General features: G+C 59.7%; 156 protein-coding genes, 4 tRNA genes, 9 rRNA genes and 2 pseudogenes. 34 read left to right on the top strand and 137 right to left on the bottom strand.

The window, feature by feature from the left end; genetic code table 11:
- Nucleotides 1–135: 135 nt before the first annotated feature.
- The 3 genes from BBAG_RS00835 to BBAG_RS00825 form a co-directional block, all read right to left on the bottom strand.
- Nucleotides 136–9,453, bottom strand: a complete 9,318-nt coding sequence (locus BBAG_RS00835; RefSeq protein ID WP_033509000.1) for a type I polyketide synthase — start codon at nt 9,451–9,453, stop codon at nt 136–138.
- A 103-nt stretch (nt 9,454–9,556) separates the two neighbouring features.
- Complete coding sequence (locus BBAG_RS00830) at nt 9,557–11,143, bottom strand: acyl-CoA carboxylase subunit beta (RefSeq protein ID WP_003827393.1); 1,587 nt, start codon at nt 11,141–11,143, stop codon at nt 9,557–9,559.
- Complete coding sequence (locus tag BBAG_RS00825) at nt 11,140–12,987, bottom strand: ATP-binding protein (protein WP_003827392.1); 1,848 nt, start codon at nt 12,985–12,987, stop codon at nt 11,140–11,142. Before BBAG_RS00825 ends, BBAG_RS00830 begins: the two co-directional genes overlap by 4 nt.
- 167 nt (nt 12,988–13,154) lie before the next feature.
- Here BBAG_RS00825 and BBAG_RS00820 point away from each other — a divergent pair, with 167 nt between their 5' ends.
- On the top strand, nt 13,155–13,751 hold the full coding sequence (locus BBAG_RS00820) for a biotin transporter BioY (protein WP_003827391.1): 597 nt from the start codon (nt 13,155–13,157) through the stop codon (nt 13,749–13,751).
- A 176-nt stretch (nt 13,752–13,927) separates the two neighbouring features.
- Here the strand turns inward: BBAG_RS00820 and BBAG_RS00815 are convergent, their stop codons facing one another.
- The 17 genes from BBAG_RS00815 to BBAG_RS00745 all read right to left on the bottom strand — a co-directional run bounded on the left by BBAG_RS00815 (nt 13,928) and on the right by BBAG_RS00745 (nt 39,020).
- Entirely contained in the window at nt 13,928–14,881 is a 954-nt protein-coding gene (locus tag BBAG_RS00815) for a class C sortase (RefSeq protein WP_003827387.1), read from the bottom strand.
- 12 nt (nt 14,882–14,893) lie between these two features.
- On the bottom strand, nt 14,894–16,147 hold the full coding sequence (locus tag BBAG_RS00810) for a SpaA isopeptide-forming pilin-related protein (RefSeq protein WP_152595351.1): 1,254 nt from the start codon (nt 16,145–16,147) through the stop codon (nt 14,894–14,896).
- Nucleotides 16,148–16,186: 39 nt separating this feature from the next.
- Entirely contained in the window at nt 16,187–19,912 is a 3,726-nt protein-coding gene (locus tag BBAG_RS00805; protein WP_003827380.1) for an MSCRAMM family protein, read from the bottom strand.
- Between the two features lie 536 nt (nt 19,913–20,448).
- Complete coding sequence (locus BBAG_RS00800) at nt 20,449–21,900, bottom strand: carboxylesterase/lipase family protein (protein ID WP_047750025.1); 1,452 nt, start codon at nt 21,898–21,900, stop codon at nt 20,449–20,451.
- Nucleotides 21,897–23,504 (bottom strand): glycoside hydrolase family 43 protein, encoded by a 1,608-nt coding sequence (locus tag BBAG_RS00795; RefSeq protein ID WP_003827377.1) that lies wholly within the window; start codon nt 23,502–23,504, stop codon nt 21,897–21,899. Before BBAG_RS00795 ends, BBAG_RS00800 begins: the two co-directional genes overlap by 4 nt.
- On the bottom strand, nt 23,501–24,640 hold the full coding sequence (locus tag BBAG_RS00790; protein WP_003827376.1) for a glycosyl hydrolase family 8: 1,140 nt from the start codon (nt 24,638–24,640) through the stop codon (nt 23,501–23,503). Before BBAG_RS00790 ends, BBAG_RS00795 begins: the two co-directional genes overlap by 4 nt.
- A 1-nt stretch (nt 24,641) precedes the next feature.
- Nucleotides 24,642–26,684 (bottom strand): right-handed parallel beta-helix repeat-containing protein, encoded by a 2,043-nt coding sequence (locus tag BBAG_RS00785; RefSeq protein ID WP_003827375.1) that lies wholly within the window; start codon nt 26,682–26,684, stop codon nt 24,642–24,644.
- Nucleotides 26,685–26,977: 293 nt separating this feature from the next.
- Complete coding sequence (locus tag BBAG_RS08695) at nt 26,978–27,175, bottom strand: type 2 periplasmic-binding domain-containing protein (protein ID WP_231855902.1); 198 nt, start codon at nt 27,173–27,175, stop codon at nt 26,978–26,980.
- A complete protein-coding gene (locus BBAG_RS08690; protein ID WP_003827373.1) occupies nt 27,172–27,384 on the bottom strand; it encodes a hypothetical protein in 213 nt (70 codons plus the stop codon). Before BBAG_RS08690 ends, BBAG_RS08695 begins: the two co-directional genes overlap by 4 nt.
- A gap of 562 nt (nt 27,385–27,946) precedes the next feature.
- On the bottom strand, nt 27,947–29,158 hold the full coding sequence (locus tag BBAG_RS00780) for a glycoside hydrolase family 1 protein (protein WP_231855871.1): 1,212 nt from the start codon (nt 29,156–29,158) through the stop codon (nt 27,947–27,949).
- Nucleotides 29,159–29,169: 11 nt separating this feature from the next.
- Nucleotides 29,170–30,048, bottom strand: coding sequence for a carbohydrate ABC transporter permease (locus tag BBAG_RS00775; RefSeq protein WP_003827368.1), 879 nt, complete (start codon nt 30,046–30,048; stop codon nt 29,170–29,172).
- A 1-nt stretch (nt 30,049) separates the two neighbouring features.
- Nucleotides 30,050–30,967, bottom strand: coding sequence for a carbohydrate ABC transporter permease (locus BBAG_RS00770; protein ID WP_003806603.1), 918 nt, complete (start codon nt 30,965–30,967; stop codon nt 30,050–30,052).
- Between the two features lie 4 nt (nt 30,968–30,971).
- A complete protein-coding gene (locus tag BBAG_RS00765) occupies nt 30,972–32,270 on the bottom strand; it encodes an extracellular solute-binding protein (RefSeq protein WP_003827366.1) in 1,299 nt (432 codons plus the stop codon).
- A 125-nt stretch (nt 32,271–32,395) separates the two neighbouring features.
- A complete protein-coding gene (locus BBAG_RS00760; RefSeq protein ID WP_033508997.1) occupies nt 32,396–33,526 on the bottom strand; it encodes a LacI family DNA-binding transcriptional regulator in 1,131 nt (376 codons plus the stop codon).
- Nucleotides 33,527–33,719: 193 nt separating this feature from the next.
- Nucleotides 33,720–33,836 (bottom strand): 5S ribosomal RNA (gene rrf, locus BBAG_RS00755).
- A gap of 171 nt (nt 33,837–34,007) precedes the next feature.
- A 23S ribosomal RNA gene (locus BBAG_RS00750) occupies nt 34,008–37,065 on the bottom strand.
- Between the two features lie 424 nt (nt 37,066–37,489).
- Nucleotides 37,490–39,020, bottom strand: a 16S ribosomal RNA gene (locus tag BBAG_RS00745).
- Together the 16S, 23S and 5S rRNA genes form the textbook arrangement of a ribosomal RNA operon.
- An 876-nt stretch (nt 39,021–39,896) precedes the next feature.
- Here BBAG_RS00745 and BBAG_RS00740 point away from each other — a divergent pair.
- Together BBAG_RS00740 and BBAG_RS00735 are read left to right on the top strand one after the other, a co-directional pair.
- Nucleotides 39,897–42,038, top strand: coding sequence for a DUF6020 family protein (locus BBAG_RS00740; RefSeq protein WP_003825556.1), 2,142 nt, complete (start codon nt 39,897–39,899; stop codon nt 42,036–42,038).
- Nucleotides 42,039–42,049: 11 nt separating this feature from the next.
- Complete coding sequence (locus BBAG_RS00735; protein WP_003825554.1) at nt 42,050–42,913, top strand: PucR family transcriptional regulator; 864 nt, start codon at nt 42,050–42,052, stop codon at nt 42,911–42,913.
- A 183-nt stretch (nt 42,914–43,096) separates the two neighbouring features.
- On the opposite strand, the gene rplA is transcribed toward BBAG_RS00735, so the two are convergent.
- The 12 genes from rplA to dapE form a co-directional block, all read right to left on the bottom strand.
- Nucleotides 43,097–43,786, bottom strand: coding sequence for a 50S ribosomal protein L1 (gene rplA, locus BBAG_RS00730; protein WP_003825552.1), 690 nt, complete (start codon nt 43,784–43,786; stop codon nt 43,097–43,099).
- A gap of 15 nt (nt 43,787–43,801) precedes the next feature.
- On the bottom strand, nt 43,802–44,233 hold the full coding sequence (rplK, locus tag BBAG_RS00725; protein WP_003825550.1) for a 50S ribosomal protein L11: 432 nt from the start codon (nt 44,231–44,233) through the stop codon (nt 43,802–43,804).
- A gap of 349 nt (nt 44,234–44,582) precedes the next feature.
- The gene (gene nusG / locus BBAG_RS00720; RefSeq protein ID WP_003825549.1) at nt 44,583–45,428 is read right to left on the bottom strand and encodes a transcription termination/antitermination protein NusG; all 846 of its coding nucleotides are present in this window, start codon (nt 45,426–45,428) and stop codon (nt 44,583–44,585) included.
- A gap of 40 nt (nt 45,429–45,468) precedes the next feature.
- Nucleotides 45,469–45,696, bottom strand: coding sequence for a preprotein translocase subunit SecE (secE, locus tag BBAG_RS00715; protein WP_033509128.1), 228 nt, complete (start codon nt 45,694–45,696; stop codon nt 45,469–45,471).
- A 36-nt stretch (nt 45,697–45,732) separates the two neighbouring features.
- Nucleotides 45,733–45,808, bottom strand: a tRNA-Trp gene (locus BBAG_RS00710).
- Nucleotides 45,809–45,940: 132 nt separating this feature from the next.
- Nucleotides 45,941–47,149: a pyridoxal phosphate-dependent aminotransferase gene (locus BBAG_RS00705; RefSeq protein ID WP_152595363.1), complete on the bottom strand. Its 1,209-nt coding sequence runs from the start codon at nt 47,147–47,149 to the stop codon at nt 45,941–45,943.
- A 170-nt stretch (nt 47,150–47,319) separates the two neighbouring features.
- Nucleotides 47,320–48,453, bottom strand: coding sequence for a glutamate 5-kinase (proB, locus tag BBAG_RS00700; protein ID WP_003825545.1), 1,134 nt, complete (start codon nt 48,451–48,453; stop codon nt 47,320–47,322).
- A gap of 4 nt (nt 48,454–48,457) precedes the next feature.
- Nucleotides 48,458–50,134 (bottom strand): GTPase ObgE, encoded by a 1,677-nt coding sequence (gene obgE, locus BBAG_RS00695; protein WP_003825543.1) that lies wholly within the window; start codon nt 50,132–50,134, stop codon nt 48,458–48,460.
- Nucleotides 50,135–50,284: 150 nt separating this feature from the next.
- On the bottom strand, nt 50,285–50,536 hold the full coding sequence (gene rpmA / locus BBAG_RS00690) for a 50S ribosomal protein L27 (protein WP_003825541.1): 252 nt from the start codon (nt 50,534–50,536) through the stop codon (nt 50,285–50,287).
- 40 nt (nt 50,537–50,576) lie between these two features.
- Nucleotides 50,577–50,885 (bottom strand): 50S ribosomal protein L21, encoded by a 309-nt coding sequence (gene rplU, locus BBAG_RS00685; RefSeq protein ID WP_003825540.1) that lies wholly within the window; start codon nt 50,883–50,885, stop codon nt 50,577–50,579.
- Between the two features lie 159 nt (nt 50,886–51,044).
- Nucleotides 51,045–53,699: an Rne/Rng family ribonuclease gene (locus BBAG_RS00680; RefSeq protein ID WP_081443749.1), complete on the bottom strand. Its 2,655-nt coding sequence runs from the start codon at nt 53,697–53,699 to the stop codon at nt 51,045–51,047.
- 342 nt (nt 53,700–54,041) lie between these two features.
- Complete coding sequence (dapE, locus tag BBAG_RS00675; RefSeq protein WP_003825536.1) at nt 54,042–55,238, bottom strand: succinyl-diaminopimelate desuccinylase; 1,197 nt, start codon at nt 55,236–55,238, stop codon at nt 54,042–54,044.
- Between the two features lie 148 nt (nt 55,239–55,386).
- On the opposite strand from dapE, the gene BBAG_RS00670 reads away from it, so the two are divergent.
- Nucleotides 55,387–56,331, top strand: a complete 945-nt coding sequence (locus tag BBAG_RS00670) for an AEC family transporter (RefSeq protein ID WP_003825532.1) — start codon at nt 55,387–55,389, stop codon at nt 56,329–56,331.
- 119 nt (nt 56,332–56,450) lie between these two features.
- On the opposite strand, the gene BBAG_RS00665 is transcribed toward BBAG_RS00670, so the two are convergent.
- From BBAG_RS00665 to BBAG_RS00620, 10 genes are all read right to left on the bottom strand, one after another.
- On the bottom strand, nt 56,451–57,947 hold the full coding sequence (locus BBAG_RS00665) for an FtsX-like permease family protein (RefSeq protein ID WP_003825530.1): 1,497 nt from the start codon (nt 57,945–57,947) through the stop codon (nt 56,451–56,453).
- Nucleotides 57,944–58,795, bottom strand: coding sequence for an ABC transporter ATP-binding protein (locus BBAG_RS00660; RefSeq protein ID WP_003825527.1), 852 nt, complete (start codon nt 58,793–58,795; stop codon nt 57,944–57,946). The genes BBAG_RS00665 and BBAG_RS00660 overlap by 4 nt, the downstream gene beginning before the upstream one ends.
- Before the next feature lie 171 nt (nt 58,796–58,966).
- On the bottom strand, nt 58,967–60,409 hold the full coding sequence (locus tag BBAG_RS00655; protein ID WP_003825526.1) for a Maf family protein: 1,443 nt from the start codon (nt 60,407–60,409) through the stop codon (nt 58,967–58,969).
- A gap of 196 nt (nt 60,410–60,605) precedes the next feature.
- Nucleotides 60,606–61,595 carry a homoserine kinase gene (thrB, locus tag BBAG_RS00650; protein WP_003825525.1) on the bottom strand — a complete coding sequence of 330 codons (990 nt, stop codon included), beginning with the start codon at nt 61,593–61,595 and terminating at the stop codon, nt 60,606–60,608.
- Entirely contained in the window at nt 61,595–62,911 is a 1,317-nt protein-coding gene (locus BBAG_RS00645; RefSeq protein ID WP_003825523.1) for a homoserine dehydrogenase, read from the bottom strand. Before BBAG_RS00645 ends, thrB begins: the two co-directional genes overlap by 1 nt.
- A 186-nt stretch (nt 62,912–63,097) precedes the next feature.
- Entirely contained in the window at nt 63,098–64,687 is a 1,590-nt protein-coding gene (locus BBAG_RS00640; protein ID WP_047750022.1) for a diaminopimelate decarboxylase family protein, read from the bottom strand.
- Nucleotides 64,688–64,693: 6 nt separating this feature from the next.
- A complete protein-coding gene (gene argS / locus BBAG_RS00635; RefSeq protein WP_003825516.1) occupies nt 64,694–66,484 on the bottom strand; it encodes an arginine--tRNA ligase in 1,791 nt (596 codons plus the stop codon).
- A 153-nt stretch (nt 66,485–66,637) separates the two neighbouring features.
- Nucleotides 66,638–68,065 carry an amino acid permease gene (locus BBAG_RS00630; protein WP_033509132.1) on the bottom strand — a complete coding sequence of 476 codons (1,428 nt, stop codon included), beginning with the start codon at nt 68,063–68,065 and terminating at the stop codon, nt 66,638–66,640.
- Nucleotides 68,066–68,372: 307 nt separating this feature from the next.
- On the bottom strand, nt 68,373–68,762 hold the full coding sequence (locus tag BBAG_RS00625) for a Rid family detoxifying hydrolase (RefSeq protein WP_003825511.1): 390 nt from the start codon (nt 68,760–68,762) through the stop codon (nt 68,373–68,375).
- A 225-nt stretch (nt 68,763–68,987) separates the two neighbouring features.
- Nucleotides 68,988–69,060: transfer RNA gene (locus tag BBAG_RS00620), tRNA-Arg, on the bottom strand.
- Between the two features lie 126 nt (nt 69,061–69,186).
- Here BBAG_RS00620 and BBAG_RS00615 point away from each other — a divergent pair.
- Nucleotides 69,187–69,816: a CYTH domain-containing protein gene (locus tag BBAG_RS00615; protein WP_003825510.1), complete on the top strand. Its 630-nt coding sequence runs from the start codon at nt 69,187–69,189 to the stop codon at nt 69,814–69,816.
- Between the two features lie 176 nt (nt 69,817–69,992).
- Here the strand turns inward: BBAG_RS00615 and BBAG_RS00610 are convergent, their stop codons facing one another.
- The 3 genes from BBAG_RS00610 to BBAG_RS08685 form a co-directional block, all read right to left on the bottom strand.
- Nucleotides 69,993–70,961: a co-chaperone YbbN gene (locus tag BBAG_RS00610; RefSeq protein ID WP_003825507.1), complete on the bottom strand. Its 969-nt coding sequence runs from the start codon at nt 70,959–70,961 to the stop codon at nt 69,993–69,995.
- Between the two features lie 142 nt (nt 70,962–71,103).
- A complete protein-coding gene (locus tag BBAG_RS00605) occupies nt 71,104–72,114 on the bottom strand; it encodes a hypothetical protein (protein WP_003825506.1) in 1,011 nt (336 codons plus the stop codon).
- Nucleotides 72,114–73,721 carry an ICP22 family protein gene (locus tag BBAG_RS08685; protein ID WP_003825503.1) on the bottom strand — a complete coding sequence of 536 codons (1,608 nt, stop codon included), beginning with the start codon at nt 73,719–73,721 and terminating at the stop codon, nt 72,114–72,116. Before BBAG_RS08685 ends, BBAG_RS00605 begins: the two co-directional genes overlap by 1 nt.
- 67 nt (nt 73,722–73,788) lie before the next feature.
- Here BBAG_RS08685 and BBAG_RS00595 point away from each other — a divergent pair, with 67 nt between their 5' ends.
- Nucleotides 73,789–74,754, top strand: a complete 966-nt coding sequence (locus BBAG_RS00595; RefSeq protein ID WP_033509111.1) for an FKBP-type peptidyl-prolyl cis-trans isomerase — start codon at nt 73,789–73,791, stop codon at nt 74,752–74,754.
- Between the two features lie 224 nt (nt 74,755–74,978).
- Here the strand turns inward: BBAG_RS00595 and nucS are convergent, their stop codons facing one another.
- The 10 genes from nucS to BBAG_RS00545 form a co-directional block, all read right to left on the bottom strand.
- Nucleotides 74,979–75,683, bottom strand: a complete 705-nt coding sequence (nucS, locus tag BBAG_RS00590) for an endonuclease NucS (RefSeq protein ID WP_033509113.1) — start codon at nt 75,681–75,683, stop codon at nt 74,979–74,981.
- Between the two features lie 264 nt (nt 75,684–75,947).
- Nucleotides 75,948–76,244, bottom strand: a complete 297-nt coding sequence (locus tag BBAG_RS00585; RefSeq protein WP_003825497.1) for a F0F1 ATP synthase subunit epsilon — start codon at nt 76,242–76,244, stop codon at nt 75,948–75,950.
- Nucleotides 76,244–77,719 carry a F0F1 ATP synthase subunit beta gene (gene atpD, locus BBAG_RS00580; RefSeq protein WP_003825496.1) on the bottom strand — a complete coding sequence of 492 codons (1,476 nt, stop codon included), beginning with the start codon at nt 77,717–77,719 and terminating at the stop codon, nt 76,244–76,246. The genes BBAG_RS00585 and atpD overlap by 1 nt, the downstream gene beginning before the upstream one ends.
- Nucleotides 77,720–77,727: 8 nt before the next feature.
- Nucleotides 77,728–78,636, bottom strand: coding sequence for a F0F1 ATP synthase subunit gamma (locus BBAG_RS00575; RefSeq protein ID WP_003825495.1), 909 nt, complete (start codon nt 78,634–78,636; stop codon nt 77,728–77,730).
- 3 nt (nt 78,637–78,639) lie between these two features.
- Nucleotides 78,640–80,268 carry a F0F1 ATP synthase subunit alpha gene (gene atpA, locus BBAG_RS00570; RefSeq protein WP_003825493.1) on the bottom strand — a complete coding sequence of 543 codons (1,629 nt, stop codon included), beginning with the start codon at nt 80,266–80,268 and terminating at the stop codon, nt 78,640–78,642.
- A 53-nt stretch (nt 80,269–80,321) separates the two neighbouring features.
- Nucleotides 80,322–81,149: a F0F1 ATP synthase subunit delta gene (locus tag BBAG_RS00565; RefSeq protein ID WP_003825491.1), complete on the bottom strand. Its 828-nt coding sequence runs from the start codon at nt 81,147–81,149 to the stop codon at nt 80,322–80,324.
- A 30-nt stretch (nt 81,150–81,179) separates the two neighbouring features.
- Nucleotides 81,180–81,704: a F0F1 ATP synthase subunit B gene (locus tag BBAG_RS00560; RefSeq protein ID WP_003825489.1), complete on the bottom strand. Its 525-nt coding sequence runs from the start codon at nt 81,702–81,704 to the stop codon at nt 81,180–81,182.
- Between the two features lie 46 nt (nt 81,705–81,750).
- Nucleotides 81,751–81,981: an ATP synthase F0 subunit C gene (gene atpE, locus BBAG_RS00555; protein WP_003825487.1), complete on the bottom strand. Its 231-nt coding sequence runs from the start codon at nt 81,979–81,981 to the stop codon at nt 81,751–81,753.
- Between the two features lie 60 nt (nt 81,982–82,041).
- Entirely contained in the window at nt 82,042–82,845 is an 804-nt protein-coding gene (atpB, locus tag BBAG_RS00550; RefSeq protein ID WP_003825486.1) for a F0F1 ATP synthase subunit A, read from the bottom strand.
- Nucleotides 82,846–83,376: 531 nt separating this feature from the next.
- Nucleotides 83,377–84,414: a homoserine O-succinyltransferase gene (locus tag BBAG_RS00545; RefSeq protein ID WP_003825485.1), complete on the bottom strand. Its 1,038-nt coding sequence runs from the start codon at nt 84,412–84,414 to the stop codon at nt 83,377–83,379.
- 118 nt (nt 84,415–84,532) lie between these two features.
- On the opposite strand from BBAG_RS00545, the gene BBAG_RS00540 reads away from it, so the two are divergent.
- Nucleotides 84,533–84,609: transfer RNA gene (locus tag BBAG_RS00540), tRNA-Met, on the top strand.
- 53 nt (nt 84,610–84,662) lie between these two features.
- Here the strand turns inward: BBAG_RS00540 and BBAG_RS00535 are convergent.
- A complete protein-coding gene (locus BBAG_RS00535; RefSeq protein WP_003825483.1) occupies nt 84,663–86,588 on the bottom strand; it encodes a hypothetical protein in 1,926 nt (641 codons plus the stop codon).
- A 290-nt stretch (nt 86,589–86,878) separates the two neighbouring features.
- Here BBAG_RS00535 and BBAG_RS00530 point away from each other — a divergent pair, with 290 nt between their 5' ends.
- On the top strand, nt 86,879–89,119 hold the full coding sequence (locus tag BBAG_RS00530; RefSeq protein ID WP_033509115.1) for an alpha-1,4-glucan--maltose-1-phosphate maltosyltransferase: 2,241 nt from the start codon (nt 86,879–86,881) through the stop codon (nt 89,117–89,119).
- 143 nt (nt 89,120–89,262) lie between these two features.
- Here BBAG_RS00530 and BBAG_RS00525 read toward each other — a convergent pair whose 3' ends face one another.
- Nucleotides 89,263–89,718 carry a hypothetical protein gene (locus BBAG_RS00525; RefSeq protein ID WP_231855870.1) on the bottom strand — a complete coding sequence of 152 codons (456 nt, stop codon included), beginning with the start codon at nt 89,716–89,718 and terminating at the stop codon, nt 89,263–89,265.
- Nucleotides 89,719–89,905: 187 nt separating this feature from the next.
- Between BBAG_RS00525 and BBAG_RS00520 the strand changes: the two genes are divergently transcribed.
- Both BBAG_RS00520 and BBAG_RS00515 read left to right on the top strand, forming a co-directional pair.
- On the top strand, nt 89,906–90,400 hold the full coding sequence (locus BBAG_RS00520; RefSeq protein WP_003825472.1) for an inorganic diphosphatase: 495 nt from the start codon (nt 89,906–89,908) through the stop codon (nt 90,398–90,400).
- A 575-nt stretch (nt 90,401–90,975) separates the two neighbouring features.
- Entirely contained in the window at nt 90,976–91,545 is a 570-nt protein-coding gene (locus BBAG_RS00515; RefSeq protein WP_003825470.1) for a manganese efflux pump MntP, read from the top strand.
- Between the two features lie 87 nt (nt 91,546–91,632).
- On the opposite strand, the gene BBAG_RS00510 is transcribed toward BBAG_RS00515, so the two are convergent.
- Nucleotides 91,633–92,379: a hypothetical protein gene (locus tag BBAG_RS00510; RefSeq protein ID WP_003825469.1), complete on the bottom strand. Its 747-nt coding sequence runs from the start codon at nt 92,377–92,379 to the stop codon at nt 91,633–91,635.
- A 175-nt stretch (nt 92,380–92,554) separates the two neighbouring features.
- Here BBAG_RS00510 and BBAG_RS00505 point away from each other — a divergent pair, with 175 nt between their 5' ends.
- From BBAG_RS00505 to valS, 4 genes are all read left to right on the top strand, one after another.
- Entirely contained in the window at nt 92,555–93,304 is a 750-nt protein-coding gene (locus BBAG_RS00505; RefSeq protein ID WP_033509117.1) for a winged helix-turn-helix transcriptional regulator, read from the top strand.
- Between the two features lie 76 nt (nt 93,305–93,380).
- A complete protein-coding gene (gene nth, locus BBAG_RS00500) occupies nt 93,381–94,004 on the top strand; it encodes an endonuclease III (RefSeq protein WP_003825466.1) in 624 nt (207 codons plus the stop codon).
- Between the two features lie 98 nt (nt 94,005–94,102).
- Nucleotides 94,103–95,641, top strand: a complete 1,539-nt coding sequence (locus tag BBAG_RS00495) for an ABC transporter substrate-binding protein (protein WP_003825463.1) — start codon at nt 94,103–94,105, stop codon at nt 95,639–95,641.
- 81 nt (nt 95,642–95,722) lie between these two features.
- A complete protein-coding gene (gene valS, locus BBAG_RS00490) occupies nt 95,723–98,506 on the top strand; it encodes a valine--tRNA ligase (RefSeq protein WP_033509119.1) in 2,784 nt (927 codons plus the stop codon).
- Between the two features lie 254 nt (nt 98,507–98,760).
- Here the strand turns inward: valS and BBAG_RS00485 are convergent, their stop codons facing one another.
- The 8 genes from BBAG_RS00485 to gatC all read right to left on the bottom strand — a co-directional run bounded on the left by BBAG_RS00485 (nt 98,761) and on the right by gatC (nt 108,561).
- Entirely contained in the window at nt 98,761–99,153 is a 393-nt protein-coding gene (locus BBAG_RS00485; RefSeq protein ID WP_003825460.1) for a chorismate mutase, read from the bottom strand.
- Between the two features lie 184 nt (nt 99,154–99,337).
- On the bottom strand, nt 99,338–101,302 hold the full coding sequence (gene rho, locus BBAG_RS00480; protein ID WP_033509121.1) for a transcription termination factor Rho: 1,965 nt from the start codon (nt 101,300–101,302) through the stop codon (nt 99,338–99,340).
- Nucleotides 101,303–101,620: 318 nt separating this feature from the next.
- A complete protein-coding gene (locus BBAG_RS00475; protein WP_033509122.1) occupies nt 101,621–103,240 on the bottom strand; it encodes an NAD(P)/FAD-dependent oxidoreductase in 1,620 nt (539 codons plus the stop codon).
- A gap of 204 nt (nt 103,241–103,444) precedes the next feature.
- Entirely contained in the window at nt 103,445–103,759 is a 315-nt protein-coding gene (locus BBAG_RS00470) for a DUF2469 domain-containing protein (RefSeq protein WP_003825454.1), read from the bottom strand.
- Nucleotides 103,760–103,866: 107 nt separating this feature from the next.
- Nucleotides 103,867–104,919 carry a GNAT family N-acetyltransferase gene (locus tag BBAG_RS00465; protein ID WP_003825451.1) on the bottom strand — a complete coding sequence of 351 codons (1,053 nt, stop codon included), beginning with the start codon at nt 104,917–104,919 and terminating at the stop codon, nt 103,867–103,869.
- Nucleotides 104,920–105,190: 271 nt separating this feature from the next.
- A complete protein-coding gene (gatB, locus tag BBAG_RS00460; protein WP_003825450.1) occupies nt 105,191–106,687 on the bottom strand; it encodes an Asp-tRNA(Asn)/Glu-tRNA(Gln) amidotransferase subunit GatB in 1,497 nt (498 codons plus the stop codon).
- Between the two features lie 33 nt (nt 106,688–106,720).
- Nucleotides 106,721–108,259: an Asp-tRNA(Asn)/Glu-tRNA(Gln) amidotransferase subunit GatA gene (gene gatA, locus BBAG_RS00455; RefSeq protein WP_003825448.1), complete on the bottom strand. Its 1,539-nt coding sequence runs from the start codon at nt 108,257–108,259 to the stop codon at nt 106,721–106,723.
- 2 nt (nt 108,260–108,261) lie between these two features.
- On the bottom strand, nt 108,262–108,561 hold the full coding sequence (gene gatC, locus BBAG_RS00450) for an Asp-tRNA(Asn)/Glu-tRNA(Gln) amidotransferase subunit GatC (RefSeq protein WP_003825446.1): 300 nt from the start codon (nt 108,559–108,561) through the stop codon (nt 108,262–108,264).
- Nucleotides 108,562–109,212: 651 nt separating this feature from the next.
- Between gatC and BBAG_RS00445 the strand changes: the two genes are divergently transcribed.
- A complete protein-coding gene (locus BBAG_RS00445; RefSeq protein WP_003825444.1) occupies nt 109,213–110,166 on the top strand; it encodes a hypothetical protein in 954 nt (317 codons plus the stop codon).
- Nucleotides 110,167–110,683: 517 nt separating this feature from the next.
- Here BBAG_RS00445 and BBAG_RS00440 read toward each other — a convergent pair.
- The 7 genes from BBAG_RS00440 to BBAG_RS00410 all read right to left on the bottom strand — a co-directional run bounded on the left by BBAG_RS00440 (nt 110,684) and on the right by BBAG_RS00410 (nt 119,353).
- Nucleotides 110,684–111,511 carry a TrmH family RNA methyltransferase gene (locus tag BBAG_RS00440; protein ID WP_035142228.1) on the bottom strand — a complete coding sequence of 276 codons (828 nt, stop codon included), beginning with the start codon at nt 111,509–111,511 and terminating at the stop codon, nt 110,684–110,686.
- Entirely contained in the window at nt 111,511–112,152 is a 642-nt protein-coding gene (locus BBAG_RS00435; RefSeq protein ID WP_003825441.1) for a type I phosphoribosyltransferase, read from the bottom strand. Before BBAG_RS00435 ends, BBAG_RS00440 begins: the two co-directional genes overlap by 1 nt.
- A 34-nt stretch (nt 112,153–112,186) precedes the next feature.
- On the bottom strand, nt 112,187–113,596 hold the full coding sequence (rmuC, locus tag BBAG_RS00430; protein WP_003825439.1) for a DNA recombination protein RmuC: 1,410 nt from the start codon (nt 113,594–113,596) through the stop codon (nt 112,187–112,189).
- A 215-nt stretch (nt 113,597–113,811) separates the two neighbouring features.
- Complete coding sequence (locus BBAG_RS00425) at nt 113,812–116,574, bottom strand: heavy metal translocating P-type ATPase (protein WP_003825438.1); 2,763 nt, start codon at nt 116,572–116,574, stop codon at nt 113,812–113,814.
- 184 nt (nt 116,575–116,758) lie between these two features.
- The gene (locus BBAG_RS00420; protein WP_033509221.1) at nt 116,759–117,490 is read right to left on the bottom strand and encodes an MIP/aquaporin family protein; all 732 of its coding nucleotides are present in this window, start codon (nt 117,488–117,490) and stop codon (nt 116,759–116,761) included.
- A gap of 230 nt (nt 117,491–117,720) precedes the next feature.
- Nucleotides 117,721–117,794, bottom strand: a tRNA-Lys gene (locus BBAG_RS00415).
- 305 nt (nt 117,795–118,099) lie between these two features.
- Entirely contained in the window at nt 118,100–119,353 is a 1,254-nt protein-coding gene (locus BBAG_RS00410; RefSeq protein WP_081443748.1) for a zinc-ribbon domain-containing protein, read from the bottom strand.
- A 153-nt stretch (nt 119,354–119,506) separates the two neighbouring features.
- Here BBAG_RS00410 and BBAG_RS00405 point away from each other — a divergent pair, with 153 nt between their 5' ends.
- Nucleotides 119,507–122,485 carry a hypothetical protein gene (locus tag BBAG_RS00405; RefSeq protein ID WP_033509223.1) on the top strand — a complete coding sequence of 993 codons (2,979 nt, stop codon included), beginning with the start codon at nt 119,507–119,509 and terminating at the stop codon, nt 122,483–122,485.
- Nucleotides 122,486–122,707: 222 nt separating this feature from the next.
- Here the strand turns inward: BBAG_RS00405 and rplI are convergent, their stop codons facing one another.
- The 12 genes and pseudogenes from rplI to BBAG_RS00345 form a co-directional block, all read right to left on the bottom strand.
- Nucleotides 122,708–123,154, bottom strand: coding sequence for a 50S ribosomal protein L9 (gene rplI, locus BBAG_RS00400; RefSeq protein WP_003825433.1), 447 nt, complete (start codon nt 123,152–123,154; stop codon nt 122,708–122,710).
- Between the two features lie 19 nt (nt 123,155–123,173).
- Nucleotides 123,174–123,422: a 30S ribosomal protein S18 gene (rpsR, locus tag BBAG_RS00395; RefSeq protein WP_003825431.1), complete on the bottom strand. Its 249-nt coding sequence runs from the start codon at nt 123,420–123,422 to the stop codon at nt 123,174–123,176.
- 44 nt (nt 123,423–123,466) lie between these two features.
- A complete protein-coding gene (locus tag BBAG_RS00390) occupies nt 123,467–124,108 on the bottom strand; it encodes a single-stranded DNA-binding protein (protein WP_003825430.1) in 642 nt (213 codons plus the stop codon).
- A 52-nt stretch (nt 124,109–124,160) separates the two neighbouring features.
- Nucleotides 124,161–124,457 carry a 30S ribosomal protein S6 gene (rpsF, locus tag BBAG_RS00385; protein ID WP_003825429.1) on the bottom strand — a complete coding sequence of 99 codons (297 nt, stop codon included), beginning with the start codon at nt 124,455–124,457 and terminating at the stop codon, nt 124,161–124,163.
- Between the two features lie 196 nt (nt 124,458–124,653).
- A complete protein-coding gene (locus BBAG_RS00380; protein ID WP_033509226.1) occupies nt 124,654–125,697 on the bottom strand; it encodes a LacI family DNA-binding transcriptional regulator in 1,044 nt (347 codons plus the stop codon).
- 422 nt (nt 125,698–126,119) lie between these two features.
- Nucleotides 126,120–127,169, bottom strand: coding sequence for a ketol-acid reductoisomerase (gene ilvC / locus BBAG_RS00375; protein ID WP_003825422.1), 1,050 nt, complete (start codon nt 127,167–127,169; stop codon nt 126,120–126,122).
- 352 nt (nt 127,170–127,521) lie between these two features.
- A complete protein-coding gene (gene ilvC, locus BBAG_RS00370) occupies nt 127,522–128,574 on the bottom strand; it encodes a ketol-acid reductoisomerase (RefSeq protein WP_003825420.1) in 1,053 nt (350 codons plus the stop codon).
- 364 nt (nt 128,575–128,938) lie between these two features.
- The gene (locus BBAG_RS00365) at nt 128,939–130,291 is read right to left on the bottom strand and encodes an MFS transporter (protein ID WP_003825419.1); all 1,353 of its coding nucleotides are present in this window, start codon (nt 130,289–130,291) and stop codon (nt 128,939–128,941) included.
- A 405-nt stretch (nt 130,292–130,696) separates the two neighbouring features.
- Nucleotides 130,697–132,313, bottom strand: coding sequence for an MFS transporter (locus BBAG_RS00360; protein WP_003825416.1), 1,617 nt, complete (start codon nt 132,311–132,313; stop codon nt 130,697–130,699).
- Nucleotides 132,314–132,603: 290 nt separating this feature from the next.
- A pseudogene (locus BBAG_RS00355) lies at nt 132,604–133,308 on the bottom strand (MFS transporter); the annotation flags it as partial.
- A 240-nt stretch (nt 133,309–133,548) separates the two neighbouring features.
- Nucleotides 133,549–135,063: a sucrose phosphorylase gene (gene gtfA / locus BBAG_RS00350; protein ID WP_003825411.1), complete on the bottom strand. Its 1,515-nt coding sequence runs from the start codon at nt 135,061–135,063 to the stop codon at nt 133,549–133,551.
- Between the two features lie 270 nt (nt 135,064–135,333).
- Nucleotides 135,334–137,406 carry a beta-galactosidase gene (locus tag BBAG_RS00345; protein ID WP_033509156.1) on the bottom strand — a complete coding sequence of 691 codons (2,073 nt, stop codon included), beginning with the start codon at nt 137,404–137,406 and terminating at the stop codon, nt 135,334–135,336.
- 242 nt (nt 137,407–137,648) lie between these two features.
- On the opposite strand from BBAG_RS00345, the gene BBAG_RS00340 reads away from it, so the two are divergent.
- On the top strand, nt 137,649–138,656 hold the full coding sequence (locus BBAG_RS00340; protein ID WP_003825408.1) for a LacI family DNA-binding transcriptional regulator: 1,008 nt from the start codon (nt 137,649–137,651) through the stop codon (nt 138,654–138,656).
- Nucleotides 138,657–138,819: 163 nt separating this feature from the next.
- Here BBAG_RS00340 and BBAG_RS00335 read toward each other — a convergent pair whose 3' ends face one another.
- The gene (locus tag BBAG_RS00335; RefSeq protein WP_033509154.1) at nt 138,820–139,908 is read right to left on the bottom strand and encodes a LacI family DNA-binding transcriptional regulator; all 1,089 of its coding nucleotides are present in this window, start codon (nt 139,906–139,908) and stop codon (nt 138,820–138,822) included.
- A 585-nt stretch (nt 139,909–140,493) separates the two neighbouring features.
- Here BBAG_RS00335 and BBAG_RS08760 point away from each other — a divergent pair.
- Nucleotides 140,494–140,616: a hypothetical protein gene (locus BBAG_RS08760; protein WP_003825405.1), complete on the top strand. Its 123-nt coding sequence runs from the start codon at nt 140,494–140,496 to the stop codon at nt 140,614–140,616.
- Between the two features lie 253 nt (nt 140,617–140,869).
- Here BBAG_RS08760 and BBAG_RS00330 read toward each other — a convergent pair whose 3' ends face one another.
- The 8 genes from BBAG_RS00330 to BBAG_RS00295 all read right to left on the bottom strand — a co-directional run bounded on the left by BBAG_RS00330 (nt 140,870) and on the right by BBAG_RS00295 (nt 152,643).
- Complete coding sequence (locus BBAG_RS00330) at nt 140,870–142,411, bottom strand: glycoside-pentoside-hexuronide (GPH):cation symporter (RefSeq protein ID WP_003825402.1); 1,542 nt, start codon at nt 142,409–142,411, stop codon at nt 140,870–140,872.
- Nucleotides 142,412–142,776: 365 nt separating this feature from the next.
- Nucleotides 142,777–143,793: a LacI family DNA-binding transcriptional regulator gene (locus BBAG_RS00325; RefSeq protein WP_003825401.1), complete on the bottom strand. Its 1,017-nt coding sequence runs from the start codon at nt 143,791–143,793 to the stop codon at nt 142,777–142,779.
- Between the two features lie 320 nt (nt 143,794–144,113).
- Complete coding sequence (locus BBAG_RS00320) at nt 144,114–145,625, bottom strand: glycoside-pentoside-hexuronide (GPH):cation symporter (RefSeq protein ID WP_081443747.1); 1,512 nt, start codon at nt 145,623–145,625, stop codon at nt 144,114–144,116.
- A 193-nt stretch (nt 145,626–145,818) separates the two neighbouring features.
- The gene (locus BBAG_RS00315) at nt 145,819–146,763 is read right to left on the bottom strand and encodes a beta-galactosidase small subunit (RefSeq protein WP_003825399.1); all 945 of its coding nucleotides are present in this window, start codon (nt 146,761–146,763) and stop codon (nt 145,819–145,821) included.
- Nucleotides 146,744–148,687 carry a glycoside hydrolase family 2 TIM barrel-domain containing protein gene (locus BBAG_RS00310; RefSeq protein ID WP_003825398.1) on the bottom strand — a complete coding sequence of 648 codons (1,944 nt, stop codon included), beginning with the start codon at nt 148,685–148,687 and terminating at the stop codon, nt 146,744–146,746. Before BBAG_RS00310 ends, BBAG_RS00315 begins: the two co-directional genes overlap by 20 nt.
- A gap of 128 nt (nt 148,688–148,815) precedes the next feature.
- Nucleotides 148,816–149,817: a UDP-glucose 4-epimerase GalE gene (galE, locus tag BBAG_RS00305; protein WP_003825395.1), complete on the bottom strand. Its 1,002-nt coding sequence runs from the start codon at nt 149,815–149,817 to the stop codon at nt 148,816–148,818.
- Nucleotides 149,818–149,820: 3 nt separating this feature from the next.
- Nucleotides 149,821–151,311, bottom strand: coding sequence for a UDP-glucose--hexose-1-phosphate uridylyltransferase (gene galT, locus BBAG_RS00300; protein WP_003825394.1), 1,491 nt, complete (start codon nt 151,309–151,311; stop codon nt 149,821–149,823).
- A 156-nt stretch (nt 151,312–151,467) separates the two neighbouring features.
- Nucleotides 151,468–152,643: a galactokinase gene (locus BBAG_RS00295; protein ID WP_003825392.1), complete on the bottom strand. Its 1,176-nt coding sequence runs from the start codon at nt 152,641–152,643 to the stop codon at nt 151,468–151,470.
- 421 nt (nt 152,644–153,064) lie between these two features.
- Here BBAG_RS00295 and BBAG_RS00290 point away from each other — a divergent pair, with 421 nt between their 5' ends.
- From BBAG_RS00290 to BBAG_RS00280, 3 genes are all read left to right on the top strand, one after another.
- Nucleotides 153,065–154,099: a LacI family DNA-binding transcriptional regulator gene (locus tag BBAG_RS00290; protein ID WP_003825391.1), complete on the top strand. Its 1,035-nt coding sequence runs from the start codon at nt 153,065–153,067 to the stop codon at nt 154,097–154,099.
- A gap of 187 nt (nt 154,100–154,286) precedes the next feature.
- Nucleotides 154,287–155,615, top strand: coding sequence for an ABC transporter permease (locus tag BBAG_RS00285; protein WP_003825389.1), 1,329 nt, complete (start codon nt 154,287–154,289; stop codon nt 155,613–155,615).
- Nucleotides 155,612–156,655, top strand: a complete 1,044-nt coding sequence (locus BBAG_RS00280) for an ATP-binding cassette domain-containing protein (RefSeq protein WP_003825387.1) — start codon at nt 155,612–155,614, stop codon at nt 156,653–156,655. Before BBAG_RS00285 ends, BBAG_RS00280 begins: the two co-directional genes overlap by 4 nt.
- 122 nt (nt 156,656–156,777) lie before the next feature.
- Here BBAG_RS00280 and BBAG_RS00275 read toward each other — a convergent pair whose 3' ends face one another.
- From BBAG_RS00275 to dnaK, 10 genes are all read right to left on the bottom strand, one after another.
- The gene (locus tag BBAG_RS00275) at nt 156,778–157,545 is read right to left on the bottom strand and encodes an HD domain-containing protein (RefSeq protein ID WP_033509152.1); all 768 of its coding nucleotides are present in this window, start codon (nt 157,543–157,545) and stop codon (nt 156,778–156,780) included.
- A gap of 64 nt (nt 157,546–157,609) precedes the next feature.
- Entirely contained in the window at nt 157,610–158,479 is an 870-nt protein-coding gene (locus BBAG_RS00270) for a class II glutamine amidotransferase (protein ID WP_003825382.1), read from the bottom strand.
- Nucleotides 158,480–158,562: 83 nt separating this feature from the next.
- Complete coding sequence (locus BBAG_RS00265; RefSeq protein WP_231855899.1) at nt 158,563–160,791, bottom strand: KUP/HAK/KT family potassium transporter; 2,229 nt, start codon at nt 160,789–160,791, stop codon at nt 158,563–158,565.
- Nucleotides 160,792–160,878: 87 nt separating this feature from the next.
- On the bottom strand, nt 160,879–161,838 hold the full coding sequence (locus BBAG_RS00260) for a TatD family hydrolase (RefSeq protein ID WP_003825378.1): 960 nt from the start codon (nt 161,836–161,838) through the stop codon (nt 160,879–160,881).
- Between the two features lie 155 nt (nt 161,839–161,993).
- Nucleotides 161,994–162,695 (bottom strand): DedA family protein, encoded by a 702-nt coding sequence (locus tag BBAG_RS00255; RefSeq protein WP_003825377.1) that lies wholly within the window; start codon nt 162,693–162,695, stop codon nt 161,994–161,996.
- A gap of 254 nt (nt 162,696–162,949) precedes the next feature.
- Nucleotides 162,950–163,621: an HAD family hydrolase gene (locus BBAG_RS00250; protein WP_033509150.1), complete on the bottom strand. Its 672-nt coding sequence runs from the start codon at nt 163,619–163,621 to the stop codon at nt 162,950–162,952.
- A 98-nt stretch (nt 163,622–163,719) separates the two neighbouring features.
- On the bottom strand, nt 163,720–164,283 hold the full coding sequence (locus BBAG_RS00245; RefSeq protein ID WP_033509159.1) for a heat shock protein transcriptional repressor HspR: 564 nt from the start codon (nt 164,281–164,283) through the stop codon (nt 163,720–163,722).
- An 88-nt stretch (nt 164,284–164,371) separates the two neighbouring features.
- Nucleotides 164,372–165,373, bottom strand: coding sequence for a DnaJ C-terminal domain-containing protein (locus tag BBAG_RS00240; protein WP_003825371.1), 1,002 nt, complete (start codon nt 165,371–165,373; stop codon nt 164,372–164,374).
- A gap of 145 nt (nt 165,374–165,518) precedes the next feature.
- Nucleotides 165,519–166,151: a nucleotide exchange factor GrpE gene (gene grpE, locus BBAG_RS00235; protein ID WP_003825366.1), complete on the bottom strand. Its 633-nt coding sequence runs from the start codon at nt 166,149–166,151 to the stop codon at nt 165,519–165,521.
- 2 nt (nt 166,152–166,153) lie between these two features.
- Complete coding sequence (gene dnaK, locus BBAG_RS00230; protein ID WP_003825364.1) at nt 166,154–168,025, bottom strand: molecular chaperone DnaK; 1,872 nt, start codon at nt 168,023–168,025, stop codon at nt 166,154–166,156.
- 417 nt (nt 168,026–168,442) lie between these two features.
- On the opposite strand from dnaK, the gene malQ reads away from it, so the two are divergent.
- The gene (malQ, locus tag BBAG_RS00225) at nt 168,443–170,620 is read left to right on the top strand and encodes a 4-alpha-glucanotransferase (protein ID WP_003825362.1); all 2,178 of its coding nucleotides are present in this window, start codon (nt 168,443–168,445) and stop codon (nt 170,618–170,620) included.
- A 111-nt stretch (nt 170,621–170,731) separates the two neighbouring features.
- Nucleotides 170,732–171,778, top strand: a complete 1,047-nt coding sequence (locus tag BBAG_RS00220; protein ID WP_033509148.1) for a LacI family DNA-binding transcriptional regulator — start codon at nt 170,732–170,734, stop codon at nt 171,776–171,778.
- Between the two features lie 146 nt (nt 171,779–171,924).
- Here the strand turns inward: BBAG_RS00220 and BBAG_RS00215 are convergent, their stop codons facing one another.
- The 3 genes from BBAG_RS00215 to BBAG_RS00205 all read right to left on the bottom strand — a co-directional run bounded on the left by BBAG_RS00215 (nt 171,925) and on the right by BBAG_RS00205 (nt 174,712).
- Nucleotides 171,925–172,539 carry a DUF624 domain-containing protein gene (locus BBAG_RS00215; RefSeq protein WP_033509146.1) on the bottom strand — a complete coding sequence of 205 codons (615 nt, stop codon included), beginning with the start codon at nt 172,537–172,539 and terminating at the stop codon, nt 171,925–171,927.
- A gap of 476 nt (nt 172,540–173,015) precedes the next feature.
- Complete coding sequence (locus tag BBAG_RS00210; protein ID WP_003825355.1) at nt 173,016–173,858, bottom strand: carbohydrate ABC transporter permease; 843 nt, start codon at nt 173,856–173,858, stop codon at nt 173,016–173,018.
- The gene (locus BBAG_RS00205) at nt 173,858–174,712 is read right to left on the bottom strand and encodes a carbohydrate ABC transporter permease (protein ID WP_033509144.1); all 855 of its coding nucleotides are present in this window, start codon (nt 174,710–174,712) and stop codon (nt 173,858–173,860) included. The genes BBAG_RS00210 and BBAG_RS00205 overlap by 1 nt, the downstream gene beginning before the upstream one ends.
- A 363-nt stretch (nt 174,713–175,075) precedes the next feature.
- On the opposite strand from BBAG_RS00205, the gene BBAG_RS00200 reads away from it, so the two are divergent.
- A complete protein-coding gene (locus tag BBAG_RS00200; RefSeq protein WP_003825353.1) occupies nt 175,076–176,095 on the top strand; it encodes a LacI family DNA-binding transcriptional regulator in 1,020 nt (339 codons plus the stop codon).
- Between the two features lie 273 nt (nt 176,096–176,368).
- Here BBAG_RS00200 and BBAG_RS00195 read toward each other — a convergent pair whose 3' ends face one another.
- Together BBAG_RS00195 and BBAG_RS00190 are read right to left on the bottom strand one after the other, a co-directional pair.
- Nucleotides 176,369–177,697 (bottom strand): ABC transporter substrate-binding protein, encoded by a 1,329-nt coding sequence (locus tag BBAG_RS00195; protein ID WP_033509142.1) that lies wholly within the window; start codon nt 177,695–177,697, stop codon nt 176,369–176,371.
- A 280-nt stretch (nt 177,698–177,977) separates the two neighbouring features.
- A complete protein-coding gene (locus BBAG_RS00190) occupies nt 177,978–178,679 on the bottom strand; it encodes a histidine phosphatase family protein (RefSeq protein WP_003825350.1) in 702 nt (233 codons plus the stop codon).
- Nucleotides 178,680–178,789: 110 nt separating this feature from the next.
- On the opposite strand from BBAG_RS00190, the gene BBAG_RS00185 reads away from it, so the two are divergent.
- Both BBAG_RS00185 and BBAG_RS00180 read left to right on the top strand, forming a co-directional pair.
- Nucleotides 178,790–179,167, top strand: coding sequence for a DUF4235 domain-containing protein (locus BBAG_RS00185; protein WP_003825349.1), 378 nt, complete (start codon nt 178,790–178,792; stop codon nt 179,165–179,167).
- A 60-nt stretch (nt 179,168–179,227) separates the two neighbouring features.
- Nucleotides 179,228–180,007 (top strand): nitroreductase family protein, encoded by a 780-nt coding sequence (locus tag BBAG_RS00180; RefSeq protein WP_033509157.1) that lies wholly within the window; start codon nt 179,228–179,230, stop codon nt 180,005–180,007.
- 84 nt (nt 180,008–180,091) lie between these two features.
- Here BBAG_RS00180 and BBAG_RS00175 read toward each other — a convergent pair whose 3' ends face one another.
- The 5 genes from BBAG_RS00175 to BBAG_RS00155 all read right to left on the bottom strand — a co-directional run bounded on the left by BBAG_RS00175 (nt 180,092) and on the right by BBAG_RS00155 (nt 187,197).
- On the bottom strand, nt 180,092–180,343 hold the full coding sequence (locus tag BBAG_RS00175) for a hypothetical protein (RefSeq protein WP_033509140.1): 252 nt from the start codon (nt 180,341–180,343) through the stop codon (nt 180,092–180,094).
- Nucleotides 180,344–180,645: 302 nt separating this feature from the next.
- A 5S ribosomal RNA gene (gene rrf / locus BBAG_RS00170) occupies nt 180,646–180,762 on the bottom strand.
- Between the two features lie 172 nt (nt 180,763–180,934).
- Nucleotides 180,935–183,992, bottom strand: a 23S ribosomal RNA gene (locus tag BBAG_RS00165).
- A gap of 424 nt (nt 183,993–184,416) precedes the next feature.
- Nucleotides 184,417–185,947, bottom strand: a 16S ribosomal RNA gene (locus BBAG_RS00160).
- 665 nt (nt 185,948–186,612) lie between these two features.
- The gene (locus BBAG_RS00155; RefSeq protein ID WP_003827779.1) at nt 186,613–187,197 is read right to left on the bottom strand and encodes a phosphatase PAP2 family protein; all 585 of its coding nucleotides are present in this window, start codon (nt 187,195–187,197) and stop codon (nt 186,613–186,615) included.
- 323 nt (nt 187,198–187,520) lie between these two features.
- On the opposite strand from BBAG_RS00155, the gene BBAG_RS00150 reads away from it, so the two are divergent.
- Nucleotides 187,521–187,958 carry a GNAT family N-acetyltransferase gene (locus BBAG_RS00150; RefSeq protein WP_003827778.1) on the top strand — a complete coding sequence of 146 codons (438 nt, stop codon included), beginning with the start codon at nt 187,521–187,523 and terminating at the stop codon, nt 187,956–187,958.
- 244 nt (nt 187,959–188,202) lie between these two features.
- Here the strand turns inward: BBAG_RS00150 and BBAG_RS00145 are convergent, their stop codons facing one another.
- From BBAG_RS00145 to BBAG_RS00120, 6 genes are all read right to left on the bottom strand, one after another.
- Entirely contained in the window at nt 188,203–188,838 is a 636-nt protein-coding gene (locus BBAG_RS00145; protein ID WP_003827777.1) for an ABC transporter ATP-binding protein, read from the bottom strand.
- Nucleotides 188,839–188,850: 12 nt separating this feature from the next.
- On the bottom strand, nt 188,851–190,074 hold the full coding sequence (locus BBAG_RS00140; protein WP_003827776.1) for an ABC transporter permease: 1,224 nt from the start codon (nt 190,072–190,074) through the stop codon (nt 188,851–188,853).
- Nucleotides 190,071–191,438: an ABC transporter permease gene (locus BBAG_RS00135; RefSeq protein ID WP_003827775.1), complete on the bottom strand. Its 1,368-nt coding sequence runs from the start codon at nt 191,436–191,438 to the stop codon at nt 190,071–190,073. The genes BBAG_RS00140 and BBAG_RS00135 overlap by 4 nt, the downstream gene beginning before the upstream one ends.
- A gap of 205 nt (nt 191,439–191,643) precedes the next feature.
- Nucleotides 191,644–191,760 (bottom strand): 5S ribosomal RNA (rrf, locus tag BBAG_RS00130).
- A gap of 172 nt (nt 191,761–191,932) precedes the next feature.
- Nucleotides 191,933–194,990 (bottom strand): 23S ribosomal RNA (locus BBAG_RS00125).
- A 424-nt stretch (nt 194,991–195,414) separates the two neighbouring features.
- Nucleotides 195,415–196,945, bottom strand: a 16S ribosomal RNA gene (locus BBAG_RS00120).
- Nucleotides 196,946–197,448: 503 nt separating this feature from the next.
- Between BBAG_RS00120 and BBAG_RS00115 the strand changes: the two genes are divergently transcribed.
- The gene (locus BBAG_RS00115; RefSeq protein ID WP_003825345.1) at nt 197,449–198,204 is read left to right on the top strand and encodes an SIR2 family NAD-dependent protein deacylase; all 756 of its coding nucleotides are present in this window, start codon (nt 197,449–197,451) and stop codon (nt 198,202–198,204) included.
- Nucleotides 198,205–198,305: 101 nt separating this feature from the next.
- Here BBAG_RS00115 and ilvA read toward each other — a convergent pair whose 3' ends face one another.
- The 6 genes and pseudogenes from ilvA to BBAG_RS08425 form a co-directional block, all read right to left on the bottom strand.
- Nucleotides 198,306–199,571 carry a threonine ammonia-lyase gene (gene ilvA, locus BBAG_RS00110; RefSeq protein WP_003825344.1) on the bottom strand — a complete coding sequence of 422 codons (1,266 nt, stop codon included), beginning with the start codon at nt 199,569–199,571 and terminating at the stop codon, nt 198,306–198,308.
- Nucleotides 199,572–199,711: 140 nt separating this feature from the next.
- The gene (locus BBAG_RS00105; protein ID WP_033508757.1) at nt 199,712–201,532 is read right to left on the bottom strand and encodes an alpha-glucosidase; all 1,821 of its coding nucleotides are present in this window, start codon (nt 201,530–201,532) and stop codon (nt 199,712–199,714) included.
- A 200-nt stretch (nt 201,533–201,732) separates the two neighbouring features.
- Nucleotides 201,733–202,605, bottom strand: a complete 873-nt coding sequence (locus BBAG_RS00100; RefSeq protein WP_003825342.1) for a carbohydrate ABC transporter permease — start codon at nt 202,603–202,605, stop codon at nt 201,733–201,735.
- A gap of 30 nt (nt 202,606–202,635) precedes the next feature.
- Nucleotides 202,636–203,562: a carbohydrate ABC transporter permease gene (locus tag BBAG_RS00095; RefSeq protein ID WP_003825341.1), complete on the bottom strand. Its 927-nt coding sequence runs from the start codon at nt 203,560–203,562 to the stop codon at nt 202,636–202,638.
- A gap of 14 nt (nt 203,563–203,576) precedes the next feature.
- Nucleotides 203,577–204,869 (bottom strand): ABC transporter substrate-binding protein, encoded by a 1,293-nt coding sequence (locus BBAG_RS00090; protein WP_033508755.1) that lies wholly within the window; start codon nt 204,867–204,869, stop codon nt 203,577–203,579.
- Nucleotides 204,870–205,103: 234 nt separating this feature from the next.
- Nucleotides 205,104–205,214 (bottom strand): annotated as a pseudogene (locus BBAG_RS08425) (MFS transporter); the annotation flags it as partial.
- Between the two features lie 178 nt (nt 205,215–205,392).
- Here BBAG_RS08425 and BBAG_RS00085 point away from each other — a divergent pair.
- Nucleotides 205,393–206,595, top strand: coding sequence for an ROK family protein (locus tag BBAG_RS00085; protein ID WP_033508753.1), 1,203 nt, complete (start codon nt 205,393–205,395; stop codon nt 206,593–206,595).
- 85 nt (nt 206,596–206,680) lie between these two features.
- Here BBAG_RS00085 and BBAG_RS00080 read toward each other — a convergent pair whose 3' ends face one another.
- Entirely contained in the window at nt 206,681–208,975 is a 2,295-nt protein-coding gene (locus tag BBAG_RS00080) for an alpha-galactosidase (protein WP_003825334.1), read from the bottom strand.
- A gap of 181 nt (nt 208,976–209,156) precedes the next feature.
- Here BBAG_RS00080 and BBAG_RS00075 point away from each other — a divergent pair, with 181 nt between their 5' ends.
- Nucleotides 209,157–209,999, top strand: a complete 843-nt coding sequence (locus BBAG_RS00075) for a sulfite exporter TauE/SafE family protein (protein WP_003825333.1) — start codon at nt 209,157–209,159, stop codon at nt 209,997–209,999.
- Between the two features lie 42 nt (nt 210,000–210,041).
- Here the strand turns inward: BBAG_RS00075 and BBAG_RS00070 are convergent, their stop codons facing one another.
- Nucleotides 210,042–210,485 (bottom strand): nucleoside deaminase, encoded by a 444-nt coding sequence (locus tag BBAG_RS00070; protein ID WP_003825331.1) that lies wholly within the window; start codon nt 210,483–210,485, stop codon nt 210,042–210,044.
- 148 nt (nt 210,486–210,633) lie between these two features.
- Between BBAG_RS00070 and BBAG_RS00065 the strand changes: the two genes are divergently transcribed.
- The 4 genes from BBAG_RS00065 to rlmB all read left to right on the top strand — a co-directional run bounded on the left by BBAG_RS00065 (nt 210,634) and on the right by rlmB (nt 216,359).
- A complete protein-coding gene (locus BBAG_RS00065; protein ID WP_003825329.1) occupies nt 210,634–212,706 on the top strand; it encodes a cation:proton antiporter in 2,073 nt (690 codons plus the stop codon).
- Between the two features lie 319 nt (nt 212,707–213,025).
- On the top strand, nt 213,026–213,607 hold the full coding sequence (gene dcd / locus BBAG_RS00060; protein ID WP_003825327.1) for a dCTP deaminase: 582 nt from the start codon (nt 213,026–213,028) through the stop codon (nt 213,605–213,607).
- Between the two features lie 68 nt (nt 213,608–213,675).
- Nucleotides 213,676–215,205: a hypothetical protein gene (locus BBAG_RS00055; protein WP_003825325.1), complete on the top strand. Its 1,530-nt coding sequence runs from the start codon at nt 213,676–213,678 to the stop codon at nt 215,203–215,205.
- Between the two features lie 161 nt (nt 215,206–215,366).
- Entirely contained in the window at nt 215,367–216,359 is a 993-nt protein-coding gene (gene rlmB / locus BBAG_RS00050; RefSeq protein WP_033508751.1) for a 23S rRNA (guanosine(2251)-2'-O)-methyltransferase RlmB, read from the top strand.
- Nucleotides 216,360–216,759: 400 nt separating this feature from the next.
- Here rlmB and BBAG_RS00045 read toward each other — a convergent pair whose 3' ends face one another.
- The 9 genes from BBAG_RS00045 to dnaA form a co-directional block, all read right to left on the bottom strand.
- The gene (locus tag BBAG_RS00045) at nt 216,760–218,169 is read right to left on the bottom strand and encodes a DUF4032 domain-containing protein (protein WP_003825320.1); all 1,410 of its coding nucleotides are present in this window, start codon (nt 218,167–218,169) and stop codon (nt 216,760–216,762) included.
- A gap of 229 nt (nt 218,170–218,398) precedes the next feature.
- Nucleotides 218,399–219,526, bottom strand: coding sequence for an ABC transporter ATP-binding protein (locus tag BBAG_RS00040; protein WP_003825318.1), 1,128 nt, complete (start codon nt 219,524–219,526; stop codon nt 218,399–218,401).
- A gap of 519 nt (nt 219,527–220,045) precedes the next feature.
- Nucleotides 220,046–220,657, bottom strand: a complete 612-nt coding sequence (locus BBAG_RS00035; RefSeq protein ID WP_003825313.1) for a DUF3566 domain-containing protein — start codon at nt 220,655–220,657, stop codon at nt 220,046–220,048.
- 55 nt (nt 220,658–220,712) lie between these two features.
- The gene (gyrA, locus tag BBAG_RS00030; protein ID WP_033508748.1) at nt 220,713–223,391 is read right to left on the bottom strand and encodes a DNA gyrase subunit A; all 2,679 of its coding nucleotides are present in this window, start codon (nt 223,389–223,391) and stop codon (nt 220,713–220,715) included.
- 153 nt (nt 223,392–223,544) lie between these two features.
- Nucleotides 223,545–225,635: a DNA topoisomerase (ATP-hydrolyzing) subunit B gene (gyrB, locus tag BBAG_RS00025; protein WP_152595333.1), complete on the bottom strand. Its 2,091-nt coding sequence runs from the start codon at nt 225,633–225,635 to the stop codon at nt 223,545–223,547.
- A 157-nt stretch (nt 225,636–225,792) separates the two neighbouring features.
- Nucleotides 225,793–226,263, bottom strand: a complete 471-nt coding sequence (locus tag BBAG_RS00020) for a DUF721 domain-containing protein (RefSeq protein ID WP_003825306.1) — start codon at nt 226,261–226,263, stop codon at nt 225,793–225,795.
- A complete protein-coding gene (gene recF / locus BBAG_RS00015; RefSeq protein ID WP_003825304.1) occupies nt 226,260–227,414 on the bottom strand; it encodes a DNA replication/repair protein RecF in 1,155 nt (384 codons plus the stop codon). The genes BBAG_RS00020 and recF overlap by 4 nt, the downstream gene beginning before the upstream one ends.
- Before the next feature lie 32 nt (nt 227,415–227,446).
- Nucleotides 227,447–228,571 carry a DNA polymerase III subunit beta gene (gene dnaN / locus BBAG_RS00010; protein ID WP_003825302.1) on the bottom strand — a complete coding sequence of 375 codons (1,125 nt, stop codon included), beginning with the start codon at nt 228,569–228,571 and terminating at the stop codon, nt 227,447–227,449.
- Between the two features lie 558 nt (nt 228,572–229,129).
- Nucleotides 229,130–230,680, bottom strand: a complete 1,551-nt coding sequence (gene dnaA / locus BBAG_RS00005; RefSeq protein WP_003825300.1) for a chromosomal replication initiator protein DnaA — start codon at nt 230,678–230,680, stop codon at nt 229,130–229,132.
- Between the last annotated feature and the right edge of the window lie 6 nt (nt 230,681–230,686).

The raw sequence follows: 230,686 nt of genomic DNA, 5'->3' as shown, positions 1-230,686 counted from the left end.
TGCAGATCATCGGGCGTCTATGAAACAAACATACGCTGTGGGCGCCCGACTCGTTGGATTCCATGGAATCCTCGGAATCGGGCGCCCACAGCGCATTATGCGTCACCGAGTCGATTTAGCCGGCGACGGCGGTGCTCAGGCCTCGAAATAGCCGGAAGCGCCAAGTCGCGCATCCGGGTCGAGCAGCATGGCCTTCTCGACCTCGTGCGAGTCGTACCCGCGCTTGTCCTCGTGGAAGCGGCGGTTGTCGATCGGCTCGTAGAGCGCGGCGCGACCCATCATGCCTTCCTCAAGGCGACGCTGACCGGCTGCCAAGCGCGCGTTGGCGCGTTCGCGCCATTCGTTCAGCGCTTCCTCACCAGCGGTGTTGGCCACGGAGGCTTCAAAGGCGCCCGGATTCACGATCGCGGCGAAGCCGGAGACGTGGCCGAAGCCGAGCGACGTGGCCAGGCCCGCCTTGATGGAGCCGACATGCAGCGGCTTCCTGAGCCAGACCATGTGGTCGTCGCGCTTGAGCTTCGGGTCGACACAGTCGAGGGCAGCGTTCGCCGGAATCACGCCGGACTTGAACAACTGGGTCAGGCCGTTGACCTGGAAGATGCAGGCACCGCCCTTGGCGTGGCCGGTGAGCGACTTCTGGGAGATCACGAACAACGGGTTGCCGTCGGTGCGGCCGATGGCGTGAGCCAGCGTGTTGTGCAGTTCGGATTCGTTCGGATCGTTGGCGTTGGTGGACGTATCGTGCTTGGAAACCACGGCGATGTCGTCCGGCGTGACACCGAGCTTGGCAAGATCATGCACCAGCTTGGAGTCCTTGCCGCCCATGCCTGCGGCGAGCGCACCCAGTCCCGGAGCCGGGATGGAGGTGTGCGCGCCGTCGGCGTAGGAGTGGACGAATCCGACCACGCCGGCGACCGGCAGGCCGAGCTTCAGCGCGATGTCACCACGCGTCAGCAGGATGGTGCCACCACCCTGGGATTCCACGAAGCCGCCGCGGCGACGATCGTTGGCACGGGAGAAGAAGCGCGCGTCGATGCCCTTGGCATACATCTCTTCGGAATTGGCGGTGGCGTTCATGTTGCCGAAGCCGATCACGGATTCCACACCGATGTCGTCGATCGCGCCGGTGACCACGAAGTCGGCCTTGCCGAGGGCGATCTTATCGGCGCCTTCCTCCAGGGAGACGGCTGCGGTGGCGCAGGCGGAAACCGGCTGGATCATGTTGCCGTAGCCGCCGATATAGGACTGCATCACGTGTGCCGCGACGACGTTCGGCAGGGCTTCCTGCAGGATGTCGGTCGGAATCTCATGGTTGAGGAAGCGGTCGAGGTACAGCTTCCTCATGGAGGCCATGCCGCCGAAGCCGGTGCCCTGGGTGGAGGCGACCATGGACGGGTGTACGGCCTGCAGGATCTCCACCGGGGTGAAGCCTGCGGACAGGTAGGCGTCCACTGTGGTGACGATGTTCCACAGGGCGATCTTGTCCACATCGCCGACCATGGAGGCCGGAATGCCCCACTTGACCGGATCGAAGCCCTTCGGGAACTGGCCGCCGACAGTACGAGTCATGGCGGCGCGGCGCGGCACGCGGATCATGGAGCCGGCGTGACGGGTCACGTTCCATTCGCCGGATTCAGCGTCGGCTGCGAAGCTCGTATGCGCTTCGTCAAGCTTGACGTACTCTTCAGCGATCTCACGAGTCGGCACGGAGAAGGTCACATCGTGGTCGAGGAAGACTTCTGCTTCCTCCTCGTCGGTGCCGTCCTTGTAGTCGTTGCCCATGCCCTCGTCGAACGGACGTACGCCGGAACGTGCCACGACCTCGTCGTGGTAGCGTTCCGCGATGTCCTCTTCGGGCACCAGGTTGCCGTCGGTGTCGTACCAGCCCGGCTTCGGGCTGTCGTTCCATGTGAGCAGACCCATGTTCCAGGCCAGTTCGAGCACGGCGCCGGCGGACAGGTCGACCTCGCCGTCGGAATGGATGCCGAGCTCGGCTTCGAAGCGGGTACGACCGGAGCCCCACGGGCCAAGTTCGCCGACGGAGACGATGACGATTTCGTCCTCCGGCCGTGCGGTGACGTTCTTCCAATCGGCCAGATCGACCGGGGCCTGTTGCGGAACGTGCGGCGTCGGCAATGCCTTGATGGTCGCGCCGGAGCGCTTGGCCTCGTCGGCAACGGTCGTTTCGTCGGCCGCCGCAGCGGCATCGGCCATGGCTTCGGCACGCAGCGCCTTGATATCGATCGGCTCGGAACCCAAGCCGCCGGCCAGATCCACGTCAAGCGGAGCGGACACTGCGGCTTCACGGGATTCGCGGGTGGCCAGATCGAGCAGCTTCACTGCGATTTCAGCGGTGGAATAGGTCTTCAGACCGTGACGTTCCACGACCTCGACCAGCGGATCATTGCCGCCCATCAGGCCGGTGCCACGCACCCAGCCGATCTTCGGATGAGCGAAGGTCACACGGCTGGACCACACCTTTTCGGCGCGAGCGCGGTTCACGATCGCGTCGAAGGAGCTCTTCACCTCGCCGTAGGCACCGTCGCCGCCGAAGATGCCACGATTCGGGGAACCCGGCAGGATCACGTGCAGCTTGTGCTGGACATCCGTGTCGGCGCCGATCTTCGCCAGACCGGTGATGGCACGTTCGACGCCCCACAGCATGAGTCGTGCCTGGGATTCGAACAGTTCGCCGGAATCGGCCAACGTGCCGTGCACCGGCGGGGCCGCGAACGGGAAGAACAGGCTCGGCTCATACGCCGGCTTGAGGATCGTGGTGGTCGCGCCGGAGGTCTTCTTCTGCACATTGCCGACCCAGTCCACCAAAGCGTCCACATCACGGTAGCTGGAGAGGTTCGCCGGAACGAGCCACAGCCTGGCGTCACCTGCCGCATGCTCGCGGTAGGTCTGCTTAGCCCATGCCTTCACGCTCGGCTTGAAGCTGTGCGAGGTGGCAACCACGGTCGCGCCGCCGGCGAGCAGGCCGTTGACCACCTGCGCGGCGATGGAGTTCGGAGCCACACCGGTCACCACGGCGACATCACCGGCAAAGCGGCTGCTCGCAGCGTCTTCGGAAACGGATTCCAGGGCCTCGGCAGCTACACGCTGGTAGGCGGCCTTCAGTTCGGCGTCATCGACCTTGTCGGCGTACCACATGGCTTCGGCTGCAACCGTCTTGCCCAGACCGACGAAGCTGCCGAACAGCACGGACGCATTGCCGTCATAGTAGGCGCGGGCAAGGTCCTCACGAGCGGATGCCCAACGGTCGTCGAACAGAATGGCCTTGCGTGCGTCGAAGCGCGGTTCGACCTGCTTCGGCCAGTCGGAGCCAAGCTCGCTCTCGACCGCAGCCACCACGGTGGCGTTCTCGTCAACGCCATCCTCGGCCACCGGAGCGGTAACGCCCAGCTGGTTCAGCACGAACTTCGCGGTGGAGGCAAGCACGCCATCGGCGCCCGTAACCTTGGCTGCGAACGCGTCAAGTGCGGCGGAGTCGACTACGGCGCCGCCAGCCGCCCCACCCGCGCTCGGCATGGCCACAGCCACGCCCTTGTCGGAGGCGACCTTCTGCACAGCGGCATCGATCAGCGCGTTGGCCACAGCGGCGTTGGATGCGGCATCGGTGGACAGCGAAGCAAGGTCGCCGCCACGGGAACTGGCGCCCTCACGGGTTTCAAGCACCAGAGCGGCCACCACATGGGATGCCCAGCCTTCGCCAAGCTGCCAGGTGTCGGTCACGCGCTTGGTGATCTGCCCCAGCTTCACGCCGGCAGCACCAAACAGACCACGCACGCGGTCGCGCACGATGTCGGAAAGCACCGGACCGAACGCCTTATAGTTCGGAGCCACCTTGTTGACCAAGGCGCTCAACGCATTCACCGTCGCTTCGGCGGCACCATCGACACTGGCCACGCCCAGCTCGGAGCTGATGTCCATGAGCAGCTGGTTGCGACGGGAGGAGACACCGTTGGTCAGCGTATCGGTGGTGTCGGAATCACCGATCTGATCCGGACGCACCTTGGCGGAATACGCCAACAGCATGCCGATGGCATCGGATGCCTTGAACGGGATATCCGCTACGGCGGCACCGGACGGCGCACCAGCCGGGGCTGCGGGAGCGGCAGCGGCAGGAGCGGCGGCCTGTGCAACCGGAGCCGCCGGAGCCGCGGCCTGTGCGGCGGGAGCGGCTGCAGGAGCACTCTGCTCAATCGGCTCATCGTCGGTTTCTGCAACCAGCGAATCGGAATCGGTCATGTATACACGGCCCTCGTCGCGACCGACGTTGTACACGGTCACGTCACGACCGGAGAACTGCGGCAGACGCAGGGTCTTGGCACCGAGGTTGGCCAGCGTCGGCGCATTGCCGAGGCCCACCTCCACGTATTCCTCGACACCGAGGCCACCCTGCTCGGCGGAACCGAACAGCAGCGCCTGGGTTTCGATCCAGCGCACCGGGGATGCGAACTGCCAGCTCAGCAGTTCGGTGAGCAGCAGTCGGCCGAGCTTCTGGTCGTCCTCGGCATAGGAGTCCCACACCTTCGGATCGTCCAGCGCGGCCTTGATGCGCTCGGACGGCACGACTTCAAGAATCTTGGCGGCGAACTCCTTGGTCATCTCGAACGGCACGGCGACCAGGTTCGGAATGTAGCGACCGACCAGACGGCCACGGTAGTCGATGTACTGCGGCAGCAGCGCGTCGAGCTTGTCGCGGAACTCCGGCACGCCCTTCCTGAGCAGCGTGGAATGGAACGGCACGTCGATGCCCGGCACCAGCATGAACGCCGGCTTGCCGCCGTATTCGGCCACGCGACGGGCGGAATCGGCCTTCAGCGCCTTCAGACCGGCGATGGTGCCGGCGACGGCATACTGCTGGCCAGCCAGGTTGTAGTTCACGATCTGCAGGAACTCGCCGGACTCCTTGGCCACGGACTCGACGTACTCGCGCACGCCGTCGTCGCCCACACCGAACTGGTTCGGGCGCAACGCACCCATGCGGTAGTTGGAGCGCCCCTTCTCATCACGCGGAATGAGATGATGCATGGTGGAGCCACGGTGGAACACGAGTTCGAGCACGGTTTCCAGCGGAATCACACCGGCAAAGGAGCTCAGCGCATTGTATTCGCCCAGCGAATGGCCCGCGAAGTACGCCGGCCAGATGTCGGCGCCGGCCTCGCGCAGGCGCGCGGTCTGTGCGAATGCCACGGTGGCGAGCGCCACCTGGGTGAACTGGGTGAGGTTGAGCAGGCCTTCCGGATGACGGTAGGTCACGCCGTTGGCGGTCAGTTCCTTCGGGTTGTCGCGCACGACGGCGAGGATCGAGAATCCGAGCTTCTCGCGGGTGAGCTTGTCGGCGCGCTCCCACACGTCGCGGGCGGCCGGGGACTTGGCGCGCTCGTCAAGCACCATGCCCTGCTTTTGGATGCCCTGGCCCGGGTAGACGAATGCGGACTTCGGCGCACGCACGATGGCGGTGGCGCGGGAGACGATGTTGCCGTCGATACGGCTGGTCACTTCGAGCACCATGCCGGCGTGGGCCACACGGCCGACACGTTCAATGGAGATCTCCACCTCGTCGTCGAGCTGCACCATGCCGTACATGTTGTAGGTCCAGCCGGCAATCTCATAGTGGGCGCCCTTCTCGTCCAGCGCCTGCACGGCGTACTGGGCGGTGGCGGACAGCCACATGCCGTGGACCAGCGGGGCTGCGAGGCCGGAGACCGCGGCGCCGCGGTGGGAGGTGTGGATCGGGTTGAAATCGCCGGAGGTGCGGGCGAATGCGGTCATCTCGTGGGGTGCGGTCACGGTGACGCGACGCAGCATGCGGCGCGGCGTGCTTTCGATCTCGGCTTCGATGCCACCATATTCCGGAGCCTCGGGCGGCAGCGCATCGGAATAGGCACGGCCGCGGATGGCGAAGCGCTCGGTTTCGTTGGCCAGCAGGGTGCCGTCTTCGGTGGCGTGCTGCACATGAATGGTCACCACGCGTCCGGATGCGGATTCGAAGTAGTCCTCGGCCCAGCTGGTGAGCTGGATGGTCTCACCGGTGTGCTTGAGCAGTTCATTTTCGCTCACTTCGAGTTCGATGAGATGATCGAGGTGCACTGCGTTGAGCAGGCCTTCGATGACCGGGAAGCCGTTGACATACACGGATCCGAGCGCAGCGTAGATCGCCGGCCATGCCGGTCCGACGAGCGCGTCCGGCGCGATACGGGACGCTACGAGATTGCTGGGCAGTGCGCCACCGGTTGCGGCCTCATGGTCGAAGCCGAGGTTGGCCGACAGCGTGTAGCTGGCATGCGCCTGGCCGAACGGGCATGCGGTCTTGTCGGCCACCTGTTCGATCTTCGGCATGGCGGTGAGCTTGTCGCCGGTGATGGCGACATTGCCGATGCCTGCGGTGTCGGCGAGCATACGGTAGACGTGTTCCGGCAGACGGTCACGGTCCACAACCGGGAACAGACCGGATTCGTTGCCGTTGACGTTCAGCGGGATGACGATGTCGCGCACGGCGTGCTTGGACTTGCCGCCATCGGGATCGTTGTCCCAATACGTGTCCAGATGGATGTCGAGATCATACTGCTCGATGCTGCCCTGCGTGCCGACCTTGCGGATCTCATAGTGCTCGTCGCCGTTGGCGGTGCCGAACGCCGGGTTCGCCATGAGATGGCCGACCCAGGAGATGTTCGGGGATTTGCGGATGAATTCCTCGGCGGATGCGGCTGCGCCCAATTCGGCAAAGGCTGCCTTGTCGGCGGCCGGGGAATCGGCTGCAACACGCTTGACCATCGCCTGCTCGAAGCGGCCGAGAATATCGGCGACCGGCTCATCGATGGTCGTGATGCCGGCCACGGAGATCGGGCCGGGGATGATGCGCACGGAATCGGCGGAATAGCGGGAATCCTCGGACTGCCACAACTGATCCTGACCCCACCAGCGCAGCAGATCGTTGTCGATGACCGGCACGAACGGCATGGGCTTGGGGTATTCGCGCACCAGCACCGGGAACCAGGCTTCGTCCATCGGCGTCACCTTCAGCTCGGCGGCCTGCGGGTAGGCTTCGGCCAGCTTGGCGATGGCCGCGTTCGGGTCGGCTTCGACATCGGCACGGGTGGCGAACAACGATTCGAGTTCGCCATGCTCCTGCTTGGCGACACGGGCCTCGATACGCTGCAGCAGGTGCAGGAAGCGATCCGCGTAGGTCTCGTCCACCCACGGGAAGGCGAGATCGGCGAAACGCTGAGCCCACTCAAGATAGGTCATGGTCTTCAGATCGCCGAAATACGGCTTGGCGGTGGCGTTGAGCGCCTCGATGATCTCCTCACGGCGCTTTTCCAGTTCCTCCGGGTGCTTCATCACGCGAACCAGCAGGCGGCCGCAACGGGCGGAGGCGTTCTCCAGCTCGTAGATATCGGCGTGCAGATGGCTCAGACCGGAGGTCACGCCGCCCTTGGCCTGACCGGACGGCACCCACTGCTCGCCCAGCGGGGCGAACGGGTCGTCCTCGGCGCCCTTGGCGGCAATGCCCGGAGTGTTCACCAGCATCTGCTTGACTTCCGGACTGGTATGCGCTTCCTTGGCGGTCATCACGGCCGTGCCGACGAGCACGCCGTCGACGGGCATGAGCGGGCGACCGTACTCCTTCGACCATTCACCGGTGATGTAGTCGGCGCCGCGTTCCGGCGTACCGATGCCGCCACCGACCACGAGCACGAGATTCTCCTGCTCGCGCACTTCGGCATAGGTGCTCAGCAGCAGATCGTCCAGGGATTCCCAGGAATGGTGACCGCCGGCGGAGCCGCCCTCGACCTCGATCAGCACCTTGGTGGGTGCCACGGCCTTGGCGATGCGCACCACCTGGCGGATCTGATCGACGGTGCCCGGCTTGAAGCTCACATACGGGAAGCCGTCCGCGTTGAGATTATGGATGAGTTCCACGGCCTCATCGAGTTCGGGGATGCCTGCGGAAACCACCACGCCGTCGATCGGGGTGCCGCTGGCACGCTTCTTCGGCACGATGCGCTGGGAGCCGAACTGCAGGTTCCACAGATAGCGATCCATGAACATGGCGTTGAATTCGACGGTGCGGCCTTCTTCGAGCTCCTCTTCGAGCTTGGCCACATGGCGGTCGAACACTTCGGCAGTCACCTGGCCGCCGCCTGCGAGTTCCGCCCAGTAGCCGGCGTTGGCGGCCGCGGCCACGATTTCCGGTTCCACGGTGGTCGGGGTCATGCCTGCCAGCAGCACCGGAGCCTTGCCGGTGAGCTCGGTGAATGCGGTGCGCACCTTGTCGCCTGCGGAGGTGTGGATGATGCTGGGTGCGAAACGCGTCCAATTCTGGGTGCGTTCCGGCGAGGATTCCAGCGTGGCGAGCTTGGCGCGATCGGCCACGGCGGAGGCTTCCACCACGCCGACGCCGGTGCCCTGGGCAACGGTAGAGAACAGCTTGCCCACGGTGTTGCCCGGGCCGAAGTCGAGCACCCACAGCGTGCTCGGATCGGTGGAGCTCATCAGCGCACGGACGCGAGCCGCCCAATCCACATGGTTAAGCAGCACTTCAGCCGCAAGTTCACGTGCATGGGAGGCGTCGATATCGCAGGATTCAGCCCATGAAACAGTCTGTGAAACAGCGTCGGCCATCAGCGGGCTGTGGAACGGCAACGTCACGTCAAGGTATTCGAGCACCGGGTCGAACACGCGGCCGCCACGCACCTTCTCCTCACGCAGCTTGGCCTGGCGCTTGTGCTCCTTGGCCACTTCCACACCGAAGGCGGCCAGATCCTCCGGGTATCCGGACAGCACGTAGTGGGTGGCGGAATTGGTCACGGCCACGGCAATCGGTCCACGAGCACCGTCCACGCGTTCGATCAGCGCATCAACCTGCGCACGCGTGATGTCCTTGACGGACAGCATCGGGGTCGCATCCCCATGGCGTGCTGCCAGACCAAGCTGGCGCGCCTGGCGGGTACCGGCGATGCCGATCAGGGATGCGATGGCGAGAATCTCGTCGATGCTAGGCGCGGCAGCCTCAACGCTGCCGGCTTCGCGAATGGCCTGCACCATGTGCACGGCAAGAATGCCCTGGGAGTGGCCAAGCACGGCCACTGGCTTGGCTTCGGCAGGATTGTACCCGAGCTCTTCGGCATCGATAAGCGCACCCAGCTGGGCCAAGGCGATGCCCGGCACGCTGGCGGACGCATTGGCCGCCGCTCCAAGTTTGGCGGGGTTCGGTGTAAAGCCGAACAGATCGACCGGTCGGCCGGTGGTGGCCAGCAGGTCGGCGCTTACCGGGTACAGCAGGTTCTGTGCCTGCCGCACGTGGGCATGCAGCTGCTCGTCGAGCACGGGATTGGCCGTCTCGTCGGCGAGCGCCACCGGCCATGGGGTGGATTGGCCTGCAAAGGCAAGCGCGTGCGGCTCGCTGGCAAGGCGGTTGAGGAAGAAGGGGTTGCTCATGGTGTTTCCTTACTTGTGTTCCAAAATTCTTCAGTCGTGATATGGAGTGCTGCCGTTCATGCGAAGGCTCTGTCCTCGTATGCGGGTGTTGCTCTCCGCTTGGTCACTGCGGCTGGTTGCCGTGGTGCTTTTCCGTGTGGCGCACATGCGTCTTGTTGGCGAGCAGCTTCAGCGAGTTCACGATGGATTCGCGTGTCTGTTCCGGGTCGATCATGGCGTCGATGGCACCGAGCTCGAGCGCGAGATTTGCATTGACCGTGCTTTTCTCGTATTCGTCGACATACTTGGCGCGCAGCGCATCCACATCCTGCCCGGCGGCTTTCGCCTTGTTCAGATCATGGCGGTGGATGATGTTTACCGCACCGGCCGCGCCCAGTACCGCGATCTGCGAGTTGGGCCATGCGAAGTTCATGTCCGCACCGATCGACTTGGAGCCCATCACGATGTATGCGCCGCCGAACGCCTTGCGCAGAGTGACGGTGATCATCGGCACCTGCGCGTTGGCATAGGCGTAGATCACCTTCGCGCCGCGACGGATGATGCCTGCGTGCTCCTGATCGGATCCGGGCTTGTAACCGGGGGTGTCCACCAAAGTGATGATGGGCAGGTTGAACGCATCGCACAGTCTCACGAAACGTGCCACCTTTTCCGAGGCGTCCACGTCGAGGATGCCCGCGTTCACAGCCGGCTGGTTGGCGACGATGCCCACGGGCTTGCCTTCCATACAGGCGAATCCGACGATCGAGGATGCACCGAACAGTTCATGCACCTGTACGAATTCGCCGTAATCGGTGATGCAGCGGATTACGTCGAGCATGTCATAGGGCTGACGGTCGTTGTCCGGCACGATGCCGACAAGTCGTTTGGCGACATCACGTTCGGCACGGGTCGGCGCATAGGCGTACACCGGAGGCTTCTGTCCGGCGTTGGACGGCAGGTATGCGAGCACGGTTCGCGCGTAGTCGATGGCGTCCGACTCGCCGTCCGCCAGGTAATGCGCCACACCGGACACGGTGCTGTGCACTTCGCCGCCGCCGAGTTCGTCCATGGAGATCGTTTCGCCGGTGGCCGCCTTCACCACGTCCGGGCCGGTGACGAACATATTCGAGTTCTCACGGGTCATGATGATGAAGTCGGTAAGCGCCGGGCAATACACCGCGCCGCCTGCGCACGGGCCGAGGATCAGGCTGATCTGCGGTACGAAACCGCTGGCACGGCAGGTGCGGCGGAAGATCTCACCGTACTGGTTCAGCGCGGCCACACCTTCCTGAATGCGTGCACCGCCCGAATCCACGATGGCGACGATCGGAATCTTCAGATCCAATGCCATATCCATCAAATGGCAGATCTTACGACCTTCCTCGGCGCCCAACGTACCGCCTTTGACGGAAAAGTCCTGCGCATACACGGCGACTTTACGCCCATAGACCTCGCCGAATCCGGTGATGACGGCGGCCCCGGCATTGCCGTCGTTGATATTGCCGCCGCGGAACCTGCCGATCTCTTCAAAGGTGCCGGTGTCGAACAGTAGATCAAGGCGTTCGCGCGCAGTGTTCTTATGCTTGGCGTGCTGCTTGGTGCGAGCACGCTCCTCGGCGTTCCGGGCCAGTTCCGCGGCCTTGGCCACGGCCGGGCGCAACGGCTGCCGGGCCTGTGCCTGGGCGGCGGCGATTTCGAGAATGTCGCTCACTGCTTGCCTCCCTTCACATCCAACGTCACCAGCGTGTCTCCGGCTTCGACGCCGTTCGCGGGCCCGACGAAGATCTTCTTCACGGTGCCGGCTGCGGGGGCGTACACGTAGTTCTCCATCTTCATGGATTCGAGCACCACGATAAGATCGCCCTTGGCGACCTCCTGGCCTTCCGCCACGTTGATGCGGGTGACGACGGCCTGCATCGGGGAGGCAATGACGCCGGACTTGGCGGCGTCGCCGTTATCGCCCTTGTTCTTTTCGCCGGCATGCTGCAGCACGCCGCCGCGCAACGGCTGGGTGATGCGCTTGGCGTCGCGAGACCGCGCCGAACCGGTAAGATTTTCGACGATATCGAGCGGAACGGTGAGTTTGACGCGACGGTTGTTCATTTCGATGACGAAGCTTTCGGAACGCCCGGTATTGGACGGTTCGGAGGCTGCGGCACCGCTGACCGATGCCGGCTGACCGGTTTTGGCGGACGCCGGCTCACGATTGAGGTAATGGCTTTCCAACCATTTGGTGTGCACGGCGAAGGCATGCCCATGTTCCGCGGTGAAATCGTCGTTGCGGAAGATCTCCTTGAACAGCGGAACCGGTGTGGGAACGCCTTCGACCACGAGCTCGTCGAGTACGCGGCGCACACGGGCTACTGCGGTTTCGCGATCCTGCGCGGTGACGATGACCTTGCCCATCATCGAATCGAACTTCGGCGATACGGAGTCGCCTTCGACCACACCGGTGTCGATGCGGACGCCTGGGCCGGTAGGCCACATGATGTGTTCCAGCGTGCCGGCAGCCGGGGTCAGGTTGGTGTTGGGATCCTCGGAGGTGATGCGCAGTTCGAAGCTGTGCCCACGCGGTGCCGGTGCCTGAGTCAGCTCGCCGCCGTCTGCAATGGTGAGCTGCTCTCGTACCAGATCGAGACCGCTTACCTCTTCGGAGACGGTATGTTCGACCTGCAAACGTGGGTTGACTTCAAGGAAGTAGACCTTGCCCTGCTCGGTCACCATGAATTCGCAGGTTCCGAGCCCTACATAATCCACGGTTTCGAACAGTCTGCGGGAATACTCGCCGAGCGTGTCGATAACGGCGTCGCTGAGGAACGGCGCCGGCGCCTCCTCCACGAGCTTCTGATTACGACGCTGCAACGAGCAGTCACGGGTGGAGTACACGGTGAAGTTACCGTGGGAGTCACGTCCGCACTGTGTTTCGACATGACGTGCGGCGCGCACGAACTTTTCTACGAAATATGCGTTCAGATCGCCGCCCTGCAAGGAATCATGGCTGGCGAAGAACCTCCGCAGCTCCTCATCGTCGTTCACGACGGTAATGCCATGGCCGCCACCGCCATCGGTGCGCTTCATCATGACCGGATAGCCGTAGGTGTGCGCGAAGTCCAACAGTTTGCGGACGCTGCTCACCGGTTCGGACAAGCCGGGAACCGGCGGAACTTTGGCTCGTGCCGCCACGCGGCGGGCGCTGATCTTGTCTCCAAGCTCGATCAGGGCTTCGGGACTCGGGCCGACCCAAATAGCACCGCTTTGTGCGACCTTGCTGGCGAAGCTCGGCACTTCGGACAGGAATCCGTACCCGGGGTGCACCGCGTTCGCACCGGTACGCTGAAGAATGTCGATCAGCGCGTCCTCGTTGAGATACGTGTCCTTGTAGGTATCGCCGCTCAGCAGGAACGCTTCATCGGCAAGATCGACATATTGCGATTCGCGATCCTGCTCGGAATATATCGCGACAGTGGATATGCCCATTTCGCGAGCGGTACGCACCACACGCAGAGCGATTTCGCCGCGGTTTGCAATCAGTAGTTTTTTGACAATTGACGCCATAGTGTTAATTATTTACGCCGGTATGCAAGTCAAAACAATCTGACACAACACAAAATCGACACGTGCCTTTTGTGAGGTTGCACAAACGTTACCGTAGGTAAACAGCCGTATCCTGTACTCGGAATTGACGAATTCCCCTAATCTGTCACGCCTAGAAAGGCTGTTTCATGCGTAATACTATCGCTTTGATTTCTGCGCGTTTCACCACGTTGTCCCGCAGCCGTATCGGTTCCGTGCTCAAGTCCGTGATGTTCGCCGTGCTGCTGTGGGCCGCCAGCGCCGCGGGCAGCATTCCGATTCCCGGCACGCCCGTGCCGATCACTCTGCAGACCTTCGTGGTCATGCTCGCGGGTCTGATGCTCACCTGGCGTCAGGCGGGCGCTGCAGTCGGTATGTATCTCGCCGCCGGTGCGGTCGGTCTGCCGGTGTTCGCCGGTGGCGCTTCGACCCTGGCTCTGATCGGCCCGAGCGCAGGCTTCCTGATCGGCTTCCTTCCAGCCGCGATGCTGACCGCCGTGCTGAAGGGCGAGGCACGCACTGATACCGCGAAGCACACCGCGATGACCGCCGCACGGTATCTGCTGGCCGCGTTCGCCGGTTGTGTCGTGCTTGATTACGCGCTCGGCTTCATGGTGCAGTCAGCGCTCACCGGCATTTCCATCAAGGTGGTGGCCATCGCTTCCATGGGCTTCGTCGTCGGTGACATCATCAAGGTCTGCGTCGCGGCACTGACCGCCGCCGGCCTGTCCAAGCTCGACCGCTGACGATTCCCCGTCACATATATCTCCTCTTAGGGCCAGCCGATTCCGGCTGGCCCTTTGTCATACCCCAAGCATGCACGGGTAACCCCCCCCCCAAAAAAAAACTGAACGAGAAAAACTGAACTGCGCCCCGATTGTTGGACATGGCCGGCATCACCATACCGGATCTTGATCGCCAATCACGCCTGAGCGGCATGGCGCGGCGGCCCTTCCGGCGTACGCTTGCGCCGACGGACCGCCACAATGCCGCCCCAACCGCACAGGAGCACCGACCCGCACACCCATGCGCCGACGGTCCGGCCGTCATGCAGATCTGTCGGATCGGGGGCGGGAACGGGCATGCTCACACGATGGCCGGAGACCAGGAGCCGGTGGGAATTGATGCCGTATGGCGTACAGGTCATCAACGTCAGCCGATCCTGCCCGGGAACAATGCGCAGCTGCGAGGTATCGGTCGGTTCGATTACGGTGATGCGATCGACTTCATAGGCCAGGGTCCTGTTCATCGTTGAGATGTAGATGAAATCGCCTTCGCGCATTTCATCCAATCTGGTGAACATCTGCGCCTGCACCATGCCGCGATGGCCGGTGATGACCGCATGGGTGTTGTTGCCGCCGACCGGCAGGCTCGTGCCATACAGATGCCCGGAGCCAAGGGACAATTGCTTGTCTCCGGTGCCATGGTAGATGGGAAGATCCACTGAGATCTTCGGTATGGACACGCGGCCCATGATGCCGTGACCTTCGTTGAGCAGCCTGCCGTAGCGTTGATCCTGCGCCGACTGGGAGGACAGGCGTTCCCCATTACTGAACGGGTCGGCCTGGGCTCCCAGCACCGGCTGTCCGGATCGGACGAGATCGCGGTTGTAGGCACGCGCCGCCCGCAGTTCGTCGTCGATCCGACTTTCCGGCCACAGTCGCACCTGCTGTTCGACGGAAGACGCCGACACGGACATGGACGTCTGCGACGCATACTGCATCAGCAGCGGAACCACCGTGCATACCATCGCCACGGCGATCAAAATCCCCGCGACGGCGTACATCACGCGCAATCGCCGACGCATACGGGCGTATGCCCGGTATTCTTTGGCAACGTCGACCAGCTGCTCGAACGAAGGTGTCACCGGCGTCATTCGGCCCTATGCTCAGGCCACGAAGCTACGCTTCGTTTTACGGGCCCGAACGATGATGATCGAAGCGCCGCCGATGCACAGCACCGCCACGACGCCAAGGATGGCCATGCCCATGGCACCGGTCAACGGCAGCTGGGTGATGCTTTTGATGTTGCGGTACACGTAACCGTACTGCACACTATGGCTGAGCAGTCCGCTGGCGGGAGAGCTCATGTCGGTGATCGACTCCAGCTCGATCTTCCCCTGGTCGTTCTTCGTCATCGTGACCATCAGTTTGGCTGCGGAACCGGACCAATAGCCAGCCGGCACCACAGTCTCCTTGAGGTAATAGGTGCCGGCATTCAGCTTGAAGCCTTCGAAATCGACAAGACCGCCATTTTCACTGGACGTGGCCTTGACTACATTGCCCTTGGCATCCTTCAGAACCTGTGTGAAGTCCTTGTCGGAGTACACGGTGAATTCGGCACCCGACAAACCGGACCTGTCGCTTTCCACACCGACCTTGGTGAACTTGAAGCCACCGCGCTCGGTTGTCGCGGAACCGGTCTTGGCCTTCAAGTTGCTAGACGTCAGATCCACGACGCCATCGTTATTCGTCACCTTGCAGTCGTCGGCAAGCGGGGTGCCAACGAGCATGTTGCTGAAGCCCGCATATTCGACGGTGGTGTCGCCCGTGTCCTTGGTCTGCTGCTTGGGCTGCGTGGCATCGAAAATCACATACAGGCCGGGATTGGGCATGGTGAGCGTCATGGTATTGTTCGTGTCGTCGACTTTCACCTGTTCCGCTGCAAGCGCGCTGCCGGTGACGCCCGGATGCTCCGCGTACCTACGGATAAGCATATCGTTCTTGGTGTTGGCAAGCCAGTTCATCGGGTCGCCATCATGATCCTCATTTTCATACAACGATTTACCCGCATTGGCGCTCAGATCTTTCACCGCCTGAATGATGTCCGGCTTCGACCCATTCACCGTCTCAAGATGCACCAGGCCGCCGGACTCGCCATTATCGATCTTGTAGTCGGCGACTTTCGCCACACTGAACGTACGGTTGCCCAAAGGGGTCTTGCCATTGTCCGTCCATGTCCTGAACGCGTCCGCATCCTTGCCCTTCACCGTGATGATGTTGCCCTTGGTCGTGCAATTCGTAGAAGTTTGCGGGACATCTGGTGCGGCCGGCTCTTCGGCCATGGCGCTGGCCGGTGCGGTCATGGCCGCGAACAGTGTGGCCACTGCCGCGATTCCCGCCATCCATGTTCTTGTTTTCATTGTTCTCCTCCTTATGGAATATGGATGAATCCATATTGGTCATACGGAACGGTTCCCGTATGAACGTTTTCTGATATGCGCGGCGATCGCCAACACCGCCAACGCCCCTCCGGACGCCACCATGCCGACGATCGTCACCACCCACGCGGCACGACGCCCCGCGGAAGGCAGCGCGGAAACCGGTTGCGGCCGATTGGTAAGACGATTGTCCGTAACGCCGGCCCAATCACCCCGTCCTTGCAGCACGGCTTTCGCCTTGGGATCCTCCCGGCGAATCGTGAATTCGGCCCAGGTACGGTCACTGTCGGGCAACCGGTATCCGCCGGGCGAGGTGATCTCCGTCAGCCGGTAGGTTCCCCAGTCGAGATTGTCGATGGTCAGTTTGCCGACGGCTGGATCCTTGTCTCCGGTGCCGGCGCAGGCGGCATTACCGTCGCCCACGCAATCGGCGAAGTTATAGAGGGAATCGTTGACCTTGTTCCACGTACCGTCATCGTTGCGTCGTTCAAGCCGCCACGTGGTGCCGGACAGATATTCCTCGTGATGGTCGGCGTCCACTTTGCTCCACGACACCGAGCCGGTGATCTTCTTATCTCGAATCGTCACCGTGTAGCCGCCGGTCCATTGATGCACTGACGCGTCCGGACTGCCATCCGCGTTCGTCGGACCGAAGTACGCTCCTCCGCCGCAATTCGTCAGATAGAAATCGGTCTGCCCGTCGTTGATCTCATAGCCGGGCGGCGCTTGGAGCTCTTTGATCCGATATGCCGTGCCGCACTGCAATCCTTGGGTTTTGCCGACGACGATCATGCCTTTCTCGTCCGTCACCGCCGTAATGGGCGTGGGCTTGTTCGACGCATAGTCATGGCCGTTCCATGCGAGCAGTTCGAATTTGGCACCGGCCAGATCCCGGTAGCCGGATGCATCATCATCGGTTTTATGCAACAGCATCGTCGACGTCTGCACGATGACGCCGCTGCTGCTGATGGCCGCGCCGTTCGTATTGAATGCGCCGGCATCGGACCATGGCGAGTTGGAGAATCGCGCGGTGTTCGCCACGTCGAATCCGGCGGATCCTTTGAACCCGTACTGATAGCTGATGGTCACCGGCGTGGAATCGGGAACGTACACCGTCAATACGCCGCCGAGTTTGGCATCGTTTTCCTGGTATACGATCGCATCCGAGGATGGTTGGTACGTTTTGCCGGCCGGGCATGGCTGTCCGTTGCCTATCCAGGCGAGGCACACGGTCACGTTGCCCAGGAACGTGACCTGCGGATTGCTGCCTTCCGGTATGGCGGGCACGGTCAACGTGTCTTTGATGGGCAGCATATCGGTATCGGGGACGTCATCCTGTTTCGCATGCGTGGCATCGATGTTCAGTCCATACCGGTTGGCGCGCACATAATAGGTTCGGGTGAAGCTTTTGCCGTCGGAGGACCAGCCGCCGTCGACGTTCTGCTTGTCCTCGACGCCGGTATTGGTTTTCTGGAAATTATCGACGAAGGTTTCCGACGTGGACACGGAAGGTATGCTGCCGGAGCCCATGGAAACCGTATTACGGTACTTGGCCGTCAGGCAATCGCCGGCACCGTTTTTCAGCGCGGAATCGGCGACGCAACCCCGTTTGCCGTCGTATTTGCCTTCCATCCAGTACTTGCCGTCGTTGATGTCGGGAGTGCGTGCGGCCACATACAGATACACGTTGCCGTCGTTCATGAGATCGGTCGCCTGTTTGGGGATGGTGATCTGGTACGTGCGATCGCCGGTCTGCTTGACGGTGACGGCATATTGCACACCCTGGGTATTGGTGAACCGCGTATCCCCCACGGTAAGCCACTGTTTGCGGTCGCCATGATCGGAGAACGCGAACTTCACGTCACGCAGGCCCTCCGGCAGGGTTTCCGTGAAGACGAGCGGCGCACGACGCCAATTGTCGGTCACGTGCGCGCTGATACGCCATCCCACTTGCCTCACGGACACCGGATCGGTGGTGGCGGTACATGTGTAGTCGGCACCGTTGGCCGAGCAGGAGGCGAATTTGGGATTCCCCTGCCCGTCGACCGGATCACCACAACCGTCTTTGACCAAAGAGGCGACTTGCACACTGGAGGTGACGGGTTTGACGAACGCTCCACCGACGCCGGTTCCCGCAGTGGCTGAATTCTTGCGCACGGTCGTTTCGCTGGAATCGAACAGGCTGTGATAGGTGATCGCCGCGGTTGTGCCGGGGGCAAGCGCATTGTCGGCCACGAACCGGAAGGACGTGTATCGCTGTGATTCCTGCGCCTTGTCAAGGTCCACCCAGGTCTTGCCATTGTCGGAGGACACTTGCGTCGCTCCGGCCAGCTGCTTACCGTCGACGGTCACGCGCAGACTGTCCTGCAGCAGTTGCTTCGTGTACCAGACGCCGCTGCCGGTGTCCTGCATGACCCATCCCGCCGGCAGTTGGCCGTCGCCGGCATTGCGCACCGAGACATTCCACGACGCAAGGCCGCAATGGCCTTCCGTCACACCCATGGTCTGGCACTGCTCCGCCGAGGGGGTCTGCTGCCCGCCCGCCGTTTTGGTGAGCGAGATCCTTGGCCGCAGCGGATTCCAGGCAATTGCATTGTTGGTGAAATAGTCGCCTCCGTTGTTGGAACGGACGAACCGCGAAATGTTTTTCGAAGCGGGATGCAGCACATCATTGGCGAACGTCGAATCGTATTGCAACGTCAACGTCTGTCCTACGGGAATCGAATACGAATCCGGCTGGAAAACCCACTTCCAATAGGTTCCCGTGGCCGATCCTCCAGCCGGCCATGTGACGGCGGCACCGCCCTTGTAGCTTGGCAGCGTGACCGTATATACCGTCAACGTGCCGTGCCCCATCGTTGTGGTCAACGTTTGGTACAGATCGTTGATGTTATCTGCCGTGTACCATCCTCGGCTTGACGAGGTGGAACCGTTCTGTTCCGCAACGTTCTCATAGGCCATCCAATCCTCGATCCTCACGATCGGCTGGTCGATGGTTCCCGTGTTGGCGAATTGCGCCTGCCATCTGGTGCTGAGCGTTCCGTCCGGTTGCAGCGTCGGTGTGCCGATGACCTTCTTGGAGGTGCTGCCGCTTCTGCGGTACATGGTGATGGTGGTGGTATGGCCGTTGCCGAAATCCAATACGGTCTGCCCTGGATTATTGCCGGTCACCTTGCTGCGATCGGCTTCGATGTACAATCGGCCATTGTCCAGCGGGGCGACGGCGTTCTTGCTGATGGCGTGCTCGCTGAAGACGATGGTCACCAATCCGTCGGGAGCGATCGTGTACGTGCCGAGATCGTCGTTGAGCGTGCCCGACATGGTGGTACCGCTGCCGTTGAATCCCGCGATATGGTATCGGAACACGTGGTTGTCTTCGGTGATGCTTCCTTGGGGTATGACGAATTGCGCGTCAAAACGGAATTGGGCTATTTTCGTGCTGTAATCGAACGAGACATTGCCGTGTTCGTCCGCGGGAACATTCTGCCATTGCGTCGAATTCTGCAATCGATATTGCACTGCGGCATTGCTGATACAGCCGACCAATCGGCCGGAAGGCTTGCTGGAATCAACAGTGGCCCCCTGTTCATTCTGGTTCCAGGGATGGCCGCACACCGGCGTCTGTTGTGCGGTGTCGATCCCCCCTCTGTGCCCCCCTCTGTCAACGGCAGAGGCCGTGGCAACAGGTACGATGATGCCGATGACCAGCGCAATCGCCGTCATCAGCCGCGTCAAACGTATGACCATACCAGAACTCCGCACATGTTAACGGTTCATCGCTTCGCGCGAACCATCGTGAGACAATAACCGCAGGGGATGTGCTTGCTTGGATGCGTGCCGAAGCGCACATCCTTAAGCATGAAAAAAATAACCCCTTTATTCAAAAAAAATAATATAGCAATAAGGACCGAAATCCTGCGCACTTTGTGATGCGGGCTTCCCGGACGGGAGCGGCGCGTTGATGCCCGTATGCGCCGGAATCCGCTGCGTCACCGCGAACGGATGGTCAACCCGCCGCTATCCGGACATGCCCCGGCTCGGTGACAGCCTCATGGAAGCGAACTGATCATCGCGCCATGGACGGCCATGATCCAAAATGCGCAACCCTTCGGGCACTACCGATATCATTGCGCATGACGTTTCTTTCATCAGATGCTTTTTCAGGATTTACAGCCGGCAATAGGCGACCATGTCTATTTGCCGGCAAACCATTATGCGGCAGGGACGATCCACGAAGACCGTCCCTGTTTACATATCAGTATGTATACATCAACGGCATGCCATCACAGGCCGAATGCTTTTCGATCCATTTCGGTAAGCCAATCCGTCCGCATGCCCGGTTCTTGGCACAAATGCATGGCGGGGTATTCCTCACCGATGCAAGGATCCCATACAGGAAGCGGCGTTCCGTCACGGTCCGTTCCGTTGGGATCGCCATTGGCGGCGAAATTGGTCCAGTACAGCCCCATTCGTCTTGCCAGATCGTAATGCCATCCAACGAACGGACGCCAGCATTTCGCAAGACTTCCAAAGGAGAACCACAGATCGGACGAGTGGAAGGCTCCGGCATCATCCCCCGGCATAGCGACATCGAAATGATAGTAGTATGGCGTGGTTCCACCGCTTGCGGTCCATTTGCGGATCAGCGTGAGATTGCCGAGCTGGCCGACATGCACAGGCTTCCCATCTTCAGTCGAAGCGATGAACTCATTGGTCGTGTTGCCGACCAGCATGTCGACGTTGTTGGCCTTGCAGCCCTCGACGATACGCTCCTCCTGATCGGGAAGGAACAGGCCGTCCACGCATGGCGCCCAATTGACGATCATCGACCAGTCATCTTCACGTCCGCTGTCCGGTGGAACAGGCAGGGACTCGGCGGCTTCCAATACCGTTCGGGCCGGGATTGCACGGGCCTGCTCCAGCGTGGAGACACCCAATGCTTCGAACAGACGGATTCCGTTGGCCTGCGCATGCTCCAGCGTGTCCTGCCGCGCATTGAAATGCCCTAGGCCTGCGCCGGATTGCATGATGGCTTTCTGAAACAGGCCATGATTCATCGGCGAGCAGATCTGGGCCAAGACGCTGGCGGCACCGGCCGATTGGCCGAAAACCGTGATGTTTTCCGGATCTCCGCCGAACTTCGCGATGTTTTCCTTCACCCATTGGATTCCGGCACGCTGATCCAGGAATCCGAAATTCGCATATGGTTCGCCGTCGCCGCGTTCTACGGCCTCCTCATGCAGCAAAGGGTGCGTCATAAACCCAAATGCATTCAGACGATAGGCCACACTGACCACAACGACGCCGTTCGCGGCGAGATGTGTGCCGTCGAATTCCTTTTCAAATGTGCCGCCGCATTGATAGGCTCCGCCGTAGATCCAGACCATGACCGGCAGCTTTTCGGAGGCTACCATGCTATCCGCGCCATATCCGCGTAATGCCGGAGTCCAAATATTCAGGTAGAGGCAATCCTCGCTCATCGGCACGGCCGGATCGGTGCCCCATTCACGATCATAGAAATCATCGGAGGCGCCCGGCGTCGGCTGCATCGCGGTAGGCCCGAAATCGAAGGCTTGCAGCACACCATCCCATGGCAGGGCCGGCTGCGGCGCACGCCAGCGCAGACCGCCGACGGGAGGCTGGGCGAACGGGACCCCTCGGAACACGGTGATGCCCTGATCTTCAGCCGCCAAGCCTTCGACAGTTCCCTGCGCCACTACGGCCTGCCGCTTCATCGCCCTCCTTCCTTCGTATTCGGCGTCGAATACGCAAAGTCGTAAAAATCGGCGATTCCACCGGTCTCTTTTGTCGAATACAGGAACAATCCGATACGGCAACCTGTGAAATGATCCATTTTGAAGACCATCCGGTGCGCTGTCCCCAATGGACGCCATTCGGATTCCGGCGTATCCGCATCGCGGTAGAAGAACGTCACTTCATCCTTGCAATCGGTGAAATCATATACCGCGCGCAGGCGCATGCAATCCGCATCCGCCATGATTTCCGCATCCGTTACGGCTGGACTGTCCCAATCATTGTCGGAGAAGATGGAATCGTCATTCACCGGCTTGTATTGGACGGTCAGCATCGTGCGGCCGTTCCTTCGCGTAAGCGCGATGTAGGAATAGCATCCTTGGAACGCCGCCAATCCGGCGAAGTCGCCATCATGCAATGTCGACGCGTCGACGGTGACTTCGGCCACCGTCACCGGCCCCATCGTGCGCTGCGTCAGCGTGTTCCATGCATGATTGAGATTCGAGCTGATGCGTCCGGAATGCAGGCGGAATTCTCCCGGACGTTCCGTCAGTGACCAGTATTCGTCATGTGTGATGTGATTGAACTGCCAGTATGGCTGCAGGCAGTTGGCATCGACTCCGCCTTCGGCGTTATGCCGGGCTATGAATTCGCTGCCGTTGATGGGCGCGACAGGTTCGGCACAGCTTGCAGCCGGCACGCTGACCGACTGCGGCACTTTGCCGTTCTCGCCGATGACGGGGAATCCGTCCTCGCCGAATCGCATCGGCATCAGTGTCGGCACGCGTCCCACACCGCCGCGGTCCTGCATCATGAATGCATACCAGTCGCCGTCCGGAGTGTCCACCATACCGCCTTGCGCGACTCCGTAACCGTGGAAGGACAGGTCGTCGTCGATAATTTCACGCGCTTCGAAAGCGCCATCCAAGGATTCGGCTATCAAGCAGGCTTCTGTTTTGCCCTTGCCTTGCGGGAAGTGACAGGTGAAGACGTAATAGCGTCCATCATGCTTGTATAGGTGACTGCCCTCATAACCAAGGTCAGCCTGCGGATCGTCCTGTGCGATGACCCGGTCGAGCCCACCCGGCATCGGCCCGCTTAATTCAGGATTCAACTCCGTGATGCGCAATGTCGACTGCCCATATACGACATAGGCTCGATCATCGTCGTCAAAGAACAGTCCGCTGTCGTGATAGAAGCCGTCAAGCTCACGCTTTCGCCATGGGCCGCATGGATCGTCCGCCGTCAGCAGATAGCTGGTATGCGTATCGTTGGCGGCGAACAACACATACCAGGTGCCTCGATGGTAACGCAGTGACGGCGCCCACATGCCTCGACCGTAGGCGTTGGCACCTTCACATTCCAAACGTTCTTCAGGGGTATCCGCCACGATATTCAATGCGTGCGCAATGAATTCCCAATGCACCAGGTCATAGCTGCGCAGAATATCGCACCCGGGTGTGAAATGCATAGTCGTAGTGGCCATGTAATACACGTCCCCGACCCGGATGATGTCCGGATCAGGAAAATCCGTGTAGACCACAGGATTAGTGTAGACCATAGGATTAGTTGAGGTAATCATCATTCATACCGATACTTTCCGCTCAACGCCAGCATGGCGAAAGCATAGAGGAAATTGTCATAGTAACGACGCGTGCCGGTTCGCATCGGCGTATTCCACAGCATGCGCACCCATTCACGGGCATTATGCTCCGCGTCGGGCTGGGCCGAATGCACCGCCGCAAGTGAGCCTTGCGCGGTCGCGGCCAGGAATCCGACCGGATGAAGCACGACCTCGTCCACGGCGGTGCCGTCGATGGCGTAGACGCTAGTACGGTCGTGGGTCAGGAAGAATCGCTGCAGCGCGGCGACGCGGTCGCACAGCACTTCCTGCAGACCGTTCCAGGCTACATCCAGTCCGATATTCGCCGCGGTACGGTAGGCGTCGGAATAGAAATGCCAATGATTGGACTCGTCGACATGCGGCTTTCCGTCATAATCCGCGTATTCAGCGTTCATGCCGGTCCGCTCGTCGCAGGCCACCTGCAGATAGCGACGGCTTGCGGCGGCTGCCTCATGCCAAAATGGACGGTCTTCTTCGTCGGCTTCTTCGGCGAATACTTCATAGAAGTGCGGCAGATGGTAGGACGGATCGCTCCACTCGGTTTCCGGAATGAACTTGATGAGCTTGTTGTCGGGATTCCACATGGGCTCGCCGTCGTAGCGTTCGCCCTTATGAACGCAATATCTCAAGATCTCGCGTCCCCATGCGGAATATTCGTAGATATCCTCGCCATCACCCCAGCGACGGGAAGCGAGGAACAGGTCCATCGCGAAATATTCCTCGCCGTCAGGTGCAGGACCATTCGAGTTCGGCGTACCGTCCGGCGCGACCGACCATGCGAAATAATGCGCATGATGACCGTCCTTCATGTACATGTGACGCATTACCCAGCCCCACAGCTTGTCGAATACGTCCTTACGGTCGTATTGCAGGGCGATCATCATCGCATAGCTCATACCCTCGGTACGTACATCGTTGTTGCCGGTGTCCATCACATAGGCAAGACCTTCGTCGTTCTCCCAATAGAATTTGTTCGGACCTTCGAAAATTTCATACCAGACCTGTGACACGCGCTTATCGATGGCGTCCTGGGCATATCCGCACTGTGCGAACATGGACTCGCCCAATGTCTTGCTGGTATCGGTTGCATTTGTCATATCAGTTGTTCCATTCCCAGATTCGGATGCGATTCTTTCCGGAGACAAGACCATTCAACGCCCCGGCCTTGCGTTCCGTTGCGGTCAAGGCTTGTCCCAGCAAGTCGGTGTCTAGCACATAGTCACTGCCATCGGGCTGTTCATAGCGTTCCTCCACGATGCGAGGCACGCCGAGCATATCGCTGGTGACGACCTGCATCCTGGTATCGGCGACGGCCTGTGGCACAGTGCACTGCAGGTACAGTCCATCGGGTTCTTCGACCAATGTCACCGGCATGGGCTCATCACACGCAACGCTCGTGGAGGCGGTGCCGCCGAAGAACGGGGCGTCCTCCTGCATGCGCTCCGAATCGTCGGCCGCACCTTCCTGCTTGTTCAGCCCCTGTGCGCCGGACAGATAGATGTTGCCGCCCGCGTATAGAGACTGCAGAGGATTGTGCTCGTCACCACCCTGCGAAGGATTTGCCCACATGGCCCGCTGGCGTTCCAGGTATTCATGCATCGACATCGGGCAATCGCTGTAGGCGGACAAACCATATTCACCGACGGTCGGTTTCACCGGTTGCGGCGCAAACATGTTGTTCAGCCAACGCTCATCGCCGCCGGATACCACAGCGCACTCGGCCACCTCGGTGGTGTGCGGATAGTGATACGGCGTGGAACGGTCGGGGACGGTATGCGGTTCAATGCCGCCGCAAATCAGATTGTTGACGAAGGCACCACCTTGCGACCAGTTCTGGAACATCACCGGCGAGGCGAAAACGTTATTGTCCACCAGATACGGCCCATGACTCACTTCAATCATGAGGTCACGGACGTTAGCGTGGAACACATTGCGCGAGATGCGCGTGCCCTGCGTCTGCCAATCCATCCACATGCCCAGCGAGCAGTCGTGGATGTTGTTGTTGGCAATGACCGTATCCAATGCGGCATGGAATTTGATGCCAGCGACTTCCCATCCGAAGAATTCACGCTTCAACGCAATGTGATGGACATGGTTATGCTCGATACGGCAGAATGCGCTGCCCATATGTCCGACGATGGCATTCTGTCCACACTCGTAGATGTCGTTGTTGCGTACGATATGACCGCCGATCAGCCCCTTTTCCCAGCCGATGCGACGGGCCTTGAACACGGCCTCCAACTGGTACTGGTAACCGGTCTTGCGCTCGGTTTTCGTCCACTCGTTGTCGCCGGATGAGATTTCCTTGCCCAATGACACCGCGGAGAATTTGGCGTCATGCAGCACGTTGTCTTCGATGATCCAGCCATACGACCAGTTCGGGCCGATCATGCCCCACTGCTGCGAGGTAGGCGGCGCCCAATCTCCAGTGGCCTGCGCCATTTCAAAGCCACGCACGGTGATGTAGTTGACATGGTTGCGGGAGGGGAAGAAGCATGTGCGACGAACACTGACCTCCACCAGTTCCTCATTCGGATCGGCACCTTGGAAATTCGCCCAGATCGTTGTGGTGCCGGCATTCTCGTCCACTTCGGCATGCCATACATAACGTGTACGGTCCACATCCGGCACAGGGCAGGGAATCTTCAACGCGAAATCCTCATCCGTATCACGCGGCTGCGGATCGTATACGCCTTCCAACGTCGTCGATTCGAAGAAGGAAACACCGTTGAGATACACATCGCCAAGATGTTTGTCCGGATCCTTGCCGAACTTGGGCATTTCCAGCCAGTCACCGAAAATCGGGGTCGCGAATGGATTGAAATCCCCGAACATCGTATTATCAAGCATCACCGTCCACACATGCGGATGATCGGCCAATTCCGTCCAGCCCTGCACGCATTCCGAGCCTTTGATAACCGGCCGTGCTTCGCCTTCGGCTCCGCAGTAGGTGATGCGCTCATGTTCACTCAGACCGCCGCGTTTCGGATCGACTTGTTCGCGATATACGCCTTCATGCACGATTACCGTGTCCCCCGGAGAGGCCATCTGCGCGGCCTTGGAAATCGTGGCGAACGGATGCTCCGCGTCGCCGCACGCAGCATCGTTGCCGGTTGGTTTGACATGGTATTCAAACTTCATTGCTGCATCTCCTTATTCAATATCGGATGTGGGAATACAGAAGTCTTTCTCCTTTGGCGACATGCACGAACACACATCTTCATGTTTCGTAAATGCTTTAGCATTTCAGTCAAAGCACTGTTTGATTATATGGTTTAACTTTCAAGAAAGTCAAATCGCTTAACTAAATACTTAAAATTTTTGTCACGAAAGTTCTATATGCAACTATTTACGAAATTTTCGAATAGATTTAAGTATTCAAAACGTAGGAAATCACAGACTTCCGCCCAAACACGATTAACTGCGAAAACTATTTACGCTGCCCCGCCAACCGAACACGCCGAACAACAGCGCAAACATATCTTCAAAGTCTTAAAACGCTCGGCAGTACCGTAGAAAGAGCACGTTGCCACATCATACTTGCCACTCTGCAATCCCGTAAGCAAAGCATCCTGAGCCAGCGCGGTGTACTTGAATTTGTACTGGGGCATTTTTTCATCAATCTTCTTCAGAAGTTCGAAATCGTAGCCAGTGTAGTTATTGCCGTCAACGAATGTATACGGTTTTTCCCTGTCACACCGGCAATATTGACAACCTGAACATCTTTCGATGCTTCTGTATCATTCTTAGATGTTCCAGAGCCGCAGGCCGTCAAGGAGAAAACGGATGCTGCCGCTGCAATCACGGCTACAATACGCTTATTGATGAGGCTGTTAGACATTTATTGTCCCTTCCTCTCAGCATAGCTATCCAGCTGATGAGAAGCATGCTATCTGAGGAATGAACCCAAAAGGCCTTTCGCGCTATCTTATCTTTATATGGAGAAACTATAAGCGTGATTTATAAACGCCAACGAGACAAACGGTCTCGGACAGATCAGACGCTACCGAGGTAAATAACGCAAATACCCAATCAGCAGCCTAGAAGCAAAAGCCAAAAAGATGAATGAAAGCAAACCCATATCCAACTTAAATCGAGGTGCGAGCGGATTCCCAGACTGGCACGGCGGCTCCCAATGGCAGACAACAGAAATAGCAGCGGAACAAGTTTCTCATGGGGGTGAAGCCCAATCGGAATTCCATGGACTTTGATGAGAAATGTATGGAGCCGAGGCGGATGATTCAACGACGGCAAGGAGAGACTGTTTGGGGAGTATCGACATGAATGACGGTATCGTGCGCCGTCCACGGTACAGGGGATGGACCCGTGATCGCTACGACTGCAGTCGGGCTTCTCCATTCCATTCCCATGAGAGGGCGCACGTCTTTGGAGCGTACGCCCTCTCATGGGAATGGAATGGAGAATGAAATCAACGGCCTTCTATCTGGACATGATCCCCGTTCTCGCAATTGACCCCAGCCAGTCCAGGGATGGCTTCGGATGACGTTCGAAGGTGTCCTTGTCCAGGAAGCCAGACCGAACGTCGGAGCGAACGACCCCCACTCGTAGTTGTCGAGCAGCGACCAGTGGAGGTATCCCCTCACGTCGATGCCATCGTCCATCGCGTCGTGCATGCCGGCTATGGCGTCGAAGGTGTAGTCGATCCTCTGGCGGTCGTCCGCGGTGGCGATGCCGTTCTCGGTGACGATTATCGGCGTGTGTCCGGCAACGTCCCATGTGTGCCGGATGGCGATGCCCAACGCCGGCGGGAAATACTCCCAGCCGGTGAGGGTGCGTTCCGCGTCCTCGGGGACCGGCACTGGTCCTTCCTTGCCGATAAAAGTCCTCAGATAGGCCTGCACGCCAATAAAGTCGTCCCCGGCCGCGGCTTCGGTGAAGTAGTCCTCGCGCGGATACTGGTATTCCTCCATCTCCCGTTCGCATCCCGGCATGGCATGGAACGCCTGGCAGGCGATGGTCCATCCGGACTTGATCCGAGGGTTCCCGGACAGTATTTCCCGAGCCTTCCTGTGCGCCTCGACGAGCGTGACGGAGATGTCCGGATCGGGTGCGGGTAGCGATGCGGCCGCGAAATCGCTGCCTTCGGTCCCACCACGGGTCAGCGCGACCATGTTCGGCTCGTTGATGGTGCATACCCAGGTGACGTCGTGGAGTATCGTCATCACGTACCGCACGTACCGAGCGAAGTAGTCGACGGCATCGGCGTTGAGCCATCCGCCCTTGGCCGCAAGCCACTGCGGCAGCGTCATGTGGTTCAGCGTGACCATGGGCTCGACACCGTTCTGATGGCACACGTCGATCATATGGCGGTAGTGCAGCAGCTGCGCTTTGGAGAAGCAGCCCTCCGCAGGCTCGATGCGGGCCCATTCGACGGAGAAGCGATACATGCGCAATCCGGCGTCGGCGAGCATTCTGATGTCCTCGCCGTAGCGATGGTAGCTGTCGGCCGCGTCTCCAGACGGTTCGTTGAGGTCCGTGCGTTCGGCATGCTCCCTGGCCCACCAGTCGCTCGCAACGTTGTTCCCCTCGATCTGATGCGCGGCTGTGGACGCGCCCCAAATGAATTCCGGCGGGAACTCGTATTGTTCTTTCATGACATGCCTTTCTATTTGATGCCCGTTCCGGCGACACCTTGGATGAAGTAGCGCTGCAGGAATACGAACAGAAGTAGGATTGGGGTGACCACCAATACTGCTCCGGCGAGCAGGACGCTGTAGTTCGTGGCGTTCTGACCGGTAGAGTAGAGGGACAGGGCTACAGGCAGCGTGTACTTCTCCTCGGTCTGGGCCGCGACCAACGGCCACAGGAAGTTGTTCCAGGAGGACAGGAACGTGAGGATGGACAGCGTCGCCAGCGGCGGCCCGCACTGGGGCAGGACAATCTGGAAGAATATGCGCAGCTCGCCGGCGCCGTCGACCCTCGCGGCCTCCATCAGCGCGTCGGGGATTCCGGAGATGAACTGTCTCATCAGGAAGACTCCGATGGGCTGACACAGGAACGGCAGGATGAGCGCCGCATAGGAGTTCGCGAGTCCCATGTTCGAGATGATCACGAACAGAGGGACGAACGTGGCCACGCTCGGAACCATGAGCGTCACCATGACGGCGCCGAACAGAATGTTCTTGCCAGCGAAGTCCATCTTCGCCAAGGCGTATCCGACCATGGAGCAGAACACCATGTTCCCGAGGACGGTGATCACGGCGACAACTATGCTGTTGGTGAAGTAGGTGCCGAAGTTCAGTTCCCCGAACCATTTGGCGAAGTTCGCGAGCGAGGCGTGCTCGGGCAGGAGCTTCGGCGGTTTGGCGAGGATCTCCCTCTGGGTCTTCAACGAGCCCAACGCCATCCATAGGAATGGGAAGATCCAGAAGACTCCGATCACCGCGAGGACGCAGTAGGAGAGGCCACGTCCTTTGACGAATCGGCGCCAGATCGGCTGCTTATTGCTTTGCGGCTTCGATGCCGCGACTGTCGTGGCTGTCATCTCAATCCTCCTTGAGAATGCGGAACTGGAGCACACTGACCAGCGCGATGATGATGAACAGCACCCAGCTGGCTGCGGAGGCGATGCCGTACTGTCCGAAACCGAACTTCTGGTACACGTAGTACGCGGCGGAGAGCGTCGAATCGAGCGGTCCTCCCTGGGTCATCACGAAGGATTCCTCGAAGAACTGCAGGTAGGCGACGGAAAGAAGCACGGCACCCAGCAGCAGCGTGGGCTTGAGCAGCGGGAGCGTGATGCTACGAAAGGTGCGCCATTTGCCTGCGCCGTCGATGGCCGCAGCCTCCTTCAATTCCTCGGGGATGGCCTGCAGGCCGGCGAGGAAGATGATCATCAGCGTTCCCATGTTGCGCCAGATGGTCATGGCCATCAGCGCGGGCAGGGCGTAGCGGGTGTCGTGCAGCCAGTCCGGCCCGGCGATACCGAAGACGGCCAGGAGCGAGTTGAGCAGGCCGTCCTTCTGGAGGATGTACCTCCACACGACGGAGACCGCGACCACGCTGGCGACAACCGGCGCGTAGAACACGGCCCTGAAGAACGCGTTGAGGTGCTTGGATCCCTTGTTGAGGGCCACCGCGAATGCGAGGGCGATCGCCATGGTGATCGGCAGGCCGACAAGCACGAAGATTCCGGTGACGCCCAACGCGTGCAGGAAACGGTGGTCGTGGAACAGGGTGATGTACTGGTCCAGTCCGACGAAGTTGACGTTGAACGGGGTGCGAAGGTCCTTGGAGGTGATGTCGGTGAAGGACATCGCCATCGAGGACAGGAGGGGAATCAGCATGAATACGCAGAACACGACTGCGAAAGGCAAGGCAAATCCCCATGCGAGAATCGTACGGCGGCGGCGGAGGACGTTGCCCGAGCCCTCCGTCTTCGTCTTTCTTGTCCCGAGGCTCATGGGATCAGTTTCCCGTTCCGATGGAGTCGGCTTCGGACTGCAGGTTCTTCAAGCCCTCGTCAACGGAGACCTGTTCCTTGTTTATCTGCTCGAGGATGCGGTCGGCAGCGGAGGACACCTGCGCCCAGGTGGACAGCGCCGGCGGAGCCATGGTGTGCTTCAGCTGGTCACCGAACGCCGCGAGCTTGTCGTTGCCGGAGAGCACGTCCTCATCCCATGCCTTCTGAGAGGCGGGCAGGTCGGAGGACTTCTTGTACCATTCGACCTGCACCTCGGGCTTGCTTGCCCACTGGATGAACTTCCATGCGGACTGCTTGTTCTTGGAGTCCTTGAACGTCACGAAGTTGCTGCCGCCGACGAAGGACGTGGCAGGACCCGAGGATTCGTTCATCGACGGCAGAATCACGGTGGCGTACTTGGATTCGAAGCCATCGCCGCCCAATTCGTTGATCTGGCTGACGGCGGTCGGCCCCTGCAGCATCATCGGTGTGCTGCCGGATACGAAATTCGCTATGTCGGCGCCGGAACTCACGTCGGCATTGACGTCCGCTATGCCATCCCTGTAGAGGCTAGTGGTAAAGTTCAATCCCTTCTTTATACCGTTATCTTCGAAAGTCCATTTCGTCTGTTCCTCATTAGTCAGGGACGCCCCTGCCGAGTAGGAGAACGGCAGAGTCCCAAGGAACGCATCAGTGCCAGATGGATTGAGGTTCATGCCATATTTGACCCCGTCGACCTTCTGCATGTCCTTGGCCATCCGCTTAAGCTCATTCCACGTCTTCGGAGCTTTGTTCCAACCAGCCATCCCGGCGATGTCGGTACGGTAGTACAGCACTCGGGTGTCGATGTACCAAGGCACGCCGAGCTGTTTCCCGTCGACCTGGCCAGCAGCCCTAGACCCGTCGGAGAAGTCGGACATGTCGAGGTTGTCAGGCACGGTGGAGAATGAGTTGGAGAAATCGGCCATCCAGGTAGTGCCCATCTGTGCAAGGTCGGGACCGTTGCCCGCGGCGATGGCGGTCTGGAGTTTATCGTGCGCTGAGGACCATGGAATCGCGGTGACCTTAACCTTGACGTCAGGGTTCTCTTTCTCGAATCCCTTAGCGAAATCATCCAGCAGATCGCCCTCGTTGCCCATGGCCCAGATAGTCAGGTCGCCGGTGGCCTTGCTTGAATTGATGGTCTTGACCGCATCGGAATCGGAATCTGCGCCGCTTTCGGATCGCCCACACGAGGACATGCCGATAACCATGACCGCACTTACGACCGTCGCGACAGACGCCCTGAAAAATGATTTCATCATTGAAACTCCTTATAAATATAAGTATCAATCTAAGCGGTTAGACTGATACTTATATTTAAGCGCATAGATTGTTTTCAGTCAAGAAGACACACCAATAATGCTCCGCACTTCTGAGTTTTATTCCATCAGCCGCATCCACAGCTGCCACGCACGACGAGGCGAACAGGCAATATTAGTTTTTCCGGTTTTTCCCAGGGCTTCCCATTCCTGGAAAGCAGCATCCGCGCGGCCCTGCGTCCCAGCTCCTCCATAGGCTGACGGATGGTCGTTAGGTGTGGAGTCATCAGCCTACCCGCTAAAATGCCGTCAAAGCCAGTGACGATGACGTCTTCAGGGACACGGATTCCAGAATCCACGAGCAGTCTAATCACGTCAAAAGCCGTCTGATCAGTGCCGCACACCAAGGCCTGCGGCAAGCGATTAGATTCTATCGCCTCACACACACTAACCAAATATTCATCAGACGTGGCGAAAGAGTCATCCAACAGAGCCCCTCTGGAGTCCAGCCCGCGTTCCTCGAGGTATTTTTTAAACGCGTCATAACGCAAGACGACGTCATCAGTGTCGGTACCGCTCGCGCACGCTCCACCACCATTGACGTCACCGACGAATGCCATATCGTTGATATGGTGAACTTCGACAAGATGGTCAACAATCTGTCTTATGCCCGATGCGTTATCGCATTGCAGGTATGCGGCAGGCAGTTTTTCATCGCCCACACCCACCATTACCAGCGGAATGGTCTTCGCCAACATGGAAAGAGGGAGCATATCGTTATATCCGCTTGGCATCAGCGCCAGTCCATCAACGCAACCGGCGATATCCGTTACAGATCTGTGATCATCCTTTTTCGAGGCGGCACCCATGAGTATGCCCTTCCCGCTCTTCCAGCATTCGAGTTCGAAGCCGCGGAGCACCTCGTCTACGTACAAGGGATATGCGAGGACATCTGGTTCGTCGCCGTCCACAGACGCGTTGACCGTCGCAGAGGATGCGTCGGGTCGGTCTTCCTCGAGGCCGCTGCCCTGGGGCCTCTCCAACAGCATGTCGAACGCGTATATGCCCAACGTGCCGGTTCTGCCTCTGGCGAGGCCGCGCGCATTGCCGCTGGGAACGTACCCAAGCTCCTCTGAAATCCTGAGAATTCTGGCCTTGGTATCATCCTTTACTTTGTCAGGATGCCTGAAGGCGAAAGACACCGTTGCGGTAGATACCCCAGCCTTTTCCGCAATATCATACACTGTAACTCTTGCCATAAGATCAGTCTAACCGCTTTGATACATGAGACACACGCGGGCTGAAGTCCAAAAAGCTTCCTCTGACCGTCCGCCCGGAAACCCCGCGGGGTCCGGGCTGCGTCGTCCGGCCCGCCCGCGCGCGTGCGTGGGGGGAAAGAGGATCCCCCCGGGAGCCCGTGGGGGCTCGACCGGGGGGAACCGTATCGTGTGAAAGCGGCGGCGCGCTACTCTCCCACACCCTCTCGGGTGCAGTACCATCGCCGTGCAGGGCCTTAGCTTCCGGGTTCGGAATGGGACCGGGCGTCTCACCCTGGCCATGGCCGCCGCAAATCTTGTCGACCTTCCCCGGGAAGGACCCCGGGGGGATCGGACCGTGACGGTCCGGGAACCGGACAATGGACGCGAAAAACTGTCTTGTGACGCATTCCGGACGCTCCCTGCCGCGGGGAATCATCCGAAGGACGCAATACGGGCCACCACCCGGGACCCGGATGATGGAGTATGATTGCCTTTCCCCCGTTAGTACCGGTCAGCTCCACCCCTTGCGGGGCTTCCACGTCCGGCCTATCGACCACGTGTTCTACATGGGGGGTCGCGCGGCCCGAGGCCGCGAGGAATCCTAATCTCGGAGCAGGCTTCCCGCTTAGATGCTTTCAGCGGTTATCCCTTCCGAACGTAGCCAACCGGCCGTGCCGCTGGCGCGACAACCGGCATACCAGAGGTTCGTCCACCCAGGTCCTCTCGTACTATGGGCAGGCCTCCTCAGGATTCCAACGAGCGCAGAGGATAGAGACCAAACTGTCTCACGACGTTCTGAACCCAGCTCGCGTGCCGCTTTAATCGGCGAACAGCCGAACCCTTGGGACCTGCTCCAGCCCCAGGATGCGACGAGCCGACATCGAGGTGCCAAACCATCCCGTCGATATGGACTCTTGGGAATGATCAGCCTGTTATCCCCGGGGTACCTTTTATCCGTTGAGCGATGCCGCGTCCGTACGCCGGCACCGGATCACTAGCTCCGACTTTCGTCCCTGCTCGACCCGTCAGTCTCGCAGTCAAGCTCCCTTGTGCGCTTACACTCGCCACCCGATTGCCAACCGGGCTGAGGGAACCTTTGAGCGCCTCCGTTACTCTTTGGGAGGCAACCGCCCCAGTTAAACTACCCGCCAGGCACTGTCCCTGAGCAGGATGACTGCTCGAGGTTAGACATCCAATGCGAACAGAGCGGTATTTCAACGACGGCTCCTCACGGGCTGGCGCCCATGACTCGTAGCCTCCCGCCTATGCTACACAATCCACACCGAATGCCAATACCAAGGTATAGTAAAGGTCCCGGGGTCTTTTCGTCCTTCTGCGCTTAACGAGCATCTTTACTCGTACTGCAATTTCGCCGAGCTCCTGGTCGAGACAGTGGGGAAGTCGTTACGCCATTCGTGCAGGTCGGAACTTACCCGACAAGGAATTTCGCTACCTTAGGATGGTTATAGTTACCACCGCCGTTTACCGGGGCTTGAATTCACCGCTTCGCCCGAGGGCTGACGGATCCTCTTAACCTTCCGGCACCGGGCAGGCGTCAGTGCATATACAGCGGCTTTCGCCTTCGCATGCACCTGTGTTTTTGGTAAACAGTCGCTACCCCCTGGCCTGTGCCACCCCCCGCCGCTCCCGGGGCAAGCCCGTTCACAGCAGGGGGTCTCCCTTAAACCGAAGGAACGGGAGCAATTTGCCGAGTTCCTTGACCAGGATTCGCTCGATCGCCTTGGTATTCTCTACCTGACCACCAGTGTCGGTTTGGGGTACGGGCGGCATTGGCCCTCGCGCCGAAGCTTTTCTCGACGGCAGGGATCACCGGATATCGGCCCATAAGGGCCCCATCATCGCACCTCGCCCACACGCCGCACGGATTTGCCTGTGCGACGGGCTGCGTGCTTGACCACGGAAAACCACCTCCGCGGCCGGCTACCCGTCCGTGTCACTCCTGCGCTGCCCTACTGCCGGGCGGTTCCCAACGCGCCGGACCCACACCCACCCGAAGGAGGGCACGGAACCGGAACGGAGGTTAGCAACCCGGTCTCGGACCGGTCGGTCCAAAGCCGGTACGGGAATATCGACCCGTTCGTCCATTCGACTACGCCTGTCGGCCTCGCCTTAGGACCCGACTAACCCGGGGACGATGAACGTGGCCCCGGAACCCTTGGTCATCCAGCGGCGGGGATCTTCACCCCGCTCTCGCTACTCATGTCTGCATTCTCACTCCCGTGCGGTCCACGACAGGCTCACGCCGCCGCTTCGCCCCGCACGGGACGCTCTCCTACCCAGTACAGAAGTACTGCCGCGTCTTCGGTGGTGTGCTTGAGCCCCGCTACATTGTCGGCGCGGAACCACTAGACCAGTGAGCTGTTACGCACTCTTTCAAGGATGGCTGCTTCTGAGCCAACCTCCTGGCTGTCTATGCGACTCCACATCCTTTCCCACTTAGCACACGCTTGGGGACCTTAGACGACGATCTGGGCTGTCTCCCTCTCCACGACGGAGCTTATCCCCCGCCGGGTCACTGCCGCGATACGCATCACGGGTATTCGGAGTTTGGTTGCTGTTGGTACCCGGTATGGGCCCGCAAGCATCCAGTAGCTCTACCCCCCGGATGTAATCACGCGACGCTGCACCTAAATGCATTTCGGAGAGAACCAGCTATCACGGAATTTGATTGGCCTTTCACCCCTAGCCCCAGGTCATCCCCTCAGTTTTCAACCTAAGTGGGTTCGGTCCTCCACGCGGTCTTACCCGCGCTTCAACCTGCCCAGGGCTAGATCATCCCGCTTCGGGTCCAGGGCACGCGACTCAAAACGCCTTTTGAGACTCGCCTTCGCTACGGCTCCCCCACCCGGGTTAGCCTCGCCACATGCCACTGACTCGCAGACTCATTTTTCGATAGGCACGCCGTCACCCCTCAGGGCTCCGACGGTTTGTAGGCGCACGGTTTCAGAGACTATTTCACTCCCCTCCCGGGGTACTTTTCACCTTTCCCTCACGGTACTCGTTCGCTATCGGTCAGACAGGAATATTTAGGCTTATGCAACGGTCTGCACGGATTCGCACGGGATTCCACGGGGCCCGTGCTACTTGGGAGAACCCATCGGAAGACCATGTCCCTACGGCTACGGGGCCATCACCCTCTGCGGCCCGGTATTCAACCCGGTTCGCCTAAGACATGGTTTTGTGACTCCCGCCCGGCGCGTCGGCACCGGGACAGGGCTTCCCACAACACCCAGGACGCAACCCCCGACGGGTATCGCGCGCCCCAGGTTTGGCCTGATCCGCTTTCGCTCGCCACTACTCACGGAATATCCTCTCCTGCAGGTACTGAGATGTTTCACTTCCCTGCGTACCCCCCGCCCGAAGGCGGTGCCGGCCCATGACGGCCGGCGGGTTTCCCCATTCGGAAATCCTCGGATCAAAGCCCGGTTGGCGGCTCCCCGAGGCTTATCGCAGCCTCCAACGTCCTTCATCGGTCCTGTCTGCCAAGGCATCCACCCCACGCCCTTGCAGGCAACCCATACACCCGTACGGGACCCGCAAGACGCCCTATCGGCAAATTCCCAGACGACAAATCATCACATCTGAAATGATCACAAAACGATCGACGAACAACAATAAACAAAACATTCAAATGAAGTTCGATCGAAAAACAATAGAAGCAAAACGAAGGCCAAAGGCCTCCGCCTCGCTCGCGTCCACTATCCAGTTCTCAAACCACCACGCGCCACGCGCCCACGCACACCCCAAGGGGACGCGCGCACCACGCATGGGCAACGAACCGCACCACGGGAAAAACCCGCGGGGTGGCGGTCCGGGAGCCCAAAAGCATGCCCATACCATGCAAGCCGCATGATCTCTTCCACACCAGCACCCGCGACACGGCACGACCATCGCGCCGGCGCGGCACACACTGTCCGAAAACACGGACTGCAATCTCCGTAGAAAGGAGGTGATCCAGCCGCACCTTCCGGTACGGCTACCTTGTTACGACTTAGTCCCAATCACGAGTCTCACCTTAGACGGCTCCCCCCAGCGAACTGGTTGGGCCACCGGCTTCGGGTGCTACCCACTTTCATGACTTGACGGGCGGTGTGTACAAGGCCCGGGAACGCATTCACCGCGACGTTGCTGATTCGCGATTACTAGCGACTCCGCCTTCATGGAGTCGGGTTGCAGACTCCAATCCGAACTGAGACCGGTTTTCAGGGATCCGCTCCATGTCGCCATGTCGCATCCCGTTGTACCGGCCATTGTAGCATGCGTGAAGCCCTGGACGTAAGGGGCATGATGATCTGACGTCATCCCCACCTTCCTCCGAGTTAACCCCGGCGGTCCCCCGTGAGTTCCCACCATCATGTGCTGGCAACACGGGGCGAGGGTTGCGCTCGTTGCGGGACTTAACCCAACATCTCACGACACGAGCTGACGACGACCATGCACCACCTGTGAACCCGCCCCGAAGGGAGGCCCCATCTCTGGGGCTGTCGGGAACATGTCAAGCCCAGGTAAGGTTCTTCGCGTTGCATCGAATTAATCCGCATGCTCCGCCGCTTGTGCGGGCCCCCGTCAATTTCTTTGAGTTTTAGCCTTGCGGCCGTACTCCCCAGGCGGGATGCTTAACGCGTTAGCTCCGACACGGAACCCGTGGAATGGGCCCCACATCCAGCATCCACCGTTTACGGCGTGGACTACCAGGGTATCTAATCCTGTTCGCTCCCCACGCTTTCGCTCCTCAGCGTCAGTAACGGCCCAGAGACCTGCCTTCGCCATTGGTGTTCTTCCCGATATCTACACATTCCACCGTTACACCGGGAATTCCAGTCTCCCCTACCGCACTCCAGCCCGCCCGTACCCGGCGCAGATCCACCGTTAAGCGATGGACTTTCACACCGGACGCGACGAACCGCCTACGAGCTCTTTACGCCCAATAATTCCGGATAACGCTTGCACCCTACGTATTACCGCGGCTGCTGGCACGTAGTTAGCCGGTGCTTATTCGAAGGGTACACTCACCCGAAGGCTTGCTCCCCAACAAAAGCGGTTTACAACCCGAAGGCCGTCATCCCGCACGCGGCGTCGCTGCATCAGGCTTGCGCCCATTGTGCAATATTCCCCACTGCTGCCTCCCGTAGGAGTCTGGGCCGTATCTCAGTCCCAATGTGGCCGGTCGCCCTCTCAGGCCGGCTACCCGTCGTAGGCTCGGTGGGCCGTTACCCCGCCGACTACCTGATAGGACGCGACCCCATCCCATACCGATAAAATCTTTCCCAGACCACCATGCGATGGACTGGAGCATCCGGCATTACCACCCGTTTCCAGGAGCTATTCCGGTGTACGGGGCAGGTCGGTCACGCATTACTCACCCGTTCGCCACTCTCACGGCCGGAGCAAGCTCCAGCCGATCCCGTTCGACTTGCATGTGTTAAGCACGCCGCCAGCGTTCATCCTGAGCCAGAATCGAACCCTCCACAAAAAAACTTCGCGAAGGGAATCAACATGTGACTCCCAAAATAAAGAAAATCGACTTCGCCTTATAAGGAAAGGCGCTATCGCACGAAAACCCCGCCGACCTTCAAGGCCCCTCGGCCACTCCCCAACGGGAAGCGGACGGCGGACTGGCAATCATTGACTTGCATAAAGTAGTACAGACACGCTCTTGAGTTCTCAAACCACCACCGCACCGGACCGGAAGCACCAGCCCCAAGGGGAAGCACCCCGTGCCGAGCAGCAAGAGAAAAACTTACACCAACACCGGCACACACGCAACCCCGACCCACACGAACACCCCCAAAACCATTGGAAACACACGCAAACACCGGCGTGTCGAAAACACCCCGAAACCGGACCGAACCACACCCACGACACCCACGGGGACACCGGAACCACCCACCAAACACCACAGAACAACCAGACAACGGCGCGTCACACAAGCATTCAGCCGCACAAATCGCCAGTCAGCCAGCTCACAACCGAACCGCATGCGGTATCGGAACCTCGACAGAGCCACAACGCTTGCGACTTGCATCAGCAACATAGCCGTTATATATGCGCATCACGGTCGAACACTCACGCACATGCACGCCACGTCCATCCAAGTCATACGGGTACCGTACACCACACGCCACTGGGAAACAAGGCACCATCATCAACGCCCCATAAGCCCACGACAGGGCAAAGTCTAGAATGGCCTTCATGAGGGTGCCCCGACCGCAGCCAGCGATAGCATCGCTCGCCACGGGACGGGCACGACACCGTACAAGTTCGCCACACACAAGGCGAGGAACGAAACAAACGCACATACCGCGTCTCCAACACAGCCAAGCAAAGCGACCACATCAAGCACAACACCATGATCAAGCCAGCAACCACACGCAATAACCGCACCACCACCAGCCGCAACATCGACCGGCAAACACGGCCACGCACACAGCACAATGCCTTCGCGCGCATTGGAGCCACGGCACGATGGGCACTCGCCGTGGCGGCATGTCTGTGGCTGGCCTGGTGCACCGCAGTCGGACCGCTGTATTGGAACGATTCCTCCATTGCGAACTTTGGCGCGCTCAATGCACTATTCGGCATACTCGCGTTTGCCATCTACCTGTTCATCGTGGTGGTGCTGGTACGCAAAGCACACCACCAGCCGGCACTTGGATGGGCGGCTGACCGCGCCACCGGCGAGCGCACGCCCAGAACACTGATTCCGCGATCCTGGCGTACCGCATGGAGGAAACGAGCCGCAACGTTCCGGATCACCAAAACCGGCATCTGGCTTCAGCGCATAAGCGCATGCTGCGGCCGCTGGATTGTGCGCTGTACCGACAAACGATGGAAAATCGCACTGGTGCTCGTCATCGGATGGCTGTGGGTACCGACAACGCTATTGGCCGCCTTCGGCGCGGACCTACGAAGCCAGGCCCGTGAATTCAGCTGGGCTTGGAATCAGTGGACGGGTTTGAAACAGCCGTATATCGGGTTCTTCTCCTTCGCCCCGATGGACATCTACCCGACCGCGCATTACCTGTGGCCGGACTCCCCTACCTACCTGACCGACCAGCATAATATTCTGCTCACGCTGTGGTATGGCTCCACATTGGCCGTTTCCCGCTATTTCACCGGTTCCAACGACTGGGGCATTGTGCTGCTGGCCGCCATCCAATGGCTGTTCGCCATCGGATGCATCGCCGCCACATTGCATCGCTTCCTGAATCTGCCTTGGCTCGCGCGCAACGAATACGTTGATTTCGCCCACCCTGAACGCGGCGGACGATTCGCCCCGACTCGCCTTGGACGCCCCGAGCGGGGCATGCGCGCCACTCTGCCTTCCCAATCGGCACATGCGCCGGCACGGGTCATCACGATACTGTTCTTCCTGTTGTGCCCGTTGGCGGTATTCTCCACGATTTCGCTGACCAAATCGCCGCTGTTCGCATTCGCGTTCACTTGGGCGTTCGGCATCTGGTACGAGCTGTACGCCACATCCGGCGACCGCCATGCCCCGGCCCATGGCGCGCCGTTCCTTGCAAGATTCCACCGTTTGCCTGCACGCACCTTCCTGGCTTTCCTCGCCGCCAACGCGATCATGCTGATCAGCGCGAAATACGCATGGTACGTGCTGCTGTTCGAATTTGTTCTTGCCCTGATTGCAGATCGCAGGCATTGGAAGGTCTACGTGTTCGCACTGCTTGTGCCGACGGTGCTGATTCACGGCGGCATCTCGATGGCCATCAATTCCGGGATCATTATCAGTGGCGATCCGATCGAAAGCCATGGCGTTCAGTTGCAGCAGATCGCACGAATCGCCAATAAGGCACCTGAGACCATCCCCGAGTCGGCACGCAGAAAGCTTGCGCCGGTCTTCAATCTTGACCAGATGGCCGAAGCGTACTTCCAGCAGGATGCGGATCCGGTGAAATCCTCGGGCATCCAGTCCAAGAAGGTCAGTTACCGGTGGCGGTCCGTCACGCCGGAAAGCATGAAGCATTTCAACGAGGCCTGGCTGGAGACCGTGCGCGCGAATCCTGTGGTGGCAGTGGACGCGCTGATGGCAAAATGCTTCGGATACTTCGACATCGCAGATCTTCCCTACGTTTCGATGGACTATTACGTGTATAACGACCAAGTGACTTCGAACTCCACATGGATCAAGTACTACAACGCGAATTGGCGCGCATGGGTGGCGAATACATCCAGGCAGATCAGCCGGACACCGGTTCTTGGATGGCCGCTGCACGGCAACTTCTACGTTATTTTGACGCTGCTCATCGGCGCTGCGGAAGTGATTCTGCGACGGTGGCGCACACTGGCATGGCATCTGCCGTTGCTGCTGCTTATGGGCGTGATGATCACCGCACCGGCGAACAACTTCGAACGCCACATGCTACCCATAGCCTTCTGCTTCGTATTCCTATGCCTGACATTCTGGCGTGATTCGCATGCCCGCGTCTCCACAGCGAACACGGGTGCCCGCGCTTGCACAACGAAGGATTAGACTGACCTGATATGACCCAAGATTTTCTGGACATGCTTCTGGCGGGAGGCAAGGCCGATACGGATTGCGAAACCACGCCGGATCGCGCGGACACGGCAAGCGCCACCCACCTTATTCGTGCTGTCGCGTTCGAATGTCTGCTGAACCACGTGGTTGACGAACGTGCGCAATCCGTGCTGCGACTCGTCGGTTTCGATGGTGATTTTGCCTGCTGCGCAGTCGCAGGACGCCCCTCGGAAACCGAGCATGCCTCCAGTGAAACGATCCGCCATGCCATTGCGGATATCGGCGGCGCAGAACCGCTGATCGGCATGCGGGGCGAAACACTTGTGGCGTTATTCCGATTGCAGGGCGCCACAAACCCTGATCTCACTTGCACGGCGATTGCGGGAGCCTTTGCCCCCGACGTTCCCCTCTGCCTAGGACCGGTAAGACGCGGCATCATCGGCGCTTCCCGAACCATTCATGCGGCATTGACCACGCTACGCACCATTCCTGCGCTACACGCGATAATCGAAACAACACCCTCCTCACGAGTGCAGCATCAACCGTTGCTACGAGCGGAAGATGCGCTACCGGAACGTGCGCTGCTCGGCGATGAGGATGCGCGGCATGAACTGGTTGATGGCATCTATGCCAATCTGCTTGGCCAGGGTGAGGACGACCCGACCATGCTTACGGTTTCCTCGTTCCTTGAATCCGGAAGATCTCTTGAAATCACTGCCCGTATGTTGAATGTGCACCCGAACACCGTGCGGTATCGCCTGAAGCGTATGGCGGATACCACCGGCTGGGATGCCACCAATCCGCGCGACGCCACTGTGCTGACAACCGCCATTGCGCTTGGGCGAATCGCTTACGCCGAACAGCGTTAATCCTGAGCCGCATATCTTGTAGCCGTACGGCACGGGTGGCTGGCTGCGTTGGGCGAAATCGCCGGCAATGACTCGACCTGATCACAACTACGACGAAGGCCTCCCGCACCATATGATGCGGGAGGCCTTCGTATCGACCAGTGAATCAACCATCACACGGCGAAGCCGCTGATGGGTTCAGACTCACAGAGCAGCCGGATCGACCGGGATGCCAGGGCCCATCGTGGAGGTGATAGTGGCCTTGGTCACGTAACGGCCCTTCACAGTGGACGGCTTGAGACGCTTGATCTCATCGGCCACTGCATGGAAGTTCTCGTCCAGTGCCTTCTCGTCGAAGGAGACCTTGCCCACGAGGAAGCTCAGGTTGCCGTTCTTGTCGACGCGGAACTCGATCTTGCCGCCCTTGATGTCCTTGACGGCCTTGGCCACGTCCATGGTCACGGTGCCGGTCTTCGGGTTCGGCATGAGGCCACGCGGGCCGAGCACGCGGCCCAGACGGCCGACCTTGCCCATCATGTCCGGAGTAGCGACGACGGAGTCGAAGTCGAGGAAGCCACCCTGCACCTTGGCGATGAGGTCATCATCACCGACGATGTCGGCGCCGGCTTCCTGAGCGGCGGTGGCCTGCGGGCCACGGGCGAACACCAGAACCTTAACGGTCTTACCGGTGCCGTTCGGCAGGCTCACGGTGCCACGAACGAGCTGATCGGCCTTGCGGGGATCGACGTTCAGACGCACCACAGCTTCAACGGCTTCATCAAAGTTGCGGGTCGGCATGCTCTTGAGCAGCGCGATGGCCTGATCAGGGGTGTACAGGTTGTTGCGATCGACCTTTTCGGCCGCTTCACGATACTTCTTGGAATGCTTAGCCATCTGTCCTTCTCCTTATCAGTCGGTCACCGTGATGCCCATGGAACGGGCGGTGCCTTCGATGATCTTCATGCCGGCTTCGATGTCACGAGCGGACAGGTCAGCCATCTTGGTTTCAGCAATTTCGCGGACCTGGGCCTTGGTGACGGAACCGACCTTGTGGGTCAACGGGTTCTCGGTGCCCTTCTCGATGCCTGCAGCCTTCTTCAGCAGAGCTGCTGCCGGCGGGGTCTTCAGGATGAAGGTGAAGGAACGATCTTCGTAAACGGTGATCTCAACAGGGATGACCTGGCCCATCTTGTCCTGCGTGGCAGCGTTGTACTGCTTGCAGAAGTCCATGATGTTCACGCCATGGGAACCCAGAGCAGGGCCCAGCGGCGGAGCCGGGTTGGCCTTGCCGGCCTGAATCTGGAGCTTGAGAAGCGCCGATACTTTCTTTTCTTTAGCCATAGTTATGGTCTACTTTCTATAACGCGGTACATTCGGTCGCCGTTGCGTTGCCTACCATGCGGCGTGACGTTGCAACAGTCTCCTCCCGCAACTTATATCGCTGTGCTGTGCTAGCGGGTCTCCCCTCCAGACACAAGCTTTCCTATTATGCGTGTTCCGCGGGACAACATTCCCGGCTCCGGTCTTCACAAGACGAGGGGTCGGAGAGCGTGCCGGCAACACCGGCATGGCATGGAACCTTACGCTGCTGGAAACACAAAACGCACACGAAGGCAAGGTGCACCGAGGGAAGGCGTACGAAAGTACGTCAACCGAGGAGCAACGCAGCCAGCGTGTGCGTTTCGTGTTTTCAGGCGAGTTTTTCGACTTGGTTAAAGTCAAGCTCCACCGGCGTATCACGGCCGAAGATGGACACGAGAACGGTGAGCTTCTGAGTGGTGGGCTCGACGTCGGAGACGACGGCGGGCATGGTGGTGAAGGGGCCGTCGGTGACGGTAACCTGATCGCCAACAGCGTAGGAGACCTCAAGCTTGCGCTTCTTGGCCGCGGCAGGCTTGTCGCCGGCCTTCTTGAGGGCTTCGGAAGCGATCATCGGAGCCATCATGGAGACGACTTCCTTACGGGAAAGAGGAGCCGGATCCTTGGTCGGGCCGACAAAGCCGGTGACGCCTTCGGTCTCACGGACGATACGACGGGCTTCCTCATCGGGCCACATACGAATCAGGACGTAGCCGGGGACGCGCACGCGGGTAAGAACCTTCTTGCCCTTTTCGGTATGCTTTTCGACTTCTTCCATGGGGACTTCAATCTGGAAGATTTTGTCTTCCAAACCGAAGCTTTGGACACGGGATTCGACGTTGGTCTTAACGCGCTTCTCGTAGCCGGAATAGGTGTGAAGCACATACCACTTGCCTTCGAGGGTGCGCAGCGACTTGGAGAATTCGTCGACGGCGGCCTGACCGGCGTCGACGGGCTCGTCGGATTCGTCGGCAGCGTCTTCGGAGGAATCAGCCGGTTCTTCCTGGCCATCGTTTTCGGTTTCGACGGACGGCACGGCCTCTTCGACAGGGGCTTCGGTCTCTTCGGTGGCTTCGACTGGCGCTTCCTGCGGTTCTTCCGTGGCAGCAGCCGCCTCGGCGTTGTTCTCAACGTCAGGCAACGCATCAACGTTTTCGAAATTCACTTCATCACTCATGCGTCAGTCACCTTTAAGTTCGCGTTCGTAGTAATAACGATCAGCCAAACACAAGCAAAACAAGCTTGCCCAGGCCGTAATCCATGCCTGTAACCAAGGCCATTAGCAGCAGCACAAAGATAGCCACGGCCAACGACCAGAAGAACAGCTCCTTGGCAGTTGGAGTCACCACCTTGCGAAGTTCGTCGATGATCTGCTTGATGAACAAACCGATGCGCATGAAAATGTTGGGCTTCATGACTTTTTCAGCCTTGTTTGCCTTAGCCATAATCATCCTCTTCGTTCAGGTGCTGTCAGGAAAACTTGGCAGGGAAGGCGGGACTCGAACCCACAACCTACGGTTTTGGAGACCGTTGCGCTACCAATTGCGCCACTTCCCTAGGTGAACCTCCGCCATGGAATCGCCTCTTTTCAGAGAACGCTTCGCCTGACGAAAACCGCCAAGTCGATACCTTAGCAGGAGGTTGCGATTTAGACAAATCGAGCACGCATAACACGGCTTCCCGCGCGTGTCACGCTTCGACGTAGGCCTTCATACGCCGCATGCCTTCGGCCAGCTGATCGTCGGCAAGCGCATACGAGAATCGCAGATAACCGGGGGCTCCGAACGCTTCGCCGGGCACAGCGGCCACATGCGCCTCATCCAAGAGCGCGGCGGCGAATTCGCTGGAGGAATGCGAAACGGTGCCGTTGGGACCGAGCGGCTTCCCCAGCAGCGCGGTGATGTCGGCGAACGCGTAGAACGCGCCGGTCGGAGTCGGGCAGTTGACGCCAGCAATACCGTTCAACGCCGCGACGATAGTCTGACGGCGGGCATCGAAAGCCTCACGCATCTCATACACGGCGTCTAGAGAACCGGACACGGCCTGAATCGCGGCACGCTGGGAGATGTTGTTCACATTGGAGGTCATATGCCCCTGCAGCTTGGAAGCGGCCTTGGCAACCTCGACGGGGGCGATCATCCAGCCGACGCGCCATCCGGGCATGGCATAGGTCTTGGCCACACCGTTGAGCACCAGCAGCTGGCCACGCACTTCAGGCACCGCAGCGCCGATATAGGTGGTCTTGGCACCGTCATAGTTCAGATGTTCGTAAATCTCGTCGGAGATGACCCAGATGTGATGCTCGATGGCCCATTCGCCGATCGCCTTGACCGTTTCCGGCTTCCACACGGCACCGGTGGGGTTGTTCGGCGTGTTCACGATGATGGCCTTCGTGCGCTCGGTGCGTGCGGCCTCGATGGCTTCGATGGATGGCTCGAACCCGCGATCGGCACCGGCGAACACCTCGACGGGTACGCCGCCGGCCAGTTTCACGGCCTCCGGATAGCTGGTCCAGAACGGGGTCGGGATAATGACCTCATCACCCTCATCGAGCAGAACCTGGAAGGATGCGTATACAGCCTGCTTACCGCCATTGGTGACGACAACCTGGCTTGGATCCACCTCATAGCCGGAATCACGCAAGGTCTTGCGGGCGATGGCCTCGCGCAGTTCGGGCAGGCCCGGGGTGGGAGTGTAGCGATAGTTCTTCGGATCCTGCACCGCTTCGGCAGCAGCCGCCACAATGGGGGCAGGCGTTGCGAAATTCGGTTCGCCGGCGCCGAAGCCGATAACGTCGATTCCGGCGGCTTTCATAGCCTTTGCCTTGGAATCAACGGCGAGGGTGGCGCTTGGCGCCACATGATTAATACGGTCGGATAGTCTTTGCCAATCAGCCATAGTCATGGTTGCCATGCTAGACCCTGCGGAAGAGAAAAGGAACACCCAAAAACGCAGATACTCACAATGTGAATGAGACGAATGCCGCGGGAAAGCGCATGCCCGGCACAGGCAATCATGCGGCAATACGAAAACCGCCACTTGCCACAGTCAGGCAAGCGGCGGAAACGTCAGACAAGCACAAGATTGTCGCGATGCACTAGCGGATGCGCGTATTCCTCGCCCAGGAACCGCTTGAGCTGCGCGGTGTTGCGCCCCAGCATCTGCGGAATCTCCTCCGAATCGAAACCGGCCAGTCCTTTGGCCAGATGGTTGCCGGCCTCATCGTCGATCCATACGGCGTCGCCCGCGGAGAACCCACCACGCACCTCCACGACGCCGGCGGCCAACAGACTCGCCTGACCGCCACGCACCGCTTGCGCGGCACCCTCATCGGCCACCAGCGTGCCAAACGGGTGCGCAGCGAAACCGATCCATAGACGACGCGACGAGCCACGGTCCTTAATCGGCGCAAACACCGTGCCGACGGGATCGCCCATCATAGCCGGACCGGCGTTCGCCGCACAGGTCAAAACGGACGGAATACCAGATACTGCGGCCACGCGCGCGGCCTCCATCTTGGTGACCATGCCGCCAGTGCCGACGTTCGAGCCGCTGCCACCCACTTCGACCCTGCTCAGCGCGTCCTCGACATTCGGCACATAGGCGATACGCTTGGAATCCGGCTGCGATGGCGGCGCCGTATACAGCGCATCCACGTCGGTCAGCAGCACCAACGCGTCGGCGACCACGATATTCGCGATAAGCGCGGACAGACGGTCGTTGTCGCCAAAACGAATCTCGTTAGATGCCAGGGAATCGTTCTCGTTGATAATCGGCACAGCGCCGAGATCGAGAAGACGATCCAAGGTGCGCCGCACATTACGATATTGCTGCGGTTGCATGGTGTCGGACGCGGTAAGCAGAATCTGGCCGACACGCAGGCCGTAGCGGGCGAATGCGGTTTCGTATTGAGCCATCAGCAGACCTTGCCCGACAGCCGCGCACGCCTGCTGATCGGCCACGTCGGTTGGCCGGGAACTGAAACCCAGCGAGCCGAAGCCGGCGGCGATGGCGCCGGACGATACCAGCACCACTCGCCCACCCATCAAACGCACGCGTGCCAAAGCCGCGACCAACGCATTCAACCGCTCGGGATCAAGATGCCCGGAAGATGCGGTCAACGAGCTGGAACCGACTTTAACGACGATGGTCTGCGCTTCGGCAATCGCCATGCGCACCTCGGCCTGCGATGGAGTGATCATACGCCTATTCTTCCACGCCTTCGCCGCGTCCGAACAGGCTCGTCTCATCGTGGCGGTCGTCGTCCACGCTCGGATCGGCCCAATGGCCGGCCTTGCGCTCCGCCATCATGGCCTCACGCACGGCTGCCTTGGCGTCCATCATCTCGTGGTATTCACGACGGCGCTCGGTATTGGTACGACGATGCGCACGCCCCTCATCCTCGTCCAGTCGCAGATCCTTGCCTCGAGCACCCAGCTGAGTGCCGTCCAGCATCTCCGCGCCCGCGGCGATGGTCGGATCCCAATCGAAGGCAACGGCGCGATCGCCATGGCCGATACGGATCTCATCGCCGGCATGTGCGCCCTTGCGGCGCAACTCGTCTTCCACGCCAAGCTTGGCAAGACGGTCGGCCAGATAGCCCACGGCCTCGTCATTGTCGAAATTGGTCTGCTGCACCCAGCGTTCCGGCTTACGACCGGTGACCTCGAACCAGACATCGCCATTGCCAAGCTCCTTACGCTCGATGGTGAAATCAAGCGCGGTGCCACGTTCATCGGTGCTGCGGCGGCGACGGCCGGCATGCTCCAACGGCTTGATCACCACGCGGGCAGCCTCTTCCTCGCTTTCCCGCTTGGCGATCTCGCCACGCATCTCGTCGACCATCTTGGCCAAAGCGAAATTAAGCTCCTTCAGACCCTCATGCGACGCAGTGGAGATGATGAAGGTCTTCATGCCGCGCTTTTCGAATTCAGGGCGCACGAATTCCGCCAGTTCCTTCGCCTCCGGCACGTCGGCCTTGTTGAGGATGACGATGCGCGGACGTTCGGGGATCGGAATGGCGCCCAACGGCAGTTCCAAGGACCCCGCGTATTCGGCGAGCTCCTTTTCAAGCGCCTCATAGTCGCTGACCGGGTCACGGTCCGGTTCCAGCGTCGCGCAATCAATCACATGCGCGATGATCTCGGTGCGTTCGATGTGGCGCAGGAACTCCAGGCCAAGGCCCTTGCCCTGGGAAGCGCCCGGGATCAGGCCGGGGACATCGGCGATCGTATAGCGCGTATCGCCTGCGACGACTACGCCGAGATTCGGCACCAGCGTGGTGAACGGATAGTCGGCGATCTTCGGCTTGGCCGAGCTCATCGCCGCGATCAGCGAGGATTTGCCGGCGGAGGGGAATCCCACCAGCGCCACATCGGCGATGGACTTCAATTCCAGAATCACATCGCGTTCCTCACCAAGCTCGCCAAGCAGGGCGAAGCCCGGGGCACGACGGGTGCGGTTGGCCAGTGCGATATTGCCCAGGCCGCCTGCGCCGCCTGCAGCTGCAACGAAACGATCACCCTCATGACGCAGGTCGGCAAGCTGCTCACCGGGATGCTTGGGCTGGCCTTGCGGGCCGCGAGCGGTGAAAATCACCGTGCCGCACGGCACCGGAAGAATCAGATCGTCGCCCTTCGACCCGTCCTTGTTGTCGCCCAGGCCCATAGTGCCGCCCGGAGCCACACGATGCGGCATGAAACGGTAATCCAACAAGCTGGTCGCATTACGGCTGGCCACGAAGATCACGGAGCCTCCATCGCCGCCATTGCCGCCATTCGGCCCGGCCAGAGGCTTGTACTTCTCACGACGGATGCCGGCGGAACCGTTGCCGCCGTCGCCGCCCTTGACATGGACGGTTACTCGATCCACAAAATCACTCATTATTGTTGCCTTTACTCAAGTCTGCTTACCGCGACCCGATCAGGCGTACGCCATCTGTCGCGTTGGGAAAGTATTGGATTTGCTGGGATGCAAGTACAGAAAAAGCCGCGTCCATAGGGGCGCGGCTTTCCTGTAAGCGTATTCGCGTGCTCAGGCGGCGATGACGTCGACGACCTTGCGATCACGACGGACGCCGTACTTCACGGAGCCGTCGGTGAGAGCGAACAGGGTGTGATCCTTGCCCATGCCGACGTTCTGGCCCGGGTGGAAGTTGGTGCCACGCTGGCGAACGATGATGTTGCCGGCGACAACGGCTTCGCCGCCGAACTTCTTCACACCGAGGTACTGAGGCGATGAATCGCGACCGTTACGCGAGCTGGACGCGCCCTTCTTATGTGCCATGATTGGTTCCTTTCGACTCTGATTAAGCTACTGCCAAATCTCAGGCGATCGCCGTGATCTTGACGGCGGTCAGCGGCTGACGGTGACCCTTGCGACGAGCAACGCCAGTCTTGTTCTTGTACTTCTGGATGTTGATCTTCGGACCCTTGGCCTCATCGTCAACAACCTCAGCCTTGACGGAAACCTTGGCCAGATCAGCGGCAGCCAGAGTCACCTTGGCGCCATCGACTACGAGCGCGACCGGGAACTCCACGGTATCGCCCTTCTTAGCGTCGAGACGGTTAACAAGGATAACGTCACCGACCTCGACCTTTTCCTGATGGCCACCGGCCTTCACAATCGCGTACATAATCGTTCCTTTATTTTCTTGGGAAAGCTTCCTTGCCTGGCATCTCGGATAGCACCGAGCTCACGGCCAGACACCAGCAAATTAATTTACACGGGTACATGGACTAACGCAAGTCGTGTCAAGCGCGACACGCACGGTAGCGCAAATCCGGTACAAGCGTCACTCCTCGTCCTGCTCCGCATTGTTCGCAGCCACTGCGGCAGCGGCGATCTGCGCCAGCTTGGCCTTCACCGCCGGCGAGGAACCCTGCGGTTCGGGAGCCGGAGTGGTGCCATGACCATGCTTGTTCGTCTTGACGAACGGATCGCCGCCACGCATGGCGTACGGATCGTCGTATTCGGCGCTGACGGTGGGCTTGTCGTGCAGAATGAAGCCGCGCCCCTTGCAGGTCGGGCATTCCTCGGAGAACGCCTCGACCAGACCCTGGCCGATACGCTTACGAGTCATCTGCACCAGGCCCAGCGACGTGACCTCGGCCACCTGATGCTTGGTGCGATCACGCGCCAGGCATTCCACCAGACGACGCAGCACCAGATCACGGTTCGCGGGCATCACCATATCGACGTAATCGATCATCACCATGCCGCCGATATCACGCAACCGCAGCTGGCGGGCGATCTCCTCGGACGCCTCCAGATTGCACCGGGTGACGGTCTCTTCCAGCGACTTGCCGCGGCCGATGAAACGGCCGGTGTTCACATCGATGGTGGTCATGGCCTCGGTACGGTCGATGACGATCGAACCGCCGGACGGCAGGTACACCTGACGTTCCATGCCCTTGCGCAGCTGGGAATCGATCTGCCACTTGTCGAACACGTCCTTGCCCTCGTGCTCGGCCGGATCCCACTTCTCCAGTTTGGTCTTCAGATCGGGGGCCATGGTGTCGAGGTATTCCTCGATACGCTCGTAGACCTTGTCGCCCTCGACGATGAGCTTGGTGAAGTCGTCGTTGAAGATATCGCGCACCACGCGAATGGCCACATCGGGCTCGCCCTGCAGCAGCTTCGGACGCTTGCCGTGCCAGAACTCCTCACGCTTGGCGTTGATGCGTTCCCACTGGCGGACCAGGCTTTCCAGATCCTTGACGATGGCGTCTTCGGAAGCGCCCTCGGCTGCGGTACGGATGATCACGCCCATATCCTTCGGCGCAACCTTCGACACGATGTTCTTCAAACGGCTGCGCTCACGTTCGCTCAGCTTGCGGCTCACGCCGGTCATGCCGCCGGACGGCACCAACACCAGGAAACGACCCGCCAGCGTGACCTGCGAGGTCAGACGAGCGCCCTTGTGCCCGATCGGGTCCTTGGTGACCTGCACGAGCACCGGATCGCCGCTCTTGAACGCAAGTTCGATGCGCCGCGGCTGGCCTTCAAGACGCGCGGCATCCCAGTTCACCTCGCCGGCATACAACACGCCGTTACGAGCCTGGCCGATGTCGACGAACGCGGCCTCCATGCTCGGCAGCACGTTCTGCACACGGCCGAGATAGATATTGCCGACCGTCTGCACTTCCTGGATATCGGACACGTAATGCTCGACGAGCACGTTGTCTTCCACCACGGAGATCTGGGTGTGCTTCTCCTTTTCACGCACCACCATGAAACGCTCGACGTTCTCGCGGCGTGCAAGGAAATCCTGCTCCATGATCTGGGACTGGCGGCTGCGCTCACGGCGGTTGTCGCGGCGGCGCTGCTTCTTCGCCTCAAGACGCGTGGAGCCTTCCACATCGGTGATCTCGTCGATGTACTGCTGCTTGCGAGAACGGCGGGTCAGTGGCTGATCGTCTTCGGAGCCCTGCTCGGACTTGTTGCGGCGACGGCGACGGCGACGGGTAACGGTCTCACCTTCATCCGCATCATGCTCACGGTCGGAACGGGTCTCATGCTCGTCGCGCTCATCACGGGAATCACGCCCGTCACGTTCGGAACGGGATTCGTCGGAACCCTGCTCGGACTTGCTGCGACGGCGACGGCGACGGCGAGTGGAACGCGGCTCCTCTTCGGCGCCCTCCTCCTCGTCGATCGGACGATAGCTGATGTCATCGAGCTCGAGGTCCTCCTCGATCTGCTCGACTTCGGCGGCGGCGCGACGCTCCTGCGCGTTCAACCTGCGATTGCGGCCACGACGCGACGACGTCGACTCACGCTCGTCATCCGCACGCCCGTCACGGCCGCGCTCATTACGTTCATCGTCACGCCCGCCACGGCTTTCACGCGCTTCGTCAACATCACGGGACTCGCGATCGTCACGGGACTCGCTGCGGTTACGGCGGCGACGGCGAGTGGAACGCTCTTCGCGATCCTCACGATCTTCGCCGCTGCCGCGATCGTCGAGATCGCCACGGCCGTCGCCCGAGGCGCCGCCTGCAGGAATCACAGGCTCCTGGAACAGCAACGACGTCATCGGACGAGACGCGTGCGTGCGTGCCGCATGCGGCGTGGAGGAAAACAGCTCTTCGGCGATCTTGCTGGCGCGCGCATCCACGTCGGAGTCAGACGCGGAGGACGAACGACGGCGAGTGAGCGGAGCGCTTTCCTTACTGGACGTGCTCGACGCCGATTCGTCGCCGATATGACGGCGGCGACGGCGAGCCGGCTGCTCTTCGGCGGCCTCGCTACGCGCAGGCGCAGCGATCTTAGGTTCTTCGAACAACGGTGCAGAATGATCCTCCACCTGAAGTTTGAGCGAAGCTCCAGCGGCACCGGTGTCACGAACGACGCGGCGGCCTCCACGACGACGACGGGCAGTGGTTACGGGCGATTCGGTATGCTGAGCCTCGGATTCTCCGAGCTCACCCTTATTCACAATGGGCACAATGCTCCTTGCAGACGCGCTGCATCGCGTCGGCTCTCAGGCCCCGCCGGCCTCTCACACCACGCTCTCACCGTGGCCGCGCATCAATTGCTGCTAACGGGGCAATTCCAGTCAAAGTCTGTCTGCCCAGTGGCGGACACCGGCGCTTGCACGGGAACACGATCCAAGTGCAAGGGGATCAACGCCATCTGGCACGTAGGCGGTTTGCAGAACCACCACTCTCCAGTATGCCACAACTGAAGACCGGCCGTGTCGAAAACAGGCATACGGATTATACATGCATCGGCAAAGCCGATATCTTCACAGCCGGTCGGAAAGCGTGCATGCCGCAGACGGCATCGACTATCTGAGCCAATCCTCCAGCAGATCAGCCATCAGCACCAGATCGGACTCCGGCAGCTGCTCATCATGCTTATGTGCCAGCAACGGGCTTCCCGCACCAAGATTCACGGCTGGAATACCCAGAATCGCGAAACGCGCCACATCGGTCCAGCCCAGCTTGGCCAACGGGTCACGCCCCGTACGCTCCTTCACCAGCTTGACCAGCGAAGCGGCCAGCGGCGACTCCAGACCAGGGCGAGCGGACGGGGACTCGTCCTTCATCTCAATGCCGAACCCCTCGAACACGCCGCCAGTGGCCTTATGCTCGCCATTGCCCAATTCGGCGCCGGCATCCGCACCCATCATCAGCGCCTTCGCCTCAGGCAGCGTCTTATCGGGCGCAAAGCGGTAGTTCACATGGATACGGCACCAATCCGGAATCACATTCGTGCCATTGCCGCCGGAGATCAGCGTGGCATTCAAGCCCTCCTGATACGCCAGACCATCCACTTCGACACACTTGTTCTCATACGCGTTCAACCGGTTCAGCACCTCGGCCGCGTCGTGGATGGCATTATGCCCCATCCATGCGCGAGCGGAATGCGCGGCCACGCCATGCAGCACCACGTCGAAACGCATCGTGCCGTTGCAGCCGCCTTCAATGCCGCAATCGGTCGGCTCGCCGATAATCGCAAAATCGCCGGTAATCCAATCGGGATGCGCTTCGACCACCTTGCGCAGACCGTTCTTCTCGGCTGCGACCTCCTCGTGATCGTAGAACACGAAGGTCAGATCGACCTTGGGATCGGTGAGCGTCGTGGCCAGGTACAGCATCACCGCATCGGAACCCTTCATATCGGTGGCGCCACGCCCCCAGATCACACGCTCGCCCGGATGCGCGGCGGCGACATCCTCACGAATCAGCGGATCGCCTGGTTCCAGCCACTTCGGCGGGAAATTGTCGATAACCGGCACAGTGTCAAGATGACCGGCCAGAATCACACGGTGCTCCCTGCCGAACGCAGTGCTGGCAACCAACGTGTCGCCGTGGCGACGAACCGTCAGATGTGGCTGCCGCTTAAGGAACGCCTCGACCGCATCGGTGAGCGGCCCTTCCTCATCGCTGACGGAAAAGACGTTCATGATCTGGTCCATCAAGGTGTTCAGCGCTTCCTGCTTGCCCGCAGCGGCATCAAATCCAATCTCATATTCGCTCATGCGTCTCATTATCCGCCAAAGCGGGCATGCGTACGGCATACGGACGCTGTTTTGAGATAAAACGGCTGGCGACCACCCAGCCGTGCCACACTTGAGGGTTGATCGTCATGAGGGTTGATCGTCAAGAGATCAGGAGAGGAACAGGAATATGCCGGGTCTACTCAGCGCGATGGAAGGTTTCTGCGTCATCGGTATCGTGATCGCCACCGGTTACATCGCCGCACGCATGCGCATCGGAGGACCGACCGCGCAGATGGTGCTCAACAGATTCAGCTTCTTCGTATCAAGCCCGTGCCTGATGTTCGCCATTCTCTCCAAGGAAAAGATCTTCGAGATCTTCCACTCCTCCATCATCGTCGCGTTCTTCTCGGCGGTGCTCGTGGGCGTGGTGTTCCTGATCCTCAACAAGCTGTTCTTCCACCTCAAAGCCGCGGACGCCACCATCGGCGCACTGAACTCGCTATACCTGAACTCCAACAACATCGGCCTGCCGATCGCCACCTACATTCTGGGCAATCCCGCGCTGGTCGCCCCGATCCTGGTCATGCAGCAGGCGGTGTTCACGCCGATCGGCCTGACCGTGCTCGACGTGACCACCAAAGGCAAGGTATCCGCCAAGGAGATCCTCAAGCAGCCATTGCACCAGCCACTGCTCATCGGCTCGCTGCTGGGCATCGCAGTATCCGCCATTTCCGCGAAGGTCGGCTGGTTCGTGGTGCCGAGCTGCATCTACGATCCGATCGACATGATCGGCGACTCCGCCGTGCCGATGATCCTGATGGCGTTCGGCATGTCGCTGCACGGCACCAAGCCGCTGCAGGACAAGTCGAACATTCCCGCGGTCTTCACCGTGGCCGCGCTGAAGAACATCGTAATGCCGATCATCGCATTCCTGCTGAGCTACTTCGTGATGGGATTCCGCGGCGCCACGCTATACGCATGCGTGGTGCTCGCCGCGCTGCCGACAGGGCAGAACGTGTACAACTACGCCGCCCGGTACAACGTGGGACTTTCGTTCGCGCGTGACGGCATCCTGTTCTCTACGCTGTCCTCGCCGATTTTCATCGCGATCATCGCGGCCCTGCTCAGCTGAAAACAGCATCGCGCGACGGAAAACGACATGGCCGGGATGGCGTGAACCATCCCGGCCATGTGCTTGGGAACCGTGTTGATGCCGGGTAGGCGTTACCGACGTCACCGATGTTACCGACGTCAGTCGTCGGCGCGGTACCCCACCGTGTTCAGCGTGCGGGCCGCACGATTGGCGGTCCACGCGCCCACGGCGATCAGCACGTAGCACAACGCGATACCGGAGAACAGGCTGAACAACGTCACCGGATCGAACAGCGTCATCGCAACGATCGGGAACAACAGCAGCACCGAACCGCCTCCAGAAACCAGCACCACCGTGTTGAGCGGCGTGAACACTTCTTTGAATCGCGCCTTGGACAGCGTCCGTTCATCGGTGCCCTCCAGACGCAGCATGCGGTATTCGGCGGCCTGATCATACACACTGCTGGCCTGCATCACACCGGAACTGACCGCGGCGAGCACGGCGGCGAACGTGAGCGTCAACAGGCCACCGGTGCCGATATCGCGCATGTACAGCATCGAAGGATCGAGCGGATCGCCGCCACGGTCCTGCCCCACCAGTGTCCCGATCGACGTGATGACGGCGATGAACACAGCCAATCCCACACCGGACACGTTGCGCCACGCACGCTTCGGATTGTCAAGGATGCGGCGCATGGCGATCATAGTGGCTGCGTCCTTCGGCCTACGGGCACGCGCTTTGGCCCGTTTGGCAATCACCCACGTACCGACCACGTTCACCATCGTGAATCCGACGAAGAACGCGCCGCACACCAACACGAACACCGCGTTTTCACCCAAACCGGCGAACATCGAGACGTTGTTCAGCAGCAGGTAAAGGCCCGCCATCACCACTAGGAAGATCAGTACACGCCATGTGGCTGGCAGAGGCTGCGCGGCGCGGCTCATCACACCCAATGGGGTGATGGCAACGCGGCGCAGGGTGATCAGCGACGATACCAGCGCGAGCACGGTGACTCCAGCGAGCACGCCCACGAGCACCGGCAGGCCAACCCACAATTCCTGGAACATGAAATGACGGTTCTGGAATTTCAGCAGCATGATCAACGGCATGACCGCACAATAACCGACAATGCCGATACCAGCGCCGAACAATGCCTGGATCGCAGCGTCGAGCGCGGTCAGTTTGACCACTTGAGCGGTGGTCGCGCCGGCCAGCCTGAGCGCGGACAATCGCGCATCCCTACGGGATGCGGCCAAGCGGGCCGCGGAGCCCGCAAGCGAAACGAACGGAACGACGAGCATCAGGCAAGCGAACGCGGCCAATAGTACATAGCCGTCCGAATAGGTGTCCATAACCGCCGCGGAACGTTCGGCGGTCCAACGCGTTCCCGGTGCGGCGACGAACATGCCTGCCTCGTTCCTGGCACGTTCCCACGCTTCATGGGTGCCGGGCGCACAGGAAGCGGAATTGATCAGACAACCGAGCGTATGATCGGCGGAGGCGCGCCAGATGAAACCGTGCACGCCTCCCAGCACAGTCAGGAAAATCGTGGTGGCCGCCGCAAAGGCAATGACCGCGAGCGCCGATGTGCGTTCGCCTATGCCGCGAGCGCCTCGGCGGTGGAACAGTTTCCATAGGGTGAAGGTGTTCATTGTTCGCCTCCGAGCAGCCGACCATCGCGCATGGTGACCGTCCGGCTGCAGAAGGCGGCCACGTTCGGATCGTGGGTGACGACAACCACGGCCGACCCGTTGGCCTGTGCAGCGTCCATGAGTATGCCCATGACTTCGCGCCCGGTGGCTTGGTCGAGTGCTCCGGTGGGTTCGTCGGCGAATACGACCGAAGGGTTCGTGGCGAGCGCACGGGCGATGGCCACACGCTGCATCTGGCCGCCGCTCATCTCGCCGGGGCGGTGCGAGGCGAGATGTTTGAGGCCGAGACGTTCCAGCCAAAGCATGGCGGTATCGGTGGCCTGCGAGTAGTCCGTTCCGCCGAGCATCAACGGCAGCGCGATGTTTTCGACTGCAGGCAGTTCGGGGAGCAGCTGCCCGGATTGGAAGACGAAGCCGAAGGCGTTGCGGCGCAGCATGGTGCGGTCCTGATCGGAGATGCCGGTGAGCTCGTAGGCGCAATTGTTGCGCACATGGTAGGTGACCTGGCCGGACGTGGGCAGGTCGATGCCGGCAAGGATGTGCAGCAGCGTGGATTTGCCGGAGCCGGAAGGGCCCATGATGGCGACCGTTTCGCCGACGTTGAGACGAAAACTCACGTTGTTGAGCGCCGGTGCGGTGTTGGCGAGCGCACTCATCGGAGTCGTGCCGACACGGTTCGCGGTCTTGCGTCGCGCCGCATAGTCCATGATGAGGTTGGTTGCGGTGATGACCGGCCTGCCTCCGGGAATGGGGGCATGCGCTGCCGTGCGGTCGCTCGCCGCGTAGGCGTTCGTTGTATGGGCATTCGGTGCGGCGACCGATGCGTTGACGTTCTGATTCCGTTTCATATGTCACACGCTATGCCCCCGAAGCCCTCCCCTCCATCGGACGTTGGGAGGATTCGACGCGCCTGACCTCATCCGAAGGAATGACCACAGGCCGTGCCCGCATACGGCGCCGGCGTGGGAACGGTAAGCGACGAGATGCCGCACGCTCAACGGTGATGTCAGCGACGCACGTCAGCGATAGGTTGCGGCGAGCGCGTTGAGACGTGCCACAAAACGCGGCCAATCGGTACGCATGGCGGTGAGCAGCTTCAATCCGCCGACCTGTTCGATCGGCACCCATGCGATCTCCATGCTTTCATCGTCGTTCGCCTTCGGCTCGACCGTGTGCCCGGGCTTCTCGAACGCGAACACGGTGGTATACGCCCACGGACCGTGATCCTCGCAATAGGAGCCGACCACGTCGATGTCTTCCGGCGTGATGTTCGCCTCCTCATAGCTTTCACGCAACGCGCCTTCGATCGGGGTCTCCCCTTGGGCGGTCGCGCCTCCCGGAATGCCCCATGTGCCGCCTTCAGCCGACCAGACGGCACGATGCTGCATCACCACATGCGTGACATTGCCGGTCCGCTCGTCGCGGCGGGCCAGCAGCACGCCGGAAGCGCCGTTCACACCCCAGTGCTTACGCCCGCAATCACAATCGATCCAGCCATCGCCTGGCTGGTGCACGTTCTCCTTGGGCGGTTCGATGCCCGCATGCCCGGCGCCTTCGGCCTTGCTTTCCGTAGGCGCAAGCTCGGAGCGCACATTCCACAAATCAGGCCATGCGATGCCCAGCCGTTCCGTAAGACGGCGCACCAACGGCAGACTCAAGCCGATAATGCCGCTCGGATCGCCTTCGATACCGTCGATGAAGGCCCCACCGAAGCCTTCCAGCGTGAACGACCCCGCAACTTCCAGCGGCTCGCCGGTGGCGATGTAACGTTCGATGTCATCACCGCTGAATTCCGAGAAATGCACGACGGCATGACTGGCGTCGCGCACCACGCGGCCGGTGGCGAAGTCGACAAGGCAATGGCCCGTCCACAGTTCGCCAGTAGCGCCGCTCATATGCTTCAGCCGTTCGCGGGCGGCTTCGACGCTATGCGGCTTGCCGTAGCATTCGCCATCCATAAGGAACATGGAATCGCAGCCGAGAATCAGCGGCCCGACGGTGCTATGCACCAGGCCCGGGCGGCCGGCGGTGAAGACGTTGATGGGCTGGGTTCGAGTCGGGATGCTCACGCCGGAAAAGTCGCGGGTGGTGGCGATGTGAGCGGTGGAATAGTCGATCGGCTTGCCGGGTTCCATTGTGCCGCGTTCGACGGCATCATCGGTTTCCGAGCGCCCGGCCGCCTTCAGCGGATAGCCGACGACGCATTCGCCGCTCGCGGCATCGGCCGTGGCTGCGACATTGCGATACGCCTGGTACACGGCTTGAGCCTTGGCCTCGGCAAGAATGGCAACCCGATCGCCGATAGACAATTCGCCGACATTGACGCCGGCCTTTGCCGCGGCGTCTCGTAACGCGGCCGGTTCGTCCACATGCGATACGCGAATCGTGGGGCATACGCCAGCCGCATTCAGCACATTGCGGCGAGGCAGGGACTTGGATGCCAGAATCAGCGGAATGGCCATGGTGTCGAACTCCTCTATCGTTGTTCCCGAAACCGTCGTTCCCGGAAGCTGTTGCTGAGCACAGCATAGCGCACGCGGCACCGCAAGGCCGGGCGACGCACTCCCCTGATGGAACGCCTAGACGAAGCATCCGGACGAAACGAACAGGGTCTTCCATCCGGATGGACGGAAGACCCTGTTGAGAACGGAATGCAAATCAGCTGCGTTCCACTTCAACACCCTTGGTGTTAATCGGCAGATGCAGCACGTTCCAATGCCCGGAGGCGAGCTGCTCGGCGGCCACCTGGTCGATGGCATCGCGGGCGTCACCGTAGTGCAATACCAGCACGCATGGGCCGGCACCGGAGACGGCGGCCGCATACCCATGGGAGCGGAACAGCGCGATCAGATCGGTGGACGGCTGCATGAGCGGCGCACGATACTGCTGATGCAACTTGTCTTGCGTAGCCACGTACATCAGCGCATTCGGCTCGACGCCGTCGACCGGATTCATGGCTGCGGGCAGCAGTCCGACTCGCGACACGTTGTAGATCGCATCGCGGTATGCGATTTCCTTCGGCAGCGCCTCACGCGCTTTCTCCGTAGACAGCTCGTAATCCGGCACGAACACGGCCGCGGTCACGGCTGGATCGACCGGATAGTTGACCGTATGGAAACCACCATGCAACGGATCGCCACCGGGAACCGGCACGGAACCGACGCCCTCGGGCATTTCGAAATCCCAGCTCACCGTAAGCCCACCGAACACCGCCGGCGCAACATTATCCGGATGACCTTCGAAATGCGCGGCCATGTCGAAAATGGCGGCACGATTCAACTCGCCATCCTGCGCGAACGCGGCGGCCGCTGCAATGCCCGCGACAATGGCCTCTGCGGAAGAGCCCATGCCACGCGCCTGCGGAATATTGTTCGTGGCTTCAAGCGTGAAACCGAGATTACCCAGCCCAAAGGTGGCACAGGCACGGCGGAACGTGGACACCACCAGATGCGTTTCATCGCGTGGCAGCGTATCCTCGCCTTCGCCATGGATGATGACATGCGCGACACCGTCCGAAGGATCCTCGTTCAGCGTGAAGACGAGCTCGTCGTGATAGTCGAGCGCCAGACCGACGGTGTCGAATCCCGAACCCAGATTCGCGCTGGTCGCCGGCACGCTCACATGGACGCGATTGCAAATCGGCTTCATCAGTCAAGCACTCGCAGAATGGACGGTTCGCCGGCAACGAAATCAAGCCCCTGCACGGCTTCTACGGTCTCACGCAAAGTGACCTCATCGGTCAGGTGCGTGACCAGACGCAGCTGCTGAATCTCACCGTCATAGCCCGGATCGGTGACGGACGGCTTAAGATCCTGGTTCACACCGTTGATGGATACGCCGCGCTTGGCGAATTCGGCGGCGATGGCGGCCAGCACGCCCGGCTTGTCGTGAATGAGGAAGCGCACGGCGAACGCGGCCTTGGACGCCTCGATCGGAGCCTTCTTCAGATCCTTGTACAGCGGGATGGACGGGCCGGTGCAGCCTGCGGCGATATGACGGGCCACGGTGACCACGTCGCCCACCACGGCGGAAGCGGTCGGAGCGCCGCCTGCGCCGCGACCGTAGAACATGAGGTCGTCGGCGGCCTCGGCCTTGACGAACACGGCGTTGAAGGAGCCGTGCACGCTGGCCAGCGGATGGGTTTCGGAGATGAGCGCCGGGTAGACGCGTGCGGACACGCCCTCATCGCCGTTCTCCACGACGGCGAGCAGCTTGATGACCTTGTGCTCGGCGGTGGCCGCGGCAATATCGTCGGCGGTGATCTTGGTGATGCCTTCGACGGAAACGTCGTCGATGGTGACGGAGGTGTGGAAGCCGAGGGTGGCCATGATGGCGGCCTTGTTGGCGGCATCGTAGCCTTCGATGTCGCCGGTCGGATCAGCTTCGGCATAACCCTTGGCCTGCGCGTCCTTGAGTACATCGTCGAAGTCGAGGCCCTTGGTGGTCATCTCGTCGAGAATGTAGTTGGTGGTGCCGTTGACGATGCCCAGCATGCTGGTCACCTTGTCGCCGACGAGGGATTCACGCAACGGGCGCAGGAACGGGATCGCACCGCCCACAGCCGCTTCGAAGTAGATATCGACGCCCTTGGCTTCGGCGGCGGCGTACAGTTCCGGACCGTACTTGGCCAGCAGGGCCTTGTTGGCGGTGACGACGGAAGCGCCGGATTCGATGGCGGCGAGTACGAACTTGCGGGCGACGCCGGTGCCGCCGATCAGTTCGATCACGATGTCGCTGTTCGTGGCCACGGACATGGTGTCGGTGGTGACGATGGACTTGTCGATCCACGGGAAGGGGTCGGTTTCCGCCGGATCAAGGCAGGCGACGCCGGTGAGTTCAATCGGACGACCGATACGTGCGGTCAGTTCGTCCTTCTGCTCGACGATCAGACGTGCGGTCTGCGATCCGACGGTGCCGGCGCCCAAAAGCCCGACGCGGATGGGGGTTTCGTTCTCGTTTGCCACTGTGAGCCCTTAACCTTTCTGTGCTTGCGCATGCGCGACTCGTGTTCATTCTACGAACGCAATATGACGAGACCGCCGTGCCGTTCCACGAATCGGAGCAGCACGACGGCCTTTGTCTATCGCCACGTTGTTCGCAGCATGCCGCAACAGCCCGCGAAGGGGATACAACGGCTCGCAGACCTGCCGTTATTCGCTGACGTCCCAGCCCAGCAGGTCGTCGATGGTCTGACGACGGATCATCACATGCGCACCCGCCTCGGATACGCCCACAACCGCCGGGATCAACGCCTGATTGTAGTTGCTGGCCATGGTGCGGCCGTATGCGCCGGTAACCGGCACGGCGAGCACATCGCCACGCTTGATATCGGCGGGAAGCTGGCATTCGTGCACGATGATGTCGCCGGATTCGCAGTGCATACCCACCACACGGGAGAGCTTGGTCTCATCGGAACCCTTGCGATTCGCCAGTTTCACCGCGTAATCGGCACCGTACAGCGCCGGACGGATGTTGTCGCTCATGCCACCGTCGACGGACACATACACGCGTTCGGTGACCGGGTTGCCGGCCTTGTCTGTGGCGTCGCCGCTCAACTGGACCGGCTTGACGGTGCCGACGCGGTACAGCGTCACCCCCGCAGGAGCCACAATCCAACGCCCGGGCTCGAAGGAGATGACCGGCGCCGGCATGCCAAGCGCACGGTTGATGGACGACACGGCCTGGGACAGACGGCCAAGCTCCGCATCAATGTCCATCGAATCCTCGCCATCGGTGTAGGCCACGGAGTACCCGCCGCCCAGATCGACTTCCGGCAATGTATAGGCATCGGTGGCATAGAAGGTCTTACGCAGCAGCATCATGCGCTTGGCGGCCTGGATGAACGCGTCGGCATCGTGGATGTTGGAGCCGATATGCGAATGCACGCCGACCAGTTCGAGCACATCCTGATGCCGGTAGATCTCCTTGAGCACGGCGAGCGCCGGGCCGTCCGCCACCATGGTCATGGCATCGGCAAGCTTGCGATCGCCTTCGGATACCTTCTCGTGGCTTAGGTCGTACGGGTATTTGATGTCGTACTGCAGCTGGCGTTCCGTGCCTGCGCCATCGTTCTTCGCGGCGCCGCCATTATCGGCAAGACGCGCGTTGGAGCCTGCCGGCGTGACATCGGTCAGATCGTCCAGCACGTCGAGTTTGGAGGTGTCGGCACCGGCCGGAAGCAGCGAGACGCCAAACTTCTGATCCTCGTGCGCGGTGGAGATGAACTCGTGGCCACCGGCGTGGATACCGGAGGTTACGCGCAGCATGACGCGGGCGCGCTTGCCCATCTTGCGTGCGATCTGCGCGATGCGCGCCGGCTCGTTCGGCTCGTCGATGACGATTTTGGCAAAGCCCTGTTCGATGGCGAGCGCGATCTCCTCATCGGATTTGTTGTTGCCGTGCAGCACCAGCCTGCGACCGGGTACACCGGCTGCGAGCGCGATGCGCATCTCGCCCATGGAGCAGGTGTCGATGAGCATGCCCGCGCCGGTGACGATGCGGCAGATCTCCTTGCTGAGGAACGCTTTGCCGGCGAAGCTCACATGGGTGACGGTGTTGTCGAAGGCGCTGGCCGCGGCGCGGACGAATCGTTCGGCGCGTTGACGCACTTCGTCGGTGTCGATGAGGTACAGCGGCGAGCCGAACTCGCCGAGCAGGCTTTCCGCGGTGCGCCCATGGAAGGTGATTTCGCCGTTTTCGTTGATGGCGCTGGCTTCAGGCCAGATCGGGGTGACTGCCATACGTGATCACATCTTTTCCGGAGCGGCGCAGCCGAGCAGGTCGAGGCCTTCGGCGATGACGGTTTTGACGGCATCGTTGAGTTTGAGTCGTGCGGCGGCGCGTGCCGGTTCCGGAGCCTTGGCGATGCGCAGTGCTTCCGCCTCCTCGCCGCGCGCTTCCGGATCGGTGAGTTCCATCGGCACCACGCGTTCGACGTTGTACCACTTGTGGTAGGTGGCGGCAAGATCCTCCAGATAATGCGCCACGCGGTGCGGGGCACGCAGGTCGCCTGCTTCGCGAAGCAGGGCGGGCCACTGTGCCAGTGCGGCGAGCACTTCGCCGTCCGCCGGGGTGTCGAGCAGGCTCAGGTCGGCGCCTTCGTAGGTGATGCCGGCGGTTGCGGCATTGCGATCCACGTTGCAGGAGCGTGCGTGCGCATACTGCACGTAGTACACCGGGTTCTCGTTGGAATGCGAGGCCAGCAGGTTCAGGTCGATGTCGACCGGGGAGTTGTAGTCGGTGCGTGCCAGCGAGTAGCGGGAGGCATCCACGCCGATGGCGTCGGTCAGATCGTCGATGGTGACGACGTTGCCGGCGCGCTTCGACATGCGCACGGCCTTGCCGTCCTTCATCACGTTGACCAGCTGGCCGATGAGGATCTGCATGTTCTCGCCCGGCTTGTCGCCGAACGCCTCGCACATGGCCATCATGCGGCCGATGTAGCCGTGATGGTCGGCGCCAAGCATGTAGATGGCCACGTCGGCCGGGTTGACCTCGCGGTGGCGCTTGTTGCGGTAGTAGGCGATGTCGGCGGCGAAGTATGCGTAGTTGCCGTCGGATTTGATGATCACGCGGTCCTTGTCGTCGCCATGCTTGGTGGAGGCGAACCAGGTGGCGCCGTCCTTTTCGAAGATGTCGCCGCGTTCACGCAGATCGGCGATGGCCTTGTCGACTTCGCCATCGGAGTACAGGCTGTTCTCGTGGAACCACACGTCGAAGTTGACGCGGAAGTTCTTCATGGACTTCTGGATCTCGTCGAACATCATCGGCACGGCGCGCTTGCGGAACTCTTCGCGCTGTTCGGAATCGCCCTCGCCCAGAGGCTCGCCGTTCTCGTCGGAGCCGCCGTCCACGCGCGGCAGGTTCAGAATGTCAACACCGTCCGCCGTGGCCTCGTCGATCACACGCTGTGCGATCTCGTCGATGTAGGCGCCCTTGTAGCCGTCGATCGGCGTGGTTTCGCCATGTGCGGCGGCCACGAGGGACTTGGCGAAACGGTTGATCTGCTCGCCGTGATCGTTGAAGTAGTATTCGCGCACCACTTTGGCGCCGTTGGCTTCAAGCACGCGGGCCATGGAGTCGCCGACTGCGGCCCAACGGGTGCCGCCGATATGGATCGGACCGGTCGGGTTGGCGGAGACGAATTCGAGGTTCAGGGTTTCGCCACCGAGGTGATCGTTCTTGCCGTAGGCGCTGCCGGCTTCGAGCACGGCATCCACCACGGCTGCGGCAGAAGCGGAGTCGAGCACGATGTTGATGAAGCCGGGGCCGGCCACCTCGACGGACTTGATGCCGTCAGCCTTGACAAGTTCGGCGGCGAACAGTTCGGCGAAGTCACGCGGCTTCATGCCGGCCTTCTTGGCCAGCTGCATGGCGGCGTTGGATGCCCAATCGCCGTGCGCGCGGTCCTTCGGACGCATCACGGCGAACTTGGCCTGCGGGGGGATAAGATCTGCGGTTAACGTACCGGCCTTGCCTTCGTTCACAAGGTCGTTGACGATGTTGAAAATCAGTTCACTAAGCGCTTCTGGACTCATTCCTCCAAGTCTACCGAGCGCGCAGACAGAATCACCCCTCCGATTCCGCTTCGCTTCAAGGCGTGGAACATACGCCCGAGTGGAGGGAAAGGGAGGGGTGAAATCACGGATTACGCGGGTTGTGCCGATCCGGCGGTGAGATTCAGCGCAGGTTCAGCGCTTGCCGTTCCTGCGGCGACGCCACGCTTCGGAAGCGTAGTAGGCCACGTAACACAACGCGACGAACGGAATCATGTACAGCAGGGTCGAACGCTGCGACGGGTCGAGCACCACGAGCACCAGCGCACCGACGCACATCACAATCGCGGCGATCGGCACGAACGGGTAGCCGGGAGCCTTGTAGCGCAGTTCACTCACGCTATGACCTTCACTGATCCAACGCTTGCGGAAGAGCATATGGCATACGGATACCGACGCCCACACCACGAGCGTGGCCAAGCCGGACACGGCGACCAGCGCAAGATACACGGTCGACGCGGCCACCACGGACGACAGCAGGGCGAGCAGGCTGCCTGCCATGCTGAACAGCACGGCGAACACCGGCACGCCATGGAAATTGGTTTTGGCGAGCGCGGACGGGATCATATGCTCCTTGGCGAGCGACCAGACCATGCGCGAGCACACGTACAGGCCGGAGTTCGCGGCGGACAGCACTGCGGTGAGCACCACGAAGTTCATGATGTCGCCGGCGAACGGCATGCCGATGGACTGGAAGACGAGCACGAACGGGCTGGTGTCGACGCCGGCTTTCTGCCACGGGATGAGCGCGGACATCACAGCGATGGAACCGATGAAGAAGATGGCCAGACGCAGCACGGTGGTGTGCACGGCCTTGGGGATGGCCTTCTGCGGGTCCTTGGTTTCGCCCGCGGCCACGCCCACGACTTCGGTGCCGGAGAAGGCGAACACCACGGTGAGCAGGGTGGAGAAGATCGGGATGATGCCGTTCGGCAGCAAGCCTTCGGAAACGAAGTTGCCGAAAAGCGGCGCATGGCTGTAGCCCTTGATGGGGATGATGCCGAAGATTGCGAACAGGCCGACCACGATGAACGCGATGATGGCAATCACCTTGATGCTGGCGAACCAGAATTCCGATTCACCGTACAAGCGTACGGAAAGAATATTGAGCAGGAACACCACGACGATGAACACCGCAGACCATATCCATGCGGGAGAATCGGGGAACCATCGTTGCATGAGCAGGCCCGCCGCGGTGAATTCGGAGGCGAGCGCCACAGCCCAGTTCAGCCAGTAGAGCACGGCGATGGTGAACGCGGTGCCGGGGCCGATGAATCGTTTGGCGTACAGGTGGAAGCTACCGGCGTAGGGCATGGCCACAGACAACTCGCCCAAGCTCAGCATGATGAAATATACGAGCAGCGAGCCGATGCCGTAGGCGAGGATCGCACCGAATGGCCCGGCTTGGTGAATGGTGTAGCCGGAGCTGAGGAACAGGCCTGTGCCGATTACGCCGCCCAGGGAGATCATGGTCAGGTGGCGGGCGCTCATCTTGCGTTCAAGGCCGCCCTGCTCGTCCGTTACTTCCGTTCCCGCGGTTCCCGTCGTTTGCGCGGATTCCATTGTTTCCGTCACGCTTGACTCCCCCGCCGTTTCAGGCCGTCTGCGTTCATTGTCCGATTGCACGGTCATTCGTATATGCTCCTTGCCCGCGATGCTGTGATGGATGCGACCGTTCCGGCACGCGCATCCAAGGGGCAACTATACGGTATGCGGGTACGCGAAGCCCTCGCATGGGGCAGTATTCGGATTATCGTGCACCTGTGGCGGCACGCAAAAGCCCCGTGGGAATCAACTTCACACGGGGCCAGACGGATTAGACCCGGACGAAACCGGGACCAATGTCACTGTGCTGCGATCATCGCAATCGTCACTGCACGGCGATGGCGTCGATCTCGACGAGCGCACCCTTCGGAATGTTGTTGCCGCCGAAGGCCACACGGGCAGGCTTGACGGAACCGGTGAAGGTCTGAGCGTACACGGTGTCGACCTCGTGGAAATCATCGACGTTCTTCATGTAGATGGTGGCGCGAACGACCTTGTCGAGGCTGCTGCCTGCGGCATCGAGGATGTTCTTGATGTTCTTCAGCGCCTGCGCCGCCTGCTCGCCTGCGGTCGCACCGGCCAGTTCGCCGGTGGACGGGTCGATGCCCAGCTGGCCGGAGACGAATACGAAGCCGTTCGCCTTCACGCCCTGACTGTATGCGCCCAATGCGGCCGGCGCCTGGGTGGTTGCCACTGCTTCAAGAGATTCGTTCATTGTACGCTCCTTGCGATTCGGGGCATGCGCCTGTGCACGCGTGCCGTAAGCTTCGTCCGGCAATCAATGCCGTCCGTCTTTCCCAGCAGTCTACTTGCTCCCCTCGCACGCGTGCCATCCCTGACCGCAATCCGGCCGCTGCGGAGCCGCACGCATATCGTGCACACGCCTGCAGGACCTCGCGCATGAAAAAGGGCTCCAGCCGAATGGCTGGAACCCTACCGGTGGGCTTGATGGGGATCGAACCCACGACCTTCTGTTCCGGAGACAGACGCTCTATCCACTGAGCTACAAACCCAAGCAACTCCCCCACTCTACACCATCTGAACGAAAACCTCCGCCACGGACACGGCACCGCGCGCATTGCGCCATATAACGCCATAATCGCCGCATTGCTCGCAACAAAACCGTCTAGACTTGAATTATGTCCGAGCCAACGAATGATTTCCAATACGAGCGGCGCTTCTTCTGCCATGCGCTGCCCGCCGAATATCGCAGAGATAATCCCCCAAAGCTCGTCATCCAAAGCTATTACGTGCATTCCGGCAACTACGTGCTGCGCGTGCGACTCACTTCCAACAGCATCAGCCTCACCATGGATTGCGACACCTACCCCATCGATGTGCTGCACGACTACCGTGACGAGTTCTCCCACGCGTATGTGACGGTGAAGGGGCCGGCATCGCTGGGAACACGGTATGAGAAGGAGATGGAAATCGATACCCGCATCGCCGCGGAATTGATCACGCGCGGCGGCGATACGGTCATCAAGAACCGCTATTCCGTGTGGATCGCCGAGGACGGCTGGAACGTGGACGTGTTCGGCGCGACGAATGCACCGCTTATCGTGGCGGAGGCCGCGCGCAGCGGGCCGGTGACGAACCTGACGATTCCGAAATTCTGCCTGACCGAAGTCACCGACCAGCCACGGTTCAGCAACGAAAGCCTGGCCGCAAGACCGTTCAGCAGGTGGGCGGGCGAGTTCGAGGCCGAGCTGAGCGAGAAGGGCCCCAGCTTCCAACAGGTGTTCGGCACGAACAGAATCGGCGACTAGACAGACGCAACCGGCTTCGGCATCAGTACCACGTCTGCCTCATCTCCGCAGAGCCCACCATTCGGATAGCGCCCATATGCCCATACAGATATAGAGACGACAGTGGGCGGAAGCATTACGCTCCGCCCGCTGTCGATATGCCGGTTCCTGCGACTTTGCCGTCAGTACATCAGCCGTCAGTACATCAGCGTGGCGAGACGGCGACGAGCCGCAACCAGACGCGGATCGCCAGCCTCGGGAATGGCGAAGTATTCCAGCAAGCGCTGGCGAACCGGTTCGATATCCGTCTTATGCCCGGCAGCCACGAAGTCCAGCAGACGGTCGAACGCATCCTGAATCTGACCGCCGATCATATCGATATCGGCCACGGCAAGCTGCGCTTCCACATCGTCGGGGCGATCGGCCGCGGCGGTGCGCACATCACGCACGTCGGCGGTGGCGGAACGCGCCAACAGCAGCGCCTTGGCACGTTCACGGGCCGCGAGCGCATCATTCGGATCGGCTTCAAGCACCTGCGCATACGCCGCCGCGGCACCGGCATAGTCGCCGGCCTGCGCCAGCTGATACGCCTCCTGATGTTCCGGTGGCACCACGGAAGCCGGATTCGCGGCACCTTCGCCCTGCGCGCCATCGGCATCCGGATCGCCAGAATATGGCGCCGTGCCGTTTACGCCGGCCTGCTGGGCCATGGCCACGATCTTCGGCAGCACCTGTTCGGTGATCTGCTGCATTTCCTCGTCGCTGGGCAGGCCCTGCAATAACGGCATCGGTCGACCGCCGATCAACGCGAACAGTGCTGGGGCGCCCTGCACCTGCAATGCCTGGGCGATGGACGGGTTGGATGCGATATCGATACGCGACAGCTGAATCTGACCGTTCATCGCGTTCACCGCGTTGGCGAGCGCACGGGCCATGGGGAACAGACGGTCATCGGTCGGAATCCACAGGAACAAGAGGATCGGGAACGTGGTCGAGGTCTGCACCATCGCCTGGAACGTGTTCTCCGTGGTGTCGATCACATAGCCGCTTGCCGCCGGAGCGCCACCGGCCTGCCCCGGCTCGGCTTTGACCTGGTGCTTCAACGCTTCCAGATCGACCGCGCCCGCCAACGAAACTCCTGGATTGAACTGCTGCTGACCTGCCATCTGCCCTCCCGAAAACAAAAATCGTTGCTGGCTTAACTATAAGTACCAGCAACGATTTCGTGCTACGCAAAATTCGCCGTGCTGCAAGCCCCATGTGTGCTAGCGGCGGCATGCGAATGCCGTGCGCACGGCATGGGATGGCTTATATCGCCTCCACTTTGATGGGCTGGCGTTCGGCGCCCACGGCGACGATCTGCTGATTCGAACCCGCTGCGGGAATCCACAACGCGACCACGTTCACATAGGTGACCTTCATGGTGCTGGTGGCCTTGCCGTTGCCGAACAACGCTTTTTCCTCGTCGGAGGCAGGCAATGATTCACGCCCTTCACCGGCCTGCCTGGTCCATGTGGAATCGATGCGCGCCACGACCAGGTCGCCGCCATCCGCCGCCGAACGCATGATCTTGATCTGGTCCTTCGGCACGGTGAAGACCTGCTGCTGCGTGCCCTTGTTAGCCTCCATGCCTTGCTGCACCGTGGCGGAAAGCTTCTCCAGATCGCTGCGGAACATGTCGTCGGCGATCTTCTTCTTGTAGGCGCTGGCATCGCCCTTGTTCAGCAGATCGCAGTATTCGCTGACCGCTTCGGCGGGGGTCGCCACCAGTTTGGCGTCTTTGGCGGTGCCCATTTCGCTGCCCAGCTTGGGCACTTCGAACTTAGGCAGTTTCGCGCCTTGGAACAGTCGTGCGACGCCCCACAGCTTGTAGTTGTCACGCGCCGAGTCCTGGGTCAGTACCAGCAGCCTTTTGGACTGCTGGTCGTCGGTGGTGGTGGTGATGGTGAACACGGTGCGGGGCCAGCCGTCGTTAACGGGGATGACGGTCTGCGTGATCTTGCGCGGAATCGTAGCCTTGGCCGGCATGCTACCGGTGGCCTTGGCGATGGTCAGTTCGCTGGAACGGATGTCGAGCTGTGGGCCAGTGACGCGTTCGCTGAGGCCGTCGGCGCTTTGTGCCGCGTCGGCCGCGTCGATCACGTCAAGGATCTTGTTGCGAATCGCGTGTTCCTGGGTGGTGGTCAGATCAGGCGAGGACTGTTCGGACGACTGGCTTGACGTGGCTTGCGGCACCTGGCCTTCACACGCTGCGAGGGAGACCAGCATGCCGGCGCTGACCAGTAATGCCGCGGCTTTGGTAACGGTACGTTTCTTCATCAGGATTCCTCCTCGGCGGACTGCTCGGCGGCATGATCGTCTTCGTCGGCTCCGTCTTCGGTTTCGTCATCAGATTGTTCGGACGATTGTTCGGATTGGGGCGAATCGTCGGCGGATTCTTCAACCGGCTCCGCTTCGGAATCATCGGGCTGGTTATCGGACGCATCGTCGGGCTGGTCGTCAGCCACTTCCTCATTCGATGCATCGGCATCAGCATCAGCGGCCTCGACTGCATCGTCAACCGCATCGGCCGTATGCGACTCGTCCGATTCGGCGTTGGTATCCGCTTCGCTATCGTCGTTCGGATCATCACGTTCATCGGTGTTGTCCGATTCGTCGGATTCAGCGGTATCGTCCGATTCAACTGGATCGGCGGATTCAACAGGCTCGTTCTCCGCGTCAGCGTCAGCATCAGCATCAGCATCAGCATCAGCGGAATCATCATGCACTTCACCGGCGGAATCAGCCACGTCGGCGGCATCCGTATCAGTGATACCCGTATCGGCAGCATCGCCATCCTCGGCAATACCGAAGGATTCGTCGGACTCCTGAGCCAATCGCGCGAAATACGCCTGCAATTCGTCCGCGGAAATAACCGAAGTCTCCTCGCCGACGGACATATCGTCATCATCCGCGGCAGCACCGGCTGCATCAGCCACCAGATTACGAGCGGACGGATCGATTACTGTCGGCTGCTCAACATCCTCCCCGGCCGCAGCGGCATGACGGCGCCCGCCACGCTTGCTCGGCTTGAACGCGGCGGCAAGACTGCTCATGCTGCCGGTCAGCGCCTCACGGATGGACACCTCCTCGACCGGCTCCTCAGCCTGCTGATCGGTATGCTCGTCAAGCTGCCCGGCAGTACCCATCACCATGCGATGACGGCGGCGATGCGGAGGCATGGCGAACACGGAAGCGGTCAGCACCGCCCCCACAGCCAGCAAACCGCCAACGAAATAGAACGGCGTAGCAAAATCAGGCAGCGTCTTACGCGTCCAGGTGAACGAGATATCCGCATTCTGCTTCTCGCCCAAATCAACAAGCAGAACCGTCGAATCGTTCTTCACATTGCTTTCGAACTCAACGCTCTTCGTGTCGCATGTCACGGCATGCCACATGTCGGAATCCTTGAAATCGACGCCTTCCACAGTGCCGTCCTGCGACGTTCCGGCATTCTGCCCTGACGACGAGCCGGCCTTCTCCGTACCCAGCGTCTGCCAATCATCAAGACCAGTCAGGCGCACATAGCGTTCACCGGACAACCATCCGGCGGCATCCTTGGCGGAGGCGGCGGCAACGCAGACCTTCCCCGATCCGCCAGACAGCACCTTCACCCTCACATCGCTATCCACTAGGCCGGCCACACCGGGATCCGTCACCACATAACGACTGCCGGAAACCTGCGTTTGCGCCGTAATCGTACGACTGGGCTTCCATTCCGTGGCATTCATAATGCCAAGTCCGATGGCCGCAACAGCGAGCAGTCCCAGAATCGGTGTTACCACACCGCGCATCAATACCGCATGACGACGCGCTTTCTTCTCAGCGTTTGGCTCGTTATCCATGGCTTCGACCTCGGATTCGTTTGTCCGCTTTAAAAAACTCATAACCCAGCCATTCTAGCAAAGGGCGTCATCGCCGGAAAATCAAGGTTTCCGGCTACAGTGGTATATCATGCATTCACAGAAGATCACCACGCTGCTCCGCTCCGCCTTGGCGGCCGGATGCGCGCTGGCCATGTGCGCCACACTCGCGGGTTGTTCCAACAATTCATCCTCATCATCGTCCTCATCCAAGGAATCCAGCAAGCAGACGGTCAATATGGACCAGATCGCCGGCATCACCGCCACCGGTAAGCTCGGAGAGAAACCGAAGGTCACGTTCAAGACCCCGATGACGGTGCAGAACAACACCTACGCAGTGCTGCAGAAGGGCGATGGCGCCACCATCCAGAAGGGCGACCGCGTGTGCGCCCAAGGCATTGCGATAAACGTCAAGGACGGTTCCGAACTCATGAGCTCATGGGAGAAGAACACCCCCGACTGCTCCATCCTGCTGTCCGACTCGAACCTCAAGCAGATCGAACCGTACAAGGCGATGATCGGGCAGAAGCTCAACACCTCCATCGCATTCGGCATCAACGACAGCAATTCCGCAAACACCTCGTACATCCTCGTCTACACGCTCGTATCCAAGTCAAAGGATCTCACCCGTGCCGAAGGCGACCAGGTCACCGATGTTCCGGCGAGTCTGCCAAAGGTGACGCTGGGCAAGAACGGCAAGCCGTCCATCGATATGAACGGTCAGGGCTCGGTCGACAAGCAGATCACCCAGACGCTCATCAAGGGCAAGGGCACGAAGATCACGAATTCCATGACCGCCGTGGTGAAGTACACCGGTTGGACGACCGACGGCAAGCAGTTCGATTCCTCGTGGGATAAGAACACGACGTTCGACGCCGACGTCTCATCGTCCGGGCAGATCATCCAAGGCTGGAAGGATGGCCTGATCGGTCAGACGGTCGGCTCGCAGGTACTGCTGGTGATCCCGCCCGACAAGGGCTACGGCAATAAGGCTTCCGGCTCGATTCCGGCGAATTCCACGCTGGTGTTCGTGGTCGATATTCTCGCCGCGTACTGATGTACCGTTACGCCATGTGACGGCGAGCCCAATGGCACATTACAACGAGTGGGTCTTCCCGGTTCAATGTGAGCTGGGAAGACCCCATTTTATGCCACTATCCCACATCCCACTTGTATCTGTACCAGTATCCGCAGCCTGAAAGCCGCATTACCCCTCAGATAACCATTTCCTCAAACTACCGTCGCTCATGGGGTGCTCACCATCGGTAGTTTGAGGAAACGCTAGAACAGGCGCAGCGAATCGTCCTCCACACCCTTCATCTCCTCATAGTCGAGAATCAGGCAGCGGAATCCGCGGTCCTCGGCAAGCACGCGGGCCTGCGGGGTGATGGTCTGCGCGGCGAAGATGCCGTGCACGGGTGTGAGCAGCGGGTCACGGTTCAGCAACTCGCAATAGCGTGTAAGCTGCTCCACGCCGTCGATGCCGCCATGCCGTTTGATCTCGATGGCGACGTGCTCGCCGTTCGCATCGATGGCCATGATGTCCACCGGACCGATGGCGGTCGGGTATTCGCGGCGCACCAGCTTCGCCCCTTTGCCGATGCGTTCGATCTGCTCGGCCAGGTACTGCTGCAGGTGGTCTTCGACGCCATCCTTGATCAATCCTGGGTCCTCGCCCAAGTCATAGGTTTCATCGGAATAGATGTGCTGCAAGGTGACTTCCAGCACGTCGGAGGACTTGGCGGAGGCGACGCGCAGCACCTTCTCGGGGGCAGGCGTATCCGCATCATCGTCCGCGTCGGGCGGGGTGATGTCTTTGAGCGTGCAAGGTGCCGCCATCCAGTTGAGCGGCTTGTATGACCCGAGTTCGGAGAAGATCAGCAGACTGTTATCGGCCTTGACCAGCAGCACGCGTTTGGCAAGCGGCAATGAGGCATTAAGACGGCCGGAATATTCGGCGGAGCAATCGGCAACCAGAATTCGCATAAGAGCCCACCCTAGCGCATGGGTCCAATCTTCCGGCCAATCGCCCCATCGACGGCTCAGGGCTATGCCGGCGGTCATCAGAAGGCACCGACGGCAACCGGTGGAAACTGCCACAACACCATGACCGGCAGTCGCAACCAACCCAGGGCATGTGGAAAATACAAGAATGGGGCGGCACCCATGTAGAGTGCCGCCCCATCGGGAAACGATAGTCGTCGACTCATCACCGCTGATCGTCTGATCGTCGACGTATCGCCAGTGCGGTTATTCTGCGCTTTCGACCTCGGCACGCTTCAACGTACCGGCATCTTCGACCGCAACGGTGAGCTTGTTCGAATCGAAGGAGATGAATCCGTCCGCAACTTCGATTTCGCGACGGGAACCATCCTTCTCAACCACGGCAAGCTTACCCTGCTTAATCAGCGTGAGCACAGGCTCATGATTAGGCAGAATACCCATCTGACCGCCGGAAGCGGGAATGGTGACCTGCAACGCCTCGCCGCTCCACACCGGGTGTTCGGCGCAGACGATGTTCACCTGCATCGTGGCTTTCTCACTCATCAGTCACCATATTCCTTCTGCATGTCGTGCCACTTGCGCTCGAGATCCTCGATGCCGCCGATGCCGGAGAAGGCCTGCTCGGGCACGTTGTCGTACACGCCGTCGCAGATGCGGGTGAAGGCTTCGATGGTCTCGTCGGCCGGCACGTAGGAGCCCGGACGACCGGTGAACTTTTCGGCCACGTAGAAGTTCTGGCCGAGGAACTGCTCGATACGACGAGCACGGTTCACGGTGGTCTTGTCCTCTTCGCTCAGCTCGTCGATACCGATCAGGGCGATGATGTCCTGCAGCTCCTTGTTGCGCTGCAGAATCGCCTTGACACGGTTGGCGCACTCGTAGTGAGCCTGGCCCACGTAACGCGGATCAAGGATTCGCGAGGTGGAGCTCAGCGGGTCCACTGCCGGGTAGATGCCCTTCGAGGCGATTTCACGAGAAAGCTCGGTGGTCGCGTCGAGGTGGGCGAAGGTGGTTGCCGGAGCCGGGTCGGTGTAATCATCGGCCGGCACGTAGATGGCCTGCAGCGAGGTGATGGAGTGGCCTCGCGTGGAGGTGATGCGCTCCTGCAGGGCGCCCATCTCATCGGCCAGGTTCGGCTGGTAGCCCACGGCGGAAGGCATACGGCCCAGCAGAGTCGACACCTCGGAGCCCGCCTGGGTGAAGCGGAAGATGTTGTCGATGAACAGCAGCACGTCCTGGTTCTGCACGTCACGGAAGTATTCGGCCATGGTCAGTGCGGTCAGCGGAACACGCAAACGGGTACCCGGCTGCTCATCCATCTGGCCGAAGACCAGTGCGGTCTTCTCAAGCACGCCGGCCTCGTCCATTTCGCCGATCAGATCGTTACCCTCACGGGTACGCTCGCCGACGCCTGCGAACACGGACACACCGCCGTGGTTCTGAGCCACGCGCTGAATCATTTCCTGGATCAGCACGGTCTTGCCGACGCCTGCGCCGCCGAACAGACCGATCTTGCCGCCCTGTACGTACGGGGTGAGCAGATCGATGACCTTCACACCGGTTTCGAACATCTGGGTCTTGGACTCCAGCTGGTCGAATGCCGGCGGATTGCGGTGGATAGGCCAACGTTCGGTGATGGTAATGGTCTCGTCCGGCTTCTTGTTGAGGATGTTGCCGGACACGTCGAAGACATGGCCCTTGGTCACGTCGCCGACCGGCACGGAGATCGGCTTGCCGGTATCGTGCACTGCGGCACCACGGACAAGACCGTCGGTCGGCTTCAGGGCGACTGCACGAATGGTGGAATCGCCGAGGTGCTGCTCGACTTCCAGCGGAATCGTGTGGCTGCCGCCTTCGCCTTCCTCCTTGGTGCCCATGTCGGACAGCTCAACGGTCAACGCGTTGTAGATGTCGGGCAGATGGCCAACCGGGAATTCAACATCGATAACCGAACCCTGGATACGCGTAACGCGTCCGGCGATCGGCTCAGTAGCTTCTGCAGTCTGGTTCTCAGCCATATGCGTTCCTACTCTTCCTTCTTATTCAGCGCGTCGGCGCTGCCGATGATTTCGGTAAGTTCCTGGGTAATCGAAGCCTGGCGGGAAGCGTTGAGCTTACGCGTCAGATCGTCGATCAGGCTGCGGGCGTTTTCGGTCGCCGTGTGCATGGCATTCTGTCGGTTTGCCGTCTCGGATGCGGCTGCGGTAAGCAGGCATTCGTGGATGCGCGACTGAATGTACTTCGGCAGAATCGCGTCCAGCACTTCGTCCACGCTCGGTTCGAACGAATACAGCGGGCTGGCTTCGGCGTTCAGGTCGTTGTTGACCTTGCTCGGATCAGCAACAACCTCGACCGGCAGCATGCGCAGCACGCGCACCTTCTGCACCACCATGTTGACGAATTCGGTGAAGACGATGTAGAGCTCGGAAACCCCGCCCTCCTCATCAGGCTTCATATACGCGTCGATCAGTGCGTTCGAGATCGCTTCGGCGACTTCAACGCCGGGCTTGTCGGTATTGCCTTCCCACGTACCTGCAATATCGCGATTGCGATACTTGTAGTACGACACTCCGCGACGACCATACACGTACAGTTCCGTCTGCTTGCCCTGCTCATCGAGGCGGGCCAGCAGTGATTCCGTTTCGCGGATGATCGAGGAGGTGTAGGCACCTGCCATACCACGATCCGAGGTGAGGGCGAGAACGGCCACTCGAGTGCCGTTCTCGCGTTTCTTCACAATCGGATGATCGATATGGGTATGCTGTACCAGAGCTTGCACGGCGTCGGAAATCGCATCGCTATACGGCTTCGCGTTCAAGGCGACATCACGCGCCTTGGCGATGTGCGAAGACGCGATCATCTCCTGCGCGTTGAAGATCTTCTCCAACGAGCTGGTGGAGGCGATCCTAGATTTCAATGCGAGTTGCGAGCCCATGGATCACTTCTCTCCCGCGACGATCTTTTCCTGCTCGATCGGGGCGGCATGCTCCGTATCGGGCTTCTTCTCGACCAACGGCTTGCCTTCGCTGGTCACGAAGGTTGCGCGGAACTCGTCCACTGCCTTGTCGAGAGCGGCCTCGGTATCGGCGGTGAAGTCACCCGTTTCGCGGATGGTCTTAAGAATGTCGGTGTTGTGCTCCAGGTAGTCCAGCATGCCCTTTTCGAACGGCAGCACGTCGCTCAGCGGCAGATCATCGATCTTGCCATGGGTGCCGGCCCACACGGAGGCCACTTCCTGTTCCATGGAGTACGGCGAGAACTGCGGCTGCTTGAGCAGCTCGGTCAGGTGCGCGCCACGGTTCAGCTGGGCCTTGGAAGCCGCATCCAGATCGGAGGCGAACATGGCGAAGGATTCCAGCGAACGGTACTGGGCCAGGGAGATCTTCAGCGTGCCGGAGACCTTCTTCAGTGCCTTGGTCTGCGCTGCGCCACCGACTCGGGAGACGGAGATACCGACGTCCACTGCAGGACGCTGGTTGGCGTTGAACAGATCGGACTGCAGGAAGATCTGACCGTCGGTGATGGAAATCACGTTGGTCGGAATGTACGCGGACACGTCGTTCGCCTTGGTTTCGACGATCGGCAGACCGGTCATCGAACCACCGCCGAGGTCATCGGAAACCTTGGCGCAGCGCTCCAGCAGACGGGAGTGCAGGTAGAAGACGTCACCCGGGTACGCTTCACGCCCCGGCGGGCGACGGAGCAGCAGAGAGATCGAACGGTAGGCCTCGGCCTGCTTCGACAGGTCGTCGAAGACGATCAGGACGTGCTTGCCGTGGTACATCCAGTGCTGTCCGATAGCGGAACCGGTGTACGGAGCAATGTACTTGAAGCCTGCGGAATCGGATGCCGGGGAGGCCACGATGGTGGTGTACTCCATGGCACCGGACTCTTCGAGGGACTGCTTCACCGATGCGATGGTGGAGCCCTTCTGTCCGATGGCCACGTAGATGCAGCGGACCTGCTTCTTCGGGTCGCCGGATTCCCAATTGGCCTTCTGATTGATGATCGTATCGATTGCGATAGCGGTCTTACCGGTCTGGCGGTCGCCGATGATGAGCTGGCGCTGGCCGCGGCCGATTGGCGTCATTGCGTCGATGGCCTTCAGGCCGGTGGACATAGGCTCGTCAACCGGGTGACGATGCATAACGTCCGGAGCCTGGGCTTCCAGAATACGGCGGCCTTCGATCTTGATCTCGCCCATGCCATCGATAGGACGACCCAGCGGATCAACGACGCGACCAAGGTAGCCATCGCCTACGGGCACGGAGAGCACTTCGCCGGTACGACGCACTTCCTGGCCTTCCTCGATACCAGCGAAATCACCGAGGATAACCACACCGATTTCGCGAGCATCAAGGTTGAACGCCAGGCCCTGCGTGCCGTCCTCGAAGGTCAGCAGCTCGTTGGCCATGCAACCAGGCAGACCTGTCACGTGCGCAATGCCGTCGCCGGCCGTCGCGACATAGCCCACTTCCTGAGTGGGGGTGTCGGTCGGCTTGTACGCTTGGACGAAATCGTCAAGCGCCTTGCGCACCGAGGCAGGATCAATGGTAAGTTCTGCCATGATCTCTCCTTTATTGTTGTGTAAAAATCTGTTTGTTCAGCGTTTCCGGCCGTTCAGGATACGGCTTTTACGCTGCGCTGCAAGTTCTCCAGCTGCGCCACCACGGTGTTATCCGTGACTTCGTCGCCCACCTGTACGCGCATGCCGCCAAGCACGGACGGGTCGACCACGGAATTGATGTGGACCGCACGCCCGATCTTCTTGGAATACACTGCGATGAGCTTGTCGATCTGTTCCTGCTTCAGCGGCGTGGCCGTAGTCACGATGACCATCGACTCGCCCATATGACGGGAAAGCTTGTTGATCAGCCACTGAATGGTTTCCAGGTAACGACGCCTGCGCAGATTCTCCGTGGCGTGTTCGGCCAGACGCATCGTGACCTTGTTCAGCCCTTTGCCGTCGAACAGTTCATGGAAGAACTTGACTCGGGCCTCGCTGGGCACGGTCTCGTCGTAGAGCTTGGCGCGCACCACCGGCGTATTCAGCAGCGCGGAGTGCAGCTCGGCCAGTTCGATGGACACCTGCAGCGTGCTGTCGGTGGCGTCCGCGTAATACATCATGGCGTCTACGCCAAAGTCCTCGACCGCATTCGCGATGTCGGCGGCGCGACTCCAACGGCGCTTGACGACCTCGGTCATGATCTCCATCGTCATCGGATGCACCTGATCGCCCAACAGGGTGTTCAGAACCGCAACCTTGTCTTCAAGGGGTCGTGACACATCGGTCAGCGCACGCTCGATGCGAACGTTACCGTCGAGCAGCGAGGTGATGACGAACAGCTCATTGCCGATGCGCCATGCATCCTCACGGGTATCACGCAGCTTGGATGCCAGCAAATCACGCGATTCGCGATCCGCAATACGAGATGCTTCTCCTCGCATGATGTCACCTGCCTTTCTCTCTGCCTGATATCACTGCTTGTCCGAATCCATGCTGTCGATCATCTGATCGATCATGGAGGACTGCACCTTCTCGTCCTGCAGCTCACTGCCCAGGATCTTGCCTGCCAGAGCCGTTGCCAGAGCACCGACCTCGCCCTTCAGCGAGACCAGAGCCTGCTGCTGCTGCGATGCGATGGCACGCTGAGCGCTAGCGGTGATCTGGTTGGCATCCGCTTCCGCACGGGAACGCGCATCGGCAACGATGTGCGATGCCTCGGTACGTGCATCATCACGGATCTTGGAAGCCTCGACGCGTGCGTTGCTCAGCTGAGCCTCGTACTTGGCCTTGGCTGCATCGGCATCCTTCTGGGCCTGCTCGGCCTTGGCGATGCCGCCTTCGATCTTCGCGGCACGTTCATCGAACACGGCCTGGAACTTAGGCAGGAAGAACTTGTAGAAGAACAGGGCGACGATGACGAGAATGATGGCCGACCAGACGATGTCGTACATCTTCGGGACGAACAGCATGATTCCACTTTCAGCCAATGTCTCCATATCCGCCTCCTTTCACTTCGTTCGTTGTATTACCGGTTCCTTGAGATCAGGCGAAGATGAAGCCAGCGACGATACCCAGCAGGGCAAGGAACTCGATAAGGCCGAAGCCGATCCACATCAGGGTCTGGATCTTGCCGCTAAGCTCAGGCTGGCGGGCGGTGGATTCAATGGCCTTGCCGAATACAATGCCGACGCCGATACCAGGGCCGATGGCCGCGAGGCCGTAGCCGATGGCGCTCAGATTGCCGGAAACCTCAGCGAGCGTGATGATATCCATGGGTTGATTCCTTTCTAACTGAATTCGCAAGTAACGAATTACAAATCTTACTGTTGTACGTCAGTCCTCGGGATAGCTGAGGTTGATGTACACGGTGGACAACGTGGCGAAGATGAACGCTTGCAGATATGCCACGAAGCCTTCGAACAACGTCATGATGAAGCCGAACAGGAAGGTTGCCGCGCCGAATGCGGCCATCCAGTTGTGCGCTTCGATCAGGAAGAACTGTGTTGCGGAAAAGCACAACGCCACGATGATGTGGCCGGCAAGCATGTTGGCGAAGAGTCGGACCGTCAGGGAGACCGGGCGGATGACGACGACGTCAAGCAGCTGGATCGGGATTGCGATGATCAGCACCGGTGCCGGAACGCCCTGGGGGATGCATTCCTTCTTCAGGTAGGTGAAGAAGCCCTGCTCACGGCAGGCGGTGCGCCAATACTGCACGAAGGTCCACAACGCGAACGCCAACGGCATCATGATCGTCGCGGTGGCGGCGATGTTCATGCCCGGGATAATGCCGCAGATGTTGAACAGCAGAATCGTGAAGAACAACGTGGTGATCATCGGGACGTAACGCTTGCCTCGCGTCTCGCCCATTACTTCGTACACGATCTTGTCGCGCACATATTCAATGCCCCACTCGATGAATCCCTGCCAACGACCGGGGATGAGCTTCGCTTTTGCGGCACTCACGCCAAGTACGATCAGCATGATGACCGTCATAATCACACGCACCAGAATGATGCGGTTCATGGCGAACGGGGTACCTTGGAAGAGAATCTCCGGGGGAAGGAATTCATCGACGGAGGGGATCTCCGGCCCGCTCGCAGCAAGTGTGAGCCCGGACAAAAGTGTCTCGTGCATTCTCGCGCCTCCTACTTCTTCATGTCTGCTGCCAGTCTATCCCTAAACAACCGGTAAATGTGACCTCCCGGTAACATCTCCGTCCATCTCGGTTTGGGCTCGCAGGCTCATGTCGGCGGGGCGCAAATCGAGGGGCTGAACTGCCGCATCGGCATTCAATCTCGAATGGCTAGGTGAAGATTATTCGCCGCCTTCTAGACGAACGCAACAACGACAACCGCAAACCGCAGTTTTGTGCGGATTCGTTCGGCGTTTCGACACGAGGGAAAATACAGCGGATTGACAATCCCATATTCCGTGTTAGCCTTAACAAGCTTGACGTGACAACGTTTTCTATCACATTTCGCTGCCGACCGAAATGTCCACTATGTGTCCGCATGAAGAAATTTCCGTCTTGAAATGTGGACTCAAACATAATCAATATGCGGGCTTCACCGGGAATCAGCGTACAGGGGCGCACAACAACTATGCGGCAACCGCCTCATCAACGACTGCCGCATATTCGCCAAACAATGCATGCACTTTGAAGCGTCACCTTGAGGAAATCACACCATACCCATCGGTAAGGAACGGAGCGAAATCGTCGGAACGCGGGCCGGCCGGTTCATGGCGAATGGACCTATCCGTACCCAACCGCTTATGGGCCCTCAGCTCCGGCACCTCCGTCAGATCGTACGGCGTGGTCTGATACACCCAATTCAGCCAGTTGCGCCACAGCAGATTCGCATGCGCGCGCCAGGCGAACAACGGCTCGAGCTTCGGATCGTCATGGGGGAAGTAGTTCTTCGGGAACGGCACGTTGGTCATACCCTTGGCCATGTCACGCTCATATTCCTCGGCAAGCGTCATCTTGCCGTATTCCCAATGCCCCAATGCGAATACCTCGGAAAAATCACGCGTGGCGATCAGCCCCGGACCCGATTCCGGCCCCCACGTCAGAATCTGCAGATCGGGATTGGCACGCACATCGCCCTCATCCACGCCCGCAAGACGGGAATGCGGTTGCAATGCGATCTCGTCGAACCCATTGGTCAGGAAGCAATACTCGTCCTGCAGGTACTGGGGGAACACACCGAAGATCTTCTCGGGCAGATCCACCTTATGCACGCCATACCGCTGGTACAGCGCACCCATCGCGCCCCAGCACAGGTACATGGTGGAAAACACGTGCGTGGACGCCCAATCGAGAATCCGCTGGAACTCCTCCCAGTAATCGACCTGCTCGAACGGCATATGCTCCACCGGGGCGCCCGTCACCACAAAACCGTCGTAATAGTTGTCCTTCAACGCGTCAAGCGTCTCGTAGAACTTCACCAGATGATCGGCAGACACATGCGTCGCCTCGTGGGTGGAGGTCTTCATGAAGTCGATCTCCACCTGCAACGGGCTCTTGGAGATGAGCCTGAGCAGCTGTGTCTCGGTCTCGATCTTCTTCGGCATAAGATTCAGGATCACCAGTTTGAGCGGACGAACGCGCTGACACTCCGCTTCAGGTTTTTCCAGAGCGAAGATACGCTCAGAATCGAGGATGGCTCTGGCCGGAAGGCCACTGGGGATCTTGATAGGCATGGTTCTTATTATGCAGCGCAAGCGGCCAATTCCCCCCGATGATATTCACGACACGCCGATAGTTGACATATTTTATGTATCGCTTATGGTTGATTGAGCTGTCAAAAAGACAAGCCGTCGCGGGGTGGAGCAGCTCGGTAGCTCGCTGGGCTCATAACCCAGAGGTCCATGGTTCAAATCCATGCCCCGCTACCAAGTACAAGGCTAGGAATCATGTGGTTCCTAGCCTTGTTTCATATCACCATGGCCTACAACGATTCACGCCTGTGAGCCAGCACCAGAATCAGGCTTCCAGCGGCAAGCGCGATCAGCGCCATGGCGATGGCGAAGGCCACATCGCTGCCGGTCGAGGCCAGAGGCGTTTCCGGTTCGTCGTTTTCTTCGACCGTCTCCTCTTCCTCGTCCTCCTCGTCCTCCTCTTCCTCAGGCTCGACGCTCACCCTGGCCTGCTCCCACTGATCGTCGTAGGCGCTGACGGCCGGCATAACACGGTCATCGCCTGCGAAACTCCATACGAACACGTACCAGCCATGGTCTTCGGCAATGATGTTGATCGGCTTGCCGTGAGCATCCAAGGAACCGGCACCCACACGGATCGTACCGTTCTTCGCCGGCACATCCCATGTACCCAGCAGCTTATGATGTTCATCTTCCTGCGGCACCGCAGCGCCAGCCGGCTTGTATTCCTCATCGCTGCCGGGGTCGTCCTTATCCCCGGCCCACCACACGCTTACCTGCGCATGCTTTTCGTCGGCACCGATGCCGAATACTTCGGAACCCGCGAATTCCCCATGGTCTTCGGGAAAACCGTCGACAGTGATGGTGTCGCTGAGTTGCGCGCCGATCGCCGGGGAATGCTCGGTGATCGTCGATTCCACTTGCACCTTGGAACGGTTCGAATTGGTCTCCTCGGCCTCAAGGAACCCGCTGATCGAGTCACCGCTCAGGTATTCGCCCGCCTTCCCCGGCTGCGCGGAGGCATCGAACGCCCACACCCATGTGCCGATGCCGCCCCGCGCCGGCGCATGGTATTCCTCTGCGCCACCCGGCTCACTCGTCGCCGTCACCGTCTTCGTTTGCTCTGATCCGGTGAAAGTGGCGGAACCGTAGGCCGCGGGCCTGTGCCCACGCCGTGCGATGCGATCAAGGAAAGTCTCGACACTTTCACCATCGTTCGGGTTCAATGGAGCGTTCAGCTCGCTTGCGGAAATCCCATCAAAGTAGTAGCCGGTAGCCAACAGCTCCATGTTCTTAGGCCAATGGTTATCCGCTCCCGTCGCCTTCGACGTGACCTTATCGCTTACCGTTTCTCCCGCATCCACGATTTTCTTGGTGGTAACCGTGGCCACTGCCGGCGTGAAATCCTTACGCACCCTAAAAGCGACGCCATCGCCGGCAACCTGCTCCTGACTGCCATAGCACGCGTAATCCTGATTGCTGATCAGCTGCAATGCCTTCGGCGACTGGTATTGCGTATGCACTGCAACCTTGCCGCTTCCGGTGGCATGCCAGGTATGGCGAATCGCGCCGCTTCCCGAAACACCACTTACCGACTGACCGCCATTATCGAACTTCGCGGGCCCTTCCAATCGCACGGAATAGGGAATGCCGGCGAGCGCCTTGCCGTCGCTTTTCACCACGGCATCGACCCAGCCCGATCGCAGACCGTCCACCATTTGGCTGGAGACCTGCAATCCCAACGGTATATTGGTGCCGGCCTCGCCCCACAACCGGTTGGCGATGGCATCCAGATCAGGGTATTGCGCCGAGATAACCGCCCAATGGCGCGCCCACGCCTGCGGGTCGAGTTCCATATGCCGGTGCACAAGGACGCCTATGGCGGCATGGATCTTCGCATCACGACTGTTCTGGTAGCGATTTGCCAGCCAGGCGATGCGACGCACGTTCCCGTTGTCGTCGATCTTACGTTCGCCCGAATAGTCGTTACCGGCTTCGGCACCGGCTCTCATGCAGTATGCGAGCCTGCCGTCGGGCAGTTTTTTGATGGCTCCGATCAGCAGATTCCGACCGTCGACGCGATACCACAGGTTCGTGCCCGGCGGCGGATTGTCCAATGACGCTGCGAACGCCGCCGGCGAAAGCCCCAGCAACACCGCCAGCGCAACGGCAAGCGCCACCAGACCTGTCAGGTATCGTCGCACATTTGTGCCCATGCTCTTCCTCCTATATATACGTCTACATACGTGGTTTCCCCATCCGGCCGCCATGCCGAATAGATATCAACGAGACTGTCAGAACAGGCGAGCGCAATGGACGGTTTCCCACCCCCTGTGGTCGACACTCCCCCAGCCGGGCGTGTTGTGGATAACTCAGCCTGCAGGTTATGCACATTACGCGGCTCTCGGCGCTCATTACGGCAAGTTATGCACACGGGGAAACGGCCATCCACAGATTCATCCACATCCTTCGCCAGCACGCACATACAATAGGAGTGAAACCATTGATGAGTAGCAAGGAGAAGGCTGCCATGTCGACGAAGACCACTGAGAACACAGCGGAGAAGAGCACATCGTCGCCCGCGAAACGAACGACCGGTACGACAAAACGTGCCACGACCGCAACAAGGAAGAGGCGAACCGCCAAAACGCCCGCCCCGGTGACCCCGGGCGAGGCGCCGGCCCCCATTATTCCCGTCACCGAACCCGGCCAGTTCGGGCGCGTCAATGTTATGGACATCACCCCGAACGAGGAACACGGCGTTTACCCCGCTCGTGTGGAACTCGGGGAGGCGTTCGAAGTCACCGCGCAAGTATTCATCGAGGGGCGCACCAAGGTCGGAGCCACGGCTGTAGTACGCAATCCGCGCGGCAAGGAGATGCTGCGCGCGCCGATGACCTGCGTGAACCCCGGTCTGGACCGTTGGACGGTCACACTCACATGCGGCGAACACAGCGACGCCAAGCCGTGGGAACCGGAATTCGCCAAAGTGAAGCGACAGCTGGGCGAATGGACCGTCACCGTGGAAGGCTGGGAAGATACCTATATTTCCTGGCTGCACGACGCCACCATCAAAGTGCAGGTGGGCGACGATGTGGAGAACGCGCTGATTTCCGGCTCCCAACTGCTCGCACGCTGGGCTTCCTCCAGCGACGCCAAGCTGAACGCCCATCAGCGTAAAACGCTGGAGGCCGCCGCCGCGACCATGGCCGACGCCTCGCTTTCCCCGCAGGAACGTCTCGCCGCCGCAACAAGCAGCGATGTCAGCGAACTGCACACATCCAATCCGCTGCGTGACGGCCTGTCACCCAGCGCGCCGCAACGTTTCAAGGTGGAACGCCCGAAAGCCAGCTTCGCCGCATGGTACCAGTTCTTCCCACGCTCCGAAGGCGCCGTGTACGACGATCAGCATGGCAGGATCAAGCAGGGCACACTGGTCACCGCGCTCTCCGGCCTGGAACGTGCCAAAGCCGAAGGCTTCGACATCGTATACCTGCCGCCGATCTTCCCGATCGGCGTGACCAATCGCAAAGGCCGCAACAATTCCCTGATCGCCGGCCCGAACGACCCCGGCTCCCCGTTCGGCATCGGCTCCAAACTCGGCGGCCACGACACCGTTGACCCGTTGCTCGGCACCATGGACGATTTCAAAGCGTTCTGCAACCGCGCCCATGAGCTCGGCCTCGAAGTCGCACTCGATTTCGCCCTGCAGTGCTCCCCCGACCACCCGTGGGTCAAGCAGCACCCGAACTGGTTCCGCACCAAGCCCGACGGCACCATCGCCTTCGCCGAGAACCCGCCGAAGAAATATCAGGACATCTACCCCATCGACTTCAACGCCGATATGCCCGGCATCGAAAAGGAAGTCGAACGCATCATGGACCTGTGGGTCAAGGCGGGCGTAACCATCTTCCGCGTGGACAACCCGCACACCAAGCCGGTGCGCTTCTGGCAGGACGTGATCGCAGCCGTCACCAAGAAGCACCCCGAAGTGCTGTTCCTTGCCGAGGCATTCACCCGACCCGGTATGATGCGCGCACTGAGCTACGTGGGCTTCACCCAATCGCACTGCTACTTCCCTTGGCGCAACACCAAGGAGGAGCTGGAAAAGTACCTGCTGGAAACCAACGGCGACGACGGCTACTACCAGCACAACACCTTCTGGCCCACTACGCCGGACATCCTCACCGATTATGTGCGCGACAACGGCATCGCCGGCCATGCGGTGCGTGCGGTACTCGCCGCGATGGGCTCCCCGAGCTGGGGCATCTACAACGGCTATGAGCTCATCGAAAACAAACAGCGCCCCGGCTTCGAGGAGCAGATCGACAACGAGAAGTACGAGGTCAAAGTGCGCGATTGGGACGATGCCGGCAAGTACGGCATCGCCGAGCTGCTGACCAGTCTGAACCGGATCCGCCGCGAGCACGTGGAAGCCTTCAGCTACCACAATGTGAGCATTCTGCCCTCATCCGATCCGAACATCATCGCGTTCGCCCGCCACACCCCCGCCGAACTGACCAGCACCGGCAAGCCGGAGACGCTGATCGTGGTGGTGAATCTCGACGGTCATAACGCGCATCAGTCGCTGATCCATCTTGAACTGCCCGATCTTGACATCGACCCGAAGCACGACGTTCAGGTGCGCGACGAACTCACCGGCCATGAGTTCACGTGGGGTTGGGACAACTTCGTCTCGCTGGCGCCGTGGGCCGATGTGGCGCACGTGTTCCACATCGTCCGCTGATGTCGCTGATGCGCTAACGCAAGACGCATGGCGGTTGCGCTCCGAGGCCCGGCCGCCCGAACGCAACCGCCATAATGAAGCGGGTGGCCGAATCGTTGATTCCGATTCGACCACCCGCTTTGTTTACTGTTGCTTTGCTGTCGTCACTCCGACTTGTTTTGCTCCAAATGGCGCTGATCGTTGAGCACCGCATCCGTATAGTCAAGATGCTGCTCGGTTTCGTCGTTGACGGCGTAGTAGCTCTTACGCGTATTCCACCATGTTATCCACACGTCCCAGATCAGCAGACTGTTCGTATCCGGCGGACTGGAATATCCCGATGCCTCAGGCCTGGCCCCCGCTTCCTTCAAGGAAGCCTTCAACGCTTTGATATCGACGATTTCACCGGAGATCAACGTAGCCTGATCCCATCTCAAATACGCTATCTGCCAGTCATCCTGCGCCCGGTGCAACCCGAAATACGATGCCCCGAGAAGGCAGAAATACACCGCCAACACCATGGCCACGATACGTTTCTTAGTCAGGTTGATGCTTATGCTTATTTTTTTTGTCATAACAGCCCCTACACTGTTCGCATAAGCACAGGCCGTCTTGCCCATGCTTGATTGCTTACGAAACACAAAGACTAGCATCTTCCAACCATCGCAACCAGCGAACATGGTTAATTAGCCATTCCACTCATAGGCGCATCCATTCCAGCACCCATGACGTGCCTGCCGTACTTCGGCGGAAAGAGGTATTGTGGGTATCGGAAATACAACCTGCCCCATCTCAAGGAGAAACGAAATGGCAGAAACCTTCAACGTCGTGGTGGAGATCCCGCGCGGCTCCAAGAACAAGTACGAAGTCGACCACGAGACGGGCCGCGTGTTCCTGGACCGCACCCTGTTCACCTCCATGGGCTACCCGGACGATTACGGCTACATCGACGGCACCCTGGGCGAGGACGGCGATCCGCTGGACGCGCTGGTCATGATCCCGAACTCCGTGTTCCCGGGCTGCGTGGTCGAGTGCCGCGCCGTCGGCCTGTACCACATGGTGGACGAAGCCGGTGGAGACGATAAGGTCCTGTGCGTGCCCGCCGACGTGCGTTTCGACGACATCAAGGATGTCGAGGACGTATCCGAGTACCACAAGGCTGAAATCAAGCACTTCTTCGAGCAGTACAAGGCCCTGGAGCCGGGCAAGGAAGTCCTGCCGGGCGACTACTGGACCGGCGCTGCAAAGGCTGAGGAGGAAATCGTCGCGGCACGCAAGCGCCTCGCCGAAAGCGAGAAGTGATTTCTTCTTCCTCCTCTGTATCTCAGAGCCCGCTGTTTGCGCAGCGGGCTTTTCTGTTCCTCCGATTCCTCCAATTCCTTCAACTCCCCCGATTTCCTCGGCCAGCATCCTAAATTTCCCAGTGACTGGATGATTTTCTCGCTCCCATGCCAGTCAGCGATCAAAAACATCCAGCCGCTGGAAAAATACGGACGCTCAGCCCATCCCCACACGCCATAAACATCCACTGGCTGGATATTTATCCCGCTCACATGCCGTCCAGCGACCGAAATCACCCAGCCAATGGGAAATGCGGACGCTGACGACCCCCTCACACGCCACAAACATCCAGCCAGTGGAGGATTTGCACCGTTGCGGGGAATTCATAGTAAAGGCAGGGCGCAAACGCCCGATTTCCCCATGCGACGTTATAGTGGCTCATGTAATTACGGCATGCGAACGGTATTCGCTTAGGAACGCGAAGCCCGCTATCAACGGAGGCGGTTCCATGCCGATGCCCCTAGGCGTAGGCGGGCGCCACCCCGTCGAGGCCCATCCCGTAGGGAGACCAGCGGGATGAACCTTTTACCAAACCCATGCTGCTACAGACGTTTCTCATCGCCATTTCCGTTTCCATGGACGCCTTTGCCGTTTCCATCGGCAAGGGCCTGACCGTCAAACGGCTTCGCAAGCGCGATGTGCTGAAAACCGCTCTCTGGTTTGGCGGGTTTCAGGCGTTGTTTCCGGTTATCGGGTATTACGCAACATCCACGTTCAGCAAATATGTGACGGCAGTGGATCACTGGATTATTTTCGGTCTGTTGCTGCTGATCGGCGGCAATATGATCCGCGAGGCGTTCGAGGAGGATGAGGAGAACGCCAAGGAAACCCCGGCATTCGATTGGCGGCACATGCTGCCGATTGCGTTCGCATGCAGCATCGACGCATTCGCCGTGGGCGTGAGTTTCGCATTCATGAATCTCAATATCGGCCTATCGGTCGCCATCATTGGCGTAACAACCGGGTTGTTCGCGGCTGCCGGATTGTGCATTGGCAGATTATTCGGCTCGCATTGGCAGAAGCCCGCGCAGATCATCGGCGGCTTTGTGCTGATTCTTATTGGCGTGAAGGTGCTGCTTGAGCATCTGAGTCTGCTTGGCCTGTGATTCCTCCAATGATTGCATGACGGATAAGGGCGGGGGCTTTGCGAACTGTTTCGCAAAGCCCCCGCCCTTAATCCGTCGCGAGTATATCTACCAGCCCACAATCTGAATCAGCAAGGCGGCGGCGAATACCACTAATCCAAACAGCATCACCGGCAGCAGGGCCACACCGACCCACGGTTCACGCGCATTATCGGCGGCATCAAGCTCTCTGCACCAGAACACCGACGCATAGGCGAGCACCAACGCCACCACTACCATCACGACGATCAACGCCACGAATTTCGTGGTACCAGCCGTGGCGCCGGCATGACGCCCAACCGCCACAACATACGGGAGGAACACCCAGCCGCCCAACGAGATCGAGGCGGCGCCACCGGTCACGCAATGCGATAGCGCGCGAATCAGATGCGAACGTTCTTCGCGTGCCATCTGACGCCCGAACGCCACCACCGTGAGCAGCACCAGCAGACCGGCGACGGCGGCGGCCCAACGCAGCATCGGATAGGTGTTGCGCGTCAGCTCATTGCTCATAATCGCATCGTTTGCGGGAACGACCATCGACCCAAACGATGTGGAAACGCATGCCAACGACAGCACGCCGGCAACGGCACCGATGATGCGATCCGCCATGCCGGCTCGGAATGGCCAGCATACGTGGAATACGGCAAGCACCACCACGGCCACTACCGCGACGCTCGCCGAAGACACCCCATCCATTGGCCCCCGCATGGCGGAAAACACCAATGCCACCACAATGAACACTACATATGCCAGAGCCTGTACGCCCAGCATTCGCGTGCACTTGGCACCATGTTCTTCCACGGTTTCGCTCATGTTAACTCCCGGTTCTTGTTCAGTACTTCACTTATCCTACTCAATCCCCCCACGCGCCTTACATGCTCTAAACACAAGAGATGCATTCTGAAAGACAGCGCATATCCGGCGTGTCCACGATATGCGCGTAAAATATCCACAAATCAACAAGCAAACCAGAAACAGGGGGTTTGACGTGACTGATCTGACGCTTATGACGTCCGCCGGCAACCCCGCTTCCGTGCTGCCCTCGCTTGCGCTGCTTTCCCATCGCATCCGCGTTCTTCCGATGGATGCCGCCAGCTTGGTGAAAATGCCTGAAAGCACGATTCTTTTTCTTGACGCGCGTGACGATCTGGCTACAGCTAAAACGCTATGCAATCTGATTCACGCCTCCGGATTATCCACGCCTATTGTGCTGGTGCTTACCGAGGGCGGGTTCACCGTGGTCAATTCGCAATGGGGTATCGCGGACGTGGTGGTTTCCACCGCTTCGCCGGCTGAGGTCGAAGGGCGACTGCGACTTGTGTCCGAACGTGGTAATGCGCCTACGAACGCGCTTCCCGCCATGGACGGCAACACCGCAACCGTCGACGGTCAGATCCGCTCCGGCGATCTTATTGTGGACACGAACGGTTACACCGCTTCCCTGCACGGTCATCCGATCGATCTGGCATACAAGGAATTCGAACTGCTTAAGTACCTGGTGCAGCACCCTGGCCGCGTGTTCACCCGCGCGCAGCTTCTGCAGGAGGTGTGGGGGTACGACTACTACGGTGGCACCCGGACCGTCGATGTGCATATCCGGCGTTTGAGGGCCAAGCTTGGCGGCGAATACGAGCATCTTATCGGTACCGTGCGCAATGTGGGCTACCGTTTCGACCCGCCGGATGAGCAGTCCGAGGAGTCCGCGGCAAAAACGGCGGCGCTTCCAGCCGATGAATAGCCGAATAATGGTATCCGAGACCTCTCACTCCGCCCCTGTCACAGGGCGGGAATCCCGTAAGGCCCGTCTGGAACGCATGCATGCGGAATATGCCATATTGTGCAGCACCTACCCCGAGCCCGAATGCGCGTTGCATTTCGAAACCCCGTTGCAGTTGCTGATCGCCACTGTGCTCAGCGCTCAGACCACTGACAAACGGGTCAATACGGTCACACCCGAATTGTTTGCCACTTATCCGAGCTGTTCGGATCTGGCCTGCGCCAATCCCGAGGACGTGGAACGCATTATCCGCCCGCTTGGGTTCTACCGCACGAAGACCAAGCATCTGCTGGGATTGGCTCAGGTGTTGGCCAGTCGCTTCGACGGCGAAGTGCCGAGCACCATGGATGAGCTGACCAGCTTGCCCGGCGTGGGGCGGAAAACCGCGAATGTGGTGTTGGGCAACGCCTTCCATATTCCCGGCTTTCCGGTAGACACTCATGTGATGCGCGTGACCGGACGGTTGCGTTGGCGCAGCGACTGGCGGCATGCCAATCCCAATCCAGTGGCCGTCGAACGGGAGATCACCGCCTGTTTCCCTCCGGAGCAATGGACCGACCTCAGTCACCGTCTGATTCTTCACGGACGCGCCATCTGCCACGCACGCAAACCGGACTGCGGCATATGCCCACTTGCGGACTCGTGCCCTTCCGCACGGTAGCGCCATGGCAACCGTCACAGCAACCGCTGCGCCAACCGTAACGGCAACCGCCACAATAACCGCCGGGGAACGGTACCCGCACCGATACACTGGAGCACATGTCGAAGAAGTCGCACAATCAGCAATCCACCGCAAACCAACTGACCCGTTGGCTGATATTCCTAGGCGTCTCGGCCGTACTGGCCCTGATCCTGCTGGTGGCGGCTCCACGGATCATGCATCGCAGCCTGTTCAGCGTTACCGACGGGGCATCGACCGGCACGCTCGCCGTAGGCGTTACGGACGTGCCCGACACACTCGATATTCGCACCGTGAACAACGCTTCGCTTGACCGTGTGCTTATCGGAAACGTGTACGAGACGCTGCTGGGCCGCAATAGCGACAATGGCATTACCGCCGGCCTTGCCTCATCCTGGAAGACCTCGGATGACGGGCTCACCCTCACTTTCACGCTGCGTAGCGGACTACGGTTCGCCAATGGCCACACCCTTGACGCGGCAAGCGTGGTGTGGTCGTTGCAGCAGGCGGTCTCGAACAAATGGCCTGGAGCGGATACCAAGCTCGCCGCCCTCGCCTCGGTGACCAACCCGAATGCCACGACCGTGGTCATCACTTTGAAGCAGCCGGATGCCACGCTACCGCGTACGCTCTCGGGGCGTCTCGGCATCGTATACGACAGCGCGGCAAATATCGACTACACCAATCAGGCCATGGGATCTGGCCCCTACCGCATCACGAACTTCACCCCAAGCCAGCGGATCGCATTCGCCGCCGTCAGCGGATCGACCGCCAAAACACATACCGTTACCGTCAGGAACTACAGCAGCAACTCGAATCTGTTGAAAGCCGCGCGATCCGGCGATGTCGACCTTGCGATTCCCTCCGACCCCGCATCCGCGGATAGCCTCGCGGATGATCAGAACCTGCGTGTTTCCGCGGGTACAAGCGAAAACAAGGTCACACTGCTCTACAACAACGATGCCGACTCCATTTTCTCCGATGTACAGGCACGCACGGCTTTGCGCATGATGCTTGACAAAACAGCGCTGCTCAAAGACCGGTCCGATGTGGCACAACCGTTGGGCGGACCCATCGGGCCACTTGAACCGGGCTATGAGGATCTCACCGGCCTGATTGCCCACAATGCGGACAGAGGGCGCCAGCTTATGAGCTATTTCTCATCAAGCTACATCGACACAATCAACCTGGTGACCAGCGAAACCTACGAGCCGTTGGCGCAAAACATCGCACATCAGCTGCAGGAGCAGGGAATCTCGGTCGAGGTTTCGGCCCTCAGCGACGCAGGCGTGCAGGATTGCCTCAGCAAGCGCAACTTCCAGCTGCTCCTCACCACCATCAATGGCGTGGACGGCACAGCCGATTTCGCCGATCCGAACGGACCGTCACGATACACGAACGCGGACGCGCAAGCGCAGTACACACAAGCCGTGCATGCAACCACGCAGGAAGCCTATGAAAACGGTTTGAAGGCATACGCGCGCACCGTCAGCTCCACTGCGGCCAGCGATTGGCTATATGCCCGCAAGACCGCCGTCATTGCATCCACACAGCTTGCCGGCTATTCGGCGCAGATGGCCGATGAGCGCCTGCCACTAGCCAACATTGTCAAACAATGATTGCCGAACGTCAACGCCCACTACCGCGCTATGGCGGAAAATGGCGCTTTCTTGTCATACAAAAGCCTTAAACTGGCGCGTATGACTGAAGCCAAATCCATCGACGCAAATCTGACCCCGTTGCCCGACAAAGTCGGCGTGGACGGCCTGGAAGATAAGTGGCGTGCCGTCTGGGACGACAACGGCACCTACAAGTTCAACAACACCCGCGACCGCAAGGCCGTGTACTCCATCGACACCCCGCCGCCCACCGTTTCGGGCCATCTGCATGTGGGCCACGTGTTCTCCTACACCCACACCGATGTGATCGCGCGATTCAAGCGCATGAACGGCTATGACGTGTTCTACCCGATGGGTTGGGACGACAACGGCCTGCCGACCGAGCGCCGCGTGCAGAACTACTACGGCGTGCGCGTGGATACGTCGCTGAAGTACGATCCCGATTTCAAGCCGCCGTTCGAAGGCACCGACGGCAAGAAGATCGACGCCAAGGACCAGGTGCCGATCTCCCGCAAGAACTTCATCGAGCTGTGCGAAAAGCTCACCGCCCAGGATGAGAAGCAGTTCGAGGCCCTGTGGCGTTCCCTCGGCCTGTCCATCGACTGGTCGCAGACCTATCACACCATCGGCAAGCACCCGCAGCGCGTGGCGCAGAAGGCGTTCCTGCGCAACCTGGCTCGCGGCGAGGCATATCAGAAGGACGCCCCCGGTCTGTGGGACGTGACGTTCCAGACCGCTGTGGCCCAGGCTGAGCTCGAATCGCGCGAATACCCGGGCTTCTACCACAAGGTGGCGTTCCGTTTCGAGGACGGCACCCCGATCTACATCGAGACCACCCGTCCCGAACTGCTGGCCGCCTGCGGCGCGCTGATCGCGCACCCGGACGATGAGCGCTACAAGCAGTACTTCGGCCAGTACGTCTACTCCCCGCTGTTCCACGTGAAAGTGCCGATTCTGGCGCATAAGGCCGCGGAAATGGACAAGGGCGCCGGCATCGCCATGTGCTGTACGTTCGGCGACGTGACCGACGTCGAATGGTGGCGTGACCTGAACCTGCCGCTGCGTTCCATCATCCAGCGCAACGGACGCATCATCATGGACGTGCCGGACTGGATCGAAAACGAGGAAGGCCGCAAGATCTTCGAGGAGACCGAAGGCAAGACCACGTTCTCCGCACGCAAGATCATCGTCGACCACCTGCGCGAGTCCGGCGACCTGGATGGCGAGCCGACGCCGACCAAGCGTATGACGAACTTCTACGAGAAGGGCGACAAGCCGCTCGAAATCGTCACCTCCCGCCAGTGGTATCTGAAGAACGGCGGCACCGACGAGAAGCTGAACGCCGAACTCATCGAGCGCGGCAAGGAACTGAACTTCCACCCCGACTTCATGCGCGTGCGCTATGAGAACTGGGTGCACGGCCTGAACGGCGACTGGCTGATCTCCCGCCAGCGCTTCTTCGGCGTGCCGTTCCCGTTGTGGTACCCGGTGAAGGAAGACGGCACCCCGGATTATGATCACCCGATCACGCCGAGCGAAGACGTTCTGCCGATCGACCCGACCGACGACGTGCCGGAAGGCTACACCGAGGACCAGCGTGACGTGCCCGGCGGCTTCACCGCCGAACCGGACATCATGGACACCTGGGCGACTTCCTCCCTCACCCCGCAGATCGTAACCCGCTGGGAGGAGCCTGGCGAAGAGAACCAGGCGATCTTCAACGCCACCTTCCCGATGGATCTGCGCCCGCAGGGTCAGGACATCATCCGCACCTGGCTGTTCTCCACCGTCGATCGCGCCCACCTTGAGAACAAGTGCCTGCCGTGGGCCCATGCGACACTGTCCGGCTGGATTCTCGACCCGGATCACAAGAAGATGTCGAAGTCCAAGGGCAACGTGGTGGTGCCCGACAAGCCGATCAAGCAGTTCGGCGCCGACGCAGTGCGCTACTGGGCCGCTTCCGCACGTCTGGGTCTGGATGCCACATACGACGAGGGCCAGATGAAGATCGGCCGCCGTTTGGCCATCAAGCTGCTCAACGCCACCAAGTTCGCACTGGCCATCGGCCGTGAGGACGAGAACCACCATGTGGCCGAAGCCGCCACCGCAACGTGGAATCCGGCAGATGTGACCGAACCGCTGGACCGTGCGGCCATGGCGAAGATGGCTCTGGTGGTACGCGAAGCCACTGCGGCGCTGAACTCCTATGAGCATTCCAAGGCGTTGGAAGCCATCGAGGACTATTTCTGGCAGTTCTGCGACGATTACATCGAGCTGGTGAAGAACCGTGCCTATGGCACCGCCGATGCCACTGGCAACGTGCCAAGCGAGACCGCGGTCAAGTCCGCACGCACCGCATTGGGTCTGGGGCTGGACGCGTTCGCCCGTCTGCTGGCACCGTTCCTGCCGTACGCCGCCGAAGAGGTGTGGAGCTGGATGCATGCCGGCGAGGGTTCCGTGCACCGTGCCGCATGGCCAACTCCGGACGTGTACGAGGCGGCTGCGGCGAAGGTCTCCCCGGAGCTGCTGGCCCATGCCGGCGAGGCACTGGCCGCTCTGCGCGGCATCAAGTCCAAGGCGAAGGTCTCGATGAAGACCCCGATCCTGTCCGTAACGCTGGGCGTGGCCGATGATGTGCGCGAATCCATTCAGAGCGCGCTGGGCGACATCGCCGAGGCCGGACGCGTGGTCGGCAAGATCAGCTTCGCCGGGGCCCTTGCCGCCGCCAAGGCCGTTAAGGCCACCGCGGATGCCGCCAAGGATGCTCTGGACAAAGCCAAGGCCGAAACCGAGGCCGCAGCCGAAGTGATCGTCGAGGAATCCGAACTCGGCGAGCCGCCGGCCAAGAAGCCTAAGAAGAAGTGAGTAAGTAAGTAGACACGAGATCAGCCCTCAAACTACCGACGCTCAGGGGTATCCCACCGTCGATGGTTTGAGGGCTGATCTTCTTTTCCGCAAACTACCGACGCTTAGGCCTACCTCAGCGTCGGTAGTTTGGGAAAGCAATTGCACGGGATGTCTGGAGATAGTCGTACGGATAACTGCTGTATTCAGTCCAGGCACCTGTCCCTGCGAGCATCTGGCATACGCATATCTCACACGTGGGCGTCACGCGGGAATCATGCGAACACATCAAGCACGCCCGGGTCTCCCCCGGCGTCGGCAATACGCTGATGGCGTTTCTTGGCTTCCGTGACCACGAATTCGCGGTACATTTCCGCAATTTCCGGATCAAGACCCGCATCAACGGCGATACGGTGCAAGCGTTCGATCTGGTAATCCTCACGTTTTGTGTCTTCCGGCGCGAATCCGGCGCCAGCCTTCAATACACCGACCTGAGAGGTGGCTTTGAACCGTTCCGCGAGCAACGAGACGATCGCGGAGTCGATATTGTCGATGGATTGGCGCAATGCCTTGATCTTTGCGACTGCCTGGGCAGTTTCCGGATGCTGTTCGGCCTGGGCCGAATCGATGGTGGTCTTCTGCCAGTCGCTATGTTCGGAATCACTCATACGGTTAGCCTACCCCACCGAATGGCCACAATCGGTTTCCAATCGAAGCACTACGATACGCCATGCGAAACGGCAAGCAAAGGGCGGGCCCGGGCAAAAACCGGAACCCGCCCAAACCCCTAGGGAAACCCAGATGGCGAACCCTGCGTAAACCTTATGCAGCCTTACGCGAACCTTGCGCCTCTCAGTTGCCGTTGGTGGCGTTGCTGGCGTTGGCCTGCTGCACGATCGCGGCAAGGAAGTCGCGGTTGGATGCCGTCTTCTTCAAGCGCGGCACCAGGGTCTGGTAGGCCTGCTCGGCTTCCATGCCGCCGAACAGACGACGCAGACGGTAGATGATCGGCAGCTCCTTCGGATCGGTGATGAGCTCCTCGCGGCGCGTGCCGGAGGCGTTCACATCGATGGCCGGGAACATGCGCTTTTCCGCCAGTTCGCGGCTCAGACGCAGTTCCATGTTGCCGGTGCCCTTGAATTCCTCGAAGATCACCTCATCCATCTTGGAACCGGTTTCCACCAGCGCGGAGGAGATGATGGTCAGGGAGCCGCCGTTTTCGATGTTGCGGGCGGCGCCGAAGAACTTCTTCGGCGGGTACAGCGCCTGGGCATCCACACCGCCGGACAGAATACGCCCGGAAGCCGGTGCCGCGATATTGTAGGCACGGGCCAGACGGGTCATGGAATCAAGCAGCACGACCACATCCTGGCCAAGCTCCACCAGGCGCTTGGCACGTTCGATGGCGAGTTCGGCCACGATGGTGTGATCGGATGCCGGGCGGTCGAAGGTGGAGGAAATGACCTCGCCCTGCACCGTACGTTCCATATCGGTGACTTCCTCGGGGCGCTCGTCCACCAGCACGACCATCAGATGCACTTCAGGATTATTGGTGGTGATGGCGTTGGCGATGTTCTGCAAGGTGATCGTCTTGCCGGCCTTCGGAGGCGATACGATCAGGCCACGCTGACCCTTGCCGATCGGGGAGATGATATCCATGATGCGGCCGGTGAGCTTGTTCGGCGTGGTCTCCTGCTTCAGGCGTTCCTGCGGGTACAGCGGGGTGAGCTTGTTGAACTGCGGACGGCCCATGGATTCCTCGACGCTCATGCCGTTGATGGAATCGATGGACTGCAGCGGCACGAACTTCTGACGCTGGTTGCGGCGCTCGCCCTCGCGCGGTGCGCGAATGGCGCCATGCACGGCGTCGCCCTTGCGCAGACCGTACTTCTTGACCTGGCCCATGGAAACGTACACGTCGTTCGGACCCGGCAGATAGCCGGAGGTACGGATGAATGCGTAGGATTCCAGCACGTCGACAATACCGGCGACCGGCACGAGATCGGCCTGCTGTTCATTGCGATCATTGCGATCGTTACGCTCGTTGCGTGCGGCATCGCGGTTGTCGTTCTCTGCATTGTCCGCGTTGCGGTCGTTACGGTCGTTACGCTCGTTACGATTGCGGCGCTCGTCGCGCTCATCGAAATCACGGTTGCGGCCACGCAGACGACGGCCACGACGGTCGCGTCCGTCGCGTCCCTCGCGGTTCTCACGCTCGCCGCGCTCTTCACGGCCACGATACGATTCCCCATCGTTGCGGGATTCCTGCTTACCGCCCGGCAGGGACGCAAGAATATCGTCAAGATCGCGCGCGGTCTCCTCGCTCGGCGCATCCTGATCCTTGCGATGACGACGACGGCGCACGTTGCCGGCGATCAGTTCCTCACCATCAAGCTCATCGTGAATGCGGCGACGCGGCTTACGCTCCTTGCGATCGCCTTCCTTCGCAGCGTCAAGATCCAGCGTGGCCAGCAGATCCACGGCTTCATGCGCCTTATCCTTTGCGGCGGTGCGGTCGCGACGGGTGGTATTCTCCGCAGTATCCGCTTGAGCAGGTGCGGCGTCGGACTGCTTCTTGGATTTGGCCTCGGCAGTCTTCTCGCTCTTGCCTTCCACAGGTTCAGAGGCCTTCGGAGCGCTGGTCTTCGGAGCTTTTACAGTGACACCGGCAGGCGCTTCGCCGCCGGAACGAGCGGCCTGAAGCGTAGCAAGCAGCTCCGGCTTGCGCATAGTGGAAGTGCCGCGCAGTCCCATCTGCTTGGCAAGCTCCTTCAGCTCCGGCAATTTCATGCTCTCAAGATCTTGGCTATTGGCCACGTTATATACCTTTCCACAGCATTCGCCAATCGTATTCCCTGACGATTCTGAAGAGTGATTGCGGCTTCACGCCGCGATGAGAATCCGTGGCAAACCATGCACACGAACTTGCTTCACTGTACAACGCCGCCCCGGACAACGCAACACGCTGTCATATCGTGGTTTCCGTACGCTTTTTGCATCATTGCCGACGTGCGTTGAAACGCCATGTTCCACCCCATCGTATGCGTTTCTATGCCAAGAGCGCACCCGAATTCCTTCGGCGTGCGCTCTTGGCATAGATAACGGCCTATCGGCGAATCATCGCTTTGCTACCGGCTACTTCTCCTCGTGGTAGGACTGGTCGGTGTTCACGGACCAGACGTTTTCCTTGGTCGCCTTGCCGGACTTGATATTGTCAACGGCCTCGATGGCGGTTGCCATGGAGTGATCCATGTTGTTGTAGCGATGCTGGCCGTTGCGACCCACGCAATACAGGTTGCCGAAACCGTCAAGATAATCGATGACCTCGTCGATACGGTCATACGTATCGAAGTAGGCGGGGTACGCCTTCTTGACGCGTTCGCGATGGGAATCGAGCACATCCTCCGGTTTTTCGATGACACCCATGCGCATCAGCTCGGAAATGGCGAATTTCACCGCGTCCTCCTCGCTCATGTTCCAGAAGGTGTCGCCTTCCTCGCAGAAGTACTCCAAGCCGATCCACACGGTATCGTCAACGTTCTTGACCAGATACGGGCTCCAGTTGTTGAACACCTGGATACGACCGACCTTGTAGCCCGGATCCTGCACGTAGATCCAGCAATCCGGCACGATCGGCGGATTGCCGAGGGTAGGAATGTCGGTGGTGTTTTCAAGCTTGAGATGGTTGACCAGCAGGCCGACGGTCACGAAATCGCGGTACGGCAGGCCTTCGGCCACCTCGGTGACGGCTTCGGGAGCGGCCTTGGAGCCGGTCGCCGCGGCCTCGGTATCGACACCCGCGGCGTCAATGGCCTCGACCAGATCCTTGACCGGCATGGAGGAGATGAACTGATCGGCGTTCCATTCGGTACGAGTGCCGTCGGCGGCCTCGGTCACCACGGAGGAGATATGGCCGTTCTGCTGGCGCACCTCGATAACCTTGGCATCGGTAACGACCTTCACACCCGCGTTCTCGCAGTTGGATTCCACGGTCTCCCACAGCTGGCCCGGACCATACTTCGGGTACCAGAACTCTTCGATCAGCGAAGTCTCGACCTCGGAATTATCACGCTTCTTCGGCAGCAGCTTCTGGAAGGCGTTCTTCAGCACACCCATGATGCTCAGGCCCTTGACGCGCTGCGCACCCCAATCGGCCGAAATCTCGGACGGGTGGCGCCCCCACAGCTTCTCGGTATAGCCCTCGAAGAACATGGAATACAGCTTGCGGCCGAAACGATTGATGTAGAAGTTCTCCAGATTGTCTTCCGGCAGCTTGTGCACCATGGACTTCAGGTAGCTGAATCCGGCGACCATGGTCAGCTTGAATCCCATGGCCTTCAAAGTGCCCACGCTCAGGGAAATCGGATAATCCAGGAAGTGCTTGTTCCAGTAGATGCGGGAGACGCGGTGACGCTTGAGCATCACCTTGTCTTCGACCTCGGGGTCCGGGCCGCCCGGTTCCATGTCATGCTCGCGATTGAGCTTCTTATCATCGTAGGAGGGCGCACCCTGCAGCGGAAGCGTGTTCTTCCACCAATCCATGATGCGATCGTCCTTCGAGAAGAAACGGTGGCCGCCGATATCCATGCGGTTTCCATTGTGCTTCACGGTGCGGGAAATGCCGCCGAATTCATGGGTTTCTTCCAGAACAGTAACGTCGTACCTATCGGCACCGCCGTCCTTGATCAGTTCCCAAGCCGCGGTCAGGCCAGCAGGGCCACCGCCGATAATCACTACGGACTGCTTGTCGGTCACGTCCAATCTCCTTACGTCAAATCATGCATATTCTACTAGAGCCTAAGGAACGACGCCCGGCACCCCGCCGGTTCCACATCCTTCCTCCATACATGGCACTGACCATGCCCGCTCTTCCCAATGTGCCACTATAGATTCCCCATCGGTCAAAACCGGACGAGATTCCGGGTGAAGCCGACGTCACAGGCAGTACGGTAAGGCGGCTCAACCCATATCGTCCGGAATGTCGATATCCGTTTTCTGCACTTCCTCGACGTTCACATCCTTGAATGTCACAATGCGCACATTCTTGACGAAACGGCTTGGGCGGTACACATCCCACACCCACGCATCCGTCAGCTGCACGTCGAAGTAGACGTCCTGGCCTGCGGACCGCACGTTGAAATCGACCTTATTCGCCAGGTAGAACCGGCGCTCGGTCTCCACCACGTAGGTGAACAGTTTGATGACGTCGCGGTATTCCTTGTACAACGCCAGTTCGGCGTCGGTTTCGTAATTATCGAGATCTTCGGCGCTCATTCCTTTGCTTTCATGTTCCTATGGCGCTACGGCCATGATGTGCCCGGCCCGCATGCGGGCTGTTTGTTCCAATGCTTCAGACCCGGCCACACGGGGCCAGTGCGAGTCTACTTGCCGTTGTTCCTTTTGCGGCCACGCCCCAGCGTACGCCACCATGCGCCCTTTGACGTCTTGGACTTGCCCTGCGCATACGGCCAGTTCGAGCCCTCGTCGTCGGAAGCGGCACCAGCGGAGACGGCACCGTCTTTACCTGCCTCAGGCTCATCATGTTGTGCATCATCGCCGCTCACCTTGCCGGCAGACGACGAATCCACATCCGCAGCAACGGGGGCGGGAGCCGCCATATCGCCGCCAGCCGTTCCCGATTCCGCCAACGCCCCCTGCTGGATGGCGATGGAATGCTCACGGGCGGCCATGGCCTCTTTCACGCCGGGATTGTCTTCGATCACATGCATACCGAACGCGTCAAGGGAGCGAATCGGATCGAACTCGTCCACCAGAGTGTCCATAACAATCAAATCCTGATAACGATTCTGCGCAGCGTTCCACAATGCGTCACGCGAACGGCCGGACGGCATGAAGCCAAGCGACTGGTAGACGGACACGGAGCGCGTGTTCTGTTCCGGAACCGCAACCCAAATACGATGCATGCCAAGACCCGCCGGCTCAGGGGCGAACCCATAGGTCATCACACGGGGCATGATGTCGCGCGAATAGCCACGGCCACGGTAATCCTGACCCAGAATCACCTGAATGCGCGCGGAACGGGCCCAGCCGTCGATATCGATCAGGAAGATCATGCCGATCACGTTGTCGCTTTCCGCGGCGTCGATCTCGCCATCGCCATCATGATCGCTTTCGGTGATAATCGACCATGCGATGGTGCGGCGAGCCTCAGGATCGCCCACACCGGATTCAGCCGGCGCCTCGCCCTTGCTCCAAGCCACGGAACGACGCACCCAGGCGTGCACGGCGGCACGTTCGGCCACGCGATCCTTGCCGGTAATGCCAGAAGCCCCCGGATAGGCATCGATCACATCCATCCTGTCGAGGTCTTCGACGGTAGCCGGGCGCAGACGCACCATTTCACCGCGTACGGGAGGGATGGCGATACTGGCCGGCAGCTCTCGGGATTCCGACTGTGCAGCATTATCTGGCATGTGTATTTCATCCTTGCGTCATTGACATCGTGTGGTTTGCCCACATCCATTCCGACGGTATTCTACCCGACTGGAGGATTGCTGGGAACACAATAGGATAATAGGCGCATAACGCCCACGAACCGGCGCGAAACCAATAAACGATGGTTTCCTCGTCGTTTTCGACGCATACGCATCGCAACAAAGCCATGCGGGGCGTGCGCCGGTTTCCCAGCACACGCCCCGCATGATCGGCGGGCCGGAACCCGCCAAAGGATCGAGTCAGATCACATCACTTGATCTTGCTCATAACCACCTTGGTGACGGCCTTCGCGTCGGCCTGGCCGCGCGTGGCCCTCATCACGGCACCGATGATGACACCCATCGGCTTCATATTGCCGCTCTTGAGCTTCTCGACAACATCCGGATTGGCGGCGAACGCCTCATCCACGGCCTTGTCGATCAAGCCATCGTCGGAAACGACCTTCAGGCCGCGCTTCTCGACAACTTCGCTCGGCGTGCCTTCACCGGCGAGCACGCCGGCAACGGTCTGCTTGGCAAGCTTGTCGTTCAGCTTGCCGTCGGCGATCAGCTTCTCGATCTCGGCAACATCGGCCGGAGTGATCGGGAGCTCCTCCAAGGTCACGCCCTTGGCGTTGGCCTCGCGGGAAAGCTCGCCCAGCCACCACTTGCGCGCACCGGCTGCGGTAGCGCCCTCAGCCACGGTGGCTTCGATCAGATCAAGCGCATCGGCGTTGAGAATGTCGCGCATCTGCACATCGTTCAAGCCCCATTCGGCCTTCAGGCGGTTGCGGCGTTCACGCGGCATCTCCGGCATCTGAGCCTTGATCTCTTCGATATGCTCCTTGGTGATGTGCAGCATCACCAGATCCGGATCCGGGAAGTAGCGGTAGTCGTCGGCGTCGGACTTCACACGGCCGCCGGCGGTGGTCTGCGAAGCCTCATCCCAGTGGCGGGTCTCCTGCAGGATCTCGCCGCCTTCGGAAAGAATCTGCGCCTGACGGCGAATCTCGTACTGCACGGTCTTCTCGATGCCACGGAACGTATTCACGTTCTTGGTCTCGGAACGGGTGCCGAACGGATCGCTCGGGTCGCGGCGCAGCGACACGTTCACATCGGCACGCATGTTGCCCTGCTCCATACGCGCGTGGGAGATGTTCAGCGCACGCACGATGTCGCGGATGGCACGCATGTAGGCACCGGCGATCTCCGGGGCACGCTCGCCCACGCCTTCGATCGGCTTGGTCACGATCTCAATCAGCGGCACGCCGGCACGGTTGTAGTCGACCAGGGAGTGGTCGGCGCCCTCGATACGGCCGTCCGCGCCACCAACGTGGGTGTTCTTGCCGGCGTCGTCCTCGATATGCGCACGCTCGATCGGCACACGGAAGATGGTGCCGTCGTCAAGCTCGACATCAAGATAGCCGTTGCCGTTGGTCGGCTTGTCGTACTGCGAGATCTGGTAGTCGCGCGGCATGTCCGGGTAGAAGTAGTTCTTACGGGCGAACTGGCTCCACTCGGCAATCTCGCAATGCAGGGCGAGACCCAGCTTGATCGCATAGTCGACGGCGGTCTTGTTGACCACCGGCAGGGAGCCTGGCAGACCCAGGGAGACCGGGGTCAGCTGGCTGTTCGGCTCGCCGCCGAAGGAGACCTCGGCAGGGCAGAACAGCTTCGTCTTGGTGGACAGTTCCACGTGGGTTTCCAGACCGAGCACCGGGTCAAACTGCTTGACGGCCTCGGAGTACTTCATCAGTTTTTCAGCCATGATGATTCCTTTAAATCCTTTCCGATCCGTCGATCACTTGGCCTGGCCGTCGAGCCAGGAAGCGTTCAGCGACTTCCAGATCGGGCCGTTCCATTCGTCTTCCAGCGCGGCTTCAAGAGCTGCGGCCGGCTTGTACATCACTTCGTCACGCTGCTGCGGCGCGATGAACTGGAAACCGACAGGCAGTCCGTCGTCGCTCAGGCCGGCCGGGATGCTCATGGCCGGAACGCCGGCGAGGTTGGCCGGAATAGTGGTGATATCGATGGCGTACATGGCCATCGGATCCTCAGTCTTCTCACCGAACTTGAAGGCGGTGACCGGGCTGGTCGGGCCAACGAGCACGTCGACCTTCTCAAACGCCTTCTTGAAGTCGTCGATGATGAGGGTACGGACCTTCTGCGCGGAACCGTACCAGGCATCGTAATAACCGGCGGACAGCGCATAGGTGCCGAGGATGATACGACGCTTGACCTCGTCGCCGAAGCCGGCCTCGCGGGTGTAGGCCATCATGTTGGCTGCGGTCTGCGGCACGTTGTCCGGCGGCATCACACGCAGGCCGTAGCGCATGCCATCATAACGGGCCAGGTTGGAGCTGACCTCGGACGGCATGATGATGTAGTACGCGCCCAGGGAGTACGGCAGGTGCGGCAGAGACACCTCGGTGACTTCAGCACCCATCTCCTCAAGCTTCTTCACGCCCTCGTTGAAACGAGCTTCGACGCCCGGCTGGAATCCGTCGCCGCCAAGCTCCTTGATCAGACCGACCTTGAGACCCTTCAGATCGCGCTTCATGCCTTCACGGGCGGCGGCGACCATCGGACGCGGGCCCTCCGGAATGGAAGTAGAGTCACGCTTATCATGGCCACCGATGATCTCCTGCAGCAGTGCGGAGTCGAGCACGGTGCGGGAGCACGGGCCGATCTGATCGAGCGAGGAAGCCATGGCGATGGCGCCGAAACGGGAAACACCACCATAGGTGGGCTTGACGCCGACAGTACCGGTCAGCGCGCCCGGCTGGCGGATGGAGCCACCTGTATCAGTGCCGAGGGCCAGCGGAGCTTCGAATGCCGCCACAGCGGAAGCGGAGCCGCCGCCGGAGCCGCCGGGGACGCGGTCGGTATCCCACGGATTATGCGTGGTCTTGTATGCGGAATGCTCGGTGGAGGAACCCTGCGCGAACTCATCCAGGTTGGTCTTGCCGAGAATCGGCATGCCGGCAGCCTTGAGCTTTTCGATAACGGTTGCGTCGTACGGGGGGATCCAACCTTCGAGGATCTTGGAGGCTGCGGTGGTTTCGATGCCCTTGGTGACGATCATGTCCTTGATCGCGATCGGCACGCCTGCCAGCTCCGGCAACGCGGCCTTCTCCTCGGCGCTCTTGGCATCGAAGGCATCGGCCTGTTCGCGGGCCTCGTCGGCGGAGACCTTCAGGAAGGCCTGCACGCTCGGCTCGGCGGCTTCGATGACGTCAAGATGCGCGTCGACCAGTTCGCGGCTGGAAACCTCGCCCTTCTTGATGGCCGCGCCCATTTCGGCGGCGGAAAGCTTGACCAGATCTGCTACGTTCGTCATGCTCACTCCTCGCTTCCCAGAATGCGCGGGGCAACAAACATGCCCGCCTCGGTCTTCGGGCCGCCGGCAAGAGCCTCGGCCTGGGTCAACGGCGTCTCAGGAACGTCGGGGCGCAGGTACGCTTCCAGCGGAATCGGGTTGGCGGTCGGTTCAACATCGTCGGTGGCGACTTCCTGAACCATATCGATGGAGTCGGCAATGACGTTCAGCTCGCCCTGCAGGCGGGTAATTTCTTCATCGCTCAGTGCGATTCGGGCCAAATCGCCCAAATGCACGATTTCTTCTTTGGTGAAAGTAGGCATGGCTTTAACAGTATCGCGTCTGTGTGACGAGCACGCGCCCTATTTCATGCCAATTCCAGGCCCCTCACATCGTTTTGGAATCTCGACCGCCCGCGAGCTCGGCCACCACTCGGCCGCAGTTCCGCAAAGCCATCATGCATACTGCCCGGTGCTGTTATGTCAGTTCGGCCAGCGACCGATTTCCCCACCGGCTGGATGAATACGGACGCCCAAAACCCGCCTACCGGCCATTTCTCCCACCGACTGGATAAAAACACCCTCTCACATGCCCCTCAGACGCCCAAAATATCCAGCCAATGGGAAAAGCAACCGTTGAAGCACCACTCAGACGCCAAAAACATCCAGCCAATGGAATAATCAGGACGTTCGCAAGCCAACCAGCAGTCATTCCCGCCCACGCCCGGAAACAAAGGCGTCATCCATCCGCACTGAAAAGCCCGTCACCTCTCAGCGCCCGGAAAACCGATTCCTGTTTTGGCGAACACGAACCTGGTAGGCGTCTCTTTCAACTCCTAGGAAACCATTCAGCAGAAGCCCCTCCGCCCTCCCCAATTACGCCAAACCACCCGCCGACACGCGCAGGAACCACGAGTTATCCACAACCGGCAATCAGACTTTCCGAGGGCAGCCTCCGCAAGATAGCGTCAAATCATGAAAGCCTATCCTCAAGTCGACCGACTGCTTGACCAGTCCGAAAAAATGCAATGCTGCGCCCACAGCACCAATTCGCTCATCCAAAAAGGCCTCTATCGAAGGTATCTTGCGGGCGATCTGGCCAAACCATACCCCGGCCTGTATTCTCGTCACGAATATTGGAATCGTCTAAACGGCGCCGAACAATCACTGCATATGGCACGCACGCTCAGGGGAATGCACCCAAACTGGGTATTTGCCGGGCTCACCGCAGCAGCCGCATACGGCTTCGAACACCAGTGGTTCCTTCATCATGAAATAACCATCACGCTTTCCACTCATGGCTCGTATCGGCCACATGACAAGCTTCATGTCATCTACAGCCCATACCCAAAGCACGATGCAACAATAGCAAGCGGAATCCCGGTCACCAATAAGGCCCGCACGCTTGTCGATTGCGGCAATACGCAGGAATTCCGAGGCGCACTACCAGTTTTCGATTCCGCAGCCGCAGGCGGGCTCGATGAGGCGGCACTGATGAAGGAGTGCTCGCTCATCACTCAAGATTGCTCGAAAATCATCAAGCTGCTGCGCTACACCAATGCTGCAAGCGATAACGGCGGCGAGTCCTTTGCGCGCGGAACGATGATTGAAGCTGGTTTTGCGGAACCGCGGTTACAGGTCGTTATTGTGGATCCCGCAACCGGACAGCAATACAGGGTCGATTTTCTTTGGCGTACCGACGACGGCAGAAGCATCGTTTGCGAGTTCGACGGTACGGCCAAGTACGTCGATCCGGAAATGACCAGCAATAGAAGCATCCAGGAGACCGTTCAATTGGAGCGAAATCGTGAGCAAGGTCTTCGTCGCGCCGGAGTCACGGATATCATCCGGCTTACGTTCAATGATGTACTGCAGATAAAACCAATGGTGGCAAAACTGCGAAGGTCGGGCGTACCGATGGCCTCGTGAATAACCTCATCCGTCCATTTCTTCTACTGGCTGGAGGATTTTGCTTCGCGCATGGCTTCAAAACGGTCAAAACATCCAGCCGCTGGATGAATACGGACGGTTAGAAGCCTTCCATCAGCCATTCCTCCCACCAACTGGATAAAAACACCCTCTCACATGCCCCTCAGACGCCCAAAACATCCAGCCAATGGGAAAAGCAACCATTGAAGCACCACTCAGACGCCAAAATCATCCAGCCAGTGGAGGAATCGGGGCTACAAAGGAACTGAACCAGGTGAAGAACCGGGCCAAAAGGAAAAACTGGCTCAGGAGAAAACTGGATCGGGAAAAACTAAACCGAGGAACAACAAGAACAGGAAAGAATCAGACCAAACGAAGAACTGGACATATGGTGCGACACAGCACGGAGGAATCGCCACGGACAAACTACGACCGATACCTGCCGGAACCAACACCGGTGCCGGCCGGCATCCCCAGAAACCGGCACCGGGCAGGTCAACTCCCCCTAGTCAGGCAGTCAGCCCCGAATTGCTGCATGCTGGGCGATCCAAGCATGCATGGAAACGGCGGCCGCGGCACCGGCGTTAATGGAGCGGACCGAGCCGAATTGGGAGATGTAGACCACATCGTCAGCCAGTTCGAGCGCTTTTTCGGACAGGCCGGGGCCTTCCGCGCCGAAGAGCATGAGGCAGCGTTTGGGGAAACGGTAGGTTTCCATAGGCACGGCACCGGGGATAATATCCATGGCGATCACACGGGAGGCTTCAAGCTCGCGAATACGTGCCTCGGCCGCATCAACCTGGGCGGTAGCCGCGGCGACGACAGCTGTATCGCCATGTACGGCGGCCTCATGCGCATGGAACGCTGCGGCTCCGGCCTCGGCGCGGGCGGCGGCGATCTCACCGGCGATGCGGTTATGCCAGCATTCCACCAGCTGCGCGATCGACGGATGATTCTCGACATGCTGGTACAGCTCGGTCATCAACGCGCCTTTGCGGTTCCACTTATGCGGGCCGACGATATGCACGCGTCTGGCCTGGAACGCGTTCGCCGTGCGCACCATGGAGCCGATATTGAAATCGTGCGTCCAGTTCTCCACGGCGACTTCGAAATCGTGGCGTCCGCGCGCGTCCAAGTCGGCTTTGATCGCCGCGACCGACCAATACCTGTACCGGTCGAGCACGTTACGACGATCGCCTTCGTCGAGCAGTTGCGGATCATACTGCACGTCGGTCGGGCGAGGTTCACCCGGATGGGCTTCTTCCCACGGGCCTACGCCGACCTCGCGGAATGTGGGTTCGCCGGAGGCCTTCGCGGCCACATCGATAGGGTGCGGCGCGTGCATCAGCGTAGCTCTGCTTCGTCGAACAGTTGCACGAACGGCAGCTCATGACGTTCGTCAGTGACGGGGTTGATCACTTCGATATGCTTTGCATCATCACCGCCAAGACCGCCCACCATGGAAGCCACGGCCACCACGTTCGCGCCCTCATGTTCCACCACGGAGAAATCAAGACTCAGCTCGTTGCCGTTGCGCAACGTGACCAACGACGAGGTCTGCACGTAGGACTTCTCGGACAGCCAAGCGTCGAGCAGCACGACGCGGCGGCCTTTGATCGACGGTCCCTTGATCGACGGGTACACAAAATCCATCACGAAACCGTCGATATCCTCGCCACGGGACGCGGCGGCCTGCACCACCGACATCACCAACGGCACTGCGGCAGCGGTCAGTGCGCCCACCGCGTCGAAATCATCGACGGAATATCCGGCATCCTCCAACGCATCCAGCAGTAGATGACCCACGACCGTGGAGCCACGATGGTCAAAGGTGACGGCGGACAGTTCGGAGAACGGCTTGCCAGCCGCACGTTCGCGCAATAGCTCAAGCAGCTGGTCGCGCGGTTCGAGTGATGCGAAACTCGTGGCGGTGGCGTCGGCGTGCGACCCACTCACGCCGGTGGGGCGGAATCCTGAATCAGTCATAGTGCCCAGTGTACGAACCCCTCTTCCCACTGATTCAGTAGGCTTCCCGCATACTCTTTTTCGCATCGCCCTGAACACCATCCTGGGCACCGTCCTGCACGGCGGCTTCGGGCGCGACGATCTCAGTGACATTGGTCTTGTCGGAATCAAGCAAAGGCACTTCGCCGATCACGGTGCTGGGATCAAGATTCTGCAATTTGCGGGCGGTGGGTAGCACGCGGCTTTCGAGACTGGAGACGAACGCGTTATATGCGGCAACGGTTCGCGTAAGCTGCGTGCCGAGTTTCGTGGCATGCTCACCGAGTTTGGCGAACCGCTCGTACAGTTCGCGCGACAGATCGAACAGCTTTTTCGCGTCGTCGGTCAGGCTTTGCTGCTGCCAGGCGTAGGCCACGGATTTGAGCACGGCCCACAGGGTGATCGGCGAGGTCAGTGCCACTTTTTGCGCGAACGCATCGTCCATCAGTGTCGGATCGGTTTCCAGGGCGGCCTGCAGCAACGATTCGTTGGGGATGAATGCGATTACGAAATCCGGCGCATCACTGAACGCATTCCAATACGCTTTGGCTCCCAAGGTTTTCACATGCTCGCGCACTGCCTTGGCGTGGGCGCGTAGCAATTCGGTCTTCCGTGCCAGTTCCTCGGCCGGTGCGGTGTCCGGGATCTCGCACGCGCGCTGATAGTCGGCGTATGGGGCCTTCGCATCAATCGGAATCGTTTTGCCGCCTGGCATATGGATGATCATGTCTGGGCGCTGCACATGGCCATCGGCGTCGGTGACCACTACCTGCGTATCGAAATCGACATGTTCCAACAATCCGGCGGATTCCACGATGTTGCGCAGCTGCGCTTCGCCCCACGCGCCGCGGACCTTGTTGTTGCGCAGTGCGGAAGACAGCGCATTCGTTTCTCGGTCGAGACGTGTCTGCTGTTCGCCCAACCCTTTGAGCTGCTGGCCGAGCGCGCCCATTTCGCGTTTGCGCCCCTCTTCGATCTCGGCAACCTTGTTCTGCAATGCGTCGAGATTCTTCTGTACGGGCGCGAGCGCCTCTATCACGCGGCTTTGCTCCTGCAGGCGCCGGGCTTGTTCCTGACGTTGGGTTTCGGCCTGTGCCGCGGCACGTTCGCGCTCGTGTTCGATGCGGATCTGCTCGGCCTGTTGTGCTTGCGCGAGTTGACTTTTGACGAATACGAGCTGCTGGTTGGCTCCGTCCAGTTGGGCGCGAAGTTGGGCACGGGAGGTTTCCAACTGTGAGATTTCGAGCCGTGCCGCATCGAGCTGTTCGGCGAGGGAATCGACGTCACCGCCATTGGCGGCGTTGCTGCCATATGGCTGGCGCGTTTCCTCCTGGCTGCGTGTTCTGCCCACGCTGAATCCGGCGACGCCCCCTACTGCCACGCCGATCAACAACATCAACACCATTGGAATCCATGTCATGCTCATGGTTTTCAGTATGGCAAGCCCACGCTACAGACCGCCATTCGCGTTACGCGTGGCGGAGGATATGCGACAACCCGAGACCTCTCCCTTGAAATTCCAAAGATGATGTCTCGGGTTGTCGTAATCGATGCCGCGCGTGAGCAGAATGCACGCTTATCGAGGCGCTATGCCGACCGTTATAGCTCCTGGATGCGCGTAAGCGGGAACCGCATCGTGGTTCAGGCGGCGTATTTCGCCGGGTCCTTGTCGAAGGTTTCGGCGCATCCGGGGTTGCAGAAGAAGTAGGTCTTTCCTTCGTATTCGCGGGTGGCCGGGGCGCCTGCCGGGTTCACCGTCATGCCGCACACCGGGTCCTTCGCGCCTTCGGAAGCTTCCGCGTGCCCGCCGCAGCAGGCCTTTTTCGCTTTGTGATCGCTGAACAGTCCCATGATGGTTCCTTTCTGTGTGTTGTTCTTTACTTGGTAGTCATGATGTTCTGCCGGGTCGAACAGGCGGAGCCTGCTGGCGTTCGTCACCACGCACAGCGATGAGAACGCCATGGCCGCGCCGGCGATCATCGGGTTGAGCATCATGCCGGTGAACGGGTAGAGTGCTCCTGCCGCAATCAGAATGCCCACGGTGTTATAGCCGAACGCAAACCCCAGGTTCTGGTTGATATTGCGCAATGCGGCGTGGGCAAGATCGATTTCGTGCACCAAGCCTTGAAGCGAGCCGCTCATCACCGTGACGTCGGCTGATTGGATGGCCACGTCGGTTCCGGTGCCGATGGCGAAGCCCACATCCGCCCGTACCAAGGCCGGGGCGTCGTTGATGCCGTCGCCCACCATGGCCACCGTGTAACCTTGCGCCTGGAGTTTGGCGATTTCGTCGGCCTTGTTTTCCGGGCGTACACCGGCTATCACATGGTCCACGCCCACCTGCTGGGCGACGGCGTGCGCGGTGGTCTCGTTGTCGCCGGTCAGCATGGTGACGGCGATGCCGTGGGATTGCAGTGCGGCGATGGCCTGCGCCGAATCCGGTTTGACGGTATCGGCCACGGCGACGATGCCCGCAAGTTCACCGTCGACGGCAATGAGCATCGGTGTTTTGCCTTGTGCCGCTAGACCATCCATATCGGCGATGATGGCGTCTAAATCCTCGTTTCCGGTGCTTGGCATGCCAACGTCCAGGCGGTCGATGAGCTCGGTGTTGCCCACGGCCACGGCATGACCGTCGACCGTGCAGGTGATGCCGAGCCCGGCGTGTACTTGGAAAGCCTCGCGCTGCGACTTGCCGGTGAGCAGGCCGCGCTGTTTCGCGTCGGCGATGATCGCGGCGGCGAGCGGGTGTTCCGAGTCATGTTCGGCCGTGGCTGCGAGCGCCAGCAGATCGTCCGGTTTCTGACGCCAGATTCCCAATGGCAGCACGTCGGTGAGCGAGGGTCTGCCTGCGGTGATGGTGCCGGTTTTGTCGAGCACGACGGCGTTCACGTGCCCGGATTGTTCCAGTGCTTCGGCGGAGCGGATCAGCACGCCCATGTGCGCCGCGCGTCCTGTGGAGACCATTACCGATAGTGGTGTGGCCAGGCCGAGCGCGCATGGGCAGGCGATGAGCAGTACGGATACTGCTGCGACCAGCGCGTGTGTGATGCGTGGTTCCGGTCCGAATGCGAACCATAATGCGCATGACCAGACGGCGATGAGCACTACTGCGGGCACGAATATCGAGCTGATGCGATCGGCCAGGCGCTGCACTGGCGCCTTCGAGCTTTGTGCGGTTTTCACCAGCGAAACGATCTGCGCGAGTACGGTGTCCTTGCCGACTTTGGTGGCCCGGTAGCGTAGTGCGCCGGCACCGTTGATGGTGGCGCCGGTCACTTCGTCGCCCACCGTTTTGGCCACCGGCATGGGTTCGCCGGTGATCATTGATTCGTCGACCGACGAGTCGCCTTCCACGACTATGCCGTCTACGGGTAGCCGCTCCCCCGGCCGTGCCGCGATGATGTCGCCTACGACAACGCTGTCGATGGGAATGTTCCGTTCCTCGCCGTCGCGCACCACGCATGCGGTATTCGGTTGCAGGCCCATGAGCGAACGAATGGCCTCGCCAGTGCCTTTGCGTGCCTTCGCTTCGAGCAGCTGGCCCACCAGCATCAGTGTGATCACCACGCCTACGGCTTCGTAATAGGGTTCACGCGCGTTTTCCGGCAGTATGCCCGGCGCGAAGGTGACGATCAGCGAATAGAGGAATGCGGCGGCTGTGCCCATGGTGACCAGCGCGTTCATTTCAGGCGAGCGATGCGCGATGGCCGCCCACCCGCTGCGGAAGATCGGCAGGCCGGCGTAGCCGATCACGGGCAGCATGAGCAGCAGTTGCACCCAGGCTGGCATGGGGTACAGCATGAGCATGGATGAGCAGAATACCGGAATGGTGCATACGGCGGCGACCACGAGTCTGCGGATCAGCGTGGTGATTTCGTGCGCGTTGTTGATGTCTTGGATGGCTGTTTCGTCCGCTTCGGGGATGCTGCCGCCCGGCTCACTAGACGGTGCAGGATCGCTGGATGCCTGAGCGGAGACTACTGGCGTTGCGGGTGCTGCGGGGACTGTCGTCTTGGAATCCGCATGATGCTTGCCGGGAAGCACCTTCAATGTGCCGTGCAGCATGTTCATGCCGCAGGCGAAGCCGTACTCCCCCGGCTGCAGGGGGTCGAGCGTCAATGTGGTGGTGCGGAAGGCCGGTAGCAGGCGGTCGATGCCGAAATCGGAGAACACCACGTGGGACGAGCATTCGCCGTCCTCTTTGCGGTCGAATACCAGTCGAAGCGGTATGCCGGCTTCGGCTTCGATGATCGACGGACTGTACCCGCCTTTCACTTCGATCACCGCTTCCTGCATATCGCCGTCGATGCGCGCACGATACGCTTTGCGCGGCGCGAAGAAGAACCAGATGATGCCCGCGGTGACCGCTATGGCTGCAATAAGCGCAATCGCCATATGCATATGGGTTCCCTCTCCTTGATTCCTTGATGTTCCTGCAAAACAATCACACCATATCCCAGCGCCGAACGCGCGATAATCCCATATTGCGCTCAGCGCAACCAACCTATGGTGAGACCGGTATGAAGCATGAAAAAGCCCGCTGCGCAATACCGCAGCGGGCCGAACGATCACGCGTGAACGCGAATCAGGCAAACAGCACGTTAAACAGGAACGCGCCGAGAATCGCGCCGAAGATCGGAGCGACGACCGGAATCCAGGCTTCGCCCCAGCGGGAGCCGCCCTTGTTCGGAATCGGCAGGATGGCGTGCAGCAGTCGCGGCATGAGATCGCGAGCCGGGTTCAGGCCAGGGCCGGTCGGGCCGCCCATGGAGGTCACCAGACCCCATACGATGAAGCCGACCACGATGGACGCGGCGGCGAGGTCGGCCTTGCCCCACGGCAGAGACAGGCAGCACAGCGCACCGAGCACCAGCATGAAGGTGCCGAAGAACTCGTTGAGGAAGTAGTTCAGGCGATCGTTATGCGCGTCGGTGGTGCAGAAAGTGCCGAGGATGGCTTCGGCGTCCTCAGTGTCCTTGTAGTGCGGGTAGTAGGTGATGTATACGATCAACTGGCCGGCGAGCGCGCCGAGCAGTTGGGCGATGATGTACGGCAGTACTTCGTTCCACGGGAACATGCCGTTGACGGCCTGGGCGATGGTCATGGCCGGGTTGATGTGGGCGCCGGAGATGCCACCGAACATCAGCACCGGGAACATCACGCCGAAACCGTAGCCCATGGCGATATTCAGCCAGCCGGCGTGGTAGCCCTTGGTGTTCTTCAGTTCCGCGTTGGCGACCGAACCGTTGCCGAAGACCATCAGCACGGCGGTGCCGACGAATTCCGCGGCAAGCTTGGTAAAGAGTGAGTATTCCACTGCAGTTTCCTCTATTAATTGCTTCTTCTCTACAGGATGTTGCGATTCCGCTATAAGCAGACGACACTCCACCCTACTCCTCACGTTGGAAGTCGCCACACCCCCGCAAATGCGGGTTTTTGCGTCGTGCATCGCGGGTCTATGAGCGGCGACGTTTCGCTCTGGAACGGCTGCGCGAATAGGTGGCCGGAAAACAAAAAAGCCTTGGAATAATTCCAAGGCTTTATCTGTGCCCCCTCAGGGATTCGAACCCTGGACACGCTGATTAAGAGTCAGCTGCTCTAACCAACTGAGCTAAAGGGGCGTTGGTCATTTCTTGAACCGAGAGATAAGTTTACTCATAAACGACTATCACGCAAACGACGGCGTGTCGCGCTGTAAAACGTTGGAATTCCAACGTTTTACAATTTCTCTAAAAACCTGTGGATCACCATGGACTATGACGCGAATCCGATGAATCCGCCCACAGCACGATTCCCAACCACCTACATACGACAATCCCCCGCACCAATCGATACGGGGGATACGAGGATTGCGGCGCACACTCCGCGCAACACATACTTCGCAACATACTTTGCACGGCGCACGCCGGTCGCGCTCTGGCCGGACCTACTTCATCTGCACCGCCATGCAGTCGTTCGGCCCGAACGCGTTGGCCGAGCACCACGACCGCGCGTCACTCACCGAGTCGAAGCGCTCGCCGGAGAGCAGCACATAGTAGTCGGCCTCGTGGCCGTACCGTGTGTAGTAGTCGTAGTCCGCGGCCCACGCCAGCACCGCGTTCGGCCACTTGGCGTGAAGTTCGAGATACTGCTTGTAGATGTCGCGGTAATGCTGCGTTTTGCCGTCGACTTCCATGCCGTATTTCCTGCTGAACAGCTGCGTGGTCGGCACGTCGTGCAGCGAAGAGATCGCCGATTTGTCGTTCGACACCTGCCAGCTCAACGCCAGCTGCGCGTATCGTTCCATGTCGGAGTCCGCGATATTCGCGCCACCCCTGGCACCGTCCACGTCCGTGGCCGGCTTGCCGTTCGGCGAGGCACCCTTCTGCACCACCATGCTGGTCGAACCGGTTTCGATCCGGCTCACGGCACGCCAATACTGATTCGTCGTGAATGCCATTTTCAGCGTGGTTTCGCCGTTCTTGAACTGTATCGGTTTGGATGCGAAATCGTATACTGCGGACGCGATCACCTCATTGTCGGAATCCTTGATGGAGATTTTGACGTCCTTGCCCTTCCATGCATTGCTGTCGCACGCGTCTGCGGAGAAATCAACAGTCGCGATCAGCGTGCTTCCACTGGACGAGACGCCGCTCAGACTTGCGTCGGGCGTCGTGGTGCAGGTCTTGCTTTGCTCACTTGTTTTGGATTTGGCGGTTTTGCCTTGCGACGACATGGTTTCGTTGCGGGCGGGCGTCTCGTCGTTCGTGTGGGCGAGGAAGTTCCATGCGACAAGACCTGCGACGATTGCGATCACTGCCACTATCGCGATGACGAGTGTCTTCTTGCGACCGGAGGAGGGGGATTGCGCGGCGGGTGCATACTGGTCCGATGGAGCCGACGGGACGGCTTGGGCAGGCGGAACCGTTGCGGCAGGAGGAACCGCCTGAACGGATTGAGCGACCAGGGCTGCTGGTGCCGACAAGTCGGGTTGCGCGGCTTGGGAAGCCTGCGGTTCCGCGCCTACAGGCGAACCGCAGGCGCTGCAGAATCGCATGCCGGGCTCAATCGGGGAACCACAGGACGAACAGAATCTGGGCCTCGCTGCGCTCGCATTTCCCGGCATTTGCTCGGCACCGCACCGGGAGCAGAACCGCTCGTCATCATCATCCCATTCGAAACCGCATCGATCGCATCGCATCGGCGTTCCCCTCTCTCGTGAAAACATCCCATCAGGAATTCTACACAACCGGCCTTTCCCCAAACAAAACTCGTATCTGCGTAATACCCCCTTAAAATAGATGGAACGTGCGGCGACGCACTGTTCTACGTAAGAAAAAGAGGTATTTGTCCAATGTCATGTCCGAATTGCGGCAAGCCGACCGACAAGGAATCGCGTTTCTGCGGTTTCTGCGGCTCTCCGCTCACACCACCGCAAGCCGCCGAGGCCGCCGAACCAGCTGTCTCCGATGCGGCTGTCTCCGATGCGGCTCCAGCCGACACGGCACAGGAAGCGCCTACGGAGGCCATCACTTCCGCTCCTGTAACAGCAAGCACTCCGGCAACGCCCACGGCCCCAACAACGCCCACGGCTCCGGCAGCATCTGCGCCCGTGCCGGACGCACCTGCCGCATCCGCTGCGCCTGTTGCGCTGCAAAACCAGCCGACACAGCAGTTCCAGACCGCGCCCGCCGCCCCGCAGGAACAGCCGACACAGCAATTCCCAACAGCCGCACCGGCTGCTCCCGCGCCCCAACAGACGGCAACCAATCCCACCGTCGCCGCTCTGACCAAGACGGAATCCATCGCCACCATGGGTGCCGGTCTCGGCATCGGTCTGGCCGCCGCCCTGGTGCTCGCACTGCTCGGCTCCATCGCGTTCTTCTTCGCAGGCGACAATCTTGAAGGCACGCTTTCCGACATTCCCGGCATGTCCAGTGTCTCAAACATGCTGACGGATTCCGGCGGGGACTACAACACGCCGAATATCCTACAAATCGTCATCACGGTGCTCGTGATGGGCATCTCCGGTTCGTTGAACATGACGACCGGCGCCTCGGGATTCTCAGACTATAGCGACAACGGCACCCACCTGTGCCTCCCGGTCGGCCTGCCCGGCATCGCGCTGATGCTCGGCGCGGCGTTCGGCATCTACATGCTGGCCCGCAAGCATGCGGTGCATTTCAAATGGACCGGCGTAATCGGTTCCGGCATCGTCGGCCTGCTGTCCGGCCTGGTGATCGTGGTCCTCGCGGCCGCGCTCCCCTTGTCAGCGGGCGGATCCTACGGACCGTTCTCCGCATCCGTTTCGCTGTCCGGCGCATCCTTCCGCACGTTCTTCATGGCGTTCGTGCTGGCCGGTCTCGGCGCCTTGGCCGGCTACGCGCTGGCGCAGTACGCCCCCGATTCCGGTAACGTGTTCACCGCAGGGTGGCGCTGGGCGCATCGCGTGCGCGGTTTCGTGCGCACGTTCGTCGAAGCCGTGGCCATGTACGGCGCACTGTTCCTCGTGCTTGGGTTGATTGCGCTGATCGCCGTGGCGGCCTCCGCAGGCAACGTCCTCGCCGGCGTATTGCTGATTCCGCTGCTATTGCCCGCTCTCCCGTTCATCCTGCACTCCATGGCGTCACTCGGCGGCATTTCCGCGGCGTTCTCCGGCAGCGGTTCCGGCATCACGTTCACCTTGTTCAAGCTCACCGGCCATTTCCAGTATGCGTGGGCGTTGTGGCTCTGCTTCGTGCTGTTCGTAGTCGCCACACTGTACATCGCGCTGCGCGCATCGGCACGCAACATGTATGACCAGTATTACGCCAAATGGGAAAACACGTGGAAGGCTCCCGTAGCGATGATGGCGTTCTGGCTCGTCGTGGAATTCGCGTTCACGAGCTTCGCCGCCTACTACGACTCCTACAAGGTTTCCTTGACTGTTCCCCTGTGGTACTGCTTTGTCGCCGGAATCTGGATGTTCGCCATCGAGGCGCTCGCGTTGTCGTTCGGACCGACGGTGATCACATCACTTCCGGGTCTGTGGAGGATGTTCGTCGGCGGCACCGTGCAGCAGACGCCGCAGAACGTGGTCGATTACGTCAAAGCCTGCGATCCGCAGTTCGGCATGCCTAAGGCGGTCAGGACCGCCACTGCCGTGCCTACAGTGCAGATGCAGCAGACAATGGCCCAGCCCGCGTCCGCGCAGCCCGCACCCACGCAGCCCGCACCCACGCAAACCGTCGCGCCCACTGCCCCTGTAGCCCCTACAGCGTCGGCTCCGCAGCCAATCGCCGCCCCGGCATCACCTGCACCCGCTCCCGTCGCGCCCGCCGCGCCGGCAGTCGAACAGAAACCGCTCAGCCCGAAAGCCAAGAAGACGATCATGATCGGCGGCATCGTCGCCATCGCGATCATCGCGCTTGGCATCATCTACGGCGTGCTGAGCTCGACCGTCTTCAGCGCTAAATCCGTGGCGGAAAGCTACGTGTCCGCGCTTGCCGGCGGCGACTACGACAAGGCCAGCAGCATTGCCGACCCGCAGATCGGCAAGGATCAGCGCAAACTGCTGTCCAACAGCGTCGCCAAGGTTGACAGCGCGACCATCTCGAATCCGCATGTCGACAGCGTGAAAACCAGCAACGGCACGACCACCGTTGCGGTGAGCTATACGCTGGACGGCACAACGATCAACGAGACTCTTTCCCTGAACAAGTCGGGTACTAGGTTCCTGATCTTCCCGAACTGGCAGATCACGACGCCATTGGTCAAATCGGTCAATGTCACCGTTCCCGATTGTGCGGAAGCACTGACCGTCAATAAGGTAGCAGTGACGGCCAAGAACGCGGAAAAGAACGGCAACGTGTGGAGACTGCGCCTGTACCCCGGCATGTACAGCATCGCCGCGAAGAGCACGGATTACATTTCCGGCGAATCCACCACGTTCCGCACCGGCAAGCAGAACGAGTCGACGGTCGAGGTCACGGTGAAGGCCACTTCCAAGCTCGAAAGCGACCTAGAGGGCGCGTTAAACGCCAAACTCGACAAATGCGCGGAATCCACCAAAGCCAGCCCGGCTTCCTGCCCGTTCGGCTATAACATATACGATGACGATGAGTATCGTAATTTCGCGTGGTCGATCAGCAAGTATCCGGAAATCAATGACATCGATCTCGAAAACGGGTCCTTCACCACGAAGAGCGGCAAGGCGAAGCTCACATACGAATGGCAGATCGGTGATGAGTGGAAGCCTTCGGACACGTCCGATACGTTCCACGCGAACGGGTCGTTCGCCATCAAGGACGGCAAGGTCACCATCACGTTCGACGATGACGGTTACTACTACTGAGATCCGCGCTGATCAACAGTAATCAACATCGCCGCGCTGCGCCCGATGACGCCGCGCGGCGATGCCATATTCGGCGAACAATCGCCGAGCATGCCCACCTACGGAAAATCCCCCTGCGCCAATCGGTGCAGGGGGATTCCTTGTGCTTAAGCTCAGACGTACTTCAGTCTGGAATCATCCGCCGCGCAAGCCCCGAGGGCCAGCAGCGGCGAATGGGGGAAATCACTCAGCGACGACCTTCACGAAGAAGGAAGCGGTGATCTCCGGGTGGAGGGCGACCTTTGCCGGGAATTCGCCGGTGGTCTTGATGGACTCGACCTCGATGGCCTTCGGGTCGACAACGGCCTTGTCCTCAAGGGCGATGGCGATCTGCTCGGCGGAGATGCTGCCGAACAGCTTGCCGGACTCGGACACCTTGGCGGCGATCTCGACGGCAGTGCCTTCGATGGCGGCCTTGGCGGCGACGGCATCCTCACGGGTGGCGACAGCCTGAGCCAGACGAGCGCGCTTCATAGCGAGAATCTGCTTCTCAGCGCCCTTGTTCCAGGCAAAGGCGAGGCCCTGCGGGATGAGGTAGTTGCGAGCGAAGCCGGACTTCACTTCGACAACATCACCGGAGTGACCGAGGTTGGCAACGGTCTTGGTAAGAATAACCTTGGTTTCAGCCATGATTCATAGCCTCCCTAACTCAGCGACCAGAGGTGGCGTACGGCAGCAGAGCCATTTCGCGGGCGTTCTTGATAGCCTTCGAAATCTCACGCTGTTCCTGCACGGTGACACCGGTGATACGACGGGAACGGATCTTGCCGCGATCGGAAATGAACTTACGCAGCAGAGCGACGTCCTTGTAATCGATCTCGGTGACCTTCGCCGTCTTCAGCGGGTTCGGCTTCTTCTTGAACGGCTTGACCGGCGGTTGCGGCCTCTTACGTGACATGATGTTCTCCTTATGAACGATTGAAAATGCAGTGTGCTGGATGATCAGAACTCAGGCTCGTCGTCGCCACCACCGAAATCGGAGGAGCCGCCGAACGTGGAGAAGCTGTTGCTTCCGTCGCCGCCGTTGCTCCACGGGTCGGCAGCGGGCGCCTGATTGGACACCGGGTTGGACGGTGCGCTCGGAGCGCCACCGAAGCCGGAGTTGCCGCCAAAGCCGGAATTACCACCGTTGTAGCCGCCTGCATTGCCGCCGAAGCCGCTGGCGCCGCCGGAGTACCCGGCGTTGCCGTTATTGCGGCCGGCGAAGCCGCCCTGACCGGACGACTGGCGCTGTACCTGTGCGGTGGCGTAGCGCAGCGACGGGCCGATTTCATCGACCTGCATCTCGAACACAGTACGGTTGGACCCGTCCTGTGCCTGATAGGAACGCTGCTGCAAACGGCCTTGTGCGATGACGCGCATGCCCTTCGAGAGGCTCTGCGCGCAGTGGTTGGCAAGGTCACGCCATGCACTGCAGCGCATGAACAGCGCCTGACCGTCCTCAAACTGGCCGGTCTGACGGTTATAGGTGCGCGGAGTCGAAGCAATGGTGAAGCTGCACACGGAAGCGCCGCTTCCGATGGTGCGCAGCTCGGGATCCGCGGTGAGATTACCCACCACGGTGATGACGGTTTCACCTGCCATGACGTGTCCTTCTTACTTATCTTCCATCCAGCGTGAACGCTGACGATAAAACTTACTTGGCGTCCTTGCGAAGAATCTTCGTGCGGATCACGGATTCGTTAAGGTTGAGCACACGATCCAGTTCGTCGCTCGTAGCAGGCTCGGCGGAGTAGGTCACCACAACGTAGTTACCCTCGGTCTTGCCGGCGATTTCGTAAGCAAGCTTGCGACGGCCCCAGTAATCGGGTTCGTCAACAGAACCGCCTTCCTTGGTGACGAGTTCCAGATACTGCTCGGTCAGCTTCTTCAGACCGCGCTCATCCAGCTCAGGATCGGCGATGAACATCAGTTCGTACTTGTGCGCAGACATCACCCACCTCCTTCGGACTATTCGGCCACGGACGTTCCATGGCAGGAGTGTGTATACGCGTTGCTTGCGGTCGGATGACCTGAAACAAGCAACTTTTCAATGATACAACCTCTCGGCGACGAATGCCGAGAGAGGAAATCACAGTGGAATGGCGTCTACGCGGATTGCGGATTGCCGCGGCACGCCAGCGGCACGACTACCGCTGTTCGACACTTGCGGGAGCCGGGCCGGTCGATGCGCGTTCGCGCAGCTCGTACGGGTATTCGTCGGCCACACCGACCTGTTCGCCGTCGACGAGCTTGAGCAGCAGCTGGGCGGCGCGATGGCCCGAACCGACGATATCGCGGCCCATAACGGTCAGGTGCGGGAATACCGCAGTACACATGAAGGAATCGTCCCACGCCATAATCGATAGATCGCCGGGGATGTCGAATCCCATTTCCCTGGCGATGCCCATGCCGGCCATGGCCATAACATCGTTGTCGTAGATGATGGCGGTGGGGCGAGGATTGACGGACAGTAAACGCTTGGTCGCCTCGATGCCGCCCTTGGGGGTGTAGTCGGCATGCAGGCAGCGGTATCGCACGCCGAGCTCGGCGGCGGCATCGGAGAACGCCGCGTCGCGAATATAGGAATGACCGAAGCTTTCCGGACCGCCGACACGACCGATACGCTCGTGCCCCAGATCATGCAGATACGACACCGCTTTGGTGACGGCTTGCATATCAAGGCTTCGCATAACGGGCAATCCGCCAGACAGCGAAGGATCGCACAAGGCGAGCGCCGGCATCTCCGGATACTCGTTGAGCAATGCCACACGCGGATCGTCCATTTCAAGGTTGACCAGCAGCAATGCGTCCACGTTGCCGGTGGCGATCCAATCCTTAAGAATCACCACTTCATTGTCGCGCCCAATGGCGAAACGAAGCAGCATCGAATAGTCATGCTGCTCAAGTTCGGCGCCCAAACCGGCAAGCAGCTCCATCATGTACGGTTCGGCGGAAAGCAGGCGCGCCTCCTGGGCCAGCACCACGCCGATGCGACTGGTGTTCGCACGGGCCAATGCCTGGGCGGCGCCGTTGGGTCTCCATCCAAGCCCCTTGGCGACCTTCAGCACCTTGGCTCGGGTGGCTTCGGATACGCCGGGCTTGTTGTTCAATGCGTAGGAGACTGCACTGCTGGAGACGCCAGATGCTTTGGCCACATCGAATATGGTGACCTTGTTCTTTTGACCAGCCATGACAGTCTCTTTTCGCTCAATGCCGTCTTTGTCACTTGCCCGGGCGGACCGGGTGAAAACGCGCTTATTGTAAATAAGTCTATCTGATATTGGCATCATGCTGGAGGCAAAGCGTTGCAATGCAAGAAGCGCTTCAGCCAGCGTGAGCCGAAGCGCTTCTCATCCTCTCTCTAGGCGCACCGTTTGCACACCGCTACGCCGGTGTCACCGTTTCAGGTCGTTGGTGCAGCGCAGCACCTTCGGCGCGGTGAAGGCGGCCGGCTCCACCTGCTTGGCGGAATCGATATGGAACGTGACCGATTCGGCAGCATACCGGGGCAGCACGGCGAATCACCGTCAAACGCCCCATACAACGCGAAAAGCGTCGTCCGCAACACGCGGGCGACGCTTTCGCTAATCGTCTAGATCAGACCAGGCTGCAATCACTGAACCTGGGTACGAGCGATCTTGCCGTTGAAGGTCGCCATGTCGGCGTCCTCGTCCTTGCCGTTGTTCCAAGAGAACATGGCGCGCAGCTTCGGGCCAACGGACTCGATGCGCACATTGCCGTACTCTTCCTGCAGAGCCTTGAACTTCGGAGCGCCGGCATCCTGATCGTCGATGAACTCCTTGGCGAAGGAGCCGTCCTGGATGCGGCCCAGGTGGTATTCCATGCGCTTGCGGCAGTCCTCGTTGATGACGGTGTTGGTGTAATCGCCGTACTGAGCGGTGTCGGAGCAGGACCAGCGGGCCTTGTTCAGACCGCCTTCGTTCATGAGGTCGACGAGCATCTTCAGCTCGTGGCACACCTCGAAGTAGGCGATCTCCGGCTGGTAGCCGGCGTCGGTGAGGACCTCGAAGCCCATTTCGACGAGCTTGTTCACGCCGCCCATGAGCACGTTCTGCTCGCCGAACAGATCGGTCTCGGTCTCTTCCTTGAAGGTGGTCTTGATGGCGCCTGCACGCAGGGCACCCAGAGCCTTGGCGTAAGCCAGGGTCAGAGCCCATGCGTCACCGCGCGGATCCTGCTCGACGGCCACGACGACCGGCACGCCACGGCCGTTCACGTACTCACGACGCACGATGTGGCCCGGGCCCTTCGGGGCGACCATGAAGACCGGGTGATCCTCGCTCGGCTTGATGTAGCCGTAGTGGATGTTGAAGCCGTGGGCGAAGGCAACGGCAGCGCCCGGCTTGATGTTCGGCTCGATGTCGTTCTTCCAGATGTTGCGCTGGTACTGATCGGGAGCCAGGATCATGATGACGTCGGCTTCGGCGGCGGCTTCCGGAACGGACTTGACTTCCAGGCCCTGCTCCTTGGCATGCTCGACGGACTTGGAGGTCGGGCGCAGGCCGACGACGACGTCCACACCGGAATCACGCAGGTTCAGCGCGTGGGCGTGACCCTGGGAACCGTAACCGATGATGGCAACCTTCTTGCCTTCGAGGACCGAGAGATCGCCGTCGTTCTCGTACCAGATTTGTGCAGCCATGGTAATTGGCACTCCTTTTATATGTAGTGGGGTGTGGCACTATGTGCCGGGGTATCTACTGTTTGCAGATTATTCGTCTTGTGAAGGATTTTGTCCTTCAAAACTGGGCACTATCCTACCGGCAATGCTCCCCCAGTCCCGTCTCCGTCCACAACGTGAGCCATATCACAGCCGAAGTCACTGCCAGCGCCGCACCGACACCGTAGTACTACCCCTACGCCCTTCTCCCTATGTTCCCCGCAGCACAGTCGGCGGTCGACCTGACCGCACACCCCCACACAACGCAAAAAGCGCCGTCCGCAACATGCGGGCAGCGCTTGTGTTATCTCGTTACGAGACTAGTGAAACGATCTCACTGAACCTGGGTACGAGCGATCTTGCCGTTGAAGGACTCGGCCATATCGGCATCGGCATCCACCTGGTTGTTCCAGGAGAACATGGCGCGCAGCTTCGGGCCAACGGTCTCCAGGTGCGGGTGGCTGTACTCTTCCTGCAGCTTCTTGAACTTCGGAGCGCCGGCGGCCTGGTCATCCATGAACTCCTTGGCGAAGGAGCCGTCCTGGATGCGCTTGAGCTGGTACTGCATGCGCTTCTTGGTCTCTTCGGTGATGACGGTGGAGGTGTAATCGCCGTACTGGGCGGTGTCGGAGCAGGACCAACGGGCCTTGTTCAGGCCGCCTTCGTTAGCCAGGTCGACGAGCATCTTCAGCTCATGGAACACCTCGAAATAGGCGATCTCCGGCTGGTAGCCGGCCTCGGTCAGCACATCGAAGCCCATGTCGCACAGGTGGTTGATGCCACCCATGAGCACGTCCTGCTCGCCGAACAGATCGGTCTCGGTCTCCTCGGTGAAGGTGGTCTTGATGGCGCCTGCACGCAGAGCACCCAGAGCCTTGGCGTAAGCCAGGCACAGCGGCCAGGTCTTGCCGTCCGGATCCTGCTCCACGGCGACGACGACCGGCACACCACGGCCGTTGGTGTATTCACGACGCACGATGTGGCCCGGGCCCTTCGGGGCGACCATGAACACCGGGTGATCCTCGCTCGGCTTGATGTAGCCGTAGTGGATGTTGAAGCCGTGAGCGAAGGCCAGAGCAGCACCCGGCTTCAGGTTCGGCTCGATTTCGGACTTGTACACGGCTGCCTGGTACTGATCGGGCAGCAGGATCATCACGACATCGGCCTCAGCGGTGGCATCGGCGACGGACTGGACTTCCAGACCCTGCTCCTTGGCGTACTCCACGGACTTGGAGGTCGGACGCAGGCCGACGACGACATCCACACCGGAATCACGCAGGTTCAGGGCATGGGCATGGCCCTGGGAACCGTAACCGATAACGGCGACCTTCTTGCCTTCGAACACGGAGAGATCGGCGTCCTTTTCGTACCAGATAGTTGCTGCCATAATGGCGCTCCTTATTGATTCTTCTGTTGTATTATTCGATATTCATCGTTCTGCGTGGTTGTGCAGAAATCTTCTGTTCTGGTTATCCTTGTGGGCTTTTCCGATATGTAGGTTTAGTCTGATTTTCCAAGGAGTGCACCAAGGGTGTTCACTACGTGAACGCCCAATTTTAGTTATGGATATTGAGTTATTTTTCAGTTGTTTTTTCAGTTATGTCTTGCCTTATTCAGGCGAAGTCTTTAACGAATCTGCCGTTGATTTCACTTGGTGAACGGAGCCGTCCAAACGGCAGTCCAGTGGACTGCCGATAGGCGACGCCCGAACGAAGCGACAGCTGAGTGAGGGCAGAAACCAGCCGTTGATTTCACTTAGTGAAATCAACGTCCTTCGTCTCCTTGCAGCTCAGCACCGCGACGAGGCAGCACAGTGCCATCACACAGAGGTACAGGCCAACGGAGTGCACGCCCCAGTTGTGCGACAGCCAGGTGGCGATGGTCGGTACGAATGCCGCGCCGACGATGGCGGCCAGGTTGTAGCCGATGCCGGAGCCGGAGTAGCGCACGTTGGCGTCGAACAGTTCGGGCAGGAACGCGCCGATCGGGCCGAATGCGGTGCCCATGAGTGCGAAGCCGAGGCACAGGAACAGCAGGTTGGCTGCGAAGTTGCGCTGGCCGACGACTGCCGGGTCAAGCAGGTAGGGGAACAGCAGTGCGAATGCGACGAGGCAGCAGGAGGAGATGATGATCACGCGCTTGCGGCCGAACTTGTCGGCGTTCACGCAGGAGATCACGATGAATGCGGCGAACACGCACACGGCGATCATGAGCATCAGCAGGTATTCCTGATTGGCGAAGCCGAGGCTGCCGCCACCCTGTTCGGTGCTCTTGGTGCCCCAGGCGAGGGACCAGGTGGCGAGCGTGTAGAACAGCGTGTAGGTGACGGCTACCAGGAAGGTGGCCTGCAGCACCTGCTTCCAGCTCTTCTTGAACACTTCGGTCAGCGGGGACTTGACGACCTTCTTCTGTTCCTGGGCGAGGCGGAAGATCGGGGTTTCTTCCATCTGGACGCGAACGACGAGGCCGACGATTACGAGGATTGCGGACAGCAGGAACGGCACGCGCCATCCCCATGCGAGCATGGCATCGTCATCGTTGAAGGTTTCCAGCAGGAAGTAGGTGCCGTTCGACAGGAAGAAGCCGATCGGGGCGCCCAGTTCCGGGAAGGAGCCGTACAGCGCACGTTTGCTTTCCGGAGCGTTTTCGGTGGCGACCAGCGCAGCGCCGGACCATTCACCGCCCAGGCCGATGCCTTGTACGAAGCGGCACAGGCACAGCACTGCGACTGCTGCGATGCCCCACTGGTCGTAGGTCGGCAGGCAGCCGATCAGGAAGGTGGCGACGCCCATGGTGAGCAGGGAGACCACCAGCGTGGTCTTGCGGCCCATACGATCGCCGAAATGACCGAATACCAGGGAGCCGAGCGGGCGGGCGATGAAGGCGATGGCGAAGGTCAGCAAGCTGGCCAGCAGGGCGACGGTCGGGTTGGCGGTGTCGCCGAAGAAGACCTTCGGGAAGTAGTTCGCAGCGGCGGTACCGTACGCGTAGAAGTCGTAGAATTCGATGGCGGTACCGACCATCGAGGCGGCGATAACGGTTTTGACCGAATCGCGAGCCATTGATTTCAGCTTGCCGGACGTAGTCGTATCGGCTGCAGTCATGAGGAATGCCCTTCTTACTCATTCTCTGGTGTGGGCGGCCCCTTCTGACCGGTCACCCACGCTGTGGCGTGTTTCTTCGTTGCTGCTTGTTTTCGCTGCATGCGCCTTGTGGGCGGGCAACAAAAAAGCCCCGCACTGTGCAGGGCTTCAAGATTCTCGCTTGCCGCCCTGCCTTCGTTGGCGGGGCTCAAGCTTGTATGCCGAATCAGTCCGCCAACGAAGACGGGATAATAATTCGTGCGGACAGCAGTGCGAGCGCATTGAATCCAGTCATCGTGGCGAACCTCCTTTCGGTTTCGAAGTTTTCTTTTCGGATTTCCATCCGAACTGCGATATGACCATAGGAGCCGTTTCCCGCAGTATCTACCAGGTGTTCACTATGTGAACATACCGTTTTGGCAGCCGTCAGTCGCCGTCGATTCTGCTTACGGTCAACGGCACAGCGACGGCCACGCACACGCAAATGATCGCAGCCGGGAACACCGCCTCATACCCGAACGACGGAGCGAATGCATTCACCGCGGCAGCGCCCAGGGCGGCTCCCAGAATCAATCCCAGCGGCTTCGCCAACGCGTAGAACCCCAGGTCGTGCCCGGCATTGCGCGAGTCGGGCAGTGATTCGACCACCAGCGAGCGCATGAGCACGTCGTAGATGCTCAGGCTGAAGCCGCCGAGGAATGCCAGTGCCAGGAACAGTTTCTCCCCGCCCATCATCACGGTAACCATGCCGGCTACCAGGCCGACTACGTATAGTCCGCCCGCAATCACGATGGCGATGCGGAAATTGCGGTTGCGCAGTCCCGGCATGTCATCGATGCGGTCGACGATGATGCCTGACAGGCCGGTGGCCAGCAATGCGCCGCCGAACATGGTGATGGCAAACATCATGACCAGTGTGCCTGCGGGGAGTGTGAGCGGAGTGGAGTCGCCCGGATCGCCGCCGCCATACAGCGAGAATCGCACAACATACCACAGGAATACGCTGGTCAGGCTCATGGCGGCCATCATGAACAGCTGGGAGCAGAACAGCCGGTGGAACACGGCCGCATTGTCGCCTCGCGGTCCGCGCAATACGGAGAAGGCTTCTTCCCAGTTGCAACGGGCCCACCGCTGATCGACGCTTGAACGCTCATGCGGCCAGACCAGTACGGGGATGATGCCGGAAACAACAAACAGCACCGCCGCACACATGAATATGTCGGTGGCTCCGAAGGCGATCGACATGCCGCCGATCACACCGCCTGCCGCCTGTCCCACCAGCACGCCGACCGCATGCCAACGTTCGACGCCTACGCGGAATTTATCGGGTACGCGTTCGGCGATGGCAGCGGATAGGGGCACGGTGAGCATGGCGTATGCGGGCTGGATGAACAGCCATCCGGCGATCAGGCCGGTCAGTGTATCGGTGGCGCTGAGAATCAGTGTTACCAGTGCCGCGAATACGCCGCCGCCGATAAGCCAGGGTGTGCGTCTGCCGACTATGACTCGCGTATGGTCGGACAGTGTGGAGATGACCGGCGTGACGATAATGGACAGCACCGCTCCCAAAGCGATGATGACGGCCAACGGTGTGGCAAGCGCCGCTTCTTTGGCGCCGTCCGCCAGCACGGTTTCAGTGTTCAGCCCGTATAGCAGCGCAATGTGGTTGGGGATGGCGATCAGGTTCAGCATCGTCCATGGTGCGGTGATGAGCACGGCGGCGAGCGCGAACGCCCATTTCAGTCGCAGTACGCCTGCGCGGGACGGTTTGGTGCCGTCCGCGGCGGTCATGGGGTCTCGCATGTCGAGGAATGATGAGGAGTAGTCGGGAACCGCGGCTTCGACGCCGGCAGCTGCCGCCGAAGCGCCGCCGGCTGCGGTAAGGCGTGCCGTCTGCGCTCCCGGCTGTTTGGCCGATGCTTCTGGAGGCAGGCGGCGATCTTCGCGTGCGAGGCGCGCCACGGACGCCTTGTCTTCCTTACTGAGTGCTTTGTCGTAATCAGGGCGATCGTCGATGCCCGGGCGAACGTATGGTTTCAGCACAGTTGTTCCTCTACCCCTCGATGCGATGCAACCATTCGACCATGCCGTTCGGCATATTGCGAATGGCTTCTCTCCTATGGGTTTTAGAGTACGCTGCGGGGCGTATCTGCATGAGGCACAGGTTGTGCGGCTGCGGCGGGCCGGAACTGGTGGCGGAGTGTCGGTTGCTCGGATACCTGAGATATGCGAAACGGGAAGCCGCTTTCGCTGGCTTCCCGTTGATTCGTCTTCGTATCGCAGGCCGTGCCGCACGATGCGCCATTTCAGATGGCGCTATGACGGTTTTATCGTCACTTCACGCCCTTGATGCGCATGATGAGGAACGCGGCGATAAGCACCACGATGATGCAAGCCGGGAACACGAGCGCATAGTTGCCGGTGATCATGACCAATGCGGAGGTCAATGCGGATCCCAGCACGGAAGACAGTGTATTGGCCATGTTGAGCACGCCCAGGTCCTTGCCGGCTTCGGCGGGGTTCGGCAGCACGGAGATATTCAGCACCTGGTCGATGGCATTGTAGACGCCGTAGCCGAAGCCTGCGATGGCGGCGAACAGATACATACCTATCGCATTGTGGAAGATCCATGGCATGGCCGCACCGATGGCGAACAATACGGAGGCTCCCGCCACGGGAATCTTACGCATGCCAAGACGGTCGGAGATCGGGCCTGCGGTGAAGGCGGCGAGTAGCGACACCACCATGGTGATCACGGACATGGTGGCGACGATGCTGGCGGCTTTAAGCTTCAAACCATTGGCATCGAGACCGGAGTCGGATAGCGTGTAGTACTTGATGATGTACAGCTGGTAGCCGGTGATCATCTGATAGCCGGCAACCATCATCAGTCGTCCGAATAGTGCGTAGTAGAAGTTGCGGGCGCCCTTGCCGACCGGCGGAATGAACGCCTTGAGGATGTTCTTGATGTTCATTTCGGCACGCGGCTCGTCCACGTTGGACTGTTCCTTCGGCCAAATGCCGATTACCAGGAATCCGACAGCGGCTCTGCTCATCCGTTAGCGCCTTGTCGTAGTCTGGGCGATCGTCGATGCCCGGACGCACGAAATCATTCATGCGTTTCCCCCTCTCAATGATGGTGTTGGTTATATACCCGCCGTACGCCGACATATGCATCGCAACATATGTTGATGCGCGGTAAAACTGCAATGAATCAGGGCACCCGCCCCCCCATGGAACGAATGCCCTGATTGTGTGGCCTTTAGGCCTGCTGTGCCTTACGCCACGACCGGCGGCTCGGCGATCAGATCGTCGGTATGGTGTTCACCGGCGCCGTCGGTCCAGGTGAGGGACGCGACGGATGCGGTGTTCTCCACGCCGAGGCCCTTGCCTGGCTCGAAAGTGAGTGAGGCCGAGGTTTCGGCGCCCTTCCAGCTGAAGGTGATGGACGTGTCGCCGTCGGCTTCGTAGGAGAATTCGCCGTCGAAGGCGTCGAGCTCGTTGCGGAACTTGGCCAAGGCGTTCAAAGCCTTGACTACCGGACGCTCGAGGTTCTCGTCGATTTCGGCGGTGGAATAGTAGTGGCGGTTGATGTCGCGGCCGTTGTTGGTCTTGCGCAGCAGCTCCATGTCGTTCTTGCCGGCGAGTGCGCCGACGTAGTAGACCTGCGGCACGCCCGGCAGGAAGAACTGCACGGCGCGGGCAGCGATGTAGTGCTGGTCGTTGCATCCAAGCGCCGAATAATAGGTGCTGTTGACCTGGTAGAGGTCGAGGTTGGATGCGGCGGCGCCGGTGGCCGCCTGGGACTCGCCGTGGGTGTTGGCATGGATGGTGTTGACGAGGTTGTCCACGTCCTCATCCGGCACCAGGCCCTTGAGCGAGCGGTCGAGCTGATCGGAGCCGATGTCGATCACGCCGATGCCGTCGTGCGTATCAAGCACGGTGACGGCGTTGTTCGGGCGGATGTCGGTCCAGTGCGCCACTGGTTCAACGTGACCGGTGAACAGCGAGTGCAGCAGCAGCGGCGGCAGGGCGAAGTCGTATACACGGTCGACCTTGGAGGCGATTTCCACCTGCTTCTTGTAGTAGGAGTGCACTTCGATGAGGATTTCCAGACCGCGCTTCATGCCTTCTTCGCGCAGACGGGAGATGAGTTTGAAGGTCTTCGGGGTCATGAAGCAGCTGGTACCGGCTTCCTTGGCGCCGTAGCCGACGGCGTCGAGGCGGATGTAGCTGACGTGGGAGGCGGCCATCTGGTCGAAGATGGACATGAGGTATTCCCAGCCCTTGTTGGAGTCGGTGTCGATGTCCACCTGCTGCGGGGTGAAGCTCACCCATACCAGTCGCGTCTTGCCGGCGAACTTGTAGTGGGTGAAAGGCAGGCCCGGGCGTGGGCGATAGATGCCGGCCAGATCCTCTTCGGTGGCACCGTTCGGGAACACGGAGCTCATGGTGAGGAACATCGGGTAGTATTCGGATTCCTCGCCCTTGGCCAGCACGTCCTGGAACTGCTTGGACTGCCAGCTCATGTGGTTGACGATGGCGTCGACCATGATGTCGTGGGTCTTGGAGAGCTCGGCAACGTCATCCCAGCTGCCCAGGCGCGGATCGACCTTGGTGTGGTCGATGGGATCGAAGCCTGCGTCGGCGCCGTCGAACGGGGTGAAGAACGGCAGAATATGGACGCCGTCGTACACGCCGTTGAATCGGGTGCGCAGAATGTCGGTCATCGATTTGAGAGTTCCGTCGCCGAGACGGTTGGCATAGGTGATGAGCTGCACCTTGTTTTTCATGGGACCTCCTTTGGCTCCGTTTCCGGTCAGCTGAGTACGTTGTTATCGGTTCGCACATTTCTCTATCGAACCGGTTCGATTCTACCGCCACGTCGCCCCGCAACGCAACCAATTCCGCGTGTCGAACCGGTTCGACACCGTTCGATGTCATTCGACATCGCCGGGCCGCTGTTGCACAAATCACAGCACTACGGCACCAGACGGCATAACAATAATGGGGCGCCGCAGCCATACCGACTGCAACGCCCCATTCAGATGATTCTTCGAGGATTAGCGCTTCACCACCACCACGCCGTTCGGCCCGATGGTCAGTTTGCCGCCATCCGCCTTGGCAAGAGACGTAACGATGGGTTCGCCCTCTTCCGAAGTCTCGACCGGCCCGTGCGTACGGTTGAACAGGAACGTGAACTTGGTGCCAGTAGCCTCGTCCTTACGCTCAACGCGCAGAAGTCTCGGATCGGATGCATCCGCGGCCTCCACGCCCAACGAGGCGAATACCGCAGGCAGGCTCTTGGCGATACCGTCGCGGCCCAGTCGCGCCCCGACGTACACCGAACGGCCTTCGCCGTACGTGTTGCCGACAATCGCAGGGCGACCGTCCATGCCGGTCCACGGATCGTCCTGGAACGATGCGAGTACAGTGGCATTCTTGCCTACGGAGGTGATGACGTCGGCGAAATCGTGCGCCACGGCACCATTGGAAAGGTCGAGATGATCCGCGGTTCCCGGCCAGTCGGTGCCCAGTGGAGCGAACTCCTCGATGCGCACGCCGACCACGTCACGGATCGAGCCGGGGTAGCCGCCCAACCAGATGTGGTCCTTCTCATCGGACAATCCGGTGTAGTAGGTGACGATCAGCTTTCCACCATTCGCCACATAATCACGCACGCGACGCGTGGTCTCCTCCGACAGGATGTACACACTCGGCAGCACGGCCACCTCGTATTCGTCCCAGTTCGAACGGACCGGAACGATGTCGGCGGTCACGCCATTATCAGCCAAAGCGCGGAACCACTGCAAGGGCTCGTCGATGTGATGGACTTGCTGGGTAGGCGTGGCAGTGTGCTCGCTGGCCCATTCCGACTCGTAGTCGTAGACCACGGCCACGCGGGACTTCGCCAGCCGTGTACCAAGCAGACCGTTGTCGGCCAGCGTGTTCAGATCGGCGCCCAGCTCGCACACATCGCGGAAGGTCTGGGAGTCCTCGCCCGCATGGGGAACCATCGCGGAGTGGAACTTCTCCGCACCGGCCTTGGATTGGCGCCACTGGAAGTAGCACACCGCGTCCGCGCCCATGGCCACATGCGCCAGGGAGTCGCGCACCAGCTGACCGGGCTCCTTGCGGTAGTTGATCGGACGCCAGTTCACAGCCGAAGTGGAATGCTCCATCAGGAACCACGGATCCTTGCGGGCGATGCCGTCCACCAGGGAGGCGGAAAACGCAAGCTCGTCCAGATGCGCCTCACCCGGCGTGAAGTAATGGTCGTTCGATACGAAGTCGACCTCGTTGCCCCAGTCGTCGTAATCCACGGTGGTGTTGCCCGAGGAGACCATGAAGTTCGTGGTCAATGGCCTGCCCGGTGTGATCTCGGCCAGCGTATCGCGTTCGGCGATGTAGAACGCCTTCAACGCGTCGGAGCTGAACCGCTTGAAGTCGAGCAGCTTGCCCGGGTTCATGAAGTTGCCGTCACCAATGAAGCGCGGCGGCACGATTTCCGAGAAATCGTTCATATGCTGCGCCCAGAATGCCGTGCCCCATGCGTCGTTCACCGCGTCGATCGTGCCGTATCGAGCCTTGCACCACTGCTGGAACGCGCGTTCGGCGTCCTCGGAGTAGTCGAAGCGATTGTGGCAGCCGTATTCGTTACTCACATGCCATGCCACCACATACGGGTTGTCCTTGTAATGTTCGGCCATCGCACGGCAGAGCTTGAGCGCATATTCGCGGAAGATCGGGCTGGTCGGGCGCCAGTGCTGGCGGGCGCCCGGCTGGCATACGTCGCCGCGGTAATCCTTCCACAGCACCTCCGGATGTGCTTGGGTGAGCCACATCGGCGGGGAGGCGGTGGCGGATGCAAGATCGACCGCGATGCCGGTCTTGCCGAGCTTGTCGATGATGCGGTCGAGCCAGTCGAAGTCGTATACGTCCTCCCTGGGCTCGATGCGGGCCCAGGAGAAGATGCCTACGGAAACCAGATTCACGCCGGCCTTCTTCATCAGGCGGACATCCTCGTCCCACACCTCCTCAGGCCACTGGTCCGGGTTGTAATCACCGCCATACCAGATGCGGGCCTGCTGGCCCTCCAGCGGCTGCGGCCAATGGAATGCTCTGCGCTGAGTCATTGATTTCCTCCTCTTCGAGGCAACGCCGCGCCGCAATTCCAGTCGGAGCATTGACGCGACCCTCTAAAATGTTTGCGTTATCATTATAGCAATAGGTAAAAGGAAAGGCCAATTGCAATGTACTGCGCTGCCCATCAGCATAAGGTCGCTTCCCCAAATGGTGACGAAACCATTTATCTGTTTCTCATGTAGGATGGCAGAAGCAGACAACCACCTGATTCAGCAGAAGGAAACATAGGCTCATGGCTCGTAGCTCCGTATCGTTGCAAGACGTCGCCAAGGAAGCCGGTGTCTCCCCGCAGACCGTATCACGCGTCGCGAACGGCAGCGCCGCCGTTCGCCCCGAAACGCAAAGCCGTGTAGAAGAGGCCATGAAAAAACTTGGGTACCGCCCGAATTATGCCGCGCGAGCGCTCAAAAGCGGGCGGTTCAATAATATCGGCGTGCTGCTTTCCCATATGTCGGCCTTCGGCAATGCCCGCATTCTCGAAGGCATAGTCAGCACGGCCGCGAAACATGGCTATTCCACTACCATCCGCACACTCGACACCTTGCAGGATCGTTCCCTGGCCGGTGCCTTGAAACTCGTGGAAGATCTTCCGCTCGACGGCGTGATCGTCATTATGGAACGAGATTTCCCCGATTTCAATCAATTCACGCCACCGCAGAATCTGCCGGTCGTGTTGATTTCCGAAGAACCGGCCGACAACTGCGTCACCATCGATTCCGACTCATACGGGTGTTCCACCGCAGCCGTGGATTATCTGCTTTCCAAAGGGCACCATACCGTGTACCACATAGCGGGCCCTTCCACTTCCCGCGCGGCGCAAAGCCGCATCAGGGGATGGCATGACGCCCTTGCCCAAGTCGGAGCCGCAATACCTCCCCTTTACATCGGCGATTGGGGAGCCGACAGCGGATACCAGGCAGGTCTGGCGCTTGCCCACGAAAAGGAATGCACCGCAGTGTATGCGGCGAACGATCAGATGGCATACGGCGCGATGCTCGGATTGCGTGCCGCAGGTAAACGGGTTCCCGAAGACATAAGCATCATCGGCGTCGATGACTCGCTCGAAGGCATGGTGCCACGGCTGGAATTGACTACGATGCGGCTTCGCTTCCACGAGCTGGGGCGTGAGGCGTTCGCCATGATCGAGCGGCAGCACAACGGCGAGAAGATCGCAGTCGGCGTCAAAACGGTCATTCCTCCAGAATTCGTAGACCGCGGGTCGGTTCGGGAGCTCAAGTAGCGTCATCACCCGTTTCCGGGAAGAGCCGGCACGGGATTTCGATCCTGAAACATAGGTCCGCCATAGACTCGTCACAGGCGACCGGCACAAGCCATAGTGTTTCACGCGATATGTTTCACATGAAACATATCTGTGTTTCACGTGGCAGACGGCATATCGACAGCTACTCGCGCGTAGTCGCTCCGGCGATCAACGAAACAGGTATCAAATGTTCCGCCTCCCCTATGCCAAATGCACCATGCGACGATACATCGGAAACGGCATCACCACTGTCGTCGCCATCATCAACGCTGCCATCGCCTGCTTTCCCGTCAATAAGCCGCATCATGCAGTCCGCGACACTGCTCGTCAGAGCCTGAAAATCCTGCCGCACCACAGTGAGCGGCATGCCGGCCATATCGGCAAGATACGTGCCGTCATACGCCACGATCTGCATATCGTCAGGAACGTTCACGCCACGGCGTATCGCCTCACGCACGCACAGCGCCGCACCGATATCCGAACTCACCACCGCGTCCACCGCATCGTCGGGTGCACGATCGAATACACTGCGCACGGCAGCGGCATAGCCGGAGAAATCCATAACCTCGCCAGCCTCGATGTACTCGTAGCGCACGCCGACCTTGGCCAGTTCATGCTCCAAAACCAGGTGATAGCGTACCGTCGGGAATGTGGTACGCACGTCGTCTTCCTTGAATTGCGTATGAGGCCCGCCGATCACCGCAACATGACGCGCACCCGTGCGAATCAGCAGATCGGCGATCATCCGCCCGCCCTGCACATGGTCGGACCCGATTGAGGGAATCCCCTCCCCCAACGTACGATCGAATGCGATAACCGGACGATGAATCGACGTCCAGTAATCCGGCGCATGCTCGGTGTGAGCGCCCATTACGATGCCGTCCATCAATCGCCTGCGAAGCATATCGACGTATGCCGCTTCGCCATGCGCCGCGTCGGCGGTGGAACACAGCAGCGTCTGCAATCCCTTCCCCGCCAATACATGCTGCAGGTCTGCGGTAAGCGTGGCAAAAAACGGATGCCGAATCGTCGGCACGATGATGCCGATCGTATTGGCGCGATTCTGCGAGAAATTGCGCGCAAGATCGTTCGGCACATAATGCAGCGACTCCATGGCGCGTTGCACGCGATCACGCATGTCGTCGGAAACGTAACCCGTGCCATTGACCACCAAAGACACGGTGCTCAGCGAGACACCGGCCTGTTTCGCCACATCGCGCATTCCTACCACATCTGCCTCGTTTCAACGCTTATATATAAACCCGACTGCTTCCGGCTCGACTCGCGGTCGGCCGGCTTGTAGCGGTCATGCCCGCGAATCCCACGAATCCGTCACCGGCAACCAGTCGGTTTCGATTGCACATACATACACGCACACCTTATATCCGGGTATACGCCCTTCGGCATTGTACTATCAAGCCCATTCCGACATCCTCAAACCCTACGTATCGCTGTTGTTCAGCCCCGAAACAGGCGTACGGCATTTTTCCGCACCGCCCGCGCTACAGGGCGGTTTCTCGTGAAACGCAGTGGTCAAAGCACCGGAACAGAACATACTGTGTGTTCATTTCAAGATTACCCGATAAATATACAAAAAAATCAACGACTACAGCATGATTACACCAATGAACAGGCATATACTGAAATCACAACAGAAAAGAACAAGACTTCACGATGTCGCTCAACAAACCAGGCAAAGCCGGTGCAGCGGCACCCCACGCAACGGGAATACCCCGAATGCAAGCACGACGCACATGCGGCCGCAAGAACGATACCAGAAACAAGCAAAACAAGGCCGCGCACGAAAGGAATAACCATGAAGAACAACACTCTCGACCAGATCCTGAACAGCAACCTCGCCTCCGTCGATCCGGGCTTCTACCAGTTCGCCCTCGCCAAGGCCTCCTCCGACCTGTTCAAGCGCATCATCAACAAGTGATTTCATTTGTCTAGGTAACCGGCCCAACGCCGATCACCTTTCATACGGACTCCCACAAGGCCACGACTCAACAGGGTCGCGGCCTTTCCGTATTTCATCCCCAGCTTCCGCCGCACCTCCACCACCCCACTCCCCCGCTTCCCCACTACGCCGCACATGGAAAAGGCGGTCGATATGGACGAATTCCACTCGGATTTCGTCCATATCGACCGCCCTGTTATAGGAAGGGGTCAGTTAAGTAGTAATAGCAAGGTCACGCGGCGGAACCGGAAGCAGCCGCACCGGAACCGGCGGCTTCGGCGGGCGCATCCTCAACATCGGCGGAGGACTCGTCGTCGCTTTCGATCTCGCCAGCGGCCAGCTTGGCCTCCAGCTGCTTGACGATATCGTCATGCATCTTCTCGCTGATCTTCACCTTGAACATGAACACCAGCAGGCTCAGCACGATCAGCACCAGCGGCACATAGAACGCGCAGGTCTTAAAGGTGTTGATGTTCGCGGCGGTCATATCGGCCGCGGTCGCGTCGCCGGTCATGCCGGCGGCGATGGCGATGAAGCCAACGATGCCGTTGGACATGGCGCCGCCGATCTTGTCGAGCATCGGGCGCACGGACAGGGTGACGGCCTCGTTGCGCTTGCCGTTCTTGAGCTGACCGTATTCGATGGAATCGGTCAGGGAGAGAATGGCGGTCATCTGGATCATCGTGCCCGGCACATAGAAGAGCACCAGCGCCACGAACACCATGATCATGTTGTTGGAGAAGATGCCGAGCATGATGTAGGCGATGATCATGGAGGTCATGCCACCGATATACAGGTAGCGGCGCGGGATGCGCTTGTTGAGGATCGGGTACAGCGGCGCCATGACCAGGCCGGCGACCAACGCGATGATGCCGGTCATGGAGTAGGCGGCCTGATTGTCCAGCACGAACTTGAACAGGAAGATCAGCACGCCGGTGGTGGCCACGTTGGCGATGGCGTACAGCAGGTAGCTCAGTGCGACCCACAGCAGCTGGTCGTTCTGGAACAGAGCCTTGAACGCCTGCAGCGGACCGCCGTTCTTCTGCGCCTTGGAACGCAGGGCGCTCTGGCTTTCCTTGGTGCCGAAGGCTACGGACCACGCGGTCAGGATGCCAAGCAAGCCCACGATGATGCCGAAGGCGGTCCATCCGCTCTGGCTTTCGGCGTGGGAACCGGTGAATACCCAGCTGAAGTAGGTGACGATCGGAATCACGACGACGGTGATGCCGTTGTAGCCGATGGAACCGGTGAAGGAGCCGAGGGCAGTGTAGGTGGAGCGCTCATGCGAGTCGGAGGACAGTGCCGGGATCATACCCCAGTAGGAGATGTCGCGCAGGGAGTAGAACACGTCGAGCACGACGAAGCAGATGACGAACAGCACGATGAACCAGGTGGTGTTCACGTTGACCAGGCCGAACATGCCGGTGTAGATCACCACGAGCAGCAGGGCGGAGACCAGGCCGCCCAGGAACTGCCACGGGCGGAAGCGGCCCCACTTGGTGGTGGTGTTGTCCACGATGTTGCCCAGCAGCGGATCAATGAAAATCTCCGCGATACGGATGATGACGACAAGGCTGGTGATAACGCCGATCAGTTTGGCTGCGACGCCTTTTTCGACGCCGGAGAACAGGCAGCTGGTCACGTATACGATGAAGTAGGTGCTCAGTGCGTTGTAGAACGCGGACTGGCCGAGGTTGCCGAATGCGTATGCCACACGCTGGCCGATTTTGCCACGCTGGGCGCCGCCGCTGGCGAGGGTTTGTTCATTTCCCATGACTTCTTCTCCTTAGAAGATCTCTAGATCATCCATTGATCGTGTATACGACTGTACATCTTTTATTTCATTGAATAAAAATGTTTACTAAACAAAATATTCAATAATTCCCGCAGATGATGGGGAACAACGCAACACCAATCAATGATTTTTGGGACATGAACGCATCGATTGCAACCTCTGATAACATCTATGCTTTCGGTGAAACGAACGGGTGACACGTACTTTGATTAAATATTTTTACTTACTGTCACACAGCCGTCGTGCGGACACCTCACAACGCCCCAGCAGCGTCTCATATCGCCGGTTTATACAACCACACGCCGCTATCGTCATCGGCGGCCTGCGCATCCCAAAGCGCAGAACTACCGTTCGGGGGCAAAACTGTCACGCACCACCAGATGCGAGGAGATGCAGGTGTGCTGTTTCACACTGCGCTTGCTGACCAGCGATTCGGCGAGCATCAGCACCGCGGCGCGCGTCAGTTCCTCCTTGTCGATGTCATACGACGAAAGCGCTGGAGAGGTGTATTTCGCCACCTCCTGATTATTGATGCTGACCACCTTGATATCGCGCGGCACCAGAATGCTCTTGGCCGCAAACGCCTGCAGCAGCCCCACGGCAAGCGTATCGGCGGCCACCAGCACGGCATCCGGCAGATCATCGGCATGGTCGCGAATCAGCCGCTCCCCCTGCTCACGCCCGTTGGCGACGGTAAACGGGCCGTCGGCGTAGACCAGTCCCTCCGTGTCCAGATCCAACCGTGCGCTCCAGTTGCAGAACGCGAAACGACGAACATCCTCGGGGTACGAGTGCTCCCCCATCATGGTGCCCGCACCGCCGATGAAACCGATGCGGCGGCACCCATCGGCCTTCAACGCGTCGAGCGCGTCGAGCACGATCTGTTCCAGGTCTGGCTGTACGGAATCGAAGAGATTCGGCGCCGGATTAATGTCGATGAAGACGCCGTGGGGCAGCGCCTGATGCAGCCTGTGCAGCGTTTCCGGCGGCAGCACCGCGGGGCCCATCGAGATGAAGCCGGCATAATCGCCGCCGTGTGCGATCAGGTCGTCGATATCGTCGTAGATCGTCGCATTCATGCGCTGTTCTTTGGCCTGCCGGGTCAGCACTTCGCGCAATTCTTCAAAATATGCGTCCTGCAGCCCCTTGTCGGGAACAACGTTGTTCAGAATCGCAATGTCTCGCGGAATAATGATGCGCTGGTACTGCGAGACGTTCTCGTAGCCCAGTTCAAGACTGGCGTTTAACACCTTCTGCCGGGTGGATTCCTTGACAGAGAACGAGGGGTCGTCGTTCAGAATCCTCGACACCGTGGCCTGCGAAAAGCCTGTATGCTTCGCGATTTCCTTAATTGTGGCCATCGGATCCCAGCCTTCCCAACCATCACGCTAGCTAAATGAATTTACTTGCAACCTTAGCATGCCCCACCCGCCGATTTCGGCAGGCAGATTGTGCGCCGCTTGCATACGGAACCACGCAGAACCATTGCAAAACCACGCATAAGGCCGGAGCCCTGCATAATGCAAGGCTCCGGCCTCTATAGCGGCCGCTCACAGGGAAAGGGGGAAACTGCAAGCGGTGGCCGCTACTGCACCAAGCGGCTTATGCGATGGATGCCGCTTAGTGGGGTCGAGGGGATTGCCGGCTTGTATGACTACCTACCGGCAATTCCATGAATGGCTTACTTTGTTGGAGTGCTACCGGCTTCCTCGGTCGCGGAGGCAATGGTGGCCTCGTCTTCGGCGGAGGCGTTGGCGCCCAGCGCGTCCTTGCCCCAGGTCTTCTCCAGTTCGGCCACGATCTCGGCGTGCTTCTCCTCGGTCAGCTTGACGCGGGTGAGGAAGATGAGCAGGCCGATGACGATGAGCACCAGCGGGGCCACGAACACGATGAGCTTGAAGTTCATCTCGCCCTGGGCACTGACATGGTTTTCGGAACCGGCGGTCATGCCTGCGGCGACGGCGGCGAAGCCGATAACCCAGTTGGACACGGCGCCACCGAACTTATCGAGCAGCGGGCGGACGGAGAGGGTCAGGGCCTCATCGCGGTGGCCGAGCTTGAGCTGGCCGTATTCGACGCAATCGGTGATGGTCATGAGGACCACGAGGAACACCAGCGGCTGCGGGATGAAGAACAGCTCGGCGGCGACCAGCACGAGGGCCAGGGACTTGCCGGCGAAGAAGAAGAGCACGATGCCGGCGAGCATAATGCCCAGGCAGACAACGAACACGTTGCGGCGGCTGAACTGCTGAGCGAGCTTCGGGAACAGCGAAACGGAGACCAGGCCGACCAGGGTGTTGATGGTGGCCAGGATGGAGAACTTGCTGGCGTCGCCGAGAATGTACTGGAAGTAGTACAGCTCGGAGGCGTTCAGGATGGCTACGCCGGTGGTGTAGGCGAGGTAGGACAGGGCGATGGCCATGAGCTGATCGTTCTTGAGCAGCATGCGGAACACGTCCTTGAAGCCCGTCTTGGTCTTGTTCTGGCGCAGCGTGGAGTCGACCTCGTGGGTGCCGAGGGCGACGCAGATCACGGAGATGATGCCGATGAGGGCCACGATGAAGGCGAACCAGAACCAGCCGTTCTTATCGCCGGAGCCGGACTTGGTGACGGAGAAGAAGAGGACGATCGGCATGATCACGACGCCGACGATGTTGCCGCCGATGGTGGAGCCGACACGGGCGAAGGTTGCGGTCTTCTCACGCTCTTCGGAGCTGAAGGTCAGGGCCGGGACCATGGACCAGAAGCTGATGTCCTTGAAGGAATAGAAGATATCCATCACGATGTACAGCACCGCGAAGATGGCCAGGTAGAGCATCGGGTTGGTCTCGTTGAGGCCGCCCATATCGGTGAACAGCACCATCAGGGCAACGGAGCTGACCACACCGCCGCCGACGACCCACGGCTTGAACTTGCCCCACTTGGTGGTGGTGTTGTCGATCATGTTGCCGATGAACGGGTCGATGAACAGCTCGACGATACGCAGTACGGCGATGATGGTGGTGATGTACAGCACCATGCGGTTGTTATGTGCCGCATCACCCGAGTTGAACAGGTGAGAGGTGATGAACATGATCAGATACGTCGACAGTGTGGCGTAGAAGATGTCATGTCCGAATGCGCCGGTCGCGTATGCGATGCGCGAAGTCATTACTTTGCTTCTGGATTGTTCAGCAGAGCTGCCGTTGCTCATGCGAAGCCTCCTTGCTTCTCCTAATATGTACAATGTTTACGATAATACGCTTTTTTACTGAAACGTATCTTTTTACTTAAAAACGTCCTTTGCTGCTCTTGTTTACCAGTCCTCCCCAATGGCCGTATTCCAACGATAACAACGAGACGGCACCCATCGGATGCCGCCTCGTGCTTCTTGGTTTTCGCTAAAACTATAGTTCAATCCTAAAACTGAACTCGTGGTTTTCCTGCGCATCGATGTGATAGTCGGGCCTCACGTCGGAGCCCCAGCTATCGATGCCGCCCACGCCACGCACTGCGCCGCATACCGTCAGCACCGTGCGGCGTGCCGGCGGCAGCTCGTTGGGATGCGTGGCGTTCTCGATTTCTTCCGGCGTATACGGCAGGCAGGAGAAGGCGAACGGTACGCCATCCTCCCCCTGGGCGAAGGTCAGCGAGAATTCGCTGCGGTCGCCACGCCTTGCGTTGTCGAGCACGGCATCGCGCGTCACCGTAACCCGTTCGGTGCGCATATGCATACCGCAGTCCTGCGGCACCAGGTATGGGGTGACCGGCATGCCTTCAACCGTGTACTCCCCCGGCACCCCACCGGCCATGCGGTCGGGGTAGGTTTCGCCGGAAAGCCCGGTATAGGTGAATCCTTTGGCCGGGGTCGGCATCACGAAGCGCAGGCCGAACACCGGCAGCTCGGGCAGGCCTTCCTTGCCCTCGTAACGCACCGTTACGCCGATTGTGCCGTCAGAGGTAACGGTGTAGGCCACCGTCACCGTGGTCGCCGGCACAACAGGCAGCGTGTAGGTGTAGGTCATGGTCATGGTCTGCGCCTGCACCGGGCCGCCATACGAGTTGTTGTCCGGCGCAAGCGGATTGTCCACCGGCTCGCCGTCAACGCTCAGCTCGATCTTGGAACATGTGGCGAACATATCCGCGCCCATCCACATTGCCGACTTGACCGGGAATCCATTGCCACGGTCGTTGTCGGTGGTGGCGCGCCACAACGCCGGACGCGGCGCACGATACAGCCATTCACGGCCGCCGATATTGAACGAGACCGGGCCACCGGCCTGCCATGAGAACAGGTATTCGAAGCCGTCGCCGTGGACGCCCGTCACCACATCACCGAATACGATTTCCATCTGCGTACCTTCCGTAGTAATACTTGACTTCCTGCATGGCCGGCTTCTCCGTGCGGTCGGCGAACAGCAGACCATCACCGGAGAATTCGTAGTCGGAGCAGCGATCGTCGAAATCGCCGCCGTAGCACAGCATCTTCTCGCCCGTCAGCGGATCGGGCGCGTACAGCTGCTGGTCGATGTAATCCCAGATGAACCCGCCGAGGAACCCTTCGCAATCGTCGAACAGCTCCATGTAGTCGCCGAAGCCGCCCAGCGAATTGCCCATGTCATGCATGAACTCGCACAGAATGTACGGCTTCTTCGGCTGCTCGCTCAGATACTTGCGCGCGCCTTCCGGCGTATCGTACATGCGGCTTTCCAAGTCGGAGATGACGTCTTCGAACGCACGGTTGTGAACCACGCCCTCGTAATGCGTCAGGCGGCCGTCCTGCTTGCTCTTGTAGTAGGCGTCCATCGCCGCGATGGCGGTGCCGGCATACGACTCGTTGCCCATGGACCAGAACAGGATGGACGGGTGGTTCTTGAGCATCTCATACTGCGTGGTGGCGCGGTCGACCACGACCTTCTCCCATACGCTGCTGTTGCCCGGCACGTTGTATGAAGGCTCGACGATTCCCATCTTCTGCCAGGTGCCGTGGGATTCCAGGTTGGTCTCGGCCATCACGTAGATGCCGTGCTCGTCGCACAGACGGTACCATTCCAACCGATCCGGGTAGTGGCAGGTACGCACGGCGTTGATGTTGTTGCGCAGCATCGTATCGATGTCGCGGTGCATGTCGTCCATGGTGATGCAGCGGCCGGAATCGGCGTTCCACTCATGGCGGTTGACGCCGAGGATATAGAGCCGGTGACCGTTGAGCGTGACCTTCACGCCGTCACGCACCAGCTTCCTGAAACCGGTATCCACTTGGGCGATCTCACAGGTCTTGCCGGAGGCGTCGATGAGGCGCACGTCGACGCGGTACAGGTTCGGGCTGCCGTTGTCCCACAACTGCGGGGCGGCAATGCTGGTGAACGCGAGGGTGGCGTCGCCATCGGTTTCCGGTGAGCTGGTCTGAGACGCAATGCGAGTGCCTTGCGGATCGGTTACGACCACTTCCGCCTGGGCGCCGGCGAAATCAGCGGCGTCCTTGGCACTCAGCCGCATATCGACGGTGATGGTTCCCGTCTGCAGATCGTCGCTCAGCAGGGAACGTACGGCGATGTCGTCCACATGGATCTTGGGCAGTGCCACAAGCTTCACGGGGCGGAAGATGCCGAAGAAACGGAAAAAGTCCTGGTCTTCGACCCATGCCGCGGTAGAGCGTTTGAACACCTCGCATGCGATGGTGTTGGCGCCGGTCTCGTTGATATACGGGGTCAGGTCGAATTCGGACGGCGTGAAGGTGTCTTCCGCATATCCGACGAAATGCCCGTTGAGCCACAGGTAGAACGCCTGCTCTACGCCTTCGAACACCACGTGGATGCGCTGGCCGCGCATATGTTCGGGCAGGGTGAAGGTGCGCATGTAGGAGCCGACCGGATTGTCGTCGGCGTCGGAGAACGTGCCGATGCCGGGATCGTCTGGCGTCAAGCCGGCAGGGCGGCGATACTTACGGCCCTCCCACGGGTACATGGTGTTGATGTACTGGTTCTTGTCATATCCCGCCATTTCGATATGCCCCGGCACTGCGATGTCGTCGAAGTCGGCGGGCGCCTCGGCCAGCTGGTGGAAATCGACGGGTCGCGCCTGCGGGTTGGGGGAATACTTGAATTTCCAAGTGCCGTCGAGTGGCATGATCAGACCGCTGCTGTCGCGTTCCGCCTCGTCCTGCGTGGCATAGCACCGGTGATCGCTGTGCGCGTCCAAGCGGTTCACGCGGAACACGTCCGGCTTGTCAAGCCAGCTCAGGTCCGCGCTCTGTATCGAGCTTGCGCCATCCATGGGAGCCTCCTTGCTCTGTGAACTTTCCTTGTAAACAAGTTTACCGTGGATTTAGCAATCGTTACTTTGTTTACTAAACAAACAGGGCCTCCCCGAAGGAAGGCCCTGCTGCGGCGATTGCGCCGAAATCACTTACGATCGTCGTACCCGTTCGGGTGGGTGGAATGCCATGCCCAAGCGGTCTCGATGATCTTGTCGATGTTGTCGAACTGCGGCTTCCAGCCGAGCACGGTGCGGGCCTTATCGGAAGCGGCGATCAGGGTGTCCGGGTCGCCGGGGCGGCGCGGTGCCATCTCAGCGGGGATCTCCTTGCCGGTCACCTTGCGGGCTGCCTCAAGAATCTGCAGGTTCGAGAAGCCTGTGGAGGAACCGAGGTTGAAGGCGTTGGACTCATTGCCGGCACGCAGGTAGTCGACGGCGAGGATGTGCGCGTCGGCCAGATCGAAGGGGTGTACATAGTCGCGCACGTTGGTGCCGTCGGGGGTGTTGTAGTCGTCGCCGAAGATCATCAGCTTGTCACGCTTGCCCTGGGCGACCTGCAGCACGATCGGCAGCAGGTGGGTTTCGGGGCCGTGATCCTCACCGATGGATCCGTCCGGCTTGGCACCGGCGACGTTGAAGTAGCGCAGGGCCACGAACTTGATGCCGTAGGCCTGATCGCACCAGCGCATGATCTTCTCCATCATGAGCTTGCTCTCGCCGTACGGGTTGATCGGCTTCTGCGGGTCATCCTCACGAATCGGCATCTTCTCCGGAATGCCATAGGTGGCGGCGGTGGAGGAGAACACGATCTTCTTGACGCCGAACTCCTTCATCACCTCAAGCAGCTTGACCATGCCGGCGGTGTTGTTGTCGAAGTACTTCAGCGGTTCCTTCATGGATTCCGCAACCAGGGAGAACGCGGCGAAGTGGATCACGGCGTCGATGTCCGGGTTCTCGCGGAACACGCCGCGCATGAACTCCTGATCGGCCAGATCGCCCTGGTAGAACTTCGCGGCCGGGTTCACTGCGGCGCGGTGGCCGGTCACCAGGCTGTCCACGACGACGACCTTCTCCTTGCCGGCTGCGACCAGTCGGTCAACCATGTGGGAGCCGATGTAACCGGCTCCACCGAGGACCATAACAGTCATTGTTTACTTCTCCTTTGTTCCGAGGGTTTGAACAAACTTCATGAACGCGGCCTTGCCTTCAGGGGTGCGCTTGTACACACCCGCGTCTTCCAGCACGCGGCTGAAGACCTTGCCCACGGCATCCTGGACGATGCCGGTGACGGTGTCTTCCGTCGCTTCGGGATGAGACCGCTTGATTTCTTCCGCCCATGCACGATGATACTCGGCAATGTCGTTGTCGCGGCCGAGCACGAACTTTTCGACCTCGGCGAGCTCCTTCTGCAGGCGCGGCGGAAGGATGGCCAGACCCATGACCTCGATCAGGCCGATGTTCTCCTTCTTGATGTGTTGCACATCCGGGTGCGGGTGGTAGATGCCGTCGGGGAACTCCTCGGAGGTCTGATTGTCGCGCAGCACCAGGTCGAGCTCGTATTCGTCGCCCTTCCTGCGTGCGATCGGCGTGATGGTGTGGTGCGGTTCGCCGTTGGATTCGGCGAGCACCTGCGCATCGGGGTCGGAGTATGAACGCCATGCGTCGAGGATCTTGGAGGCCAGCTCGACCATCTCATCGCAGTTCTTGCCTGCCAGTCGAATCACGGACATCGGCCACTTGACGATGCCGGCCTTCACGCCTTCGAAGCCGTCGAAGGTGAATTCCGTCTCGACCGGGGCCTTCTCCATGGCGAAGGTGTGGCGGCCGCCCTGGTAATGCTCATGGGCGAGGATGGATCCGCCGACGATCGGCAGGTCGGCGTTGGAGCCGGCGAAGTAGCCGGGGAACTGTTCAACGATGCCGAGCAGGCGGTGGAAGGTCTCCTTGCTGATCTTCATCGGCTCATGCTTGCCGTAGAAGAAGATGCAGTGCTCGTTGAAGTAGGCGTACGGGGAGTACTGGAAGCCCCAGCCTTCGCCGTCCATGTCGAAACGCACCACGCGGTGGTTCGCACGCGCCGGGTGGTTGATGCGGCCCTGGTAGCCTTCGTTCTCGATGCACAGCTGGCACTTGGGGTAGCTGGAGGTCTTCGCGTTCTTGGCGGCGGCAATGGCCTTCGGGTCCTTTTCCGGCTTGGACAGATTGATGGTGATTTCGATGTCGCCGTATTCGGTGGGCACCGGGAAGTAGATGTTCTTGGCGATGGCCTTGGTCTTGACGTAATCGTTGCGCTTGCTCATCGCGTAGAAGTCGGCGATGGCCTTGGCCGGGTCCTGCTCGTAGGTGCTCCAGAAGGTGCGGTTCACCACGCTTGGGGCCGGGGTGATGAAGTCCATCAGCTGGGCGCCGACGGTGTCCTTCTCCGCCGCGGTGTCGCCGACCTTGCCGTTGCGTGCGGCCAGATCGGCAAGCTCTTCCTTCAGATCGACGATGTCGTTGGCATCGGCGGTAGCTGGCGCGTCGGCACCGTCCTCGCCGACGATCGCCATAACGCGATTCGTGAGATATACGCGATCGACTTCCTCGTAATCGCTGTTGGCGATCACCTGGCTGACGAATTCGTCCACCAACCCTTGTGCCATGTCAGGCCTTCCTTACCTCGTATCCAATGGTTCATAGTCATATATCGCCCGTCGCGATGCCGCCCACGCACGGCGGGCGGCTGGAATCGTGCGCGGCGCACGGCGGGCGGGGCCGCGCACGATTATCCTAGGCTCCTTCGGGAGCCGATGGCTGCATCAGTTGTTGCGGGACAGCACGCGGGAGCCGCCTGCGATCTCGGCGATGTAGAAGGCCGGGGCGTAGCCGACGACTTCCTCGTACTTGGTGCCGACGGCCTTGGTGAACGCGTTGACCTTGTCTTTGTTCACGATGGCGATGGCGCAGCCGCCGAAGCCGGCGCCGGTCATACGGGCGCCGATCACACCGTCCTGCTCCCAGGCGGTGTGCACCAGGGTGTCCAGCTCAAGACCGGTGACTTCGTAGTCCTGCTCCAGCGAGACGTGGGAGGCGTTCATCAAACGGCCGAAACGGTCGAGATCGCCGGATTCCAGCGCCTTACGGGCCTTCAGCGTGCGCTGGTTCTCCGAAACGGCATGGCGGGCGCGGCGAATGCGGTTGCCGTCCTTGATGAGGTAGGCGTACTCGTCGAAGCTTGCCTCGTCCAGCTCGCCCAGCGTCTTGATGTTGAGCTTGGCGTTGAGCTCCTCAACGGCCTTCTCGCATTCGGCGCGACGCTCGTTGTACTTGGAGTCGGCCAATTCGCGGCGCTTGTTGGTGTTCATGATGACGATGACGTTGTCGCCCAGGTCCAGCGGCACCAGGTCGTAGACCAGCGTGTTGGTGTCCAGGTAGATCGCCTTGTTCTCGGCGCCCATGCCAATGGCGAACTGATCCATGATGCCGGAGTTGACGCCGATGAACTCGTTCTCGGTGCGCTTGCCGATCTTGACCAGGTCGACGCGTTCCAGCTTCAGGTCGAACAGTTCCTGCGCGATGATGCCGATGAGCAGTTCCAGCGATGCGGAGGAGCTCAGGCCGGAGCCGTTCGGGATGTTGCCGTAGACGAACACGTCCATGCCGCTGGTGATGGCGTGGCCTTCTTCGCCGAGGAACTTCAGCACGCCCTTGGCGTAGTTAGTCCAGTTGTCTTCCTTCTTGTAGACCAGCTCGTCGAGACGGGATTCGACGATGCCGACCTCTTCGAAGTTGGCGGAATAGAAGCGCAGCTTGTTGTCATCGCGCTTGCGGGCCGCGCCGTAGGTACCCAGGGTGATCGCGGCGGGGAACACGTGACCGCCGTTGTAGTCGGTGTGCTCGCCGATCAGATTGATGCGGCCCGGGGAGAAGAATGTGGCATCAGGCTGTGCGCCAAAGACTTCCTGGAATTTAACGTTCAGTTCGGCAGTGTCCATGAGAAACTCCTTCGTTTTTTAGCTGCTGTTGCCAACAATTTTACCTAGTTTTACGCTTTCTCAAAATTTTTTACTTAACAAGGATATTTGGCTATATTTCAGGCTTTTGCCCCATTTTAATATTCATAGCCAACTTAACTACACAATTTCTTTACAAAATATTTTAGTAAATAATCCCTATGCTGGATATGAACGTCTTGTACCGTTCCGTCGGGAGAGGCCGTTGAGAAAGCATACCGCGCACCGATGGGGGAAGAGGAAAATTCGGCACGCGGATCTGTGGTTGTGTGGGACGGCCTCTTTGACGTCCTACTCCTGTAGTGTAGCGGCTATACCTGAGAACCTGTATGTTTACTAAAATTCTGTGCCATAATGGAACAGCCTCCTCGCTCTACGGCCTACGGCACAGAAGGAGATCACGATGACGGATACCAAGCGGAAGGGCAAAGCCCCCACCATCAAAGACATCGCCACCATCGTCGGAGTCTCCATCGCCACCGTATCCCGTGTGCTCAATGAAGACGCGACCATGTCGGTCAACGAGAACACCCGCAAGAAGATCTTCGCCACCGCCGAACAGCTCGGCTACAAAAAGCACCGCAAAGCCGGCGGGAAAGCCAAGAAGCAACGCCGCGTCGTTGTCGTCCAGTGGTACACCGAACGCCAGGAGCTGCAGGATCTCTACTACTATTCCATCCGCATCGGCATCGAACGTCGGCTCGAAGAGCTCGGCTACGCCATCACACGCGTGTTCAACGATTCGTCCCACGCCGATTTCGAAGACGCCGACGGCATCATCGCCGTCGGTAAGTTCAGCTCCGAACAGGTGCGCACACTCGGCAAGCTGAACAAGCACATCGTGTTCGTCGACAGCGACACCCTGAACGCTGGATTCACCTGCATCATGCCTGACTTCATCAATTCCGTCACCAGCGTGGTCGACCACTTCCTACGCCATAAGCAAACCAATATCGGCATGATCGCCGGCGAGGAGTATACGGCCGACAAATCCTCCAAGCTTGCCGACCGACGCTACTACACGTTCCGCAACTATCTGACCGAATGGAAGCTGTACAACCCGGCGAATATGTACGTCGGCAACTTCACCACCAGCGACGGCTACCGGCTGATGAAACAGGCCATCAAGGACCATCCGCGCGACCTGCCGCAGGCGTTCTTCATCGCCAACGATTCACTGGCCATCGGCGCGCTGCGGGCGCTGCAGGAAGCCGGCATCAAGGTGCCCGAGCAGGTAAGCCTCATCTCGTTCAACGACACCGCCATCGCCAAGCAGGTATTCCCGCAGCTCAGCGCCGTCACGGTGTACACCGAGCAGATGGGCAGCGCCGCCGCGGAAATCCTCGACAAGGAACTTAACAACAGGGGCATCTCCCCCGTTCCGTTCATGCTGAAATTCGCCACCAAACTCACCCTGCGCGGCACCAGCATCAACTAACGCTCCGACCCTCCACGCACAAAGCAGCACGCCCGTCCACACGATTACAGAAATTCTCAGGAATCTCCCAGACTTCACCGAGCCTCGTACCAGCATTGGGCGAGATAACCTCCAACAAATCCAGCCTACTGTCTTAAGTTGGAACTAACCGTTGTATAAGCCTTGAGAGAACTGGAGAAACCATCACATGTTCGTTCTCACCAACGCCTGGCATGCCCTCGGCAGGCACCGGGCGTATTCCATCCTGACCGTCATACTGGCGCTGATCATGTCGTTCGGCACCATCACCTCCGCCGCGGTACTGACCAAGCAGACCGCCGCCCACGGCACCGAATACCAGGCACAGAAGCCTACCGCCGTAATCAGGCCGGGCGCAAAGCTGCAGTCCCAGATGAAAGGCGACGATGCCAAAGCCACAACCGAACACTATCTGACCTTCACCGACTACTCCCCCATCGCCGTAGCGGCACAGAGCAAGTCGCTCTCGTTCACCTACTCCTTCGCCGAAACCGTCCCGGTACGCCAAAGCGACTCGCTGAAGGCCATCGCCGGAACCGCCGACGAATCCGCCGACAACACCGGCGGCGAACTGCTGCTACGCAGCTTCTACGACGCCAAAGCCTTGAAAAACAACGATCTCGGCGAAATCACCCTGGTCAAGGGCAAGAAGCTCAAGTACACCGACACCAAATTCACCGGCGCACTGATTTCGAAAGCCCTGGCCGACAAGAACAAGCTGACGGTCGGCTCCACATTCACCGTGGCGAATCCGACCGACGCCTCGAAGAAATACACCTATACCGTGCAGGGCATCTACAAGTATGCAAACCCCGCCACCGCCAAGTCGTACACGCTGGCCAAGCAGAATCCCGACAACGTGATCTACACGGCATACGCCACCGCATACACCAACGGCCTCGACCCGGAAAAGTCCCCGAAGGGCACCTGGGCCATGCCGGACCTCGACATCACCTTCCTGCTCAGCAGCCCGGCCGACTACCAGACCTTCGCCAAACTGGCCAAGAAGTCCATGCCCAAGGGCTATGAGCTCTCCTCGCCGTCTTTGGACGCCTACAACAAGAAACTCGAACCGCTCGACAGCACCGCATCGTGGATGCGCATCGCCCAGATCGTGCTGCTGGCTGTCGGTGGTGTGCTGCTGGTGATCATCACCATCATGCGCACCTGGATCGTCCGCCGCGACGAAATCGGCATGGGCCTGATCACCGGTGTCACCAAACCGCGTCTCGCCTGGCAGTTCATTGTGGAAACCCTGATGCTGACCGTGGTGCCCATCGCGCTCGGTCTGCTTATCGGCGGATTCGCCGCGCAGCCGATCGGCAAGGCATTGTGCGGATTCGCCACACCAATGAGTACGGCGATCGTATCGTCGGCCATCCGCAACTCGCTGGGCGGCATCGCGATTCTCGCCGTCGTGGCACTGTTCGGCCCGGTGGTCTTCCGCACCGCCAATCTCTTCAAGCCGGCAGGCCCGGCAACGGAGGCGAAGGCATGAGCAACGATATCGATAAGGACGAAACCATGAGCAACGACCTCAACGACCAGCACACCGGCGACCAGCATGCCAGCGGCGATATCGAGTCCCTTGAGTTCAGCGTCGAATACGACGACGCCGGCAGCTTCGGCGAGGCACCCGCACAACCCGCCGCAGGCACGGCGCAAGACGATGCGGACAAGGCCGCCAAGCCTGCCGTCGACACCGACGCCAACGCCACGGCGACCTCCGCCAACGCCAGCCACGTCGACCAGACCATGCGGCTGGCCAAAGGCAAGGACGCAAGCAAGACCAATGCCGCAACCGAACGCGCCTACGCCACCACGAACCATCGTCTTGACAGGCAGGTGCGCGACCGCGTGCTGCTCAAGTCGTACCCCACGTTCTCGTTGAACCATGTCACCACAACCGCACGCAAAACAGGCCGTCATGTGCTTGACGACCTGTCGATGGCCTTCTATACGGGCACGCTGTATGCGGTCAAGGTGCTTAGCGATGAGGACGATCCCGAGCAGCGCACCACGCTGATGGCCGTTATGGGCGCGTTCATGGCCCCCACCTCCGGCGAAGTGATGTCGAAAAGCTCGAATTTCACCGAATTGGAACTCGGCGAACTGCGCGGGCACCGTCTCGGACTGGTGCCACAGCGGTATGCGGTGCGCGGCGACCTCGATGCCGAAGGCAGCCTGCTGTACGCCATGAACGGCTCGGGCCGCGGCTTCCTCAAGCCCAAGCCGGTGATCGCCCGTGAAATGCTGCAAAGCGTTGGATACACCGAAGCGACCAGCGGCAAGAAGGTGAGCGAACTGTCCCCGCTCGACCAACGCCGCGTGGCCATCGCACGCGCGCTATGCTGCGACGCGGAAACCGTGATTCTCGACGAGCCGACCAAGGGGCTGAGCGAGTCCGATGCCGCCGAACTGCTGGAACTGCTGCGGCGCATCGCCCGCAGCCGCGACCCCAAGCGCGTGGTCATCATCGTCACCAGCGACGATGCCGTGGCCAGTGCGGCCCAGAAGGTCTACGACCTGACCGACTGAGGCCCGATCCAAACCGGCGCAACATCGTAGAACACCAATAACGGCGTGGGCGGAAATCATATCCGCCCACGCCGTTATTGGTTGTTATTGGTTGTACCACCGGGCTGCAGCGGCTGCGGTAATCAACGCTTGAGCACCATGCCGTATTCGGCGGCCATCGGCTCCACATCCACCACACCATACTGATCCAGCAGATCCAGCCAGCGTTGCTTGTTCTCCTCGCCGAACCGTTCGGCACGCGCCGTATACGCGCCGGCGGTGAGGAACTTGGGCGGCAGCGACTTGCTGTTGTACTTGTCGGCCACCATCACCAGCTCCTGCTCGAGATTCACAGGCACATAATCCGCAGGCGGCAGCGGCAGACCCTGACGCACCACGTCATCCTTGGTCAGGCCGACACCGGTGTGGTTGCGCGCGAATTGCGCGATCTCTTCCGCCACACCCTGCTCCAGCAGGTACTCGTAGCCCAGAATGCCATGTTTGATGTATTCGGGCCCATTGAACTGCAATGGTTCGCCGTCCGTACCGTCGTGCTTGAGCACACGATAGGTGCCGATATCATGCAGCAGACCGCCGATGACCACCAGATGCTCGTCGATGAGCCGGGGCGGCACCTTGCCTCCGATCACATTGTCGGAAGGCGGCACCACATGCTGCGCCTCGGTGTTCGCATCCGATGCCGCCGCCCCGCAACGTCCGGCCAGTTCCGCGGCATCCTGCGGCAACGTGCAACGCCGGGTGAACAACGCGTTCTGTCTGCGAGCGAGCGCACGTGCGATCCGAGCCACGATGACGCAGTGGCGGTGGATCAGATCATAGGCTGCGTCGCTGGGGGCGATGCGATGATGCAGTTCGTCGACTTGTTCGAGAGTTGGGATATAGCCAGTCATACGCACCATCTTAGGTCGTTGACGGTAGCCTGCCGTGGATTTGCGCTTTTAGACCGCACGGCTTTCAGATGCCGCGAATCCGCCATTGTCCGGTGCGATTGGAGGCCACGATCATCTGATCGTTGCCGAGTTCCTTCCAACCGTCCGCTTCGAACTGATCGAAGCCGGATGATGCCACCACGATGCCGGCGGCATTGTTCTGATCGTCGGTAAGCGGGCGGTAGCGCATCACACGGTAGTCCAGGGCTTTCTCCCCCACACCGTATTCCTCGTAGATCTCGATGATGCGCGACGATGTGCGTTCACGCCCGGCCGCGTTCAATGCGATGAACGTGTCCTGCGACTGGATCATGCAGTTGTAGCTCGACTTCGGGTAGGTCTGACGCAGCTGGCGCACGGTCTGGGCCACGGCCTCGTCCAGTTCGTAGCCGGAGGCGATGTATTCGAGGATGATCGAGAAGAAGATCGCGGAATCGGAACGCCCGCCGGTGCCGAGGAACGTGCTGCGGTTCACCGGGTACTGCTTGTTGTCTACGATGTTGCGGCCGTGCGAGTCGGAGATGTCGCCATTGTGGATGAAGCTCAGGCCATTGCTGAAGAACGGCTGCTGGTTTTCCAGAATCAGCGGAATGCCCGAGGATGCGAGTCTCAGATGGTAGAGCGCCCCGCGTGCGCCTTCTCGAACGAGCTCGTGGAACAAGGGGTCGTGCTTCGCCGCCACAGTGGATTTGTAGAGTTTGGTGCCGGTTTCCGGCGATGGTGCGCCGCCGTCCATCGTGCCCGGCGTCTCGGGCGGATCGTATAGCGAGGCGCAACCCCAGCCGTCGTTATGAATGCGGCTTAATTCGCGGAATTCCTCGACGGTGGGGATGCCCAGGATATCGTTGAGGCTTAGATTGGCACCTGCCGTTGCGTATCCCAGTAATCTGCACATAGTAGGGCACTGTACCGCGCGTGCATTTCGACGCGCGGTCAGCGCTATAACCGTTGCCTATACCTCACCCGCTGAGGGCCTGCTCATTCCGCAGTGCGCTTGAGCTTCGGCGGCCTGTTCGTGGGCACGAACAGCGGCTGCACTTCGATGAGCGGATTGTAGGGCGCCAGGCCGAACCATTTCACCGCGGAACCGGCCATATGCCTGATCGCGTATTTGACGGACAGTGACAATGCTCCCCTTCTCGACACCTTGGATTCGGGCATGAGGGCCTTGTGGACCAGCACATATTTGATGGTGCCGATGCCCGGATCGGCGTCGACCTTCGGGTAGATGGATTTCTGCTGCGGCAGTTCGCCGGTGTGCTCCAGGTCATGCATGATCTGATGCAGGTATGCGGGAATCGACTGCGACACTTTGAATCCCAGCCGCATTTTGATGCGGAACAGGTAGTCGGTGCCGAAGCTTTCCACACTGTATTCACGCGTGAACGGCTGGTCGGTGGTTTCCACGCTCAACGCCCACCAGGCGCGTGCGCGCTTGGGGTGATCAGCGAAGATGGAGAAGAAGATGTCGGTATCGAGGCGCTTCATCTCGCTATCGGAGGTGAGGTAGACGATGTTGTCGGCGAAGAACGGGATGTGGTTGTCGCCGTGCAGCTTGTCAAGCGTGGGCAGGAAGTCCTTCGGCCTCATGTGACGGCGTTGCGCGCGTTCGATCTTGGTGCCGTCGTTCCACGTGACCATGACGAACAGGATCGCCAGAGTCAGCAGCATGGTGAACCAGCCGCCGTGCAGGAACTTCGCCATCGACGCCACGAAGAACATGGTCTGTATCGCGAGGAACACCACTAGGAATACCATCGACCAGACCTTGCTCACCTTATGCCAGATGTAAACGGCCAACAGCACGGTCGTGGTGATCATGGTGACCGTCAATGCCAGGCCGTATGCGGCGGAGATGTATTCGGAGTCGCGGAACAACGCCAGTACCGCCAATGTCGATACGCATAGCACGATGTTGACGACGGGGATATACAGCTGACCGCGCGTACGCGCCGGATAACGGACCTGCAGATGGGGCATCCAGTCAAGTCGAGTCGCTTCGGACACCATGGTGAACGCGCCGGTGATCAGAGCCTGCGAGGCGATCACGCCAGCCGTGACGGAAAGCACGACCGCGATGCAGCGCACGGACGGCGTCATCATCTCGAAAAAGGGGTTCAAGCCGTGCAGATGGTCGTAGGCTTCGTCATCCCAATGGTTGAGCATCCACGCGCCCTGGCCGAAATAGCACAGCACGAGCGCGACCTTGATGAACGGCCAGGTGAAGTAGATGTTGCCACGGCCCACATGCCCCATATCGGAGTACAGGGCTTCGGCACCGGTGGTGGAAAGGAACACGGTGCCCATCACGGCGATGCCGGCGGCATTGTGCGGACTGAAGAGGAATCTCACGCCATACACGGGGTTCAGCGCCGCGAACACGCTCCAATCCTGGCTCAGGTTTACCAAGCCGACCACGGCGAGGAACGTGAACCACACCATCACCACGGAACCGAATACTTTGCCGATGCTTTCGGTGCCGTGCGATTGCACGCAGAACAATCCGACGATGATCACCACGGTGATCATGAGCGTCAGTTCCTTGTTTTGCGTGAACAGGCCCTCCAAGGCGGGCAAGGTTTCCAAACCTTCGACAGCGGAACTGATGGACACGGCCGGTGTGAGCACCGAGTCGGCCAGGAACGCCGCACCGCCCAGCATGGCCGGGAACACGAGCCACCTACCATACTTGCGAATCAGGGAGTACAGGGCGAAAATGCCACCCTCGCCGTGATTATCGATGCGCATGGCGATGAACACGTATTTGACGGTGGTGATCAAGGTAATGGACCAGAACACCAGTGACAGCACGCCAAGCACCGCTTCGCGGTTGGCGTTGACCAGACCTCCCTGCCCATTCAGGAAGGTCTGCATGGTGTACAGCGGTGATGTGCCGATATCGCCGTAGACCACGCCGAGCGCCACGATGGCCATGCCCAGGCTGATCTTGTTCGGCCCTGATTGCAGTCGAACCCACCAGCGTCCAACCGGACCGCGTTCATGCGCACTGGCAAGTTTTTCGGCCTCGCGGCTTTCCGCCTCGGCCTGTTTGACAAGCTCCGCGCGTTCCTCTTTTGTCAGCGAACTATGTGACACCTTGGGAACGTTGGTAAATCGGTCGGCTCTGAGCAGCGCCTCGCCATCCGCGCCGTCAGTGTGACCGCCCTGTTTTCGTTTCCGCACGTTCCGCTCGTTCGTATTCTTCATCATGATCCTCCCTTGGGTTCTCAAGTCCCGTTCTCTGATATCGCAGAGACATGGTAGTTCACCCTTGGTATACCCACAACTCGGTAATCATTCGATGTCGTAGACTTTCCGCGTGGTTTCGCGGGTTCCACGGGCCACTTCAGCTATCGACATACCGAGCGTGTCGGCCATGGCTTGGAGGGTATAGGGAATCATGTATGGGGCGTTGGTGCGGCCACGATACGGCATGGGCGTCAGGTACGGAGCGTCGGTTTCGACCATGGCGTGGTCAAGGCCTACGATGCGCAACGATTCGCGGATACCGTCGTTGCCCTTGTAGCTACAGGTGCCGGAGAAGCTGAAATACCAGCCGTGTTCACGGGCGATTTCGGCCATTTCCGCGTCGCCGGAATAGCTGTGGAATACGGTGCGTTCAGGGGCGCCGTCGGCGAGCAGGGTTTCGATGACCTCCTTATGGGAGTCGCGGTCGTGAATCTGCATGGGCAGGTTCAGCTCCTTGGCGAGCGCGATATGCGCGCGGAACGCTTCGCGCTGCAGTTCCTTGGCGTCGTCCCCGGTGCGGAACAGGTCCATGCCGGTTTCGCCGATGGCCACCACCTGCTTGGGGTAGGTGACGGCGAGCCGATGCACTTCGGCGAGCGCATCCTCGAAGCTGACGTCATGCCACGGCTGGTACTTCACCGGCAATCCGTCCGGCCCCGGTACGGCGCGATGGCCATGGTGCACGGCCTCATTGGGGTGGATGGCGAGCGCCGCGTACACGTGTTCGTGCTCGCGTGCCATGTCGACGGCGGTCATGAGGTTCGGCAGTTCGCACCCGCAGTCGATCACTCCGGTAACCCCTACTGCCGAGGCCTGTGCCAATAGCTCGTCCACGCTGTACACGGGGACTTCCGGCTGGCCTTTTTCCACTGCCTCATGACTCATGGCACGGGAGAACGGCACTACCGATGCCACGTGGGTATGATTGTCGATCACCTGGGCGTTGGCCGGCAATGGTTCCGGCGCGGGAGCCCAGCTGCGATCGCGATGCTTCTTTTTGCTCATACGCGCCATAGTGTCGCGTCCCCGTGACGAACCTGCGTATTGCATTGTTCGAGTTTTGCCCGCCGAATACGAACATCCCGCACGCATCGCCATCTTCCTTGTTGCCGTAGGAATAGGCGTTGCATGCGGGATGTTCGTAGCCGTTGCGGCGCTGGTTACCGTTCGGCCCGCACCTCTGCGGGAGCGTCTTCGGTCTGCTTCTTCTTGCCGAACTTGGCTTTGAGCAGTCCGATGATGGTGGGTACCAGCGACACGACCAGAATCAGTATGATGATGAGTTCGAAATGCTGCTGCACTGCGGGAATGCCGCCGAAGAAGTAGCCCATGAGGGTGAACAGGGACGACCAGCACAGGCCTCCCAGTATGGAGAACGGTGTGAATCGGCTCCAACGCATGCCGGAAATGCCGGAAATGAATGGCATGAATGTGCGGATGAAGGGGAAGAATCGACCGAGGAACACTGCCAGCGGCCCCCACTTCTCGATCATCTTTTCGGTTTTTTCGATACGTTCCGGCGTCATGGCCTTGACTTTGCCGGATTCGAGAATACGCCGTCCGAAGAAGTGGCCGATCCAATAGTTGCATTGGTCGCCGATGATCGGAGCGCACCATACTACGGGCAGCAATGCCATCAACGGCAGTGCCGCTTTGCCGGTCGCGCTGTCGGGGGCGGCGAACACGCCGGCTGCGAACAGCAGCGAGTCTCCCGGCAGGAACGGGAAGAACACCACACCCGTTTCCACGAAGATGATGATGAAGATGAAGCCCAGCGTGGGGGCCACGCCCATGGCGATCCAGCTGGCGATGGCCGCGCGCGGATCCTTCAGCAATTCCACAAAGAAGTTAATAATATTCATGCGTTTCCCAATTATTCCTTCGTCCGATACCCGGATCGGCCGGCAATGACGGTTTCCGGCAAACCGTCAACAACCCTATCAGCAGACCGCACCGCGATTCCTTGCCCGTATCGCTACCTGTCCAAATCTGCACATTCCCGCAAGCATTCCCGCAAGCACTCCTATAAACCGCCGCGCATACGAATATTCCCCGGCGAATCGTCTTGATTTCCGGGGAATGTGCCGTTTGGCCTCGACTGCCGGCATTGCCGGCGCTACTGTGCGAGCCGTTGACGGACGAAACCATCCAATGCGGCCGCGTCGATTCCGTCGTATCCGTTGATGGAGGCGAACTGCGGGCCGGAGGACGTGTCGGTGCGAATGGTGCAGGTCTGCGCGATGGTCGTGGCACCGGAGGCCGCGCCCGCTTCCAGACCGACGAAGGTATCTTCCAACACCACGCATTTGCCCATATCCTCAGGGGCGATGCCGAGCTTCTTCGCGGCGAGCAGGTATGGGGCGGGGTCGGGCTTATGGGCACAGTCGTCGTCTCCGCATACGTAGTCGAGGAACAATCCGCCAGCCTGTTCCATGATGTTTTCGGCCATGGGTCTTGGCGATGTGGTTACCAGCATCACGGGGATTCCCGCGTCGCGCAGGGATTGTAGCGTTTCGCGCACACCGTCGATCCACGGCAGACGTTCCTGTTCGGCGTTGAACACGTAGGCTTTAAGCTGCACATCGATTTCTTCGATGCTTAGTGTGCACCCGTGCTCGATCATATGTTCGGCGACTTCGGGAACGGGTTTGCCGGAGCATTCCCAACCGAGATCCTCATCCCAATAGCCGCCGTGTTGCGTAGCGAGTTCGATCTCGCCGTCATGCCACAGGGGTTCGGAATCGATGGTGGTGCCGTCAAGATCACAGAATACGGCTTTCAACAGCATGTTTTTCTCCTTGCTGAGGAGTGGAAGTACGCCACCAGTACACCAAATCAGCTCGACAGCATCATGCGTATCCGTTACGCGCCGCGCCACGGTAGGAATCAGCGGTATCCCCAAAGAATCACCGACTTGGAATCGGTGCGCGCATTAGGATCGTAGCCGCTTGCGCCGGATGGCAGTTCACGTACTGTGGCGTGGATGTCGCGCCGCCAACGGCGTGCACTGTTGGATCGTTGCATTTCGACGATGTCGCCGTCGCGCCCGGCTGCGAATACGCTGCCGTCGTTTTCCGCGCGCATGCGTTTGATCTGACGGCGCAGCTGCCGGGTTTCCTCCTGCAATTCGAGGATGCGCGTGATGCCCGAAAGATTGATGCCCTCATCCTGGCTGAGTTTTTGCGCCTGAACCAGGCGGTCGACGTCGCGCAGACTGTAGCGCCTCGCGCCGCCCGCGGTCCGCTGCGGCACCACCAGGCCTACGCGATCGTATTGGCGTAGGGTCTGGGGGTGAATGTTGGCGATTTCGGCAACCTGGCCGACGGTGAAGATCGGCATCGCAATGTCGAATCCGGCGTTATCCGCTCCATCAAGATCAGCTCGCCCCAACACGAGCGCCGTCGCGCACAGCGCGTACAGCTGGCGCATCTGTCGTGCTGTTTTCGCCATCATTCACCTCCCTGGCGTTATAAGGCATCGTTGTGTCGTTTCCTTGGGTGTTCAGGCCGCTGCCTGCGGAGCACCGAGCGGAAACCGATCAGCGCTGCAGGTATGCGCCCGCTGCCTCATCGAATTTCTTAGCCGCGTGCTTGGCGCTCATGTTGGGCTTTGCCGGCACGTGGATCTCCACGCGGCCGATCAAGTCGCCTGTCTGGTTTCCCGAATGCACGCCGTGGCCTGCCACTTTGACTTCGGCGCCGCTGGATGAACCGGCCGGAATCTTGAACGACACCGTGTTGCCGTCGATATCAGTGGTTTCGACCTTGCCTCCGGCAACGGCTTCGCCCACGGTAACGGGCAGGTTCATCACCAGATCATGGCCGCGCATGCTGAAACGCGGATCCTCAGTCACGCTGATCTGCAGATACATGTCGCCGGGAGCGCCGCCGTTGCGGCCGGGCTTGCCTTTGCCGCTCAGCCGGATCTTCTGTCCGTCTTTGACGCCGGCCGGGATATGCGTCTTGAATTTCCTGCCGTCCGCGGACAAGGACACGGTCACGCCCTTCACTGCCTGGCGGAATGTCAAAGTGATCTTCGAATTGCGGTCCTCGCCGCGTTCGGGCTGTGCCGGCTCCTCATAGCCTGCGCCGTAGCCACCACCGTAAGGCGCACCGGATTGCGCGCCGGCGCCGCCACCGAACATCGAGAAGATGTCGTTGAGGTTCGGCTGCCCGCCGCCCGAAGTCTGGAAGCGCACACGGGAGCCGCCAGGTGCGCCGCCGCCGAACATGGAACCGAAGATATCGGAGAATCCGCTGGCGTCGAATCCACCTGCGCCGGAGCCTCCTGCGAAGCGGGCGCCACCCATGCCGAACTGGCGAATCGCGTCATACTTCTGGCGTTCGTCCTTATTGCTCAGCACGTCGTAGGCTTCGGAGATGTCCTTGAATTTCTCTTCGGCCTCCTTGGTCTTATTGACGTCGGGGTGGTACTTGCGCGCCAGCTTGCGGTAGGCTTTTTTGATTTCGTCGGTGGTGGCGTCTTTGGAGACACCGAGGACCTTGTAGAAATCCTTGTTCAACCATTCATTCTCAGCCATCACTGCCTCCTTTCAAGAGGTTTTCATGAGTTGTTTCATGAAGCCTTTCGTAAAGTCTTCATACTGGTACAGCAAGGCCTCCCGAACCGCAGACGCTGATCGGCAGTCAGCGCCGGCGAGTCGGGAAGCCTTGAGGGGAAAACGGTCAGGCCTGCGGGGAGGCGACCACGACACGGGCCGCGCGAATCACACGGTCGCCGATGCGGTACCCGGCTTCCACCACGGTGTCGACGGTCTCTTTCTCGGCATTCGGATCCGGCTTATGCAGGATCGCGTCATGCTTGGTCGGGTCGAAGTCCTCGCCTTTTTCGCCGAACTTCTCGACGCCGAACTTCTCGAATGCCTTGTCGATCTTCGCGGCCACGGCTTTGAAGGAGTCATCCATCTCGCTGTGTTCGCGAATGCGGTCGATGTCGTCGAGCGCGGGGAGCAGGGCCGTCAGCACATCGATGATGCCGTGTTGACGGAAGCGATCCTGTTCCTTCTTGGCGCGATTGCGGTAGTTGATGAACTCCGCGCGTTCGCGCTGCAACGCTTCGAGATAATCAGCCGCTTCCTTCTTCGCCTTGCCCAGCGGTGTCAGCGTGCCCTCGTCGGCATCCTGCTGGTCGCCGTTGCCGGCATCGGCGGGACCCTCCTCGGGCTTCGGGGCGGCAGGCTGATCTACAGGCTGGCTGTCGGCCGGCTTGGCGGCGTCGGCGGCAGGAGCGCCCTGCCCGGCCAGTTCGTCGGCATCGGGCAGGTCGTTCAGGTAGTCGTCCTTGTTGAACTCAGACATGATTACTTGTTGTCCTTGTCATCGTCGTCCACGACTTCGGCATCAACCACATCGTCGGCGGCGGCACCAGCAGCGCCCGCACCCGCGGTACCGGCACCGGCAGCTGCGCCTTCGGCGCCCTGCTGGGCGTACAGCGCCTGTCCGATCTTCTGGGCGGAGGTCATCAGCTCGCTCTGCGCGGTCTTCACGGCCTCGGTATCCTCACCCTTCAGGGCTTCCTTCAGGGCGTTGACCTTTTCGGTGACTTCCTTGGCCACGTCGTCGGAGAGCTTGTCCTTGTTATCGTTGACGAGCTTCTCGGTCTGGTAGGCGAAGGCCTCGGCCTGGTTGCGGGTCTCGGCGTCCTCCTTGCGCTTCTTGTCCTCGGCCTCGTGGGCTTCAGCTTCCTTGACCATGCGATCGATTTCGTCCTTCGGCAGGCCGGAACCACCGGTGATGGTCATGGACTGCTCCTTGCCGGTGCCCTTGTCCTTGGCGGACACGTGCACGATGCCGTTGGCGTCGATGTCGAAGGTGACCTCGATCTGCGGGACGCCACGCGGAGCCGGGGCGATGCCGGTCAGCTCGAAGGTGCCCAGCGGCTTGTTGTCGCGGGCGAACTCACGCTCGCCCTGGTAGACCTGGATGAGCACGGACGGCTGGTTATCTTCGGCGGTGGAGAACACTTCGGAACGCTTGGTCGGGATGGCGGTGTTGCGCTCGATGAGCTTGGTCATGATGCCACCCTTGGTTTCGATGCCGAGGGACAGCGGGGTCACGTCGATGAGCAGCACGTCCTTACGGTCGCCCTTGATGACGCCGGACTGCACGGCTGCGCCGACTGCCACGACCTCATCCGGGTTCACGGACTGGTTGGCTTCCTTACCGCCGGTGAGCTCCTTGACGAGCTCCTTGACGGCGGGCATACGGGTGGAGCCGCCGACGAGCACGACGTGGTCGATGTCGGAGACGCTGATGCCGGCGTCGGCCAGCACGTTGTTGAACGGGGTGCGGCAGCGGCCCAGCAGATCGGAGGTCATCTCCTCGAAGTGGGCACGGGTCAGGGTCTCGTCCAGATGCACCGGGGTGCCGTCAGGGGTCATGGCCAGGTACTGCATGGAGATGGAGGTGCTGGTGGAGCTGGACAGTTCCTTCTTGGCCTGCTCGGCGGCTTCCTTCAGGCGCTGCAGGGCGATCTTGTCCTTGCTCAGATCAACGCCATACTTGTTCTTGACTTCGCTGACCAGCCAGTCGATGATCTTTTGATCCCAGTCGTCGCCGCCCAGACGGTTGTCGCCGTTGGTGGCCTGCACCTGAATGGTGGAGAAGCCGTCGTCGTCCTTGCCGATCTCCAGCAGGGACACATCGAAGGTGCCGCCACCCAGATCGAAGACCAGGATGCGCTCGTCTTCCTTGCCCTTTTCAAGGCCGTACGCCAGTGCGGCGGCGGTCGGCTCGTTGATGATGCGCAGCACGTTCAGGCCGGCGATCTTGCCGGCGTCCTTGGTGGCCTGGCGCTGAGCGTCGTTGAAGTATGCCGGGCAGGTGATCACCGCATCGGTGACCGGCTCGCCCAGATAGGCCTCGGCGTCGCGCTTGAGCTTCATCAGGACCTGGGCGGAGATCTCCTGCGGGGTCCACTTCTTGCCGTCGATTTCGACGGTCCAGTCGGTGCCCATGTGGCGCTTGACGGAGCTGATGGTGCGGTCGACGTTGGTGACGGCCTGGCGCTTGGCGACTTCGCCGACCAGGATTTCGCCGGACTTGGAGAATGCCACCACGGACGGCGTGGTGCGCATGCCTTCGGCGTTGACGATTACGGTCGGCTCGCCACCTTCCAGCGTTGCGATGCAGGAATTCGTGGTGCCAAGATCAATACCAACTGCACGTCCCATAACTGTGACTCCTTACTTATAGGTTCCGTCGGCTGCGGCGGAACAACGTTCTCGTTCTACGGTTTCCCGCTCACGTTTCCTTCCGGGTCATTCGACCCGTTCCAAAACTTGAGCCTACATCACTCAACTTCCGTATGTCAACTTTTATTCCCAAAATCTTCAGAAAGTTGAGTCAGTATCTATCAAGGTTTCATCAAGTCGTATGCAATATATATTCATTGCGAAAAATTCATTGCGAAAATGCGGCGACATGCACCACAATCGACGTTGTGCAAGACATGCGTAAGCACCTTTTTGCAATCGTTGTCAAAATAGGCTATCTTGTATGCTAAATAGAGAAATCAGCAAACGAAGCCAAGTCGACGCTGAATCAATAGGGGACGTTTGCAGAAACACTCGAAGAGGAGCACACCTATTATGACCAACGCCACACAGCGCGAAGAAAGCGCTGAACGTCTCGCCCGACCACTGATCCAGCTCGCCAAGGCAAGCGGACTATCGACCTCCTTCTTCGACCAGCTCGGCACATACACCGAAATCAGCGACGAGGCGCTTGTCGCCGTTCTCGCCGCACTGGGCATCGACGCATCCTCCGATGAGGCGATCGCACATTCCCTCGAACTCCACGACCGGCACCAGCGCGCCCAGCTCATCCCACCCACCATCGTCGCAACGGTCGGCAAAACCACCACCGTGGAGATCAACTGCAACGCCGACTGCGACATCACCGCATCCATCACCCTGGAAGACGGCGGCACCTTCGAGGAAGACCTCGACGCCCTGCCAGATCTCGACTCCGCACATCCCACCATCGCGCTTCCCGGCTCTCTGCCGATGGGCTACCACACCCTGCATGTCACCGCCGATGAACGCACCGCCGAAGCCACCATCATCAACGCCCCCGCGCATATCGAAGTGCCGGCAGCCGTCGCCGAGCACCATCGTTGGGGCTGGATGACCCAGATGTACTCCGTGCGCTCCCACGAGTCCTGGGGCGTGGGCGATTACGGCGACCTGAAGCGCCTGCTGGCCGACGCCGCCACCAAGTCCGGCGCGGACTTCATGCTCATCAACCCGATTCACGCCTGCGCGCCGCTCTCCCCGCTGGAACCGTCGCCATACCTGCCGGAGTCCCGACGCTTCCTCAACGTCACCTACATTCGTCCGCAAGACATCCCCGAATACGCCGATCTCAACGCGGAGGCACGAGCGAAGGTCGATGCGCTGCATGATTGCGTGGCCGCCAACAACGAGGACGCCGGCCCGATGGACATCAATGCCGCATGGGATGCCAAGCGACCGGCATTGCGTATCATCTTCGACGCCGGTCGCTCCCCGGAACGCGAAGCGCAGTTCGAGGACTTCAAGAAGAACGCCGGCCCCGATCTGGATTCCTTCGCCGCTTGGAGCCTGTGCTTCGAAGTGTGGGGCGCGCCGTGGGGAGACAACCCCTGGTTCAAGGAGACCACCGTTTCCAGCGAAGCCGTGCAACAGCTCATCGCCGAACATCGCGATCTGTTCGAATTCAACCGCTGGCTGCAGTGGATCGCCACCGAACAGGTCAATGATGCGCAGCAGACCGCTCTTGATTCCGGCATGGCCTTGGGCATGATCCAGGATATGGCCGTGGGCGTGCATGGTCTCGGTGCCGATGCATGGGCGAATCCGGAACGTTTCGCGGCAGGTGGCGTCACCGTAGGCTGTCCTCCTGATTTCTACAACCAGCAGGGCCAGGATTGGGGTCAGCCGCCGTTCAACCCGAACTACCTGGAGGCCACCGGCTATCAGGTATACCGCGAAATGGTTCATTTCATGTACGAGCATGCGGGTGCCGTGCGCATCGACCACGTACTCGGATTGTTCCGCCTGTGGTGGATTCCACAGGGATTGGGTGCCCGTAACGGCGCTTATGTGAATTACAACTACGAGGCCATGCTCGGCGTGCTTGCCATCGAGGCGACCCGCGTCGGCGGCATGGTAATCGGCGAGGATCTGGGAACCGTGCCCGATTACGTGCGCCAGGTGCTTGGCGAGCATGGCGTGCTCGGCACCGAGGTCGAGTGGTTCGCCCGAGTCGATTATTCCCCGAACGCCGGCGACCCGTACATGCCTCCGTCCGATTACCGCCGCCAGGCATTCGCCTCCGTCACCACGCACGATCTGCCGCCAACCGCCGGCTATCTCAACTACGAGCATGTCGAGTTGCGCAAGAAACTGCATTTGCTGGACGACCCCGAGTCGTTCCGTAAGTCCGCCGAAGCCGAACAGCACGCCATGCTGGACCGCTTGGTCGAAAGCGGCTACATCACCCCGGATGTCGCAGCTGATGTTCCGGCGCACGAGCAGCAGATCGTCGAGGCGATGCATGCCATGCTGTGCGATACGCCGTCCCTGCTGCTGCAGGCCGCACTGGTGGATGGCGTCGGCGAGCATCGTAGCCAGAATCAGCCGGGCACGTCCAGCGAATATTCGAACTGGCGCGTCCCTCTGGCGGATGCGAACCAGCATGTCATATTGACGCCGGACGTCTTCGACTCCCCTCGCGTGCAATCGTTGTCCAAGATCATGCGAGACGGCACTGCCACCAACAAGTAATCGTTAACCGTTTTCACGACCATTGGCGCATTTCTTCCGGAAGGTCGGAATGCGCCAATGGTCGTAATATCGTTATCACAGCTTTTTCATTGTCACTTTCAGGAGGGATCCGTGACACAAGCAAGCATTCAAGCAGTTGCCCGTGAGGCCGGGGTTTCCGTATCCACAGTGTCACGCGCCTTCGCCAAGCCCGACCTTGTTCTGCCGGAAACACGCGAGCGCGTCATGGCCGCCGCGGAAAAACTCAACTACCGCATTTCCCGATCCGCTGCAGCACTGAAGTCGGGGCAGTCGTTCCGCATCGCACTGCTGCTGAGCGAATCCATCGTCACCTGGTTCAATTCGCGTATCTACGCCGGTCTTGATTCCGTCTTCCACCCGGCAGGGTACGACATCTCCGTATTCTCCATGACGAACGCCGACGAACGCCGGAACTTCTTCACCGACCTGCCGGTCCGCCGCAACGTCGATGCCGTTGTGGTGAGCTCCTTCAACATCGAACCGGATGAATCCCGCAAGCTCAAGTCCATGAATGTGCCGATCGTCGGCATCAACATTCCTTCGAACAACGGCTTCGACGCCGGCGTCAGCATCGACGATCACGCCGCCGAACATATCGCAGTGGATCATCTTGTCGCCTTGGGGCATCATCGCATCGCCTATATCGGCTATGACGAGATGGACGACCGCTCCGCGCTGCGTTATTCGGCGAGCGCCAGATTGCAGGGCTTTATGGACGCCTGCAACTCGTATCCGGGGGTCACGCCTATGCCGTTGTCCCTCGACCATGCCGGCGACCCGGCCAACGCAGTGCTTAACTGCATCATCTCCGCCTCCCCCGCCCCGTCTGCGGTCTGCCTGTGCGACGACGAGTTGGCGATTCCGGCATTGTTCCGTTTGCGTCAGTACGGTCGCCGCATTCCGCAGGATCTGTCGCTGATCGGTTTTGATGACAACCTATACGCCCCCAGCCTTGGCCTGACCACATTGCATCAGGATCCCTATGCCATGGGCGCCAAGGCCGCACAAAAGACGCTCGCCTTGATTTCCTCCGACAGCAAGCATCCCAGCGCCGCAGCCGAGCCTCGCTTCGAAACGCCGCAGGTACAACTCATGCTTCGCGAGACCACGGCACCGTATGTCGACCCCGACGCATGATCGCGCAGCCGCCGCACGCACTGCGATAAACGCGTAAGGCATACATTCGATATGCTTGGGCCCCAATCCCCTTGCCGGAGGGGATTGGGGCCCAAGCATATGCGCAATGCGAACGCCGTCATGCCATCGCCGGCATCCCTATCAACCTATTCTTCGCCGGACTTCAGGTATTGTGCGAAACCACGCTCCAACAACGGGATATGGCACAGGATCATCGTGCCGTACCCCATAACCACCAGCAGGAACAGCCCTTGCGGGAACAAGAACCAGCAGGCCGCCAGCAGGCCGACCCATATTGCGTCAAGGACGATCATGCCCACAGTAAGCAGAATATGGTTTATGCCGAATATAAACGCGTTTGCCAACGTGCGCCCGACCGTGTTCTTGAACCGGGCTTGCAGTGCGAACACCCATTCAAACCCGATTATCCAGACCAGAGTCAAGCCGATTTTCGGTACCAGCAATGGCGTGATCTGCAATACCACCCACGCATACGCCAGTGCCGCACCGGTAATGCCGAACACCGCCCACAGCGCCGTCGATTCGGCGAAGTTCGCACGGAACGCCGTGAAGTAGTTGCGGGTCACGCCCCCGGCTTCACCTTGCAGTGCGCGCCTGTTGGCATCATGGGCCGCGGTAATCGCGGCACCGACCGTCACTATGGGAATGGATGTGACGACCATCAGAATGTTGATCCAGATGGCATCCGTGAGATTGCGAAGCTCCTGCATGAACTTCGAATCAGGAGACAGAAAATTCACTGAGCGATGCTCCCTTCGTTGCGGCAAAGCCACCCCACTATGGCAAGATGACGCCCGGCAGATTCATTGGCAATACCAGCCTACACTGACGCGAACACCTGCCTTCGTGGCCGTTCCGTTGCGCTTGCGGAAAGGCCACGATGATGGCGGAAACGTCGCTTCGACCATTGTTTCGGCAACTCGCGGAGGCGAGATATGTTGCGGCGTGATCACGGCACCCATCACATGCCCCTCAGCATGGCATAACCGCCCTCCTGCGCTGCAACACAGCAAGCCCGGGCTTTCCCCCTCCTATACGTCGTTTCAGGCCCGTACGGCGGTTCTGCCGAGCCGTATTATGCACAACGGGATTGGGGCGGATGATCCGTACGGATCATCCGCCCCAATCCCGTTGTCAGGTGTTTGTCGGTCAGGAAGTTTTGTCAATCACCACCTTGTTTGGCTTTATAGTGAGGCAAGTGCGATGCCTGATTGCATCAGCCTTTCACCGCACCGGCCATTACTCCTTTGACGATGTACTTCTGGCAGATCAGGTAGAACACGATGATCGGGATGATGGCAAGAACCAGGCAGGCCATCATAGCGCCCATATCCACGGAGCCGTAGCCGCCCTTGAGGTACTGCACTGCGACGGAGATGGTCTTGTACTTGCCCAGATCAAGCGTCAGGTACGGCAGCAGGTAGTCGTTCCAGATCCACATGGCTTCAAGAATCGCCACGGACACGATGCTCGGCTTCATAATCGGCACCACGATCTGGAAGAAGATGCGCGGTACGCTCGCGCCATCGATCATGGCGGATTCCTCAAGCTCCTGCGGAATGCCCTTGATCACGCCGGTGAAGATGAACACGGCCAGGCCGGCGCCGAAACCGAGGTATACGATGCACAGGCCCCACGGGGTGTTGAGCTTGAGCATGTCGGCCAGCTTGGACAGGGTGAACATCACCATCTGGAACGGCACGATCATGTTGAACAGGAACAGCGTGTACAGCAGCTTGGCTGCCCAGTTGTTCACACGGACGATCCACCATGCGCACATCGAGGTGCACAGCAGGATCAGAGCCACCGAACCGACCGTGACCAGCAGGGTCCAGCCGAAGCTGGCGAAGAAGTTCGTGGTTTCGATGCCGCGCGTATAGTTCTCCAGACCGATGAACGCCTTACCGGCCGGGATGGAGAACGCGTTGTTGGAGATATACGCCTTCTGCTTGAACGAGTTGATGATGACCAGCACGATCGGGAAGATCCATGCCAGCGATACGACGGAGAAAAGAACGGTCCACAGCGCCGGGTGCTTGACCTTGTTGTTGTCGGTCATCAGGCCGCCACCTCCTTGCTTGTCGTGAGCTTGTTCTGGAGCAGTGCGATCACTGCCACCAGGATGAAGAACAACACGGCCTTCGCCTGGCCGACGCCTTCCCAGCCCATGCGTCCGTAGAACGTACGCGTAATGTTCATTGCCAGACCTTCAGACATGTTGCTCGGAGCACCGTTGGTCAACGCAAGGTTCTGGTCGTACAGCTTGAAGCCATTGGTCACGCACAGGAACGAGCACACGGTGATGGACGGCATCATCAGCGGAATGATGATCTTGAACATGGTCTGGGTGCCGTTCGCGCCATCCACTGCAGCGGCTTCAAGCACGTCGGTGGGCAGGGACTGCATGCCGGCGATGTAGATGATCATCATGTAGCCGATTTGCTGCCAGCAGACCAGAATAACCAGGCCCCAGAAGCCATATGTCGCGGAATAGGTCAACGCCTTGCCCCAGTGGGCCAGAATGCCGTTGAGCAGCAGCAGCCAGATATAGCCCAGGATGATGCCGCCGATAAGATTCGGCATGAAGAACACGGAACGAAACAGGTTCGATCCCTTGATCGCCTTGGTGAGCATGTAGGCGATGGCGAATGCGGCCACGTTGATCACGATGGTCGTTACGATGGTGAATGCGGTCGAGAAGCCAAGTGCATGCAGGAATTCCTTATCCTGCAGAGCCTTGCCGTAGTTCTTGAGACCGACCCACTCGCCGTCGGTCACCGTTGTGAACTCGCAGAAGCTCAGGTACACGCCCATAAGGAACGGCACCACGAATCCGATAATGAACGCTGCGAACGTAGGCAGTGCGAATAGCGCCCACCACCTCCGTATCGCCTTTCCAGCCATGCTAATCATGAAACACCACTTCCTCCTCCTTGAGTCCATAACACTGCATCGTGTATGGATTCCAATTTTATTGTGCTGGTGCACTTCCTGCATGCTCTGACGTGACGTGCACACCCTCATGCAAGACGTATTAGTATGGTACGTGTCGCGGAAACGTATGTCAAACGTTGTCATTTTCGGCGTTTCCCCCTTTGCCCCCGTCAACGTTCCCAGCGTGCGCATTTGTTGAAAGGATTATATTTTCTGCCATACGGCATTGGACTCCGTCAAATTGCAAACGTTTGTAAACGAAACGTTATCCCCCTTACATGCAACCCCATCGAAGTGTAAGCTGGGCACAGAAGCCGCTGTTTACTTAGCAAAGGGGGTTCCATGACCAGCAGCATTCAAGATGTGGCCAAGGCGGCAGGCGTTTCCATCTCCACTGTTTCCCGCTCGTTCACACGACCAGACCTTGTTTCCGCAAAGACGCGCAAACGCGTGCTGGAGATCGCCAATGAGCTTAATTTCTCACTGTCCCGTTCCGCCGCCGCGCTGAAGTCGGGCCGGTCGCTGCGCATCGCCGTCCTGATGAGCGGCCATATCAGTCTGTGGTTCACCGCTTCGGTTATCGAGGGGCTTAACGAAGTGCTCCATGCCGAAGGCTACGACATCTCCATCTTCCAAATCTCCAGCATCGAGGAACGCAAGGAGTTCTTCGACACCCTTCCGGTACGCCGCAACGCCGACGCCGTCATCGTCGTCTCCTTTGACATCGATGCGCAGGAGAGCGCGCAGCTTGCATCCGTCGGCGTGCCTATTATCGGCATCAACGCCGTCAAGCCCGAGGAACGCGGATTCTCCGCAGCTGTCAATATCAATGATGAACAGGGCTCCACACTTGCCGCCCGGCATCTTATCGCGCTTGGGCACCGCAACATCGCCTATATCAGCACAGACCGAGGCGTTTCCCTGTCCTTCTCCGTAAAGAGCCGTTTCAACGTCTTCTGCGATTGTTGCCGCAAGGAAGGCCTCGAACCGCAGATCGTGGTCTGCAAGGTCGATCATGACGGACACTATCAGATCGGCGACGTGGTCACGCAGCTGATGAGTTTGCCTCAGATGCCGACGGCTATCGCATGCCAGGAGGATGGCATCGCCTTGCCGCTGCTTTTCCAATTGGAGCGCAACGGGTTCGCCGTCCCCGGCGACATCTCGCTCATCGGCTACGACGATAGCTTCTATACGAACGACATTGGCCTGACCACCATTCGTCAGGATCCTGCCGAAATGGCGCGAACGGCCGCACGTATGGCACTGGATCTCATTCAGGGGCATGAGCTGTCCCCCGCATTCGTGGACGTTCCGGCACAGCTTGTGGTACGTTCCAGCACAGCCAGCGTGCGCCACTGATTTCCGCAGACCCTCTGTGCCCTGTTTCACCTAGCGTGAGGCGGGGCACAAGCATATGCAGGCGCTCTCGTCTCCTCAGCACCATGCTTCGGCATATGGCGGTGCTGCGGATTCTCATTCAAAAAGGGGTGATGGCCGCAGACCCGTCAAGGTCTGCGGCCATCACCCTTTGGAGAAGTTACATGAAGAAGAAGTTGTTGCAGAGAGGAAAAGCGACGACCGGGGAGAAGGAAACCGGTCGTCGCCGGTATTCAATTATTCAGCGGATCGGACTCAGTGAGAAGCCTTGTACTCAGTGGCCCAGTTGTCCACGAATGCGGTCTTCACAGCGTTCCAGTCGCCGGTGCCCTGAGCGTACTCAAGCAGAGCGTTGCCCAGCTTGTTCTTCCACTCTTCGGACGGCATCATGGTGAAGTTCCAGGAGACCTGGGTCTTGCCGGACTTCTGATCGTCCTGAGCAGCCTGGACCAGCGGGTTGTCGGACTTGACGTCGGAGAAGGACTTGAACGGGGTGGTGAAGCCCATGTCCTGGCTCAGCGACTTCTTGCCGGCGTTGGAGGTGATGACCCACTTCAGGAAGTCCTTGGTGGCCTTCTTGTCGGCATCGGAAGCCTTGTCATTGATGCACCAGTAGTTCTCGGAGCCAGTGGCCAGGCCCTGGTTCTCTTCGCCCTTGGCGCCAGTGTAAATCGGCATCATGCTGACGGAATCGGCCTTCATGCCGGCCTTCTGCAGATCGGTCCAAGCCCAGGTGCCGTTCTGGTAGAAGGCTGCCTGGCCGAGGGCGAACTCGGAGTTGGCGTCGTCACCGGTCTTGGAGCTCAGCTGCGTGCGATCGGTGGTGGAGTCGGTGATGTACAGGTCGAAGATGTTCTTGTACTCCGGCAGGTAGGTGCCCTTGATGGTCTCCGGCTGCTCGGTGACGTTGTCCTTGGTGAACTCGTAGTACAGCGGCAGGTTGGCCAGATGGGTCTTGAAACGCCAGTCGGAGCTGGAATCGAAGCCAGCGGAGGTGAAGGCGCCCTTGATGCCGAGCTGGTCCTTCTTGGCCTGCATGTCGTCGGCGACGGCCTTCAGGGTGTCGAAGTTGTCGATGTCGTCGACGCTCTTGATCTTGGCACCATCGGTGGCGATGTACTTGTTGAGGATGTCCTTGTTGTAGATCAGGCCGTAGGTTTCCATAACGTACGGCACGCCGACGACCTTGTCGCCGTCCTTCAGCGCCACATCCTTGTTGATGAGCTGGTTGTAAGGCTCGGAATCCTTCATATCGGCGGTGTAGCGCTTCCAGTTCTGGTAGCCAACAGGGCCGTTGACCTGGAACAGGGTCGGGGCTTCGGTCTTTGCGATCTCGGACTTCAGCGTCTGCTCGTAGGTGCCGGAGGCTGCGGTCTGAACCTTGACCTCGACGCCGGTCTCCTTGGTGTATTCCTTGGCCAGAGCGGCCCACTCATCGGCTTGTTCCGGCTTGAAGTTCAGATAATAGACCTTGCCCTTGCCGTTGCTGGAGCTGGAATTGGAGCCACATGCGGCGAGCGTGCCCAGAGACATTGCGGTGATAGCAACCAGACTAACCGCTGCCTTCACATTACGATTCATCATCGAACCTTTCTCTTCCTTTTTGTGTTCCCTCCCTCGAACATTTTTAATATTCAAGGGCGAGGCGTCAGCTTCGGCGCCGACGACGTTTATCTCGACAGCACCCATTATGGCGCATCTTTCGATTTCTTGCAAACGATGGCAAAATTGGCGTGCCGAAACGCCCGTGACGCACAGACATGCACTGAGAAATCTGCGACACCGCGGCACTGCCAGGCATATTACAAATACCGGCCAAACGAGCGGATTAAGGGACAATCACCGACGCAAGCGCACCGCATGCTCAGCAATTCCAGCGTTCGATGACACGATCGCCCTTGTACAGGCTCAACACCGAGTAGTGCGCCGTATCCAGTCTGAGCAAACGCCCGAACCCCGGCTCAAGCCCAAGCCACTGCGATGTAAGAATGCGAAGAATGTGCGCGTGCGCGACCAATAGCACATCATGGCCGGCTTCAATAAGCGGAACGACCTGCTCGATGGCATTACACGCACGGGCCGCAGCCTCGTCAAGGCTTTCGCCGGCACCCGCGTGCACGTGCACACACGTGCCGTCGGGAAGACGTTCCTCCCAATCGGCATTCATGGATTCAGGAAGCGAGGTCGGGCCATCGCTCCACACATTCCAATCAAAACCGCCCATATCACTGACCGTCTGACGAGTACGCCCCTCCGCACGCCCGTAATCCCACTCGGCGATGGCATCAAGCGTACGAATATGAGAAAACCCGGCCAGCCGCGCCGTCTGCTGAGCTCGCTTCAACGGGCTGGCGAATACGCAATCATCATCGAAACCCTGCGGGAAGGCCATCCGAAGCCGTTCTCCGGCCGCTACTGCCTGCTGCTCACCTACTGCGGTCAGGGGAATATTCGTACGCCCCGTATGCTGGCCGGATTCGCTCCACACGGTTTGCCCATGACGGAGCACGACCAGACGTCCAGCTGTTGTCATGGCAGCATTGCCATTCTGTCCGTTTTCGCTCATAGTCACACTTTACCCCGCATGCCGCCGCCGACCTATCAGCGTAGGGTTTTCAGCGAGTCGAGCGGCTTTTCGCCACATCGCAGTGCGCTCACGGCAGTAGACTGGTGTATATGAGTGACGAAACCTACAATGCAACCGGTTCGACCGCGGATCGTGCTGTCGAGACGCTCCATCGTATTGACGATAAGGTCGCGATGCTGCGCAAACAGCGCCTGGAAGACCCGGATTCCGCCACCGACAAGCTCATTAAATCCGTTCTGCCCGCCATTACCGGCATGGTTGCCGGCAAATTATTCCAAGTGACTTGGGACAGGGCGCAGGCACGACGGAAGGCATCTTCCGGCGAATCTTCCAGCAACGCCAAAGGACTGATGATGAACATCGCTTTCGCTGCGGCATCCGCTGCATTGGGAGCCGTGATCTCCACACTGTCCGATCGCGGATCGCAAGCATTGGTTGATTTCCGGCATCGTAAGCATCATCGGTGAGCATTATTCGATAATCGAATATCGATTGCATCATCCATGAAATCGCGTGACAATGGCGGTATGACTGAACTTATCCATAACACCACGATCGATACGCTCCTTGAACGCCGATCCATCCGCAAATTCAGCAACGAAGCACTGAGCAGCGAAGTTATCGCCACATTGGAAACCGTGGCCCAGCATGCGCCTTCGAGCCAGTTCCTTAACGACTGGTCCGCCATACGCGTCACCGATCCCGATATCAAAAACCAACTCGCGCACATCGGAGGGCAGCCTTACATTGCGCAGGCTCCTCTGCTGTACGTCTTCGTACTCGATGAACATCGCAATGCCGCAATCGCACGTTCCAAAGGCGTTGAGACGGGCGATGACGCGTTCACACTGACCTCCAGCTATCGGTACACGCAGGCTCAGAACGACGCAGTGCTGGCGCTGCATGCCATGGAAACAGCCGCATACTCCCTTGGCCTGGGTTGTGTGGTTCTTGGGTCGATTCTCAACGATGCCGCCGCATTGGTTGACCTGCTGGGACTCCCCGAGTACACGTATCCGGTATTGGGACTGGCCATCGGAAAACCGGACCAGGAGCCGGCCCTGAAACCGCGTATGCCGCGTTCGATGCAATTCTTCGAGAATGAATATCCTTCAAGCGATGAACGTCTTCTCTCCGGCTTGGATACTTTCGATGACGAAGTGCGTCAGTATTACGATCTGCGCAATACGGAACGACCGGTCGATGCGTTCAGCGATCAGATCGCCGTGAACGCCGTGGATGCGGCTGTGCTGAACAAGTCCGTTCTGCCGCTTGCGCAGCGGCAGGGATTCCGTCTGGATCGATAAGGATATACGACGAGGAGGGGCTCGTCTGCGGTCTTTGCATGCAGACAAGCCCCTCCTCGTATATTTTTTCGTATCACTGGTGCACTACCGTCTACGTGGCTTATAGCCCTTCTTACGAGAGTGTGGCTTCATTTGCTGATTAAGTGGCGCGTACCTATAGCTTGATTGCGGATCGCGGTGCGTCAGATGCCATGTACCGCAAAACTCGCATCGATATACCCACAGTTCGGTTCCACGCTCGCGCCAACTCTGGTCAGCTGCCTGTTGGGCTGTGGCTTTGTCGTGGTACATGATCTTGTTTGATTCAACGCATCGTTTAGGTACGAAATAGTGCATAGTGTCACATTAGTGTAGTCAGGCAAAGCGACGATAGGATTCTGGTCAAACGGTTTTGAATGTTGATGGAGTTATACTGCTTTGGCATGTTCGGCCAGTACTTTTGGGTTCTACCCCTGCAATACGCAGACCGCATGTCAGTTGTTTAAATCCCGTGCCCGTTGGCTCGTATGGGTTCCGGCCCGGCGTCCCCGGGGGATGCGGGGCTGCGTCGCCCGGCCCGCGCGTGCGTGCGTGGGGGGGAAACGAGGAACCCCCCGGGAGCCCGTGGGGGCTCGACCGGGGGGAACCGTATCGTGTGAAAGCGGCGGCGCGCTACTCTCCCACACCCTCTCGGGTGCAGTACCATCGCCGTGCAGGGCCTTAGCTTCCGGGTTCGGAATGGGACCGGGCGTCTCACCCTGGCCATGGCCGCCGCAAATCTTGTCGACCTTCCCCGGGAAGGACCCCGGGGGGATCGGACCGTGACGGTCCGGGAACCGGACAATGGACGCGAAAAACTGTCTTGTGACGCATTCCGGACGCTCCCTGCCGTGGGGAATCATCCGAAGGACGCAATACGGGCCACCACCCGGAAACCCGGATGATGGAGTATGATTGCCTTTCCCCCGTTAGTACCGGTCAGCTCCACCCCTTGCGGGGCTTCCACGTCCGGCCTATCGACCACGTGTTCTACATGGGGGGTCGCGCGGCCCGAGGCCGCGAGGAATCCTAATCTCGGAGCAGGCTTCCCGCTTAGATGCTTTCAGCGGTTATCCCTTCCGAACGTAGCCAACCGGCCGTGCCGCTGGCGCGACAACCGGCATACCAGAGGTTCGTCCACCCAGGTCCTCTCGTACTATGGGCAGGCCTCCTCAGGATTCCAACGAGCGCAGAGGATAGAGACCAAACTGTCTCACGACGTTCTGAACCCAGCTCGCGTGCCGCTTTAATCGGCGAACAGCCGAACCCTTGGGACCTGCTCCAGCCCCAGGATGCGACGAGCCGACATCGAGGTGCCAAACCATCCCGTCGATATGGACTCTTGGGAATGATCAGCCTGTTATCCCCGGGGTACCTTTTATCCGTTGAGCGATGCCGCGTCCGTACGCCGGCACCGGATCACTAGCTCCGACTTTCGTCCCTGCTCGACCCGTCAGTCTCGCAGTCAAGCTCCCTTGTGCGCTTACACTCGCCACCCGATTGCCAACCGGGCTGAGGGAACCTTTGAGCGCCTCCGTTACTCTTTGGGAGGCAACCGCCCCAGTTAAACTACCCGCCAGGCACTGTCCCTGAGCAGGATGACTGCTCGAGGTTAGACATCCAATGCGAACAGAGCGGTATTTCAACGACGGCTCCTCACGGGCTGGCGCCCATGACTCGTAGCCTCCCGCCTATGCTACACAATCCACACCGAATGCCAATACCAAGGTATAGTAAAGGTCCCGGGGTCTTTTCGTCCTTCTGCGCTTAACGAGCATCTTTACTCGTACTGCAATTTCGCCGAGCTCCTGGTCGAGACAGTGGGGAAGTCGTTACGCCATTCGTGCAGGTCGGAACTTACCCGACAAGGAATTTCGCTACCTTAGGATGGTTATAGTTACCACCGCCGTTTACCGGGGCTTGAATTCACCGCTTCGCCCGAGGGCTGACGGATCCTCTTAACCTTCCGGCACCGGGCAGGCGTCAGTGCATATACAGCGGCTTTCGCCTTCGCATGCACCTGTGTTTTTGGTAAACAGTCGCTACCCCCTGGCCTGTGCCACCCCCCGCCGCTCCCGGGGCAAGCCCGTTCACAGCAGGGGGTCTCCCTTAAACCGAAGGAACGGGAGCAATTTGCCGAGTTCCTTGACCAGGATTCGCTCGATCGCCTTGGTATTCTCTACCTGACCACCAGTGTCGGTTTGGGGTACGGGCGGCATTGGCCCTCGCGCCGAAGCTTTTCTCGACGGCAGGGATCACCGGATATCGGCCCATAAGGGCCCCATCATCGCACCTCGCCCACACGCCGCACGGATTTGCCTGTGCGACGGGCTGCGTGCTTGACCACGGAAAACCACCTCCGCGGCCGGCTACCCGTCCGTGTCACTCCTGCGCTGCCCTACTGCCGGGCGGTTCCCAACGCGCCGGACCCACACCCACCCGAAGGAGGGCACGGAACCGGAACGGAGGTTAGCAACCCGGTCTCGGACCGGTCGGTCCAAAGCCGGTACGGGAATATCGACCCGTTCGTCCATTCGACTACGCCTGTCGGCCTCGCCTTAGGACCCGACTAACCCGGGGACGATGAACGTGGCCCCGGAACCCTTGGTCATCCAGCGGCGGGGATCTTCACCCCGCTCTCGCTACTCATGTCTGCATTCTCACTCCCGTGCGGTCCACGACAGGCTCACGCCGCCGCTTCGCCCCGCACGGGACGCTCTCCTACCCAGTACAGAAGTACTGCCGCGTCTTCGGTGGTGTGCTTGAGCCCCGCTACATTGTCGGCGCGGAACCACTAGACCAGTGAGCTGTTACGCACTCTTTCAAGGATGGCTGCTTCTGAGCCAACCTCCTGGCTGTCTATGCGACTCCACATCCTTTCCCACTTAGCACACGCTTGGGGACCTTAGACGACGATCTGGGCTGTCTCCCTCTCCACGACGGAGCTTATCCCCCGCCGGGTCACTGCCGCGATACGCATCACGGGTATTCGGAGTTTGGTTGCTGTTGGTACCCGGTATGGGCCCGCAAGCATCCAGTAGCTCTACCCCCCGGATGTAATCACGCGACGCTGCACCTAAATGCATTTCGGAGAGAACCAGCTATCACGGAATTTGATTGGCCTTTCACCCCTAGCCCCAGGTCATCCCCTCAGTTTTCAACCTAAGTGGGTTCGGTCCTCCACGCGGTCTTACCCGCGCTTCAACCTGCCCAGGGCTAGATCATCCCGCTTCGGGTCCAGGGCACGCGACTCAAAACGCCTTTTGAGACTCGCCTTCGCTACGGCTCCCCCACCCGGGTTAGCCTCGCCACATGCCACTGACTCGCAGACTCATTTTTCGATAGGCACGCCGTCACCCCTCAGGGCTCCGACGGTTTGTAGGCGCACGGTTTCAGAGACTATTTCACTCCCCTCCCGGGGTACTTTTCACCTTTCCCTCACGGTACTCGTTCGCTATCGGTCAGACAGGAATATTTAGGCTTATGCAACGGTCTGCACGGATTCGCACGGGATTCCACGGGGCCCGTGCTACTTGGGAGAACCCATCGGAAGACCATGTCCCTACGGCTACGGGGCCATCACCCTCTGCGGCCCGGTATTCAACCCGGTTCGCCTAAGACATGGTTTTGTGACTCCCGCCCGGCGCGTCGGCACCGGGACAGGGCTTCCCACAACACCCAGGACGCAACCCCCGACGGGTATCGCGCGCCCCAGGTTTGGCCTGATCCGCTTTCGCTCGCCACTACTCACGGAATATCCTCTCCTGCAGGTACTGAGATGTTTCACTTCCCTGCGTACCCCCCGCCCGAAGGCGGTGCCGGCCCATGACGGCCGGCGGGTTTCCCCATTCGGAAATCCTCGGATCAAAGCCCGGTTGGCGGCTCCCCGAGGCTTATCGCAGCCTCCAACGTCCTTCATCGGTCCTGTCTGCCAAGGCATCCACCCCACGCCCTTGCAGGCAACCCATACACCCGTACGGGACCCGCAAGACGCCCTATCGGCAAATTCCCAGACGACAAATCATCACATCTGAAATGATCACAAAACGATCGACGAACAACAATAAACAAAACATTCAAATGAAGTTCGATCGAAAAACAATAGAAGCAAAACGAAGGCCAAAGGCCTCCGCCTCGCTCGCGTCCACTATCCAGTTCTCAAACCACCACGCGCCACGCGCCCACGCACACCCCAAGGGGACGCGCGCACCACGCATGGGCAACGAACCGCACCACGGGAAAAACCCGCGGGGTGGCGGTCCGGGAGCCCAAAAGCATGCCCATACCATGCAAGCCGCATGATCTCTTCCACACCAGCACCCGCGACACGGCACGACCATCGCGCCGGCGCGGCACACACTGTCCGAAAACACGGACTGCAATCTCCGTAGAAAGGAGGTGATCCAGCCGCACCTTCCGGTACGGCTACCTTGTTACGACTTAGTCCCAATCACGAGTCTCACCTTAGACGGCTCCCCCCAGCGAACTGGTTGGGCCACCGGCTTCGGGTGCTACCCACTTTCATGACTTGACGGGCGGTGTGTACAAGGCCCGGGAACGCATTCACCGCGACGTTGCTGATTCGCGATTACTAGCGACTCCGCCTTCATGGAGTCGGGTTGCAGACTCCAATCCGAACTGAGACCGGTTTTCAGGGATCCGCTCCATGTCGCCATGTCGCATCCCGTTGTACCGGCCATTGTAGCATGCGTGAAGCCCTGGACGTAAGGGGCATGATGATCTGACGTCATCCCCACCTTCCTCCGAGTTAACCCCGGCGGTCCCCCGTGAGTTCCCACCATCATGTGCTGGCAACACGGGGCGAGGGTTGCGCTCGTTGCGGGACTTAACCCAACATCTCACGACACGAGCTGACGACGACCATGCACCACCTGTGAACCCGCCCCGAAGGGAGGCCCCATCTCTGGGGCTGTCGGGAACATGTCAAGCCCAGGTAAGGTTCTTCGCGTTGCATCGAATTAATCCGCATGCTCCGCCGCTTGTGCGGGCCCCCGTCAATTTCTTTGAGTTTTAGCCTTGCGGCCGTACTCCCCAGGCGGGATGCTTAACGCGTTAGCTCCGACACGGAACCCGTGGAATGGGCCCCACATCCAGCATCCACCGTTTACGGCGTGGACTACCAGGGTATCTAATCCTGTTCGCTCCCCACGCTTTCGCTCCTCAGCGTCAGTAACGGCCCAGAGACCTGCCTTCGCCATTGGTGTTCTTCCCGATATCTACACATTCCACCGTTACACCGGGAATTCCAGTCTCCCCTACCGCACTCCAGCCCGCCCGTACCCGGCGCAGATCCACCGTTAAGCGATGGACTTTCACACCGGACGCGACGAACCGCCTACGAGCTCTTTACGCCCAATAATTCCGGATAACGCTTGCACCCTACGTATTACCGCGGCTGCTGGCACGTAGTTAGCCGGTGCTTATTCGAAGGGTACACTCACCCGAAGGCTTGCTCCCCAACAAAAGCGGTTTACAACCCGAAGGCCGTCATCCCGCACGCGGCGTCGCTGCATCAGGCTTGCGCCCATTGTGCAATATTCCCCACTGCTGCCTCCCGTAGGAGTCTGGGCCGTATCTCAGTCCCAATGTGGCCGGTCGCCCTCTCAGGCCGGCTACCCGTCGTAGGCTCGGTGGGCCGTTACCCCGCCGACTACCTGATAGGACGCGACCCCATCCCATACCGATAAAATCTTTCCCAGACCACCATGCGATGGACTGGAGCATCCGGCATTACCACCCGTTTCCAGGAGCTATTCCGGTGTACGGGGCAGGTCGGTCACGCATTACTCACCCGTTCGCCACTCTCACGGCCGGAGCAAGCTCCAGCCGATCCCGTTCGACTTGCATGTGTTAAGCACGCCGCCAGCGTTCATCCTGAGCCAGAATCGAACCCTCCACAAAAAAACTTCGCGAAGGGAATCAACATGTGACTCCCAAAATAAAGAAAATCGACTTCGCCTTATAAGGAAAGGCGCTATCGCACGAAAACCCCGCCGACCTTCAAGGCCCCTCGGCCACTCCCCAACGGGAAGCGGACGGCGGACTGGCAATCATTGACTTGCATAAAGTAGTACAGACACGCTCTTGAGTTCTCAAACCACCACCGCACCGGACCGGAAGCACCAGCCCCAAGGGGAAGCACCCCGTGCCGAGCAGCAAGAGAAAAACTTACACCAACACCGGCACACACGCAACCCCGACCCACACGAACACCCCCAAAACCATTGGAAACACACGCAAACACCGGCGTGTCGAAAACACCCCCGGAACACCACGAACGGCCCGGAAAAACGGAACCCAACCCCCGGGGACACCACGAACGAACGGAAAACAAACCCGAAAAACACGGAAAACGACACAACCGCGTCTTGCAATGCATTATCACCGTTTACCAGGCAAATAAGGACAGACAAGGAAGGAAACAGGGAGGCCCCGCGTGCGCACCATACGAATCGGCGTGGTCGAAGACGACGGGTCTAATCAGTCATTCACCATGCTGACGCAAACTGTGTGAAATCCCTTGCCATATCCCAAACGCCTATACATTTCGTCAACGGCGCACGATTTTACCGCTCCCCCGCACTTTCGTATGCGTTCCATACACACCACACGGCGCAGGAAATGAGTGGACAGATGATGGCGAAAATAATCACGTCGGTCGGATAGTGCAGGCCGAGCAGCAATCGCGAACAGGCGACCGCCACGACAAGCGCGACAGCGCCGATGATCGCCCTGCGGAGGAACGCCCGTCTTCTGTTTGCACGACCGTCACCTTCTCCATCGGGGAAGCATATGCGCGCGAAATTACGCGCGGCAAGAATCATCATTACCGATACGATCACCGCGGCTGCCGTATGACCACTCGGAAAACTTGGATCGCCCGGCAACAGACCACTGCCAGCGGACGTGATCGGACGGGGGCGTTCGACCAGCCATTTGACGCTGATCACGTACAGTATCGGTGCCGCCGACACGGTGACATCGCGGATAACAACGCGCCTGCTGCGGGTAATACGCGAATCGACAGCAGCGAGCGCGGCGACGATTGCGATGCAGCCTACCGTTGAAAACAGGTGCGCAAGTACCGTGGAGCAGTCGCGCAACCCTTCTGGCAGCACCGCTAAAGCCTGCAAAATATTGGTTTCATGCATTGTTGAGATTGCCGAATTGCGCAGTGCGACGCCAATCGCAGGCACAATGCCGCACAATATGTGCGGTTGCGGCTACCACAGCTGCCGCTCTCGCGATACTTCCGTTCTTCATATGCATGATTCCAGTTAAGCAGAGTTCACTGTGCCGTTGCCGTGTGTTCACATCCGGGGCATCCCCGAAAATCGACGGATTATCTTTCAGGGTGCTTCCACGGCACGCACGCCGCAAACGACCATGCATCGCAAATATGGCATACCCTCACAGGAAATACCGCAAACGATGCGAGAATCGGGGTTGGCGTTCAAGAAGAAAGGAAGGGAATATGACCGAACCGACAGCAATGACCATACGCCATATGATAATCGAGGATTATCCGCTGGTATACGGACTGTGGACACGATGCTCAGGTTTCACTATGAAGGATATAAACGATTGCAAGAATGCGATAAAGGCGTTTCTCGAACGCAATCCCGACACCTGTTTCGCAGCCGAGGACGATGATGGAAGGATTATTGGCGCGATTCTTGCCGGCCACGACGGAAGACGATCGCGCATCTACCACACGGCGGTCGACCCCGACGTGCGCGGTAGGGGCATTAGCTCGATTTTGGTGGGCCGCGTGGTTGAAGCGCTTCGTGCGATCGGCCTGCCGAGAGTCGCTGTCGGAGTGCCCGCAGACAACGATGCCGGCAACGATTTCTGGGAGCGGCAGGGTTTTGCAGTCCGTGACGATTTGGTTTATCGGGAACTGCCGTTGTAATAACGAGCCATCCATGATGCCGTGCACGTCGCCCCAGCCCACGTTGTTCGCGGACAGCGAGTAGCAGCCGGTCAGCATGCCGCCCCGCCCATGGACACGTAGGCAACAGCGATGCCGCGGTCCAATGCGTTCATTGCGTGGTGCAGCAACCACGCGTCAAGAGGATCCCTGCCGCGATGGGAGTCTGAGAAATCATTGATGGCGGATCACTGTTCGTACGGAAGACGCGGTCTGTGCGAGCGAGCTATGCTTTGGCTAGTTTCTTACGTCTGAGGGTGTAAACGGCATCGGCGGAACCGGCGACACGCTTGGAATGCGTCACTACGATGACGCATTTACCGAGTTGATGGGCGGCATGCCGCAAAAGATTAATCACCTCATCAGTCATTTCCGGATCCAGGTTGCCAGTCGGTTCATCCGCCAGAATCGCGCGACCGGGCGCCACTAGGGCACGTCCGACCGCCACCCGCTGACGTTGGCCACCCGACAAGTGCATGATATTGCGTTTCGATTCCTCACGGCTCAGCCCCAGATCCTCGAGAATCTTCATATCAGCCTTGGGATTGACCAGGCGCAGATTCTCTTCGGGGGTGAGATAGTCAATCAGATTATGGTCCTGGAACACCAGAGATACGTGCTCGCGACGGTGCCTTGAGTAACCCGTCGTGACTATATCCTCGCCCTCAAAACGAACCACTCCATCAGAGGGGGCATCCAAACCGGCCAACAGGGACAACAAAGTGCTCTTTCCCGCTCCCGATGGGCCGGTTATCGCATACATCTTTCCGAATTCGAAATCTGCATTCACATCCGAAAGAACGCGGATCTTCGCCGCGCCATATGAGTAATTGACATGGTCCAATTGCAGACAGACGGTCATGATTAATATCTCCTAACGCATAGAGGAAAGAATTGATTTCGGGGATTTGGCCAGCACTGCGGCGCACGACACGGCAAGCGCGATCGCGATGACCGCGCATCCGAGCAGCAGGATAAGCAGCGTCTGTTCTGGCGGCAGAGCCTCCACCCGCAATGATTCAAGAGGCGCGACTCCCGAATCGTGCAGCAGGAGCGAAGACACGTATCCAGACAATAGGGAGCCTGTGCCCAGCGAGCACAGGGCGGCGACCACAGCCATGAGACCGGTTTCGATTGCAAGCTGGGCAATAATCTGCATCTTGCCGATGCCGAGAGCCAGAAGGGTGCCTATCTCATGGATACGTGAGCGGATCCAGAAGACAAGCGCCATGCCCAGTACCAACACATCAGCCAGGCAAACGGACAACAGCACCATACGGACCAGGTCGCGCACCGTTTCCACCGACTGCAGCACGCCGGAAAGCCGCGCCGAGTCATCGGTGACGACATACTTGCTTCCAGCGATTTTTTTTGCTTGGGCCACTGCGGCGGAGAGAGCCTGCGGATTATCCGAGAGGCACCGAATCGTGCCGACCCGTTCCTCTCCAGTCAGCGCGGAAACCACTTGGACACCCGAATAGATAAGATTCTCCGATGCGTCCGATGGCATAGGGCTCTGTGCCTGCACATTGCCAGAGAAGATTCCGGCCACGCGAACGGTGGAATCGCGGCCCTCCTGATTGAGACGGAATGTTGATCCCACCGATAGCCCATTCTCATGTGCGAAATCCCGGTGAATCAGTACGTTCCGGCCATTACTTGAAATGTGGTGCCCTTGTTCCAACCGGTACAGACCGCTTTGGAACTCTTCGGACAATGAGGAATCAGTGGTACCTAGCACGCTGACCTGCGTGGATAGACCGGAATCCAGTCGAGGACCACGTTCAGGGACAACCGGATGCGCACCATCCACCCCTGCCAGGGTTTTACGCTCGTAAACGGTTTTCCCTACGCCGGGGATGCGCGAGAACCGGCTCGCTTCCTTTGGACTTGCAGGATTCTCGCCTGTGTCGATGGTAAAACCTATTCCCATGCTTCTGGCGATATCGTCGGACATGTTCTGAAGCGCCGTTGACACTCCAACCTGAGCCACAAGACTGGTGAAAACCGTTAGCATCAGCAGTCCGATGATTCCGCTGCGTACCGGTTTACGTATGATTGCCAGCGTGGCACGCTTCCACACGTTCATGCTCGTCATCGGAACTCCGACAGGCTTCGCGGCGACTTGCGCAGCATCGGTATGCATGATACGGCGATGCATACCAGCATCACCGCCAGCAGGCCGAGCGATACATACAGTACGGAGGTTGCGTCGATTGATACCGTGAGCGAATCCAAGGTGCGAACCGACATATTGGATTCGAGATCGCCGCCGACCTGCCCCATGCTGCTCAGCTCCTTCGCCGCGGAGGCGTTCACGGAACGGAGGGCCGAGGTGCCAAGCCATTGGGCCACTCCTCGTGCACACAACCATCCGAAGACCAGGGACGGCAGGCCGATCAGCATCATCTCGGTTAGATATTGGGCGACCAGGGATGGCTTGCCGATGCCGAGGGACACCAATACGCCCATCTCCTGACGTCGATCGTTCATCCACAGTAAGAGCATGAGACTGAGAACTATCACAGCCGAAATGGTCACGCCGATCAAAGCGCTGCGCATCATGGAACGCACACCTCGGGCGGCATTCAGCATGCTCGACGTATATTGATCATTGCGCGTGATCTGGTAGTTGTTCCAATCCACTGGAAGTTTCTTCGCCGCTTCCATGGTTTTCTCCACGTCGACACCCTTGGCTAGGACGAAAGTGGCATCCTGATATATTTTCTTGCCGGCCTTGTACTGGTACAAAGCACTTGTAGTGTCCAAGTCGGTGTACACAGTGTTGGAGGTGAGTTCCGCGCGGCTGGATACTTTTCTGTCGCTGTCTCCTTTGAATATTCCAATGATGGTGGTTTTGACGGTTGCCGTCGAATGCGACTCATTGTCGACATCATATGGATTGGCCTTGAGCGTGAGGGTATCGCCGACTTTAAGCCCATTGGTTTTGGCGAGATCCTCATGGACCATCGACATATGCTTATCGGATGCCTTGAGATGACGCCCTTCGGTCATGCCGAGCGTGTGCGACGTGAACACATTGAGTTTTGACGAATCGTTTGTGCCTATGACATTGGCCGTATTGCCGAACTGCTGCTCTTTCTCCGCATCGTAATCATCGCCGCCGGGGACCTTCACTACGCTGGCTCCCACGAGATCGGCGGTGGCGTTCTGCCTGACCATGTACGAGTCGACCCCGGGCAGCTTCGAGATTCGTTGCACATCGGCGGGACGAACCATTCCGCCTCCGCGAGGTGTCAGCATGCTGCCTTGCAGGTTACTGGCCAGCACGAATCCGCCGACCGCCTGTTTCTCAATCTGCCCGGCCTCATGCTGAGCCGCCCGAGAAACTGCGGTCGCGGACAGCATACTCGCCGTTATGATGGTCAGCACAATGAACAGCACCGCGGTGCGCACTCGTTTTCTGAACACATAGCGCACCGCCCGTGAGATGAATGTCATTAATACCCCTTGTAAAGATGGGACCTTCTCATCCGAAACAATGAAATCTAATTCGATTCTTCGATTGGTTATTCGCCAATAATACATGGTTTGCCCCCGTTGTCTAAACGAAAGTGCAACACCCGTTAGATTGGAGATTGTCCAGGAAACGAGGAACCCCCCGGGAGCCCGTGGGGGCTCGACCGGGGGGAACCGTATCGTGTGAAAGCGGCGGCGCGCTACTCTCCCACACCCTCTCGGGTGCAGTACCATCGCCGTGCAGGGCCTTAGCTTCCGGGTTCGGAATGGGACCGGGCGTCTCACCCTGGCCATGGCCGCCGCAAATCTTGTCGACCTTCCCCGGGAAGGACCCCGGGGGGATCGGACCGTGACGGTCCGGGAACCGGACAATGGACGCGAAAAACTGTCTTGTGACGCATTCCGGACGCTCCCTGCCGTGGGGAATCATCCGAAGGACGCAATACGGGCCACCACCCGGAAACCCGGATGATGGAGTATGATTGCCTTTCCCCCGTTAGTACCGGTCAGCTCCACCCCTTGCGGGGCTTCCACGTCCGGCCTATCGACCACGTGTTCTACATGGGGGGTCGCGCGGCCCGAGGCCGCGAGGAATCCTAATCTCGGAGCAGGCTTCCCGCTTAGATGCTTTCAGCGGTTATCCCTTCCGAACGTAGCCAACCGGCCGTGCCGCTGGCGCGACAACCGGCATACCAGAGGTTCGTCCACCCAGGTCCTCTCGTACTATGGGCAGGCCTCCTCAGGATTCCAACGAGCGCAGAGGATAGAGACCAAACTGTCTCACGACGTTCTGAACCCAGCTCGCGTGCCGCTTTAATCGGCGAACAGCCGAACCCTTGGGACCTGCTCCAGCCCCAGGATGCGACGAGCCGACATCGAGGTGCCAAACCATCCCGTCGATATGGACTCTTGGGAATGATCAGCCTGTTATCCCCGGGGTACCTTTTATCCGTTGAGCGATGCCGCGTCCGTACGCCGGCACCGGATCACTAGCTCCGACTTTCGTCCCTGCTCGACCCGTCAGTCTCGCAGTCAAGCTCCCTTGTGCGCTTACACTCGCCACCCGATTGCCAACCGGGCTGAGGGAACCTTTGAGCGCCTCCGTTACTCTTTGGGAGGCAACCGCCCCAGTTAAACTACCCGCCAGGCACTGTCCCTGAGCAGGATGACTGCTCGAGGTTAGACATCCAATGCGAACAGAGCGGTATTTCAACGACGGCTCCTCACGGGCTGGCGCCCATGACTCGTAGCCTCCCGCCTATGCTACACAATCCACACCGAATGCCAATACCAAGGTATAGTAAAGGTCCCGGGGTCTTTTCGTCCTTCTGCGCTTAACGAGCATCTTTACTCGTACTGCAATTTCGCCGAGCTCCTGGTCGAGACAGTGGGGAAGTCGTTACGCCATTCGTGCAGGTCGGAACTTACCCGACAAGGAATTTCGCTACCTTAGGATGGTTATAGTTACCACCGCCGTTTACCGGGGCTTGAATTCACCGCTTCGCCCGAGGGCTGACGGATCCTCTTAACCTTCCGGCACCGGGCAGGCGTCAGTGCATATACAGCGGCTTTCGCCTTCGCATGCACCTGTGTTTTTGGTAAACAGTCGCTACCCCCTGGCCTGTGCCACCCCCCGCCGCTCCCGGGGCAAGCCCGTTCACAGCAGGGGGTCTCCCTTAAACCGAAGGAACGGGAGCAATTTGCCGAGTTCCTTGACCAGGATTCGCTCGATCGCCTTGGTATTCTCTACCTGACCACCAGTGTCGGTTTGGGGTACGGGCGGCATTGGCCCTCGCGCCGAAGCTTTTCTCGACGGCAGGGATCACCGGATATCGGCCCATAGGGGCCCCATCATCGCACCTCGCCCACACGCCGCACGGATTTGCCTGTGCGACGGGCTGCGTGCTTGACCACGGAAAACCACCTCCGCGGCCGGCTACCCGTCCGTGTCACTCCTGCGCTGCCCTACTGCCGGGCGGTTCCCAACGCGCCGGACCCACACCCACCCGAAGGAGGGCACGGAACCGGAACGGAGGTTAGCAACCCGGTCTCGGACCGGTCGGTCCAAAGCCGGTACGGGAATATCGACCCGTTCGTCCATTCGACTACGCCTGTCGGCCTCGCCTTAGGACCCGACTAACCCGGGGACGATGAACGTGGCCCCGGAACCCTTGGTCATCCAGCGGCGGGGATCTTCACCCCGCTCTCGCTACTCATGTCTGCATTCTCACTCCCGTGCGGTCCACGACAGGCTCACGCCGCCGCTTCGCCCCGCACGGGACGCTCTCCTACCCAGTACAGAAGTACTGCCGCGTCTTCGGTGGTGTGCTTGAGCCCCGCTACATTGTCGGCGCGGAACCACTAGACCAGTGAGCTGTTACGCACTCTTTCAAGGATGGCTGCTTCTGAGCCAACCTCCTGGCTGTCTATGCGACTCCACATCCTTTCCCACTTAGCACACGCTTGGGGACCTTAGACGACGATCTGGGCTGTCTCCCTCTCCACGACGGAGCTTATCCCCCGCCGGGTCACTGCCGCGATACGCATCACGGGTATTCGGAGTTTGGTTGCTGTTGGTACCCGGTATGGGCCCGCAAGCATCCAGTAGCTCTACCCCCCGGATGTAATCACGCGACGCTGCACCTAAATGCATTTCGGAGAGAACCAGCTATCACGGAATTTGATTGGCCTTTCACCCCTAGCCCCAGGTCATCCCCTCAGTTTTCAACCTAAGTGGGTTCGGTCCTCCACGCGGTCTTACCCGCGCTTCAACCTGCCCAGGGCTAGATCATCCCGCTTCGGGTCCAGGGCACGCGACTCAAAACGCCTTTTGAGACTCGCCTTCGCTACGGCTCCCCCACCCGGGTTAGCCTCGCCACATGCCACTGACTCGCAGACTCATTTTTCGATAGGCACGCCGTCACCCCTCAGGGCTCCGACGGTTTGTAGGCGCACGGTTTCAGAGACTATTTCACTCCCCTCCCGGGGTACTTTTCACCTTTCCCTCACGGTACTCGTTCGCTATCGGTCAGACAGGAATATTTAGGCTTATGCAACGGTCTGCACGGATTCGCACGGGATTCCACGGGGCCCGTGCTACTTGGGAGAACCCATCGGAAGACCATGTCCCTACGGCTACGGGGCCATCACCCTCTGCGGCCCGGTATTCAACCCGGTTCGCCTAAGACATGGTTTTGTGACTCCCGCCCGGCGCGTCGGCACCGGGACAGGGCTTCCCACAACACCCAGGACGCAACCCCCGACGGGTATCGCGCGCCCCAGGTTTGGCCTGATCCGCTTTCGCTCGCCACTACTCACGGAATATCCTCTCCTGCAGGTACTGAGATGTTTCACTTCCCTGCGTACCCCCCGCCCGAAGGCGGTGCCGGCCCATGACGGCCGGCGGGTTTCCCCATTCGGAAATCCTCGGATCAAAGCCCGGTTGGCGGCTCCCCGAGGCTTATCGCAGCCTCCAACGTCCTTCATCGGTCCTGTCTGCCAAGGCATCCACCCCACGCCCTTGCAGGCAACCCATACACCCGTACGGGACCCGCAAGACGCCCTATCGGCAAATTCCCAGACGACAAATCATCACATCTGAAATGATCACAAAACGATCGACGAACAACAATAAACAAAACATTCAAATGAAGTTCGATCGAAAAACAATAGAAGCAAAACGAAGGCCAAAGGCCTCCGCCTCGCTCGCGTCCACTATCCAGTTCTCAAACCACCACGCGCCACGCGCCCACGCACACCCCAAGGGGACGCGCGCACCACGCATGGGCAACGAACCGCACCACGGGAAAAACCCGCGGGGTGGCGGTCCGGGAGCCCAAAAGCATGCCCATACCATGCAAGCCGCATGATCTCTTCCACACCAGCACCCGCGACACGGCACGACCATCGCGCCGGCGCGGCACACACTGTCCGAAAACACGGACTGCAATCTCCGTAGAAAGGAGGTGATCCAGCCGCACCTTCCGGTACGGCTACCTTGTTACGACTTAGTCCCAATCACGAGTCTCACCTTAGACGGCTCCCCCCAGCGAACTGGTTGGGCCACCGGCTTCGGGTGCTACCCACTTTCATGACTTGACGGGCGGTGTGTACAAGGCCCGGGAACGCATTCACCGCGACGTTGCTGATTCGCGATTACTAGCGACTCCGCCTTCATGGAGTCGGGTTGCAGACTCCAATCCGAACTGAGACCGGTTTTCAGGGATCCGCTCCATGTCGCCATGTCGCATCCCGTTGTACCGGCCATTGTAGCATGCGTGAAGCCCTGGACGTAAGGGGCATGATGATCTGACGTCATCCCCACCTTCCTCCGAGTTAACCCCGGCGGTCCCCCGTGAGTTCCCACCATCATGTGCTGGCAACACGGGGCGAGGGTTGCGCTCGTTGCGGGACTTAACCCAACATCTCACGACACGAGCTGACGACGACCATGCACCACCTGTGAACCCGCCCCGAAGGGAGGCCCCATCTCTGGGGCTGTCGGGAACATGTCAAGCCCAGGTAAGGTTCTTCGCGTTGCATCGAATTAATCCGCATGCTCCGCCGCTTGTGCGGGCCCCCGTCAATTTCTTTGAGTTTTAGCCTTGCGGCCGTACTCCCCAGGCGGGATGCTTAACGCGTTAGCTCCGACACGGAACCCGTGGAATGGGCCCCACATCCAGCATCCACCGTTTACGGCGTGGACTACCAGGGTATCTAATCCTGTTCGCTCCCCACGCTTTCGCTCCTCAGCGTCAGTAACGGCCCAGAGACCTGCCTTCGCCATTGGTGTTCTTCCCGATATCTACACATTCCACCGTTACACCGGGAATTCCAGTCTCCCCTACCGCACTCCAGCCCGCCCGTACCCGGCGCAGATCCACCGTTAAGCGATGGACTTTCACACCGGACGCGACGAACCGCCTACGAGCTCTTTACGCCCAATAATTCCGGATAACGCTTGCACCCTACGTATTACCGCGGCTGCTGGCACGTAGTTAGCCGGTGCTTATTCGAAGGGTACACTCACCCGAAGGCTTGCTCCCCAACAAAAGCGGTTTACAACCCGAAGGCCGTCATCCCGCACGCGGCGTCGCTGCATCAGGCTTGCGCCCATTGTGCAATATTCCCCACTGCTGCCTCCCGTAGGAGTCTGGGCCGTATCTCAGTCCCAATGTGGCCGGTCGCCCTCTCAGGCCGGCTACCCGTCGTAGGCTCGGTGGGCCGTTACCCCGCCGACTACCTGATAGGACGCGACCCCATCCCATACCGATAAAATCTTTCCCAGACCACCATGCGATGGACTGGAGCATCCGGCATTACCACCCGTTTCCAGGAGCTATTCCGGTGTACGGGGCAGGTCGGTCACGCATTACTCACCCGTTCGCCACTCTCACGGCCGGAGCAAGCTCCAGCCGATCCCGTTCGACTTGCATGTGTTAAGCACGCCGCCAGCGTTCATCCTGAGCCAGAATCGAACCCTCCACAAAAAAACTTCGCGAAGGGAATCAACATGTGACTCCCAAAATAAAGAAAATCGACTTCGCCTTATAAGGAAAGGCGCTATCGCACGAAAACCCCGCCGACCTTCAAGGCCCCTCGGCCACTCCCCAACGGGAAGCGGACGGCGGACTGGCAATCATTGACTTGCATAAAGTAGTACAGACACGCTCTTGAGTTCTCAAACCACCACCGCACCGGACCGGAAGCACCAGCCCCAAGGGGAAGCACCCCGTGCCGAGCAGCAAGAGAAAAACTTACACCAACACCGGCACACACGCAACCCCGACCCACACGAACACCCCCAAAACCATTGGAAACACACGCAAACACCGGCGTGTCGAAAACACCCCGAAACCGGACCGAACCACACCCACGACACCCACGGGGACACCGGAACCACCCACAGAACAACCAGACAACGGCGCGTCACAGTACAGAAGACGCCTCACAGCACTCATTACATGCATCCAACAGGCGTAGGGTAGTGCGCATGAGCAAAAAGATCGCAGTATTGACAGGCGCTGGCATCTCGACCTCGGCAGGCATTCCCGATTTCCGAGGACCGGACGGCGTGTGGACCAAACACCCCGAACAGATGAACGTATACGACATCGATGCTTTTCTCGCCAATGAAGAGGATCGCGAATACTCCTGGCGTTGGCAAAAGGAATCCCCTGTATGGAATGCGCAGCCGGGCACCGCGCACAAGGCGCTCGTCAAACTGGAACAGGCCGGCATGCTGACGCTACTGGCCACGCAAAACTTCGACGCATTACATGAAAAGGCCGGCAACAGCAGCGACATCATCGTGAACCTGCACGGCACCATCGGCACCTCACACTGCATGAAATGCCACCAGCAGTACGACACCGCCGAAATCATGGCGAATCTGGACAACGAGCCGGATCCGCACTGCCATCGCACACTGCCGTATAGCGGAAACATGCCATGCAACGGACTCATCAAAACCGACGTCGTCTATTTCGGCGAAGCACTGCCGGACGGCGCGATCGAAAAATCGTATCGCCTGGCCACGCAGGCCGACGAACTGTGGGTAATCGGGTCGACACTGGAAGTAATGCCTGCGGCGAGCATCGTACCGGTCGCAGCACAAGCAGGCGTGCCGATCACCATCATGAACATGGGACGCACACAATACGACCGACTGGCAACAAGGCTGATTCACGACGACATCGCAACCGCCCTGCCGCAGCTCGTGGATGAAACCATCGCAGCCAACAGCTGAACAAACACACCTCCACATGCCGACAACGGACATGCGGAACGACGGAAAAGGCCCGGTTCACATGAACCGGGCCTTCGTGATTCCTGGCGTGCACGCCGCAATCAGTAGATGCGCTTGGGCTGGAACCCAGCCTCCCTGAGCGCCATAAGAATACGATCGATATGATCCGGACCGTTCGTCTCCACGGTCACACCCAAGGACACCGCATTGGTGTAATGGCCGGAAGCCTTGAACTGATCATGATCCAACGCAATCACATTGGCGCGTTCGCTCGCAAGAATGGTCGCAACCTTGACCAGCTGACCAGGCTTATCGGGAAGCTCAACCTCAAAATTCATAATGCGACCGCGGGCAATCATGCCCTTTTGAATCACGGCACCGATAGACACGGTATCTTCGTTGCCGCCGGAAAGAATCGGCACCACCACATGCGGGCCTTGCGCTTCAGCGAATTTGCGCGAACGCAGATTCAGATGCTCAAGTGCTGCCAACGACACGGCGCCGGCGGCCTCGACCACCAGCTTGTGCTTCTCCAGCATAAGCAGAATCATCTCGTTGATATCACGCTCGGACACCGTGACCAGATCGTCAAGGAACTCGTTGAGCAGCGCGAACGTAAGATCGCCAGGACGCTTGACGGCGACGCCTTCGGCAGAAGTGACCACATCATCGGCCGGCACAACACGACCAGCGGCCAGCGAATTCTTCCAGGCGGGGCTACCCTCCGGAATCGCGCCAATCACACGCACTTCCGGTTTGAACGTCTTAATGGCCAACGCCACGCCAGCGCCCAGACCGCCGCCACCCAGCGGAACGACAACATCGGTGACATTAGGCACATCCTCAAGAATCTCCAAACCGATGGTGCCCTGACCGCACAATACCTCGTAATCGTCGAACGGCGGCACATAGATCATGCCTTCGGTTTCGCTAAGCTCCTGTGCGCGAGCCGCGGACTCATCAAACACCTCGCCACACAGCACCACATCGGCACCATAGGCCTTGGTCGCATCGACCTTCAGCGGGGGAGTGATCTGCGGCATGCAGATAGTCGCCTTGGCACCACGCTCACGAGCGGCATAGGCCACGCCCTGAGCATGATTACCCGCGGAAGCGGTGACAATGCCATGGGATAGCTCCTCCTCGCTCAAAGAAGCGATCTTGTTATAGGCACCGCGAATCTTGAACGAACCGGTGACCTGCAGATTCTCGGGTTTGAGCAGAATCTCATGACCCGTTGTTTCGCTCAGCACCGGGGAGGGAATGATTTTGGTGTGGCGAGCCGTGCCCTTCAAACGCTTCGCTGCGAGTTTGAGTTCGGCTGCATGGTCACGCTGCAGTGCTTTCAGTACGTCCTTTTGTTCCATACATGGCATTGTATGAGTCGCACTTGCATTGGGCAAACCGCTTCTCGAACATCAGCAGACCAACGCATGAGGGGAACGCGATGCAGTCACGTTCCCCTCACCGACTTACGCACGGCTGCGCAATGCCGCCGCACCATGCGTCACAATTCGACGACGATGCCCTCCCAAGCGCTCAATTCCTTATTCGCCAAGGAAACCACAGCATGCGTCGCTCCATGCGTAGACACCACGATCCGCGGCTCGGAAACCCCGGATTCCGTCAAGGCGGCACTATCGGAGGGAATAGCCACACGCTTGCCCGACAGATTCACCACGGTAAGCAACGCGGCGTCGCCCAGCTTGCGGACGAACGCATAGACGTAATCATCGTTGACATCGATCAGATGCCACGTGCCTGCGGCAACAACCGGATTGTTATGCCGCAACGCGATCAGCTGCCGGTAGAAGGCGTATACGGAATCCGGATCGTCGACCTGACAATCGGCATTGACCGTGGCATGGTTCGGATTCACACTGATCCACGGTTCGACGGCAGCGTTCTCATCAGTGAAGCCGGCGAACTTCGACGCATCCCACTGCATCGGCGTGCGAGCGTTGTCGCGCCCGATCAAAGCAAGGGCGGCCATCATAGACTCGGGGGACTGCACCTTGGCCTCTTCGACACGCTGTTTATAAGCGTTCAGCGCCTCCAGATCGCGATATTGATCAAGTGAAGTGAAATGAGCGTTCGTCATGCCCAATTCCTCTCCCTGATACACATACGGCGTGCCACGATGCATATGCAGCAGCAAGGCAAACGCCTTTGCCGATGCAACACGATTCGCCTCACTGGAATCATCGCCCCAACGAGACACCACGCGCGGCTGATCATGATTGCAGAAGAAAAGACTGGCCCAACCGACCTTGCCCACGGCATTCTGCTGTTCGGCAAGCTCGCGGCGCAGATTCGCCACCTTGAACGGCACGGTATCCCACTTGGAACCGGACTGGTCGATGCCGACATGATTGAACTGGAACATCATGTCAAGCTCGCCATTGGCCGGATCGGTGATGTGCTCATTTCGCGCCGGAGTGACGCCAGGAGCCTCACCCACGTTCATGTAGCCATCACGCCCCTCGAAGACCTCGCGACGCATCTCAGCCAGAAATTCATCGACGCGCGGACCATCGGAGCAGAAGGGGAATGGGCTGGAATAGCCTTCCGGACCAACCGGCTCGTCGGCGATAAGGCCGCCTTCCTCGCCCGGCAGCTTGCCGTTCTCGTCAACGACCTTCGAAATCTGCGTGATCACATCCATACGGAAGCCGTCGATGCCACGATCCATCCACCAATTCATCATCTTGTAGACGGCCTTGCGCACCTCCGGATTCTCCCAGTTGAGATCAGGCTGTTTCTTGGAATACTGATGGAAGAAGTATTCGCCACGCTTCGGATCGTATTCCCAAGCGGAACCACCGAAATAGGAACCCCACTGATTCGGCTCGGCACCCGGGGTACCCGGTTCGTGGCCCGGCTTGGCGGGACGCCACCAATACCAGTCCGCATGCGGATCGTTCTTGTCGCGCGAAGCCTGGAACCAGGCGTGCTCGTCCGAAGTGTGGTTCACAACCAGATCCATAACGATCTTCAAGCCGCGCTTGTGCGCTTCGGCAAGCAGCTCATCCATATCTTCCATCGTGCCGAACAGCGGGTCGATATCCTGATAGTCGGAGATATCGTAGCCGTTATCGTCCTGCGGGGACTTGTAGACGGGGGAGAGCCACAGCACATCCACGCCAAGACCTGCAAGATAGTCAAGACGACTGGTGATGCCCTTGATGTCGCCAATGCCGTCGCCATTGGAATCCTGGAAGGAACGCGGGTAGATCTGATAGACCACCGCATTGGCCCACCATGGGTTCGGGGTGGCGCCATTGGTGCGCACCGAGTCGGGAAGGACGGAACGATTGAAATCGGTCATGCGAATAAGCTCCTTTGCTTTCTGTACATTCATTGATGTTGCAAATCTCACCTGAGACAAGAACCATACAAGTGACTATTTATAGCGTGAAACGTTTACAGAAACGCGGTTAGCGGAATATTGCCAAAACATCCAGCCAACCGCGTATCTCAAGCGGCTCGTCCCGCTCGGGGGAGCCTATGAACAGCCCACTGGGCTGTTCACTTAACGGCTCCCCTCATTACACCGCCGACGACCCACTTCTGGGCGAAGACGTAGACGATAAGCACCGGAGCCATGGCCATCAGGTAGGACGCGAAGGCCATCGGGTAGTTCGACGTGAACTGGCTCTGGAACACGTACTGCGCCAGCGGAATCGTCTGATTGCTCTGATCGGTCAGCGTGATCAGCGGCAGCAGGAAGTCGTTCCACGCCCACAGCGCGGTCAGAATTGCGATCGTGGCGTTGATCGGGCCCATCAGCGGGAAAATCACCGTCCAGAAGATGCGCCAGGTCGAAGCACCGTCAATACGCGCGGCTTCTTCCAATGAAACCGGAATCGACCGGATGAAGCCGATTGCAATGAACAGATTCGTACCGATGCCCAGAATCGTGTACAGAATAATCAGACCAAGCTGATTATCGAGATGCAACGACCCCATTTCCTTGGCGATCGGCAGCATGATCACGGTAAACGGCACGAACATCATGGCAAGGAAGAAGTAGTACAGGAAGCGGAAGAACCGCTTATCCATGTTCCTTGCCACGGCGTATGCGACGAATGTGTTCGTCAGCAAAGTGAGCACCACGGCGCACACGGTGATAATGGCGGAGTTGAGCGCGGCCTTCGGATAGTTCACTTTGTTCCACGCGTCAACGAAGTTATGCCACTGCCATGAGGACGGCAGACCGAACGAACCCGCCTCACCAGGCGTTTTCAACGCGGTGACCACGGTGAAATACAGTGGCACCAGAACGGTCAGGCTCAGCACCGCGACGGCAGCAGTGAGCCACCAGTTGATCTTATGGTCCTTGCGAAGCCCTACGGTGCCGGCAGAACCCTTGGCTGTAGTCGAAACATTTGCGGAAGTCATGTTAATCGCCCCTTACTTTCAGACCTCTACTCAGACCTTTTCCTTGTTGCCGAAGAACTTCAGCTGCACAAACGCGAGAACAGCCAGCACGATGAAGAACGTGACCGCGTTCGCCATCTGATAGGAGTATTCGCCATTGCCCAAGCCGTTCTGGAAGATCAGGTAGGAGACGGTTTCGGTCTTGGAATCCGGGCCGCCCTTGGTCAACGCCATGATCTGGTCGAATGCGCCAAGCGAGTTCTTGAGGCTCAGCACCATGTTGATGGTGAAGAACGGGCCGATCAGCGGGAAGGTGATCTGCCAGAAGTTCTGCCATGCGCTCACGCCATCGATGGCCGCGGCCTCGTAGATCTCGTTATCGATGGTCTGCAGGCCCGCCAGGTACAGCAGCGTGGAATACGCCACACCCTGCCAGATCGACAGGAACACGATCGGGAACCAAGCCAGATCGGGATTGGACAGCATCGACGTGGACAGCCAGTCGATGTGCAACGCCTGACCGAGCTCCGGCAGCGGGGTCATGAAGATGTACTTGAACACATAGCCGATGACCAGCACCGACAAGGTGTACGGGATGAAGAAGATGGCGCGGAACCCGTTCTTGAAGGCGATCTTGGAGTTCAGCAGCACCGCCAGGAACATGCCGAGGAAATTCGTGCCGATGGTGATCAGGACCGCGATGAAAATCGTGAACAGGTAGGCATGGCCCACGCGCGCATCCTGGAACATGGCGAAGTAGTTCTTGAGTCCAATGAACTTGAAATCGCCATATCCCTGCGAATTCGTGAACGAGTACATCGCTCCCTGAAGGAACGGGAAGTACAGGAATATGCCCACCAGGATCGCAGCCGGAACCGTCATCCAATAAAACGCCGGATCGACCTTGCGCTTGGAGAACTTCGAGACCTTTTTCTTCGCCGGCTTTCCAGCGGATTGTGCAGCAGTATTGACACTCATGGTTCTTCCCTCCCTCACCTGAAGTTCCTGGCTTCGATCTTGTCGTATTCGCTTTGCATACTGCTCAGGAATTTGTCTTTGTTGCCGGTTTGGATCAGCGTCTGCAGGAAACCGGCGATATTGATGCTGGCAGGCACGTAATGGTCGCAGAAGTCAGTCAGCTTGCCGGCCTTATAGAACGACAGCACACCGTTGAGCGCGCTATCACCGACATACGTGTTCTTGTATGGGGAGAATGCCGACTGCTGCTTGGAGTAGTCCTTGACGTTCTCGTCGCTCATCAGGAAGTCCACGAACTCACGGGCCTCCTTCTCATGCTTGGTATGGGCGCCCATGGTCAGCATCACGTCGTCACCGGCGGTGAGCTGCTGTTCCTTGGCGTTGTCGGTGGCGGGCATCTGCGCGAACCGCAGGTTGGCGTTCTTGTCGATCAGACGAACCTGGGGGATGGCGTATGTGCCCAGCGGCAGAATCGCGGCCTTGCCGGCAGCGAGATCCTGCGTGGCCTGCTGATAGGTGACGGCCGGGTTCTTCTGCGTGTAGTTCTGGTAGATTTCGACCAGTTCGTCGCTCACCGTGGACCACAGGTCGGAGAACTTCTTGGAACCATCCTTAAGATTCGCATATTCCGATTCCGGCACCAGCGTCGAATTCAGCGAGGACAACGGCGCCTGCAGTGTCCACGGGTCGGCGGTGCTTGCTTCGATCGGCGTGATTCCCTTGGCCTTGAAACGCTTGAGCAATGCGATGAACTCGCTCCAGGTCTGAGGCGGGTTCTCCGGGTCTTCGCCGGCCTGCTTCCATACGTCGGCGTTGATGATGTAGCCGCTTGCGTTTCCGGCGTATGGAATCGCATACAAACGCTTCTTGGACTGGTCAGTGGTCTGCACGAGACTCTTGGCGATCTTCACCATGCCCGGATTGAGTTCGTCAACGATCTCATCATCGGTGAAATCGTGGAAGACACCTGCTTCGGCGAGCATACCGTAATTGATGTCGCCGTTGATGGTGATGACGTCGGGCTCGCGGTTCTTCACCAGACGCGTACGCAGATCGGTGGTTGCGTCGGACGAATTGTTGACATTGATTTTGATGTTCGGATGGGTCTTCTCGAATTCACGCGCTTTGGCCGTAAACCAGTCGGCGGCCTCGGCCTTGTATTGGAAGAAATCCAAGGTTACCGTGCCGGCGTTCGCAGTGCCACAGCCGGCAACGCCCAATCCCATCACGGCTGCGCATACAGCCGTTGCCGTGCGTGTGAGCGCACGGGCTATTGTCTTGTGCCTTATATGAGATGCTGTTCCCATCGTCGACCTCTTTCCCTTCCTTGGGGATGCGGCATCATCACCGCAACCGACATGTTTCAGGATAAATTATTTGTTTTTTCATTCCCACCTTTCGTGTGTCTGTCTGTTGCGCAATAAAACAGCGAGAAATTTCATATCGAAGGAAAGAAAATAGGAAAGAACAAGGCGCCCGCCATGGAATTTCACCGTCCGCGGACACCTTGAGCCAAGCGGAGCCAAACCTACGAAAAACAGCTACCGCCTGACCAGGTCACGTTCGATCTCCTCCAAAGACCTGCCTTTGGTCTCCGGAACGCAACGGGCCACAAATGGAATGGACAGCACGGCGAACACCGCAAACACCGCCAGGCCGAGGATGATACGCGCGACAACCATCATCGCAAAGCCGGTGGCCGCCGCGCACACCCCCGTCTTGCCCCTCTTCCCGCATTATCGGGTGCCGCAACAAGCATCACACTGCATATGTTGGTATGCTCTATGAATTAGTTACTCTTGGATAGTAAATATGAAAAGAGAAGAGTCTATGGCGATACATCCCATCCCTCAATGGTTCGAGGGATCAGAATACACGCACGAAGTAGCGGCCTGTATCACCAAATACGGCCCCATATCACGCATCACGCTCGCGCACATCCTGGGACTGTCACAAGGCGCGGTCTCGCGCATCACCAGCGACCTCATCCACAACGGCGTCATCGTGGAGACGGAACCCGGCGAGACCATGTCCGCCACATTGCCCAAGGACTTTACCGCCGCATCAAACACAGAACGCCGCGGCAGACCACAGACAGGGCTGAAACTGAACTGCCGTTCCAAAACCTTCGTGGGCATCAAGCTCAACGGCACCATGGCACACGCCGTCGTCGTCGACGCGGGAAACAATATCGTCACCGGATGCCACGAGGCGCCGATCACCGACAGTGCGCCGGACATGGTGACGCAAACCCTGACCAGGCTCATCAGCGACTGTTCCAGCGAGGCGATAACAACCGGGCTGCCGCGCCCATACGCCGTGGGCATCGCCGTTGGCGGCCATATCGAACATGACACCACCATCACCTTCGCGCCATTCCTGCATTGGGACCACGACGTGAACCTTTCCGAAATGGTGAAACAAGCCACAGGCCTGCCGACCGGCGTATACAACGACATCGATTCAATGCTGGTAAACGAATGCTGGTTCGGGTCCGGCGTGGGATTGCGCAGCTTCGCCACACTGACCATCGGGTCCGGCGTGGGCTATTCGCTGGCGATGCACGGCAAGCTCATCGACTGCGCGGATAAAAGCTATGGACTGGTGGGGCACATCCCGCTGGACCCGGATGGCCCATACTGCGATTCAGGGCATCGAGGCTGTTCACAATGCCTGACCGACGACTCCATCGCCGACCAATATTCCCGACTCATCGGCAAGCCAGTCACGTTCGACGATTTCGAACGCGATATGCGCAACCATGTGCCGCAGGCGACCAAACTGGTCAATCGCACCTGCTTCCGATTGGGAACGCTTATCGCGATCATCTCGAATATCGCCATGCCGGAAAAAATCATGATCGCGGGAGAGTCGGCGTTCATCGCGCAACGAGGCATCGACACACTGCGCAACGGCATCAACGCGCACCGGCACAGCCAAGCCGCTCCGGTGGAATTCGAGATTCTCGACCATGACTGGTCCTTATGGGCCAGGGCCGCGGCGTCACGTGTAATCGTGAGCCATATCGGCTAGGCTCACAGCGCGCCTATTGCCATGAAAAAACGGGTGCGCAGGCATAAGAACCATGCGCACCCGTCACGAAGCCATCACGAGGCCGTCAGACGCGAACGACCTTGAACAGCACGGCCTGGGCCGGGTGAAGAGCCGGCGGGCGAATGCCATAGGAGGCAAGCGCACGACCCGTCATCCTCACGCCTTCAGCGGTCCACCAACCCAGCGGACTCTGCCCGTTGCCGATATCCTGCTTGGCCAGATCGAGGCTTACCTCAAGCGGAGACACCTCGTATACGGCATCGGGATCAAGACCGGGCAAACGCACGGGGGCGGCCGGGTAGGTCTGTGACGTGGTCAGCTGCGTGAAACGATAGATGGCAGCATCCTTGTTCGGCATGACGCAACCGTCCACGCGCACGGCAGGGTCGGCCGCGTCGGAATGGACCACCGTATCGACGGCGAACCATTCGCGATGCTTCTTGAATTCCGACACCCACTCATGCAGCTTGTCGATATCTTCCTGCGGCTGCTTCAGCAGATTCCATTCGACGCCCATGTGTCCGAAGAACGCCATGGCCATGCGCATCTCCTGCGACGTGGCACGATGCGTGGAGTGTGCGGGGCTGTCGCCGACATGCTCGCCCATCATCTCCGGAGGCACCAGCAGCGAGGTATAGCGCTGGATATCGGCGCGCTCGACCGGATCGACGCAGTCGGAGACCCAGACGCGATCGGCGACTTCGAGAATGCCCACATCGATGCGGCCGCCGCCGGACGAGCAGCTTTCGATTTCCAGTCCGGGGTGCGCCGCCTTGAGGTCATGGAAAATCCTGTAGACGGCAAGGGTCTGCGCATGTGCCGCAGGGCGCCCGGTACGCGGGGAAACCTCTTCGGTGACGAGCTTGTTGTGATCCCACTTGATGTAGTCGATGCCCAGCTCTCCGACCAGCTTGTCCATTGCGCCGTACACGTAGGCGTACGCATCCGGATTGGTCAGATCGACGACCTGCTGGGTGCGCCCCTGCATCGGCAGACGATTCGCGGTCGGCTTCATCACCCAATCGGGATGGTTACGGAACATGTTGGAATCTGGATTGACCATTTCCGGCTCGAACCACAGGCCGAACTCAAGCCCCTTGCCGTGCACGTAGTCCGCCAGCGCCTTCAACGACTTGGGGCCGTCTGGCCATACATCCTGGGAGATCTCCCAATCACCCAGGCCTGACGTGTCATCGCGGCGGGAGCCGAACCAGCCATCATCCACCACGAAGCGTTCGACGCCGCTTTCCGCGGCCTTGTCTGCAAGCGCGGTGAGGGTGTCGTAATCGTGATTGAAGTAGACCGCCTCCCATGTGTTGAGGATGACCGGGCGGGGCTTTGCGGCGATGCCATGCTCCGCACGCCAGTCGCGGTGCACATTGCGAATATAGGAGTGGAATCTGGACGACACCTCGTTCAGGCCGGTGCCATAGGAGCCGTACAGCCATGGGGTGGCGTATTCCTCACCTTCGCCCAGGCTGATCTCACCACCCAGCAGCACTTCGCCGCCGCCCAGCACGCCTGCCGTGTAGGGGAGTCGTTCGATGGAAAGCACGCTGTTGCCACTCCAACCGACGTGAGCGGAATACACGTCGCCTCGGGTGAAGCCGAAGCCCGTCTCGCCCGCGGAGAGCAGCAACGTGGCATCGAAATCCGGGCGCCCGACCATGGAGACCCGTTCGAAGCGTCCCACGGTGAGCGGCTGGCGCTGCGGGGAACGCTCATGCAGATGATGGCCGGTTGTGGTCAGAATCTCGGTGGCGTCCGCGGGAATGGTGTAGGCAAGTTCCACCTTGCCGACTTCCAACTGGCCGGAACCGATATTGATCACGGACGCCTTCTGACGCATCAGACCGCTGGCATCAAGCTCGCAGGTCCATACGATTCTGACGCCTTGCTCGGCGTCTTCGGCAGTGGCGGTGATGGTCGGCGTGGCCTTGGGGGAATCCGACACCTTCCACTGCGGGTAGCCGCCTTCCACCGTCATATCGTAGGCATTGCCGGCTTCGACGGTTTCGGCGGAGATGTTCGTGACGGTGAATTTGCAGAACAGCTTGCGTCCGTCACGGCTCACATCGAAGCGGTCGGCGCCGATCCAGGATTCCGACTGTGTGGGCAGGACGCTCGGCCACGGGGTGTAGTCAAGCGCACCGGAGACGCGCTGCGGATTCTGCGCGTCATAAGCGCCCACCAGCGTTTCGGGAGCGCTGATCGGCCGACCCCAGTGCACCAGTCGAGGCAGATCGTTGCCGACGAACGCAAATGCCACCGCCACATCGACGGCCGGCTGCTGCGCGTACACGACAGTGATCGCGGTGCCGTTTGCGGTATTGCCTTGGAATTGTTGAATGTGCGACATTGCACCATCCTTCTCTTCGTGAAACCGGGAGATTTGCTGCTTCTATAGTATGCCCGGAACTATTTTTTGCCGCACCCCAGCGTGTTTCTTGTTTTCAGAAACTAATTTATTGCGTCATCCCGAACACGACCTATCATTTCGTAGGATTGCCGAAGCAACAAGGCGGGAGGCCACTCATTCCATGGATTACGAACAGGCAGCACTTCACGGCAGCGCACGACGCACACTGTGCATTCTTCTTGCGGTAGGCCTCATCGCCGGCCTGTTCTCCGGCATGTTCGGCATCGGCGGCGGCACCGTCATCGTGCCGGCGCTCGTCTGGATCGGTCTGACGCAACGGCAGGCCGCGGCGACCTCGATCTGTGCGATCATCATCACGTCGATCTCCGGTGTGATCTCCTATGCGCACGGCGGCGACGTGGACTGGATTGCCGCGCTGCTGCTGGCCGTGGGCATGATGGTCGGCTCGCAGATCGGCAGCTGGCTGCTGTCTAGGCTCTCCGAGGTGTTCCTACGCTGGTTCTACGTGGTCTTCCTCTGCTTCGTGATTGTTTCACAGATATGTTTCACGCCGTCCAGGGATTCTTCAATCGCATTGACGCCGGAGACCGGCATCGCCATCATCCTCGTGGGCGTATTCATCGGCACACTGGCCGGACTGCTCGGCATCGGCGGCGGCGCCATCGCCGTTCCATCGCTGTCGCTGATCTTCGGCGCCTCCGACCTCATCGCACGCGGAACCTCGCTGCTCGCCATGTTCCCCAGCTCGATTACCGCGACAGTGGCGAACAGCAAACGCAACCTCGTAATCGTCAAGGACGGACTCGTCATCGGCATCGTATCCGCGCTTTCCGCACCACTCGGCACCATGATCGCCGGCACCGTCAGCCCACGCGTCGGCACGAATCTCTTCACCGTCTATCTGGTCGTCATCGCCGCACGATGCCTGTGGACCGCATTGAAGATCACACCGGCAGCACGCGGCCTGGTGGCACGCATCACACACGGCTATCACGCCAAATAAGCGCCCACACCAGATAACAACGACGGCGAGCGCTACGGCGGCTCAACGGCGAGCCGCGAAGAACTCACTCAGCACCTGGGCGCATTCCCGCTCCATAACACCGCCATACACCTCCGGCACGGAACCTACATGCGGATCGCGGGGAATATCCCACACCGACCCGCAGGCGCCGAGCTTGGCATCCCACGCGCCGAACACGATTCTCCCGATATGCGTCTGTATGCATGCGCCCGCACACATCGGGCACGGCTCCAACGTAACCACCAACGTGCAATCGGCAAGATTCCAGCCATGTTCGGCTGCCTCACGCATGGCCGCGACCTCCGCGTGGGCCAACGGATCGCCATCGACCTCACGGGTGTTCCATCCCTCGCCCGCAATATGTCCATGCGCATCAAGCACCAGTGCGCCTACAGGCACATCACCGTGCTCTGCGGCGCGATGCGCCAATTCCAGCGCACAACGCATCGCCTTATCATCGTTCATACCGCCAGTCTACCTGGGCACAGCATCGCAGAACCCCCTCCGTCCCGCCCCTGGCGATCCGATTCGCCTCACGGCATAAGACAGACGGCACATTGATGGAAACCGGTCTCTATACTGTTATCAACGTCCCTCCAAGGTAAGGAAACTTGTGGCCGTAATCGAACTTATTCTCTGCATTATCGCCATTGTCGTGGCGTCATCATTTCTCAGTCGCTTCATACCCAAGGTATCCACGCCGCTCGTGCAGATCGCGTTGGGCGCCCTTGCCAGCCAGCTGCCGTTCTTCCAGGGCGTACAGCTGAACCCGGAATTGTTCATGGTGCTGTTCATCGCGCCGCTGCTGTATCTCGAAGCCCATGACATCGACAAGTCCGAATTGCTGAAAACCGTGAAACTCAGCCTATCCCTTGCCATCGGACTGGCCATCGCCACCATGGCAGCGGTCGGATTCGCCCTGCACTCGATCTGGCCGGCAATGCCCTTGGCGGCCGGACTGGCCTTAGGTGCCGCCTTGGGGCCAACCGACGCCGTCGCCGTCAGCTCATTAGGCAAAGAGGCTTCGCTGACCACGCGCCAACGCAGCGTATTGAAAGGCGAATCCCTGTTCAACGACGCTTCGGGCATCGTCGGGTTCCAGTTCGCGATCTCTGCCGCCATCACCGGGGAATTCGCCGTTGGAAAAGCCACCGGGGAATTCATCGTCTCGTTCATCGGGGGAGCGGCGTTCGGATTTATCGTCGGACTGTTCATCAACTGGCTGTTCGAAACCGTCCGCTCGCTGGGATGGGAGAACACCACCACCCGCATTCTCATGGAACTGTTCCTTCCGGTGCTGCTGTATGTGGGAGCGGAGGAATGCCATGTGTCGGGTATTCTTTCCGTAGTCACTGCAGGTCTGCTGATCCGTTTCGACCGTACCGGAATCGGGCCGAACGTGGCACGTACCAATATTGTGTCCTCAAGCGTGTGGGGAGTACTGTCGTTCACGCTGAACGGCGCGGTGTTCATTCTGCTGGGCATGCTGCTGCCCCAGGCGATGACGGCAAGCTGGTCCGATCCGAACGTCAGCAATAAGCAACTGCTGACGGTGATCCTGCTGATCACCGTTGTGGTGATCACGCTTCGTTTCATCTGGGTGGCTTCCATGCTGTGTCTCGCGCGCGACACCACAACCGGCAAGCGTCGCAAAATGTCGCCCGACCGCTGGCGTTCCGCCGCGGTCATGACATTCGGCGGCCCCAAAGGCGCCATCACATTGTCGCTGATGTTCACCATTCCTTACACCATTGCGGCAGGCGCGGAATTCCCCATGCGCGATGAACTGATCTTCATCGCCGCCGGCGTCATCGTCATGACGTTGCTGCTGGCCAACTTCACGCTGCCGCTGCTGGCGCCGAACCATGCCGAAAACACTTCGTCCGAAATGTTCGAGGTCACGATCGAGGTGCTGAGACAGACGGTGGAGGAACTCACCACCCGCATCACCCCGGACAACCGCCGTGCAGTGCTGATGGTCATCGATTCCTACACCAAACGCATCAGCCGTTTGAAGCAGCTCGCCGGCATCGTCGACTTGCACGGCTATGAACAGCTCAAGCTCCAGGCACTGTATTGGGAGAAGGAATTCGTGCGTGCCCGGCAGGCCGAGGTCAGGGCGCATCCGAATGCCAACAAGGCTGTGCAGGAACTGAATCTGGAAGCGTGCGAGCGCATGCTCGACCAGATCATGAATTCGCTTCGACATGCGTCCGCGAACCCGGAATCAGGGCATACCGTATCCCAGATTCGCGGCCGTATCCGCCGATTCCAGCATCGAACGGGCAATATCGTCAAGCGCGTAGGCAATCGCATCCGTCGAACCACTCCGCTTGTCAGCGAAGATCAGATCTTCGCGCACACGCAGGTGCTTCAGGTCGAAGCCATCGATCATGTCATTGAACGACTCAGCGAGGAAATGACCAAAGACACCTACAACACGGAATTCTGCTCCGCACTGATCCTTGATTATCGTCGAGCCGAAGCCTCGCTGAAATCACGCCCGAATATGGAGGGAAGCACCGAGGCCGCCAATCAGGCAGCCGATATCAAACGGGACAGCTACGGCATCGAGCTCGGCGTTGTGCAGGACATGCTCGAAGCCGGCGATATCACCCGTGCGCAGGCCAAGGCGCTGCGTCGCAATATCTACGTGATGCAGGTGGATGCGGATTCGGGAGTCTGAGTCGGCAATGCCGTTTCGCAAACCGCTGCATTGCATGCCGGCGAGTGTGCCGACAAAGGAAACCCCGGTGGGGTCGCCACCGGGGACAGAAAAAGGAGAGAAGAAGAAGATTCAATTATCGGAGCCATATGGCCCGGGTCGATTGCTTTCGACAGGTCCTATATAACCTCACGTTCCTGTGCTTACCGATACGGTTATCTGATAAATACCTGAGAATTCCTCAATACCGCGCATTATGCCAAACGTCCTTATCGCAACCGCGATAGACGGCAGGCACTAGACTGGCGGTCAGTATCGTTTCCATTTGCGAGGAGCTCTCATGCTGTTGTCCGACCGCGACATTCTGACCGCACAGGCCGAAGGACATATTTCATTGGATCCATGGACGCCGGAGATGGTGCAGCCTGCCTCAATCGACGTCAGGCTCGACCGGTTCTTCCGTTTGTTCAACAATCACGCCTACACCTATGTCGATCCCGCCGAAAACCAGGGCGAGCTGACCGAACAGTTCGAGGTCAAGGCGGACGAGCCGTGGATCCTGCATCCGGGGGAATTCGCGTTGGGATCCACTTGGGAGTATGTCAAACTCGATGCCAGCATCGCGGCTCGCCTGGAAGGCAAAAGCTCGCTTGGACGCCTGGGAATCCTGACGCATTCCACAGCCGGATTCATCGACCCCGGTTTTGAGGGGCATATCACGTTGGAACTGTCCAACGTCTCCACGCTACCGGTCAAGCTGTGGCCTGGCATGAAAATCGGTCAGATGTGCTTCTTCCAGCTCAGCTCCCCGGCGGAACACCCGTACGGGTCCGCCGGCACCGGATCGCATTACCAGGGGCAGCGCGGCCCGACGCCGAGCCGTTCCTATGAGAACTTCTACCGCGCGCGCATCACCGACTGACTCGCGGTATCCGATATTTCGTTTCGGCGGCCTTCACCGGCCGCCTTTGCATATACAAGGAGATAAGCATGAACGACCCCAGTGGCGAGTTCCACTTCGATTTTCAACGTCAGCCTCGCGCCAATCGTCCGTCCGACGAGGAAACCACTGTGCTGAATCAATCGCAGAACAGCGAAGCGACGCAGGCGTTCCCCACCAGCTCGAATCCGGTATCGAATACCGCAGCGACCCCGGAAACCCCGCCCAGTTCCGCATCGCTAGGCGAGACACAGGCCATGCCGCCGCTATGGGATCTCGAGGACTTTGCCGCACCGGGCACGGCACCCTCGGCCGCGCAACCCACACAAGCCATGCCGCAGACGACATCAGCCGCACAACAGCCCACGCAGGCCATGCCACAGCCCACGCAGGCGTTCCCCATCGCATCGCAACCCACGCAGGCGTTCCCCACTATGCCGACGCCCCCAGCAGCTTCGTCAACGCCGGATCAGCTGCAGGCAACACAGGCCATGCCGGCTCAACTACAGGCCACGCAAGCCATGCCGCAAACGGCGCCAGCCACGCAGTCCACCATATTCGGCAATCAGGCCGACCAGCCTACGCAGGTGTTCACCCCTGACACCGCCCAGCCACGCGTAGCCGGCCAAACCACTCCTCGTACCATCACCCCTTCGACGCAACCGACGATTCTGCCGCCCACCATTCCTCCCAACGACCACGATGACGCCGAGCAAGACGGCACGGCACCGAACAAAAAAGCCAGGAAACTCTCCAACGGCAAGATCGCCGGAATCGTCATCGCAGCCATTGCGGTTGTCGCACTCATCGTGGCTGGCGTGATGTTCTTCCGCTCGAACAGCGGAAAGCTTGCCTATGCCGCATGCACCGGCGCGCAGTCGTCATATAACGATACGGTCAAGAAACTGAACGCGGAGGCGACGCAGGCGCAACAGAACGCGCCAGCAGCCAGCACCGTAGACGATCAGCAGACGCTGACCACTCTCAATCAGGCTATTGCCAACGCCTCATCCGTTACCACAACGGCAAGCTGCTCCGCGGATATGAAAGCCAACGAGCTGAAAACGAACACGACCAGCTTCAAGAACGCCACCAAACAGGCGAAAGAGGCGCGCAAGGCCATTCAAGACGCCTTGGAAGCCGCAAACAGCAGCAAGGACGCCAAGGATGTCAACGCATTGAAAGCCGATCTGAACGCCACTATCAGCAACGCGCAGAATGTACTGAACAATTCCGCCGGCCAGGTCGCGGACGAAAGCACACGCACCGCATTGCAGAACGCGATCAGCAACGCCAATAACGTCGCCGGACAGTCCACGCCGGCGCAATCCGACGTGAATAACGCCAAATCCCAATTGCAGAAGGCCGCATCCGACGTCAACGCCTCGATCAGCGCCAAGCAGCAGGCCGACGCCGAGGCACAACGCAAACAGCAGGAACAGCAGAACGCCGCCAATCAAAACCAGAATCAGAATCAAAACCAGAATTCCACCAATAGCGGCCAGTCCAGCCAAGGCCAGAACGCCCAATGCGACGATTCGGCAGACGGCACCTGCCAAACCGGCAACGGCAACGACTGATCTGCCCACCGATTGTCGTTCAACCGTGGAATGAACGACAATCGACATCCAACGGCACCTTGATAGCAACGGTTATCAAGGTGCCGTTCCGTATCGACACCGGTGTTCCACGCCATCAACGCCGTACCGGTATGACGCGGGGTGCTGGGACAATGGGACGCATGGCACTTAAGAAAGGACCGACCAAGGGGTCGGGTGGAAAGCATAGGAACGCACTTCGAGGCAAAGGGCCGACGCCCAAAGCCGAAGATCGCGTGTATCACAAGGCATATGCGGCCAAGAAGGCCGCCGACCGACGCAAGATGTCCGATCCGCGACTGGCGGCTCGACGCCGCGCCGACAAGTTCTCGACAGGCAACACCACGGATCTGGTATTCGGCCGCAATTCCGTCCTCGAGGCGTTGCGCGTCGGCGTACCGTCGAACACGCTGTACGTGATGTCCCGCATCGAACATGACGACCGTACTCGTGAAATCGTGAAAATCGCAAGCGCCCACGGGTTGCGCATGATGGAGGCCGACCGACTGGAGATGGATCGCATCGCCAGGTCCAGCAACCATCAGGGCGTGATTCTCAAGGTCGAGCCATACCAGTATTCCTCGCTGGCGGAGCTTGCCGATCGTGCGGACAAGAAATCCCGCGCCATGGAAGCTGCGAACTCCGCTGCGGCACGCATCAGCGCCAGGCCGCTGTTCATCGCATTGGACGGGGTGACCGATCCGCAGAATCTCGGTGCGGTGATTCGTTCCGCAGCCGCATTCGGCGCCAATGGCGTGATTCTACCGGAGCGCCGCTCCGCTTCGGTGACCGCCGCGGCGTGGAAGGTTTCGGCGGGCGCCGCAGCCCATCTGCCGGTATGCCGCGTAGTCAACCTCACCAAGGCCATCGAAGCGTTGAAGGCTCGCGGCTACTATGTGGTGGGTCTTGACGGCGGCGGCGACAAGCTGGTTGGCGAAACCGGTTTCGAAACCGATCCGCTGGTAGTGGTGCTCGGCTCGGAAGGCAAGGGTCTCAGCCGTCTGGTTCGTGAGGCGTGCGACGCCATCGCCGGCATTCCGATCTCCAGTCAGGTGGAGTCCCTGAACGCGTCCGTCGCGGCCGGCATCAGCCTGTATGCCGTGGCCAACGAACGCCGTAAGGCAGCTGACCGCTGACTTCTCCTGCAAGGAGGCAAACCATTTCGTATCGTCCCATGGAATCCATGGGACGATTTTTTATGGCTTTTCTCAGCGTATAGCGGTGAACTTCCAGGAAAACCCAGTGTTAGACACAGCAACGGGTGGTTATATATCAAATACCGAAGCAATTCGGGCGGAGCTCCACAGCCTCGCATAACTCAATCTTCATCTCTTCCTTCTCCTTTTTCTTCTCCCCGGTGCCAACCGCACCGGGGTTTCTTATATGCGCATGCATTGCGCACATACGTACACATATACAACATCCCGTCCAGGTCTCAACCTGAACGGGATGTGTAGCTTCACGGTTGCCGCAGCAAGTTGCCTTGGGGGAGAGGAGAAAAACCTCCGGCTCGTCTATCGGCTGACAAGCAACAGATCAGTGACTCCACACGGCTGCGTCGGGATCGTAGTCGGGATCGTATCCGTCGTCGCCATACGTGCTTTCATCATCGATGACGCCGGAATCCGCCTCTTCCAACAGCGCGCTGATGGCCTTGTCGTCAAGCTTGTAGTTGGGCAGCACATTGTCGATATAGTTCTTCACGGCCTCGACCATCGGCACATCATGCCCGGCATGCTCGGCAAGATACCAGCGATGGGTCAGAATCTCATGGAAGAACTGCGCCGGCTGAATCTGCGAGCGGTATTCGCGTGGAATCATGCGGACGGTCGGTTCGAACACTTCGCGCATCCAATCGGTTGCCACGATTTCCAGATCCTCGCCTTCACGCCAAGTGGACGCACGGTATGCGTCAAGGTCGTTGAGCAATCGACGCGCCTGATTCTCCTGCACATCAAGACCGGTAAGGCGAAGCAGCTTACGTGACGCGTAACCGGCGTCCACCACGCGCGGGCGGACCAGCACACGCTTGCCGTCCTCCGTGGTCTTCATTTCCAGCTCGTCAACGTCGAAGCCAAGCTCGTTCAGCTTGTTGACGCGCTTTTCGATCTTCCACATCTCATCGGGCTTGAACTTGTCGGTATCGGTGAGCGCGCTCCACAGCGAATGGTAGCGGTCGACCAGGCGATTGCCGATTTCGATCTCGTCCACGTCGCCCGGAAGCAACTTGCCGTAGCTCAAATCCATAAGTTCGCCGATGATGTTGGTGCGAGCCAAATCGATATCGTATTCGCGCTGGCCTTCGGTCAGGTTGATCTGCAGATCGCCGGTTTCGGCATCGACCAGGAATGCCGTGAATGCGTCGGCATCACGCAGGAACAGCACGTTGGACAGGGACACATCACCCCAATAGAAGCCTGCGAGGTGGAGACGGACCATGAGCACGGCCAGGGCGTCGATCAGTCGTTCGGCGGTATCCGGACGCAGATTGCGTGCGAACAGCGCACGGTACGGCAACGAGAACTTCAGATGCTTGGTGACCAGAATGGCTTCCAGCGGTTCCCCATTGTGATCATGACGACCGGTAACCACGGCGATCGGCGTGACGGCGGGCAGTTCGAGTTTCTGCAGACGGCGAAGATTCTCATATTCGCGTTCGGCCATCTGCCGGGTGATTTCCTTCATTGCGTAGACTTCGTCGCCTACATGCACGAAACGCACAACGTGTCTTGAAATACCTCTCGGAAGATTCGCCAGCAGATCCTGCGGCCAGGAGGCAAGCGGCTCGGACCACGGTAGGGTGAACATCTTCGGGTTGGAACTTGCCGCGGTAATCTTCAGAGCCTGCGGTTCCGCCGCGTTCTCCGATTCGCTTTCCGCATTCACAGAAGTCGCCATGGCGACACGGGGGTCCAGCTGGGACACATCAATTGGATTAGGGGTCATGGCTCATGATTCTACCCTCGCCACCTCCCCATGGAATCGTGAATATGCTGTTTCGTCTCAGAACGGGGATACGTGAACGCGCACATAAAAAAGAAGCCCCGCGTCATAGCGGGGCTTCTTCAACGAGACGGTTAGAGAGGAAGAGAAAACGTCTCGTTTAATGGTTGACCAGCTCAGTCGAGAATCTGGTCAAGTCCGATACGACCGGCCTTGCGGCCTGTCACTCGACTCAGTTCAGACGCAGCTCGGTCGACGGAGCGAACAGATGCATCTTGGCCGGATCGATCTTGATCTTGACGACGTCGCCAACCTTCGGCAGCGCACGCGGGTTCACACGAACCGTGGTGAGCTTGTTCTGGTCGGACATGACCTGGGTGGCCTCGGCGGCAGAACCGTCGGTGATGATGTTGCCGTAGATGTAGCCATCGGAGCCGAGATCCTCGACGTTGACGACCTTCAGGGAGAAGGCGTTCGGATCGTCGGAGGTAGCCAGGGAGGCGTCTTCCGGACGGAAGCCGACGACGATCTGGCCCTTGTCTTCGGCGGTCAGCTTGTTGACGGCCTCGGCCGGCAGATCCACGGTGTCCTCACCGATCTTCGCCTTGCCGTTCACCACCGGATGGGTGTTGATGTTCATCGACGGGGAGCCGATGAAGCCTGCGACGAAGACGTTGGCCGGGCGATCGTACAGCTCGGTCGGAGCGCCGACCTGCTGCAGGATGCCAAGCTTGATGACGGCGATACGATCACCCATCGTCAGAGCCTCGGTCTGATCGTGGGTCACGTACAGGGTGGTGACACCCAGCTGACGCTGCAGGGCGGCAATCTGGGTACGGGTCTGCACACGGAGCTTGGCGTCGAGGTTCGACAGCGGCTCATCCATCAGGAAGACCTTCGGCTTACGAACGATTGCACGGCCCATGGCCACACGCTGACGCTGACCACCGGACAGAGCCTTCGGCTTACGGTCGAGGTACTCGGTCAGATCAAGGATCTTGGCGGCTTCCTCAACACGCTTGCGAATCTCGTCCTTCGGAGTGCCAGCGATCTTCAGGGCGAAGCCCATGTTGTCGGCAACGGTCATGTGCGGGTACAGCGCGTAGTTCTGGAACACCATTGCGATGTCGCGATCCTTCGGCTGCATGGTAGTGACATCCTTATCACCGATGCGGATGCTGCCCTTGTTCACTTCCTCAAGGCCAGCGAGCATGCGCAGGGTGGTGGACTTGCCGCAGCCGGACGGACCGACGAGCACAAGGAACTCACCATCCTTGATATCAAGATTCAGATTATCCACAGAGGGCTTGTCGTTGCCCGGGTAGATACGAGTGACGTGGTCGAATACGACTTCTGCCATAATTGCAATCCTTTCAGAGGCAGGTACGTGCCTCACGATCCGTTGTAAAGGGATTTCGGTGCTTCAATCTGTGAATCACCTGCCCGTTCGCATCACTGCAAACATTCAGGCAAACCGCAAACTTCTGCGTTTACTTGTTTGGTTTTGAGTTCAATGAGGTCCTCCTCATCGAGCCTTCTGTTTACTATACACGCCGATTCCGATTCGTCAATCGGCATGTTTCGTGTTCAACCGGAGATTGTGAGCCATATCACATCATACAAGTCGGCCTATTGGTGGCCTATTGCCTGGTATCCGTTCCGCTCATACACACGGCCGATCGGTTCCACGGCATGCGGCGAGTCGTTGGCCTCATACGAACAGCATCATCCGCCCCTGAGCAGTCCGGCATACCTGCCGCAGCACCAGGTCGGCTTTGCAGTATGCCGGATGAACGTTGGCACCACCCGTTGCCGACAATAAAAAACGGGCGGCGGAATAATCCGCCACCCGTTGCGCGTTGCTGCCGCCCGCCGCGACTCAGTCGTCGCCAAGCGTGATGTGCACGCCTCCCACCAGGGAGCTCACGACGTTATAGATCAGAGCGACAATGGCCGCGAGCAGAGTGAACAGCACGATTTCGATGATGGAGAAGATCGTCACCGCGGACAGCACCGAGCTCAACGAGAACACATCGGTCAGGTTCAAACCGCCTGCGTCAAGACCTGTGGATGCGACGATCTGCGTCAGCTGGTCGAATACGCCGACGACGTTCAGCAGCATCCACACCAGGCCCGCCGCGATGATCTGGATGATGCCCCACGCAAGCGACATCATGAAGGACACCTTGGCAACGCTCCACGCGTTCAAACGCGTCAGCGACAGGTTCATGCGGCGTGCGCGCGGCGTGCCACGCTTGCCGGACGGAGCCGGACGCACGGGAACGCCGGTAGGCGTGGTCGAAGTCGCCGTGGGGAAGGTGTGAGACTTCTCGCTGGCAGTGGACTGGCTCGACACGGAACGGGCCTCACGCGGAGCGTCATCCAGGCCGCGCGGCTGATCGACCGGTTCGACCGCCTCGGTCGCGTTGGTGTTCGCCGGCGCCTCGGCGGTTTCGGCGGTCACGTTCTCTTCAGGCTTGTCGTCGCTCATGTTGCTCCTTCATGATTCGCTATCTGTAGCCGAGACTAGCAATCTTTACCGACGATTACTCGCCATCCGACTCAGTGTTCACATTCTGTACGTCAGCGGGCTGTTCGGCCTGCTGCTCGGCGGAATCCGACTGTTCGGACTGGGCGGGCTGAACGTCGTTCTGATCGTCGGCATCATCCTTCTCGGCGTTCAATGCGATGGAGATGATCTCGTCATTCTTATCCGGCTTGGCCAGCGTAACGCCCTGCGTATTACGGCCGGTGCGCTTGACCTCGGCCACATCGGAACGAATCACCTTGCCTGACTTCATAATGGCCATCACCTGGTCATCTTCGGAAACAATCAGCGCGCCGACCAGCGATCCACGGCCTTCAGCAAGCTGCAACGCCTTGACGCCGTAACCGTTACGCCCCTGCAGACGATACTCGCTGACGGCGGAACGCTTGGCGAAGCCCTCATCGGTGACCACGAGCAGATCCTTGTCGGAATCGCCCCACACCACGTCCATAGCCAGCAACTCGTCGCCGTCGCGGAATTTCATGCCCTGCACGCCGGCGGTCTGTCGGCCCATCGGGCGCAGCTGTTCGTCGTTGGCGGTGAATTTCAGGCTCATGCCCTTTCTGGACACCAGCATGATGTCGTCGTCGGCGTTGCACAGTGCGGCACCAATCAGTTCGTCTGCGTTTTCGCCGTTCTCGTCGGTCATCAGACGCACTGCAATCAGACCGCCCTGACGCGGAGAGTCGTACTCGGCAAGCGCGGTCTTCTTGACCTTGCCGGAACGGGTTGCGAGCACCAGGTACTTGGCGACCTCGTAATTCGGAATCGACAGCACGGTCTGGATGGTCTCGTCGGGCCCGAACTGCAGCAGGTTCGCCACATGCTGCCCCTTGGAATCCCTCGAGCCTTCCGGCAGCTCATACGCCTTGAGACGGTAGACGCGACCCTTGTTCGTGAAGAACAGCAGCCAGTTATGCGTGCTGGTCAGGAAGAAGTGATCGACCACATCATCCTCACGCAGTTTCGCGCCCTTGATGCCCTTGCCGCCACGGTGCTGCGCACGGTATTCGTCGGCCTTGGTGCGCTTGATGAAACCGGAGTGGGTGACGGTGACCACCACGTTCTCTTCGGGGATGAGATCCTCGACGTTCATCTCGCCGCTGTACGGCAGAATCTTGGTGCGACGCTCATCGCCATACTTGGCGACGATTTCGTCGAGCTCGTCGCCGACGATCCTGCGCTGGCGTTCCGGCTTGGCGAGAATATCGTTGTAGTCGGCGATCTTGCGCATCAGCTCGTTATGCTCGTCGACGATCTTCTGCGCTTCCATATTGGCCAGTCGCACCAACTGCATCGACAGGATGGCATCGGCCTGAACCTGATCGATGTCGAGGAATTCCATCAGTTTCGGACGTGCGTCCTCACGCCCCTGGCTGCTGCGAATCAGCTTGATGACCTCTTCGATGGCGTCGAGCGCCTTCAGCAGACCCTGCAGAATATGATCGCGTTCCTCCGCCTCACGCTTGAGGTAGGCGGTACGACGGGCGACCACGTCGATCTGATGGTTGATCCAATGGCGGATGAACGCATCAAGGCTCAGCGTCCGCGGCACGCCGTCGACCAGCGCCAGCATATTGGCGCCAAAAGTCTGCTGCAGCTGGGAATGCTTGTACAGATTGTTAAGCACGACCTTCGGAACCGCGTCGCGCTTGAGCACGAGCACCAGGCGCTGACCGGTACGGCCGGAGGTTTCGTCACGCATGTCGGCGATGCCCTGGATCTTACCGTCGCGCACCGCTTCGCGGATGGAGGCGACCAGTCTATCGGGGTTGACCTGATACGGCAGCTCGGTGACGACCAGGCACATGCGGCCCTTGATCTCCTCGGTGTTGACGACGGCCCGCATGGTGATCAGGCCGCGGCCGGTGCGGTAGGCCTGTTCGATGCCCTTATGGCCGAGAATGGTGGCACCGGTCGGGAAATCCGGTCCCTTGATGATGCGAATCAGGTTGTCGAGCAGCTCCTCACGGCTTGCCTCCGGGTGGTCAAGCGCCCAATGCACGCCTTCGGCGACCTCACGCATGTTGTGCGGCGGAATGTTAGTGGCCATGCCGACTGCGATACCGGAGGAACCGTTGCACAGCAGATTCGGGAAACGTGCCGGCAGTACGGTCGGTTCCTGCGTCTTACCGTCGTAGTTCGGCAGGAAATCAACGGTGTCCTTGTCGATATCACGCACCATTTCCATGGCGAGCGGCGCCATGCGGCATTCGGTGTAACGCATTGCCGCAGCCGGATCGTCGCCGGGGGAGCCGAAATTGCCCTGACCGTCGACCAGCATATAGCGCATGGACCAGGACTGCGCCATACGCACCAACGTATCGTAGATGGCGGAGTCGCCGTGCGGATGGTATTTACCCATGACCTCGCCGACCACGCGCGCGCACTTGGAATAGCCACGATCGGGACGGTAGCCGCCGTCGTACATGGCATACACCACGCGGCGATGCACCGGTTTCATACCGTCGCGTACATCCGGCAACGCTCGATCCACGATCACGCTCATGGCGTAGGCGAGGTACGATTCGCGCATTTCCGTCTGCAGATCACGCACCTGGATGCGTTCGCCGACCATCAGGCCGTAATCGGTGTTGTCGGCCTCTTGCGGGCTTAGCGGTTCCATCGAGCCGTCCGGCACGAACTGACCGTTGTCATTGTTGTTTTCGTCTGCCACTTTTCCTCCGTAGCTATGCTCCTCCAACAAGGAGCTGCCGGTCACACAACCGGCTGGGGGAGAAGCCGTTCAAGGCTTCCCCCGTTACGTTTTCTGGCCCTCTTGCGCATCGGCCGTGATGTTCGAAGCGCAAGAGGAGATGCAATATGCCGGTTAGGCGTCGATCCAGCTGACGTTGCGCGCGTTGCGCTGGATGAACAGTCGGCGCGGTTCAACCTCGTCGCCCATCAGCATGGAGAAGGTCTCGTCCGCGGCTTCCGCATCCTCGATCTGCACCTGCTTCAAAATACGATGCTCCGGATCCATGGTGGTTTCCCACAGTTCCTGATAGCTCATCTCGCCCAGACCCTTGTAGCGCTGGATGCCTTCGCCCTTCGGCAGCTGGCGTCCCTTCGCCTTGCCTTCGGCAAGCACACGGTCGCGCTCGGCGTCGGTGTAGACGAAATCATGCGCGCCCTTGGTCCACTTGAGTCGGTACAGCGGCGGCATGGCCACATACACGTAACCGGCCGTGATCATCGGCCGCATATAGCGGAAGAACAAGGTCAGGTTCAGCGTGGCGATATGAGCGCCATCGACATCGGCATCGGCCATGATGATGACCTTGTGGTAGCGCACCTTGTTGATATCGAAGTCCTCGCCGTAACCACCGCCGACCGCGGTGATCAGCGATTCGATGGTGTCGGACTTCATCATGCGGTCAAGGCTTGCGCGCTCGGTGTTCAGGATCTTGCCTCGCAGCGGCAGAATCGCCTGGGTGATCGGGTTGCGCCCCTGGATGGCGGAACCGCCTGCGGAATCACCCTCCACGATGAACAGCTCGCATTCCTCCGGATTGTTGGACTGGCAGTCCTTCAGCTTGTCCGGCATGCCGGCGGATTCGAAAATCGACTTACGTCGAGTGTTTTCGCGGGCCTTCTTGGCGGCAAGACGAGCGCGGGACGCTTCGATGGCCTTCTGGATGACGTTCTTCGCCTCGCTCGGATGCGCGTCGAACCAGTCGCCGAGCTTGTCGGTCATCACACGCTGCACGAAGGTCTTGGCTTCGGAGTTGCCGAGTTTGGTTTTCGTCTGGCCTTCGAACTGAGGGTTGGTGAGCTTGACGGACACCACCGCGGTCAGGCCTTCGCGTACATCATCGCCGGACAGGTTCTCGTCCTTGTCCTTGAGGATGTTCTTCTCACGCGCATAACGATTCACCAGTGAGGTCAGCGCGGCTCTAAAGCCTTCCTCGTGGGTGCCGCCCTCGGTGGTCGAGATGGTGTTCGCGAAGGTGTGCACGGATTCGGAATACGCGGTGGTCCATTCCATGGCGATTTCCGCGGAGATGCCCAGCTTGAGGTCTTCGGCGTCGAAGTTGATGACCTCGTCCTCCACCGGCACGGCCTTGCGGGACTTCACCAAATAGTCCACGTAATCCTTGATGCCGTTGACGTACTGGTAGGTGGCGGTCTGATGCAGTTCCTCGGCGGCATTGTCGCCGTCGCCGGCCACTTCGTCGCCGGCTTCGTCCAGTTGGCGAAGATCGGTCAGCGTGATCTTCAGGCCCTTGTTCAGGAACGCCATCTGCTGGAAACGGCTACGCAGCGTCTCGAAGTCGTATGTGGTGGTCTCGAAGATCGCCGGATCGGCCCAGAAGGTGACGGATGTGCCGGTGGACTCGTCGTCTGTCATGGGCTGCCCCTGCGCCAGCGGTGCCGTGGGGTGCTGGTCCTTATAGGTCTGGGTCCAGTGGAATCCCTGGCGGCGCACTTCGATGTCCACGCGGGTGGACAGCGCGTTCACCACGGAGATACCCACGCCGTGCAGACCGCCGGAAACGGCATAGCCGCCACCGCCGAACTTGCCGCCGGCGTGCAGCTTGGTCATCACGGTTTCCACGCCGGAGACACCTTCGCCCGGCACGATATCGACGGGGATGCCACGGCCATCGTCCACGACGCGAATGCCGTTATCCGGCAGAATCGTGACTTCGATATGGCTGGCGTAACCTGCCAACGCCTCATCCACCGAATTATCGACGATCTCATACACCAGATGGTGCAGGCCGCGAGGACCGGTGGATCCGATATACATGCCTGGGCGGATACGCACGGCCTCAAGACCTTCAAGAACCTTAAGATCGGAGGCGTCGTAATGTTCGGGAGTCATTGACTCGTCGAGCTCGCCATCCTGCAATTCGGCATTATTGATATGTTCGTCTACGGCTTTGAGCTGTTCTTCTTTGCTCGTAGCATTCTCCAGCGAATCCGCCAAGGAGCTTCCTTCCTGCGTCACTGGCTCGCGAAGGGGTTTTTCGCGGTCCATTACCTCAAAAACGCCTTCTAAGGCCCCTTGAGACGTTTTGACTATACTGCATGTGATTCTACTCACGCACCGCGACGAGCACTATATACAGCCGTTAACGACGTTTGCCCCATTTTCTGCTGTACCCCACGGAGGGCCCCCTCACCCGAATATCGGTAATGGGCAGCCCTTCCAGTTTTCTGGTGATGGTATCGGTGAGCTGCGGAATAAGAAACGTAAGCTGCGTGGCCCATACCTGGGATTCGGCCGCGATGGTCAGCACTCCGTCGCGCAGGCTCACGACATGGGAATGCTGCGCCACGCCAGGACCAACCACCTGATCCCAATGGTTGTTCAGCTGGGAGATCTTAAGATACGGCATCCAATTGCCGTTCTTCGCGATAACCGTCGCCACGCCACCGAGTTTGACCGGGTCGCGCCCCGGTTTGCCGAAGTTCTCCCATGCGAGTTCCGCTCGAATGGCCCTGATTTTGCGCGAATCCTCACGCCGCGCATATCGTTCGAACACCTGAGCTGGCAGGGTGCGCTGGTCCAGCTTCAATGTCACCGTTATCGGCGGTTTCATAGCGAACCGCTTCCTGACGGCATGGGCATCGCACCGAACATATCCGATTGTTCCTTCAGCGAGGCGACGTCGATGATATTCGCCCTATCGTCTTGCGGAATATCGCTCGCCGCGGCAGCGGTGACCAGCACCTGATCCTGATCATTGGCGAAATCGAGGATCTGATGCCTACGAGATTCATCCAGCTGCGCGAACACATCATCGAGAATCACAATGGGCCTGATGCCGCGAGATTCGGCGATCGCCTCGAACAACGCCATTTTGAGCGACAGCGCCATGGTCCACATCTCGCCGTTCGAGGCGAAATCACGAGCCGGCTCGCCATCGAGCAACACCGAGAAATCATCGCGCTGCGGGCCGATGAGGTTCATGCCGCGAGACACCTCGCCCGGGTATAGACGCTGGAAATGTTCGGAGATATTCAGCTCCGGAGTATCACAGTCGCGGACTTCCACAAACGACGGCTCATAGACGATTTCCGCTTTGCCGTGCCCCGAGGCAAGGCGTGCATAGATATCGGAGAACGGGGTCGCCAGAATCCCCATCACCTCGTTACGCATTCTGGTCAGGGCGACGCCGGCTTCGATGAATTGCCCCGTCCAAACCTCCAGTCCGCTCAATACCGCATCCGCTGAGCCTTCATGCTGACCAAGCTGCTTCAGGAGTGCTGCACGCTGGCGTGCGATCTGCGTGAACCGCTGCAGCCGACCGGTGTACCCGGGAATCAGCATACCGGCACTCTGATTGAGGAAACCGCGGCGCGTGGCCGGATCCGCGCTGATCAAACGCTGGTCTTCCGGTGTGAACGAGACAGACGGCACCAGACCGACCACATCGCGAAGATACTGCGACGGCCCGGAATTCACTCGTGCACGATTCGCGCCACGCGCTGCAATCGTCACCTCGTAGGTGGTGGTTTCGGCAGTATTGGCATTGACTCGAATGGTCGCTTTGCCATACCCGCGTTCCACCAGCGGCAGCGAGGAGTTCACCCTATGGCTGCCGCCGGTAGACAAAACCTCCACGGCCTCGACCAGATTGGTTTTGCCCAGACCGTTCGCCCCATACAGCACGTTCACTCCAGGCGTAAAGTCCACTACGACCTGATTCCAGGAACGGAAATGGTCAAGAGCGAGGCGCGAAATATACATGGCTGTCAGTCGGGGTAGATGGAGGCTGTGATTCAGTTGTTGAATCGCATCGGAACGAGCAGATAGCGGTAATCCATCGACTCGTCGGAGTCGGCTTCCTGCTGGCCGTTGAATTCCACGGGCTTTACGGCGGTGGTGAGCTTCATGCGGACATACGGTTCGCTGATGGCGCTCAGACCTTCGATAAGGTACGACGGGTTGAAGGCGACGGTGATGTCGTCACCATCCATATCGACGTCGATGATTTCCTTTGCCTGCGCTTCGTCCACGGCACCGGCGCTCAAGGTGAGTTCCTGCCCGGAGAAGACCATGCGAATGGGGGCGTCACGTTCGGCGACCAGGGCCACACGCTTGATGGCGCCGATCAGGGACTGCTTGTCGATGACGGCTTGAATCGGATAGTCGTCGGCGAACAGTCTGTCGACTGCGGGGAATTCGCCGTCGATGAGCTGCGAGGTGGAGGAGCGCCCGGCATTGTCGAAGCCGAGGAGGGACGGGTTCTCCGTATCGAAATCAAGGGTGAGGTTCTGACGTTCGTTAAGGGAACGGGAGACATCGCGAAGCAGCGAGCCACGGACGAGCGTAGTGGTGTGCACGGTCGGATCCTGGGGGCTCCAGGAGAAGGTGGCGCGGGCCAGGCGGAAACGATCGGTGGATGTCAGCACCACCTTGTCGCCGTCGAACTGCATGCGCACGCCTGTCAGCACGGGGCGGTTTTCTTCGCGGGAGACTGCGACGCAGGCCTGAGATACTGCCTGTATGAAGGTCGGTGCGTCGACCTGGCCGAGCATGCCTGGCATGCTCGGCAAATCGGGGTATTCGGCGTTCGGCATCAGCTGCATGGTGAACGTCGATTTGCCGGAGGTGATGGTCAACGTGGTGGAGTTGGCCGAAAGATAGGTTTTTTCGGATGGCAGTGATTTGGTGATGTCGGCGAGCAGCTTGCCAAGCACGAGGATGCTGCCGGATTCGTCGACTCCAGCTTCGATATGGTCGCGGGCAGAAATTTCGTAATTGAAGGCGGAAAGCCGTAGGGCACCATCTGCTGCTTCAAGCCGGATGCCGGCAAGAATTGGGTTGGAAGGACGAGCATCAATGACCCTGGTCGTCCATGCTACTGCGTCGGCGAGTGCGCCGGAATTGACTTCAACCTTCATAAAAGCCTGCTTTCACTGGGAAGAACCCGTGGAACGGGTATTTCTTGAACTGAAAATCATTGTAGCGACTTGCGGATGCTTTCAGAATCGGCTCAGTCGGCGCATTATTGCTATGAAGATTAGTTGAGGTAACTACGTCAGTAATACTCATAATAAGGTCCGGTGGATATGTGGATAACGTTCGCAATCCGTTCTCACATGTAGCATTGTGGATAACCCTCTTATTGTGGATAACTCGAAGAGTCATGTGGACAACATGGCCGGTTATCCACAGGCGTTTTGCACGAGAACGGTTATCCACATTCGGTGCAAAGTTGTCCACGAGTTATCCACAGCGAAATGTGGAGTCATCCACGGGTTATCCGCAGGCTTTACCCACATTTGTGAATAACTATGTGGATAACTTTTTTAATTTTTACCGGCTTCGCCGGAGTGTTGCGGCTGGGAGAATCGTTCTGACGAACCGAAATCCGAACGATATGTGGATTACCGCAAAACATGCAAAAACCGTCTCTCAGAATCGTTCTGAGAGACGGCAGGCGTATGTGCTTCGGTAGGTTAGTTGGATCCCTGCTTCAATCGAACCGTAAGCTCCATAACGTAGTTGTAGATATCCTGACGCTGCTGCATTTCATTGGTAATACGGTCACAGGCGTGCATAACCGTGGTATGGTCCTTGCCACCGAATACCTTGCCGATATCCACCAGACTCATGCTGGTCATTTCTCGCGTGAGATACATGGCGATCTGACGTGCAAGCGCGATGTTCTTCATACGCGAACGCCCAACGATATCGTCAAAGGTGAGATGGAAGTACTTCGCGGCCTGGCTGATGATGTCCGTGGGCTTAATCTCCACATCGGTGGTGAAGAAATCCTGCAACGTCTGCTCGGCCATGGCTCGCGTCACCGGCTGATTGCTCAGCGAAGCCACAGCGGTCACTCTGGTCAGAGCGCCTTCAAGCTCTCGAATGTTCTCCGTAAACCGCTCGGCGATCAGATCAAGCACGTCGTTCGGGATATTGCTGTGGTTCATGGACGCCATCATGCGAAGAATGGCGATACGGGTTTCCAGATCCGGCGGCTTGACATCCACCGTCAACCCGGAGTCGAAGCGCGAGATGAGGCGGGCCTCGAAGCCCTTGAGGTTCTTCGGAGCCACATCGGACGCGATGACGATACGCTTATTCGCCTGATGTAACGCGTTGAACGTATGGAAGAACTGTTCGAGGGTCGCTTCCTTGCCGCCAAGGAACTGAATATCGTCGATGAGCAGCACGTCGACGCTGCGGTATCGGCGGTTGAACTCCGCAATACGCCCCTGGCTTTGCGAAGGGATCTGCAACGCCTCGATGAACTCGTTCAGGAATTCCTCGCTATTGACGTAACGCACCTTAAGCGTCGGGTCTTTGACCAGCGCGTAGTTGCCGATGGCGTTCAGCAAGTGGGTTTTACCCAAGCCGGATCCGCCGTAAATACACAGCGGGTTGAAATCCTTGCCGGAACCTTCCGCCACTGCCAATGCCACGGTGCGGGCGAAACGGTTGGAATCGCCGGGAACGAACGTGTCGAATGTCGCATTCTTATTGAGATGCGTTTCGGGATCGCGCTGGACCTTGTTGCGGTCAACGCCATACTGCCCCTCCGCATCGCCACTGACCTGCGGCTGCAATGCCGAAGGAACGGTCGGCACCGGCCCTGCGGTTCCGAAAGGCTCCTTACCCAGATCGTCAAGGGACGGGGACGGGCCGTTCAATGGCAGTTCGGGCTGTTCCTCAACGTGGCTGGCGGGTTTCTTCGGCTGCGGCTTGGACTCAGGCTTCGGTTCCGGTGCCGTCTGCTGCGGCACGATCTTGAATGCCGGGAACATATCCTGACCGGTGACGATCTTCAGCGCTTCGAGCAGCGCCTGCATGAGTTCGTTTTCAAGCGCTTGCCGCGTGCTGGCGTTATCGACGCAGAGCACGATGGTCGTACCATATACGGCTTCGGGCGTTACCCCCTCCAGCCATCCCTTGTCACGAGGGGAAAGGGACTTCTTATGCTTCAGCAGCGTAAGGGCGTCTGACCAAATGTTCTTGGCTTGTACTGTTGGGTCTTCGGCGCTCATGGTCAC

Origin of the sequence: Bifidobacterium angulatum DSM 20098 = JCM 7096 (assembly GCF_001025155.1) — a bacterium.
Lineage (GTDB): Bacteria > Actinomycetota > Actinomycetes > Actinomycetales > Bifidobacteriaceae > Bifidobacterium > Bifidobacterium angulatum.
Note: the sequence above shows the minus strand (reverse complement) of the source record. Positions and strands in the feature narration are given on the sequence as shown.

What these genes read in the sequence shown, in the direction of transcription:
- BBAG_RS00835 (WP_033509000.1), bottom strand. Translation starts at nt 9,453, where the DNA reads ATGAGCAACCCCTTCTTCCTCAACCGCCTTGCCAGCGAGCCGCACGCG.
- BBAG_RS00825 (WP_003827392.1), bottom strand. Translation starts at nt 12,987, where the DNA reads ATGGCGTCAATTGTCAAAAAACTACTGATTGCAAACCGCGGCGAAATC.
- BBAG_RS00820 (WP_003827391.1), top strand. Translation starts at nt 13,155, where the DNA reads ATGCGTAATACTATCGCTTTGATTTCTGCGCGTTTCACCACGTTGTCC.
- BBAG_RS00815 (WP_003827387.1), bottom strand. Translation starts at nt 14,881, where the DNA reads ATGACGCCGGTGACACCTTCGTTCGAGCAGCTGGTCGACGTTGCCAAA.
- BBAG_RS00810 (WP_152595351.1), bottom strand. Translation starts at nt 16,147, where the DNA reads ATGAAAACAAGAACATGGATGGCGGGAATCGCGGCAGTGGCCACACTG.
- BBAG_RS00805 (WP_003827380.1), bottom strand. Translation starts at nt 19,912, where the DNA reads ATGGTCATACGTTTGACGCGGCTGATGACGGCGATTGCGCTGGTCATC.
- BBAG_RS00800 (WP_047750025.1), bottom strand. Translation starts at nt 21,900, where the DNA reads ATGAAGCGGCAGGCCGTAGTGGCGCAGGGAACTGTCGAAGGCTTGGCG.
- BBAG_RS00795 (WP_003827377.1), bottom strand. Translation starts at nt 23,504, where the DNA reads ATGATGATTACCTCAACTAATCCTATGGTCTACACTAATCCTGTGGTC.
- BBAG_RS00790 (WP_003827376.1), bottom strand. Translation starts at nt 24,640, where the DNA reads ATGACAAATGCAACCGATACCAGCAAGACATTGGGCGAGTCCATGTTC.
- BBAG_RS00785 (WP_003827375.1), bottom strand. Translation starts at nt 26,684, where the DNA reads ATGAAGTTTGAATACCATGTCAAACCAACCGGCAACGATGCTGCGTGC.
- BBAG_RS08690 (WP_003827373.1), bottom strand. Translation starts at nt 27,384, where the DNA reads ATGTCTAACAGCCTCATCAATAAGCGTATTGTAGCCGTGATTGCAGCG.
- BBAG_RS00780 (WP_231855871.1), bottom strand. Translation starts at nt 29,158, where the DNA reads ATGAAAGAACAATACGAGTTCCCGCCGGAATTCATTTGGGGCGCGTCC.
- BBAG_RS00775 (WP_003827368.1), bottom strand. Translation starts at nt 30,048, where the DNA reads ATGACAGCCACGACAGTCGCGGCATCGAAGCCGCAAAGCAATAAGCAG.
- BBAG_RS00770 (WP_003806603.1), bottom strand. Translation starts at nt 30,967, where the DNA reads ATGAGCCTCGGGACAAGAAAGACGAAGACGGAGGGCTCGGGCAACGTC.
- BBAG_RS00765 (WP_003827366.1), bottom strand. Translation starts at nt 32,270, where the DNA reads ATGATGAAATCATTTTTCAGGGCGTCTGTCGCGACGGTCGTAAGTGCG.
- BBAG_RS00760 (WP_033508997.1), bottom strand. Translation starts at nt 33,526, where the DNA reads ATGGCAAGAGTTACAGTGTATGATATTGCGGAAAAGGCTGGGGTATCT.
- BBAG_RS00740 (WP_003825556.1), top strand. Translation starts at nt 39,897, where the DNA reads ATGATCAAGCCAGCAACCACACGCAATAACCGCACCACCACCAGCCGC.
- BBAG_RS00735 (WP_003825554.1), top strand. Translation starts at nt 42,050, where the DNA reads ATGACCCAAGATTTTCTGGACATGCTTCTGGCGGGAGGCAAGGCCGAT.
- rplA (WP_003825552.1), bottom strand. Translation starts at nt 43,786, where the DNA reads ATGGCTAAGCATTCCAAGAAGTATCGTGAAGCGGCCGAAAAGGTCGAT.
- rplK (WP_003825550.1), bottom strand. Translation starts at nt 44,233, where the DNA reads ATGGCTAAAGAAAAGAAAGTATCGGCGCTTCTCAAGCTCCAGATTCAG.
- nusG (WP_003825549.1), bottom strand. Translation starts at nt 45,428, where the DNA reads ATGAGTGATGAAGTGAATTTCGAAAACGTTGATGCGTTGCCTGACGTT.
- secE (WP_033509128.1), bottom strand. Translation starts at nt 45,696, where the DNA reads ATGGCTAAGGCAAACAAGGCTGAAAAAGTCATGAAGCCCAACATTTTC.
- BBAG_RS00705 (WP_152595363.1), bottom strand. Translation starts at nt 47,149, where the DNA reads ATGGCTGATTGGCAAAGACTATCCGACCGTATTAATCATGTGGCGCCA.
- proB (WP_003825545.1), bottom strand. Translation starts at nt 48,453, where the DNA reads ATGATCACTCCATCGCAGGCCGAGGTGCGCATGGCGATTGCCGAAGCG.
- obgE (WP_003825543.1), bottom strand. Translation starts at nt 50,134, where the DNA reads ATGAGTGATTTTGTGGATCGAGTAACCGTCCATGTCAAGGGCGGCGAC.
- rpmA (WP_003825541.1), bottom strand. Translation starts at nt 50,536, where the DNA reads ATGGCACATAAGAAGGGCGCGTCCAGCTCGCGTAACGGTCGCGATTCA.
- rplU (WP_003825540.1), bottom strand. Translation starts at nt 50,885, where the DNA reads ATGTACGCGATTGTGAAGGCCGGTGGCCATCAGGAAAAGGTCGAGGTC.
- dapE (WP_003825536.1), bottom strand. Translation starts at nt 55,238, where the DNA reads ATGAGCGAATATGAGATTGGATTTGATGCCGCTGCGGGCAAGCAGGAA.
- BBAG_RS00670 (WP_003825532.1), top strand. Translation starts at nt 55,387, where the DNA reads ATGCCGGGTCTACTCAGCGCGATGGAAGGTTTCTGCGTCATCGGTATC.
- BBAG_RS00665 (WP_003825530.1), bottom strand. Translation starts at nt 57,947, where the DNA reads ATGAACACCTTCACCCTATGGAAACTGTTCCACCGCCGAGGCGCTCGC.
- BBAG_RS00660 (WP_003825527.1), bottom strand. Translation starts at nt 58,795, where the DNA reads ATGAAACGGAATCAGAACGTCAACGCATCGGTCGCCGCACCGAATGCC.
- BBAG_RS00655 (WP_003825526.1), bottom strand. Translation starts at nt 60,409, where the DNA reads ATGGCCATTCCGCTGATTCTGGCATCCAAGTCCCTGCCTCGCCGCAAT.
- thrB (WP_003825525.1), bottom strand. Translation starts at nt 61,595, where the DNA reads ATGAAGCCGATTTGCAATCGCGTCCATGTGAGCGTGCCGGCGACCAGC.
- BBAG_RS00640 (WP_047750022.1), bottom strand. Translation starts at nt 64,687, where the DNA reads ATGGCAGTCACCCCGATCTGGCCTGAAGCCAGCGCCATCAACGAAAAC.
- argS (WP_003825516.1), bottom strand. Translation starts at nt 66,484, where the DNA reads ATGAGTCCAGAAGCGCTTAGTGAACTGATTTTCAACATCGTCAACGAC.
- BBAG_RS00630 (WP_033509132.1), bottom strand. Translation starts at nt 68,065, where the DNA reads ATGGAATCCGCGCAAACGACGGGAACCGCGGGAACGGAAGTAACGGAC.
- BBAG_RS00625 (WP_003825511.1), bottom strand. Translation starts at nt 68,762, where the DNA reads ATGAACGAATCTCTTGAAGCAGTGGCAACCACCCAGGCGCCGGCCGCA.
- BBAG_RS00615 (WP_003825510.1), top strand. Translation starts at nt 69,187, where the DNA reads ATGTCCGAGCCAACGAATGATTTCCAATACGAGCGGCGCTTCTTCTGC.
- BBAG_RS00610 (WP_003825507.1), bottom strand. Translation starts at nt 70,961, where the DNA reads ATGGCAGGTCAGCAGCAGTTCAATCCAGGAGTTTCGTTGGCGGGCGCG.
- BBAG_RS00605 (WP_003825506.1), bottom strand. Translation starts at nt 72,114, where the DNA reads ATGAAGAAACGTACCGTTACCAAAGCCGCGGCATTACTGGTCAGCGCC.
- BBAG_RS08685 (WP_003825503.1), bottom strand. Translation starts at nt 73,721, where the DNA reads ATGAGTTTTTTAAAGCGGACAAACGAATCCGAGGTCGAAGCCATGGAT.
- BBAG_RS00595 (WP_033509111.1), top strand. Translation starts at nt 73,789, where the DNA reads ATGCATTCACAGAAGATCACCACGCTGCTCCGCTCCGCCTTGGCGGCC.
- nucS (WP_033509113.1), bottom strand. Translation starts at nt 75,683, where the DNA reads ATGCGAATTCTGGTTGCCGATTGCTCCGCCGAATATTCCGGCCGTCTT.
- BBAG_RS00585 (WP_003825497.1), bottom strand. Translation starts at nt 76,244, where the DNA reads ATGAGTGAGAAAGCCACGATGCAGGTGAACATCGTCTGCGCCGAACAC.
- atpD (WP_003825496.1), bottom strand. Translation starts at nt 77,719, where the DNA reads ATGGCTGAGAACCAGACTGCAGAAGCTACTGAGCCGATCGCCGGACGC.
- BBAG_RS00575 (WP_003825495.1), bottom strand. Translation starts at nt 78,636, where the DNA reads ATGGGCTCGCAACTCGCATTGAAATCTAGGATCGCCTCCACCAGCTCG.
- atpA (WP_003825493.1), bottom strand. Translation starts at nt 80,268, where the DNA reads ATGGCAGAACTTACCATTGATCCTGCCTCGGTGCGCAAGGCGCTTGAC.
- BBAG_RS00565 (WP_003825491.1), bottom strand. Translation starts at nt 81,149, where the DNA reads ATGCGAGGAGAAGCATCTCGTATTGCGGATCGCGAATCGCGTGATTTG.
- BBAG_RS00560 (WP_003825489.1), bottom strand. Translation starts at nt 81,704, where the DNA reads ATGGAGACATTGGCTGAAAGTGGAATCATGCTGTTCGTCCCGAAGATG.
- atpE (WP_003825487.1), bottom strand. Translation starts at nt 81,981, where the DNA reads ATGGATATCATCACGCTCGCTGAGGTTTCCGGCAATCTGAGCGCCATC.
- atpB (WP_003825486.1), bottom strand. Translation starts at nt 82,845, where the DNA reads ATGCACGAGACACTTTTGTCCGGGCTCACACTTGCTGCGAGCGGGCCG.
- BBAG_RS00545 (WP_003825485.1), bottom strand. Translation starts at nt 84,414, where the DNA reads ATGCCTATCAAGATCCCCAGTGGCCTTCCGGCCAGAGCCATCCTCGAT.
- BBAG_RS00535 (WP_003825483.1), bottom strand. Translation starts at nt 86,588, where the DNA reads ATGGGCACAAATGTGCGACGATACCTGACAGGTCTGGTGGCGCTTGCC.
- BBAG_RS00530 (WP_033509115.1), top strand. Translation starts at nt 86,879, where the DNA reads ATGAGTAGCAAGGAGAAGGCTGCCATGTCGACGAAGACCACTGAGAAC.
- BBAG_RS00525 (WP_231855870.1), bottom strand. Translation starts at nt 89,718, where the DNA reads ATGGGCAAGACGGCCTGTGCTTATGCGAACAGTGTAGGGGCTGTTATG.
- BBAG_RS00520 (WP_003825472.1), top strand. Translation starts at nt 89,906, where the DNA reads ATGGCAGAAACCTTCAACGTCGTGGTGGAGATCCCGCGCGGCTCCAAG.
- BBAG_RS00515 (WP_003825470.1), top strand. Translation starts at nt 90,976, where the DNA reads ATGCTGCTACAGACGTTTCTCATCGCCATTTCCGTTTCCATGGACGCC.
- BBAG_RS00510 (WP_003825469.1), bottom strand. Translation starts at nt 92,379, where the DNA reads ATGAGCGAAACCGTGGAAGAACATGGTGCCAAGTGCACGCGAATGCTG.
- nth (WP_003825466.1), top strand. Translation starts at nt 93,381, where the DNA reads ATGCATGCGGAATATGCCATATTGTGCAGCACCTACCCCGAGCCCGAA.
- BBAG_RS00495 (WP_003825463.1), top strand. Translation starts at nt 94,103, where the DNA reads ATGTCGAAGAAGTCGCACAATCAGCAATCCACCGCAAACCAACTGACC.
- valS (WP_033509119.1), top strand. Translation starts at nt 95,723, where the DNA reads ATGACTGAAGCCAAATCCATCGACGCAAATCTGACCCCGTTGCCCGAC.
- BBAG_RS00485 (WP_003825460.1), bottom strand. Translation starts at nt 99,153, where the DNA reads ATGAGTGATTCCGAACATAGCGACTGGCAGAAGACCACCATCGATTCG.
- BBAG_RS00470 (WP_003825454.1), bottom strand. Translation starts at nt 103,759, where the DNA reads ATGAGCGCCGAAGATCTCGATAATTACGAAACCGACGCCGAACTGGCG.
- BBAG_RS00465 (WP_003825451.1), bottom strand. Translation starts at nt 104,919, where the DNA reads ATGCCAGATAATGCTGCACAGTCGGAATCCCGAGAGCTGCCGGCCAGT.
- gatB (WP_003825450.1), bottom strand. Translation starts at nt 106,687, where the DNA reads ATGGCTGAAAAACTGATGAAGTACTCCGAGGCCGTCAAGCAGTTTGAC.
- gatA (WP_003825448.1), bottom strand. Translation starts at nt 108,259, where the DNA reads ATGACGAACGTAGCAGATCTGGTCAAGCTTTCCGCCGCCGAAATGGGC.
- gatC (WP_003825446.1), bottom strand. Translation starts at nt 108,561, where the DNA reads ATGCCTACTTTCACCAAAGAAGAAATCGTGCATTTGGGCGATTTGGCC.
- BBAG_RS00445 (WP_003825444.1), top strand. Translation starts at nt 109,213, where the DNA reads ATGAAAGCCTATCCTCAAGTCGACCGACTGCTTGACCAGTCCGAAAAA.
- BBAG_RS00440 (WP_035142228.1), bottom strand. Translation starts at nt 111,511, where the DNA reads ATGCACGCGCCGCACCCTATCGATGTGGCCGCGAAGGCCTCCGGCGAA.
- BBAG_RS00435 (WP_003825441.1), bottom strand. Translation starts at nt 112,152, where the DNA reads ATGACTGATTCAGGATTCCGCCCCACCGGCGTGAGTGGGTCGCACGCC.
- rmuC (WP_003825439.1), bottom strand. Translation starts at nt 113,596, where the DNA reads ATGAGCATGACATGGATTCCAATGGTGTTGATGTTGTTGATCGGCGTG.
- BBAG_RS00425 (WP_003825438.1), bottom strand. Translation starts at nt 116,574, where the DNA reads ATGCATATGGCGATTGCGCTTATTGCAGCCATAGCGGTCACCGCGGGC.
- BBAG_RS00410 (WP_081443748.1), bottom strand. Translation starts at nt 119,353, where the DNA reads ATGCGATGCGATCGATGCGGTTTCGAATGGGATGATGATGACGAGCGG.
- BBAG_RS00405 (WP_033509223.1), top strand. Translation starts at nt 119,507, where the DNA reads ATGTCATGTCCGAATTGCGGCAAGCCGACCGACAAGGAATCGCGTTTC.
- rplI (WP_003825433.1), bottom strand. Translation starts at nt 123,154, where the DNA reads ATGGCTGAAACCAAGGTTATTCTTACCAAGACCGTTGCCAACCTCGGT.
- rpsR (WP_003825431.1), bottom strand. Translation starts at nt 123,422, where the DNA reads ATGTCACGTAAGAGGCCGCAACCGCCGGTCAAGCCGTTCAAGAAGAAG.
- BBAG_RS00390 (WP_003825430.1), bottom strand. Translation starts at nt 124,108, where the DNA reads ATGGCAGGTGAAACCGTCATCACCGTGGTGGGTAATCTCACCGCGGAT.
- rpsF (WP_003825429.1), bottom strand. Translation starts at nt 124,457, where the DNA reads ATGTCTGCGCACAAGTACGAACTGATGTTCATCGCCGATCCTGAGCTG.
- BBAG_RS00380 (WP_033509226.1), bottom strand. Translation starts at nt 125,697, where the DNA reads ATGGCTGGTCAAAAGAACAAGGTCACCATATTCGATGTGGCCAAAGCA.
- ilvC (WP_003825422.1), bottom strand. Translation starts at nt 127,169, where the DNA reads ATGGCTGCACAAATCTGGTACGAGAACGACGGCGATCTCTCGGTCCTC.
- ilvC (WP_003825420.1), bottom strand. Translation starts at nt 128,574, where the DNA reads ATGGCAGCAACTATCTGGTACGAAAAGGACGCCGATCTCTCCGTGTTC.
- BBAG_RS00365 (WP_003825419.1), bottom strand. Translation starts at nt 130,291, where the DNA reads ATGACTGCAGCCGATACGACTACGTCCGGCAAGCTGAAATCAATGGCT.
- gtfA (WP_003825411.1), bottom strand. Translation starts at nt 135,063, where the DNA reads ATGAAAAACAAGGTGCAGCTCATCACCTATGCCAACCGTCTCGGCGAC.
- BBAG_RS00345 (WP_033509156.1), bottom strand. Translation starts at nt 137,406, where the DNA reads ATGACTCAGCGCAGAGCATTCCATTGGCCGCAGCCGCTGGAGGGCCAG.
- BBAG_RS00340 (WP_003825408.1), top strand. Translation starts at nt 137,649, where the DNA reads ATGGCTCGTAGCTCCGTATCGTTGCAAGACGTCGCCAAGGAAGCCGGT.
- BBAG_RS08760 (WP_003825405.1), top strand. Translation starts at nt 140,494, where the DNA reads ATGAAGAACAACACTCTCGACCAGATCCTGAACAGCAACCTCGCCTCC.
- BBAG_RS00330 (WP_003825402.1), bottom strand. Translation starts at nt 142,411, where the DNA reads ATGGGAAATGAACAAACCCTCGCCAGCGGCGGCGCCCAGCGTGGCAAA.
- BBAG_RS00325 (WP_003825401.1), bottom strand. Translation starts at nt 143,793, where the DNA reads ATGGCCACAATTAAGGAAATCGCGAAGCATACAGGCTTTTCGCAGGCC.
- BBAG_RS00320 (WP_081443747.1), bottom strand. Translation starts at nt 145,625, where the DNA reads ATGAGCAACGGCAGCTCTGCTGAACAATCCAGAAGCAAAGTAATGACT.
- BBAG_RS00315 (WP_003825399.1), bottom strand. Translation starts at nt 146,763, where the DNA reads ATGGAAATCGTATTCGGTGATGTGGTGACGGGCGTCCACGGCGACGGC.
- BBAG_RS00310 (WP_003825398.1), bottom strand. Translation starts at nt 148,687, where the DNA reads ATGGATGGCGCAAGCTCGATACAGAGCGCGGACCTGAGCTGGCTTGAC.
- galE (WP_003825395.1), bottom strand. Translation starts at nt 149,817, where the DNA reads ATGACTGTTATGGTCCTCGGTGGAGCCGGTTACATCGGCTCCCACATG.
- galT (WP_003825394.1), bottom strand. Translation starts at nt 151,311, where the DNA reads ATGGCACAAGGGTTGGTGGACGAATTCGTCAGCCAGGTGATCGCCAAC.
- BBAG_RS00295 (WP_003825392.1), bottom strand. Translation starts at nt 152,643, where the DNA reads ATGGACACTGCCGAACTGAACGTTAAATTCCAGGAAGTCTTTGGCGCA.
- BBAG_RS00290 (WP_003825391.1), top strand. Translation starts at nt 153,065, where the DNA reads ATGACGGATACCAAGCGGAAGGGCAAAGCCCCCACCATCAAAGACATC.
- BBAG_RS00285 (WP_003825389.1), top strand. Translation starts at nt 154,287, where the DNA reads ATGTTCGTTCTCACCAACGCCTGGCATGCCCTCGGCAGGCACCGGGCG.
- BBAG_RS00280 (WP_003825387.1), top strand. Translation starts at nt 155,612, where the DNA reads ATGAGCAACGATATCGATAAGGACGAAACCATGAGCAACGACCTCAAC.
- BBAG_RS00275 (WP_033509152.1), bottom strand. Translation starts at nt 157,545, where the DNA reads ATGACTGGCTATATCCCAACTCTCGAACAAGTCGACGAACTGCATCAT.
- BBAG_RS00270 (WP_003825382.1), bottom strand. Translation starts at nt 158,479, where the DNA reads ATGTGCAGATTACTGGGATACGCAACGGCAGGTGCCAATCTAAGCCTC.
- BBAG_RS00265 (WP_231855899.1), bottom strand. Translation starts at nt 160,791, where the DNA reads ATGAAGAATACGAACGAGCGGAACGTGCGGAAACGAAAACAGGGCGGT.
- BBAG_RS00260 (WP_003825378.1), bottom strand. Translation starts at nt 161,838, where the DNA reads ATGAGCAAAAAGAAGCATCGCGATCGCAGCTGGGCTCCCGCGCCGGAA.
- BBAG_RS00255 (WP_003825377.1), bottom strand. Translation starts at nt 162,695, where the DNA reads ATGAATATTATTAACTTCTTTGTGGAATTGCTGAAGGATCCGCGCGCG.
- BBAG_RS00250 (WP_033509150.1), bottom strand. Translation starts at nt 163,621, where the DNA reads ATGCTGTTGAAAGCCGTATTCTGTGATCTTGACGGCACCACCATCGAT.
- BBAG_RS00245 (WP_033509159.1), bottom strand. Translation starts at nt 164,283, where the DNA reads ATGGCGAAAACAGCACGACAGATGCGCCAGCTGTACGCGCTGTGCGCG.
- BBAG_RS00240 (WP_003825371.1), bottom strand. Translation starts at nt 165,373, where the DNA reads ATGGCTGAGAATGAATGGTTGAACAAGGATTTCTACAAGGTCCTCGGT.
- grpE (WP_003825366.1), bottom strand. Translation starts at nt 166,151, where the DNA reads ATGTCTGAGTTCAACAAGGACGACTACCTGAACGACCTGCCCGATGCC.
- dnaK (WP_003825364.1), bottom strand. Translation starts at nt 168,025, where the DNA reads ATGGGACGTGCAGTTGGTATTGATCTTGGCACCACGAATTCCTGCATC.
- malQ (WP_003825362.1), top strand. Translation starts at nt 168,443, where the DNA reads ATGACCAACGCCACACAGCGCGAAGAAAGCGCTGAACGTCTCGCCCGA.
- BBAG_RS00210 (WP_003825355.1), bottom strand. Translation starts at nt 173,858, where the DNA reads ATGACCGACAACAACAAGGTCAAGCACCCGGCGCTGTGGACCGTTCTT.
- BBAG_RS00205 (WP_033509144.1), bottom strand. Translation starts at nt 174,712, where the DNA reads ATGATTAGCATGGCTGGAAAGGCGATACGGAGGTGGTGGGCGCTATTC.
- BBAG_RS00200 (WP_003825353.1), top strand. Translation starts at nt 175,076, where the DNA reads ATGACCAGCAGCATTCAAGATGTGGCCAAGGCGGCAGGCGTTTCCATC.
- BBAG_RS00195 (WP_033509142.1), bottom strand. Translation starts at nt 177,697, where the DNA reads ATGATGAATCGTAATGTGAAGGCAGCGGTTAGTCTGGTTGCTATCACC.
- BBAG_RS00190 (WP_003825350.1), bottom strand. Translation starts at nt 178,679, where the DNA reads ATGAGCGAAAACGGACAGAATGGCAATGCTGCCATGACAACAGCTGGA.
- BBAG_RS00185 (WP_003825349.1), top strand. Translation starts at nt 178,790, where the DNA reads ATGAGTGACGAAACCTACAATGCAACCGGTTCGACCGCGGATCGTGCT.
- BBAG_RS00180 (WP_033509157.1), top strand. Translation starts at nt 179,228, where the DNA reads ATGACTGAACTTATCCATAACACCACGATCGATACGCTCCTTGAACGC.
- BBAG_RS00175 (WP_033509140.1), bottom strand. Translation starts at nt 180,343, where the DNA reads ATGCACTATTTCGTACCTAAACGATGCGTTGAATCAAACAAGATCATG.
- BBAG_RS00155 (WP_003827779.1), bottom strand. Translation starts at nt 187,197, where the DNA reads ATGCATGAAACCAATATTTTGCAGGCTTTAGCGGTGCTGCCAGAAGGG.
- BBAG_RS00150 (WP_003827778.1), top strand. Translation starts at nt 187,521, where the DNA reads ATGACCGAACCGACAGCAATGACCATACGCCATATGATAATCGAGGAT.
- BBAG_RS00145 (WP_003827777.1), bottom strand. Translation starts at nt 188,838, where the DNA reads ATGACCGTCTGTCTGCAATTGGACCATGTCAATTACTCATATGGCGCG.
- BBAG_RS00140 (WP_003827776.1), bottom strand. Translation starts at nt 190,074, where the DNA reads ATGACGAGCATGAACGTGTGGAAGCGTGCCACGCTGGCAATCATACGT.
- BBAG_RS00135 (WP_003827775.1), bottom strand. Translation starts at nt 191,438, where the DNA reads ATGACATTCATCTCACGGGCGGTGCGCTATGTGTTCAGAAAACGAGTG.
- BBAG_RS00115 (WP_003825345.1), top strand. Translation starts at nt 197,449, where the DNA reads ATGAGCAAAAAGATCGCAGTATTGACAGGCGCTGGCATCTCGACCTCG.
- ilvA (WP_003825344.1), bottom strand. Translation starts at nt 199,571, where the DNA reads ATGGAACAAAAGGACGTACTGAAAGCACTGCAGCGTGACCATGCAGCC.
- BBAG_RS00105 (WP_033508757.1), bottom strand. Translation starts at nt 201,532, where the DNA reads ATGACCGATTTCAATCGTTCCGTCCTTCCCGACTCGGTGCGCACCAAT.
- BBAG_RS00100 (WP_003825342.1), bottom strand. Translation starts at nt 202,605, where the DNA reads ATGACTTCCGCAAATGTTTCGACTACAGCCAAGGGTTCTGCCGGCACC.
- BBAG_RS00095 (WP_003825341.1), bottom strand. Translation starts at nt 203,562, where the DNA reads ATGAGTGTCAATACTGCTGCACAATCCGCTGGAAAGCCGGCGAAGAAA.
- BBAG_RS00090 (WP_033508755.1), bottom strand. Translation starts at nt 204,869, where the DNA reads ATGGGAACAGCATCTCATATAAGGCACAAGACAATAGCCCGTGCGCTC.
- BBAG_RS00085 (WP_033508753.1), top strand. Translation starts at nt 205,393, where the DNA reads ATGGCGATACATCCCATCCCTCAATGGTTCGAGGGATCAGAATACACG.
- BBAG_RS00080 (WP_003825334.1), bottom strand. Translation starts at nt 208,975, where the DNA reads ATGTCGCACATTCAACAATTCCAAGGCAATACCGCAAACGGCACCGCG.
- BBAG_RS00075 (WP_003825333.1), top strand. Translation starts at nt 209,157, where the DNA reads ATGGATTACGAACAGGCAGCACTTCACGGCAGCGCACGACGCACACTG.
- BBAG_RS00070 (WP_003825331.1), bottom strand. Translation starts at nt 210,485, where the DNA reads ATGAACGATGATAAGGCGATGCGTTGTGCGCTGGAATTGGCGCATCGC.
- dcd (WP_003825327.1), top strand. Translation starts at nt 213,026, where the DNA reads ATGCTGTTGTCCGACCGCGACATTCTGACCGCACAGGCCGAAGGACAT.
- BBAG_RS00055 (WP_003825325.1), top strand. Translation starts at nt 213,676, where the DNA reads ATGAACGACCCCAGTGGCGAGTTCCACTTCGATTTTCAACGTCAGCCT.
- rlmB (WP_033508751.1), top strand. Translation starts at nt 215,367, where the DNA reads ATGGCACTTAAGAAAGGACCGACCAAGGGGTCGGGTGGAAAGCATAGG.
- BBAG_RS00045 (WP_003825320.1), bottom strand. Translation starts at nt 218,169, where the DNA reads ATGACCCCTAATCCAATTGATGTGTCCCAGCTGGACCCCCGTGTCGCC.
- BBAG_RS00040 (WP_003825318.1), bottom strand. Translation starts at nt 219,526, where the DNA reads ATGGCAGAAGTCGTATTCGACCACGTCACTCGTATCTACCCGGGCAAC.
- BBAG_RS00035 (WP_003825313.1), bottom strand. Translation starts at nt 220,657, where the DNA reads ATGAGCGACGACAAGCCTGAAGAGAACGTGACCGCCGAAACCGCCGAG.
- BBAG_RS00020 (WP_003825306.1), bottom strand. Translation starts at nt 226,263, where the DNA reads ATGAAACCGCCGATAACGGTGACATTGAAGCTGGACCAGCGCACCCTG.
- recF (WP_003825304.1), bottom strand. Translation starts at nt 227,414, where the DNA reads ATGTATATTTCGCGCCTCGCTCTTGACCATTTCCGTTCCTGGAATCAG.
- dnaN (WP_003825302.1), bottom strand. Translation starts at nt 228,571, where the DNA reads ATGAAGGTTGAAGTCAATTCCGGCGCACTCGCCGACGCAGTAGCATGG.
- dnaA (WP_003825300.1), bottom strand. Translation starts at nt 230,680, where the DNA reads ATGAGCGCCGAAGACCCAACAGTACAAGCCAAGAACATTTGGTCAGAC.